The following is a 223,479-nucleotide window of genomic DNA, read 5'->3' on the forward strand; positions in this document are numbered from 1 at the left end:
GGGGATCTTCGCCGAGCGCGGCAGAAGCTGCATCAGGGCAAGTGCTGTCAGCGATTTGCCGGAGCCCGATTCGCCGACGATCGCCAGCGTCTCGCCTTCGCCGACCTCGAAACTCAGCCGGCTGACCGGCTCGGTGCTCGGGAAGCGAACCGTCAGATTGTCGACCTTGAGCAAAGCAGCGGCCATCTCTAGCGCTCCTGCGAGAAGCGCGGGTTAAGCGCGTCGTTGAGGCCGTCGCCGATCAAGTTCAGCGCCAGCACGGTGAAGACGATCGCAAGCCCCGGCAGTGCTGTCAGATACCAGGCGGTGCGGATCAACTCCCTGCCCGCTCCTATCATCGAACCCCAACTGACGACATTGGGATCGCCGAGGCCCATGAAGGACAGCGCCGATTCCATCAGGATTGCGGTTGCCACCATCACCGACGAGGTCACGATCAAAGGCGGCAGCGCGTTTGGCAATATCTCCCGAAAGATGATGCGGGTATGGCCATAGCCGAGGCTGCGCGCGGCCATGACGAAATCCTTTTCGCGAATGGCGCGGAATTCGGCGCGGGTCAGCCGCGCCACCGTCGGCCAGGTGATGACGGCGATCGCCACCGTCACGACAAGCGCCGTCGGTTGCGCGATCGCCACCATGACGACCAGAAGCACGAAGCTCGGTATGGTCTGAAAGATCTCGATCAGGCGCACCAGCACGTCATCGATCCAGCCGCCGAAATAGCCGGCGGTGGCGCCGACAAGGATGCCGAAGCTCAGGCCAAGTGCTGTCGCCACCAGGCCGACGAACAGCGAAATCCGCGCACCGTGCAGAATGCCGGAAAGCACGTCGCGGCCCATGGAATCGGTGCCCAGCGGAAAGCCAGGATTCTGCCCCGGCCAAAGGAAGGGCCGCGCCACCATCGACAGCGGATCGGCCGGATAAACGACGGGCGCCAGCAATGCTGCGAGCACGACCAGCGACAGGAACACCACGCCGAACATGGCGTTGGGATTGCGCAGGAAAATCCTCAGCGCCCGGCCGCCGGCTGCAATCGGTACCGACGCCGCAGAGGCGGAGCGCGCGTCGGGCGCGTGAAGATTGCTCCAGCTCTTCGCCTCGGGTTCAGCCGGTGCCGCAGGCTCGCGAGCGTCGCCATAGAGACCGCGGGAGCGGATGTCGCCGGCGGCAAAGTCGGTGGAAGCCATCAGCGTACTCCGATGCGGGGGTCGAGCCAGGCGTGCAGAAGGTCGACGGTCGCGTTGGCGATGATGACCAGCAATGACGACAACAAAAGGATGCCGAGCAGCACGGTGAAATCACGGCCCATGACCGCCTCGAAGGCGAGACGCCCGAGGCCGGGCCAGGAATAGACGGTCTCGACAACAACGGCGCCGCCAAGCATGCCGCCGACATGCATGCCGGCCATGGTGGTGATGGGGATCAGCGCGTTGCGCAGGACATGGCGGATGGTGATGATGGTTGGCGACAAGCCCTTGGCGGCGGCGGTGCGCACATAGTCCTGCGATTGGACTTCCAGCATCGCCGCACGCGTCAGCCGCGCATAGATCGCCACGTAGAACAGTGCCAGCGACAGCGCCGGCAGGATCATGTAGCGCACCTTGTCCCACAGGCCGGCAAGGCCGGTCAGGTTGCTGCCGATGGTTCCCGAACCGCCGCTCGGCAGCCAGCCGAGCTTGACCGAGAACAGCACGATCAGCATCAAGCCGATCCAGAAGCCCGGGATCGAATAGAACAGCAGCGAAACGACCGAAAGCAGACGATCCGGCAGGCGTCCCGAAAACACCGCCATCAACGATCCGAGGACGAGACCAAGTGCGATGGCGATGGTCAGCGCCACCGCCATCAGCAACAGTGTGCCCGGCAGCCGCTGGCCGATCAGGTCGGCGACCGGCATGCCGTAGCGCGGCGAAAAGCCGAGACTGAAATGCGCCAGGTTGTAGAGATAGTTGAACAGCTGGACGAGCAGCGGATTGTCGAGCCCGAAGCGCTCGCGCAGCGCAGCCATGGTTTCCACCGTGGCCGAGCCGGCCTCGCCGGCCATGACGTCGGCGGCGTCGCCGGGCGCAAGCTGCAGCAGAAAGAAGTTCAGGATCACAATGCCCAGAACGGTCGGCACCGCCTGGATCGCGGTGCGTCGAAACGTTCTGCCAATGCGCGTCAGGGTCGACATCATTTTCGCTATCCCGGCCGTGGCTGACGATGCGGGTTTACTGTTTCCCGGAAGTTCCGAGCTTTTTAGTTGACAAGATTTATAGACATTGTCAAATCTGATCTAAGAAATTTTGTTCTGCAAATGGCGAAACTGCAGAATAGAATTTTATTTCATGCTACAAAAAAAGCCATTTGAAGTATGAAATCTTACGTGCGGGAGCGGATCGGCCAAATCTTTTTACAAACGGCCCCGCTCTTGGAACGACGGATTTTTCACCCGGCGGCCGACAACCGGTCGATCGGGGTCGGCAGCAAAAAAGGACCAGGGCGCGATGTCTCATTTCCTCATTCCGAACCGCCGCAGGTTCCTCGGCCTTTCGGCGACAGTGCTCGGATCCACCCTGTTGCCCGCATCGCGCAGTGCCTACGCAGCCGAGCCGAAGCAGGGCGGGACGGCGACATTTCTGCTGTCGGCCGAGCCACCGGTGCTGACGACCATCGCCCACACCGCATTCAATTCGGTCTACGTCTCGGCAAAGACCACCGAGGGCCTGCTGACCTATGATTTCGATCTCACGCCGCGGCCATCGCTGGCCAGGCAGTGGTCGGTCAGCGACGATGGCCTGCAATACACATTCAAGCTGCGCGAAGGCGTGAAGTGGCATGACGGCCAGCCATTCACCGCTGCCGACGTCGCCTATTCGATCGCCACGATCAAGGAGGTTCATCCGCGCGGCCGCAACACCTTCCTCAACCTTGTCGATATCCAGACGCCGGATCCGCTGACCGTGACGCTGGTTCTGTCGAAGCCGGCACCTTACCTGATCACGGCGCTGGCCGCGGCCGAAACGCCGATCGTGCCGAAGCATCTTTATGACGGCAGCAAGGCCGCCGAGAATCCGGTCAACACGGCTCCGATCGGCACCGGCCCATTCGTCTTCAAGGAATGGGTCCGCGGCAGCCACATCGTCTACGAACGCAACCCCGGCTATTGGGATGCACCGCGCCCCTATCTCGACCGGCTGAACGTGCGTTTCATTCCGGACGCCTCGGGACGCGCACTGGCGCTCGAGACCGGCGAGATCGACCTGGCGCCGGCAACGCCGATCCCGTACAGCGATTTGCAGCGCTTCGAAACGCTGCCGCATATCGGCTTCGAGAAGCAGGGTTACCAGTATTCCAACGGCATCAGCCGGGTCGAGTTCAACCTGGAGAAACCCTATTTCCAGGATGTTCGCGTCCGCCGCGCCTTCGCCCATGTCATCATCCGCGACACCATCAACTACGGCTATGGCGCGACCATTCCGGGCCCGATCAATCCCAATCTGAAGAAGTGGTTCGTCGCCGACCTGAAGACCTATCCGGTCGACATTGCTGCCGCTGAGAAACTGCTCGACCAGGCAGGCTTGCCGCGCGACGCCGACGGCATCCGGCTCAAGCTTGTCCACGATTATGTTCCGAGCGGTGAGACCTACAAGCGTGGCGCTGAATACATCAAGCAGGCGCTGTCGGCGGTCGGGATCGCGGTCACCGTGCGCAGCCAGGATTTCGCCACCTACACCAAGCGCATCTACACCGACCGCGATTTCGACTTCACCTTTAACGGCATGAGCAATCTGTTCGACCCGACGGTCGGCGTGCAGCGCCTCTACTGGTCGAAGAATTTCAAGCCGGGCGTGCCGTTCTCGAATGGCTCGAAATACAGCAACCCCAAGGTCGATGAACTTCTTGAAACGGCCGCTGTCGAGGTCGACCACGAAAAGCGCTTCGAGCAATGGGCCGCGATCCAGCAGATCCTGGTCGAGGACCTGCCCGACATCGGCATCGTCAGCCAGCCGGAAATCACCCTCTACAACAAGCGCATCGCCGACCACACGGTGGGCGCCGAGGGCAATGCCGGCTCCCTCGCAACAGCCCACATCGTCGCCTGATCCGCCGAACCCGTGCGCGGTCTTCGCGCACAGGTTCCCTGCCTCCATCCGAGAAAGTTCGCCATGACGCTCGCCCATAAGCCTGGTTCCATTGTCGGCACGCCCTTCTTCAGGGCGCCGACCGACTATCCCGACAGCCCGCTGTCGAAAGCGCTTCAGCAGCCGGTGCTGCTCGGGCTGTTCCTGCCGATCCAGGCCGGTGGTTGGACCAACTCGACCCTGGAGCGTTCGACCGACTGGCGCTTCGACTACAATCGCGACCTGACGCTCAGGGCGGAAGAGCTTGGCTTCGACCTTGTCTTTGCGCTCAGCCAATGGCTGCCCAAGGGTGGTTATGGCGGTGTCTTCAACGGCCAGGCGCTTGACAGTTTCGTGTCCATCGCAGCCATGGCCGCGATCACCAAGAGGATCATGCTGATCTCGACCATGCATGTTCTCTACGGCCCGTGGCATCCGCTGCATCTGGCGAAATTCGGCGCTACTCTCGACCACATCTCCGGCGGCCGCTGGGGCATCAATGTGGTCACCGGCCATCGCGCCGTCGAACACGAGATGTTCGGCTGGAACCGCATCGAGCATGACCGCCGCTACGAACTTGCCGCCGAGTTTGTCGAAGTGCTGCAGCGGCTGTGGCAGGACGACGAGAATTTCTCCTTCTCCGGAGAATCGAGCTGGAAGCTCAATGGCGGCTTTGTCACGCCGAAGCCGAATTACGGCCGGCCGATTCTGGTCAACGCTACCGGCTCCGACGCCGGCATTTCCTTTGCCGGCCGTTACTCCGACATCGTCTTCGTCACCAGCCCGGCCGGCTCAGACATAGCCAGCGCGCTGGAGGCGCTGCCGGCGCATACCAAGAAGGTAAAGGACGCGGCCCTCGGTGTCGGCCGCACCGTGCGCACGCTTCTCAACCCGCTGGTCATCAGCCGTCCGACCGAGAAGGAAGCCTGGGCGGTCGCCGACCAGATCGTCGCCCATGCCGACAGCCGCACGCCGAAAGGCTTCCAGACCTTCAACAGCGACGCCCAGGCCTGGAAAGGTCGAGAAGGCCGTGACGATCCCTACGCCAAGGTCGGCGGCAACATCTATCTCATCGGCACGCCCGAGCAGATCGTCAACCAGTTCGTCAAGCTCAAGGACGCCGGCATCGACGGACTGCAACTGTCCTTCTTCGACTTCAAGCCGGATCTCGAATTCTTCGGCGAGAACATCCTGCCGCTGATGAAGCAAGCCGGCCTGCGCAACGTCTGAGGAGCAATCATGACCACGACTGCGATCTCCGAAATCTGGTACACACGCTGCCCGGTGCCGACGCCTGTCGGACTTGCGGCACAACTCGGGCTTCTCGACGAAACCTTCCGCAAGGAAGGGATCGAATTGAAGTCGATCATCTACTCGCCCAACCGCGATATCCGCCAAAGCCATTTCAACCACACGCTCGACTGGTCGTTCCGCCACGGCGGCAACGTGCCGCCGATCCGTGCCCGTTCCGAAGGGCGCAAGACGCGTCTCGTCGGCATCACCTGGACCGACGAGTTCCAGGCCATCATCGCCTTGCCCGGCTCCGGCATCAAAACGACCAGAGACCTGAAAGGCCGCCGCTTCGGCATCGCCCGGCGTCCCGAAGGCATCGTCGACTTCATGCGGGCGACGGCGCTGAAGGGCCTGGTATCGGCGCTGTCGCTCGAGGGCCTCAGCCATGCCGACGTCGAGATCGTCGACATCGCGCTGACCGACAGTGTGCTCGACAGCCAGGAAGGGCCATCGTTGTTCGGCCTCAAGCGCAAGCAGGCCTATGGCGAGGAGGCAGCAGCCCTGATCCGTGGCGAGGTCGACGCCATCTATGTCAAGGGCACGGCCGGCATCAATGTCGCCAATCTGATCGGCGCCATCCAGGTCGCCGAATTCGGCTTCCACCCGGAGCCCAATATCCGCATCAATTCCGGTTCGCCGCGCGTGCTGACCGTCGACGATTTGCTGGCCGAAGAACGCCCCGATCTGGTCGCTCGGCTGATCGAGACGATCCTGCGCGCCAGCGCCTGGGCCGAGGCGCATCCGGAAGAGACGCGGCGCTTCGTCGCTCGCGAATCCGGCGCCACCGAAGAGCAGGTGCTGGCCGCAAACGGCCCGGATGTCCACAAGCATCTCGGCCTTGGACTGCAGCCCGAACTCGTCGCGGCGGTTTCCCACTACAAGAATTTCCTGCGCGACTGGGGTTTTCTCGCCAGCGATTTCGACGTCGAGGCCTGGGTCGATCGCCGGCCACTCGATCTGGTGAACATTCGCGCCGCCGCCTGAAAGGATGCCAACTTCATGACCTCGACAATTGCTGAGTTCCCACAACTCCTCGACACCGTAGCGAGCCTTGCCGACGACTTCGCGCTGACCGCCGCGCATCACGACGCGACCGGAGAATTCCCCTTCGCGAATTTCGACCGGCTTCACCAGGCCGGGCTGCTTGGACTGGTCACGGCGCGCGAGCATGGCGGCTTTGGCGGCGGGCTGACGGAAGCACAGGCGGTGATCGCCGAGATCGGCCGCGGTGAGCCGTCGACGGCGCTGGTGCTGGCGATGCATTACAACAGCCAGTACGCGCTGCGGAAATCCGGGAAATGGCCGCGCCATCTGGTGCAGCGGATTGTCGAGGCCGGCCGTCTCGGCCCTGCGTTGATCAATGCCGCGCAGGCCGAGCCGGGGATCGGCTCGCCCGCCCACGGCAAGCCGCCGGAAACCATTGCCCGGCGTGACGGCAATGTCTGGCGGATATCCGGCCACAAGAACTACGTCACCGGCATTCCGATCCTGAAATGGGTGAACTTGCTGGCGCTGACCGACGAGCCGCAACCGCGCCTCGCCTCGTTCCTGGTGCCGACCAATGCGCCGGGATTGCGTATCGAAAAGAAGTGGAACGCCGCCGGCATGCGGGCCACCGCCAGCGACGATATCATTCTGGATAATGTTGCTGTTCCTGCCGAAGACATTACCGAGGCACAGCCGGCGTCCGAACCGCTGAGGCGCGAAGAGGGTTCGACGGCGTTCTTCTTTTCGCTGATCGGCGCCGTGTACCACGGTGCGGCCCGCGCTGCCCGTGACCGGCTGGTCACCTTTGTCACCACGCATGCGCCGGCAAGCCTCGGGGCGCCGTTGTCGACCGTGCCGCACATCCAGGCAGGGCTGGGCGAGATCGAGGTCCGGCTTGCGACCAGCACGCGGTTGCTGCGTTCGCTTGCCGAAGATGTCGATGCCGGCCGACCGGTTGCCACTGACGGCATGACGGTCAGGCATGTCGTCATCGACAATGCCGTTGCCGTCACCTCGCTGGCGCTGGAGCTTGCCGGCAATCCCGGCCTAAACAGAGACTTCCAGCTCGAGCGTCACCACCGCGATACGCTGACCGCCCGCTCCCACGCACCGCAGAACCACATGATCCGCGCGATCGCCGCCAAGGCGGCGCTCGGTCGCCACGTCGCCGGCCAAGTGGCCGAGAAGCCGGCTGTTGCCGCCGTCAGACCCAGGTTCGCGGCGGTCGGGTGAGCAACGTCATGGCATCCGAACATGTCGACGTCGCCATCATCGGCGGAGGTCCCGGTGGCCTGACACTGGCGCAGGGCCTGAAGAAGAACGGCATCAGTGTCGCGGTCTTCGAGAAGGATCGCGCCCGCACCGATTATGTCCAGGGTTTCCGCCTGCGCATCCGTCAGCGCGGCATCGATTCGCTGATCGCCAATTTGCCGCCAGAACTCTACGAGGCTTTTGTCGCCACGCTCGGCCAGGCGCCTGATCGCAACATCCTGCTCGGCGAGAATTTCGAGACCTTGGGCGAGGATGCCTGGGGCGGCGGCAACGCGCCCGGCGAGCCCGACGATACGCATATCGAAAAATCAGTGAGCCGCATCACGTTGCGCCAGGTGCTGCTGTCCGGCCTCGACGGTGTCGTGCGCTACGGCAAGGTCTTTTCACGCTACGAGGAGCAGCCGGACGGTTCGGTAACGGTGCATTTCGAGGACGGCTCGACAATCCATGCCGATGTGCTGGTCGGTGCCGACGGCGCCCGCTCGCGCGTTCGCCAGCAGTTGGTGCCGCATGCGGGGAGCTTCGACACCGGTGTCAGGCGCCTGGCCGGCAAGATGACGCTGCATGCGGCAGCCCTTCACCAGATCTCGCCGCTGCTGCTCGACTACAATGCCAGCGTCAGGCCGACAGAAGGTCATGGGCTGATGGTCACCAGCCACCGCGTCAATGTCGAAGCCTATCATAGATATGGGCTGATCGGGCTGGACGACGACACCCACAAGGACATTGCCGGTTTCCATTTCAACAACACCACCAGCTATGTCTGGTGGAACACCGCCTATGAGAAGGACGAGCTTGCCACGGATGACGCGCTGGCAAAGCTCTCCGGCGCCGAACTGCTCAGCCTGCTGATCTCGAAGATCGGCCACTGGCATCCGGAGCTCCTCAACCTCATCCGCTATACCGATCCGTCGACGGTGGCGCTGCTGCATGTCCATAGCTCCGAACCAGTCGATCCGTGGCCGACGAAACAGGTGACGCTGCTGGGCGACGCCATCCACGCCATGACCTATTTCCGCGCGCTTGGCGGCAACACCGCGATCTACGATGCCGGGTTGCTGGTGCCCGAACTCGTGGCCGCCAAACGCGGCGACAAGCCGCTTCTCCAGGCACTGTCGCACTACGAGGCCAGAATGCTGGAGCACGGCGCCAAAGCCGTGCGTTCTTCGCTGACCGCGATGCAGAAGAACGTGCTCTCAGGCCGCCGCCGTCAACAGGAAGCCGCCGAATAGCGCCTCGAAGAATCGGCTGACAACGCTCCTGCTCTACGCCGCTTCCACCAGGCTGGCCGATCGGAAATCATGCAGGAGGATGGCGATCTCGAAGCCGCGCCGCTGCAGCCAGTGCGCCGTCGTCGCCGCGCGGACACCAAGCAGATCGTCGATCAGCACGATGCGGGCGCCGCGCACGGCGATGGTGCGATAGGCGACGCCGAGCAACTGCCCGCCCTCCGACGCGATCGACCCGGCAATGTGCGCTTCGGCGAATTCCTCCGGTGTGCGCACGTCAAGCAGGTAGGTCGTCCGCTTCTCGTCCTTCGCCCAGGCTGCCGCGGTCGCCGCATCGATGCGCGGAAAGCTGTCGCCTTCGGCGAGTTTTGCGATGTGCTCTCCGGCGAAGCGCTTCGCGTCCTCGCTGGCCGAACCATACCCAGCAGTCCTGCCGGTCTCGAGCGCAAGGCCGGCCTCACGCCACGCTTTGGTGCCGTCGTGCAGATAGGCAACCCTGTTGGGCACACCGGCGTCGATCAGCGTCTGCGCGCCGATGATTGCGCGCGGCAGGCCGGCACAGGAGACAACCACCTGCGTCTCCGGCGACGGCACCAGGTCGGCGAAGCGCAGCACCAGTTCGGCGCCCGGCACGCTGATGGCGCCAGGCACATGGTCCTTGTCGAACTCCGCTACCGTCCGGCTGTCGAGGATCACCACGTCGGCGACTTGGCCTTTGAGCGCTTCAAGTTCGTCGACGGTGATGACCGGCGTTCCTTTCTCGTCGCGGATCGCCAACGAAAAATCGACGCCCGGCGTGTCGAAGGTCGGCAAGCCGTCCAAGCCGCCTTTCGTCCATTCCGGAATTCCACCGGCCAGTGCGAAGAGCTGGCTGCGTCCGCGCCCGGTCAGTCGTTCGACAAGTCGCTCGGCAACGCCGCTGCCGTCATCGGCCAGCACGGTGCGCACCGCTTTGCGCGGGATGAAGCGGTCGATCTCCGCCTCGACCTGATCTGCGGGCAGATTGGTGGCGAACAGCGGCGATGCATATCCGACAGCCGCGCTGTCTCTGATATCCAGCACCGCCAGTTCCTCGCCGTCCGCCAGCCATTGGCGAAACGTTGTCGAGTCGATCGTCGTGTCGCTCATGATGCTTTCCTCTCTTGCTGTTCGGCGGCGCCACGGACCGGACGCGCAAGGCCGAGATTCTCGCGCAACGTCCTGCCTTCGTAAGCAGTGCGAAACAGGCCGCGCCGCTGCAGCTCCGGGATGACGAGGTCGACGAAATCGGTGAGGCCCGTCGGCAGGATCGGCGGCATGACGTTGAAGCCGTCGGCCGCCCCGCCGGCAAACCACTCCTCCATCATGTCGGCCACGTCTTTTGGCGTGCCGACGATCTGGAAATGGCCACGTGCACCGGCAACGGCGAGGTACAATTGCCGGATGGTCAGGTTCCGGCTTGCGGCCAATTCGGAAACGACTTTCAGGCGGCTCTTCACCGAATCTGAACTGCCGAGTTCCGGCAACGGCCCGTCGAGCGGATAGCCGGAAAGATCGACGCCACCGAGCAGTCCCGAGACCAGCGCCACGCTGACCACCGGATCGACGAGGCGCTGGATGGCGTCGAACTTGTCCTCGGCCTCCGTGCGTGTCGGCGCGACGACCGGGAAGACACCGGGCATGATCTTCAAGGAATCGGCAGAGCGGCCAAAGGAGCCCAGCCGGCCCTTCAGCTCGCTGTAAAAACCGCGCGCCGATTCGATGGTCGGATGGGCCGTGAAAACCACCTCCGCCGTGCGCGCCGCCAGGTGCTGGCCGGCATCGGACGAACCGGCCTGGACGATGACGGGATGGCCCTGCGGTGGGCGGGCGACGTTGAGCGGTCCTTTGACGCGGAAATGCCTGCCGACATGGTCAAGAGCATGGATGCCGTGCCGGTCGATGGCGATCCCCGAAGCCTTGTCGGCGACGAAGGCATCGTCGTCCCAGCTGTCCCACAGCTTCTGCGCCACGGCGACGAACTCTTCGGCGCGGTCGTAGCGATCGGCATGAACGGGGTGCTGGTCGCGGCTGAAATTGGCGGCCGCGGGCGCATCGGCCGAGGTGACGACATTCCAGCCTGTCCTGCCGCCGCTCAGATGGTCGATCGAAGCGAATAGCCGCGCCAGATGGAAAGGTTCCCAATAGGTGGTTGACGCTGTCGCGACGAGCCCAATCCTTTGCGTGATGGTCGACAGTGCCGACAACAGCGTCAGCGGCTCGAAATGCACGACATGGCCGGTGCGTTCGAAAGTCTCGATCGGCTGCTCGCCATTGCGCGCGCTGAGGCTGTCAGCGAGGAAGACCATGTCGAAGAGACCGCACTCGGCAGTGCGCGCGGCGTCCGCATAGTGTTGAAAACTCAGGCCCGGATTGGCCGGCACATCGGGATGGCGCCAGGCGGCGACATGATGGCCGGGTCCGCGAATGAAGGCTCCAAGCCTTATCTTTCGATCTTCAGTCATCAGTGGTTCTCGGGCTGGTCGCAAAGGGCTCTCCTATCTAGCGCCTGCCAAACGCGCTGAGCGAAAGAATGCCTTTCGCCAGCTGGCAATTATTGTTTTTTGACATCGGGTTACGGGGAAGCACGATGGTCGCCGCCGAGGCGATGGGCTAGAGCCACGCACCGTCGGCGTCGCAAAGGTCCTTGATGCTTCATACCCCCTCCTCCCCGCCTTCGATCATCCCTCCGCGTTCGACCCCGCGCTCGATCATCATCGTCGGCGGTGGCTTTGCCGGCGCCCTTACCGCGATCAAGCTGCTCGATCGTTCGACTGAGCCGCTGGCGATCACCATCATCGAACGCCGGGCCCAGCTTGGTCGTGGCGTTGCCTACGGCACCGCCGATCCGCAACATCTCGTCAACGGCGCGGCGCGCATCTTCTCGCTGCATCCGGAGGACCCCGATCACCTCGTTCGCTGGCTCGAGGCGAATGGGCCGGAGCACGGCTGGACGCCGCCCGAGGATGTCCATGACTCCAGCCCGCCGCGTTGGCTGTTCGGCAGTTATGTCCAGTCGGAACTGACCAGGGCTGTCAGGGAAGCAGATCCGCGTTCCTTGCTGCGCCACATCAAGGCATCCGCCGTCGACATGCTGACCGGTCCGTCCGGAGTCTGCGTCGGCACCAGCGACGGCCAGCAATTGCTGGCCGATGAGGCCGTGCTGGCGACAGGTGTTTTTCAGAGCGAGCCGTCGGCCACCGAAGCACCAATCATCAACGATCACCGCTATGTCGCAAATCCCTGGGATTCGGCAGCACTGGATCGGCTCGCTGGCAGCAGGCAATTGCTGCTGATCGGCTCGAGTCTCAGCATGGTCGACTTCGTCGCCAGCATGGAGGCGCGCGGCTTCAAGGGCAGCTATCGCGTCGTGTCGCGGCGCGGACAGATCGTCGAGCCTCGGCGCAATACCGAAGCGTGGCGCGATTTTCTTGCCGGGCGGCCGCTGCCGAAAACCACGAGGGCGCTTCTTGCCTTGGTAAAGGCCGAACGCCGGGCCATCGAGGCCGCCGGGCTGGACTGGCAAGGGCTGCCTTTGACGATCCGGCCGTGGATCCTGGCTCTGTGGCAAGGCGCCACCGACAAGGAGCGCCTGAAGTTCGCACGCCATCTGCGCGCTTTCTGGGACGTCACCGCGCATCGAGCGGCGCCGCCGAGCTTTGAGCGCGTCGCACTGGCGCAAAGCCAAGGCCGTTGGGCGGGCGGCGCCGGACGGGTGCTGGCACTGCATCCGCGAGCCGGCGGCATTGTCGCCGAGATCCGCTGGCGCGATAGCGGCGCGGTCGAACGGCTGCGTTTCGACGGTGTCGTCAACTGCCGGGGCCATCAGGAGCATGACTGGCGGCGGATCGCCGATCCGTTTGTCCAGAGCCTGCTGGAGAACGGCATCGTCAGGCCGCATGCGACCGGGTTCGGCATCGACGCCACGCATGACGGCCAGGTGATTTCCGGCGACGGCAGGACCCACGGCAATCTGTTTGCCATCGGCCATCCGCTGCGCGGCGTCGCCTGGGAATCGAGTTCCATCGGCGAACAGCTGGCGCAAGCCATCGCCCTTGCCGGCCTTCTGGTCGGCTCCAGCCCAAGGCTGCGTGCTCTGGCCTGACCGTTCTGCACCTCAAGACCATAGAAACGAAAAGGGCCGCGTCGAGACGCGGCCCCTTTTCTTGCTGATGTCCGCCGGGTTCAGGCGTTCGGATCGATATATGCGTCTGCGAAACTGGCCGACAGGCCTTCAGCACCCGGCGCGTAATTCTTGACGGTCTTGCGGGCAATGATGATGGTCGGCGGTGCGATCAGATTGATGATCGGCAACTCGTCGGCGATGATCTCCTGGAACCTGAAGAACAGCTGCTTGCGCTTGGCCTCGTCAAGCTCCACCGATGCGGCCTCCAGCAGCCGGTCGACCTCAGGGTTCTCGTAGTGCGCGCCGTTGGAGAATGGCAGCCCGATCTTGATGTTCTTCGACCAGTAGAGCCGTTGCGCGCCGGCGCTGGGGTCAAAGATGTTGCCGCAGGATTCCGTCGACAGGTCCCAGGTGCGATCGGTGTAGATGGTTTTGACATAGGTGCCGAAGTCGAACTTCTGGATCTCGGCGTCGATGCCGATCTTGGCTAGCGCCTGTTTGAGGAAGTCAGCATAGCCCCATGGGTTGTAGGGGTTGTTGGTGAGCCTGAGCTTGAAGCGGATGCCGTCCGCTCCGCGCTTGAAGCCAGCCTCGTCGAGCAGTTTTTCCGATAGCGCCGTATCGACGGTCGCCGCCTTCACATCGGGATCGAAATACTTCTTGTTGACGACGCTGATCGGTGTCGGCGACACTTGGCCATAGCCGTAGAACACGATGGCATTGATCGCATCGAGATCGATGGCATGCGCGATTGCCTGACGGACCTTCTTCTCCTTCAGGATCGGGTTTTCCAGGTTGATGATCAGCTGGTGCAGCGGGCCGCTATAGGCAAAGACGGTGCTATCGACGACGAACTGCGGCAACGCCTTGAACCGCTCCAGATCGGCAAACGCCACCGGGTTCGGGCCGATGTCGACTTCACCCGTCTCGAGTGCCGCGGCGCGCGCGCCGGGATCGGTGATGAAGCGGAAGATGATCCGGTCGAGATAGGGTTTTGGCGCATCCCAATAGGTCGGGTTCTTCTCGACGATGATGTGGCTGCCCTTGACCCATTCCTTGAGCACGAACGGTCCACTGCCGATGATCTGCTCGAAGGACGGATCGTCCGCCGGCTTCAGCTTCTCGTAGATGTGCTTGGGCACGACGGGCGATTCCGTCGCGGCCAGCCCCGAGATCAGCGCGGCGGACGGTTTAGACAGTTTGATTTTCACCACATGCGGATCCGACGTGTCGACGTCGGTGACATTCTGGAAGGTGATGCGTCCACGCGGATGCGCTTCACGCAGTCGCGAGATCGAAAAGGCCACGTCTTGCGATGTCAAATCATGGCCGTCGCTGAATTTCACCCCCGGCCGCAGCTTGAAGACATATTCGAGCCCGTCATCGCTGATCGACCATTCGGTGGCCAGTTGCGGCCTTGGATTGAGGTCGTAGTCGTAGGCGAGCAGGCCGTCGAAAATCTTCGGCCCGATGGTGGCCGGTCCACCGGCGCTGGTGTTGATGGAAACGATCTGGTTGGGCTCGGGATAGTAGACGAAATTGAGCGTGCCGCCCGCCACCGGCTTGGCGTCTTCGGCAAAGGCCCCGGCAGGTAGGGCGGTACTCGCGCCGGCCAGCAGCAGGAACTGATTGAACAAGCGTCGGTTGATGGTCATGGTCGGTACTCCGCGTTTGCGCGATTTGTCTTTATGGGGAAAAGTCGGGATCGGTGGTTTCACGCACCGATCCAAGGCAAGGCAATCCGAGCGCCTATGCGTTTGGCGCGAGCCAGATCTGCGCGAAGCTGTTGTTGATGCCTTGCGCTCCGGGTGCGAAATCCCTGACCTTCTTGTTGGCAACAATCTGGGCACCGGCCGCAACGAGGTCGACCGACACCACGTCGTCATGGATGATGTGCTGGAACTTGTACCAGAGCTCGCGCCGTTTCGTTTCGTCGGGCTCGATTGCGGCGGCTTCGAGGATCTGGTCGACCTCGGGGTTCGCATAGTGGCTGGCGTTGGAGAAGACGAGGCCGATCTTGAAATTCTTCGACCAGTAGGCGCGCTGGACGCCGAGCGTCGGATCAAAGGTGTTCGACAGCGACTCAACCACCAGGTCCCAGGCGCGGTCGGTGTAGACGGTCTTCAGGAACGTCGACAGATCGAGCTTCAGGATCTCGGCGTCGATGCCGACCACTGCCAGCGACTGCCTGATGAAATCGGCATAGGACGCCGGCAGGAACGCGTTGTAGGCGAGCCGGAGCTTAAAGCGCGTGCCGTCGGCGCCGCGCGGATGGCCGGCATCGTCGAGCAGTTTCTCCGCCAGTTTGGGGTCGGGTTCGCGCGCCTTGATGCTGGGGTCATACCATTTGGGCAGTGCCGTGCTGATGGGACTTGGCGATACCTGCGCATAGCCATAGAGCGCAATGTCGACCAGCTTCTGCAGGTCGATCGCGTGGGCGATGGCCAGACGCACGTCGCGCTTGGTCAGGATTTCGTTCTCGTAGTTGAAGAACAATTGCTGCTGCGGGCCGGAATAGGCATAGGTGTTGGTGTCGACGACCAAAGCGGGGTTGGCCTTCAGCCGCTCGATATCGGCCAGCGGCACGGGATTGGCGCCGATATCGATCTCGCCGGTTTCAAGAGCCGCCGAGCGTGCCGCCGGGTCGAGAATGACATGCAGCACGACGCGGTCGAGGTAAGGCCTTGGCGCATCCCAATAGTTCGGATTGCGATCGAAGATCAGATGGCTGCCGGGCACCCATTCCTTGAGAACGAAGGGGCCGGTGCCGATCGTCTGTTCCAGCTTGGGCTGTTCTGCCGGCTTGAACGTTTCGTAGACATGCTTCGGCACGATCGGTGATTCCGAACTGCTCAGCGCCGTGATCAGATAGGGCGCCGGCTTCGAAAGCACGACAATGGCGGTGTGCGGATCGGGCGTCTCGACCGCTGTCACGTTCTGGTAGGTGATGCGGCCGCGCGGATGCGCCTCCTTCAGCCGGAAGATGGTGAAGGCAACATCTTCCGAGGTGAAGTCCTTGCTGTCATGCCACTTGACACCCTGGCGCAGCTTGAAGGTGTAGCGCAGGCCGTCATCGCTGATCGACCACTCCGTGGCCAGCAGCGGTTTCGGGGTGAGGTCGTAGGCGAAATCAAGCAGGCCTTCATTCACCTTGGGGCCGATCGCCTGGCCGGTGCCTGACGAGGTGTTGATGGCGATCAGCGACGTCGGATCGGGATAGTAGGCCCAGTTGAGCGTGCCGCCCTGAACGGGCGTGCCTTCGGCTGCAAAGGAAAAGCCGGGCAATGCGAAGCTCGCACCGCCAAGCAGCAAGAGCTGGTTGAAATGACGACGATTGACAGACATGGTCTTGGGCTCCGGAAAACGGATTGCATCCGGCGGCCGAACGCACTCCGGCGCCTCGACGCAATGATCCCTGCCGTCGCGCAAAACCGGAAGAATGATTTTCTATCGTCGGCCGAAAGCGCCGCTTTGCACGACTGGTTCATTCCAGGCCTGCGAAGCCGACCGACACCCAAATCGGTGCTGCCCGTCTTATTTCTACAAGAATAGTAGACATTGCGATTTTTTAGATTTCCGTTCCCGCTGGCGCGACGCTGCGGCAAACGAAATTTTCCGCCGCGCGCTTTGGCGCAAAGCCCGCCCTCGTCGCGCCGGGTCCGAACGTGTTGAATGCGCCTCATGGTTGATCTCATTCGCGCCAAACCGAGGAAGCTACGACCGACGCTGGCGAGACTTCCGCCGCTGACCTCGCTTCGCGCCTTTGTCGCAACCGCCCGCCATCTGAGCTTTACGCGAGCGGCGGAAGAACTCCATGTCACGCCCGCCGCCATCGGCCAGCAGATCCGCCTGCTGGAGGATCACCTGGGGCAACCGCTGTTCCAGCGCAACCGGGGCGAGCTTTTGCTGACCTCGGCCGGTCAGGCGCTGATGCCCGGGCTCACCGAGGCTTTCGACGTCGTTGTCGAATCCGTCGCGCGTATTTCCGGCGACGAGGAGGATGCGCCGATCAAGGTGTCGGTCGCGCCCTCCTTCGCCAGCAAATGGCTGATCCCGCGCCTCGACGCGCTGCGTGAGGCGGTGCCCGGACTCGAAGTACTGGTCGATGCATCGACAAGGCTTGCCGACTTTGCCAGCGAAGATATCGACTGTGTCATCCGCTACGGCTCGGGCGCCTATAGCGGCCTCATCACGGAACGGCTGTTCTCGGAAGCGGTGCTGCCTGTCTGCAGCCCCGAATTTGCCCGCACGCACGGCCTCTTCCGTGGACCGGAAGGGCTGCGTAACGCGCCGATCCTGCATGAGGACGGGCCGGAGCGCGATCCAAGTTGCCCCGACTGGAAGGGCTGGCTGCGATCCAACAGCCTGTCCGGCCGCCTTGTCGACGGCGGCATACGGCTTAGCCAGTCCTCGCTGGTGCTCGACGCCGCGGTTGCCGGCAAGGGCATCGGTCTCGGCAAATTCCGACTGGCCGAGCCCGACCTTGCCGCAGGGCGGCTGGTCAGCCCTTTCGGCTCGCCGCAGCCGGTCGAGTTTTCCTATTACTTCGCGACGACGCCACACAAGGCGAAGCTCGCGACCGTCGAGCGCTTCCATGGCTGGCTGAAGGCTGAGGCGCGAAGGGTTGGCGCACTCGACTTCACACCGCCGGCAGCACTGCCGGCGCGCATCGCCATCGTTGCTGCCGAATAGCCTTGGCTATTTAAGCTTGAAGCCCAGCGCCTTGAGCGCATCACCCAGGCGTTCACGGCCTTTCAGCGCCGCAGTGCTGCCGATGCGGTTCGACATCAGTTCGGTCCAGTCGACAACGGGCATCGACTGCTCTTGCTGAAAGGTGCGAAGCGTCAGGTTGTACGCTGCGAGATCGTCCTGATCGACGCCTGACTGATAGCGCTCGCGATGCAGCACAACACGCTGCGGCAGTCTGGGCTTGATGTCGGTCGCAGCCAGGAGATCGGGATAGCCAACGGTCAGGCCGAACACCGCCACGGTTTCCGGCGGCAGGCCGAGCTCTTGCGCCACGGCCTCAGGATGATTGCGGATGGCGCCGATGTAGCAGGAGCCGAGCCCGAGCGCATCGATTGCCACCACTGCATTCTGCGCGGCAAGTGCTGCGTCGATCACGGCCAGCAGAAAACTCTCCTGATAATCGAGCCCCTCGCCCGCCCGGCTGTTTGCCTCGGCAATGGCGCGCAGCCGTGACAGGTCGGCCAGCCAAACCAGCAGCAACGGCGCGTGCTCGATATGGCGATTGACCGCCGCCAGTCCGGCAAGCCGCGCCTTGCGCGCCGGATCCTCGACGGCGATGACGCTCCACGCCTGCAGATTGGACGAGGTCGGCGCCGACTGGGCGGCAGCGATGATCAGTTCGAGCGTCCCTTCGGGCAGAGGCCTGGCGAGATAGTTGCGGACCGAGCGATGTGAAAGGATCGCCTCGAGGGCTTCGTTCCAGTTTGCAGTGTTCGCCTCTTGCGGCGCCCGGTAACGCCGCCTTAGTGCTGCTTCACCGCGCAGGTCGGCGTCGGAAGGGCGGATGCTGAAAGCGGCCGGCTGTGGCATTGTCGTCCCTATTTGGCGATCTGGCTCGTTCGGTGTTCTGACAACCCCACGTCATTCAACAAACGCGGCTTGGACCCTATTGCGCAATAGCGGGAGCAACTGGTCGCCTTGCCGCTTGATCTCGGAAAGATACGGCGTGTCCGAGAGCACGAAATGCGTGATGCCCAGATCCCGGTACTTGCCGAGCGAACTGGCCACGTCGGCGGCCGAGCCGACCAGCCAGGTGGTGCCGGCGCCGCCGCCGCCATATTTGCCCGGCGCAGTGTAGAGATTGTCGTCCAGCACCTCGCCGCGCGTGTGCAGATCGAGCAGACGCTGCTGGCCTACCGCTACCGCCCGACCATGATCATTCCAGCCGGCGCCCTGGCCCTTTGCCATTTCGGCGACCTTCGCCTCGGCGTCCGTCCAGGCCTGCCCGGTGGTGTCGCGGACCAGCGTGGTGATCCGAAACCCGAATTGTAGAGGTGGGAGGTCCCGGTCAAGTTCCCGGCTCAAGGCCTTGAGCCGCTCGATCCGCTCCCGGACGCCGTCGAGCGGCTCGCCCCAGAACAGCTGGACATCGGCCTCGCTGGCCGAGACGCGCTCGGCCGCCTCCGACGCGCCGCCGAAATAGAGCCTGGGATGGCGACGGTTTCCACGGACAGGGATGCGGGGCATGACGGTAGACCCGGTGACCTTGAAGTGCTCGCCGGCAAAGGTGACGTTCTCTTCGGTCCAAAGTCTGCGAACCAGCCGCATGAACTCTCTGGTGCGGGCATAGCGATGGTTCTGCTCGCCTTCGCTGTCGCCATAGGCAGCGAGGTTGTCCTTGCCCGACACTATGTTGATACGCACGCGACCGCGGGTCAGCTGGTCGAGCGTGGCGACCGCGGATGCGAAGTGCGCTGGCCGCCAGTAACCCGGGCGGATCGCGATGAGCGGCTCGAAGGAGGTGGTCCGCGCGGCGAGCGCGGCGGCGACGGTAAACGTGTCGGGCCGGCCCCAGCCGGTACCGATCAGCGCGCCCTTCCAGCCGTGTTCCTCAAGCGCCTTTGCGTGGCTGGTCAGCGTCTCAAGGCTGTTGTGGTCCTCGACGGCCGGCTCGCCGCGGTGACCGGGATCGACCTGGTTCGGGATGTACCAGAGAAATTCGGGATCAGCGCTCATTGTCGGGCCTGTATTTTTGTCGGGCGTGGAGGTCAATGGCGGTACCTTCCGCGCCGTTATCGTTTGATGATCGTTCAATGGGTGGCCCCGAGCAACCCTGACGCCTTGTGCGGCTGCGGCGCGAAACGGCTTTCAGGCCTGATAAGGCCGAGATGGTCGCGCAGCGTGCGCCCTTCATAGTCGCTGCGAAACAGGCCGCGCGGGCGCAGGATCGGCACGACCGTATCGACAAAGACTTCCAGCCCGGTCGGCAGCACGTCAGGCATCAGGTTGAAGCCATCGGCGGCGCCGGCGACAAACCATCTTTCGATATCGTCGGCGATCTGCTCCGGCGTGCCGACAACGGTGCGGTGGCCGGTACTGCCGTTGAGCCCGGATCAGTTGGCGAACGGTGAAATCGTTGTTGCGGGCAAGTGCCAGCGTGGCCTTGAAGAAGGTGTGGCCGCCGTTGGGCGGCAGCGGGATGACGTCAGGCAGCTTCTCGTCGAGCCTCAGCCGCTCGCGGTCGATGCCGAGCACGCCCGACAGCCGCGTCAGGCTGTAGTCGAGCGGGATGCGGTCCCACAGTTCTTCCTGCCGCCGCTCCGCTTCCGCCTCGGTGCTGCCGATGATGGTGGCCAGACCGGCGAGGTTGAGCGGCACGCCGCCGCTTCTGCCATAGGCGACAGCCCGGGCCTTCAGCTCCTTTGCGTAGGCGAGCGCCTCCTCGAACGATTGCGACGCGGAAAACACCGCTTCGGCGTGGCGCGCGGCGAGCTCCTTGCCGTCATCGGAACCGCCGGCCTGGATGACCACCGGATGCCCTTGCGGCGAGCGCGGCACATTGTGCGGCCCATGCACCGAAAAATGCGCGCCCTCGTGCTCGATGGCGTGAACCTTGGCGGCATCGACGAAGCGCCCACTGGCGACGTCGCCGATGAAGGCATCGTCCTCCCAGCTGTCCCACAGCGCCTTGACTATTTCGGTGAATTCGGCGGCCCGCTCGTAGCGCCGGCCATGATCTATCGCGCCGGTCAGGCCGAAATTGCGGGCCGAGGCGGGATCGGCCGTGGTCACGATGTTCCAGCCGATGCGCCCGCCGCTGACATGGTCGAGCGTCGCGAAACGACGGGCGATGTTGTAGGGCTCGTTGAAGCTGGTCGATGCCGTCGCAATCAGGCCGATGCGCTCGGTCGCGGCGGCTATCGTCGCCAGCACGATGGTCGGTTCCAGCGATGTAATCGGCCGATAGTCGATGCGATCCGAAATTGCCGCCTGATCGGCAAGGAATATAGCGTCGAGCTTGGCGCGCTCGGCGATCTTCGCCACCTGCACATAGTGGTCGACGGTGAAGGCGGCATAGGGGTCGACCCCGTCCATCCGCCATGCCGCCGGCGAGAAGCCGGCGTGCAGGATGTTGACATTGAGGTGGAGCTGTCGGCCGCTCATCGAAAGACGCCGGGCTCGGGATAGGCGCCAGTCAGATACCAGGTGCCGACGGTGCGGGCCTTGTATTCGGCGGGGTTGTGCAAGGTGTGGATGCGCGCATTGCGCCAGAAACGGTCGAAGCCGTATTTGCGCACCGCCGAGCGCGCGCCCATCACCTCGAAGATCTCGGTGGTGACTTCGAGCGCGACATTGCCGGCCAGCACGTTGGCCGCGGCAACTGCAACCGCCGCTTCCCCGCGCTCTTGCTCGGTCAACGCCTTGCCGCGCGCGATCGCATGATCGATCGCCGCCGCAGCGCGATCAGCCAGCACCGTTGCCGCCCGCGTCTTGACCCAGAGCTCGCCATATTGCCGCTTGATCCATGGATCGTCGATGTGGCGCTCGACGCCGGAATACATCCACGGTCGCGAGCTGTTGAGCGTGTAGTCGCGTGCCGCTAGCAGTGCGCCCTGGGCGGTGCCGATGAAGACATTGAGCAGCACGCTTTGCTGCTGCAGCGGGCCGATGGTGCGGATCGGCAGCGACGCGTCGACCCAGCCGCGCACCAGTTCGTTGTCATGGATCCTAACATCCTTGTAGGCGACCTTGCCACTGCCGGTTTGCGTCTGGCCGATGCCGTCCCAGTCGTCGAGAATGGTGATGCCCTCACGATCCGCCGGGATGGCCGCGAACTTCCGCTCGCCGCTGACCTCGTCTTCCCAGGAGGTCGAAAGATAGTCGGCGACATGCGAGCCGGAGGCGAAGGGCTTGAAGCCGCTGACGATCGTCCACTCGCCATCCTTGCGGCCGAACAGCGTCTTGGAAAAGCTGTTGCCGGTGTTGCCCCAGAACCAGTCGCCCGCAGCCGAACGCCGCAGCAGATCGGCTGAGCGCGGTTCGTCCGAATTGAGCCTTGCGGCGATCAGCGCGCTGAAATGGTAGCCGTAGATGTGGCCGATCGAGCCGTCGACCTTGGCGAACTCGCGGCCGATCTTCAGCGCCGTCGAATAGGGTTCGCCGGCGCCGCCGAATTCCTTGGGAATGACGATACTGAGCAGGCCGCTCTCCTTGAGCAGGCGGATCTGTTCGACGGGCCTGCCGCCAAGCTGGTCGCGCTCGACCGCGTCGCGGGCAAAGATGTCGCGCAGCTCGACCGCCTTGGCGATCCATGGATTGGAGGTATCGGGATCGAAGCTCATCAGGTCACTCATGCAGATGCGGGAAGCCGTGGCGCTCGGCAAGCAGCGCAAGAATGCGCCTTGTGTCGTCGGCAAAGACCTTGCCCTTGGCGGTCGGTAGGTCGGCTGGCGGATCACTGCCGACGACCAGCACCGGCAGCGACTGGTGGCGTTCGCCGAGCGCATCGATCACCTTACCCCTCGGCCTTGCGAACGGCACGCGCTCGACGTCCAGCCTGGCAGCAAGATCGGGAAAGGCTGCGAGCAGCCCTTCGACCTTGTTGGAATAGGGGCAGACGAAGGTCTGGCCCGGATGCTTTGGGTCGGCGAAACCCGGCTGGATGAGAAAGAGCGTGTCGCGCGCCATCGGCTCATTCCTATTCCGCCGCCGCCGCGGCATGCCGCGAAAAACGGTTTGCCGGCCGCTTCAGGCCGAGATTGTCGCGCAAGGTGCTGCCCTCATACTCCCGACGGAACAGGCCACGGTGGCGCAGTTCCGGCACCACCAACTCGATGAAATCCTTCAAGCCGCCGGGCATGATCGGTGCCATGATGTTGAAGCCGTCGGCGCCGTAATTCTCAAAGCGCTCTTCCATCGTGTCGGCGATCTGTTGTGGCGTGCCGACCACCTGCCAGTGGCCGCGAGCGCCGGCGATGCGCAAATAGAGCTGCCGGATCGTCAGCTTCTCGCGCCGCGCCAGATCGATGACCAGCGCCTGCCGGCTCTTGCCGGCATTGGTCTCCGGCAGTTCCGGCACCGGCCCGTCGAGCGGATAGGCGGTCAGATCGAAGCCGCCGGCCAGCGCCGAGACCAGACCGAGGCCCACTTCCGGCTGGATGAGATCCTGCAGCTGTTCGAACTTTTCCTGCGCCTCGGCTTCGCTGCGGCCGACGACCGGAAAGATGCCTGGCAGGATTTTCAGATCATCCTCTGAACGGCCGTACTTACCGAGCCTGCCCTTGACGTCGGCATAGAAGGCGGTGGCTTCATCGAGCGTGATCTGCGCGGCGAAAATCGCTTCCGCGGTGCGCGCCGCCAGCTCCTTGCCGGGGCCGGACGCGCCCGCCTGGACGACGACCGGATGGCCTTGCGGCGTGCGCGGCGTGTTCAGCGGACCGCGCACCTCGAAGTGCTGGCCCTTGTGGTTCAGCACATGCAGCTTCTCCTTGTCGAAATAGCGCCCGCTCACTTTGTCGCGCGGGAAGGCATCATCCTCCCAGCTGTCCCACAGCCCAAGCACGACATCGGCGAATTCCTCGGCGCGATCGTAGCGGTCGCCGTGCTGGATATACGTATCGTGGCCGAAATTGAATGCCGCATCCGGATCGGACGAGGTGACGAGGTTCCAGCCGGCGCGCCCGCCGCTCAGATGGTCGAGCGACGCGAACTGGCGGGCCAGATTGTAGGGATCGGAATAGCTGGTCGAACCCGTGGCGATCAGGCCGATGTTGGTGGTCACCGCCGACAGCGCCGACAGCAGCGTGATGGGCTCGAACGGATAGACGCCGCTATGCGCCTTGCGGCTGGCAGCCTCGAGATTGCTCAGCCGCGCCGCGACGCCATCGGCAAAGAAGATCGCATCGAATTTGGCCGCTTCCGCGAGCCTGGCCAGTTCGACATAGTCGCCGAGGCTGGTCCCCTCGGCCGCCTGTGGATGGCGCCATGCCGCCACATGGTGGCCGGTGAAGAGAAGAAACGCTCCAAGCTTGAGCTTGTCCTTGCGCCTGGCCATTTTCCGCGCCTCCTCAGCGATACAACCCGCCGACCGGGAATTCCCCGGTCAGCAACCAGGTGCCGATGGTGCGCTTCTTGTATTCGGCCGGGTTGTGCAGCGTGTGCGTGCGCACATTGCGCCAGAACCTGTCGTAGCCATTGGCCTTGGTGGCCGAGCGGGCGCCCATCACCTCGAAAACCTCGCTCGATGCGTCGAGACCGATTTGCCCGGCATAGACATTGGCGGTGGCAAGGTCGATCGCAGTCTGTCCGCGCTGCTCCAGGGTCAAGGCCTCGCCCTTGCCATAGGCGGCATCGAGGCTGCGCGCCGCCACATCGGCGAGTTCGGCGGCAGCCAGCGTGCGGATATAGAGATCGCCATATTTGCGCTGAACGAACGGATCATCGGTGTGGTTCTCATAGCCGGAATAGACCCAGGGTCGCGATTGCGAGACCGTATAGTCGCGGCCTTCGCTCAGCGCTCCTTGCGCGCTGCCGACGAAGAGGTTGAGCAGGACCGCCTGCTGGAAGAGTGAAATCAGCGTCTGGAACGGCGTCAGCGGCACGGCGGGCGAGCCGATCAGTTCGTCATCACCGATATGCACATCCTTGAACGTGACTTTACCGGAACCCGTCTGCCGCTGGCCGACGCCATCCCAGTCATCCTCGATGACGATACCTTCACGATCGGCCGGGATCGCAGCTGCCAGGCGGTCCTGGCCGTCTTCCCATGCCACCTGGATATAGTCGGCGATGTGCGAGCCGGAAGAGAACGGCCGGAAGCCGTTCAGGATCCAGCCCGAGCCGTTGCGCCTGGCCGTAGAGGTCTTCGACATGGCGTTGCCGGAATTGCCCCAGACCCAGTTCTCGCGGGCCGAGCGTGTCAGCAGTTGGTCCTTCTGCGCGTCCGTACCGCGAAATAACACGCCGTTGAGCGGCAGATGATGGTAGCCGTAGAGATGGGCTAGCGAACCATCGGTGCGGGCAAATTCGCGCACGACGCGCAGCACCGACAGCCAGGGCGCGCCCTTGCCGCCATAGTTTTTGGGAATCTGCGCCGACGGCAGTCCACTTTCCTTGAGCAGGCGGATCTGCTCGACCGGTCGTCCACCAGCCTTGTCGCGCGCCACCGCATCGCGATCGAAGATGGTGCGCAGCTCGACCGCCGTGGCGACGAACGGGTCGGAAAGGTCAGGGCTGAAGGTCATCGGCGTTTGTCCATGGAAATGCGTCTATTCCGCCGCAATGGTCTGTGCCGGTCGCCAGACGGCAGAGGCGTAGGCCTCCTCCCCGAACTCGGCCGGATGGCTGCCGGTTATCCGGCTCTCATGGCTGTCGAGATCGGCAAGGAAGAGATCGCGGCTGATGCGGGCGACGACAGCCGGCACGTCGCGCCTGATAGAGGGAACATCGCCGATCGGCAGGCCGAAACTGACGAAGCCGCCTGGATTGAAGACGTGGATGTTCCTCAGGAACGGCGCCTCCCCCAGCGCTTTCTCGAGGAATTCATGGCCGAGGCCGAGATAGGGATGGGCGCCGAAAAATTCATCCAGTTCGCCTTCCGCCGGCGCGTATTGGTCACGCCACAGCCGGATCGAGGCGGCGAAATTGCTAAATTCCGGCTTGCGCGTCGGGTCGGCGAAATAGCCGGTGCCGGCGATGACGAAGTCGAAAGCGAACGTCTCGGCGCCGATGTCGGTGACGACCTTGCCGCCGTCGATATCCGCATTCGTCCAGGGGGCACCGAGATGCAGGTGGAAATTCTTGTGCCGCACTACCCGCTCCACGGCATCGGGCGGTGGCGTCGAACCGGCCTCGCGGAAGCGCAGTGCCTGGCGCCAGCGCACCGGATCGGGCAAGCGCGGATAGTTGTCATAGGCGCCGGGATAACCCCGCACGCGGTTGATCGGCACGCTGGCGATACTGGTGCGCCGCGCGAACAGGCGCACCGATTGCGCGCCGGCCTCAAGGGCTGTCCCCGCCGCATCGAATGCCGAAGCCGCCGACCCGACGACAGCGACCGCTTTGCCCTTGAGCGAGGCAAAATCGATTGCTGCAGAACTGTGTGCGACAAAGCCCTGGGGCAGAGCAGCGAGCACCGCCGGTATCATTGGACCGCCGCTGCCGCCAAAGCCATTGGCCAGAATGATCTTCCGCGCCGTTTCGATCAATGGCGTGCCGCCGGCATCGAGGTGGAGGCGAAGATACCCGTCAGCCGGCTCGATGCGAAGGAGACGCGTGCCGTAGCGAATGCCAATGCCGAGAAAGTCGCGATACCATTTCAGGTAATTCGCCCAATCCGTCCGCGCGATGCGGTCGAAGCCTGCATAGGCTTCGGCACCATGGCGCGCTTCGTACCAGGACTGAAAGCTCAGGCCCGGCAGGCCGAGTTCCGGTCCCGGCAGGCCCTTTGGTGTTCGCAGCCGGTTCATCCGCGCATGCGTGAGCCAGATGCCGGCCTTGCCCTCATCCGGCGCCGCATCGATGACCGTGACCTTGCCGATGCCGGCCCGCCTCAACGCGAAGGCGAAGGTCGCGCCCGTCTGCCCGCCGCCAACGACAAAGACATTGTGGTCGATGCCCTCCCGATCCGGCACCCAATTTTGCGGATCGGGACCGATCAGTCGAAGTGTTTCGCGGGCGTCGTGATCTGGATCGGACGGTAAGGCCATTTCGGTCCTGGCTGAAGTTCAAGCGTTACACCAAACTCCGCCCCGGTCGGCAAACAGTCCAGAAATGTCTGCTTTGATTGCCCGGTAGTTTTTTTCACTTGCATCCAACGGCACAATCGGAGCGTCACCGGGCTGCTGCCGGATATTCGGCACCACCTGCAATCCGTGATGACAAGCGAACAATTGGCGCGCAGGGCTGACATAATCTGAACGCTCGGTTGCCCGCGTCGGATTCCGCTGCAATTCTTGCCCGTTGAAAGGAGTACGCTGCGTTTCCGACACTTCACCCAAGTAGGGGTCGAGCCCACGTGTGGAAAAACGCGTCATGCACCCGAAAGGAGACCTCGAGGACTTCGATTGGTGGCGGCTCTCACCACGCCTTGAGCTGCACCGGCGTCAAGTACACGGCGCCGTCGCGGTCGCGATTGAGATCTATTTCAAAGCACGACCGATGGAAAACGATGCGGTTGGGGATATTACCGATTACCATTCTCATGATTTCCTCAGCCTTTACCTGTCCGGGCTGGGTAAGAGAATTCTGTCGGAATTGGCTGCCAGATCCGCACAGATCAACCGAACTGGCAAGCGCATTTTGAGACGCGGCCGAGTTCAGAACCCGCCTAATTGCACGTCGTTGCCGCCGATTGCCGCAGGCATCCTTGCAGGGTATTTCGAACCCAGGGGCTTGAGCTAGGTGTGACAGTGCCATCAACGAGACGGAGAAAATTGACGAACGGGCCAAAACCAGTTTGCCCAGAAGCCATAGATTTACCCGATAACGCTCAATTCAAACTCAAATAATTAGGCGTAAGGTATTGATATATAATAAACTGGTGGGCCCGGAGGGACTCGAACCCCCAACCAAGCGGTTATGAGCCGCCGGCTCTAACCATTGAGCTACAGGCCCCACGCGCGCTGGATTAGTGTTTTTCCTTGCGCGGCACAAGGCTTTCCGGACGGGCTGGCCGAGATCGCCCAAATCAGCCCATATTCGCGCCCTAGTCGACAGGCGCGACTGGATCGCACATCGAGGAGATTTTCATGACCAGACATATTTTGCCGCTCGCACTTGCCGCCGCGATCGCTTTTCCGGCGATGGCAAGCGCTGCCGATTCGCTGCCCCCGCCCCGGATCATCGTGTCGGGTGAAGGCCAGTCGACCGTGGCGCCCGACCTGGCGCTGCTGACGCTCAGCGTCATGCGCGAGGCCAAGACCGCACGCGCGGCACTCGACGCCAACAACGACGCCATGGCCGCCGTGATCGCGGCAATGAAGTCGGCAGGGATCAAGGATCGCGACCTGCAGACCGCCGGCATCCAGATCAACCCGCGTTACAATTACACCAACAAGCCCGACGGCAGCCAGGAAGCCGAGCTTGTCGCTTACCAGGTGACCAACACACTCTCGGTGCGCATTCGCGACATCGACAAAACAGGTGAGGTTCTCGACAAGGCTGTGTCGCTCGGCGTCAACCAGGGCGGCGGCATTTCGTTCTCCAACGAGGATCCGAAGGCTGCCGTCACCGAAGCCCGCAAGAAGGCGGTCGCCGATGCCATGGCCAAGGCCAAGACGCTGGCCGAAGCCGCCGGCGTCAGCATCGGCCGGGTGCTGGAAATCACCGACCAGAACGTTGCGCCGGCGCCGATGCCGATCAATGCCAAGGCCTTCGATGCGGCAGGCGCCGCGGTTCCCGTGCAGGCCGGCGAGAATGCCTACGCCGTGCAGGTAACAGTGACATTCGAGCTTAAGTAGCAGGCCGCCGGGCCGGGTGCGGTTCTGCTGAACCCGTCGGCCGGAACCGCTATCGCCGACATGAAAAACCCCGGAGGACTGGCCTCCGGGGTTTTTTCGAGCCGCACCCTTCCGCGGAGGGAAAGGGGCTCCTGGCTGACCCTAGAAGGGTCATGCCGCTACTCCAGGCTGATCCTCGCGGAGGAACATGCCTCCGGATCGACCTTCGCAGAAGGTCGTATCCCAGACTGATCTTCGCAGAAGATCAGTCTGGTTCTGTTAGCGATAAATAACCGGGCAGCCGCGCTCATTGGCGAACACGATCACAACGCGATCGCCATACTGACGGCCGGCGACCTTCACCACGCGGCGATTGACATCGACGATGCGGACGCGGTGCAGGCCCATGCGCTCGGCCTTGTCGAGGGCGCGATCCGGCGAGCAGCGGCGCCAATTGCGGTCACGGCGAAAGCCGTCCTCATCGTCGCCGGTGTAGACGCCGACGCGGCGGTCATGGTTGTTGCCGAAGCCGAGATAGATCGAGTCCGCCTGGGCGGGCACTGCGGCAAGCGTGCCGAGAGCTACGAGACCCGAAAGGGCTGCCGTCTTGAATGAGTTGAACATTGTCTTCTCTCCTTGTTGAGGGCTTGCGCCCGTCTTGGTCGAACCGATGGGGGGAGAATGCTCCTTGCAATCTGAACTCTTCGCGAACCGGCCGTTCATTTTCGGTTAATCTGCCCGACAGGTTGAAAGCAACCGCCCCTTCCACCGCTGCAAACGATCCTGACCGTCAAAAACGTCCAATGGCGCAGAACGCCCTATGGCAGCGTCCGTTCCAGAATGCTCAGGGCTCGTCATCGAGCATATAGTCGAAATAGTCGTCCGGCTCGGCCAGATCGGTCTCACTGGCGCGGACGCGGCCGCGCATGGAGATGCCGGCATCATGAACAGTCTCGGCACTTCCCGACACCAGCCTGTGCCACCAATAGAGGTCGTGCCCCTCGGCAACCAGCCGGTAGGCACAGGTTTTCGGCAGCCACGTGATGGTGCGCACATTCTGCGGCGTCAGCCCGACACAGTCCGGCACGCGCGCCAGCCGGTTGGCATAGTCCGAACAGCGGCAGCTTTGCCCATCGAACAGCCGGCAGCCGACTGATGTCCAGTAGATCTCGCCGGTATCCTCGTCCTCGAGTTTAGACAGGCAGCATTTTCCGCAGCCGTCGCACAGCGATTCCCACTCGGTGGGCGTCATCGCTTCCAGCGTCTTGGTCTTCCAGAACGGCGTTTCCATTATGGGTCGAGATGTGGCCTCCGCATGCGGCAAGGTCAAGCTGTTGTGTGACTTCAAATTCCGGCCGCACCATAGGAAAAACATGAAGTTGCCTTCAAAACGCCGGTCAATCGTCCTTGGGTGCGGGTAATGCCCGCAAACCGGAACCAATCCGGTCAAGGACAGTTTGGGCAGGGATGGGACCCCACAAGGAGAATTTAAGATGAAACGCCAACCACGGGTACTGGCAGGTACGGCACTTGGCCTGCTTATGGCATCCGCGCCGTTGGGCGCATCCCCGTTGCAGGGCAACGCCGTTTTCGGCCCCTTGCAGCACACGGCCGCGCCACTGATCCTGGTCCAGGACGACCCTGCTGCAGATGGTCAGCAGACCGACCAGGAACTGCCGCGCAAAAAGAAACGCCAGCAGGCCGAACAGGCAGCGCCGGCCGCCGAGCAGCCTGCACCGGCTGCAGAGCAACCCGCCCCTGCCGCCGAGGAACAACAGCCGCGCAGGAAGAAGCGGGATCAGCAGCAGACCGAGCAGGCCCCGGCCGAACAGGCCGCACCTGCCGCCGAGGAACAGCAGCCGCGCAAAAAGAAGCGCAATCAACAGCAGCAGATCGAGGCGGCGCCTGCGGATGAGGGCGGCGCCCAGGCAGCGCCGGCGACCGATGAGCAGCCGCTCAAGCCACGCAAGAAGAAGCGTGACCAGCAGCAGATCGAGGCAGCACCGGCTGAACAACCGGCCGAACAGGTAGCTCCGGCAAATGAAGAACAGCCGCTAAAGCCACGCAAGAAGAAGCGCGACCAACAGCAGATCGAAGCGGCGCCCGCTGAACAGCCGGCCCAGCAGCCTGCCGAGCAGGCAGCGCCCACCGAACAGGTGGCGCCGGCAAACGACAACAAGTCGGGCAAGAAAAAGCGCAAGCAGGATCAGCAGATTGAGGCCGCGCCTGCCGACAAAGCGCCAGACGTCAAAGTTGCGCCTGCCGGAGAGCCCGCGCCGCAGGCCGAGCCGATTCAGCCCCCGGCCGATCAGCAAGCGGCTCCCGCCGAAGGTGAACAGCCGAAGGATCAGGCGAAAAAGCACGGCAAAAAAACTGTCGGCGAACAGCCGGTGACGGGCGAACAGCAGCCTGCGACCGGTGAACCACAGCCTGCGGAGCAACCGGCCAATGCCGAGCAGCCAGCGCAAGGTGAGACGCCGGCGCAAGGCGAAGCCACGGCCAACCCCGACGAAGCACCCATCCTGGACAGCCAGAAGGATGCCAGGCGCAAGCACCGCAAGGACCAGGGCGGCAACAGCCAAAATGGGAACGGCCAAAATGGGAACGGCCAGAATGGGAACGGCCAGAATGCTGGCGGCCAGACGGGCGAGCAGCCCGCGCAGGGCGGCACCGAGGCGCAAGCCCCGAAGCCGGCTCCGGTCGACCAGGGACCGCCGCCCACCGACGACAAGTCAGCTCAGCAGGCAATTCAGCCAGAAAAGATCGCCCCGGTGACGGAGGAAAAAGGCAAACGCGTCGAGCGTGCACCCGATGAGAACGTCCGCGACCGCCGGCGTCCGAAAGGCGTCGACGTCGTCAAGGAACTCGGCGACCGCGTCATCCTGCAGTTCAACAACCAGACGATCGTGGAAAGCAATGACGCTCCGCGCATGCACCGCGGCGCCAGGAATGTTTACTATGAGGAACTGTCGGGCGATCGCTCTCGGGAAATCGTCGAGCGCGACAATGGCATCCAGATCGTCACCATCCGCAACCGCAATGGCGACGTCATCAGGCGATCGCGCATCACGCCGGATGGGCACGAATATGTGCTGAGCTATGTCGACGAGCGCAGCTATGACGACGACAATGACTGGCGCGATCCCGGTGACGACCTGCCGCCGATGCGGCTCACCATCCCGCGCCGCGAGTACATCCTCGATTCGGAAGATGTCGAAAGCCCGGACGATTATTACGAGTTCCTCGAACAACCGCCGGTGGAGAAGGTCCAGCGCCTCTATTCCATCGACGAAGTGAAGCGTTCGGCGCGCGTGCGAGACATTGCCCGTCGCGTCGACCTCGACACATTGAACTTCGAGTTCGGCTCGGCCTCGATATCCGACACCGAAGTGCAGAAACTGGAAGGCGTCGCCACGGCCATGGAGAAACTGTTGAAGAAGAACCCGGCCGAAACCTTCCTGATCGAAGGCCACACCGATGCGGTTGGCACGCCGGAGGCAAACCTTGCTCTGTCCGACCGGCGCGCTGAGTCTGTCGCCGAAGCGCTGACCAATGCCTTCGGCATCCCGCCGGAAAACCTGACCACTCAGGGCTATGGCGAGGAATACCTCAAGGTCAACACCACGGCGCCCAACCGCGAGAACCGCCGCGTCGGCATCCGTCGCATCACCTCGCTGGTGGCACCGGTGGCGAGTAACAATTGATCTGCTTTCCAATGGCTTGAGCAGCTTTCTGGAATCAGATCAACAACAAGGACCCATCCCGGCAGACCGGGATGGGTCGAGCTGCGGACAGCAATCCCGGTTCAACAAGAATTGTATTGGTATTAGAACCGGCTCATTGAATAGAGCGGCCGCCCTCCCCAGATTCGAGGCTGGGCGTTCCCTGCCCCGTCCCGACTCCAGCGGGATGCATTGAACCCCGCCGGCCCTCCCGGCGGGGTTTTTTGCGCCGCAATTTGCCTTGCAAACCGCGGCAAGCTGACCGAAATACCCCAGTCGACCTCAGAAAGCTGACCGGAACCGCTGCATGAAACGTCTCGAACTCGCCATCGAATCGATCATCCTCGCCTCACGCTGGCTGCTGGTGGTTTTCTACATCGGGCTGGCCCTGGCGCTCGCCGTCTATGCGCTGTCCTTCGGCAAAAAACTCTACGAGTTCGTCATGGTCGCCTTCACACTCGACGACACCGACACCATCCTGAAGATGCTCGGCCTCATCGACGCCGCACTTGTCGCCTCGCTGGTGGTGATGGTGATCATCTCCGGCTACGAGAATTTCGTCAGCCGCTTCGACGACCAGGATGGCGGTGTGCACTGGCTGGGTACGATCGATGTCGGTTCGCTGAAGGTCAAGGTCGCCTCGACCATCGTCGCTATTTCCTCGATCCACCTGTTGCAGGTGTTCCTGAATTCGTCTTCCTATACGATCGACCAGCTGATGTGGCTGACCATCATCCACCTCGCCTTCGTCGTTTCGGCGCTGATGCTGGCCTATATCGACCGGCTGATGGGACTGAGCAAAGGCAAGAAGGGCGAGGAGTGATGAGCCCCTTTCTCCCCGTTCATGGGGAGGTGAGGCTGGTCCGCACAGCGGGCGAAAAGCCAATTGCTTGGTTTTTCGAACAACGCCGGCAGGTGGATGAGGAAGCAGCGCCGTCGGCCCGTGATTTCCGTCAGTAGATGCTTTTGACGTTCGTCGGCGAATTGGCAAATACCGCGTCCGGCACGAAAAAGTCTCCGGCCAGCGGCCCGGTCGCGCCTGGCGCGTAGGCCGCGAAATCGGTCACGCCCTCGGCCCGCAGCACCTCTTCATCGATGTAGAAATTGCCTGATGTCTCGCGCGATGGCCGCAGGAAGATGGCGTGTGCGGCATCGGCCATGATGTCGGGCAAGCGGCTCATCGCCGCGACCGTCGCGCCACCGAGCAGATTGCGCACCGCCGCCGTGTCGATGGTCGAGATCGGCCACAGCGAATTGACCGCGATGCCGTCCTTGGCAAACTCGGCGCTCATCCCCAGCGTGCACATCGACATGCCGAACTTGGCCATGGTGTAGGCGACGTGGTTCTTGAACCATTTGGCCTTCATATCGAGCGGCGGTGCCAGATTCAGAATGTGAGGATTCTCAGCCAACTTCAGGTGCGGAATGCACATTTTCGACACCAGGAAAGTGCCGCGCGTGTTGATCTGGTGCATCAGATCGTAGCGCTTCATGTCGGTCTCCAGCGTGCTGGCGAGCTGGATGGCGCTGGCATTGTTGACGCAAATATCGATGCCGCCGAACTTTTCGACGGTCTTGGCAACCGCCTCGGCCACCTGCGCCTCCTCGCGGATGTCGCACAAAACAGGCAGCGCCTTGCCGCCGGCCTGCTCGATCTCCTCAGCTGCCGAGTAGATCGTGCCCGGCAGCTTCGGGTGCGGCTCGGCGGTCTTGGCCGCGATCGTCACATTGGCGCCGTCGCGCGCAGCGCGCAGCGCGATCGAAAGACCGATGCCGCGCGACCCGCCGGAGATGAACAGCGTCTTTCCCTTGAGCGACATGTCTTGGCACCTCCCTTGCTACATCACTGACGCGAACCATTGCGCGGCGGCAATGCACTGCGCAAGGCCTCGGCAGCCTGCAACGGGTTACGCAACGTAGGCTCAAACGGAAAAGGGGGTTAGACCAGCACCAGGCCCTGCCGCATCGCGATCGCGATGGCATCCGTGCGGTTCGCAGCACCCAGCTTGATCAGGATCGCGGCGACGTGGAACTTTGCCGTATGCACGGAGATGTTCAGCCGCCGCGCGATCACCTTGTTGGGCGCGCCTTCGGCGAGCAGCGCCAGCACTTCCGTCTCGCGCGGTGACAGCGCTGGTCGGAGGGCGGCGCCGTCGTCAAAAGATTCCTCGCCAAACAGCCCGCTATCGGTTTCAGTTCCGCTCGCTATGTGATCGAAACCGCCATGACGATCCGGCGTCGAACGCCCATCCCTTGACACCCGGTAGCCGGCCGCCGCCAGTCTGACGGCAGCCGCGATCAGATTCGCATCCGACGCCAAAGGCAGCACGGCAAGCACCCGGTTTTCCGGCCGGCCAGCGCTCGCGGATAGCAGCACCCGTGGGATTGCGCTGTTGCCACCATCGGCCCGATCGAGCCAGGCCGCACTGTTCGCAACAGCGTCATCGACGACAGCGACGTCGACAATCCCGCTGCCGGCCACGACCGGAAGCAGATCGTCCGCCATCGCAAGCGAAGCCGACAGGCGCTCGGCACGCGCGGCATCGTGCAGCGCGATCAGCACCACGAGCTGGCGTCCGCCGCCCGCCACCTCCGGCCCACCCGCCTCCGATCCACTCGCCTCCGGCCTTGTCAGCGTCTCGCTTTCCATCGGCCCTCTCAGCTCAGCGGCTTTTCACCGACGGTCAGCGCGACATCGCGCTGCTCGCCGCCGCGCACCACGCCGAGCGTCACCGCGGCACCCGCGCTATCCGGCCCGAGCTTTCGGATCAGTTCGCGCGGGCCGTGCACGGCCTCGCCATTCCACGCCACGATGATGTCGCCCAGCGCAAGGCCGGCGGCCTTGGCCGGACCATTGTCGTCGAGGCTCATGACCATGGCGCCGCGCGCCGCGCCGTCACGGATCGGGTGCAGGCCGGCGCCGAGATAGCCGCGCGCGACATGGCCCTTTTCACGCAGCGTCGCCACGGCCCGCTCGACCGTCTCATAAGGCATGACCAGCGCACGACCACGCGGCCCGAACAGCAGCATGCCGATCAGCGCGCCCTTGGCGTCAAGCACCGGCCCGCCCTCGAAACGGCCGCCGGCATTGACGGCGAGATTGATGCGCCGATCGATGGTGCCGCCGCGCATCGAGCGCCAGGCGGGGCCGACCTCGCCGACCGAACCCGAGACGGCCAGCGCCGAACCCTGACTGCTGCCGATGGCGATGGCAAGATTGCCGGGCCGTACCGCGTCAGCCTTGGCGAGCGCAGGCGCCGCGACCGCGCCGGCCGGCTTCAGAAGCGCTACGCCGGTCGACGGATCGCGACCGACCAGTTCGGCCTTCACCGCTTCGCCCGAAGCCAATGTCAATTCGATCTCCTCACCGGCCTCGACAGCTTCCTCGGCGGTGACGAAATAGCCGTCACGCCAGTGGAAGGCGCTGGCGGTGCGATGGTGATGGGTGGTGAAACTTGCCGTTGCCGGCGCAGCCTTGGCGGCGAGATCGGCGATGGCCTCGGAAAATGCATTAAGGTTGAAGTCACTCATGATGATCTCCTGGGTTTTCTCATGCCCCAGATATCGCTCGGCAGTGCGCCCGGAGGTACTCGTCTGACGGCTAGTTACTGGTTTGACTGGCCATCTGGTCAGGTCGCGGCAGTTCGAGCCGCTCCGCACATATAGTCATCATCGCGCCTGAAAACACGGAGCCCCGCCAATGGCCCTCGCCGCCCACAAATTCGAGACCGACGACACACTGCTCGACGCCTATTCGACGACAGTCGCCGACGCCGTCGACCGCATCGGCCCAGCCGTCTGCCGCATCGAGCGCGTCGGTGGCCAAGGTGGCCATGGCTCCGGCTTCGTCATCACCCCGGACGGGCTGGTCGTTACGAATTTCCATGTCGTTGGCGATGCCAAAACGGTGCGCGTCTCTATGCCCGACGGCGCCTCCAGCGAAGGCCGCGTGCTAGGCCGCGACCCTGACACCGACATCGCGCTGGTGCGCGCCGATGGCAGCTTCACCGAAGTCGCGCCGCTCGGCGATTCCAAGCGGCTGCGGCGCGGCCAGATCGCCATTGCCATCGGCAATCCGCTCGGCTTCGAATGGACCGTAACGTCAGGCGTGGTCTCCGCACTTGGCCGTTCGATGCGCGCCTCGACCGGGCGGCTGATCGACGATGTCGTCCAGACCGATGCCGCGCTCAATCCCGGCAATTCCGGCGGACCGCTGGTGTCGTCGGCAGGCGAAGTCATCGGCGTCAACACCGCCATGATCCACGGCGCGCAAGGCATCGCCTTCGCGGTCGCTTCCAACACCGCCAACTTCGTCATTTCGGAGATCATCCGCTTCGGCCGCGTGCGGCGCGCCTTCATCGGCATCTCGGCCGACACCACCAGTTTGCCGCGCCGCGCAGCGCTCCTGTCGCAGGTGACCACCAGTACTGCGGTGCGGCTGCGCAGCGTCGAGAAAGACGGACCCGCGGCGAAGGCCGGCCTCAGGGAAGGCGACATCATCGCGGCGATAGACGGTCGCCCGGTCACCGGCGTCGACGACCTCGTGCGCATGCTCGACGCCGAACGCATCGGCCGCGAGACGCTATGCACAGTGGTGCGCCGCACCGGCGTCAGCCAGGTGACGGTGACGCCGGTAGCAAGGGCGAGCTGAGCCTTTATCGAGGCTTGAGCACCCGCCCGAGCAGCGACACCAGCAGTCGCGCAAGGTCACCGGTCGGGTCGAGGTCGGGATCGTAGATCGTCATGTCCAAGCCGGTGCAGCGCTGGTCCGCTGCCAGCGCCGACAGAATGGCAACGAGTTCATCGGGGTCGATGCCGGGGCTGCCGGGCGAATCCACCGCCGGCATCACCGTCTGGTCGAGCACATCGACATCGAGATGCAGCCAGTAGGGACAGCCGGCGCGCGCCAGCGTCGCTCTTGTCTTTTGCAACACTCCAGCCGCGCCGAGTTCCTGCGCGGCAAAGACGTCGATGCGCGTCACGGCGGTCGCATTGATGTCGGGCCAGGCAAAATCGGCATCGCGGCTCTCGCGTTCGCCGATCTGAACCACCGCATCGTCGGTGACGAGCGGACCGACAACACCTGGCCATTGCGCCAGCAAAGCCTCGCCGCGTCCGGTGGCAAGTGCCAGATCCATGCCGGCAACCGAGCCGAGTGAGGCATTGACATCGTAGTTGCCGGGATGGCGGAAATCGCTGTGGCCATCGAAATGGATCAGGGCGACTGCGCCCGAGCGCCGCGCGGCGACCAGTGCGCCAAGCAGGATCGAGCAGTCGCCGCCGATGATCAGCGGGAACTCGCCTTGCCCAAGCGCACCGGTGACGATCTCGGCAAGATCGAGGTTGAAGCGGCGGATCGCCGGACCATTACGCAGCCTAGTGCCCGGTTGCGGTTCGGTACTGTAGGCGGGTCTGTCGAGATCGACCACCCGCCCCGGCGCCAGCGACTCGATCAAACCAGCTTCGCTCAGCGCCTGCGGCGCACGCCAGGTGCCGGGCACATGGCCCGGCTCCAAGGGCCGAAGGCCGAGATTGGATGGCGCACGAACAAGGCAGATGTCACGCATGCGGCAGGCCCAGCTTCAACATCACCAACATAGACCGCATGGTGCGGGTCCGGCCACAGCGGCCGGAGCCGCTGCCGACATTTGCTGCCATCGTTCAGGCGCCCGCCGCGCCCGCCGCGAATTGCGCCTGAAATTCCGGGCTGAGCGGGATCGGCTTGATGACGTCGATCAGCACGCCATTGGGATCCCTGGTGATGAAATGGCGCTGGCCGAAGGGTTCGTCGCGCAGCGGGCACAGGATCGGCAGGCCGGCCGCAACGATCCGTTCATAGACAGCATCAGGATCCCTCACCTCGAAATTGATCAGCAGCCCCGATGTGCGGCCGCGCCCCCCCTCGGGGATCGTCTCGTGGTCGCCCTGGACGATACCGAGATTGACCCGGCGATCCTCGGCAGACTGCAGATGCACATACCAGTCGCTCGCAAACAGCGGCTTGAAGCGGAAGTGATTGATATAGAAGGCTTTTGTGCCGGCTACGTCGCCCGTCATCAGCACCGGATAATAGCTCGTCGTCTTCATCTTTCTTTCTCCCGTCAGCCAACATACAGTTTGCATGTAATTCGAAATAACATACAGGCTGCATGTATGCAACGAGAAACCCCGCGCCGCTCCAACCGCGACCGCACCGAAGCGACGCGCGCCGACCTGATCGCCGCGGCGCGCAAACTGTTCATCGAAAAGTCCTATGCCGAGACCGGCACGCCGGAGATCGTTGCGGCCGCCGGCGTCACCCGCGGCGCGCTCTATCACCACTTTGCCGACAAGCAGGCGCTGTTTGCCGCCGTGGTCGAGCAGGAGGCGGCGGCGGTGGCGCAAGAGATCGAGCGCGCCTCGCCGCCTTCTTTGTTTGCCCGCAATGCGCTGATTGCCGGCTCGGACGCCTATCTCGCCGCCATGCGCGCGCCCGGCCGCACGCGGCTTTTGCTGCTCGACGGGCCGGCCGTGCTTGGCCGCGCCGCCATGGATGCGATCGACAATCGCCACGGCAACCGGTCGCTGCGCGAAGGCCTGGTTGCGGCGATGCGCGAACAGTCGATGACCAGACTGCCTGCCGATGCGCTGACCGCTTTGCTCGCCGCCGCCTTCGACCGCGCAGCACTTGCCGTCGAGGCCGGCGCCTCGGCCGAAGACTATCGCGCCGTGCTCATGGCTCTGATCGATGGGCTGTCTCCGGCTCATCCTCAGGCAGGTCGTCCGGGTCGAACTCGTTGAAGCAGCCGAGCTGGCGTTTGAACTGGTCGATCAGCCAGGCCGCCGCCGGTTTCGGGCTGCGGTCGGCGCGGTGCATGGCATAGAGCGATGAGCGCACCTCGCTAAAGGGTTCAAGGTCGAGTTCGACCAGCCTGCCGCTGGCCAAATCGTCCGCGATCAGCCAGCGCGGCAACCCGCCCCAGCCCAGCCCCTCGCGCATCAACGTATGCTTGATACGCACATCTGTCAGCCGCCATGTACGATAGGCAAAGACGCCGAAGTCGCGTCCCTTGGTGCGTTCCGACTGGTCGCTGACAACCAGCTGGGTGTGCTCTCGCGCATCCTCGAGCGCCACCGGTTTCGGCAGCAGTGCCAGAGGGTGGGTGGGGGCGGCAGCCAGCACGATCGACATGAAGCCGATGCGCACGAGATGCACGTCGACCTCGCCCAGCAAGCCACCGATGCCAAGATCCGACTGTCCGCTGACGACATGGTCGGGGATCAGACCGAGCGTGCCGATATGGAGTCGCATCATCACGGTCGGGAACTGCGCCTCGAATGCCTTCAGCACGCGCACCAGCACTGGCGAGGGCAGCGCCGCGTCAACCGATAGCGCAACTTCAGCCTCCAGCCCCTGATGGTGACCGTCGGCACGCGAACGGATGCGCTGCAGCATGCCGACCATGCGCCGGGCGTCCTCCAGCATCGCCCGGCCGATTTCGGTCAGCTGCGGCTCGCGCGTGCCCTCGCGCTCGAACAGTTTCAGGCCAAGCTGCGCCTCAAGATTGGCGATGCCGTAGCTGATGACGGACTGCGCTCGGTTAAGCTTGCGGCCGGCGGCTGAGAAGCTGCCGGTGTCGGCGACCGCAACCAGGATCTGCAATTGGTCGAGCGTCGGATTGGGCTGCACGGCATACCTACTTTATCGATGGATCATATAGATAATATACCAGTTTTTTGAATGGATCGGTAGGCCCATATCAGGCGGGAGAAATCAATTCCCACTGGAGAGAACCGCTATGTCTATCCTGCTTGTAACCTCGAGCCCGCGCGGCGCTGCCTCGCACTCGACCCGTATCGCTACCGAATTCGCTGAAAAGCTCGTCGCCGCCGACCCGTCGAATACGCTCGTCGTACGCGACCTCGTGGCCAACCCGCTGCCACATATCGACACCGATTATGCGACCGGCATCTACACCCCCGTTGAAGCCCGCACGCCGCGCCAGGCCGAAGTCGTCGGCGTCTCCGACATCGTGCTTGAAGAACTGTTCGCAGCCGACACCGTGATCCTGGCCACCGGCTTCATCAACTTCAACATCTCCTCGACCCTGAAGTCCTGGGTCGATCACATCTCCCGCTCCGGCAAGAGCTTCTCTTATGGCGAGGGTGGTCCCAAGGGCCTCGTCACCGGCAAGAAGGTCTATATCGTACTCGCCTCGGGCGGCATCTATTCCGAAGGTGCGGCCGTGCAGTTCGATCACGCCATCCCCTATCTGCGCGGCGTGCTCGGCTTCCTCGGCATGACCGACGTCGACGTCATCCGCATCGAAGGCGTCGGCATGGGCCCTGATGCCGTCACCGCCGCACTTGCCAAGGCGACCGCCAAGGTCGATGCCGTGGTGGCCAAGACCGCGAGCGCGCAAATCGCCGCGTAACCACACCCCGTCATTCGCATTGAAAGGCAGGCGCTTCGGCGCCTGCCTTCTTGCTGTCCGGGGCCGAGAGCAGGGTCCACCGGCAGATGGCGTGGTGTTCGTGGCGGGGTTTTCGATGGCTGCCAACTATTCTTGCCCGTCCATCAGCTGGCCCTCATAGGCTTGGAGCCCCCGGCATCGCCATCGGATTTGCCGTTGGTCCACGGCCAATCTGTTTTTGCACCGACGGATCGGGCTAAACTCGTGCATCCCTGTCAAAACAGAGAGGCAACTTATGGCCGAATGTCGGAGTGGAGGAGGGAACAACGGAATTGTCGCAAGCGCTGTTGCCGACGACGATCCGCGTCTCGCGTTCATCTATCAGGAGGCGGTGAGAGGTCTCACTCAACAGCAGACGCTTGTGGAGAACATGAGCACCCGCGCCGGCAGCCTTGTCTTTGCCACCGCATTTGCCAACTCGCTACTCGGCGGTGCGGCGCTTTCCAACGGGCTTGGGCTTTGGGATTGGACCGCAGTGGCCCTGTTGTTCGGCATCGGCGGGCTGATCGTCTTCATGCTTTGGCCCTATCACCAATATACATTCCGCTTCGATCCGGAAGATCTGCTTGATCAATATGTCGACGGCGACAGGCCGACGACAATGTCGGCCATGCGCCGCGCGCTTGCCCTTCGGATCAAGGCGGACATGGCCGGCAACTGGCGAATTATCCAGCGGCTCCGGCTGGCGTTGCAGATTGCGCTGGTTTTTCTGCTGCTCGACATCCTGGCTTGGCTTTTGGCAATTGCGGGCATCTGATCACGTCTCAAGGTGCACCGGCCTCGGTCGCGCATCATACCTGCGTCCTAGGAAATGGACAGGATCTCAAGTTCGCGCGGCCCTAGCTGGACAAAGTCGCCAACGGTTTCCGGTCAGCGCGATGGCAACCGGCGAACCATGCGATATGGAAGCTTCAGACGGGTTGGCCTCATCCTCTCCGACGATGCGGAAGGTCTGAGTGCGGCCATCATCACGCTTGAAGGTAACGGTGTGCCCGAAGGCGATCGCCTCATTGGAGGTGGGCACCGGCATAAGCTGAGCCGTACGCACGCGCTCGGCATAGTAACGCATATCTCGAACCGGAACCGCTGACTGGCGTCGCCGCTCATTGACATCTTCCAGCACGCTAGCGGCCTCGAGAGCTTGCTGGGCGCGAGCCAATTCAACCTGCAGCATCTTGAGGCCCGCTTCCGTGACAAGGTTGATCCGATCGGAGATAGGGCGAGCCGGCAGGATGGTTTCCGATGCAGCCTCGGCGCTTTCCTCCTTGGCAAATGCTACGCTCAATTGTCGGGACTTTCTGCTTGCGGCCCACTGCCGCTATTCGAGATTCTGGCGACGAATGACCGGCGCAAAACCTACGTTCGGCGCCTCGACCAGTTCGGCCCTTACCCGAACATCCTCTCGCCTTGCTCGTCGACCAACTGCATGCCCTTCTTGATCGAGATGTCGACGGCGTCGTCCAGTCCGGCAAAGCGATCGGCGCGGATGAATTTGTGTTCCTTCATCACGCCGTCGACTTCCTTCGAAACCACGCCGCAGGTCTGGTATTGGCCCCCCTCCGCCTTGTAGGGCGTGGCGCTGATCAAAAATCCCTTGTGCTCAACCTGCTTTGCCGGTGCTGCGCTCTTGGGCTCGCCCGCCTCACCGCCGCCACCACCGAAAAGACGTTTCAGAAAAGACATGGGGCTTCCTCCAACGGCAATCATCCTGCACCACGTCTCGCGGTGCAGGATGATTTTCAGTACCGTTCCTCAGTCGAACGGGCAAGGGTTCTCGCCCGGGGTCAACCGCGCGATAGCGCTTCCAGGGCTTCAGCGGCGGCTTCCAGGACTGCAATCGCCTCGGCCTGCTTTTCAGCCGGCGCGTCGACGAGATCGCCGAGCGCGGCACGCAGCCGGTGGCGCACGGCGCGGAACTCGTCGCGGGCTTCCGAGCGACCACCACGCCGTCCGCCTTCCTCGCCGTCGTCGTTCCAGCCGAACCAGTCCCGCGCTTTCGCCATCTTGCGGCCGAAGCGCTCGAGATGCTCGAGCACGCCGTCGATCATCTCGCGGTTCTCGGCGAGATGCGCCTGCCCCGCCTCGGTGATCGAAAACACCTTCTTGTTGCCGTCGGCGGCTGAAGCCGCATAGCCGGCCTCTTCCAGGAAGGTCAGCGTCGGATAGACGACGCCCGGGCTCGGGCTGTAGATGCCGCTGGTGCGCTCCTCCAGCGCCTTGATGATGTCGTAGCCGTGGCGCGGCGCCTCGGCCAGCAATGACAGCGTGATCAGCTTGAGATCGCCGTCGGCCAGCATGCGTCCGGCGCGAAACATGTCGCCAGGGCCGCCGCGTCCACCGCCACGTCCGCCGTGGCCGAACGGCCCGAAGCCGCCCCCTCTTCCACCAAATTTGCCTGCCATGTGCAGGAATGCGCGCTCGGCGCGCTCGCCAAAGGGATGATGTCTGTGCATGAATTGCTCCTTGAGTTATATCTTACGATACATCTTAATTAGGCTTGCCCCGCCGATGAGTCAAGATATATCTTACGATGTATCTAAAGACGGCGCCAGAAGGTTGATTTCGCCGCCGCCGGCAGCTAGAAAGCGCGTGAGGGCCAAAACCTCTCCGTAAGCGTCTGACGTCAAGCAACGCGTCCACCCCGGTCTTTCCGGGCAGTTCCGCCGGAAACCCGGCGCAATGGATGCCAAATGCGACGGACCGGATGTTTCAGGAAAATCCAAAAATGACCACGACCCGTAAGCGCGGCAAGCTGCCGGCGCGCTATGCCGCGATCGTCAGTCCGCTGGTGCTGTCGCTGCTGATGACCTTCATCGTCTCGTTCATATCGACGCTGAAAAGCCTTGGACTGCAACCTGATTTGCCGGCTGTCTGGCTCACTGCCTGGGGCCTGTCCTGGCTGGTAGCGTTCCCAACGTTGCTCATGGTGCTGCCGGCGGTGCGCCGCATTGTCGGCTGGCTTTGCGAGCCGGCGTCCCGGTAACGCCCATGACGGTAAGGCCCGCAGATATCTTCGGGCCTTGCCTCGCTACCAGCGGCCCTTGCGCCGGTTCCAGGCATAGAGAAGATCGGCGAAACGATCATAGGCCACGCGTGTCAGCGGCAGCGCGACCGGATTGCCGAAGAGCGTCGCCAGCCAGCCCTCGCCCGGCGTCGCCCGCCAGACGGCAACCGCGACATCGGCCCCGACCAGCAGCCTGCCTTCGGCATCGGTGGCATGCAGCCGGCGGCGTATGTCCTCCAGCGAGGCGCTGTAGCCAGAGAGCGCCGCCGGTTCGAGGTTGATGTCGCGGAATTCGATCCGCCCGGCCTTGATCGCCTCGATCAGCCGCCGTTTCTGCCGGGTGATGCCGCCATCGCAAACCGGGCAGCGTGTGTTGTACCAGACGGTCAGCGCAGGCTTGGACATGGCGCGACTATCACCCTGACGGCACGGCCCCGCAATATGACGCCGAGCCGCACGGACCCACGCCCAGCGCTATCCAAGCGAGGCGACGATCTCGCGATAGGCAAATTCCGGGAAAGCCTTGAGCGTTCGCGTCTTGACGCTGCCGCCCGTTGCCAGCATCAGGGCGAAACGAGCAAGCACAGCGTCGTCGGGCGCCTCGATAATCGCCACCATGTCATATTCGCCCATAGTCAGGTAAAACGCCTTGAACGAGCCGCCCATGTCGGCCAGTTGCTTCTTGGCGGCATCGAGCCGCTTCGGCGACTCTCGGATATTTCTGGCGCCCTGTTCCGTCCAGTTCATCAGCAGGATGTAGGTTGTCATCACACACCTCCCTCCGGCGCCACGGAGCACGGCTGAGGACATCAGCCGGGGCGGACATCCGGTTTTTCGCCCAGAACATGCATCCGACCAGGCAAGTATCCTCCCGACGGAGATGGGCGACAAGAGCCTTCACCCGGCAACAAAAAGGGCGCCGTCGGCGCCCTTTTCGAATGCTGGTCTGTTGCCGGTATCAGCTGTCGAGGAAGCTCCTCAGCTTGCGGCTCCGGCTCGGGTGCTTGAGCTTGCGCAGCGCCTTGGCTTCGATCTGGCGGATACGTTCGCGGGTGACCGAAAACTGCTGGCCGACTTCTTCCAGCGTGTGGTCGGTGTTCATGCCGATGCCGAAGCGCATGCGCAGCACCCGCTCCTCGCGCGGCGTCAGCGAGGCCAGAACGCGCGTGGTGGTCTCGCGCAGATTGGCTTGGATCGCCGCATCGATCGGCAGGATCGCCATCTTGTCCTCGATGAAATCGCCCAGATGCGAATCCTCTTCGTCACCCACAGGGGTTTCGAGCGAGATCGGCTCCTTGGCGATCTTCAAGACCTTGCGCACTTTTTCGAGCGGCATTGCGAGCTTTTCTGCCAGTTCCTCCGGCGTCGGCTCGCGGCCGATTTCGTGCAGCATCTGGCGCGACGTGCGCACGATCTTGTTGATCGTCTCGATCATGTGCACCGGAATGCGGATGGTGCGCGCCTGGTCCGCGATCGAACGCGTGATCGCCTGCCGGATCCACCATGTCGCGTAGGTCGAGAACTTGTAGCCGCGGCGGTATTCGAATTTGTCGACCGCCTTCATCAGGCCGATATTGCCTTCCTGGATCAGGTCAAGGAACTGCAGGCCGCGATTGGTGTATTTCTTGGCGATGGAGATGACGAGGCGCAGATTGGCCTCGACCATTTCCTTCTTGGCGATCGCGGCTTCGCGCTCGCCCTTCTGCACCTGGTTGACGATCTTGCGGAATTCCAGGATCGAGATCGCCGTCTCGGTGGCGAGGTTCTGGATTTCCGAACGCAGATCCTTGATCGCGTCCTTCTCGTTCTTGGTGAATTCCTTCCAACCGCGCGAGGTCAGGTTGCCGATCGAGCGCGTCCAGTTCGGGTCGAGCTCGGATCCCTGATATTCCTTGAGGAACTCCTCGCGGCGCACGCCATAGCTTTCGGCCAGGCGCAGCAGCTTGCCTTCGTTCTGCACCAGGCGCTTGTTGATGTCGTAAAGCTGCTCGACCAGCGCCTCGATGCGCGCCGTGTTGAGCGACAGCGACTTCACCGCCTTGATCAGCTGGTCCTTCAGCTCCTTCAGGCGGCGGTCCTGGCTGGGCGACAGCGTGCCCGTCGCGGCCAGACGGTTTTCGACCTGCTGGTCCTGCAGCTTGCGCAGCTTCTTGTAGGTGTCGGCGATGACGTCGAGCGTCTCCATCACCTGCGGGCGCAATTCCGCTTCCATCGCCGCCAGCGACAGGCTCGCCTCGTCCTCGTCTTCCTCGTCGTCATCGACCAGGCCGCGCGTGTCGGCGCCGACATTGGTGATGTCGTCTTCCTCGTCGCGTCCACGCCTCGGCTTGTCCTCGGCCTTGGGCGCCTCCTCGATGCGCTCGACCACCGGCGCCTGCTTGGCTTCGGGGCCGGCATAGGTGGCTTCGAGGTCGATGATCTCGCGCAGCAGGATCTTGGATTCGTTGAGCTCGTCACGCCAGATGATGATGGCCTGGAAGGTCAGCGGGCTTTCGCAGAGGCCCGCGATCATCGTTTCGCGGCCGGCCTCGATGCGCTTGGCGATCGCGATTTCGCCCTCGCGCGACAGGAGCTCGACCGAGCCCATCTCGCGCAGATACATGCGCACCGGGTCATCGGTGCGGTCGGTCGGCTCTTTCTTGGTGGTCGTGGCCGCGACGGCGGTGCCGGTCTGCTCGGCCAGTTCGTTGGCATCTTCCTCGGCGTCGGCATTGCTGTCGGCGGCCTCGGGCTCCTCGCTCTGATCGTCGTCCTCGACCACGTTGATGCCCATGTCGGACAGCATCGCATTGATGTCTTCGATGCGATCCGGATCGGTCTCTTCCGACGGCAGAACCGCGTTCAGTTCGTCGAGAGTCACATAGCCGCGCTTCTTGGCGGCCTTGATCATCTTCTTGACAGCATCATCGGAAAGGTCGAGCAGAGGCCCATCGGTTGCGCCTTCACGTTCGGTCTCGACCTCTTCCTTTTCCTTTGTCGCCATAGTCTTTATCTTCTCCTAGCGGCCGAGCATCGAAGCCGCGTAGCTGCCGCACCGGTCAAACTACATGCGCTGGTGGCGCTTAACCGGGCTGGTAACCGAATCAACTCTTTTGTTTGTTCATATCGTGCCCCCAAAACCGGTTTTCACTTTTGGGCGATATGCATTAAGTCCAGATTAACCCTGATATCTGTGGCAGGCTGACAGCCTGTCCAGTGATCAGCACCTCGCGTCAGTGCATTTCCATCGACGCCGGCGCGGGTTAAGGTTTCGAATCGTCCTGATTCCGTCATTCTGCCAGAAGGTCAAGCGCCTCTCGCATGATTCGCATCAAAAAAGCGAATCAATTACCCGACTTAGAGGCGTCGATTCGACGCGCAGCACGTACAACATTCATTTCGACCTAGACGCGCCCACCCCTGCCCGAGGACACACCGAAGCCTTCGATCAGCGCTTCCGTTGCTTGTACATCACGGAATTGCGCCTGGATCTCGATGAGGTGCCGGTAGTTTTCGTCAGTGGGATCGCTGGCGAGCGCTGCTTCCGCCTGTTTCAGCTCCTTATGTAAGGTGCGCGCGCTGCGCTGCAAGTGCAGCGCCTGGTTGAAGGCGCCGCGGGCATCGTCAAGCGCTGTGGTTTCCAACGCCGGCCATTGCCTGGTCCGTTGGATCAGCGCCACGGCGCGCGCCCAGATATCGCTGCAGCCGGCACGTTCGATGGTGGCGATCACTGCGCTACGGTCATTGGCCATGTCATGCGCCATCGCATCGAGGATGGCGGCGTGCAGCCGCTGCAGATCGGTGTTGGCGAGATCGAGGAACTCGACATGGGCGAAGTTCTCGTCGATCAGCGCCGGATGGTTGACGAGAGCTACGATGATCGTCGCCTCGCGCACCGACATCATCTCGCCACCGCGCTTGACCATGGCGGAGCGGCCGAGGCTTTCAGTGATCGCGGCGCGCGCGCCTGCCCCGCTGCCTTTGGCGAACTGTCCGCCGGGTGCGGGCGTTTTGCCCTGCCCCGGTTTCCAGTCCTGGCGACCTTGCCGCACTTCGCGCTGGGCGCTGAAGAAGGTCAGCTCCCGCTCGCGCATCCACTGCTGGTAGTGGTAGCGCTGGCTCTCATCGCGGATGCGGCTGGTCAGTTCGCGCAGCGTCTTTGTCAGCCCCGCCCGCCGCTCCGGCGTGTCGAAGACGCCACCGGATGTCTCACGCATCCACAACAAATCAGCGAGAGGCCGCGCTTCCGCCAGCACGGCACGAAACGCGTCCGGCCCTTCTGCCTTGACCAGATCGTCGGGATCCTTGCCCTCCGGCAACAGCGCAAAGCGCACCGACCGCCCGGCCTGCACCGACGGCAGCGCGAGATCCGCGGCGCGCCACGCCGCCTTCAGCCCGGCCTGGTCGCCGTCGAAGCACAGCATCGGCTCAGGCGCCATGCGCCACAGAAGTTCGAGCTGGTTTTCGGTGAGCGCGGTGCCGAGCGGCGCCACGGCATTCTCGAAGCCGGCCTGCGCCAGCGCAATCACGTCCATATAGCCTTCGACGGCAATCACCGTGCCGCCTTTCGCCAGCGCTTTGCGGGCGCGGGCGAAATTGTAGAGCACGTTGCCCTTGTGGAAGAGCTCCGTGTCGGGCGAATTCATGTATTTGGCCAGCGCATCGGGTGCCAGTGCGCGGCCGCCAAAGGCGATGATCTTGCCGCGCGAATCCGGGATCGGGAACATGATGCGATCGCGGAACCAGTCATAGGAGACCGGGATGTCGTCGCCATGACGCACCAGCCCGCAGGCCTCGATGTCGGCCTTGGGCACACCCTTGGCGGCAAGATGTTCCTTCAGCGCATTGCGGCTGTCGGGCGCAAAGCCCAGCCGGAACGATTGCTGCGTCGCCGGCGTCAGCCCGCGATCCCTGAGATAGGCGCGGGCTTTTGCACCCTCCGGTCCTTGCAGCCGCTCCTGGAAGAAGGCAGTCGCCATCTCCATGACATCAGTCAGGCTGGCGCGTTCCTTCTCACGCTGTTCTTCCCGCTCGTCGCGCACCGGCATCGGCACGCCGGCCATGTCGGCGATCTTCTCGACCGCTTCGGGAAAGCTTAATCCGTCGAGCTCGGTCAGGAACTTGAAATGATCGCCCGACACCGAACAGCCGAAACAGTGATAGCGGCCCTTCTTGTCCTCGCAGTGGAAGGAGGGGCTCTTTTCGCCATGGAACGGACAACAGGCCCAATAGTCGCCGCGCGAGGCGTTGGTCTTCTTCCTGTCCCATGCGACGCGCTGGCCGATGACCGATGAAATCGGCACACGGTCGCGTATCTCATCGAGAAAGGCGGGCGGAAAGCGCATTGGGGAACTCGTTTGTCCCTCATATAATCATGCGCGCGGAATCCGACGACCCTTATTGCGGACCATACCCGGTTTCCACAGCCAAAAAGCCCGGTTTCTACAGCCAAAAGAAAGGCGGCCGTTTCGGGCCGCCTCCTTTCAAGTCTCGGCATTGCGCCGGCGAGGCCGGGCTTAATGCGCGGCAATGGCGCCGAAGATGATGCCGGACAGGACACTGACCAGCACATAGTCGTTGCCGACGCGGATCCATTCCTGGCCGCGGCCGGGGCGATGCAGGCCATAGCGGCCATAATCGCGGATCGGCTGGTGCCGCTTCCAGCTGGAATATTTCTGGCCATTGCGCCAATGGCTGCGCTTGACGACCACCGTCTTCTTCACGACGCGCTTCCTGACATCGACATGCTTGCCGGGCCTCTGCCAGTCGACCTGCGTGTAATTCGACTGCGGTGCGACCGGTGCGTTCACCGGTGCGGCCTGGCTGGTAAGCGAAGTGGCGGCCAGCATCGAGAAAGCGAGGGCGGAAAGAACAATACGTTTCATAGCGGGGCTCCTTGGTTGTCGATGCCTAGGGAATAGCGCCCGAAGGGTGAACCGAAACTGAACACTAGCATTACATTTACGTAATGAAATCCTGTGGTTATCCTGGATATTTGAACATCATCCCAAAGGCGATTGCCGGGAGTCCGGCAAACCGGGACGATCCGCTGCCATCACCAGGGATCCGCCATGCAACCATTTGCGCATCCGTCCATTTTCCGACACGCCCTGTCGCGCCGCGACGGCTCTTGAAATCGACAAGATTTTATTACCCGGCTAAAATATTCCGGATATTGTTCAAGACTGTCATGACCATGATTCGCAGCCCCGTTTTCCTCCCTGCACTGCGCGCCCTCCGCGTCGCGGTAGCTGTCTGCGTGCGGGTTTCGAAATGAGCGGCTCCGTCGTCCTGCTGCATCTGGCGGGCTCGGTGGCGCTGATGCTGTTTGCCACCCGCATGGTCAAGACAGGCGTCGAGCGCGCCTATGGCGACGTGCTGCGTCACCGGCTGCGCTCCACCATGCGCAATCCGATCATGGCGGTGCTGGCTGGCTGCGGCCTGTCCATCGCGCTGCAGAGCTCGACCGCCGTCACGCTTCTCGTCGGCTCCTTCGCCGGCGCCGGCATCGTCTCGGGCATGTCGGGCCAATTGGCGGTGCGCGGCGCCGAGATCGGCTCGGCGCTGGTGGTCAAGCTCTTGACCTTCGATCTGACGCTGCTGGTGCCGATCTGCCTCGTCGCCGGCACGGTCATGTTCATGGCCACCGAGCGGCGCGACTGGCGCCAGTTCGGCCGCATCCTGGTCGGCATCGGCCTTCTGGTACTGTCGCTGGAGATGATCGGCCAAGCCTCGGAGCCGCTGCGCCAGAGCACGCTGATGCCGCTCATCATCGAATATTTCTCCAGCGACTACGTCACCGCCTATCTGCTCGCCGCGCTCGTCACCTGGCTGTTCCACTCCTCGATCGCCGCCGTGCTTTTGATGGTCACGCTGGCCGGCCGCGGCTTCATCCCGCCCGAACTCGGCATCGTGCTGGTGCTCGGCGTCAATCTCGGCTCGTCGATCATCGCGCCGCTGCTCACCCGAAGTGCCGAACCTGGCGTGCGCGTCGTGCCGATCGGCAATCTGTTGATGCGCGGCATGGGCTCGCTGGTGATGCTGATCCTGTTCATGACGCTGAAGCCGCCGGTCGCCTTCCTCGGCGCCACCGTGCCCGACCAGATCGTCAACGCCCACATCCTGTTCAATGTGCTGATCCTGCTGGCCGGCCTGCCGCTTGCCAGCTTGATCTATCGTGCCTCTGAGAAGATCGTCGCAATGGGCACCAAGCCGGCGCCTGCTACAGAGCTCGATGTGGTCGAACTCTCCGCCCTCAACGACGGCGCGCTCGACGTTCCGAGCCAGGCGCTGGCCAACGCCACCCGCGAGGTGGTGCGCGTCTGCGAGACGGTCGAGATCATGCTCAAGCGCATCATCGAGCTGTATGAAAGCGCCGACGGCGACAAGATCAAGGCGCTGGCCGCCCTTGACGACCGCGTCGACAGGAAGCACGCGGCGATCAAGCTCTATCTGGCCAAATTGACCAGGAACTCGCTCACAGAGGGCGAGGCGCTGCGCTGCCAGGAGCTGATAGGCGCCTGCGTCAAGCTCGAGCAGGTCGGCGACATCATCGTGCGCAACATGCTGGTGCATGTGAAGAAGAAGTTCGAGCGCGGGCTGGAGTTCACGCCCGAGGGCTGGAGCGAGCTGCTCGCCTTTCACACCTCGGTGCTGGCCAATGCCAGGCTTGCCTTCAACGTGCTGGTGTCGCGCGACCCCGAGACCGCCCGCCAGCTGGTGCTGGAAAAGGACCGGCTGCGCGACCGCGAAAAGGAAACCAGCGCCAGCCATTTCGTGCGCCTGCGCGACGGCACCGCCAAGAGCGTCGAGACCAGCTCCATCCATCTCGACACCATCCGCGACCTGAAGCAGATCAACTCGCTGCTGGCGTCGATGGCCTACCCGGTGCTGGAAGAGCGCGGCCTGCTCGGCGGCTCCAGGTTGAAGGCGAGCTGATCAAGAAAACCTAAACCGGCCGCAAAAATTTCTGCATTGCCGGCAAGCGCCATCCATGATTTGAGGCCAACTCGTTCAAGGATCGCTTCCGCGCCATGCTTCCGCTCATTGCCCTGTTCATCGCCGCCTTCGCTTTCGGCACCACCGAATTCGTCATTGCCGGCGTGCTGCCGCAAGTGGCCGACGGCCTTGGCGTTTCGATCCCGACCTCCGGCTATCTCGTCTCAGGCTATGCCGGCGGCATCGCGGTTGGCGGGCCATTGCTGGCGCTCGCCACCAAGGGCATTCCCCGCAAGACGCTGCTGCTTTGCCTGACCGTCGCCTTCACCATCGGCCAGGCCGCTTGCGCGGCGGCGCCCGATTTTACCTCGATGCTGCTCTTGCGCATTGCGGTCGCCGTCGCACACGGCGCCTATTTCGGCGTCGCCATGGTGGTGGCTGTCGGCCTCGTGCCCGAGGACAAGCGCGGCATGGCCGTGGCTGTGATCCTCTCCGGCCTCACCGTATCCAATGTCATCGGCGTCCCGGCCGGCACCGCAATCGGCAATCTCTGGGGCTGGCGCGCCACCTTCTGGGTGATGTGCGCGCTTGGCGTGGTAGCCTTTGCCGCCATGGCCGCGCTTTTGCCGCGCACGACAGGCGCATCAAGGCCATCCGCCAGTCTTGGCAGCGAGGTTCGCGTGCTGGCGCGCCAGCAAGTCTGGACCTCGCTGATCCTGATGCTGATGTTGATGATCGGCCAGTTCGGCCTGTTCACCTACATCACCCCGACCCTGCTTGAGGTGACCCATCTCGACGAGGGCCTGATCCCCTGGGTGCTGCTGCTCAACGGCGTCGGCGCCACCGTCGGTGTGTTTCTCGGCGGCAAGCTTTCCGACTGGAAGCTGATGCCGTCGCTGATCACAATGCTTGCGCTGCAAGCGGTGATGTTGGGCGTGATCTATGCCGTCAGCCCCTACCCCGTGCCGATGGTCATCGCCATCGTTATCTGGGGTGGCCTCAACTTCGCCATAGGCACGCCGATCCAGACCCGCATCCTGGCCTGGACGGCGGACGCCTCCAACCTCGCCTCCTCGCTCATCCCCTCCGGCTTCAATGTCGGCATCGCGCTCGCCGCGTCGCTGGGCGCTGCCATGCTCAATGCCGGCTACGGCTATCGCAGCCTGCCGGTTGTGGGCGCTGCCGCCATGCTGGTGGCGGTGGTGGTGGCACTTGCCTCCTACATCTGGGAGGGGCGCAGCCGGGCAGCGCCGCCGCTGCCAGCAGCGGCCGAATAGCATCGGACTACAAATCGATCCGGAACAACAAACTCTCGGCGCCGCCATACGCGGCGTCCTTGATGAACGGACCGACCACACGGCCGCCATTGGCCAGCACCACCTTCTGCGAGGCCGGATTGTCGAGGTCGGTGGTGAGCTCGACATATGGCAAACCAACAGCCCTCGCCTCGTCCAGCATCAGCCGCAGCGCCTCGGTCGCATAGCCTCGTCCGCGCTTCCACGGCACCACGGCATAGCCGATATGGCCGAGCACATGCGACGGCAGTGCGGCCGTACCCGGCTGCCAGCGAAAGCCGATCGAGCCGGCGGCCTCGCCGTCCCAGATCCAGCGCCGGAAGCCCGGCAGCCGCGGCACGGTCGTGCCGTCCGGCAAGGTAATCGGGCCTCCTTTGGCCTCGGGATCGTCGAGGCTGGCAAGGAACGCCGCGGGATCCTCGTCGATCGCCGCAAGTTGCTCGCGCGTCGCTTCCATCAGCCGGACATTGTCCGGCGACCAGCCACGCTCGAGCGCCGCCTTGTAGGAGGGCAGATGTTCGAGCGTGGGTTTGACGATTTCGATCATGGTGGGTCTCTCCGGCAGGTCAACGCTTGCTCGCTTAAGCCGGTGCGGACCGTTTCTTGCCCAGAGGTAATGCCCCTGCTCTCCTTCGCCATTGAAGCGGTGTCGGCTCCTACTGCAGCAGGCCTTTGACGATGCCGCTGGCCTTGCCGAAATCCATCTGGCCGGCATATTTCTGCTTCAGCGCCGCGATCACCTTGCCCATGTCCTTTTGGCTGGCGGCACCGGTCGCAGCGATCGCCTCGCGCGCCGCAGCTGTTACGGCGGCCTCATCCAGCTGCGTCGGCAGGAAGCCGCGGATGATCTCCATCTCGCCACGCTCCTGCGCGGCCAGATCCGGGCGCTTGCCGTCCTCGAACGCCTTGGCCGATTCCTCGCGCTGCTTCACCATTTTGGCCAGGATCTGCAGGATCTCCTCGTCGCTGGCGGGGTCCTTGGTCGAGCCGCGATTGGCGATGTCGCGGTCGTGGATGGCGGCCTGGATCAGCCTGAGCGTCGGCAGCCGGTGCTTGTCCTGCGCCTTCATCGCGCTTTTCAGGGATTCGGCGATTTTTGCGCGCATGATGCTTTCTCCTTCGAACGGCGCGGACAATAACCGCGGCCCATCCGCAAAGCAAACGCGCCAAAGCCCTGATATCGTTCGACGAAACAAATGCTCGCCGTTTTTGGCACGGGCATCATTGACCGCTCTGGCGCCTTCCCCTATGTACTCGGCCTTGCACAAGACAAAGAATTGATGCGCGCAGGCTCGAGAGATCGGCCGCGCCGTTTGCTGCGCAGATGGCCCGCCATCGAAGCGCGCAGCGTGACAGGAGCGTCGCCATGGCCGAGATGACCCCCGAACTGACCCCGCCTTGGGCAACCGAAAAGCCGACCGCCGTCCTGGTGCTGGCCGACGGCACCGTCATCGAGGGTCGCGGCCTCGGCGCCACCGGTTCCGCCGTTGCCGAAGTCTGCTTCAACACCGCGCTCACCGGCTACCAGGAAATTCTCACCGACCCGTCCTATGCCGGCCAGATCGTCACCTTCACTTTCCCGCATATCGGCAACATCGGCACCAATGACGAGGACATCGAGGACCTCAACCCGGTCGCCCGCGCCGGCGCCGTCGGTGCGGTGTTCAAGGCCGATGTCACCAACCCGTCCAACTACCGCGCCGGAGCCGGGCTGGACCAGTGGCTGAAGAAGCGCGGCATCGTCGCGCTGTCGGGCATCGACACCCGCGCGCTCACCGCGCTGATCCGCGAAAAGGGCATGCCCAACGCCGTCATTGCGCACGCGCCCGACGGCATCTTCGACATCGACGATTTGAAGCGGCGCGCCGCCGCCTGGTCGGGCCTGATCGGGCTTGACCTCGCCAAGGAAGTCACCTCGGGCCAGTCCTCGGTCTGGCGTGAAACGCCCTGGGTGTGGAACGAAGGCTTTGGCGAACAGGCCGAGCCGTCGATGCACGTCGTCGCCATCGACTACGGCGTCAAGCGTAACATCCTTCGCCTGCTTTCCGGCCTCGGCGCCAAGGTCACCGTGGTTCCGGCCGGCACCGGCTCGGAAGAGATCCTGGCCATGCAGCCCGACGGCATCTTCCTCTCCAACGGGCCTGGCGACCCGGAAGCCACCGGCGACTACGCCGTGCCGGTCATCCAGGATCTGCTCAAGACCGATATTCCGGTGTTCGGCATCTGCCTCGGCCACCAGATGCTGGCCCTGGCGCTGGGCGGCAAGACCGCCAAGATGCACCAGGGCCATCACGGCGCCAACCACCCGGTCAAGGATCATACCACCGGCAAGGTCGAGATCGTCTCGATGAACCACGGCTTTGCCGTCGATGCCGACTCCTTGCCCGAGGGCGTCGAGGAAACCCATGTCTCGCTGTTCGATGGCTCGAACTGCGGCATCGCGCTGACCGGACGTCCGGTGTTCTCGGTCCAGCACCACCCCGAGGCCTCGCCCGGCCCGCAGGACTCGCACTATCTGTTCCGCCGTTTCGTCAATCTGATCCGCGAAAAGCGCGGCGAGGAACTGCTGGCCGAACGGGTTTGATTTTACAGGTCTTCGCCTAGCCGTTGCCCAGATCGTGATGCTCCGAATAGCCGGAGTTACAAACGCGGCGCGATTGCCCTTGTCTTGGGTCAATGGAATAAACCGGTCAACCGGTCTGTTTGTGACGGCGCGAAGCGACGAAGGCTTCGAGAGCGCCGACGGCATCCCCTGAGCCCAAGCCCCCCTCATCGCTTCGGTTGCGCGCCGCATTAACGGACGAAGCACACACCTATGGCGGGTTCGAAGTTCGCGCCTGGGTGACCTTATGCCACCGGCCGGCCTTCGCTGGCCTCCAGTATGGCGAACCATTGCTGGCGGTCGAGGTCGATCTCCAGCGCCTTGACCATGGCGGCCAGCCGCTCGGGCTTCATCGTGCCGAGCACCGGCGCCAGCCGCGCCGGATGACGCAGCAGCCAGGCGATGGCGACGGCGGCGAGATCGCCGGCGCCGATCTCGGCAGCCACCGCCGCGATTGCCGCCCTGACCCGCGCCTCGCGCCCTTCCTTGCCGGTGAACAGCAAGCCGCCGCCGAGGGGCGACCAGATCATCGGCGCATAGCCGAGGCGTTGCGCGTGATCGAGGCTGCCATCCATCAGCGCATTGGTCTTCAGCACCGACATCTCGATCTGGTTGGTGGCCAAGGCAAACGGCAGCCGCGAGGCCAGAAGGTCGAACTGCGACGGCGTGAAATTGGAGACCCCGACCGCTCTCACCTTGCCCGACTTGACCAGCCCGGCAAGGGCCGCCGCCGTCTCGTCGGCATCCATCAGCGGATCCGGCCGGTGCAGCAGCAACAGGTCGAGATAGTCCGTGCCGAGATTGGCGAGCGAACGGTCGACCGAGGCGGCAATGTGGGCCGCACTGGTGTCGTAATGCTTCAGCCGGTTCTGAGGCCGGTTGGCCGATGCCAGAATGATGTCGCATTTCGAGATCAGCTCGATGCTGTCGCGCTTGCCCTTCCAGCGCGACAAGCCGGCGCCAAAGGCAGCTTCCACCTGGTAATGCCCGTAAATATCGGCATGGTCGAAGCTGGTCAGGCCGAGATCGACCGCAGTGCCGATCAGCCGCGCGATCTGATCGGCGTCCGGGCGCGCGGCGTTGTCGAGCAGGCGCCAGGCGCCGAACACCAGCCGCGACAGCGACACTCCGTCCTTGGTCAGCTCTATGCGGCTGTCATGGCTCATATCTGGGCTCCATCTTCCGCAGCGCCGGTGGCAACGCTTTTCACCGCCGTCGGCCTCGCAACTTTCGTTACAAAGACAATGACGGCAAGCGTCAGGAAGCACGCGCCAACCAGATAGGGCGCGCCGCCAAACACCACGGGCGCATTAGGCCCGGTGAACCAGGAAAAGATCGCGGTGTACAGCAGCGGCGTGATGATCGAGGTGATCGAGAAGATCGACGTCATCGCACCCTGCAATTCGCCTTGCGCCGATGGCGGCACCTTGGCGGCGGCAAGGCTTCTCAGCGGCGGATCGGCCAGTGCTTCGAGGCAGCCGACGACGATCACCGCATAGATCATCCAGCCTTGCGAGGCGAAGGCGTAGCCGAAGGCGCTGGCCGCAGTAAATGTCAGGCCGATCACCGCCGTCCTCCATTCGCCAAGTTTGGGGATCACGCGCGGCAGCACCGTCGCCATGACGATCGCCCCACACAGGCCGAAGGCGCCGAGCGAGAAGCCGATCTGCTGCTCGCTCCAGCCATAACGATAATTGGACACGAACGACCACACCGCAGGATACATCATGTGGCCGAGCGTCATCAGGAAGAAGGCGAGCCCGATCCAGCCGATGCCCTGATATTGGCGCATCTGCAGCAGCGTGCCGACCGGGTTGGCGCGTTTCCACTCGAAGCGGCGGCGGTGCTTTTCATCGAGCGTTTCAGGCAGGAAGAACATGGCGATGAGGAAGTTCACGAAGGCAAGCCCGGCGGCAAAGTAAAACGGCACTCGCGGCCCGAACGTGCCGAGCAGCCCGCCCAGCACCGGCCCAATGACGAAGCCGACGCCGAAGGCGATGCCGAGCAGACCGAAATTCTTCGCCCGGTTGTCGTCGTTCGAGATGTCGGCAATGAAGGCCGACGTCGTCGAATAGCTGGCGCCCGAAACGCCGGCCAGCACGCGGCCGATGAACAGCATCGGATAGGACCAGGCGATGGCGCAGATCAGATTGTCGATCGAGAATGTAAGCACCGAGGCAAGCAGGATCGGCCGCCGCCCGAAGCGGTCGCTCAATCCACCCATGATTGGCGCGAAGAAGAACTGCATCGCCGCATAGACGAAGAACAGCCAGCCGCCTTCGATCGCCGCTTCGCTGATGCCGACGCCGGAAAGCTCCCTGAGAAAGGCCGGCAACACCGGCATGATCATGCCGAAGCCGATAATGTCGAGCAGCAGCGTGGTGAAGACGAGCGCAAGGCCCCGCCTGGCGGTTTTGGGGTCGATCATGATGGCGTCTGCTCCCTGAGACCGCCCTTGGGCGGGCGCCCGTTATAGGCGAGGCGCCACTTTGGAACAATAGGAGAACGCCTCAGGCGTTCTCCTCCTGACATCTGTTGCCGGTGGTGAATTGGCCCGCCGACGGATGCGCTTTGAACCGCGGTCGGCTGGAACTTGCGAGCGCCTCAAACCGGACCGGTCAGCGTGTTGCAATCCGACAGCTTGCCGCTCTTGTAGCCGCGCGCCAGCCAGGTCTGCCTTTGCTGCGACGTCCCGTGGTTGAAGCTTTCCGGAACGACATAGCCCTGCATCTTCTTCTGCAGCGTATCGTCGCCGATCTGCTTGGCGGCGTTGAGCGCCTCTTCGATGTCGCCCTGTTCCAGAATGCCCTTCTGCGCGGTGAAATGCGCCCAAACGCCGGCGAAGCAGTCGGCCTGCAGCTCGATGCGCACCGACATCTGGTTGGCTTCCGCCTCACCCATCGACTGCCGCATCTGGTTGAACTTGGGCAGGATGCCGGTGAGGTTCTGCACATGGTGACCGACTTCATGGGCGATCACATATGCCTGGGCGAAATCCCCCGAGGCGCCGAACTGCTGGTCGAGCTGCTGGAAGAAGGTGGTGTCGAGGTAGACCTTGTGGTCGCCGGGACAATAGAACGGTCCGGCTGCCGTCGAGGCGGAGCCGCAGGCCGAGCGGATCTGGCCGCTGAACAGCACAAGCTTCGGGTCCTCGTATTTCAGGCCCTGCGACTGGAAGATGCCGGTCCAGGTCTCTTCGGTCTCGGCCAGCACGGTCGCCACGAACTGCTTCATCTCGTCGGAAGCAGGCGTGCCGGCGCCGTCGTCCTGGCCGCCGCTGTTGTCGGTAATCTGGCCACCGCCACCCGGCAGCACGCCGCCGCCGTCGCCGCTGCCCAGGATCTGCGACGGGTCGAAGCCGAAATACCATCCGGCCAGCACCACGAGGACGACCAGCAATATGCTGCCGCCGCCGCCGGTGCGGCCGCCGATCGGGATGCGGAACTGGCCAGGGCTGCCGCCGCCGAAACCACCACCGCCGCCGCTGTCGCTGCGCTCGTCCTCGACATTGTCACTCTGACGGCGGCCCTTCCAGAGCATGGCAACTCCCCGTATGCAAATTTCGGCTGGCGTGGCCGATGTCGTGGCCCAGTCCGACCCAACAGACAATTATCGCAATGGTTGCGCCAAGTCACAGTATTTTTCGTGGCAGCGGCATCGTGTTCGCACTCTGGTCGAGGCGGCATGCGCGCTGTAGCATCCGGTTCGAACGGGGGTGTCGGGGACTTGCGGACGATCGGTCGATTTCTGCTGCTGGCGGTGGTGCTATGCCTCGGCCCGTCGCCGGCGCGCGCCGTGACGCTCGATTCCAGCGTCGCCGTAACCGATCCCGAGACATTGCAGGCGCTTGAGCGTGGCGGCCTCTCGATCAGCCGCCTGCTCGGCCCGGCGCTGGGTCTCACGCGCGAGGTCGACAATCGGGGCCTGTTTTCGGTGCGCGCGCTGACCCCTGTGCGCAACGCCGTCAAGCAGGAGATCGCCGACGAGCCTGCCAATAGCCCCGATCCTTACGTCGCGGCCATGGTCAAGTCGAAGGACACCAGCCAGAAATTCAACCCGAAATACATCGACGATGACGGCTCGACGCTCGACCTGACCGGCGTCGTCAACCGCATGGACCGCGGCTATCTCGGCCACACCGAATGCGGCGAGATCAGGCTGATCTACCGCTTCCACTATTCGGTGGCGGAGAAGCCCACGAAGGGAAAGACAGCGCAACGCATCTCGTCGCGGCTGCCGCTGACCATGGGTCTGGTCTTCAACGCCAGGCCCGGCGAGGCTCGCCCCCGCGCTTCGAGAGACCGTCCAAGCGCCACCGCCGTTTCCTGTGCCGAAATCGCCAAGCGCTGGCTCGCCGCCGGCCAGAAGAACCTTGCGCCCGAGCAACTGGCAGCCTGGCTGCGCTCCGACGAAGGGCCGCTCTCCAACGCCATGCTGAATTCGTCGCAGATCATGCGGCTTGAGCTGAACATGCAGGTTCTCCGGCTGTCGGCCTCGAGCCGCCGCGACTTCGGTGGCCACGCCGAATATCTCCTCAAGATTTTCAAATGGGACCCAACGACGTCCACCTTCCAGGAATCGAAGATGGAGAACCAGATCGACCGGAAAGTGGTTCTGGCCGACCGGCCGGCCTTCGCCAAATGGCTGCTCACCGACCGCAACCTCTACGACCTCGATCGCGGCCGGCTGGTCATCGACGACAAGTTCCTGGCGACCAGCGCCGTCTCGGTCGCACCCGGCGGCATGGCCAGGTCGCAAAACAATATCGCCTATGGGCTGCTCGACGATGCCGACATCGACAAGGCACTGCAGGACTATGTCGCCAAGGGCAACGAGCTGCGCAGCGTGAAATCGGTGGCCGGCTTCAATCTGCGTCTCAACGAAATGACCTGCACCGGCTGCCACCAGACGCACGGCATTGCCGGCTTCCATTACACCGGCGCCGATCCGGCCAGCGAGCCGCGCCGCAACGCCGTCTTCGTCCCCGGCTCGGCGGTGTTCTTCGCCGACCTGCCTCGCCGCCGCGCCATCGTCGAGGACTTCGCCGCCGGCGGCCATCCGGATTTCTCACGCGGCTTCGCCGCCCGTCCGGACGCCAAACTCGCCGAAGCGCTGAAAGGCACCGATCTCTACAATGGCTGGGGCTCGATCTGCTACAGCGGCAAGGATGCCAGCTTCAAGGACTGGAGCTGCGGCGAAAGCCTGCGCTGCGCCGGCGTCCATGAAAGCGACATCCATCCGGGCTTCGGCACCTGCGTCAGCGAGGCGGCCACCGCAGTCGGCGACCCCGTCGAGTTCGGCGAGATTAAGATGTCGAGCTGGGGCAGCGACAAATATTGCCGCCTGTCGCCGGCCACCGCAAAAGCCTGCGCCATCGATCCGGCGCGCGACAAGAAACCGGTAATCAAGCTCGCCGGCTATGGCGCGGCGCGCCAACGCTACGACAACCCCGAGCAGAAGACCGGTGGCTTTCCCGGGGGCATGCTGCGCAAGGCAAGCTGCGACAAGCTTCCCGACGAGGCGACTTGCGGCCGCCTCGCCAAGACCGGTTTCAACGACTGCATCGCGTCGGGCAAGGACCACAAATTCTGCACCAAGGAATTCACCAAGACCGCCGGCCTGCGCGCCTGCGACAAGGCGCATCCCTGCCGCGAGGACTATATCTGCACCGCCGGCTACGACGATCTGGCCGCAGCCAAGCCTGGCAAGGGCTCCTGCATTCCGCCCTATTTCATATTCCAGTTCCGCGTCGACGGCCATCCGCGCAGTTGGGTGCAGGACACCGAGGAATGAGCGGCAGGTTGCCGCTTGCGAACAGAACTCAGATCTTCTGCTTGGTGCCGGCGCTTTTGCCGTCCGAGCTTTTGGAGCGTTCCTCGAAACGCGCGGCGCCCTTTTTCAGCGCATGGCCGGTTTCGACCTCGGTCTTGCGTTCGTCCTTTGCCGCTGCCTGCCTCAAACCCTCGGCCGCCTGCTTGCCCTTCGCGGTCGGTGCCTGTTCGACGCCCATGTTTTCCTCCTTGGCGCGCGACAATCACGCGCAACGTCAGGAGCAACGAGCCTGACGTGCGGAGGTTCCAGTGGTGCGGCCCCGGCACCCCTCAGCGCGGCGCGATCATCGCCTTGCGAAAGGCTTCCAGCGTCTCGGCGCTGACATGATGCTCGATGCCCTCGGCATCGATGCGCGCCGTCTCGGCGCTGACACCGAGCGAACGCAAAAACGCTTCTACCGTCTGGTGGCGGATGCGGCTCTCTTCCGCCACCTTGCGCCCGGCGTCGGTCAGGAACACACCGCGATAGGGTTTTCTGGAAACGAGCCCGTCGGCGCACAGCCTGGTCAGCATCTTGGCCACCGTCGGCTGGGCGACACCGAGCCGCGCAGCAATATCGACCTGACGCGCCTCATTGCCGTCCTCGATCAGGTCGGCGATCAGCTCGACATAATCCTCGACCAGCGCGCCGCGGCGCGCTTCGCGCTGCTGCCGGAACCCTTTCGAATGAATCTCGGCGTCAGGCAGCGGCTCCTCGCGTCCAACCGGTCTGTGCTTCAGCGCCAACACGCGCTCCTTCCCATCTTTTGACAAGAATCGGCTTTGGGCAAAGCAATCGCCCTTTGCCATTCATAGCACGGGCTTAACTGTTCCAGCCGTTTATTTCCATTCCATGGTAGGCGCAACCGGCGTTTGCGATCCCCGGCCGGCCTGCCGGTCGGCGCAACAGGAAGCACATACAATGAAATATAGCCTATTGCATAATGTTGAGCCCTGGCATAGATAGGATGACGTCAACCGATCCACCCAGTGGAAAGCCCTCCATGTCCGAAGCTGACGCTACCTTGGGATCATCCTGGCGATTTGACAGGCCGGAGGACAATCCTCCCAGCCTGCGCGAGGTGAACTCCACGATCGCGGTGCCGCAGTCCGGCGTCTGGTTCCGTCGCCTGTTCGCCTTCATGGGACCGGGCTACATGGTCTCGGTCGGCTATATGGATCCGGGCAACTGGGCCACCGACCTCGCCGGCGGCGCCCAGTTCGGCTACACGCTATTGTTCATCATCATGCTGTCCAACCTGATGGCGATCCTGCTGCAGGCGCTTGCCGCCCGGCTTGGCATCGCCACCGGCCGCGACCTCGCCCAGGCCTGCCGCGCCTATTATCCGCGTCCCGTCAGTTTCGTGCTGTGGATCGCCTGCGAACTCGCCATCATCGCCTGCGACCTCGCCGAGGTGATCGGCACGGCGATCGCGCTGCAGCTTCTGTTCGGCATTCCGCTGATCGGCGGCGCGTTGCTGACGGCGCTCGACGCCTTCATCGTGCTGCTCTTGATGAACAAGGGTTTCCGCTATCTCGAAGCCTTCGTCATCGCGCTTTTGATCATCATCTTCGGCTGTTTCGCCATCCAGATCTTTGCCGCTGCCCCTCCGGTCGGCTCGATCCTGCATTCGATGTTCGTGCCGTCGACGGAGATCGTCACCAATCCGGCGATGCTCTACATCGCCATCGGCATCATCGGCGCCACGGTGATGCCGCACAATCTCTACCTGCACTCCTCGATCGTACAGACACGCGCCTATGAACGGACCGAAAAAGGCAAGCGCGACGCCATTAAATGGGCGACGACGGACTCGACCATCGCGCTCGTCCTGGCGCTGTTCGTCAACGCCTCGATCCTGATCGTCTCGGCGGTGGCCTTCCATGGCACCGGCCATCAGGATGTCGCCGAGATCGGCCAAGCCTTCGAGCTCTTGTCGCCACTGCTCGGCCTCGGCATCGCCTCCATCCTGTTTGCGGTGGCGCTGCTGGCCTCCGGCCTCAACTCGACGGTTACGGCAACGCTTGCCGGCCAGATCGTCATGGAAGGCTTTTTGCGCCTGCGCATTCCGCAATGGGCGCGCCGGCTACTGACGCGCGGCATCGCCATCGTCCCGGTGGTGGTCGTCACCGCGCTCTATGGCGAAAAGGGCACCGGCCAGTTGCTGGTCTTCAGCCAGGTGGTACTGTCGATGCAGCTGCCCTTCGCAGTCATCCCGCTGGTGCAGTTCGTCTCCGACAAGAAGAAGATGGGCAACCTTGCCATTCCCCGCGGCGTGGCGGTCCTCGCCTGGGTCGTCGCGGCGGTCATCCTGGTGCTCAACTTCAAGCTGCTCTACGACACCGTCTTCGGCGTCGGCTGAGTTTCTTCTTGAGCAGTTCGCCGTTTCGCGGAAACGGCGAACTGCTCTATCTCTTGTTTTGACGCAATTCCGGGCGGAAAGCCGCCTCACACTTTTCCTGGAATTGCTCAAGACGGCGACAAACCGGCGGCTTGCGCTATCTTACCGGCCATCATGACAAGTGTCGAAGACGCCAGGAAATTTTACGCGCAGCTGATGGCGGCCAATGCCGGCTCGGCCGATCCGCGCCTCGAAGAGGCGTTCGCCACCGTTCCGCGCGAAGCCTTTCTCGGTCCCGGACCCTGGGCGGTCGTCGCCGGCAGGGCGCTCACCACCGGCAACGGCAAGATCATGACGCCGAGCGCCGATCCTGTTCACATCTATCAGGACGTGCTGGTGGCGCTCGATGCCGACAAGGGCATCAACAATGGCGAACCCTCCCTGCACGCCATGTGGATAGGCAGGATCGCCCCCAGACCGGACGAGGCCGTCACCCATATCGGCGCCGGCACCGGCTACTACACCGCCTTGCTGGCCCGGCTGGTTGCGCCCGGCCCGGTGACCGCCTTCGAAATGGAGGCAGATCTTGCTGCCAGAGCAACAAAGAATCTCGAAACCTACGGCAATGTAAGCGTCGTCCACGGCGATGCCGTCACCGGCGATCTGCCGCCGTCCGACATCATCTATGTCAATGCCGGTGTCGTCGCACCGCCGGCTCCTTGGCTTCGGGCGCTGAAAGCGGGCGGCCGCATGATCTTTCCCTGGCGTCCGTCCCAGGGCGTCGGCCTGGCCGTGATGGTAACCCGCAACGACAAGGGCTTTGCCTGCGACCCCTTCATGCGCTCGTGGTTCATCCCCTGCGTCGGCGCCTCGGCGGCCGGTTCGGCGGCCAAAATCCCCGACCTCCAGAAGGCGGCGCGCAGCCGTTCGATCTGGCTGACGTCAGACAGGGCGCCGGACCGGACCGCCACCGCCATCATCGGCGACGTCTGGTTTTCGTCGCAGGCGCTTGGCGGCGGGCGACGGCGGTAGGTACCCTTGTCGGCCGGCAGCGTTTTTTTGCCAACGCCTGTCGGGCGGCCGCCGGCCTGTCCGTCCTTAGATCGAAATCCGGCCCTGACGGCGCGGATCCTGGAAAAGGAAAATCCAATGCGAAAGATCATCGCCGCTACCTTCGTCAGCCTCGACGGCGTCATGCAGGCGCCGGGCGGCCCGGAAGAAGACCCGGTTGGCGGCTTCGAGTTCGGCGGCTGGACGTTCCACTACTTCGACGAGGTGGCGGGCGTGGCCATGGAGGAATTGTTCTCTAAGCCCTTCGCCCTGCTGCTCGGCCGCAGAACCTACGACATCTTCGCCGCTTACTGGCCGTACCAGAAAGATGCCATCGGAGATGCCTTCAACCCTGCGACTAAATATGTGGCGACGCATCGGCCGGATTCGCTCACCTGGGAAAATACGCAATGGCTTGGAGAAGATATCGTCGCGGCGTTGCGCCGCCTCAAGAAGGAAGATGGGCCTGACCTGCTCATCCAGGGTTCGAGCGAGCTGATCCAGACTTTGCTCGCCAACGGGCTGATCGACGAGATCCGGTTGATGATCTTCCCGCTGCTGCTGGGCAAGGGCAAGCGGCTGTTCGATGGTGGTGCGATGCCCGCCGCTTTCAAGCTGGTCAAGTCGCAGGCCACTACCACAGGCGTCATCATGGCGACCTACGAACGCGGGGGTGAGGTCAAGGTCGGGTCGTTCGCTACGCAGAAGCCGTCAGAGGCCGAGCTCGAGCGGCGTAAGAACTGGAAGTAACAGGGACAGGCTTGGCACCTTTCCTCTCCCCCGATCGACGGGGGAGAGGAAATGCAAGTTCTGTCAAGCCGCCACAGCCCGCCGTGCCAACCCACCCCGGATATACCGCGCGAACTCCTGCGCTGCCGGCGCCGTGCCGTACTTCGGCAAATGCAGATTGATGGAAAAATTCGGCAGCGGCGGCAGCCCGGCATCAAAAGCCAGGATGTCAAGATCGGCAGGCACGGTGGAGGCCAGCCAGGCGGTGACGGCAAGGTCGGAGCGCACTGTCGCGGTCGTCGCGTCGATGTTGCCGTTCTCGAACACGGTGCGCCATTCCAGCCCGTGCTCGTTCAGCGCCGACAGCACCACCGGGCGGAAGGCGCATGTATCGGCCACGATCGACACCGGCAGCGGCCGCTTGGCGCGGGCGACGCCGCCCTTGGCCCCGACCCAGACCAGCCGGTCAATGGCCAGGCACTCACCGGCCGACGGGCCGACCGGTTCCTCGATGACGGCAAGGTCGATGGTGCCGGCCGCGAGGGCCGCGGCAAGGTCCGGCGAAGCCGCACAGAGCAGTGAAATCTCGACCTGCGGATAGGTCTCGGCATAGGCCTTCAGCACCGGCGCCAGCAAAGTGCCGACAAGGTCATAGGGAACACCGAGCCGCACCTGGCCGGCGACCTCGGTGCCCGCCATCTCGGCCCAGATCTCGTCATTGAGGCCAAGCAACCGTTTGCCCTTGCCGAACAGCCGCTCGCCGGGCCGCGTCAGCCGCAAGCCACGCCGGTCGCGCTCGAACAGGCTGCAGCCGAGCGCTTCTTCCAGCCTTTTGATCTGCTGGCTTACGGCGCCTTGCGTCAGATGCAGCGCGTTCGCCGCCGCCGTCATGCTGGCCTTGTCGGCGACGGTGACGAAGGTGCGGATCAGCGCTGTGTCGAGGTTACGGATCATGGTTGGCATTATATCTGCTAATGCCAACCATCGCAAACATTGCATTTACTGAAGTATGCAGAAGTCTACCGTAGGGCCTTCGATGGAGGACGCCTCATGTTGCAGCCCATCTTTCCGCTCATCCTGTTTGCCTTCGTGGCCACCGTCACGCCCGGCATCGCCACCACCCTGTCGACCGCTTCAGGCGCGCAGTTCGGTTTTCGCCGTTCCGTTCCCCTATTGATCGGCAGCGCTGCCGGCCTCGCCACCGTGACCGCTGCTGCCGCCGCCGGGCTCGCCGGTCTGCTGCTGGCCATGCCTTCGCTGCAACTGGCGATGAAAATCATCGGCTCGCTCTATCTCATCTGGCTGGCAATCAAGATCGGCCGCGCCGGGCCGCCTAATCTCGATGTGGCGATGGCAAAACCCAACAGCTTCTTCGGCGGCGCCGGCATTCAATGGATGAACCCGAAGGGCTGGGCGATGGGACTGGGGGCGGCGGCCTCGTTCGCAGCCCTTGCCGACGGGCCGGGACAACTCGCGCTGCTGCTCGGCTCGACCTTCGGCCTCACTGCAGCCGTCTCGCTGTCGATCTGGTGCGTGGCGGGCATGGTGCTGGCACGGCTGCTCGAGACCGAATGGCAATGGCGCGCGCTCAACATCGTGCTGGCGCTGGTGCTGGCTGCATCGATCATACCGATGTGGCGGGGAGCGTAAACGCAGAGGTCGGCGCCAGTACCCCCACCCGGACCTGCGGTCCGACCTCCCCACAAAGGGGAGGTAGGGGAGCGCGCACTTTACCCTCCCCCTTGTGGGGAGGGCCGCGAACGAAGTGAGCGGGGTGGGGGTCCTGGTTAGCGAAGCGAACCAGCTACTCTCAAGCAGCATAGCGGGCAGCAGGCTTGTCGGCGTGCAGGCTGCCGTAGAAGACTTGCCTTGCGCCGAGGAAGGTGTCGAGCTTGGTCGCATCGGCAAGTGCCGGCACGGTGACGGCTTCGCCCCTGGATAGACCGACAAGCGCGGCATCGACCATATCGTCGGCGGACATGATGATCTCCTTCGGCAGATTGTCGATATCGCTGCCCGCAAGTTCCCAGAAATCGGTGCGGGTCGCGCCCGGCAGCACCGCCTGCACCTTCACATTGGTGCCGGCGACTTCGCGGTGCAGGGCCTCGGTGAAGTTGACGACGTAGGCCTTGGTGCCGCTGTAGATGCCGCCGAACGAGGTATCATAGGCGAGCACGGAGGCGATGTTGACGATGGCGCCGCGGTTGCGCGCAAGAAGCCCCGGCAGAACGGCGCGGGTCAGGCGGGTCAAGGCGATGACGTTGACCTTGATCATGCGCTCGGCCTCGTCGGCGTCGGCCGTTGCCACCACGGCCTGGCCACCAATGCCGGCATTGTTGACCAGCAGCGTGACGCTGTCGTCGGCTGCGATCGCCTGCTCGACGCGGCGCACATCATTGTCGTCGGCAAGATCGGCTGATATCACGCTGACCTTGCGCTTATAGGCATAACGCAGCTTTTCAGCCAGTTCCTCCAGCCGGTCGGCGCGCCGCGCCACCAGCACCAGATCGTAGCCCTGCCCGGCCAGCCGGTCGGCATAGACCGCGCCGATGCCGGCCGATGCGCCGGTGACGACTGCGGTACCCTTGTTGTCCTGTCCACTCATTGTCCTGTTCCTTTTTTGCCCGGCGAGACAGGTCGATGACCCTCGCCTCGCCCTGATTTTCAATTAGTGGCATGTACCACTTTCCGGAAGTAGGTATATGCCACCATCTTGTCAACGGAGGCCGCAGAAACTATTTCTGCGACAGGCCGGCAGCGGTTTTTGCCGGCAAGGAGTCGTGATGACCAAGACCGCACTGCCGGGATTTAGCCTTTGCAACAACGCCACGCTGCGGCGCGCCGCGCGCAAGCTCGGCCGCTTCTATGACGATGTAATCTCGCCTTCGGGTCTGAAGGGCACGCAGTACGGTCTGCTCCATCAGATCCATGTGAGCAACGAGCCGGCGATGGGCACGATAGCCGAAGCGATGGTCATGGATCTCTCGGCGCTCGGCCACACGCTGAAGCCGCTGATCCGCGACGGCTATGTCGACACCTTCGCTGACAAGGACGATCGCCGCGTCAAGCGGGTGCGGCTGACCGACCAAGGCCTGGCCAAGCTCGAGGAGACGACGAAATTGTGGACCATTGCCCAGCAGCGCTTCGAGGCCCTGGTCGGCCCGCAACGAGCGGCAGATCTGCGCGCTATGCTGGATGAAGTCGCGGCGCTGGACTACGACGTGCCGGCGGCCGCCCCTTCAAGCTGAAAGAGCGGCCGCCGGTCCTTTGCAAAGATCTATTCGGCCGGCATGGCGACCGGCCGGGCCGCCCAGCGGCCGGCCAGCACCACGCCAAGCCCGATCAGCGGGAAGATGGCGGCGACCAGGCCGAGATCGGCCGGCACGCCGTAGCGCAGCACGGCGCCGCCGACCACAGCACCCAGCGCCACGCCGAGATAGAGCGCCGAAGCGTTGAGCGACAGCACGATCGGGGCGGCGTCGGGCGCCAGCTTGATGATGCGGCTGGCCTGCGCCGGCGGAAATGCCCAGCCAACCATGCCCCACGGCACCATCATGGCCATCAATGCCGGCCCGGCGAGATGCTGCGGCAGGAAGGTCGGGATGACCGAGAGCATCACCAGCATGACGGCGCTCAGCGCCAGCGACCAGCCGACGGTGCGCGTCGCACCAAAACGGTCGGCCGCCTGGCCGCCGGCTATGTTGCCGATGACGGCGCCGACACCGAAGGCGAGCAGCATGCCGGGCAGCGCAATCGGGCTGAGGCCGCCGCTCTGGATGGCCAGCGGTGCGATATAGGAAAACACCGAGAAGGCGCCGATCAGGGCAAGAGCGGTGGTCAACAGGATCGGCATGACCCCGGGGCGCAGCGCCGCAGCCAGCCGCCGCCTGAGCGGCAGCTTGGTGCCGACAATGCCGCGCGGCAGCCGGTACCACAGGATGGCGCCGACCAGCGCGCCGAGCCCGGCAATGGCAAAGAAGGTCCCGCGCCAGCCGGCTATCGTGGCAACCAGCGCGCCGAGCGGTGCACCGAGCGCAACCGCCACCGTGGTTCCGCCGACGACGACGGCAATGGCCCGCGCCCGGTGGTGGTCATCGACCAGCGCCACCGCCGTGCCTTGAGCGGTAGCGGCAAACAGGCCTGACGACAGCGCCATGATGATGCGGGCAATGAGCAGCAGCTCGAAGGACGAGCTCAGCGCCGCCACCACATTGCCGATGACGAAGAACGCCAGCGTCCACAAGATGACGCGGCGCCGGTCCCATTCGCCGGTCAGCGTTGCCAGGATCGGCGTGCCGATGGCGTAAGCCAGCGCGAAGGCGGTGATCAGCGTGCCGGCGAGCGGAATGGAAATGCGGGCGTCGGTGGCGATGTCAGGCAGCAGGCTGGAGATGACGAAGCCTTCGGTCGAGATCGTGAACGATCCGAGCGCAAGCCAAAAGAGGCGCTTGTCCATAGGGCGTGTCCTTAGTTCAAAACTTATTGAACAATTGGACATAACAGGGCGTGATGTCAATGAAGCCAGACGAAAATAGCTGAACCCTGCTGACAGCCCTGTGTCAGGACAGCCATTGGGCCAATCGCGAAACGGACCGTGCATGCCCGCGAAAGATCGACGCGTTGAAATCGCCACCGACTGTGCTTAGTTTCGGGCCATGACTTTGCCGCACCCAAATACAGACCAGATCAGCCTGCCGGTCGTGCTCGGCGTGCTTGGCGACCCGACCCGGCTCGCCATCGTGCGCTATCTCGCCAGCAAGGAAGGCGTGCCGCTGAACTGCAGCCGGTTCCTCGACCTCGGCTCCAAGACCAATCTCAGCTATCACCTGGCCAAACTGCGCGAGGCCGGCGTCACCCGCGCCGAAGTGGCCGGCACCAACCGGATGATCACGCTGCGCCGCGCCGACCTAGACGCCCGCTTCCCCGGCCTGCTCGATAGCGTGATTGCGGCGGCCGGAGATGACCCGGCTCTGCCCATCGTCGGCGGCCACGACATCGAAATGCCGGCGTAGCTGGTGCCGAAGTCAGGCCGCTCCTAGCGCTGCCAAAAACCGATATGCGGGGCGAGGAGCTCCTCGTCCATCTCGGGGAAAGGGCCGTGGACCTCGACCGGCTTCTGCCCGGAGCCGAGGACTGTGCGCGACGAGAGGTTCATCGTCGGGTTCTCTGCGTGATTGCCGGTCAGCGCGAGAAGCTTGGTTTCCTCGAAGCCGTAGACCAGCCGGCCGATATTGGCCCAGTACAGCGTTCCCGTGCACATCGCACAGGGCTCGCCGGTTGTGACCAGCGTGCAGGACCAGAGGAAATCCGGCGGATAGGCGTCCGAGGCACGCCGGGAGAGCTCGGTTTCTGCGTGGCGCACGGTGTTGATGTTTCCTTGCCGCATCAGGATGCGATCGTCGGGGCCGACGAGCACGCAGCCGAAAGGATGGTGCCCATGCGCGGCAGTCTCGCGCGCGACGTTATTGGCGGCGCGGAGGTGGGCAACCATCTGGTCGCGGGTCATCGCCTGTCCTCCCCCTGATGAACTCTGGAACGTCATGGACGCTAGCAGATGGAGTGCTTCCGCGATAGCCAGCTCCCGGCTGTCTCGAACGGCCTCAAGGGCTTGATAATGAAGGCAGCGGCTTGATAGGAAGCCGGGCCGCAAGCCTCAACGGGCTGCACCAAGGAGCCCGCCGCATGCGCATTGCCGTTCTCGCCGACATCCATGGCAATGTGCTGGCGCTGGATGCCGTGCTCGCCGATCTGGCGCGGCGCGGCGGCGCCGATCTCACCGTCAACCTTGGCGACTGTGTCTCCGGCCCGCTCTGGCCGCGCGAGACGTTCGAGCGGCTCGAAGCGCTCGACCTGCCGACGGTGCGCGGCAACCATGACCGCCGCGTCGCCGTCGATCCGGCCGACGATACGATGTGGGCTTCGGACCGCTATGCACAGGAGCGGCTGACGGAGGCGCAGCGCGAAGCGCTGCTCGCCCTGCCCTTCACGCTGGAGATTGTTCCCGGCGTGGTCGCTTTCCATGCGCGGCCCGACCATGACGAGAAATACCTGCTCGACGCGATCGTCGATGGCCAACTGGTGCGCGCGCCGCTTGCCGCTATTCAGCGGCGGTTGCAGGCGCTGGACCCGGCCTGCCGCGTCGTGCTTTGCGGCCACAGCCACCGCGCGGAGCTGCTCCGTATCCCCGGCGGCCCCATCCTCTTCAACCCCGGCAGCGTCGGCGCTCCCGCCTATGAAGATGACACGCCGCCGGCGCATGTTTCGGAGCAAGGCAGCCCGCATGCGCGCTACGGCATCCTCACCTTGGATGGCGAAGGACCCGACCGTTTCGAGACCATCGCCGTCGACTACGACCATGAAGCGGCGGCGAGACAGGCCGAACAGGCGGGCCGTCCGGAATGGGCGCATGCGCTGAGGACCGGCTTCATGCCCAAACCCTCTTGGCAAGGCTCCGCTTGACCGCACGGCTGCGCCCTGCTTCCGCCTCGCGGCACCAAACATCGGACGCATTTTCAGACTTACATGGCCGCGTATCGTCCCTTATAAAACCGCCTTGCCATACGGCAGGACTGCTGCCGCAAGGGTAATCGGCGCACGGCCAAATGATGAGGCGCACAATCCGAACCATTTTGCATCGACTGACTGGCGCTCCGCTCCTGCGGGCAGCCCGGTTGTTGGCGGGTCCGTTGGTGGTGGGCCCGTTGTTGGTGAGCTTGCCGGCCAATGCCGAGGACGCGCCTGCCGACATCGTTTCCATAGTGACCGAGCTCGGCCCAGGCGATCTCCTCAACATCCGCGCCACGCCGTCGCCGGTCGGCAGAACCCAAGCGCGCCTGCCGATCGGCTCGAGCGTCAGGAATTTCGGCTGCAACGAAGTGGACGGCCACCGCTGGTGCAAGGTCGAGGAGATCGACAATCCACTGGTCAAAGGCTGGGCGCCCGCGCGCTATCTTATCCCCGACAATCCGACCGTGGTCGAAGTTGAGGCCGCGCCGCCCCAGGTGACCGCCAGCGCTGAAGCCGGCGGCCCGACGCTCGCGCCCGACATGCCGACGCAGCCGGCCGACGTGGCCGCAGCGCCCCGGACGACTGCACCTGCCGCCTCTGCCGCTCCGGCTGCACCCACTCAGGCTCCACCCACCCCGGCTGCACCCGCGCCGGCTCCACTCGACCTGACGGAGCGCCTTGGCGGCACGAATCCAGGCGCGCCGAAGTCCGCCGCCGAGATCGGCAGGACCGCCATGCAGGATGCTTACGGCCTTGCCTTCGCAGCGAATGAAAGTCCGCCGACGGATGAAATCCCTGCCACGGAGGCTCCGGCAACGGAGGCCACAGGGACGCCGGAACTCGCCGCCGCCGCGTCTGCGGGAGCAGCGCCGGATACAGCGTCCGCGCCGGGGGTACTATCCCCGACGCCACGGCCAGACCAGGCCAAAGCTGCGACCGCTACGCAAACCGTTGCACGGCTGGAACCCCCGCCCGCCCTCGGCGCCACCGCCGAGATCCCCTGCGCCCGCTATGTCGGACAACCGATGACCCGCTGCGCCGTCAACATCGTCCACAATGGCGCCGACAAGGCAGACATCACCGTGACCTGGCCCGACGGCGGCACCCGCGTCATCTCCTTCTCTGCCGGCATGCCGGCCAACTCGGATTTGGGCAAGGACTTCCGCTTCACAAGGGAAGGCAGCCTCAACATGATCCGCGTCGGGGTATCCGAGCGGTTTGAGATTACGGATCAGCTCGCGCTGGGGGATTAGGTGTCAGGCAGTAGGGAATGGGCAATAGGCGCCTTAACCTCGCTCCTGCCTAATCCCCACTGCCTGATCCCTACTGCCTAATCCCTACTGCCTAGCCTCATTTTCGGGGTTACATCTCCCAAAACTCTTCCCTATAAGGCCCTCCTAGCCTGATACCAGAATCGCAAGCACAACCGGCCGGGTCTTCCCGTCCCGGTTTTTCGTGCAAGCCGCTCGCCGAACGGAACTCACAACGATGCCAAGACGCACCGACATCAAGTCGATCCTGATCATCGGGGCCGGCCCCATCGTCATCGGCCAGGCCTGTGAGTTCGATTATTCCGGCACACAGGCCTGCAAGGCGCTGAAGGAAGAGGGCTTTCGCGTCATCCTGGTCAATTCCAACCCGGCCACCATAATGACCGACCCGGAACTGGCCGACGCCACCTATATCGAGCCGATCACGCCTGAAGTCGTCGCCAAGATCATCGCCAAGGAGCGGCCCGACGCGCTGCTGCCGACCATGGGCGGCCAGACCGCGCTCAATACTGCTCTGTCGCTGCGCCGCATGGGCGTGCTCGAACGCTACAATGTCGAGATGATCGGCGCCGACGCCACGGCGATCGACAAGGCTGAGGACCGGGCGCTGTTTCGCGAGGCGATGAAGAAGATCGGCCTGGAAACGCCGAAGTCGATGCTTGCCAATGCCACCGATGTCAAGAACGCCGACCGCAAGACGCACGAGGCCGAGCGCGCCGCCGTAAAGGCCGAGGCGCCTGCCGACCTCGATGCCGCGCTCGACGCGCTGGAAACCCGCTGGAATCTCGGCGAAGGCGACCGCAAGCAGCGCTACATCAGCCATGGCATGGCGATCGCCGCCCAGGCGCTCGACCATGTCGGCCTGCCCGCCATCATCCGCCCGTCCTTCACCATGGGTGGCACAGGCGGCGGCATCGCCTACAACCGCGCCGAATTCTACGACATCGTCCAGTCCGGGCTCGACGCCTCGCCGACCACCGAAGTGCTGATCGAGGAAAGCGTGCTCGGCTGGAAGGAGTATGAGATGGAGGTCGTCCGCGACAAGGCGGACAATTGCATCATCGTCTGCTCGATCGAGAACATCGACCCGATGGGCGTACACACCGGCGACTCGATCACCGTTGCCCCCGCGCTGACCTTGACCGACAAGGAATACCAGATGATGCGCAACGCCTCGCTCGCGGTGCTGCGCGAGATCGGCGTCGAGACCGGCGGCTCCAACGTGCAGTTCGCCGTCAACCCGGCCGATGGCCGCCTCGTCGTCATCGAGATGAACCCGCGCGTCTCGCGCTCGTCGGCGCTGGCGTCCAAGGCGACCGGCTTCCCCATCGCCAAGATCGCGGCCAAGCTCGCCGTCGGCTACACGCTGGACGAGCTGGAGAACGACATCACCGGCGGCGCCACGCCCGCCTCCTTCGAGCCAAGCATCGATTACGTCGTCACAAAAATCCCGCGCTTTGCCTTCGAGAAATTTCCCGGCGCAGAGCCGGTGCTGACCACCGCCATGAAGTCGGTCGGCGAAGTCATGGCCATCGGCCGCACCTTCCAGGAGTCCCTGCAGAAGGCTTTGCGTGGACTGGAAACCGGCCTGACCGGCCTCGACGAAATCGAAATCCCCGGCCTCGGCCACGGTGCCGTAGCTGCCAACCACGCCGACGACCGCAACGCCATCCGCGCCGCGCTCGGCACGCCGACGCCCGACCGGCTGCGCATGGTGGCGCAGGCGATCCGCATGGGCACCTCGCTGGAAGACGTGCACGCCATGTGCAAGATCGACCCGTGGTTCCTCGAACAGATCGCCGGCATCGTTTCCATGGAAGCCCGCATCCGCGAGCACGGCATTCCGCAAGACGCCGTCAATCTGCGCATGCTGAAGGCGATGGGCTTCTCCGATGCCCGCCTCGCCTCGCTGACGAAGTCCGACGCCGAAGTGATTCAAAGGATTCGCGAAAAGCTCGACGTTCATCCGGTTTATAAGCGCATCGACACGTGCGCCGCCGAGTTCGCCTCGCCCACCGCCTACATGTACTCGACCTACGAAGTGCCCTTCGCCGGCGCGCTGGCCAATGAAGCGCAAGTGTCAGCGCGGAAAAAAGTCGTCATCCTCGGCGGCGGTCCCAATCGCATCGGCCAGGGCATCGAGTTCGACTATTGCTGCTGCCATGCCGCCTTCGCACTGCGCGACGCCGGCTATGAAGCGATCATGATCAACTGCAATCCCGAGACAGTGTCGACCGACTACGACACGTCGGACCGGCTCTACTTCGAGCCGTTGACGGCCGAGGACGTGCTGGAGATCCTGCGCGCCGAACAGGCCTCGGGCGAACTGGTCGGCGTCATCGTCCAGTTCGGCGGCCAGACGCCGCTGAAGCTGGCCGACGCGCTGGAGAAGGCCGGCATCCCGATCCTCGGCACGTCACCCGACATGATCGATCTCGCCGAAGACCGCGACCGCTTCCAGAAGCTGCTTCACAAGCTCAACCTCAGCCAGCCGAAGAACGGCATCGCCTATTCTGTCGAGCAGGCCCGCCTTGTGGCCGGCGAACTCGGCTTCCCGCTGGTGGTGCGCCCCTCCTATGTGCTCGGCGGCCGCGCCATGCAGATCATCCATGACGAGGGCATGCTGCAGAGCTACCTGCTCGACACCGTGCCCGGCCTGGTGCCGGAGGACATCAAGCAGAAATACCCCAACGACAAGACCGGCCAGATCAACACGCTGCTGGGCAAGAACCCGCTTCTGTTCGACACCTATCTCTCGGGCGCCATCGAAGTCGATGTCGACTGCCTCTGCGACGGCACGTCGACCTTCGTCTCAGGCATTCTGGAGCACATCGAGGAGGCCGGCATCCACTCCGGCGACAGCGCTTGTTCGCTGCCGGTGCATTCGCTGCCTTCCGATCTGGTCGACGAGCTGGAGCGCCAGACGGCGGCGCTTGCCCGCGCGCTCAATGTCGGCGGGTTGATGAACGTGCAGTATGCGATCAAGGACGGCACCGTCTATGTGCTGGAGGTCAACCCGCGCGCATCGCGCACCGTGCCCTTCGTCGCCAAGACCATCGGCCGTCCGATCGCCAAGATTGCCGCCCGCATCATGGCCGGCGAAAAGCTGGAAGATGCCTTCGCCCATTACGGCGCCATGCCTGATCCTCGCAACCCTGGCCACATCGCGGTCAAGGAAGCCGTCTTCCCCTTCGCCCGCTTCCCCGGCGTCGACATATTGCTCGGCCCGGAAATGCGCTCGACCGGCGAGGTCATGGGCCTCGACCGCGATTTTGCGCTGGCCTTCGCCAAGAGCCAGCTCGGCGCCGGCGTCGACCTGCCGCGCTCCGGCACGCTGTTCGTCTCGGTGCGCGACGAAGACAAGGCCGGCATCCTGCCGGCGGTCAAGCGCCTCGCCGGCCAGGGTTTCAAGGTGCTCGCCACATCCGGAACCGCCCGCTTCCTCGCCGAAAACGGCGTCGACGCCCAGAAGATCAACAAGGTCCTCGAAGGCCGCCCCCACATCGAAGACGCCATCCGCAACCGCCAGGTCCAGATCGTGTTCAACACCACGGACGGCCAAAAGGCGGTGTCGGACTCGAAGTCACTGCGCCGCGCGACCCTGATGCAGAAAGTGCCGTATTACACAACGCTATCAGGTGCTGCGGCTGTGGCCGAGGCGATCGCGGCGCTGAAGGCAGGGAGCCTCGAGGTGCGGCCGCTGCAGGAGTATTTTGCTTGAGGCAATTAGCTCTCTTCTCCCCGTTCAACGGGGAGAAGGTGCCGGCAGGCGGATGAAGGGCAGCGCCACCACCCAGATGAGCTCCCTGAGGGTGTCCATCACTGATTTTCTCTGCGGCGCGGAAATATCCTATTTGCTATCGTCAATAAGCTGTCATCACGTATCAACTCAGAACCCGTTCCTACGGTCAGGTTTGCACCGACGCGCTGGCGATAAATATCTCGAATTTTCTTAAGCAGTTTCTTTCCCGACATATTGGCACGAGGGTCATCATTCACCCTTTGCCTCATGTCTCGCGCTAAAGCTCCTACGTTTACTCGTCCATTTCCCTGTTTGCGTTCCCAATCTAACCGGGAATTGAGAGCATGCTCGTATGCGTCCTCGCGAATCTCCTCGATCGCCTGATTGAGAATTTCCGTAAACTGAGCCTCGTTCTGTAAGTTGTTTAGAGCCGAAAGGTAGCGCGGATTCAGCAAGTGGGATTCGATATCGACACCAGTTGTCACAAATGAATCACACTGCATCTCCCGAATTGACGTTTTCCACGCTTCGACTTCCATGGGGCCAAGGAAGTCGCGATCCCTATGAATCACAAGGCGGGCGCCCGATATACGTCGAGTATGATCCGCTATAGTCCTAAGATTATGTAACTCCGTTACACCGCGATAGGGAAGAATCAACGTTCTTTCCATATCAAATCCACTAGACGCCAATAATGTAACGATACTTCTAGTTATTTCATCCTCGGTTAATAATATAGCATCGTAGTTCTTTGTTCCAATTCTCTCCTTAAAATCGAGAGCGCCCAAATCCATTAGTATGTCAATCTGGTCGTCGCGGGAAGCCGGAGCCGCAGCACCAGACTGAACCCAAATATATCGAGCAACGCCGGAAAGCGCATCAACTATGTGTCGAGAATGGGTCGTGATAACAATCTGAGTTCCTAAATCCTCAGTTATTCTAAATAGAAGATTCGAGATTATCCTTTGATTGTTCGGATGAAGATGGGAGTCTGGCTCATCAAGAACAATTAGGCTCGGGCGGAATCTATGAAGATAACACAGTATCTGAACTGCCTGTAGGAATCCGGTTCCGCAAAGTTCAATAGGGATACTCGTGCCGTCCTTCTTAACGAATACATATATATATTCATCAATCTTTTGCTCAAAAATAACATCGATCTCGACACCAGGGAATACCTCAGCGAGGTCAACGAGAAATCTATTTCTATTATCTTCATTTGGCCAAAGCCTAAGGAGCATATTGCGAAGAATTACGTTCGCGTCACCCCGAGCAAGAGCCCGCAACAAAACTCCATCAGAAACAAACACCTCGCTCTTAGCGACACCCGCTAATCCCGGCGAGAATATGCTGAACGGATCATCTAAACTCGCTAATCCCACAGCGACTTCCGGATTCACAATTCGGGCTTGGACATTGTTGTTCTTACCTTTCGCAACTTCCAAGGAAAAAGTACGCCCATTCTCCAAGGTCAAATCAAACAAAATCGATCTATTTTCACCCTCCACCAATTTTCCACCTTGACCTAGGGCGTATGGATTAGACGCAGGAGAGTATATGATCTCATCCGGCCCTAGCGTCGCTATCAAAGGGCTTTTTCGCGTCCATTTCTTTGCCAGTGCGATGGACTGCAAGATCGATATGCAAAAATGGAGAGCTTGAATTATGCTGCTTTTTCCAGAATTGTTTGATCCAACAATTATGTTCAAATCAGATAGGCCTACACTGGTATCTTCGATAACCTTGAACCGGCGTATCCTGAAATTTTGAATTTTCATTGCTCGGCTCCAAAGAATCTCATTTTGGCGTTTCTACCTCAATGAGCTTCACTGCCTTAGCCTTAGCCCTCTCCAGTTTGTTCGTAGCCTTTCGCATCCTAGCGACCGCTTCCTTAGCCTTGTCGCCTTCGATCGTATCCCGCTTGATTACTTCATTTTCGACCAACTGCGAGAGGTTCTCGTTACCAACCTTGATGTCTGGAAAGAGCTTCCGGATTTCCCGGCGCACCACCGAAATCACGGCTTCAGACCGGATGATCGCCGAAACCGTAAACTTGTTGAACAGCTGTGCCTGCTGATGGAATGCATCCATTGCATCGGTCGTCAGCCCTTCCTTGGCGAACAGGAAGAGGCACTGTAGATGGTCCTCATTCTTGGGATTCATGTCGGCAAGGACAATCCGGCAAACTTCTTCATGGCTGATCTGGTTTGCCACATAGATACGGACCAACCGCCATTCGACCGCATTGGTGAGGATCACCCAGTGAATGCCTTGGTGGGCTCCGTAGTCGATAACCTGCCTCAAGTGATTATCAGCCAAGCTGCTGCCCGCTGATTTCACCTCAACAAGCAATCGCAGTTTTCCTGCAATCTTGATCGCGAGATCGCAATATGTAGCCTTGGTCTGGTGTTCCGAGGTTAGCTCGTCATATTTATCATAGCCAAAAACATCGGCCAGGATGTCCTTGACCAAGGTAACCGTGTCGGCTTCCGCGACATCAGATTTTTGCTGAGCCAGCGTAATCCGCTGATACTTCTTGAGATTCGACGCAACGCGTTCGCCGAATTTCTTCGGTAATTTGTTCATGACTCGCCCTCCCTATCCCCGGCGAGATTTGAGGACGACTTTACTTCAAAGACAAGCGGAAATTATAGGTGGCCCCTCACGCCACCGCCACACACTCGATCTCGATATCGAACTCCATCGGCCACGACGCCACCGGCACGAAGCTCCGCGCAGGCGGGTTGACGCTGAAGTACCGGGCATAGACCCGGTTGATGGCGTTGTAGAAGCCGGAATTGACGGCGTAGATGCGCACCATCACCACATTGTCCAGCGAGGTGCCGGCGGCTTCCAGGCAGTGTTTCAGCGCCTTCAGCGACGCCTCGGTCTGCGTTTCGATATCGCCACGCACCATCTCGCCGCTCACCATGTCCACCGGCGGCGTCGCCGAGATGAACACGAAGCCATTGGCCCTTACTGCCGTCGAGCAAGGCAGCCCGAGCGCCCGCACCTTGGCCGACATGACGGGCACTTCGATGACTTCTTTTTTCATGGTGATCTTCCCCTTGTTTGCCAAGCTGGCGCCAAGGCCCCCTCACCCAGCCTCCGCTTCGCTCGGCTGACCTCTCCCCGAGGGGAGAGGAGCCGGTCAGCGCCAGCACGTCCCTCTTCTCCCCAGCGGGGAGAAGGTGGCCGCGAAGCGGACGGATGAGGGGGCCTGCGCCACCTTTAATCGTGAGCAACTTATCCTGCCGCCCAGCGAACACCAGCGCCGAAGCATGGTCCAGCGCTCACCCCTGCCCCGGATAGGGCATGCCGTCCTTGTGCAGAAACCTGCCATCGGAACTCGGGCTCATCATGTCGATGTCGGAGCAAGTGATGAGATCATCCGGATTGCGCGAGCCGACCTCGAGATAGCGCGCCGTTGTGGACGAGCGGTTGATCATGTGGTGGCCGTTGCCGCTGTTCTTGGCAAAGGTCGCGCAGTCGCCGGCCTTGAGCAGCGTCTCGCCGCCATCCTCCACCAGCACCAGTTCGCCTTCCAGCACATAGACGAGCTCGTCCTCATGGCTGTGCCAGTGGCGCTGGCTCGACCAGCCGCCTGATGGCAATGTCATCAGGTTGACGCCGAAATCGGTGAGGCCGCCGGCATCGCCGAGGCGGTGGCGTGTGCGCTCGGCGCAAGGGGCGTCGAAGGGTGCGGGGTAGCCGGAGCCCTTGCGGACAGGCACGGTGGACAGGTCGATCTTGGGCATGGGAGCTCCATTGAATTGGTGGCGGCAGTGTATGTCACTGCCGGCGCAGCCACAGAGCCACTTTGCCGCAATGCCTTGCCAACGGCAGGCATCGGCCGTCGCACTCTACGGCGCCCCCCTCTGTCCTGCCGGACATTTCCCCCACAAGCAGGGAGATTGGCTGTCGCCTCAGCCTTCGCCAATTTTCACCGTCGGTAGAAAAGCACGGCGCCGACGCTGCTGATCTCCCCACTCGTGGGGGAGATGTCCGGCAGGACAGAGGGGGCGCCGTAGAATGCTATTGCTGGCCAGTCACCAACCCTCAACCCTGATGCGCGGCCGCGAGTTCCTTCACGTGCTTCTCGTGCATCTGCAGCGTCGGCAGCGTCTTCTTGGCGAATTCCTTCATCGCCGGGTCGTCGCCCGAGTTGGCATAGGTGCTGAACAGGGCAACGGCCTCCTTGTGCGCGTCCGTCTGCATCTGGATGTACTTGGCGTCAAAATCCTTGCCGCTTGCGCTCTTCAACTCGTCGAGCATTGCCTGCTCCTTCGGCTGCAGGGCCGGTCCCGCGGCTTTGGTCGAACCGGTGGTCTGGCCCTGGCTCAGCGCCGCCTTGAACTCCTTGCCGGCTTTGGTGTGGTCCTTGACCATCTGCTTGGCGAATTTCTTCACGTCAGCCGCCTTGGATTTCTCCTCCGCGAGCTTGCTCGACTGGATTTCGAATTCGTTGGAGCTAGGCACGGTCTTGACGAAGGTTGGGGTATCGACCTTGCTGGCGGCCATGGCAGGCGCGACCGCAGTCGAGTTGGCCGCAAAGGCGGCAGGGGCACCGGCGAACAAGGCGACGGCGGCAATGGTGAGAAGCGTTTTCATCTGAGTTCTCCGATTTGAAAATTTCCCTCGGCTAATCAAACGCGGCATTGGCGGCAGGGTTGCGTCCGGAGAACTATTCGTCAGCGACCATCTGCCGAAGAGCCGTCCCGAGCCCCTGGCGGACAAACCTCAGGACAGCACGCCTCGCCATATTGCAGCTGTTCGTTCCAGTTCGGCCGACCCTCAGGCGTGAAATCCATAAGGTTCCACAGGATCTCGCACATGCCGATGGCGCGCTGATCCTAATGGACGGCGCTGCATTGGGAGCCGGTTGCACTTCCCTGTATTGCGTCTGCAGGTTAGATTTCCGGAGCTGGGGAGACACATGCAAGAGGATGAAGAGATCGATCTGCGCTGCCCGCAAGTGGTGGCCGACAATGCCGCCAAGGGGTTGAGGCTGCGAAGAGAATTCGGCCGGGGCGGCACCGAGATCGGCGTGGCGCGGGCGACGGAACTCAAGAACCGCGAAAAGCTGGCGCCATCCACCATCCGCCGCATGGTCAGCTACTTCGCCCGCCACGAGGTCGACAAGCGCGGCAAGAATTACGGCAATGAAGACAATCCATCGGCCGGCCATATCGCCTGGCTGCTGTGGGGCGGCGACGAGGGCCGCGCCTGGGCGATTGAGCTCAAAAAGAAGATCGGTAATGCGCCCGATATCTGAGGGCGACCGTAAAACGACTGGCGGGCCCCAAACCCCCGCCTGGGACCCGCCAAGGAGTGGCTGAACACATGCCGGTGCAGCCCCTCTACATCTGCCAGTCGTCGATCCGCCATCGGTCGAAAGGCATGGATGGTGAGTTAGCATCCGGTTGCAGCGGCCAATGTGAAGCAGTTCACAATCCGAAGGATTTCAACAGCGCTCGAGCAATTCCAGGAAAGGTGGGAACCGGTTTTCCCGTGAAAAGCGCGTAGCGTTTTCCCCAGGGAATTGCGGCAAGAAAAAACCCTTACCCTTCCCAGGCGACAGGCATCATTCCCAACCGCTCGTAGAGCCTGAGCGCGGCGGCGTTCTCGACCGTGTTGGTCTTGAGGTCGACATGGGCCGCGCCTCGATCGCGAAAGGCGTTGAAAGCCTGCCACATCAGCGCCTCGCCAATGCCTTTGCCGCGCGCTTCGGGATGGACCGCGAGGTCCTTGACGAAGGCCCTCGTCCAGCACAGCGCTGCCGCCGCCAGCCGTCCCTTGGCGTCGATGACCAGGAAACACAGCGCCGGGTCGAATTCGGCATCGCTGGATATGCGCGGCCACCATTCGTCGAACGGGCCGTCGGTGCCGTCGTCGAACACCTCGCTCAAAAGCGCATGCAAGGGCTGCGCGTCACCATGTTCGAAGCAGCGCATGGTAAAGCCGGCCGGCCAGTGCGGTGCAACGAGCGTCTCGTCGAGGATTTTGCGCAGCCGGATGTCGTTTGGAGCCGGCGGGCGCGGTTCAGGCATCGCGCTCAGGCGTCGGGCTGCAGCCGGCGGCGCTTGCGGTCGACACCGAGGCCGGTGGCCTCGAGCAGGCCTTTGCGCTTGGCGTCGAAATAATAGCCGGTCTGGTAGAGCCAATCGGCCTTCTTGGCGTTGCCACCCGCCACCAGCCAGGCGCCACGCAGATATTTGACCGCGTATTTCAGATTGGTTTCGGCGTCGAACAAGCCCTTGGCCGGCCCGTCATAGCCCATGCCGCGCGCCGTCGCGTGCTTGATCTGCATCAGCCCCCAATGGCCGTTATTGTAAGCCTTGGGATTGTAGGTGCTTTCGCGGTTGACGACGTGGCGCACCAGATCGACCGGCACCTCGTAGAGAGCAGCGTATTTCTGGATCAGCCGGTCGACGTCGCCGCGCATGCCGGTCGCATGCTCTTCTTCCGGGAGACCGAGCGGCGCGGCGGGGAACTGGCCCAAGGAAGCCGGGTTCTGCGGCACGACATAGGCTACCTGCTGCACGCCGGGCATGGCGTTCTGGCCGCCCTTGGCGGTCGCCGGCATGACAAGGCTGGCGGTCGTATATTGCGCCGCGACCGGCTGTCCGGCGTTGGCGGGCGCAGGCGCCTGCCAGGCATTGGCGGCCATCACCGCAGGCACGGCCGGGGCCGTGGGCGTCGCGCCGGCAAAGGCCGCGGTCGCGGCAACCGGCTGAGCAGCGGCATCGAGCGCTGGCGTGGCCGGCGTCGCTTCGGCCGCCTGAACGGGTGTTATGCCCGAGGATTGCGGCAGCACCGAAACCGTATCGGGCAGCGGCACGGTAAAGCCGGCATCGCTGCCGGCAGCGGTCGCGGTTTCGGTCAGCGCAGGCGTGGCCTTCATCTGCGAGGTCGATTGGCAGCCGCTGAGGGCAGCTGCGCCGACGATCACAGAGATCGCGAAAAGGTTGAATTTTGCTGGCAAGCCGCGCGGGTCCGATTTGTCGGTTGTTAAGAAGTCCTTACACCAGCGATTCCTGGTGGGCAATCGGGACCATCTGGTGGTTTTCGGGTGGCGAGAGCCGGGCTCAGATGCCATATTGTTCTGCATATGTACCGGTCGGTATCCCGGTTTTCGCCGCTTTGCGGAAAGGAGCGCATCATGGAAACGGCATCTTCGATCACAGCCGGCCACGCAGTGTTAGAAACAGTGATCGGCTTCATGGGCATCGCCTGGAGCGAAAAGGGCCTGATCCGGCTCTGCCTGCCCGAAAGGAGCCGCGAAGCAGTGGAGCGCCGGCTGATGCGGCATGCCGGTGTTGCCGCCAATACGACTGCGAACATTGGGCAGCCGCAATGGGTGGTCGAGCTGATCGCCTCGATCAAGGCGTATGCGTCAGGCGAGGACGTCGATTTCTCCGGTGTGCCGGTCGATCTCGACGGCGTCGACGACTTCCGTCTCGCCATCTACGACGCGGCGCGGAAACTGCATTACGGCGAAACCACCACCTATGGCGAACTGGCCAAGCGCGCCGGCCAAGCCGGCCTGCCGCGCGAAACCGGGGCAGCGCTGGGCGCCAACCCGGTGCCGCTGGTCATCCCCTGCCATCGGATACTAGCCGCGGGCGGCAAGATCGGCGGCTTCTCGGCGCCCGGCGGCTCGGCCACCAAGGAAAAGATGCTGGCCATGGAAGGCGTGCGCGTCGGCCCGCCGCCGGCGGCGCAGGTCTCGTTCGGGTTCTAAGAGCTTGAATGGTATGCCGGCTGGGTATGTTGAGATTCAGGTCAGGCCGCACCGAGAACTATGGTCTTCGAGAACCGGAGCGGAGCGTACTTAATGTACGTGGGCGCCGGAAGCGCAGAAGACCGGCCTCACTTGAATATCAATATGCCTAATGACGGCGCAGGAAGCGGCGGTGAAAATGGTCGTTCTCGATCCGCTTGCAGAGATAGACCGGGCAGGATTCGGTATCGGCGCTCGGCACATAGGCGCGCTTTCTGACCTCGCCGACATTGCAGAATTGCTGGCTCTGCACATAGCGGTCGAAGAGCGGCAGCCCCGGCACGCGCCTGGACTGATAGCGCAGGATGACCGCGCCCTGGCGGGCGATCGTGCCTTGCACCCTGTCGCAGCTCATACGAGTGGGGTCGTAGCGCGAGATCGCCTGCGCCTCGGCGGCCGCCAGCGTCAGGCAGGCGGCAAGCAGAATGGTTTTCACAACCGTTTTCATGACAGTCTCCCAAAACCGGACTAACGCCGTCGGGCGTCCCGATCTTCCCGATTGCTCGACGCTTTCATGCGATTGGGGCGGCCTTTGGGCGGCGCCACCGCAACGCCATTTTTCGAGCCATCTTGTTTTTGGTGCGAAACCCGCCTATATCAGCTCCATTGATATTTCGGCCGATCGATCCGGGCCTCGCGATCTTCGCGTTTGCTGACGTCTATCTCCAAAATCTCGATACAAACCGGCTGAACCTCGGTTCGGTCAAACCAAAGCAAATGCGAGGACTATTCATATGGCAACTGGTACGGTCAAGTGGTTCAATGCCACCAAGGGCTTCGGCTTCATTCAGCCTGATTCGGGCGGTGCGGACGTTTTCGTTCACATCTCCGCTGTCGAGCGCGCTGGACTGTCGACCCTGGTCGAAGGCCAGAAAATCAACTTCGAGATCGAGCAGGACCGCCGCACAGGCAAGTCGTCCGCTGGTTCTCTGAGCAAGGCAGCCTGATTTTGCGATAGCGCGCGCCGGACGAGAGTTCGGGGCGCGCGGCAAGTCACGGATGTACTGACGGTCGCGCGAGAAGCGCGCTGGAGCAGAAAGACCCGACAAGCTGGATCAGCAGATAGCTGCCGGCCCGGACTTAAAGCTCCGATCAGGCTACCGAAAATGGGAAGGCGGGATTTATCCCGCCTTTTTGTTTGTCTGGAATTGGACGATGGCCATGCTAGTTTCGCCCCATGACCAAGCTCGAACAGATTGAAAGATCCATCGCAGCCCTGAACACCAAAGAACTAAAGGCCTTTACCAAATGGTTCGCAGCGTATCAGGCAGAGGTGTGGGATATGCAGATCGAGGCGGACGCCAAGGCTGGCCGGCTGGATAAGTTTGCCGAGCAGGCTTTGGCTGAACTTCACGCGGGCCGAGTTCGCCCTCTTTGAATGCGCGCTACGGCCGAAGGCCGCAAGCCCAACCGGGCATCGCGCCTGGCGTCCGGTCCGGAACGAGCCGCGAAGCGGCGGCAAGCGCGAGCACAAATCAGCGCCGCAGATGCAGCGGCACCACCTTGTTGTCGGCGCCAAGCAGCGCCTCGATCGACAGCGGCTCCCGGTTGAAGATCGTGCCGGCCAGCGCCGGGCGGCCGAGATGGAACCCCTGTAGCAGGTCGACGCCGCCATCCAGCGCGACGCGCAGATGCACGGATTGCTCGATGCCTTCCACCAGCACCTTGGCGCCGCGATCGTGCAGCGACGAGACGAGCGGCCGGAAGAAGCGCTCGGCGGCAGCGTGGCGGCAGAATTCGGCGAACCAGCCGCCGTCGATCTTCACAATATCCGGTTGAAGCAGGCTCATCCGCTCCGCGGTCGAGTGGCCGGTGCCGAAATCGTCGATGGCGATGCGGATGCCGTGGCGCCGCATCTCGCGCACCAGCGGGGCCAGCACATTATCGTCGGCCGCCTGTTCGGTGATCTCGCAGACCAGCATGGCGGCATGCAGGTCGAGATCGCCGAGATGCCGCGTCATCAGCCGGATCTCGGCCAGCGCCCGCCCGAGATGATCGTTGATCATCGGGTTGTAATTGAAGAACAGGTCGAGCCCGTCGACGCCGATGTTGCGGAAGTTTTTCAGATGCAGCATCCGGCACATCGTCTCGACAAACAGGCGGTCGCCCGGCGCAACACTGTCGAAGAACATGGCCGGTGCAACCGGCATGGAAGCGCGCTGCGGTTCGATCAGCGCCTCGACGGCAACCACGGCCAACGCGCCGCCGCGTGGCGCAAAGATCGGCTGGTAGGCGCTCTTCAGCCGGAACGCGCCGTAGACGCCGTATTCGATGCCGACCTCGTCGGCAAAGATCGATTCGCCGATATCGCGACGCCTCTCGCGCTGCCCGGTCATGGCCCGGTCCTGCGCCCGAACACCCTGCCCGGCCGAGCCGGAGGCGCTGCAGTCGGGCCGGCAGGCGTCTTGCCAGGCTCGGCCGCCGCGACAGACGGCTGCCCATCCTTGCCGAAAGCGCGAAAGCTGGTCGGCGCCAGTTCCGGCTTCGCCAGCACGAAGCCCTGCACCATCGATGCGCCGGATTTCTCGGCCAATTCAAGCTGCCAGCCTTCCTCGATGCCTTCGAACACCGTGCGGATGCCCTGTAGTTCGAAGTTCGTCACCATGGCAGTCAGCAGGGCAAAGCCGGCGCCGGATTCCATGAGCTGCGTGATCCAGTGCGCATCGAATTTGACGATGTCGGGCTTGAGCTCCTTGATGCGGTTGATGTCGGATTCATCGGCGCCGTAATCGTCGACGGCAATGCGAAAGCCATTGGCCCGCAGCGCCTCGACAAAGCTGTAGAGCGTTTCCTGCGACGCCGACTTCTGCTCGGTCACCTCGCACACGATGCGGCGCGGATCGATCCCGGCTTCGTGCAGCACCAGCCGCATGTCGCGCAGCGCGTTATCGGCGATGGAGCGCTCGGTAAACACCGACGGATCGAAATTGACGAAGATCGAAGCCTCTTGCGGCAGGCAGGCGCCGGCATTGAGCAAATGCAGCGTGCGCGTCAGCGCCTCGATATGCAGGCGGTCGCCGGCCGGACAGGTGCGGAAGAAGTTCATCGGCGATTGCGGCTCGCCGTCACGAAACGGCCGGATCAGCCCCTCGAACGCTGCGATCGAGAGCTTGCCGTCCTTGAAGGCGAAGATCGGCTGAAAGGCGCTCTGCAGCGTGTAGGGACCCCAGACACCTGAAGCGGTGCCGTCATCGTGACGGATGATGTGGGCAAGCCCGGTGCTGCGCGACAAGGGTCCCTCGCTCCGCGAGACAGGCGAAATGGCTGGCGATCCTGCCGTCAAAGGTTTTAGCGGCCGTTGATGAATTTATTCTTGCCGGGGATAAGCCTATCGATTGCAGAGCCCGCAACGCAGAGTGAAACCGTCATGCACGCGCTCCAAAAAGCCGATCTCCACGGGTCCTTGACCCTGGCTCATCCGACAATGCTTGCACTTGCCGGGTCGATGCGACATGAGAGGCGCCGCAGCTGTTTGCGGTTGCGCCGACCCCTCTGGAGATATCTGGCCATGGCCTTTCTTGCCGACGCCCTTGCCCGCGTAAAGCCTTCCGCCACCATCGCGGTGACGCAGAAAGCCCGCGAGCTGAAAAATGCCGGCCGCGACATTATCGGCCTCGGCGCCGGCGAACCGGATTTCGACACGCCCGACAACATCAAGAATGCGGCGATCGAGGCGATCCGCCGCGGCGAGACCAAATACCCGCCGGTTTCGGGCATCGCGCCGCTGCGCGAGGCGATCGCGAAAAAATTCAAGCGCGAGAACAATCTCGACTACAAGCCCGAGCAGACCATTGTCGGCACCGGCGGCAAGCAGATCCTGTTCAACGCCTTCATGGCGACGCTGAACCCAGGCGACGAGGTCATCATCCCCCGCCCCTATTGGGTCAGCTATCCCGAAATGGTGGCGATCTGCGGCGGCACCTCGGTGTTCGCCGATACTTCGATGGACAATGGTTTCAAGCTCACTCCCGCCGTGCTGGAAAAGGCGATCACGCCGAAGACCAAATGGCTGTTGATGAACTCGCCGTCGAACCCGTCCGGCGCCGCATACACGGAAGCCGAGCTGCGCGCGCTGGCCGACGTGCTCTTGAAGCATCCGCATGTCTGGACACTGACCGACGACATGTACGAGCACCTGACCTATGGCGACTTCGTCTTCAGGACGATCGCCGAGGTCGAGCCGAAACTCTACGAGCGCACGCTGACCATGAACGGCGTCTCGAAAGCCTACGCCATGACCGGCTGGCGCATCGGCTATGCCGCGGGTCCCGTCCAGCTGATCAAGGCGATGGACATGATCCAGGGCCAGCAGACCTCGGGCGCCTGCACCATCGCGCAATGGGCCTCGGTCGAGGCGCTCAACGGCCCGCAGGATTTCATCGCGAAGAACAAGGCGATTTTCCAGGGCCGTCGCGATCTCGTCGTGTCGATGCTCAACCAGGCGCGCGGCATAACCTGCCCGTCGCCGGAAGGCGCCTTCTACGTCTATCCGTCCTGTGCCCAGCTGATCGGCAAGAGGACCAAGGCCGGCAAGGTCATCGACACAGACGAGACCTTCTGCTCGGAACTGCTCGAGGCCGAGGGTGTCGCGGTGGTGTTCGGCTCTGCCTTCGGCGTCGGCCCCAACTTCCGTATCTCCTACGCCACGTCGGAGAGCCTGCTGGAGGAAGCCTGCACCCGCATCCAGCGGTTCACGGCATCGCTGACCTGAACTGGCGGCACCGAGACATGAAACCCGGCTTCGAGCCGGGTTTTTGTCAGGAGCAGACCTCAGCCGCCATACTGCTCGCTGGTGACCGCTTCCATCCAATCTGCGTGGACGCCGTCCAGCGCTTCCTGCATGGCGACGTGGGTCATTGTCGTCTTTGGACCCGCGCCGTGCCAGTGCTTCTCGCCGGGCTCGAACGAGATCACGTCGCCCGCCTTGATCTGCTGGATCGGCCCGCCCCATGTCTGCGCAAGGCCGGCGCCCGACGTGACATAGAGCGTTTGGCCGAGCGGATGCGTGTGCCAGTGGGTACGCGCGCCAGGCTCGAAGCTGACCAGCGTGGCCCGCAGCCGCGCCGGCGCTTCCTTCTCGATGATGGGCGTCTGCAGCACGCGGCCAGTGAAATACTTCTCCGGTGCGATGAGGGTCGGCACGCTGCCGCAGGCAATGATCTTCATCTCTGGTGATCCCTAAGTTTGGCAGAACCTACCCTGCCCCGGTGCCGGCTACCACCCCAGCCGGGGCCAGAACAGGCCGGCACGTACGCGATAGTCCGCGTAGGCTCCGGCCAGCGGCGTGCGCGAAAATTTCTTCTCTTCGTCCAGCGCCGCAAACACATAGAGGATAGCGATCCCGGCGACCGGCACCACCGCCCAGACCGACCAGATCGCGATCCCCCACCCGATCCAGAAGACGATGTAGGACGTATAGAAGGGGTGGCGGACATGGCCGTAGGGGCCGTCGGTCAGCAGGCTGTGCGGATCGTCGGGTGCGAAGGCGAAGCGCAACCGCGCCTTGCGCGACGTGACAATCGCCCACCAGAACAGGGCAGAGCTCGCCAGTTCGACGGCAAGTCCGGTGAGCTTTGCCGAACCCGGCTGCGATTGGATCCAAAGGATGGCGAGAAAGAACAGCGCCGTGGCGATGACCGCCGCCGAAATCACCATGGCGCCTGGAGACATCGCCTGCGATTGGAAATGCGCCCGCATCGACCAGACATACTGGCCAAGCGTCGCGATGCTGCAGATCGAGACAAGAAGATCGAGGACTGGTTCCATTGTCGGGATTCCGCGGGTGGTTGCCATGGAGCCGGAGGTTCGTGCCGGCTATCTCTTTAGAAATCGTTTCTTAACCACATGTTTAAAGAACATATAGAGCCAGCGATGCGATGTTGGCGGTCAGGCAAATCTCAAGGTCTAATCCAGCATGAGCATCACTCACCGCACCATCCGCACGCCGCAGGCCGACTTGCGCCTCAGCCAGTCGTCTGGGTCCGGCATGCCCATCGTCATGATCCATGGCTCGGGCAGTTCGCGCGCCGTGTTTGCCCGTCAGTTCGATAGCCCGCTTGCCGACGCCCATCGGCTGATCGCCTTCGACCTTCCCGGCCACGGCGAGTCCTCCGATGCCCGCGACCCGGCGACCGCCTATACGATTACCGGCCTTGCCCAGACCACAGCCCGGCTTCTCGACGCTTTGGGCATCGGCCACGCCATCATCTTCGGCTGGTCGCTCGGCGGCCATGTGGCGGTCGAACTGGCCAGCTTTCACCATGCGGTCAGCGGCCTGGTGCTGACCGGAGCGCCGCCGGTGTCGCGGGGGCCGCTTGGCATGCTGCGCGGCTTTCACGCCAACTGGGACATGCTGCTCGCCTCCAAGAAGGTCTACTCCGAACGCGACATCGAGCGTTTTGAGGCTCTGTGCTACGGCGACACCGCCAGTCCGTCTTTCCGCGAAGCCATCAGGCGCACCGACGGCCGGCTTCGCGCCGCCGTGGCGCGCTCCATGTTTGCCGGCAAGGGCGCCGACCAGAAACAGGTGGTCGAACACGCTCCGTTCCCCGTCGCGGTGATCAATGGCGAGCATGATCCGCTGGTGCGGCTGAGCTATTTCGAGACCGTCGCCTACAGCTCGCTGTGGGAACAGTGCCATGTCATACCAGGCGCCGGCCATGCGCCCTTCTGGGAACGTCCGGACCTGTTCAACCCGTTGCTGTCGCGCTACGCCGAGACGGTGGTGAAGCAAAGCGCAGCCAGGCCGGCGCGCCGCACCCAGGCCCGCTGAAATCTACCGGCGGTTCTGACCCCGGCTCTCGCTCCGTCCGTCTGGCGGCGGCGCGATTTCTATTTTCCTTGCCCTGCCGGCTAACCCGTGGGACGATGGGTTGGGCAGGTGGCTAAATGAAAACAAACCGCCCGCGACGGTCGAACAGGCCGGCCGCCGCTCACGACAGGGTGCGATCGGCGCAAAACCGTTTCCACTTTTGCTGATCGCACTCCAAGGGCAACGCCTGAGTGGAGGTCAGCCATGGGTACTCGCGCCGGAGGACGACGCACGGGACCGAAATGCATTGCCATAGTCGGTCCCTTTGCAAGCGGTAAGACGACACTTCTCGAAGCCATCCTCGCCCGTACGGGCGCCATCCCCCGCCAAAATCCCGTTTCATCGGGAAGCACCGTTTCCGATCATTCGCCCGAGGCGCGGGCGCACGCCATGAGCGTCGAGGCGACCTTTGCCACCACCGAATTCATGGGCGAGCAGATCACCTTCGTCGACTGTCCCGGATCGATCGAATTCTCCTTCGAGGCCGAGCCGGTGCTGGCAGCCTGCGATCTCGCGGTGGTCGTCGCCGAGGCCGACGAGAAGAAGATCCCAGCCTTGCAGCTCATCATGCGCAAGCTCGACGATCTCGGCGTGCCGCGCATCCTGTTCCTCAACAAGGTCGACAAGGCAATTGCCGGCGTACGCGATACGCTGAAGATGCTGCAGCCGACGAGCGCGGCGCCGCTGTTGCTGCGCCAGATCCCGCTGCGCAAGGACAATGTGGTGATCGGTTCGATCGACCTGGCGCTGGAGCGCGCCTACATCTACCGCGAATATGCCGAAAGCCAGGTTGCCGAAATTCCAACTGACGACAAGGCGCGCGAACTGGAGGCTCGCTTCTCCATGCTGGAGACGCTTGCCGACCATGACGACCAGTTGATGGAGCAGTTACTGGAGGAGATCGAGCCGCCGAAAGACGCGGTCTTCGACGATCTGTCCGCCGACCTGCGCGCCGGCGCCATAACGCCGGTGCTGATCGGCACCGCCGAAAAAGGCAACGGCGTGCTGCGCCTTTTGAAGGCGATCCGCCATGATGCACCGGATGTCGAGGCGACGCGCAAACGGCTCGGCGTCCCCGACGGCAATCACACCGTGGTCCAGGTGATGAAGACCATCCACACCGCGCATGGCGGCAAGCTGTCCGTGTCGCGCGTACTCTCCGGCCAGATCGCCGATGCAGCCGAACTCTATTTGTCGAATGGCGAGACGGCGAAGGTCTCCGGCATCTACAAGATGCTCGGAAAGGACCAGTCCAAGCTCACCGCTGCCAAGGCCGGCGACACGGTGGCGTTGGGCAAGCTGGACGAGGTCAAGACCGGCCAGACGTTGAGTTCCACGAAGGGCGGTATCAAGCCGCTGGTCACGCTTACGCCGCCGCAGCCGGTCTTTGCCTTTGCGCTACGGCCGAAGGAGCGCAAGGACGAGGTCAAAATGTCGGCGGCCATCCAGCGCCTGGCCGAGGAAGATCCCTCGCTCACCTTGCGCCACAATCAGGACTCGGCCGAGACCGTGCTGTCCGGCCATGGCGAGATGCATCTGCGGGTCGTGCGCGAGCGGCTGGAAGGCAAGAATCAGATTCCGGTCGAAGGCCATGCGCCTGCCGTCCCCTATCGCGAGACGATCCGAAAGACGGTGCAGCAGCGCGGCCGCCACAAGAAGCAGTCCGGCGGCCATGGCCAGTTCGGCGATGTGGTGATCGAGATCAAGCCGCTGCCGCGCGGCTCCGGCTTTCAGTTCTCGGACACCATCACCGGCGGCGTCGTGCCCAAGACCTACATCCAGTCGGTCGAAACCGGCGTGCGCGATTATCTGAAATCCGGCCCGCTCGGCTTCCCTGTGGTCGATGTCGCCGTCAACCTCTCCGACGGCTCCTACCACGCCGTCGATTCCTCCGACATGGCTTTCCAGATGGCGGCCAAGCTGGCCATGAAGGAAGGCATGGCGGCCTGCTCGCCGGTGCTGCTCGAGCCGGTCATGAAGGTCGAGATCGTCACGCCGTCCGAAGCCACTTCGAAGATCATCGCGCTGATCCCGCAACGGCGCGGCCAGATCCTTGGCTACGACGCGCGGCCTGACTGGCCGGGATGGGATGTCGTGGAGGCGACCATGCCGCAGGCCGAGATCGGCGACCTGATCATCGAACTGCGCTCGGCGACCTCCGGCGTCGCCAGCTATCGTTGCGCCTTCGATCACATGGCCGAGCTGACCGGTCGGTTGGCCGACGAGGCGATGAACGCCAACGGCAAGGCTGCCTGACAGGCCGAAGGATGATCCGCACAAAAAACGGCGCCCGGATGACCCGGACGCCGCTCTTATTGCGGACCGTCTTCTTGGGAGGAAAACGGCAGGTCCGCCGCACGTATCCGCCGCGCCATACGGCACTGGCAGACGAACAGGTTCGGACGCGGTAGCCGCCTGAGCCCGGATCTTCCGAGTGATGCCCCCATCTCCCGGTCGAACCACACCGCGTCCTATGATCTGCTTAAACGATGAATCGCGCCTGCGGCATGTTACCTGAGGTTACATGTCACTGTTACGCGGCGATTTTGCTCGATTTTTCGCTGGCTACGGCAGGCCCGGAAACAAAAAAGCCGGATCAATGAAGATCCGGCTGAGTTTGATTGGAAGTGCCTGTTAAGGCTAACCTCCAGAGGGGAACACTCGAGGGCGCTAATGGGAGGAGAACGCGCCCAGGAGATGATCTATATATGTGCTGTTCATGCCCAAGAAACAAGCATCTATTTTGCAACACACGCATGCAAAAAGGTACAGGCTGTGGTCTAACCCATGTCTAGGGGCCATAGGACCACGAAAAGTTGCCAAATGAATGGCGCGACCGTGCTGTTGCCTTCGCAGAACCGCAAGTCGGGCTGATTCTCGCGCTCGCGGGCAAAAAGCCGAATGACGTTGAATCGGGCAGCAGGCGTTTATTTTTGCGGCAGCGGGATGGGAAGGGTCGGCCGGAAGAAGGGAGACCTGACATGCGGACACCCCAGGCGATCGCCGGCAGCGCGGTCTTCTTCATCGCCGCACCTTGTGTCGTCGCCGGGCTGGTGCCCTGGCTGCTGACGGACCGCTACCGTCTGCCGCTGTCGACGGTGCCCGGCTTCGTGCCGGCTGGCTCCATCCTAATCGTCGCGGCCATCGCCCTGCTCGTCCATTCCTTTGCCCGCTTCGCGCTCGAAGGCCTGGGCACGCCGGCGCCTGTAGCACCCACCGAGAGACTGGTGATCGGCGGCGTCTACCGCCATGTCCGCAACCCGATGTACGTCGCCGTGCTGTCGATCATCCTCGGCCAGGCGTTGCTGTTTTCAAGCTGGAGCGTCGCTGCCTATGCCGCCATCGGCGCGATCGTCATGGGCTCTTTCGTCAGGTTCTATGAGGAGCCGACTCTCGCCCGCCGCTACGGCGGCGAATACGAAACCTACCGCCGCAATGTTCCCGGCTGGCTGCCACGGCTGACGCCGTGGCGGGGGTGACCAGCACCTCCCAAGGGCATGTTTAAAATGACCAGCTGCGCGCCTTGGCGATGATGAAGTCGCGGAAGACGTGCAGCTTGGCCTGGTTCTTCATCGCATCGGGATAGGCGAAATAGGTGTCGAAGGACGGCACCTCGGTCTCCGGCAAAAGCTGCACCAGATCCGATTCCTTGGAGATCACGTAGTCGGGCAGCATGGCGATGCCGGCGCCGCCCTGCACGGCGCGCTTGATCGACAAGATGTCGTTGATCTGCAGCGTCGGCACCCTTTGCCCACCGTCGAAATCGCCGATCGTTTCCAGCCAGTTCAACTCCGACAGATGCGACGGCACCGGCACGCCGAAAGTGACAATGCGATGGTTCTTCAGATCGGCGACCGAGGTCGGCTTGCCGTGCTTGCCGACATAGGACGGCGAGGCATAGAGGTGGAAATGCACGGTGAACAGGCGGCGCTGGATAAGGTCGGGCTGCTGCGGCTGGCGCAGCCGTATCGCGCAGTCGGCCTGGCGCATGGTGAGGTCGAGTTCCTCATTGGCCAGGATCAGCTGCAGGCTGATTTCCGGATAGAGCTCGATGAATTCCTGCACCCGCTCGGTCAGCCAGCCGGCGCCGAGCCCGACGGTGGTCGTTACCCTCAGCACGCCGGAGGGCCGGTCCTTGGCCTCGGTCAGCTTCGACTTGATGGTCTCCAGCTTCATCAGCACGTCATGCGCCGTGCGGAACAGCATTTCGCCCTGCTCGGTCAGCACTAGGCCGCGGGCATGGCGATTGAACAGCGGCACCCCGACATCATGCTCGAGCGCGCTGACCTGGCGTGAAATCGCCGATTGCGACAGGTGCAAAGTCTCGGCGGCATGGGTAAACGACCCAGCCTCCGCCGCTGCGTGAAACACGCGAAGCTTGTCCCAGTCCAACGCCATTGAATTCCCCTCGTTCTGTTTTTGGCGTCTGAATGAAAAATCAGGCTTTTGAACGGCTTGCGACGCCGTCTTGATAGATTTTATTCCGCCGCTTCGCGGTGCACCTCGATGCCGGCCAGGTATTTTTCCGCCTCGAGCGCGGCCATGCAGCCGAGCCCGGCGGCGGTCACCGCCTGACGGTAGATGTCGTCGGTCACGTCGCCGGCGGCGAACACGCCGGGAACGTCCGTGCGGGTCGAATTCGGCGCCGTCCACAGATAGCCGTTCGGCTTCTGCTTCAGCTTGCCGACAAACAATTCCACCGCCGGCGCATGGCCGATCGCCACGAACACGCCGTCCACCTGGAGATGGGTGACCTCGCCGGTCATCGCATTTCTGAGCTTCAGCCCTTCGACCGAAGGCGGCAGCGGCGTCTTGCCGGGCCGGCCGGTGATCTCGTCGACGATCGTGTCCCAGATGACTCGGACATTGTCCTTTTTCAACAGCCGCTCACGCAGGATGCGCTCGGCGCGGAAATCGTTGCGCCGGTGGATGACGGTCACGCTCTTCGCCAGATTGGAGAGATAGAGCGCCTCCTCCACCGCCGAATTGCCGCCGCCGATGACAGCGACATCCTTGCCGCGATAGAAAAAACCATCGCAGGTGGCGCAGGCCGACACGCCGAAGCCCATGAAGGTCTGTTCGGTGGGGATGCCCAGCCATTTCGCCTGCGCGCCGGTGGCAATGATCAGCGCGTCGGCCGTGTAGGTGGTGCCGGAATCGCCCGTGGCGCGGAACGGCCGCACATTGAGGTCAACCTCGGTGATGATGTCGTTGACGATGTCAGTGCCGACATGCTCGGCCTGCTTCAGCATCTGCTCCATCAGCCACGGGCCCTGGATCGGATCGGCGAAGCCCGGATAGTTTTCGACATCGGTGGTGATCATCAGCTGCCCGCCCTGCTGCAAGCCTGCTACGAGCATCGGCTTGAGCATGGCGCGCGCGGCGTAGACTGCGGCGGTATAGCCGGCCGGGCCGGAACCGATGATAAGGACAGGCGCGTGCTTGGTGGTCATCTAAAGCCTCTGCGGGGCAGACAATCGAGTGTGCCTTGGAAAACGACGTGAAATGTTGCTGGTAATGTAAGGGTTGCCAACCACACCAGCAAGACGATCAGGCCGTCGTCCCCGGAAAGCTTCGGCCTACAGGCTTATTCGCGCAATGGCGCTTTCGTTACGGTTGCGAAATCGCCCGACCAAAGGGCTGGCATCGACACAAAAGTCGTTTAAGGACGAGAGCGCGAAAGATTCTTGCGCTAAGCCGAGACCGCCATGCCCCTGAAAGCCGACCTCGATGCCATCGACTGGAAGATCCTGCGCGAGCTTCAGGCCGACGGGCGCATGACCAATGTCGAACTGTCGAGCCGTGTCGGCATTTCCGCCCCGCCCTGCCTGCGCCGTGTCCGGCGGCTGGAGGAAACCGGCATCATCAGAGGCTATCGCGCCTTGCTCAACGCGCCGGCGCTCGGCATGGATGTCGTCGCCTTCTGCCTGATCGGCCTGCATCACCAAGCCGACGCGGAGCTCAAAGCTTTCGCCGAGCGCACTCGCGGCTGGCCGATCGTGCGCGACGCCTGGATGGTCTCGGGCGAATCCGACTTCCTGCTGCATTGCGTGGCGAGCGATCTCGGCACGTTCCAGACCTTCGTCATTGAAGAACTGGCCTCGGCCCCCAATGTCGACACGGTGCGCACCGCGCTGACCATCCGCCGCGTCAAGGACGAAGGGCTGGTGGCGCTCAACGCATGAGCTGGACCATTCATCGCTTGCGGCTTCGCGACCAAGGATTGTCTGGCTTTCCATTCCAAATTCATATGATCGATAATCTTGTCCATGATGTCGGCGCCGCTTATGCCGAACGTATGAGCAATATCTACGCGACACTGCTTAGGATGGCGACAGCTTGAAGCGCATTGGATCCCGGATACTGGCTGCCTGTATAATAATACCAGTCGTTGCGCTGTGTGCCTTAATAACTGGCATTTTCATGGCCACTAATTGGCATCCACCTGGGATGTTCTCGCAACTGTTCGCGAGCGGAAATCCGAACCAGATGGCGCCGGACGCAGCTATCACCGAGGTTCTCCAAAGTACGTTTCCTTCGGGAACCGCCGTAGCAGATCTGAAGTCTTCATTGTCCAAAGAGGGGTTTCAAGACGTTCCACCGCCACCATCCGATTGTATTTCCGCTGACAAGGAAGGAGAGATGCCCCCGCGAAAAATCTTCACCCCCTGTTATGACACAAGAAATCACATGGAATACAATTGGACGATTGGATTAGTATGCGCAGGGCACATCTACGTCAAATGGACACCCGGCAAGGACGACAAAATTATCAGTGTTGAAGGGTACGGTGGCACTGGCTGTCTTTAGCGCCGAGCGAGATTAACGTCGAAGAAGCATCGCGACGCCCGTCAAGACACACCCCAATAGATACGCGGCCACCTCTCCAAAACCGGCAAAAGAATGAAGCCATCGCCAGGGCCGGGGCTCTCGCCAGGAGACATCTCCGGCAAAGCTAAAAAGGCTAGCAGGATAGGTGAGCAAGCGAGCCAGACGAATGTGCTGACATGCGGCAACCATTTGAAACGGCACATGTTTTTTGACGCGAGAAACGCCGCGCCGATCACAATTATGTTGACGACGAATATGAGCCAGAAGCGAATTCTGGCGCCAAAATCGTAGGGTATTCCGGGTCAGATTGCGTGAACATGAGCGGCCAAGGTTGAATATGCCATCCGGTTTCAGCTACGGAATCGGGAGTACTTTGACCACCCTGCCAAGGGCAGGATCTGCTACCTGCGCTCCACCGTGAGAACAACAGGCAATCCCCAAGGCACATCTAGCGGTGCTTGAAGTAGTGAGACGTCGCCATCCGCGACCTGGGCTTCCCACTTGGCATAGTGTTTCAACCGGTAGTTCCCGGAGCGGACGCTGAGGCAGGCAACAGGCCCGCCATCGAGGTTTAGCGCCGTCTTGAGATCGAGGTCGGTCTGCAACAGGAAGTTTGCTAGCCGGTCCAGCGAGAAGAAAGCGTCCTTGGTCGAACCGACGATGATCCAGCCCTGACGATCTTCCGCGATAAAGGTGCGGTTGGCCAACCAGTTGCTCTTGGCGCGTACATTGTTGCGGCCGTCCTCACCGACAAGCAATGGATAGGAAACCATAGCGTTTTCGGCATTCTCCGTGACTGCGCGCCAGTCACGCGAATTGAGATCGACCACATGCGTGCCGGAGGCATTCACGAACCAGGCGCCGGCCTTGGCATCGTATTCATCCGGCCCGAGCCTCGTACCCATGCTGACAAAGGGCGTGTCGGCTTCGCCCTTCAGTCCGAAATAACTGCCATTGACGATCAGAACGGTGCCGCCTGTGCCTTGTGGATTGAGTGCCGCTTCCCACTGGTCGATGTCCTTGGCACCACTGGGCTCGTTACGGGCAACGAAACGGAATTTGGCTGGATCGAAACGGTTGAGATAGAGCCGGTCAATTTCACGGTCGCCCGCCATGATGGGGATTTCTCTGACCTGGAATCCAGGCTCGGTTTCATTCCATGAGCTGGCTCCAGCGGTCACATCAGGAATTTCCGATTTCAACGCAAGCTGCATGGCAGGCGAGAGACGCGCATCGTCGGGTGCAACGGCGATCCAGTAGCTTCCGCCGCGGCGAAGAAGTGCATTGAGCCCATACACGCCGTGTTTTTGCCAGACATACCCCACGGCTGAAAGCACAGCCAATATCAACAAGACAACGGCAACAGAGATTGCTTTCTTCAATGAATTCCCCTCGTTCTTCGATGGAATGACATCTGCAAATTTCTTGCTTGAATGATGTCTGATCTCTGCAGTTTTTCCGCAAAAGAGCGTGGTGCTTTCCTGGGGAATAGCGTCAAAGCAAAGAAATGGATCGGCTCGCCGTTTCTGCGAAACGGTGAAACGCTCAAGCTAACCCATTGAGATTGCGTCGCAACAGATCCGGAAAGCTAAATCAGTCTCGATCCGAGCGACTCGACAGCTCTCAAAAGCCGTTCCAGATCATCGGGGTTGCGCAGCGGCAGAACCTCGAAGCCCGGCTCATTACTTCCCTCGCCATCCACCAGCCAGCCGCGCGGCAGGCCGGCACGTTGTCCGGCCTGCATATCCGCGGCCTTGTCGCCGACTATCAGCGAGCGCTTGAGATCGAGGCCGAGACGCTGCCGGGCCTGTAGCAGCATGCCCGGATTGGGCTTGCGCATTGGATGGTCGGCGACCGCCAGTGGCCCGCTGCCCGCCTCGTGGTAGGCGCAGGCCAGAACCATGTCGACGAAGGCATCGCCGGCGGCAAGCAGCTTGAGAACCCGGCCGTTGACCGCGGCAAATTCCTTCCAGCCGAAATAGCCGCGCGCGATGCCGGACTGGTTGGTGACGATGACCACCGGGATGTTGCCCCGGTTGGCCGCCGCGATGACCGGCACGATGCCGTCGCGCAGCGCCATTTTGGCTGGATCGTCGGGATAGCCGGTGTCGACATTGATGGTGCCGTCGCGGTCGAGGAACAGCGCCGGCGCGTTGGCTGGAAACACCCGCGAACCCACCCGCTCAACCCACAGGCCGGGCTCAGCCAGCGGGTATGGACCGTAGGCCCCGGTGTCAGCCATTCGACAGACGGTCTTCCACCACCTCGCAGAGATAGTGGTAGAGGCAGAGATGTCCCTGCTGGATGATCGGCGTCGAGGTCGAGGGCACGTTGAGCAGTATGTCGGTGAGCGGCTTGAGTTTGCCACCGCTGTCGCCGGTGAGGCTGACCACCGTCATGCCCATCATCCGAGCCTGTTCGGCGGCAGCCAGAATGCTCGGCGAATTGCCGCTGGTCGAGATGGCAAGCAGCACGCCGCCGGGCGCGCCATGCGCCTCGACCTGGCGCGAAAACACGGTGTCGAAGCCATAGTCATTGCCCCAGGCGGTCAGCATGCCCGCGTTGGCCGGCAGCGCAATCACATTGTAGGCCTTGCGCTCCTTAAGGAAGCGGCCGACCAGTTCGGTGGCAATGTGGATGGCGTCGCTGGCCGAGCCGCCATTGCCGCAGACCAGCAGCGCCTTGCCCGAGGAAAGCGCGGCGACGACCGCACTCACAGCACGTTCCATCTCGGCGGTCAGGTCACGCTCGACTGTCGCGGTGATCGCGGCCGCCGAGCGGACCAGATAGTCATTCAGTCCGGACATGAAATCCCTCAGTTAGTACCGCCGCCGGCGCGCAATTTGCCGATCGTGCCGGTGGTGCTCTTGCCGGCGACAAGGTCGACCAGGACGACGCGCCCGCCCGCCTTCTGCACCACATCGGCGCCGACAACGGTTTCGACCGTGTAGTCGGCGCCCTTGACCAGAATGTCGGGCAGAAGCGCCTCGATCAGCGCCAGCGGCGTATCCTCTTCGAACACCACGACCGCATCGACCGAGGCCAGGGCGGCGAGCACGCAGGCACGATCATGCTGATCGTTGACCGGGCGCCCTGCGCCTTTCAGCCGACGCACCGAGGCATCGCTGTTGAGGCCGAGCACCAGCCGGTCGCACTGGCTGCGCGCCGCGTGGAGAAGACTGACATGGCCGGCATGCAATATATCGAAGCAGCCATTGGTGAAGCCGACGCTCAGGCCCTCGTCCTTCCACGCCGCCACCATGCGCGCGGCCGATGCGGCATCGAGGATGGCGTCCTTATGGGCGGTGGGGCCGTGCGAGCGGAACAGCGCGCCGGTTAGTTCCTCCACGGTCAGCCGCGCGGTGCCGCGTTTGCCCACCACCACACCGCCGGCGGCATTGGCGATGGAGGCGGCCATGACGCGATCGGCGCCCGCGGCCAGAGCCAGCGCGAAGCTCGCGATTACCGTATCGCCGGCGCCCGAAACGTCGAACACTTCGCGCGCCTGGGTGGCGATGTGGCGCGCCTCATCCGCGCCGACGACGCTCATGCCCTTTTCGCTGCGGGTGGCGACGACGAAGTCGAAGCCATGTGCCGAAATCAGCTGGCGTGCCGCCGCGACGATCTCGTCGTCGGCGAAAACCGGGCGACCGACAGCTTCGCCAAGCTCCTTGCGGTTGGGCGTGATGGCGGTCGCGCCGGCATAGCGCGCATAGTCGCGGCCCTTGGGATCGACCAGCACCGGTTTTCCCGCCTCGCGGCAGATGGCGATCAGGTCGGCGGCGACGCCGTCGAGCAAGATGCCCTTGCCATAGTCGGACAGAATGACGATGTCGGCGCGCGTGAGTGCGGCGCGAAAATGCCGGACCAGGTCCGCCCGTTCCTTGTCGTCGAGCGGCTTGATCTCTTCCTCATCGAAGCGCAGCACCTGCTGATTGAGCGCGCTGAAGCGGCTCTTCGACGACGTCATGCGACCGCGCTCCTGCGCCATATCAGCCGTATCGGCGCCGAGTTCGCGCAGCATGCGCACCAGATTGTCGCCGGCCACATCGGTGCCGATCACCGATATGGGAATAGCGCTGGCACCCAGCGAGACGATGTTGGCGACAACGTTGCCTGCGCCGCCCATCGTCGAGGTCTCGCCGCGCCCGTGCAGCACCGGGATCGGCGCTTCCGGCGAGATGCGCTCGATGACGCCGTTGACGAAACGGTCGAGGATGAAGTCGCCGACCACCAGCACGGCAACGTCGCCAAAGCGGGCAATGGCGCGGTGCAAAGGTTCGGGCGAAGGCGGATTGTGCTTGATCATGTCACTGGCAATGCGAGGGAAAGGCCGACCTCAATCACGCTGAAAATTGTCAATTTACGGGCCGGATCGTTCATGGCGAAGCCGATATACCGCAAATCCGCGCAGCGCAACGTCAGGGCGGCCGTCAGCTCTTCTGCAACGCGACGTGGACGCCCAGTCCGACCAGCACCGCCCCGCCCGCCCTCTGCATGATGCGCTGCGCACGGCTGGAGCGCTTCAGCCGGGCGATCACCATGCCTGCCAGCAACACGCAGACAATATCTGCCGAAGAGAACATTAAATTGACGATGGTGCCCAGCACGACGAATTGCAGCCACACCGGGAACCCCGCCGAGGCATCGATGAACTGTGGCAGGAACGCCATGAAGAAGATCGCCGTCTTCGGATTGAGCACTTCGACGGTGATGCTCTCGAAAAATGCCCGGCGCGCCGATTTGCGCTCGATCGCCGGCAGCGCCGTGTCACCGTCCCCGCGCTTGCGGAACAAGGACACGCCAAGCCAGATCAGATAGAGCGCGCCGATGAGCTTGACCGCCATGTAGAGCGGCGGCACCGCATGGAAGAGCACCGACAGCCCGGCGGCAGCCGCAAAGACATGGAAATAACCGCCAAGATGGATGCCAAGTGCCGCCGTCAGCCCCGACCAGCGCCCGCGCGCCATGGTCTGCGCGGCGGCATAGAGCATCGCCGGTCCTGGAATATAGGCAAAGATCGCCGTGGTGGCGAAAAACGCAATGAGCAGTTCGGTCGACGGCATTTTTTGTCCCCTAGCTTGCGGGCCTCGAATAAAGCGGGCCGCTTCGCGGTCTCACTGTGGCGTCGTGGTGCTTCATCGACAGTACGCTTGGCCTCCCTTATAAGGACCGGAATCGCAAGCAACCAGAGGCCTTCATGATCATCGTCACGGGCGGGGCCGGCATGATCGGCTCCAACATCGTCGCCGCACTCAATGCCGAAGGCCATGATGACATCCTCGTCGTCGACGACCTCACCGACGGCCACAAGATCGCCAACCTGGCCGATTTGCAGATAGCCGACTATCTCGACAAGGACGAATTCTTGGCCACCTTGGAAGCCGGCGACCTAGGCCGCGTCGAGGCCGTCTTCCACCAGGGCGCCTGCTCGACCACCACGGAATGGAACGGCAAGTTCATGATGGACGTGAACTACGCCTTCTCAAAGCGCTTGCTGCATGGCTGTCTTTCGCTGCGCATACCGTTCCTCTATGCCTCCTCGGCTTCCGTCTACGGCGGCGGTTCGGAGTTTCGCGAGGATCCCGCACTTGAGCGGCCGCTCAACGTCTACGCCTATTCGAAGAAACTATTCGACGACTATGTCAGGCGCACCGTGTTCGACACCGATCATTCGCAGGTCGCGGGCCTGCGCTACTTCAACGTCTATGGCCCGCGCGAGGCGCACAAGGGCGCCATGGCCTCGGTCGCCTTCCATCTGTTCAATCAGGTCGGGCGCGGCGAAAACCCAAAGCTGTTCGGCGCCCATGACGGCTTCGGCCCCGGCGAACAAAGCCGCGACTTCATTCACGTCGGCGATGTCGCCGACGTCAATCTGTGGCTGTGGAAGCGCGGCTCCAGCGGCATCTTCAACTGCGGCACCGGCCGCGCCCAGCCGTTCCGCGCCATTGCCGAGACCGTGATCGATACGCTGGGCCAGGGCGAGATCGAGTTCATCGAATTCCCCGATCACCTCAAGGGCAGCTACCAGAGTTTTACCCAGGCTGATATGTCCCGCTTGCGCGCAGCCGGCTATAATGGGCAATTCCGCAGCGTGGAAACCGGCGTCAGAGACTATGTCGAATGGCTGAAAGCCCAACGATCCTCGTGATCGGCCCACGCTGGGTGGGCGATATGGTCATGGCGCAGTGCCTGTTTTCAGCGCTGAAGGACGTCCATCCCAACGCCGCCATCGACGTGCTGGCCCCGGCCTGGGCGGCCCCGCTGGTCAAGCGCATGCCCGAGATTCGCCAGCAGATCGATTTCCCGCTGCAACCGGGCGCGCTCGAATTCACCATTCGCCGCCGCTTCGGCCGCCTGCTGCGCGGCCGCTACGACATGGCCTACGTCCTGCCGGGCAGCTGGAAATCGGCGCTGATCCCGTTCTTTGCCCGCATCCCCCGCCGCTTCGGCAATCTCCGGGAAATGCGCTACGGCCTGCTGACCGACATCGTGCCGCTGCCCGATGCCGTCAAACGGCGCACCGCGCAGGCCTATTTTGGCCTCGCCCAAGGCGGACATTTCCGGCCGCCGCGGCTCACCGTCGACGCCGGCAATCAGAAAGATCTGCTCGCTCGCTTCGCAGTGCAGCCGGGAAAATTCGTCGCCATGATGCCCGGCGCCGAATTCGGTCCGGCCAAACGCTGGCCTAGCGAAAGCTATGCCGGCCTCGCCGGAGAGATGATGGCGAAAGGATTCAAGGTCGCGTTGTTCGGCTCGAAGAACGATCGCGACGTCACCGCCGAGATCGCAGCACTCGCGCCCGGTGTCGTCGATCTGGCAGGAAAGACACGGCTGGAGGACGCCATCGACCTGATCGCCGCGGCCAGGCTGGCGGTGTCCAACGACAGCGGGCTGATGCATGTCGCGGCCGCCGTCGGCACGCCGGTCGTTGCCGTCTACGGTTCGACCTCGCCGGAAAACACGCCGCCGTTGGCTGAACAGCGCGAACTGATCTGGTTGCATCTGTCCTGTTCGCCCTGCCACCGGAAGGTCTGTCCGCTCGGCCACCTCAACTGCCTGAAGACGCTGGACGTTGCCCGAGTGGCAGCGGCGGCGGACAGGTTGCTGGAACTCCCGGCCGCCGCATGAAGGTGTTGATCGTCAAGACCTCCTCGATGGGCGACGTCATCCACACCTTCCCCGCCGTCGAAGATGCACGCCGCAAGCGCCCCGATATCGCCTTCGACTGGTGCGTCGAAGAGGCCTTTGCCGGCATCGTCGCGCTGCATCCGGCGATAGCAAAGATCCATACCGTCGCCATCCGGCGCTGGCGCAAGCATCTGTTCAACGCCGGCACATGGCGGGAGGCGACAAGCTTGCGCCGCGCTCTGCAAGCAGGCGAGTACGACCTCGTCATCGATGCGCAGGGGCTGCTGAAATCGGCCCTGGTGGCGAAACAGGCAGCGGCACCAATCGCAGGTTTCGACCGCGCAAGCGCGCGGGAGCCCTCGGCAACGTTGTTTTACCAGCGCAAATACGCCGTGCCGCGCAACCTGCACGCCATCGAACGCACGCGCCGGCTGTTCGGGCTGGCGCTCGGCTACGAGCCCGATCTTTCGGCGCTCGCATCCGGGATTGTGCCGCCTCCCGGCGGCCTGGCCGGCATTGACGGCAAGACGGCCTTCCTGCTGCACGGCACCAGCCGCGAGGACAAGAAATGGCCCGCCGAAGACTGGATCGAAACGGCTCGCCTGCTGGTTGGTAGCGGAATGACGCCGGTCACCACCTGGTCGAACGAGCGTGAGAAGGCGGTGGCCAAGGCGATCTCGAAAGCCGTGCCGTCAACGATCGTGGTGCCGAGATCGCCGCTGGCAGACATTGCCGCGATCCTTGGCCGCTCGACGCTGGTTATCGGCGCCGACACCGGTCTGACCCACCTCGCCAGCGCCTTCGGCCTGCCGACGGTCGCGGTGTTCCTGGCGACCGAGCCGGGTTTGACCGGCCCGCGCGGGCAATATGCCTCAACGTTGCTGGCCGCAGCGGGGGAGCGCCTCATGCCGGCACAGGTGGTGCCGGAAGCAGAAAAGCTATTAGCCCTTAAGCTCCAAGCTTCGGCATAGGACCTTCCAGCAATTCTGAGGTGCTAGATAAATTGCACCTGGACGATCTCATAACCCCTGGCGCCGCCGGGGGCGTTGACCTCGATGGCGTCGCCGACTTCCTTGCCGATCAGCGCGCGCGCGATCGGCGAGGAGATCGAAATACGGCCCGATTTCACATCCGCTTCCTGGTCGCCGACAATCTGGTAGGTCTTCTTTTCCTCGGTGTCCTCGTCGACCAGCACCACCGTGGCGCCGAACTTGACCTTGTCGCCGCTAAGCTTGGTGACGTCGATCACCTCGGCCCGAGCAATATAGTCTTCCAGTTCGTTGACACGGCCCTCATTGAGGCTCTGCGCCTCTTTGGCGGCATGATATTCGGCATTTTCGGACAGGTCGCCATGCGAGCGCGCTTCGGAGATCGCCTCGATGATACGCGGCCGCTCTTGCTGCTGGCGCCAGCGCAGTTCTTCCTTCAATGACGCGAACCCCTCGCCTGTCATCGGGACCTTGTTCATGATGCCTGACCTTTCCTGCCGCCACCCCCGCATTTCGGGGAAAGCCTTGTCGATGGGTATAAAAAGAAAACGGGTCCGGCAGCCTCGGGCTAACGGAACCGTTTCACCGCAATTTTCCCCAATATAGCGATCCTCGCGCGTTTTTCACGCTGAAAAAGCAGGCTTTTTGAAAAATCATGAGCCGACTTGCGCAATTGCCGTCACGGCATGTGCAGCGTGTTGCAGTTGCGACAACAAAAACCGGCTGCGATTGCTCGCAGCCGGCCCAGAGAAGCCGTTGGGGTGGGGTCAGCTTCTCATGAAATGGTAGATCTGTTCGGCCAGCATGCCGTATTCGCGCGAATCTTTGCCCGTCCGCTTCTCGATCTCGGCCAGCTGCGCCTGGGCGCCGGCCAGATCGCCGATCTGCAGATGGGCCTCGCCGAGATATTCGCGCACCAGCGTGTAATCCGGGTTGATGCGGAGCGCTTCCTCGTAATAGCCGAGGCCGACGGTGACACGGCCGGAATGGCGATGCGAATAGCCGAGATAGTTGAGGATGCGTGGATCCTGCTTGTTGGCGGCAAGGCTGAGCACGGCGATCGCCTCATCATAACGACCGGCCATGGCCAGGTCGTGACCAGCATCGTAGATGTTGTCGTCGTCCAGCATGCCGTACTTCGGCGCGACGCATTTCTGCTTTTTCTTGTCCCAGACCTGCCCCTTCTTGCACTGGGTGGTGGTCTCGGTACCACCGCCACCGCCGCCGGCCGCAAACACCGGAACCGCAAAGAACTGCAGCGCGACAAGCGCCGCAGCCGCCTGGATCAACACTCTTTTATGCATCGAAGCCTCCTTGAGGGGATAATGACAAGCTTGAGGGAAAATGACGATAATGAAAAGCTAACGCCGGGATGCAGACTTTTCATCCCGGAAACCCGCAGCCGCCGAAACTATTTGTGCGCCATGCCTAACTTGAATTCGGTCAAAGGCGGGAGCCAGGGATCAGAACATGACGTGACGCGCGCTGCAAATCCGCTATCATTCGGGAAATGATCAGCGGGGGTGCCCGAGAGTGCAACAGCGCCGTGAGCGGGAATGGGAGCTATCGATCGGCCCGGACACCGTGCGCCTGTTCATTCTCAAGGCAAAGGGACTGAGTGCTGCCGTCAACGAAGACTATGCCGACGGTGCCGAGCATGAGGTCGAGCTCAATGGTGAATCACATGCCAATCACCACCATGACGGTCTGGCGGAGGAAAGCGCGGAAGACCTCACCGAGGAAGAGCTGCGCGAGCTGATCAACGACCTCAACGTCGACGAAGCGGCCGAGTTGATCGCGCTGGCCTGGGTCGGCCGCGGCGACTATGACGCTGCGGAATGGTCCGATGCGGTTGCCGCCGCGCGCGACCGCGCCAACAAGCGCACGGCGAAATACCTGCTCGGCATGCCGCTTTTGGCCGACTGGCTGGAAGAAGGGCTGGAAGCGATTGGCGCGTAACGGCGTGGTTACCGTTCGTGATGGGCCGCAGGCAACCTCCGGGCGCTCGCGCCGTTGAGGAGGATGGGGTCTGTTGTACTTTCCCGAACATGCAGGGTTGCACTGGTCATGGTCGTCACGGCTCTGCTGCTGACGCCCCTGCTGACGCAAGCCGACGCCAAACAGCGCAAGAAGCATTACACGCCGCTGTCACAGCGGTTGGAGCAGTTGTTTTCACCGCGGGTCGACTCGCATCCTAAGCCGCGCAGCAAACACAGCCAGAAGCCCAGGCCACAGCGGCACATCACGCCAAAGCAGGTGGAACAAAAGACCCCGGATAAAGAGCCCTCGCCCGCCGATGTTCCGGTGCAGCCCTCGCGCGTTGTCCCGCTGCCCGAGGCGCGTCCTTCAGAGGCGCCGAAGACCGGCGCGGCACCGATCGAAAAGCAAAAGGCCGAAGGTCCGAACCCCCTTGGCGCGCCCAACCGGTCCAATGACGATCGATTCAACGAAGAAAAGTCCCGTTTTAAAAAGCAGGCGCGGCCCGGACCGTCAGCCCCGAAGCCGTCGACCGATAAGCAAAGCGAGCCCGAGCCGCCGGCCGCGGTGCCGATTCCGACACAAAAGCCAGACACTTCGGAACCTGAAGCTCAGCCGCTGGCCGTTGCTCCGCAACCACCTGAAAAACCCGATGCCGGCGACAAGAAGATGCTGCCCGATGCGCGCTCGGCCGATGTGCCCGATGCAAAAATGCCGGCGGCGGAAGTCGCCTGTCGCGAGCGGCTGACGGCCCTTGGTGTCGAATTCGAGGAGCATAAGGCGGAAAGCAATCCCGACATCGGCTGCTCGATCCCCTATCCCCTGGTGCTGAAGTCGCTCGGAAAATCCATCGCCATCGGCCCCGCGACCGAACTCAACTGCCCGATGGCCGAGGCGGCAGCCCGCTTTGCCGCCGAAATCATACAGCCGGCGGCGAAAGCCGAGTTCGGAGCCGACCTGAAATCGATCAACCAGGCATCGGCCTTTGTTTGCCGGCCGCGCAACGGCACGCGCCATCTGTCGGAACATGCCTTCGGCAACGCGCTCGATATTGCCAGCTTCACGTTGTCGGATGGCAGAAAGATCGAAGTCGGTCCAACGCCGCCCGAGAAGGACGGCGAATTCCTCAATGCGGTGCGCAAGGCCGCCTGCGGACCGTTCAAGACCGTGCTTGGACCGGGCGCGGACCCGGACCATTCCCTGCATTTCCATCTCGATCTCGAACCGCGCCGGAATGGTGGCACTTTCTGCCAGTAATGGCCCTCCAGTGATCGTCATGCCGGTGATGGTCTGGCTGCCGCATTTCGGCCGCAGGCATGAACGGGAACGCTGAGTTTTCCTTTACCCTTGATCGTTAAAATCCCACCGATCAAGGACAGGATTCCGCCCATGGCCGCAATATTTCGCGCCGCGAAGGCAAAAAGCGCAGCGATACTGGCCACCGGTCTTGCGCTGGCCGCCGTTTCGGCTTGCAACACTGGCAGCGTGCTGTCGCTGCAGCCGGCCGTCGATGTCGGCTCGCAGACCGCGGCCGTGCCGCAATATGAAGGCATGCAGAAGCTCGTCCCGTCCAATCCCTATATGACTGCCGCCTATCCGCGCATGGACGAGCCGATGTCGGAGCCGCAGCAGATGCCGGCCAGCGAAACCGATTGCCGTGGCGAGCTGAAGCGCCTTCGCGTCGTCTACACCGATGTCCAGCCGATCCATGAGGGACAGTGCGGCATAGACTGGCCGGTCAAGGTCTCCGCCATCGGCGGCATCCAGATGAAGCCCGCCGCGACATTGACCTGCGACATGGCCGCAAGTTTCGCCGCCTGGACCAGCAACGAACTGGTTCCTTCCGCCCGCTGGCGCTATTTCTCGGGCGTCAAGACCATCCACCAGGGCTCGAGCTATTCCTGCCGCAACATCGCCGGCGAAGGTGTCCTGTCCGAGCACGGCAAGGGCAACGCCCTCGACGTCATGAGCATCGAGCTCAACAACGGCGACGACATCGATGTGCGCAAGCCCGGCCTGTTTGCCTTCCGCACCCGCGGCTTCCTCAACAATGTGCGCGCCGACGGCTGCCAGTATTTCACCACCGTGCTCGGTCCCGGCTACAATTACGATCACCGCAACCATTTCCATTTCGACATCAAGAACCGCAAAAGCGGCTACCGCGCCTGCCGCTAAAGCGTTCACCGTTCAGAAATCAGTCGGGATTGGCGTTCCCGGTGGAAGCGATGATTTGCTCGGCCACCAGATCCTGAATGCGCCAAAGGTTCCTGTCGCGGATACCGCTCTCTTCCAACTTGCTGACGGTTCGGAACAGGTATTGAGCCGACGAGCCCCAATGCCCGGCAGCCCGCGCCAGCGTGTCGGCAACCTGCTCCAATGGCAGCCGGCCCGCATAGGCCCTGCCGTCTGGCGCGGCGACGAAAGCCAAGGCCCGCAACGGCCCATCCTTGGTCTTGACCTTGATCCAGCATGGCACGTTAGTCGGCGGGTTGGCATCGATCTCGCGGCGCATCAACTGGCCAAGTTGCCCGAAATGGTCTTCCGCGGGCAGCCGATAGACGATGCCGTTGCAGCTGCCGCCTCGATCGAGCGCCAGCATCAGCGCCGGCAAATCACGGGTTCCGCGCCAACGGGTCAGCGTCAGGCAGAACGAGCGGTGCCATCCTGGCGCCGTGGCCGGGCGCTGCTCGACATGGGCAAATTCGGGGTTCCAGATCAGCGACCCGTAGGCAAAGACCCATAGCGCTTCAGGCCGATGCTCCGACAGAAGTTGCTCGACAAGACTATCGAACTCCGCGTCTGTATGCTCGGTTGTTCCGGGCTCGGGACCCGGATCCGGTTCGACACGCTCGACCCTTGCGACAAGGTCCGCGGTCAATGCCATCGAGCTGCGACCCACCGGCTTCTTATCCATTCCTGCTCACCCCCCGCAAAAACGATGGCCGACGATAGAACGGCTGCTCGCCGCTGGCCATTGATTTCCAGGGTCCGTCAGGCACAGATACCGCACGGATCGAGCCGCTTTCATGAGCCGACGAAGCCTGCAACGACGCGCATTGACCTGGCTCGCCGCTCTTCTGGCGGTCTGGCTGGCCCTCGCCTATGTCGCTGCGCCGGAATTCTGGACGGTTCGCGACCGCGGCTTTCGCACGCGGACTTTCGAGATGGTGACACACACGCCGCAAGGCATTCCGGGCGACCCGATCAATATCGGCCTTGTCGGTACCGAAAAAGAGATGGTCCATGCCTTCGCCATGACCGGATGGGATACGGCCGATGGCGTGACGCTAAAGACCGCGATCGAAATCGGTGAGAGCGTGCTGTTCGACCATCCCTATCCTGACGCCCCGGTCAGCCGGCTGCTGTTCGAAGGCCGGGCCCAGGATCTCGCCTTCGAAAAGCCGGTCGGCGGGAGCGCCGACCGGCGCCATCATGTCCGCTTCTGGCGCAGCGATGCGACCGGCGACGACGGCCGAACGCTCTGGATGGGCTCGGCCAGTTTCGACCGCGGCGTTGGTCTCAGCCACGATACCGGCGCCATCACCCACCATATCGCCCCTGACATCGACGCCGAGCGCGATCTCGTGATCCACGACCTGTCGGCGGCCGGCATGGTGACCTCGGCGAGCGACATCCCGGGCATCGGCGCCACCAGGACCGGACGCAACGGCGGCGGCGATCCCTATTTCACCGACGGCAAGGCTGTTGTCGGGGTGCTCAGGCAATTCCCCTGAACCACCGTCATTTCCCAAAAATCATCGCGGACTATTTTCCTGCGGCCCGCCGCAATGCTATTGAGCCCTGATGCTATACGTCGAAATCGCCACCGTGGTCGTCCTCATCTGTGTGAACGGCCTTCTGTCGATGTCCGAGCTCGCCATCGTGTCGTCGCGCCCGGCGCGGCTCAAGGCGATGATCGACCGCGGCGTCAATGGCGCCGGGCGTGCGCTGACGCTCGGCTCCAATCCCGGCAAATTCCTGTCGTCAGTGCAGATCGGCATCACTCTGGTCGGCGTGCTGTCGGGCGCCTTCTCCGGCGCCACGCTGGGCGACAGGCTGTCGGTGTACCTGGCCTCGACCGGCATGCGCGAAAACATCGCCGATCCGCTCGGCGTCGGCATTGTCGTTGCGATCATCACCTATTTCTCGCTGATCGTCGGCGAACTGGTGCCCAAGCAGATCGCGCTGCGCGATCCCGAGCGTGTTGCGGCCCGCGCAGCGCCTGCGATGACCATCCTCGCCACCGTCTCGGCGCCGCTGGTGTTCCTGCTCGACATTTCCGGCCGCGCCATATTGTGGCTGCTTGGCCAGCGCGGCGAGAGCGAGGAAAAGGTCACCGACGAAGAGATCAAGATGCTGGTCGCCGAGGCCGAGCACCACGGCACCATCGAATCCGACGAGCGGCGCATGATCGCCGGCGTCATGCGGCTCGGCGATCGCGCCGTGCGCGCCGTGATGACGCCGCGCACCGAGGTCGACTGGATCAATTTGCAGTCCGATGAGGGTGCCATCCGCAAGCTCTTGATGGAGACCCAGCATTCGCGCCTGCCGGCCGGCGATGGCGGCGTCGACGTCATGGTTGGCGTTGTTCAGACGCGCGACGTGCTGGCCGCCCTGCTCGCCGGCCGCGCACTCGATCCGCGCAAGCATGTGCGCGCCGCCCCCATCGTCTACGATCAGGCCGACGCGCTGGATGTGCTGCAGAAGCTGAAGGAATCCGACGTGCCGATGGCGCTGGTGCATGACGAATACGGCCATTTCGAAGGGATCGTCACGCCTGCCGACATTCTCGAGGCCATCACCGGCGTCTTCCGCGCCGACCTTGATGCCGGCGACGAGGAAAACGCCGTCAAGCGCGAGGACGGCTCATGGCTGCTCGCGGGATACATGCAAGCCGACGAGATGGCTGACGTTCTCGGTATCGATCTGCCGGAAAACCGCGACTACGAGACCGTCGCCGGTTATGTGCTGTCGCACATGCACCATCTGCCGGCGACCGGCGAATGCGTCGACGCGCAAGGCTGGCGTTTCGAGGTCGTCGACCTCGACGGCCGCCGCATCGACAAGCTGATCGCCACCCGGCTGCCCAGCGGCCATCGCGAAGTGGTGCGTTGACGCTCTGCCGTCAAAGCGAATAGCGCCCTCAGACCGCGGCTTCGATTGGTTCGGCAAGCTTCGGATTGGAGCGCGAGGCGATCAGGCAACTGGCCACGATCAGGGCCGCTCCAGCCAGCGTGGTCCAGGTCGCCGCCTCGTCGAAGAACAGCCAGCCAAACACGATCGCCCAGATGAAGGCGGAATACTCCGTCGGGATTAGATATTGCGCTTCGGCCCGCGCGTAGGACCAGCTCATCAGGAACTGGCCGGAGAGCGACAGCGCCGTCACCCCGGCCAGTGGAAGCCAGAGATTGCCCGGCAGGGCAACCGCGAGCCAGGGAGCGGCGGGGAGAAGGACGGCGGCAACGCACAGGTTCTGGAACAGCATGATCTCGACTGGTTTGGCCACCAGCGCCTGCCGCCGCGAGAGGATCAGATTGTAGGCGTAGAACACCGTCGATGCGAGCACCGCCACCGTGCCAAGCAGGGCATCCCCGGTATAGTTCCCTTGCCCGAACTGTCCGGCCATGATGATGACGACGCCGGCGATGCCCGCCAGCGACGCCCAGATCGCCTGGCGCTGTATGCGTTCGCCCAAAAGCAGCGCCGCCAGCAGGAGAGCGAACAGCGGCGCGACGAAACTAAGCCCGATCCCATCCGCTAGCGGCAATCTGGCAAGGCCCCAGAAGAACGACAGCAGAACGATGCCCACGATCACGGCGCGCAGCGCGTGTAGCCGCAGCACGGAAGGCGTGGGAAGGGAACGCGGCCCCGCCGCCCAGGCCGTGCCCGCGACCACGCTCGCAAGCATGCTTCGCCACAGCACCGTGTTGTAGACACCGACGGCGATGACCAGGATTTTCATCGCCGCATCCATGGCGGACAGAAGGAAGATCGCAAGTGCACAGACCAGCACCGGGGTCATGGGGGAAACGACGCCTGACAGGCTGGGTGACTTCACGGGGCATGCTCATGTGATGGATCGCAGCCGGATATATCAGGGGAGGACGGCCAGGCCAGATGGCAGGGCCGTGCATATGGCGGTCCAACCGATCTTCGCAGCCCCTCGATTTGAATTCGGTGCGTCGGCAGCGCCTTTCGCTATCGGCCCCAGCCTGCCCTCACCCATGATTGATCCGCTGGAAGAATGGCAAAAGCAGCCAAAGCCTCTATATCGATTGTCATGGATGCATCGAACGAACACGCGCTAAACGACGAGCTTCTCCAAGATATCCAGCGCCTGTCCTTCGAGTATTTTCTCAACGAGGCCAACCCTGCCAACGGCCTGGTCGCCGACCGCAACACGCCAACGTCGCCTGCCAGCATAGCCGCTGTCGGGCTCGCTTTGTCGTCCTATCCCGTCGGTGTCGAGCGCGGTTTCATGACGCGCGATGCCGCAATCGAGCGGACGCTCGCCACGCTTCGCTTCTTCTGGAACGCCCCGCACGGGCCGGAGCCCGATGCCACCGGCTACAAGGGTTTCTACTATCATTTCCTCGACATGAAGACCGGCCGCCGCGTCTGGAATTGCGAACTGTCCACGATCGATACCGCACTTCTGCTTGCCGGTGTTCTGGCTGCCGGCGCTTATTTCGACCAGGACGATGAGCTCGAACTGGAAATCCGCAAGCTTGCCGATGCGCTCTACCGCCGTGCCGACTGGCGCTGGGCGCAGAACGGCGGCGCCACCGTCACCCATGGCTGGCGGCCTGGAAAAGGCTTTCTGCGCTACCGCTGGGAAGGATTTGACGAGGCGCTGATCCTGTACGTTCTGGGTCTCGGTTCGCCGACCCACTCGCTGCCGCCCGAGAGCTACGCAGCCTGGCTGTCCACCTATAAGTGGAAGACAATCTACGGCCGCGAGATGGTCTATGCCGGCCCGCTTTTCATCCACCAGTTCTCGCATATCTGGATCGATTTTCGCGACATCCGCGATGCTTTCATGCGCGATCACGACAGCGACTATTTCGAAAACAGCCGCCAGGCGACGTATCTGCAGCGCGATTACGCAATCCGCAATCCGAGGGGGTTCGCGGGCTATGGCGAGAATTGCTGGGGCGTCACCGCCAGCGACGGCCCAGGTCCGATCGCGCGGCGAGCCGATGGACGCCGCTTCTTCGGTTATCTCGCCCGCGGCGCACCGTTTGGCCCCGATGACGGCACGCTGTCGCCATGGGCGGCAATCGCCTCCTTTGCCTTTTGCGCCGGAAATCGTGCTGCCGGCGCTGCGCCATTTCCACGAGATGGACCTGCGCGACGGCAACCCTTACGGCTTCACCGCGAGCTTCAACCCGACGATCGCTGCCGACGACGGCCGCGCCTGCGGTTGGGTATCGCCGGACCATGTCGGCATCAACCAGGGGCCGATCGCCCTGATGATCGAGAACTACCGGTCCGACTTCCTGTGGCGATTGATGCGCCGCGTGCCGGCCATCACCACAGGACTGCGCCGGGCCGGGTTTTCCGGCGGTTGGCTGTGACAGGCGGCGATCCTTCGCGCGGGATCGTCAAGGCATCAGCGCGACCTTGCCGGTCCGACTCCACCATCCGGCCAAGGGAGCCGAGAGCGCCTCTTCACGTGAATGAAAAAGGGCGGCGCAAACGCCGCCCTTTGGAAAAATCATCGATCCTTGGGAGGATAAGGCTCAGGCCGCCTGGGCTTCGCCGGCAATCGCGTCGGCCTGACGCGCTGCCTTGAGCACGCGGGCCCACCAGGCAACGTCGTTGACCAGCGCCGTGGCAGCCTGGTTCAGATGCTCGATCTCCTCGAGCTTCTTCTCGCCCTGGCGCACCGCCAGGAAATCGCTCCAGGCAATGTGAACGGCGGATTTGACCGGCGCCATCTGCAATTCGACCGCGGCAAGACGCAAATGTTCGACAGCGCGCGAGCCGCCGACGCTGCCATAGCCGACGAAACCGGCCGGCTTCTTGTTCCATTCATTGGCGGCGTAATCGATGGCGTTCTTCAGCACGGCCGTCGGGCCATGATTGTATTCGGCGGCGGTGAAGATGAAGCCGTCGAATTCGGCGACCTTCTTTTGCCAGCGCTGGGCAACTTCGTTCTGCGACGGCGCCCAGGCGGACGAGGCGACCTCGTCGAAGAAGGGCAGCGGCCAGTCGCGCAGGTCGACGGTCTCGACGTCGATGTCGGCATGAGATTTCGCGATCTTGGCGATCCACTGGGCGGGCACATCGGCGAAACGCGCGGCGCGTGTCGAACCGACGACGATGGCGATTTTGGGCTTGGACATGGGGCTCTCCATATATGCAAAAGCTGGTATCGTTTGGATACCGGCGCTATATGAGATACTGACAAATGGCAGCGCAAGGAGGCACCGTTATGTTACTGAGGCACCCGCACAACACCGAAGACTGCCGCGCCGTCTCGGAAATCCTGCAGCGCGTCGGCGACAAATGGACCGTTCTGGTCGTCGGCAAGCTGGGCGGCGGACCGCTGCGTTTCAATGAGTTGCGCGCCGCTGTCGGCGGCATTTCGCAGAAGATGCTGACCACCACCTTGCGCGGTCTTGAGCGCGACGGCTTCGTCACCCGAACCGTGTTCCCGACCATCCCGCCACGCGTCGACTATGAGCTGACGGAGCTCGGCCATGAGCTGCTGGTGCCGGTCGGCGCGCTCGGCGAATGGGCGCGGAAGAACACCTCGCGGGTCCAGGCGGCGCGTGAAAGATTCGATGGCGTGCACGCCTGAAAACCGTTGCCCAGCAATAGTTTACGGATTTTGCCGTCGACGACGCGTACCCGGGTTTAACTGGATCCGCCCTTGCATCGTTGGTCACGCCATCGCGACATAGCTGCAGCGTTTCGTTCGCCGGGCGCATCATCATTTTGAGGCTGACGAGGTCTTCCGCTGACGGGCCCTCAGGCCTTTGACGCAGGGTTGCTGCAACACACTGCGCCGCACGTCTCTACCCTTGCAGACCGCTGGGCAGTCCGCTCGTTGCCAACGGTCCGGTCGTGCGTGCAGGCAACGCCTGGAAGCTCTTTCCTGATCTCGGTATAAGCGGTCGTGCCAAGCAGGCAGATCACCGCGACGAGGGCCGCCACGAGCCAGCCGTTCAGCATGTGTTGACGCATTGTCTTCCCTCCGCCGCCCGCAGAATCGGATGTGAAGGCAACCATTGGATGTCGCGCAGCGCATCGCCCGCGCGGGGGATGTTACATAAGCGCAAGCTTGGCAGAATCGACGATGTCAACTTTCGGTTGGAATCGGCTTCGGCTTGCCGTCGCTATCCAGCGCCACCATGACGAAATCGGCGTGGGTGACCTTCTCCATCAGGTCGGAGAGGTAGCGTTGCGCCCAGGCCTCGACCTTGAGCGTCATGGAGGTGCGGCCGACGCGCTCGACATGGGTGTAGATGCACAGCGTGTCGCCGATCTTCATCGCCTTGGCGAAGGACATTTCCTTGACAGCCGCCGTCACCACGCGACCCTTGGCCCGCTCGGCCGCACGGATGCCGCAGGCAAGATCCATCTGCGCCATCACCCAACCGCCAAAGATGTCGCCGGCCGCATTTGCATCGGCCGGCATGGCGAGCGTACGCAAGGTCAGATCGCCGATCGGCCGTCCGTCCGCGTAATGCACCATCTGCCGGATCCCCTGAAACGATTGCCCTCGATCCCCTAGCGTCATGGACCCAAGAGGTCAACGCGACGGGCGAGGCTCCCGGCGCAATGTCGGTTCCATGGCAGCTTTTCCGGCCAGGCGTCTCACGGTCGCATTTTTCACAACGCATGCCGGAAGGCACCGCGACTTCGGAAGCCTGCCGCGGATAGGCTGCAGCCAGTTTTGCGGAGCCGCCAACACCAATCATGCAGACCTATGACTTCATCATCGTCGGCTCCGGCTCAGCCGGCTCGGTTCTCGCCGACAGGCTGTCGGCTTCCGGCCGTTACTCCGTGCTGGTGCTGGAAGCCGGCGGCAGCGACCGCCGCTTCTATGTCCAGATGCCGCTTGGCTACGGCAAGACTTTCTTCGACCCCGCGGTCAACTGGAACTACAAGCCCGAGCCGGACCCCGGCCTTGCCGGCAATGTCGACCATTGGCCGCGCGGCAAGCTGCTTGGCGGCTCAAGCTCGATCAACGCCATGGTCTGGATCCGAGGCGCGCGCGAGGATTTTGATGACTGGCGCGATGCCGGCAATCCCGGTTGGGGTTATGACGATCTGTTGCCGGGCTTCAAGGCGCTTGAGGACAATGAGGCCGGCGCCGATAGATGGCGCGGCACCGGCGGGCCGCTGCATATCACCGACACGACGAACGCCGTCCATCCGCTGACCAGGCGCTACCTCGCCGCCGGCCAGCAAGCCGGGCTGCCGCTCAACCCCGACTTCAACGGTGCCGCCCAGGAAGGCGTCGGCACCTACCAGATCTCCACCAAAAACGGCCGCCGCATGTCGGCCGTGCGCGCCTTCCTGCGCCCCGCGATGAAGCGCAAAAACGTCCGCGTCGAGACGAATGCGCTGGCGAGCAGGATCCTGTTCGAGGGCAAGCGAGCCGTCGGCATCGAATATCTGCAGAACGGCGAGACCAAGACGGCGCGGGCCGGCCGCGAAGTCATCCTGTCCGCCGGCTCGATCAACTCGCCGCAGCTCTTGCAACTGTCCGGCGTCGGCCCCTCGTCACTGCTCAAGGGGCTTGGCATCCCGGTCGTCCACGCCAACGAAAATGTCGGCGCGCATCTGCAGGACCATGTCGGCATCAACTATACCTTCAAGGGAAACGTGCCGACGCTCAACCAAATCCTGCGGCCCTGGTGGGGCAAGCTGCTGGTCGGCATGCAGTACATCCTCACCCGCTCCGGCCCGCTGTCGCTGTCGATGAACCATGGCGGCGGCTTCTTCCGAACCGACCCGGCGTTTTCGCGCCCCAACATGCAGCTTTATTTCCAGGCTTTCTCGACCGTCATTCCGAAGAGCGGCGAGCGGCCGATCCTGACGCCGGATCCGTGGCCGGGCTTTTCCATCGGCCTCTCCAACTGCCGCCCGTCCAGCCGCGGCGAGATCATGATCCGCTCCAGCAATCCGCTGGACTATCCCAGGATCGTAGCCAACGCCTATTCCACCAACGCCGATGTCGACGAGATGCTGGCGGCGGTGAAATTCGTGCGCAAGATAGCCTCGATGCCCGCCATGGCCGAGATCATCACTGAGGAGGTTTTGCCGGGCCCATCGATCCAATCGGATGCCGACCTGATCCAGGATTTCAGGAAGCGCTCAGGCACCGTCTATCACCCGGTCTCGACCTGCCGCATGGGGCCGGACGCCGGGGCCGCCGTCGTCGACCCGCGCCTGAAAGTGCACGGGCTCGAAGGTCTGCGTGTCATCGACGCCTCGATCTTTCCCGCCAACATCACCGGCAACACCAACGCCGCCTCGGTCATGACCGGATGGAAGGGCGCCGAACTGGTTCTGGAGGACCAAAAATGAAGATCACCGACGTCAAGACCTGGGTAGTCGGCAACCCGCCGCCCGGCATCGGCGGCAAGTATTTCATCTTCGTCAAGCTGACCACCGATGGCGGCGTGGTCGGTTACGGCGAGGCCTACAACGCCACCTTCTCGGCTCACATAACGGCCAAGCTGGTCGAGGACATGGCCGAGCGTTACCTGATCGGCCACGATCCGCATGACATCGAGACCTTCTTCCGCCGCGCCTATTCCTCAGGATTTACCCAGCGCCCCGACGTTACCGGCATGGGCTGTTTCTCGGCGCTGGAAATGGCCTGCTGGGACATTGTCGGCAAGGAAGCCAACAAGCCGGTCTACAAATTGCTCGGCGGCCAGGTGCATGAGACGCTGCGCTCCTACACCTATCTCTATCCGCACACCGGCAGCGTCCATTCGGAAGACGCGCCGGACGGCAGGAACGTCTACAATGACCCCGAATTGGCGGCCGCCTGCGCGCTCGAATATGTCGAGCAGGGGTTCAACGCCGTCAAGCTCGACCCGGCCGGACCTTATACCGCCTTCGACGGCCACCAGCCGCGCCTGATCGACATCGATGTCTCCACCCGCATGGTCAAGGCGATCCGCGAAGCGGTCGGCACCCGCGCCGATATTCTGTTCGGCACGCATGGCCAGTTCACCGCGTCGGGTGCGCTGCGCATGGCACGAGCCATCGAGCCCTACGATCCCTTGTGGTTCGAAGAGCCGGTCCCGCCGGACATGCCCGAAGTGATGGCGCATGTCGCCCGCGGCACCTCGATCCCGATCGCCACCGGCGAGCGGTTGACCACGAAGTTCGAATTCGCTCGCGTGATCGAGAACCGCGCCGCCACCATCCTGCAACCGGACCTTGGCCGCTCAGGCGGCATTCTCGAAACCAAGAAGATCGCCGCCATGGCCGAGGCCTACCACATCCAGATCGCGCCGCACTGCTATTGTGGGCCGATCGTTGGCGCCGCCAACATCCAGCTGGCGGTGACGCTGCCCAATTTCCTCATCCTGGAATCGCTGAAGCAGTGGGACGGCTTCCACGCGACACTGCTCAAGAAGAAGATCGAATGGCAGGACGGCAATGTCATTCCATCGAAGGAGCCGGGCCTCGGCGTCGAGCTGGACGAAGCGGTCTGCGACGCGCATCCCTACACCGGCAAGGACCTGCATTTGCAGATGATGCAAACGCCGCTGATGCCGTGAGCGAACGCTACGCCTTCATCGGCCTTGGCCATCTCGGCGGCAACCTTGCCGCCAGCCTGTTGCGCAACGGTTTTGTCGTCATCGTCTTCGACCGCGACCCCGCCGCCGTCGAGCGCCTCGTGGCGCTCGGCGCCACGGCCGCGACCAGCCCGGCCGAAGCGGCGGCACAGGCCGGCAATGCCATTACTTGCCTGCCCTCGCCCAAGGTCAGCGAAGCGGTGCTGGCGAATGCCGGCGGCCTGCTCGAGGGTCTGCCCAGGGGCGGCTCCTGGATCGAGATGTCGACCAACGGCCGCGACGAGATCCTGCGCCTAGCCGCCCTCGCCGCGGCCAAAGGCATCGAGACGCTGGAGTGCCCGGTCACCGGCGGCGTGCATCTGGCCGCGGTCGGAAAGATCACCGCGCTTGTCGGCGGCGATGCTGCGCTTTACGAGCGCCATCGTCCGGCCATCGAAGCGATGTGCGCAAAGTCGTTCCTGATGGGTCCGGTCGGCTCGGCGGCGGTGATCAAGGTGATCACCAACATGCTGGCCTTCATCCATCTCGTCGCCGCCGGCGAGGCGCTGATGTTGGCCAAGCAAGGCGGCCTCGACCTCGCGCAATCCTACCACGCCATCGTCGCCTCCTCCGGCAACAGCTTCGTCCATGAGACCGAAAGCCAGCTCATCCTCAACGGCTCCTACGACATTGGCTTCACCATGGACCTGGCACTGAAGGACCTCGGCTTTGCGCTTGCGATGGGCAGGGAGTTCAGACTGCCACTCCAACTGGCGCCGCTTGTGAGTGAGATTTTCCTGATGGGCAAACAGGAATATGGCGGCGGCGCCTGGTCGACCCAGATCGTCAAACTGCTCGAGGATGCCGTCGACATGGATCTGCGCGCGCCCGGTTTCCCAGCCAAGCTGGAAAGCTAAGCCGGGTAAATATGTCCTGCGATTTCATGCCCTTGGCCGGTTCGCCGGAATCGCCGCTCAAACCACCTGAATCAATCCCTCAACGCCTTGATTCAATATCTCAGCGTCAGCGCTCCGGGCAGGATCTCAAACGTCGCGGGTATACGCCCCGGCGACTGGCCGTCTATGTCGACCAGCGCGCTATTCTTCTCGACATCGCCGATCGGTTCGACCACCACTTTCCGGCCGCGCAGGATGGTGATGGCGGGATGGTTACGATGCCGTCCGCCATAGAGCAGGCGGATGTCCCAGATCAGCTTGAGCTTGCCGGCCGCGCGCAGGATGACGATGTCGAACTGGCCGTCGGCGAGTTCGGCGTCCGGGGCGATCATCATGCCGCCGCCGAAGAACTTTCCGTTGGCGACCGCCACCAGCGCCATGCGCGCCTCGACCGGGGTGCCATCGTCGACGGTGATCCGGACATCCTGGAAGCGGTAGCGGATGAACTCGACCACGGTGCGCCAGAAAAACAGCGCCTTGGCCGACATCCTGCCCTTGCGCTTGTCGGCATTGACCGCACGGTCCGTGGCGCCGGACAGGCCGAGGCTGGCGATATTGATGAAGTGCCGGCTGGCCAGCGCGCCATGGTCGTCGATGTAGCAGATGCGCCCGGCATCGACCTTGCGCGCCTTGGCTTCGGCGATCCGCTTCAGCACCGCATCCACCTCTTTCGGCAGCCCGAGCCCGCGCGCGAAATCGATGCCGGTGCCGCAAGGCAGCAAGGCAAGTTCGGTTGTCCGGCCGCTCTCATCGAATGCCTGCAGCAATCCGTCGGCCACCTCGCTGGCGGTGCCGTCGCCGCCGGCCGCGATCACCAGCTCGAAGCCGCTTGCCGCGAGGTCGAGCGCCAGCCTTTCGGCGTCGCCCTCGGCCTGCGTCTCGCGCAGCTCGAATTCGCCGAAATGCTTTTTCAGCGATGCGGCGACCTCCGGCCAATGCCGTTTCAGCCGGCCGCCGCCGGCAATCGGATTGAGCACCACCCCGACTTTCAATGCGCACCCTCCCCGCACCGAGCCGATAGGCTCGATGCTTTGCCGGCATTGAAGCCCGCGCCAGCCGGCGGAGCAAGGGGCACAGCCGATCAGGCGCCAAAAAGCGGGCGGGCTGTCTAATGCAACTGGAGTCGAAATTCCGAGCTTTGTGGCAAACGATCCCCGATAATCCCGTTATCCACAGGCTCACGCCCATTCCCCAAAACCCTTACCCGGCGTAAGTTTAACCCATCTCAGGCGGCTACCGATCGCCACGCCGAAAGGCAAAGCGAAAAGGCGGATTTCCTGAGGCCCGTACGGCCCGAAGCGAGAGCAGGCTTGCTTGTTCGAGGGACGGATGCCGAGACCTACGGGGCCGCGGAAAGCGTGCGAACGCCAACGGCGGACCGATGCTGCCATGAAGGACGGCGAAAACCTTCGATGGCGCGCTGGGCGAAGCTCGCAAGGGTGGAGCACGGCGTGGTCTGGAACGGGCACTGCCCTCGGGCGGTGACTGGCAGGACCGTCAAAATCAAGGCCGGCATGGCGCGACGACTTTACGGAAGTTGCTGCCGCGACCGTGTCCTGATCTGACAGGGAGGCGCTGGGAGAAATCCCGGCGCCGACTGTCTTTTGGGCTAAGGGTCCAGTCGGCGAAGCGACGCGTGAAGAAGCCGATACTTTGCTGGAGCGCGATTTCGGCGCTGACGGCACCATCTTCATCACCAGGCGCGATCAGCAATTCACCGACATGATCCCGCGCCTGATCGACAGAGGCGTGTCCTTCGTCGAGATCGGTGGCAATGACGCGATCATGCTCACCGTGCTTTCGGCGGCAGACTTCGCTCCGCCCGAAGGCGCCCGGGCGCTGTTCAGCCAACCGTTTCCGATCGATCCGGCCACCCGTCGCACCGGGCTGATCGTCGCCGTGCGCAAGCTGCACATCGTGCTGCCGGCGCTGTTCGAAGCAGGCGCGAGGCTTGAGCGCGTCTACAACTGAAGCCGCGCCCTGCACGCGGCCTGCCCGGCGGGCCGAGCTACTTCTTCGGGCCGATGCCCGGGACCAAATTGAGGCCAGCGTTTATATATTCCGGCCGTATGGCGCCGCTGATGAGCGTGAAGGTGGCGAGCATGATGCTGGCCAGCGCACCGTCATGCCATGGCCTGAGGGCCAGCGCGTTGACGGCATAGGCCCAGAATGGGAAGGCGAGCATCGACATGACGATGTTGGCTCCCGGAGCCTCCGCATTGTCGGCTGAATCGCTGACCGATTTCAGATACACCGGCGTCATCGCCAGCGCGACGATCAACATGATCCATGAAATGGTCCAGACGCTGATACCGGCCATTTCAATCTTATAGATGGCTGCCTGCACCTTACCCGGAATGTCCCCCGGATTGCCTTTGGTCTCTTCCGCCACCGCATCGGTCAACGCCTTGGCAACCGGCTGCTCAGTGGCATTGACCAGGATGGAGTTGACGAAGATGAAAAATGCCACGACTTCGGCAGGCACGTACTTCGCAACCCGGTCGAGATAGCCGTCGCCGCCTTTCGATCCTTGATCTTCTTTCTTGTCATCGTCGACGCCGAGCGGAGCATCGCCTGGAACGCCCTCGAGCGTTGAATCCCTTTTCGGCACAGGCTCAGCGGACCGGACAATTCTTCCCATGACAACCCCCTCCTATATTGTTGTATCGCCCCGTGAGTATCGTAGTAGAAAACCGGGCCAAGAAACAGTTGTCGCGGCCATAGCCGACAAGATTTATTCAGGCTTCTTCCTGCAAATGCATCACGCTCCCGCCCTATCTGCTACCGGGTGTCTCGAAATCCACCTATAGTGAGCCGTACCCGAAAAACGCATCCCCCGGCTCATCGCGTGATCGCGGCCAAAATCCCGCCTTGTTCGCGCGCGATGGAAGGACTGGCTGCCGGGGGGCAATCCGAAGGACAAGACCGTGATCAAGACCGCCCTTGTCGCCATGACCATTGTCGGCTGCGACTGCGACGCCAAGCTTTGCGAATATATCGGCGAGACGCCGGCGAAGTGGGGGACCATCGCCGACTGCGAGGCGGCGATGAAAAGCCAGATGCTGCACCAGAAGAACTTCGACTATCCGCTGGTCTCTGGCATCTGCCGCAGCAAGGGGTCGGCGTCTTCTTCGCAACTGGCGGCGGCCGCATCCCGCCCGGAACTGAAGCCCGCCAGCCGGAATGTCCAAACCCCGTTGCCGCCGGAACTGAGCCATCGGCCGAGCGTTCCCGTCGGCTCCCCGACGACGGCCATGGAGGCAGCAGCGGTACGGCCCGTCGCCTACGAGCAAGTGGTCGATGGCGGAACAGGCGTGCTCTACCGCACCAGGAACGGCTACGCCGTTGTCAAGACAGATCTCGGCCGCGTCGCGTCGGCAACGGTCGGCATTGCCAAGCGGTCCGCGAACTGGCTGGCAGGGCTGGTGCCGAGCGGGTTGTGAGCGGCCTGCCGTTCGGACCATACCACCCTGTCGCACTGCCGTTGAAAACTCCAGATAGATGCATGATGGTGTCAGCATCGACACGCAGGAGCGCCATTTCATGAAGCATGCAGTTCGAACCGTGTTGTCCCTGGTGCTGGCCTTGGCGCCGATTCCGGCCGGTGCGCAGGATTCCGGCCAGGGCGGCGACAAGGTTGTAGGCGTCGCCAGGGACGATCCGGACATGGCGGCGGCCATTGCGCAGGCGCGCGCCAGCCTCGATGAATTCCTGTCCTTGTCGGATGCGCCGCCAGCCGGGACAACCAGCTACAAATTGAAAGTCGAGGTCAGGGACGGAGACGCCTCGGAGCATTTCTGGATCATCCCCTTCCACAAGACCTCGACCGGATTTGCAGGAACATTGGCCAATGAGCCGCAAGCGGTGCACAATGTCGTGGCCGGCCAGGAACTCGAATTCAACCGGGACGATATTTCCGACTGGGGCTACACCAAAAACGGTCGCCAGGTCGGCAGCTTCACCGTCTGCGTGATGTTCAAGACGATGGCGCAAGAAGATGTCGAATATTATCGCCAGAACTACGGCTTCGACTGCTGAGGCGCGGCGACATGAAAGGGGCTGAATATCCCGGCGAAAAATGGAACGTCGTCTCGGCGGCCGATGCCGGATGGAACGTCGATCTCCTCGCCGAGGCGAAAGCAGCGGCACGGCAATTTGGTTCGATAGCGTCTGTGGCCATCCATCGCGGATCTGTCGTCGCATCCAGCGGTTCGGCCTCGAAAAAAGTCGTCATCCGCTCGGTCCGCAAAAGCCTGCTGAGCGCTCTAATCGGCATCGAGGTCAAGCGCGGACGCATTCGTCTGGACAACACGCTGGGCGAGCTCGGCATCGATGATGTCGCGCCGTCGTTGAGCGAAGCCGAAAAGCAGGCAACAGTCGGCGATCTCATCAAGGCTCGGTCCGGGATTTACCACCCGGCGCTCGCCGAATCCGAACAGATGAAAGCCGACCGGCCCGTCCGCGGCAGCCACCCCAGGGACAGCCACTGGTATTACAACAATTGGGACTTCAACGCCCTTGGCACCATCTATGAGAGGGCAACCGGCCGCTCCGTTTTTGACGGCTTCCATGCCGACATCGCCGTCCCGCTCGGCATGCAGGATTTTCACCCTGACGACGGCGCGTATTTGCGCGGCCCCGAATCGGAGCACCCCGCCTATCATTTTCGCATGACCGCGCGCGATCTTGCCCGATTCGGCCTTCTGTACCTGCGCAAAGGCAGCTGGCGCGGCACGGAGATCGTGCCGCGGGCGTGGATCGAAGACAGCACAAAGGCTTATTCGATCACTCCAGACGGAAGCGGCTATGGCTACATGTGGTGGACGACCGGCCGTGATGGCGAAGCCCAGTCCGAAGCCACCGTTCTTCGCAATGCGGATTTGCCCAGGGTTCGCTATTTCGCCCATGGCGGTTTCGGTCAGATGATCGGCGTCTTGCCGGCAGCCGAACTGGTAGTCGTCAATCTCGCGGTCAGCCGCTCCAGATCCGCCGAGGAGCAGCGCAGGCTCGGCGATATTGTCCGCCTTGTCGCGAGAGCCGCACCCGGATGAATGGCGGCTTGTTGCAATCGGGAACTGCCTAGCTTGCGGCCGCCTCGCCATCCGTCGCGCCGATCTTGCGCACCAGCGCCGCGGTCGCCAAGATCGCGCCCATATCGGCGATCATCGGGGCGATGTGCTTGGTGTAATCGAGTGGCACGGAAATGGCGGGCAGTTCGAAGAAATTCTTCGGCTGCGGCAAGAGCAGGAAACCATCGCTGCCATTAAGTGCCACCCGCGCCGGATCATCGCGCCATGTCTCGTGCAGCCATTTCAGCGCCTGCGCCAACCGGCCGCTCACCAGCGGCTGCGCGGCGGCGACATTGTCGGTGCGAAATTCGTAGTCGCCGTCGAGCAGCGGATCGCCGCTGGACAGTTCCTGCATCTTGCCGGCGAAGATGCCGCGGAAGAAACCGACCACCGCGTTGCTGCGGCGCGTCGCGACCAATATGCCGGGGAACGGCGCAATGGTCTCGAAGGCGACGACGACGCCCTTGAAGACCGTCGACGAGCCTTTGCCCGACCCTTGGCGCAACTCCGCCTCGTAGAGCTCGAACGGAAAATCCTCGTAGCGGCCTGATACGATGTCGTCGAAGCTCTGCCGGTTGAAGGCGCCGACCACGGCGCGCGGCAGCCGGTCGAAGGAATTCGGCGTCACGCTGTGCTGATAGCGCACATCCCTGATGAAGCCGAAGATGATCGGCAGCAGCGTGTCACGGAACGATTGCTGCAGCCGCGTCGCCGGCCTGATCGCCAGGAAGTACAGCAGCAGCGCCGCGAAGAAACCGCCGACATAGAGGAACACATGCGGCGTCGAGAACCATTGCTCGTTCAAGTCGGCGACCTTGTTGAACAGCCAGGCCACCAGCACGACAAAAACCAGCAGCAGCCCCAGAAACACCGGCACCCGCCAGCGCACCTGGCGGTAGGCCGAAGCCCGTCCAGCCTCATAGATCTCGATATTCTTCCTGATGCCGGCGACCACCGCTTCATCAGGCATGAACTCAGCTGCTTCCATCGCCCCCTCGCAAAGTTCGTTTATGCCTATAATAGCGGGAAAGTCGTCAGTCGCCAAAGATCGCCTTCAGCCTGGCTTCGACCTTGCCCTTCATCCGGCCAGTCAGCGCCTCGACCGGAACCAGCCGCTCATGCCCGCCTGCGCGCAACCGCATGAAGGCATGCATCCGGTAGCCGGCGATCGCGCCGCGCTTGCCGAGATCTGCGCTGACATCGACGACGAAAATGCCGGCGATGCGGCCGGGCCAGGGCTGCCGCGCCAGCGCCGTGCCGAGGAAGTCGCCAAGCCCGTAAGCCACGAGCGTCTTGCCGACCCATTGCACCGGCTGCACGACATGGGCGTGGTGCCCGGCAATCAGCCCCACGCCGTGACCGGCCAGCAACCTCGCCAGCGTTTGCGTTTGCGGCTGCGGAAAATGCCGGAACTCCCAGTCCCAGTGCGGCACCGCACAGGTGAGATCGATGTTCTTGTCGGCCGCGCCTCTCGGCCATGCCGCCGGATCGCTTTGCACCGACACACGCTCATTGAAAACTGCGGCGTCGGCATTGCGCCACAGTGTGAAAGCGGCAAAGCCGATCGTCAGCGGCCCGGCCTTGACCTGCTCGACCGGTCCTTTTTTCGCGGTGCCGACGGTGCGGATGCCAAGCCGCTTCAGCGCCGCAGCCGTCTCGTCGAAACCGGCGACGCCCTGGTCGAGCACATGGTTGTTGGCCAGCGACAGCACGAGCTTTTCACGCGCGATGCCTACGGCGGCAAGCGCCGCGGCAAGAAACCGCTCGCTCATCGCATGGTGCGTGCCAAGCCGCGTGCCGAGCGCCACGCTTGGCTTCTCGACGATCGGGCTTTCACAATTGCCGATCACCAGGTCGGCTGAGCCCAAGAGTTTTGCGATCGCCGGATCGCACTCCGGCGCACTATGGTTGGCCACCGCCGAAATATCGCCGACAAAGGCCAGCCGCACCTTCCGCCCTGGCGGTGGATCAATGAGTGTCGTTGCCGCGATCGGCGCAAAATCCCTGACATCGCCGCCAAGCGACGGCTTCAGGAAGCGCGGCAGCCATGACAGTTTGTAGGAAAGCGGATAGTTCGACACGCGACGCCCAATCGTTTGCCCAATCGGTTAGCTTGTGTAGACGGTCTGCCCGGGGAGTGTCGACCGTCAGTCCTTGAAACACTGCCGCCGGCAGACACGGCGCCAAATGCGTGTAATGTCTGCGCATCGCATAGTGGAGGGATGAGATGACACGTTTTGCAGGCCTGCTGGCGTCCGCCTTCCTCCTGTTGCTGCCGCTATCTTCGGCCCGCGCCGCCGCGCCCGAAGCGGCAACCGCTTTGTTCGAGGCCAAAACGGTGACCGAGCGCAACCGTGCGCTCACAACGCTTGAGTCTGCAGCGAAAGGCGATCCGGCGTCAGCCTATGCCGCCGGCGCCGGCGAATTCTTCACCGCGCTGGAAATCCTCGCCGGCGGTCTGCACCGCCACGGGTTCGAAAGCCCGCAATCCTTCATGCTGCCGCTGATGCGGCTGCCGATTCCGGACAATCCCGATCCCGAACCGCTGACCTATGAGCAGTTCCGTGCCATTCTGGTCGCCTTCCGCGACCGGTTGGAAGAGTCGGCGGTGACACTGGGTTCGGTGCCCGCGGGAGCCGATATCGGCATGGTCATCGACCTCACCCATCTCGGCATCGATCTCAACGAGGACAGCAGTATCACGCCGGATGAAAGCATCGCGGCGGTCATGGCCGCGCTGTCGCGCGGCGGCATCTCGTCGGACGCCGCCGCTCCCTCGCTCGCCTTCCGCTTCGACCGCGCCGATGGTTACTGGCTGCAGGGCTATGCCGAGTTCCTGATGGCGCAGGCCGATTTCTGGCTGGCGCATGATTTCAGGACCATGTTCGACGGCTCGTTCCACATGCTGTTTCCGCGCGCCAAACTGCCGCTGCAGGACATTCTCGTGCCTCCCGCCGGCGACATGGGCAGCAGCATCTTCTCATCGGAATGGCGCATCGCGGATTTCATCTCCATGGTTCACCTCGTCAACTGGCCGGTGGTCGAGCCCGAGCGCCGTCAAGCGGCGCGCCGCCATCTGCTCGAAATCATCCGGCTGTCGCGCGAGGACTGGAAGGCGATCCGCGCCGAGACCGACAATGACCGCGAATGGCTGCCGGGACCGCAGCAGAAGGGCGAGAACCCGCTCACCGGGCTCGAAGTCGGCGAGGAGCAGGTCGAGGCCTGGCTCGCCACTCTGACCATGGCCGAAGACCTTTTGGAAGGCCGCAAGCTGCTGCCGCATTTCCGCATCACGGCCAGCACCGGCCAGGGCATCAACATGAAGCGTTTCTTCGAAGAACCGAAGCCTTTCGACCTCGTGCTGTCGATTACCGGCCCGGCCATCGCGCCCTACCTCGAGAGCGGTGAGATCGTGACCAGCGGCGAGTTCGACCAGATCCAGCGCCAGTTCGGTGGCGGTGGGTTTTTGACCTTCGCGCTGTGGTTCAATTGAGCAGGCGGCCTGGCTTCGCGTAACACAGCTCCTGACACCCTTGTGTCAGGAGCTTCGACCCGCTTAGCGCCCTTCGCCACTGCACTCTTTCCATTTTGGCGGACTCTGCCCATATTTGGGGCATGGCCAAACTCTCTGACAAAAAGACACCGTCTCCGGCGGGTGACAACGGCGCTTCGCCGCCGGAGCGGCGCAGCCCGCTGACCGATTTCCTCGATGCCTCGGAACCTCTGCACAGAGGCGGCTTCGCCGAGGCGCCGCAGGCCGACTTCACCGGCGCGCCGCTGAGCGGCTCGATTGCCGACTGGGCCGAGCAGATCGAGCAGGAGGCCGAGAAGGAAGGCCGTCTCACCGGTAAGGGCGATGGTAGATCGCCAAAGTCCGCGAAAAAGATCCCGGAGCGGTCCGCTGCGCCCGGCCGCAGTTCGCGCGGCACCTCGATGGGCGGCGCGGCCACGGCCCGCGAACGCACCGCAGCCGGCCTCAATCCGGTCGCCGGCCTCGACATCTCGCTGGAAGACGCCGAGACCATGGCCTCGGGCAGCGTCACCGCCACGGTCGCGGCGCTGTCGGCGCTGATCGAATCCGGCAACCCCTTGCACAAGGACGGCGTGCTGTGGACGCCGCACCGCCCTGCCCGCCCGGAAAAATCCGAAGGCGGCATCGCCATCAAGATGGTGTCGGATTTCGAGCCGGCCGGCGACCAGCCGACCGCCATCAAGGATCTTGTCGAGGGCGTCGATAACAATGACCGCACGCAGGTGCTGCTCGGCGTCACCGGCTCCGGCAAAACCTTCACCATGGCCAAGGTGATCGAGCAGACGCAGCGCCCTGCTTTGATCCTGGCGCCCAACAAAACGCTGGCCGCGCAGCTCTATTCCGAGTTCAAGAAATTCTTCCCCGACAATGCGGTCGAGTATTTCGTCTCCTATTACGACTACTACCAGCCCGAAGCCTACGTCCCGCGTACCGACACCTTCATCGAGAAGGAATCCTCGATCAACGAGCAGATCGACCGCATGCGGCATTCGGCGACCCGCTCGCTGCTCGAGCGCGACGACGTCATCATCGTCGCTTCGGTGTCCTGCATTTACGGTATCGGCTCGGTCGAGACCTACACGGCGATGACCTTCCAGATGCAGATCGGCGACCGGCTCGACCAGCGGGCTCTGCTCGCGGATCTGGTCGCCCAGCAGTACAAGCGCCAGGACATCAATTTCGTGCGCGGCTCGTTCCGCGTGCGCGGCGACACGATCGAAATCTTCCCGGCCCACCTTGAGGACCGCGCCTGGCGCATCTCGATGTTCGGCGACGAGATCGAGGCGATCACCGAATTCGATCCGCTCACCGGCCAGAAGACCGGCGAGCTGAAGAGCGTCAAGATCTACGCCAACTCGCACTATGTGACGCCGCGTCCAACGCTCAACCAGGCGATCAAGTCGATCAAGGAGGAGCTCAAGCACCGGCTGGTCGAGCTCGAGCGCGCCGGCCGCCTGCTGGAGGCACAGCGGCTCGAACAGCGCTGCCGCTTCGATCTTGAGATGCTGGAAGCCACCGGCTCCTGCGCCGGCATCGAGAACTATTCGCGCTATCTCACGGGACGCCAGCCGGGCGATCCGCCGCCGACTTTGTTCGAATATATCCCCGACAATGCGCTGGTCTTCATCGACGAAAGCCACGTCACCGTGCCGCAGATCGGCGGCATGTATCGTGGCGACTTTCGGCGCAAGGCGACACTGGCGGAGTATGGTTTTCGCCTGCCCTCCTGCATGGATAATCGCCCGTTGCGCTTCGAGGAATGGGACGCCATGCGTCCGCTCTCCGTCGCGGTTTCTGCGACACCCGGCGCCTGGGAGATGGAACAGGCCGGCGGCGTGTTCGCCGAGCAGGTCATCCGCCCGACCGGCCTGATCGATCCGCCGGTCGAAGTCCGCCCGGCGAAAAGCCAGGTCGACGATGTCGTCGGCGAAATCCGCGACACCACGGCCGCCGGCTACCGCACGCTGGTCACCGTTTTGACCAAGCGCATGGCCGAAGACCTGACCGAATATTTGCATGAGCAAGGCGTGCGCGTTCGCTACATGCACTCCGACATCGACACGCTGGAGCGCATCGAGATTCTGCGCGATCTCCGCCTCGGCGCTTTCGACGTGCTGGTCGGCATCAACCTGCTGCGCGAAGGCCTCGACATTCCTGAATGCGGTTTCGTCGCCATCCTCGACGCCGACAAGGAGGGCTTCCTGCGCTCCGAGACGTCGCTGATCCAGACCATCGGTCGCGCCGCCCGCAACGTCGACGGCAAGGTCATCCTCTATGCCGACCAGGTCACCGGCTCGATGGAGCGGGCGATGGCCGAGACCAACCGCCGCCGCGAAAAGCAGATGGAATGGAACGCGGCCAACGGCATCACCCCGGAATCGGTGAAGTCGCGCATCTCCGACATTCTGGACTCGGTCTACGAGAAGGACCATGTCCGCGCCGATATCTCGCAGTTCACCGACGGCGCCGGTGCGATGATGGGCAACAATCTCAAGGCTCATCTCGACGCCATGGAAAAGCAGATGCGCGACGCCGCCGCCAATCTCGACTTCGAGAAGGCCGCCCGCATCCGCGACGAGATCAAGCGGCTGCGCGAGATGGAACTGTCCATCTCGGAAGACCCTCTGGCCAAATACGCCGACATGGAAAGCCCGGTCTCCGGCCGCGAGAAGGGCAAGCACAACAAGGGCGTGGCCAAGCACCGTACGGCTGAGGAACAGGAGCGTTTTCGCAAGTTCGACGACGCACGCGCGGCTGAAGAGGCGGCCAGGGCTGCCCGGTCCAACCTCTTCCGCAAGCCGGCGCTCGACGAAATGGGTGCCGACGGCGCCGTGCCGGTGAAGAAACCGCTGCTTGCCAAGCCGTCGATCGACGATATGGGGCCTGGTACCGACATGCCGACACCGTCAGGCGCGGTGTCGCGCTCGTTGTTCAAGAAACAGTCGGCGCAGGAAGCGCACGGCTCCGACTTCGGCATTCCGGGTGATGCCACCAAGCCGCTGTTCAAGAAAAACTCGCTGGACGAGATGACCGTGCGGCGGACCGAAAAGCCGGTCGAAGGAAAAGTGCCGGCCAAGCCAAACCCAATCTCCCCCCAAGTGGGGGAGATGTCCGGCAGGACAGAGGGGGGCGCGAAGGATCGCGACGATTCCCCCAAGCCAATCATTCGCCAGCGTGCTGGCATCGGCTCCTACGAGGACCCAGGCGATGCGCGTCGTGATAAGCGGCGGCCGGGGAAGACGGGACGGCCAGGAAAGTAAGCGCCCTTTCCCTTCTCCCCTTGTGGGAGAAGGTGGATCGGCGCGCAGCGCCGAGACGGTTGAGGGGTGTTCCAGCGGAGTGAGACGTTGGTGTTTTCTGGAACACCCCTCGTCCGACCGAGCTTCGCTCGGCCACCTTCTCCCACAAGGGGAGAAGGTAAGAACCGACCCGCTGCACCGTTGCGAATTTTCGACGCCGGCCACTAGAATGCGTGATGATCGTCACGCGCAGACTTCAGGAAGACGAGTTCAAGGCTTGCTTCGCCGAGCCCATGACGAACGTCACCGCCAAGGCAGAGGCTGCCGTGGACATATGGCCGTATGTCGAGGCGCTGGATCTCGATGAGATCGGCCTGCCCTATTTGAACGACGTCCACTATGTCTACCGGGATGCCCAAAACCGGTTCGATCAAGTTCTGATTGGCACCGGCAGGTTCAACGCCCTGCTTGTGATCGTTGTTGATCTTCACAGGAGCGCAGTGTTCGGACATTTCCTGCTGGATCCAAACAGGGAATACGGAGTGAGCGGAGGCCATCTGAGGCCCGTGTGACAGTAGCGGCCGATTGCCAACCGACCCGCCCACTTGCCACCACCCCCGCCTTTGGTGTAATCGCTCCGCACACTCAACGTCTTGTCTTGAAAGGAGGGCTGCGTGTCTATCGATCACCATCATCAGCGTGGCCCGATTTCTGCCCTGCGAGTTCGCTTGCAGGGTTGACCAGGGACATTACGGGTTTTTTCCCGTTTCGATTTTTTGGTCTGCCCTTCGTGGTGCGCAAAGCTGAGCCTGATGGCCGGCAAGCACACCGTCAAAGTGCATCCGGAGTTGTCTCCGGCAAGACCAGAGAAATCGCAATGGCCCTGATCAGCCTCAAATCCCTCGGCGTCACCATGAGTGCGCCGCTGTTTTCCAATCTCGACCTCACCATCGGCGCCGGCGACCGGCTCGGCATCGTCGCCGCCAATGGCCGCGGCAAGTCGACCTTGCTTAAATGCCTGACCGGCGCGCTGGAGCCGACCTCGGGCGACATTTCTCGCACGCGCGGCCTGCGTGTCGGCCATGTCGAGCAGTCGGTTCCGCCTGCCCTTCTTAGCCGCAGCTTCCATCAGGTGGTGGCCGATGCCTTGCCGGCCGAGCAGGCCGACAGCGAGATGTGGCGCGTCGATGTGGTGCTGGATTCGCTCGACGTGCCCGAGCCGATGCGCGAACGGCCGATGCAGGCGCTGAGCGGCGGATGGCAGCGGCTGGCGCTGATTGCCCGCGTCTGGGTCACCGACCCCGATGTGCTTTTGCTCGACGAGCCCACCAACCATCTCGACCTCGCCAAGATCAGCCAGCTGGAAAGCTGGCTGAACGCCCTGCCTCGCGAGGTGCCGGTGGTCATCGCCAGTCACGACCGCGCCTTTCTCGACGCCGTCACCAACCGCACGCTGTTCTTGCGCCCGGAGGACTCGCCGGTGTTTGCACTGCCCTATTCCAGGGCGAGGCAAGCGCTCGACGACCTGGACGCTTCGACGGCGCGCCGGTTCGAGCGCGACATGGAGGTGGCGCAGCAACTGCGCAAGCAGGCCGCCAAGCTCAACAACATCGGCATCAATTCCGGCAGCGACCTTTTGACGGTGAAGACCAAGCAACTCAGGGAACGGGCGGAGAAGCTGGAAGACGCCGCGGTATCGGCGCATCGCGAGAAATCGGCCGGCGCGATCCGGCTGGCCAACCGCGGCACCCATGCCAAGGTGCTGATTACGCTGGACGACGCCACGGTGGAAACGCCGGACGGCATGCTGCTGTTCAAGACCGGCAAGCGCCACATCTGCCAGGGCGATCGCATCGTTCTGCTCGGCCGCAACGGCGTCGGCAAGTCGCGTTTCGTCAACCTGATCCGCAATGCCATCTCCGAGCCTGACACGGTGCCGAACGTCAAAGTGACGCCGTCGACGGTGCTCGGTTACAGCGACCAGGCGCTGGCCGGCATCAGTGGCGACGACACGCCTCTGGCCATGGTCTCGCGCCGCTACGATGTCGGCGAGCAGCGCGCCCGTTCGCTGCTTGCCGGCGCCGGCGTTGTCATTGAGATGCAGGAGAAGAAGATCGGCGTGCTGTCCGGCGGCCAGAAGGCGCGGCTGATGATGCTGGCGCTGAGACTCGCCAACCCCAACTTCTACCTGCTCGACGAGCCGACCAACCATCTCGACATTGACGGCCAGGAAGCGCTGGAGGAGGAACTGCTCAAGCACCAGGCGAGCTGTGTGCTCGCCTCGCACGACCGTTCCTTCATCCGCGCCATCGGCAACCGCTTCTGGCTGATCGACAAGCGGAAGCTGACCGAAGTCGAAGACCCCGAGGATTTCTTCCGCTCAGTGGCTGAAACGGCGGGCTGAGGAACTACCACCATGGGCCGCACTGTGTTGCGGCCCATGGTTTCACATCTCTCAGAATATTTTCAGCGCTCTGTCGGATCGCCTGAACCTGCTGCGTCCTTGGGATGCCGACACGATGATGCCGGCTTCATCTGAGGAGAACGCATCATGTCCATCCTGTCATCCATAGGCCGCGTCGCCGCCCGTTACGCACAGAACCGCGCCCGCTATCGCAGCGAGCGCGAGCTTCTGGCCCTGCCGATCGAACTGCGCAAGGATATCGGCTGGCCGGAAATCCTCATCGACGCGCAAAACGGCCCGCGGATCTGCAGGGCGCCCTGACCATGCGGTCGGGAAAGATCGATGCAGGCCGCCGCGGGGCGACCGTTGCTCAGTCATGCGTATCGCCAGACAGCGGCGTCGCCTGCATCGATCGACGCTTTTCGAACGCCTCGAACCAGCGCGTCAGCCGCGCCCGCGCGCGAAAGGACGGCAGCTGGCGGAACGCCATCCAGGACAGCGTGGTGGCAAGCGCTATATGGCCGACATGGAGCGATGTCTCGGCGTCCAGCGCGCTTTCGATCCAGTCATAGCTGGCCTCGATTTTTTCCCGGTAGCCTTCGGCAAGCGCTGCATAGCGCAACTGTTCGGGCCGCCTTTCCGTCTCCCAGCGCAGGCCTATGCCCGTCTGCGCCAGGCCTTGGGCGACCGCCTGCAGCCGCAACGCCTGCCAGCGCGCTTCGCCGTCCTGCGGCAGCAATTTGCGGCCGTCATGCAGCGTATCCAGATAGGCGCAGATGACATCGGAATCGAAGAGCGGCGGCGCATCCGGCCGCAGCAGCACCGGCACCTTGCCGAGCGGGTTTTCGGCGTAGACACGGGCATTGCGCAAGGTCGGGCTGGTCTCGTGATGAATGACCTCGAGCTGGTCGGCAAGCCCGACCTCATGGGCGAAGACGAGCGCCTTGCGCGCAAAGGGCGAATGGGTCTGGTAATAGAGGATCATTGTCGTCTCAGCGGGTTGGAGAAGCAGTCCCCTTTTCTAGCCTGCTCATACCGAGGATTGCGCTCTGATTGGGCGCCGCCGACGCAAGTTCATTTCACCCCAAAAATCGCATCGGCCCAAAAAATCGCATCAGACATGTAGGATTGCCGCCGCCTCGTTCGTCCTGAGGTTCGCAAAGGCCAGACCAAGCGCCCAGACCAAACCCAAAGAGGAACAAGACATGACCGACCAGACCCCCATTCAGCCGGCCGCGAAAGTTCTCGGTGGATTGACCCCCTATCTGCAGCTGGACGGCGCCTTCAAGGCCGCCGAATTCTACAAGAAGGCCTTCGGCGCCGAGCAGGTGTTCTTCTATCCGCCCGATGAGCAGGGCCGCACCATGCACATCCATCTCCACATCAACGGCTCGACGCTGATGATTTCCGATTTCTACCCCGAAAACGGCATGCCTGCCGTCAAGCCGCAGGGCTATACCATGCAGCTCCATCTCGGCGCCGACGAGATCGATGGCTGGTGGAAGCGCGCGGTCGATGCCGGCTGCGAAGTCGCAGTGCCGCTGCAGCTGATGTTCTGGGGCGACCAGTGGGGCAACATGCGCGATCCCTTCGGGGTCGAATGGGCGATGAACGCGCCGGCGAAGAAAGACTGACCACCGCTGACAAAGCTCCTCACCGGCTGACGCCGGTAAGGAGCTTTGTGAGATACTCCAAGGAGAACCTGATGTCCTATGTCGATGGTTTCGTGCTCGCCGTGCCGAAGGCAAATATCGATGACTACAAGAAGCTGGCCAACCTCGCAGGCCCGATATGGAAGGAACACGGAGCGCTCGCCTATGTCGAATGTATCGCCGACGACGTGCCCTATGGTGAGTTGACCTCGTTTCCGCGTGCCGTTCAGGCAAAAGACGACGAGATCGTCGTCTTCGCCTGGGCCGTCTATTCATCCAGGCAAAGCCGCGACGCGGTAATGGCCAAGGTTATGGCCGATCCGCGTTTGACGCCCGATTTGGGGCCTATGCCCTTCGATATGAAGCGCATGATCTTCGGCGGCTTCCAGCCCTTCATCGAGCTTTAGCCGCTGCTCAGGCCAGCTTGTCCAGCAGCGGCTTCAATCTGTCGCCATAGCGCTTCCAGAGATCGACCGAGCCCTGATACATCGGCTGGCGCACCTGCGCGGCCGAGGCCGTGCGCACCGGACGGTCGGTCTCGTGGAACGACAGCGCCTTGTCGTCCCAGGACAAGCCGAGATGCCCGATCAGCGCCCGCGTCTGTCCCTCCTGGTCGGCCACGAAATCCTCGTAACGCACGTCATGGACGACGCCCGGCAGAACATCGTGCCAATGCGCCATGATGTCGGTGTAGATGTTATGGAAATCGGCGAGCTCGCCCAGATCATAGCCGTAACGGTGGTTGTCGCCGCGGAAATGCACCTTGTAGATCGAAAGGCAGGTCGCCGCCGCATCGCGCGCGCAATGGATGATCTTGGCTTTCGGCAGCATCATATGGATGAAGCCGATGAGCAGGAAGTTGCCGGGCATCTTGTCGGTGACATGCCTGAAGTTGGGATAGCGCTCATGCAGCATGTCGAGATAGGCTTGGCCCGCCTCCGCAAACTCCGCGTCGGATACATCGACCAGTCCCCAGGGGAAACCTCCCGGCATGGTCAGCGGAAATTGCTTGCCGACCGCGGTTTTCAACATGCTGAGCTCGCCCGCGCCATAGACTTGTGGATGGCTGGCGATGATCTGTTCGACCAGCGTGGTGCCGGAGCGCGGCATGCCGACGACGAAAATCGGCGTGTCGTCGGAGATTGCACTTGGCTTGTGCTTTTCGAAAAAGCCGGCGTTGAACACCGTCTTCATCGCCTCGAATTCGGCCCGCGTCCTGACCGGATCATAATCGATGCCCTTGCGGCGGATCGCATTGCCTTCAGCGAAATAGTCGAAGGCCCTGTTGTAGTCCTTCAAATCGTCATTGGCCTTGCCGAGACCGAAGGACAGCTGCATGCGTGCCAGGCTGTCGGCCGGCGCCTTGGCATGCTGGGCCTCCATGCCGGCGAGTTCGGCGTCGCGCTCCTTCTGGCGCTTGACCTGCGTCAGCATCAGCCAGGCTTTTGCCATGCCTGGCGTGATCGCCAACGCCTGCCGGAACAGGTCGGCCGCCTCATCGAGCTTGCCTTTTTCCATCAGCCCGACGCCGAGCCCGTGCAACAGGTCGGCATCCCTGGGCCGGATCGTCAGCGCCTCGCGAAAGGTCGCCAGCGCCTCGTCCAGACGACCGGCTTCCTGCAACGTTTCGGCAAGCCCGATGCGGGCGCGGACATGGAAGGGATTGCGCCCGATTGTGCCGCGATAGATGTCCTCCGCAGCTTCGAACTGGCCGAGCTGTTTCAACGCCGAACCCAGATTGTCGCGTGCCGCGAGCTGGTCGGGCTTGAGATCTACCGCGCCGCGGAAGAAATCGGCGGCCGCTGCGATGCGGCCGAGATCGCGCATCACCGTGCCGAGATTGTTGAGGAAATCGGGATTCTTCGGCTGCAGATGCACCGACTGCTCGATCAGCTCCAGCCCTTCGGGGCTGCGCCCGGTCTGGTGCAGCAGCAGGCCCAGGAAATGCGCCGCTGCCGGGTGATTGGCCTTGCGCGCCAGCACCTGCCGGTACAGCGTCTCGGCCTCCTGCCGGCGCCCGCCCTGATGCAGCTGCAGCGCCTGCTGCACATATTGGTCGAGGCCCAGCGGCGGCTGTCCGCCAGCTCCAGCACCCGCCGCTCTTCTCTGATCTCTGTTGATGGGAAACCTGCCGTGTTTGTCCGCTTGCCGGACCTAAGGCATGGAAGAGACAGATTCAAGGGTGCCGCCGGATATCCTCTTCGGTCCGGACAAGGTGTTGCTGCGGTTGAACCCAAAGCAGCGCAGCCCGGTCAAATCAACCGGTTGCTTTCGGCGAGCCGGCGCTCCCGCCGCTGCGTGCCGTCGGTGTCGGCAATCTTGCGCCGTGCCGCTTCGTCGCTTCTTATCGTCAGGCGCACTGACATTGCCTTGGGGAAGAGGACGATTGGCTCGATTGCTGCGGCCTGACGATCCGGCGTTTTCATGATTCTCATATATTTTGCCCTTTCGTAAAAATAATCTTAGGCTCTGGACTAATTATTCCGATGCTCCATAAATAAAAGCTGGCTGATATTGTTCCACGATAGCAGATTTATTAGGGATTTATACGAGAAATTTTTTATATCGGTCGAGCCGTGGCGGAAATCAGCTTGAATAATCAGCAATTTCGGATTATTGGTCTGAGATCGTTTTTTGGGCCAAGCTTGGCATATAGCGGCGTCGGAGATACTCGACCCGCCAAACTCATTCCAATCGCCGATGGTTGAGTTCCCTGTTGATGCCGGAAAGCATCGACGAACCAGAGCCAAGCCAATGCCGGATCGCACCACCCGTTCCATCGCCCATTTCGCGGCACCCGTCGTGCTTGGCGGGCTGGAAGGGCAACTGCCAGCCGGCGACTATGACATCGATCACGACGAAGAGCTGATCGAGGGCATGTCGCGGCTTGCCTGGCGTCGCGTCGCCACCTTCATCCACTTGCCGGCAAGGGCGGTGAAGAACCCGGCCACCAGCCAGCTTGTCGCCATCGACTACCTCGAACTCGAAACAGCGCTGAGGCGCGACCAGGAGAACGCAGCATGATCCGCTTCCAGCAGAATGCGCGTCCGCGCACCGATACGCCCTCGCACCTCTTCGCCATCGGCCAGACCGTGCGCATGAAGAGCCGCAGCGGGCTCGCCCAGAAGGCCGCCGAGCTGTTTCAGATCAAGAGCAGATTGCCGGTCAAGGATGGCTCGCCGCAATATCGCATCCGCAGCGAGGAGGAGACCTATGAGCGGGTCACCACGGAAGACAACCTCGAAGTGGCGGACGCCCCGGCTGTCCCCGACAGCCCGGCCGTCTGACACCGCACCCACCCAGCACGTATGAAGGAGCAGACGGATGGCCAAGGGTCAGCAGCGCAGCAATCGCGAAACGCGCAAGCCCAAGAAAGACAAGGTGGTGGCCAAGGCCGCCTCCCCGTTCGGTTCCTCGGTCAAGCAAGCCGAGAGCAGCCTGAAGCCGAAGTCGAAGGGCTGACCAGGCAGGGCGCGCCTGGCGCACCTGCCGGCAATGGACTGACGATCTCGGACTGACGATCTCGCGCAAAACTCTGCAACGGAGGCGTGCTTGACGTTCTTCGTCGAGCCGCTCGCGCGACGTCGACGAAGCCACGCTCGACAAGGTATCGCTGGACGCGCCGAACCTGCGCGCCGCCCTGCAGGGCGCCACCGCGCTGTTCCACAGCCTCGCCATGCCGCAGATCCCCGACCGTCTGCGCATTTGCGACGAGGACGGCGCAGAGCTTTATGCCGGCGCGGCCGACGGGGCGTATTCGGCGTAAGCAACCACTCCGATCCGCGACCTTGCCTTCTCCCTTGGGGGTGAGAAGCGGTCCGCGCAGCAGACGAAAAGCCAATTGTTGGCTTTTCGTTTCGAACGCCCTGAGCCTGCGAAGGACCAAGGGTGGTCCGGTCCACCCGCCCGGTCCCCGCTGCTTCGCAGGGTCCCGGCATTCGCCGCCTTTTATCGTGCCAGTGGGACGGTGAATTCGCCTCCGGCGGACTCACCCGACAGGGGAGAAGGAAAAATCAGCAGGGGCCGTCCTCGACGACGCGGTAGTCGGCGGCACGGGCCTCGCAGGCGTTGGGAAAGGTGCGCAGTTCGCCATGGCGACGGGAGCAGACCGGGGCGTATTCGCGCGTGCAGAATGTCGGCTCTTCGCCGCCACCACCGCCACCACCGCCACCACCGCCACCGCCGTCGCGGCAAGGGCCGTCGCGAACGATGCGGTAACCTTCCCGTTCGGCAAGGCAGGCATTGGCGAAGGTCTGGCGGTCACCGCCGCGCCGCGCGCAGACCGGCTCGTATTGCCTGGTGCAGAATTCCGGTTCCGGCCGTGGCGGGCGCGGACGTGGTCCCGGCCCGTCATCGACGACGACGGTGCAGGCCGCAAGAAGACCCGACAGGAAGAGAATAGTAAAACCCTGGCGCGAGAAGATCGTCGCAAGAAATCTCATGAATATGCCTCCCTCGAGACCCCCGTCCCCGGCGCAAAACGCGCCTGTCGATCCTCGCCATTCCCTTGCCAAATGCAACCCCCGTTTGCGGCGCGGGAGCCATGCGATGCCTGGCCCGCGCATTGGTTTGGCCCTGGACCAGACCGCTGGACCATGCGTGGCCGGGCTCTGGCTGATGAACTCTTAAGAACCCAGGTTGATCGAAGCGCCTTCGTTGGGATGCGTCGATGGACGCGGCCCGCGGCGCTATCTTGCAACTATCACGTTTCCGTGCGATAAATTTTGTGTTCGGGCATTTGCGACCCGGAGAGCGGAACGTTTTGGACGACCTTTCCCCGATACTGTGAATCTCTGACGGCCCCGTTTTCGGCGGGGGGTTTTACCATGCGCAAATGCAGGACTGCCGAAGCAACCACCGGGACTTGCCCACGATGCCAGGCGGCGGGCAAACCATAAGACTGACACGGGTGAAGGAGTTTCCCCAATGGCCCAGACCGGCACCGTTAAATTCTTCAACGCGACCAAAGGCTTCGGCTTCATCACGCCCGACGGCGGCGCCAAGGATGTGTTCGTCCACATTTCCGCGATCGAGGCCTCGGGCCTGCGTACCCTCGTCGACGGCCAGAAGGTCACCTTCGACGTTGAACCCGACCGCATGGGCAAGGGTCCGAAGGCGGTCAACCTCCGCGCGGCCTGAACCGGCGGTGCCCGCGCGCCCGTCAGGGCGCTCGAAAAAGCACCTCAAGCGTGTTTGACCGGCTTTGTCAGCCGCCCAGAGTTTCGAAGGCGCGACGTTTCTGGTCGCGCCTTTTTCATGTCCGCCGTCGCCGCAGGCAAAGGACGCTCTACCGGTCCATGGCGTGGCTGATCGCCGGAGGAATCGTCTGGCGCGAATTGCCTTCGGTGCAACAATCTATTTGACCAGCCTTCAGCGTTGCCGCCCTGGCCAAAACTTTCTCTTGCCGATAGCGCTAAAATAAAGGACAAATTTCCCTTCGGGCATTTGCCGGCCCGAAACTGGACTTTATGGGATCAAAGGGAGCTTCCCATGCCGCAGACCGGCACTGTCAAATTCTTCAATCATGCCAAAGGCTTCGGCTTCATTACGCCCGACGACGGGCAGAAGGATGTCTTCGTTCATATTTCGGCCGTGCAGGCTTCGGGTCTTTCCGGTCTGGAGGATGGACAGAAAGTGACATTCGACACCGAGCCGGACAAGCGCGGCAAGGGTCCGAAGGCCGTCAACCTGTCGGTCGGCTAAGCCGGCTCAAGACAGTCCGGACGGAGATTGACGAGGCGGAGCGCCTTGCGTACGCGCTTGGTTTTGCCGCAAGAACTGGATCGTATCAGCCAATTCCGTTCAGCCCCCGTTCAGCCACGGTCTTCTATTAATCGTCCCCTAGGCTGGACCGCATCCCCGAAAACTATCCGGGCCGGCACGAAGGAGACCAAAATGAATCGCATTTTCAAGACCGCCATCCTGGGCGCCGCTCTGGCCGCGACCACCCTCGCCACCTTGCCTGCCGCCAATGCCAAGGACTGGAACCGCTGGCATCATGGCCATGGTCGTCATCATAATGGCGACGCGCTTGCGGCCGGTGTCGTCGGCCTTGCGGCCGGCGCTCTGATCGCCGGTGCGCTGAGCAACCCGCAGCCGCGCTACAGCAGCTATGACGACGATTACGACTACCGCGAAGTGCGGCCGGCGCCGGTGCGCCGTTACTATGCCGAACCGCGGGTCGTCTATGCCGACCGCTATGCCGAGCCGTGGACCCGCGACTGGTACGAATACTGCTCGGACCGCTACCGGAGCTTCAATGCCCGCACCGGCACGTTCACCGGCAATGACGGTGAGCAGCATTTCTGCGTCGCGAATTGAGCTTCCCTGTCCCACAAAAAGCGCTGACCGCAAGGCCAGCGCTTTTTTTCTTGGCAGAAAGACATCGCTAAGTCAGGAAGGGATTGGTCCGCCTTTCCTCGCCAAAGCGGCCACCCGGGCCGTGGCCGCAGATGAAGCCGATCTCGTCACCGAGCGGCAAAAGCTTGTTCTTAATCGAGGCGATCAGCGCCGCATGGTCGCCGCCCGGCAGGTCGGTGCGCCCGACCGAGCCGCGAAACAGCACGTCGCCGACATGAGCGAACTTCGCCGCGCGATTGTAGTATACGACATGGCCGGGCGCATGGCCGGGGCAGTGCAGCACCTCGAACATATGTGAGCCGAACGAAACCGTCTCGCCCTCTGCGAGAAACCGGTCGGGCACGCAGTTGCGCGCCCCGGCAATGCCGTAGCGCTGGCCCTGGTTCTCGAGATTGTCGAGCAATAGCTTGTCGGCTTCGTGCGGGCCGATGATCTCGATGCCGAGTGCTTCCTTCAGCTCCATGGCGCCGCCGGCGTGATCGATGTGGCCATGGGTGATCCAGATCGCAGCGGCGGTGATCGCATTGTCCTTCAGCACCGCCAGCACCTTGTCGATGTCGCCGCCCGGATCGACGACGACGCCATGCTTGTCATCCATGTCGAACAGGATGGTGCAGTTCTGCTGGAAAGGCGTGACCGGCACGATGCCGGCATTGAGCTGACCCATGATTGTCCTTTCGCTGTTCCAGCGTGATGTAGAGGCGTGGGCGAAGGCCGTCCACTGCTGAAAGGCAAACAGTCCGTCCCAAAACAGAAATGGGCGGCCCAACGGCCGCCCATTTGACGAAGCCTGAGTCTCGGGCAATTCCAGGAAAAGTGTAAAGCGGTCTTCCGTCCGGAATTGCGTAAAACAACAAACTAGATCATTCGCCGTGAAACGGTGAATGATCTAGAGGCTTACTTCTTCATCGCGCCCATGACCGCACCGATGATGCCGGTCAGGATGGCGCCGCCGCCGGCGCCGCCGAGCAGGTTTTTGAGGTTCAGCGTATCACCCAATCCGCCCGCTGCCGTGGCAGCCGCTGCCGGGTCGGCCGTGCCGCCGAGCAGGCTGCCGAGGATCGCCGCGCCGCCGACGCCGCCAACGGCGCCGCCGAGGATTTTGGTCAGCTGGCCCATCGCCGCATTCTTCAGCGCAACGCCGACCGCCTGACCACCGACAACACCTGCAATTACCTGCACAACGAGCGCAATGAGCGTATTCGTATCCATGTACCTAGTCCCTCCATAGCTGCCAGCCTCCCGGGCCGACACCATCATGAGACGCTGAATTATACGAAAGTCAAATGCACAGATGCTGAAATAAAGGGGCCGGCCTCAAAACCGCCCCTGCTTGCGAAAAAAGCTGTGACTTTCGTTATTCTGCGGCTATCGCATGCTTAGGTTGCACCGCAGCAGAATAGTCGTTCATCAAAGTCTTGGCGATCTCGCCGACCTCGAATCGGTAGGGACCGATCTCGGAGACCGGCGTCACTTCCGCTGCCGTTCCGGTGAGGAAGCACTGTTCCAAGCCTTCGAGTTCCTCAGGCATGATGGCGCGCTCGACGACTTCAAGGCCGCGGTCCTTGGCGAGGCCGATGACGGTGCGGCGGGTGATGCCGTCGAGGAAGCAATCGGGCTTCGGCGTGTGGATCTTGCCATCCTTGACGAAGAAGATGTTGGCGCCCGTTGCTTCGGCGACCTGGCCGCGCCAGTCGAGCATCATGGCATCGGCATAGCCCTTGGCCTCGGCGGCATGCTTGGACATGGTGCAGATCATGTAGAGGCCGGCGGCCTTCGACTTCGACGGCGCGGTGCGCGGATCGGGCCGGCGCCATTCCGCCAGATCGAGACGGATGCCCTTGAGCTTCTGCGCCGGGTCGAAATAGCTCGGCCATTGCCAGATGGCGATGGCGCAGTTGATGCGGCTGTTCTGCGCCGACACGCCCATCTGTTCGCTGCCGCGCCAGGCGATCGGCCTGACATAGGCGTCCTGGAAACCCTGCTTCTTCAGAAGCGTGGTCGAGGCGTCATTGAGCTCGGCCACGGAATAGGGAATATTGAAGCCGAGCAGGCGCGCCGATTCATGCAGACGCTCGGTGTGCTCATTGAGCTTGAAGATGGCACCGCCATAGGCGCGCTCGCCCTCGAAGACGGCGCTGGCATAGTGCAGGCCGTGGGTCAGCACGTGGATCTTGGCGTCGGCCCATTTGACGAACTCGCCGTTGATCCAGATGAAGCCGTCCAGTTGGTCGAAGGGAACGGATGCCATGGAAACCTCCCGCGGGCGGCGACCCGCATATCATTGGTGTTGTTCTTGTTGCGCGACAGCCGCGTCGGGCGGCCCTTGAAGCGTAAGCGGAGAATCGAACTCTGGCAAACTCAGGAAGTTCCGGAAAAACCGCACTCCCTTGCCTTTTCGTTCGCATTCAGCCGAAAAGCTTGTCAAAAATTACCATTGCGGGGAAATTACGTCAATAGTACTGACATAATTTCCCTCTATGGACGGAGAAATGATGACGGATCGAAGCCCAGCTGCCGGAAAACCGATCAAGACGCCGATCACCGACGAAGACGGCATCGACTTTGCCATCATCGAACTGTTCTTCTTTGCCTATCGCGATTTCACTTCCGATCCCGACCAGATCCTGGCCGATTACGGCTTTGGCCGCGCCCATCACCGGGTGCTGCATTTCGTCAACCGCCGGCCGGGACTGACGGTCGCTGAACTGCTCGACGTGCTCAAGATCACCAAGCAGAGCCTGGCGCGGGTGCTCAAGCAGCTGATCGACACCGACCATATCGTGCAATTGCAGGGTCCGCGCGACCGCCGCCAGCGGGAGCTCTATCCGACAGCCAAGGGGCGCGCCCTGGCGCTGGCCCTGGCGCGGCCACAGTCACGCCGCATCCGTGCTGCATTGGAAGATTCCGGAGCCAGCGAGCGTCCCTTGATCGAACGATTCCTGGAAGCCATGGTCAATCCGGAACTAAGGGCGCAGATCGACATTGTGCCTGCAAACATGTCAGGGAAAAGCCATGGAGACCATTGAGAGGGTGGACCAGCCGACGGCGCCGGACGATGACGCGCCGCATCTGCTTGTGGTCGACGACGACACCCGCATTCGCAATTTGCTCAAGCAGTATCTGACCGAAAATGGTTTTCGCGTCACAGTCGCCGGAAATGCCGGCGAGGCCAGGCGAAAGCTTGCAGGACTCGACTTCGACCTCCTTGTCCTCGACGTCATGATGCCCGGAGAGACCGGCGTCGACCTCACCAAGGCGCTGCGGGCGGAGAAGAACGTACCGATCCTGATGCTCACCGCGCTATCGGAAACCGACAGCCGCATCACTGGGCTCGAGGCCGGCGCCGACGACTATCTGCCCAAGCCCTTCGACCCGCGCGAACTGATCCTGCGCATCAATAACATTCTGCGCCGCGGCGGCCCGGCGACGACGCCCAAGGTCGAGCAGCTGGTCTTCGGCCCCTACACCTTCCAGATCGCCAGGCGCGAGCTGAAGCGGGGCGGCGAGGCGCTGAAGCTGACCGACCGCGAGCAGGAGATCTTGGCGATCTTTGCCGCGCGGGCCGGCGAAACGATCCCGCGTCACGAGCTTGTCGGCGACGATTCGGAAGTCGGCGAGCGCACCATCGACGTCCAGATCAACCGCCTGCGCCGCAAGATCGAGCGCGATCCGTCCAATCCGGTCTGGCTGCAGACGGTGCGCGGTATTGGGTATCGGCTCAGCGTGGAATAGAATGCCGCTGACGGCCGCCCTTGGCCATAGATGTGTGGCCATCGACCAGCGGCCATTGACCCAGCGGAAGGATAAATGGCGACCACGCAACTGGAACGGCCGGAACAAGGCGGCTTTGGCGCGCGCGTATCACGCGCGCTGAAAGCAATGCCGCGTGCCTGGAAGCGGTTCTGGCGGCTGGTTGCGTTCTATATGCCCAAGCGGCTTTATGCCCGCTCGCTGATCATCGTCATCGCGCCGATGATCCTTCTGCAGTCGGTCGTCGCCTTCGACTTCATGGAACGCCACTGGGCAACCGTGACGCAGCGCCTGTCGCAGGCCACCGTGCGCGACATCGCCGCGATCATCGACATGATCGAGACCTATCCGCATGATGGCGACTACGCCAACATCATCCGCATCGCCCAAGACCGCATGCAGTTGAAGGTCGACCTCTTGCCGCCCGACCCGTTGCCGGCGCCTGGACCCAAGCCCTTCTTCTCGATCCTTGACGACGTCCTTTCCACCGAGATCACCCGCCAGATCAACCGCCCGTTCTGGATCGACACGGTCGGCAATTCCAACATCGTCGAGGTCCGCATCCAGCTCGAGGGCAAGGTGCTGCGCGTCTTCGTGCGCCGCAGCCAGGCCTATGCCTCCAACACCCACATCTTCCTGATCTGGATGGTCGGGACGTCACTGGTGCTGCTGACGATTGCCATCCCCTTCCTTCGCAACCAGATCCGGCCGATCCTGTCTCTGGCCGAGGCCGCCGAAAGCTTCGGCAAGGGCCGGCCGATGCCGCGCGATTTCCGCCCACGCGGCGCCGAGGAGGTTCGACGGGCCGGCTTTGCCTTCATCCAGATGCGCGAGCGCATCGAACGCCAGCTGGAACAGCGCACCGCCATGCTGACCGGCGTCAGCCACGATCTCAGAACCATCCTCACCCGCTTCAAGCTGCAGCTGGCGCTGGCTGGCGGCAAGCCCGAGACCAAGGCCGCGCTCAACCAGGACATCGACGACATGCAGTCGATGCTGGAAGGCTATATCGCCTTTGCCCGCGGCGAAGCGTCGGAAGATGCCGGCCATTTCGATCTCGAGGCCTATTTCCAAAAGCTCGGCGAGGAGGCGTCGCTGCACAAGCGCAAGCTATCGACCGTGCTTGCCGGTGATCCGGACGTGCATGTGCGCCCGCACGCTTTCGCCCGGCTGTTGTCCAATGTCGCCGGCAATGCCTTGCGCTATGCCAAGACGGTGGAGATCAGCGCCGATCACGGCCGCGGCTCACTCGTCGTCACCATCGACGATGACGGTCCGGGCATCCCGCCGGAAAAGCGCGAGGACGTGTTCAAACCGTTCGTGCGGCTCGACGAGGCGCGCAACCTCGACGCCAGCGGCACCGGCCTTGGTCTCTCTATCGCCCGCGATATTGCCCGCAGCCATGGCGGCGACATCATGCTGGAAGACAGCCCGCTCGGCGGCCTGCGGGCGGTGATCAAGGTGCCCGCCTGACCAAAGCATGATCTGGAAGGCGGGCTCGGCCAAAAACCACCTTCATCCGCCCGTCATGAAACCATGGTCAAGAGCGCGCATGAAGCGCGCGACCTCAGTTGATTCGGCTCAGCCGCCTTACTTCGACCTCGTGCATGCCCGGGTGCGGTGGAGCGAAGCGAGGGCAGCCGGCCCGTACCGCTATCGCATCAAGGCAACCGTCGACCCGAGCAAAGGACCGCCATGCGCATCCTGATGGTCACCGACGCCTGGCGGCCGCAAGTCAACGGCGTCGTCCACACGCTGGAGCGGCTCACCGAAACGCTGAAAACCTTCGACGTTGCGGTCGACTTCCTGACCCCGAATATCTTTCGCACCTTGCCGTTGCCGACCTACCCCGACATCAGGCTGGCGCTGACCACGCCCGGTCATGTCGCGCGGCTGATCGAGGCTCGCAAGGCCGACCATATCCATATCGTCACCGAAGGCCCGCTCGGCATCATGGCGCGGCGCTATTGCCGCAATGCTGGCCGTCCCTTTACCACCAGCTATCACACCCGCTTTCCCGAATATCTCAGCGCCCGCCTGCCGGTGCCGGAGAGCTGGGCCTATCGCTGGCTGCGTGATTTCCACAATTCGGGACAAGGCACGCTGGTCGCCACCCAGTCGCTGGCGGAGGACCTTGCGTCGCGAGGCTTCACCAAGCTCAGGCCGTGGACGCGGGGCGTCGACACCGATCACTTCCGCCCGGACAAGAAGAAGGACCTCGGCTTTCCCGGCCCGGTATTCCTGTGCGTCGGCCGCGTCGCCATCGAGAAGAACCTGAGCGCCTTCCTCGATCTCGACCTGCCCGGCAGCAAGGTGATCGTCGGCGAAGGACCGGAACTGGCTAGGCTCAGGGCGAAGTACCCGCAGGCGCACTTCCTCGGCCATCGCCCGAACGATGAGCTGGCCGAGATCTACGCCTCGGCTGATGTTTTCGTTTTCCCCAGCCGCACCGACACGTTCGGCAACGTCATCATCGAGGCGCTGGCCAGCGGCACGCCGGTGGCCGCCTATCCGGTCACCGGACCGATCGACATTGTCGGCGACGGCATCGGCGGCGCGGTGTCGACCGATCTGCGCGAGGCCTCGCTCGCCGCGCTCAATGTCGACCGCGCCGAGGCGCGCGAACGCGCCATGCGCTACAGCTGGAAAGCCTGCGCCGAAATGTTCATGGACACGGTCGAAGAGGCGCTGAGCACAAGGCGCAAGCTGGCCGCCTGACGCAATCTTCCTAAAACAACCTGCCGCCGTCCGGCACCTTGCGCTCGATGGCGCCAAGGACCACGGCGCCTTCCTCATCAGGGAAGCCGAGCGTGAGCACTTCCGACATGAACGGACCGATCTGGCGCGGCGGGAAATTCACCACCGCAAACACCTGCCGTCCCACCAGCGTTTCCGGCGCATAGTATTTCGTGATCTGTGCCGAGGATTTCTTCACGCCGATCTCAGGGCCGAAATCGATCTTCAGCTTGAAGGCGGGTTTGCGCGCCTCGGGGAAAGGCTCGGCCTCGACGATCGTGCCGGCACGGATGTCGACACGATCAAAATCGGCAAAGCTGATCTCGGGCTTGCGCGCGCTGCTCGAACTCATGGAAGCTCAAGCGTTGCCATAGGTCTCGAACAGGACGCCGGCCAGCGCATCCTTGGCCGAGGTTCCCGACCAGACAACGAACTGGAAGGCCTGGAAATAGCACTCGCAGGCTTCAAGCGCCGACGACAAAAGCACCTCGACCTGCTGGCTCGACGGTTCGACCCCGCCGGCGAGCAGCAGCGACTGGCGAAACATGATCGCGCCCTCCTGCTCCCAGAGATCGAAATGGCCAAACAGCATCTGCTCGTTGATCAGCGACAAAAGCCGCATCACTTCCAGCGCGCGGGCTTCCGGCACCTTGATGTCGAAAGCACAGGCCAGATGCAGCGCCTCGAAATCCTCCATCCATGAGAAGGAGACGTGATAGTCGGTCCAGCTGCCGGCAACCGAGATCGAGATTTCGTCATCGCCGGCCCGTTCGAAGGACCAGTCATTGTTATGGGCGACCTGCTCGATGACATCCACCGGATGGATTTCGCGGGAGAATTCGAGTTCGAGAAGTTCCATGGAATGCTTCCTGTGTTCAGGGGAGCGCCACACGCTCCGCGGGGCACACACGACGAACAATCTTGTCTTGAACTCGGACGGCCAGGACTTCACGACACAAAGACCCCGGACCGGACCCCACCGCCCGGCCGCATGACCCTGCTCCGAATCATGCAACAAATTCAGTCTATTGATCGGGAGTCGCGTGAACAGCCTAATTTTTCGCACTGCGTCATCAGCATGTGGAAAGGCGCTGTCACAAAGATTCATGCATCGCCGGTAAACGATTCACGGCAAAGCATTTTTTCGGATTGTGCTTTGTGGAAAAGTTCAAATTTTATTTTTTTGCTTTGGGCTTTGCCGCAGCCACAGGTGCGGCCTGTCCGGTCAATTCGGCAAGCCTGGCCTCGAGCGCATCGATGCGGGCGGCCAGCCTGGTGTTTTCTTCGCGGGCCTTGGCAGCCATGTCGCGGGCAGCCTCGAACTCCTCGCGCTGCACCACATCCATGGTGTTGAGGATGCGCTCGGCCTGCCCCTTGAAGGCAGTCTCCACCTCGCGGCGCACGCCTTGTGCGGCACCCGCGGCATCGGTCATCAGCTTGGCGAATTCATCGAGAATGCGGTTCGGTCCGGTCGACATGGCAAATCCTCGCTTGCTGGAATTGACGTAGTGGCACTGCCTGCGGAATGCAAGAACGTTGAAGCTGGTGCGGCTTCATGTCGGACGCGATTTGGCTCACGGTCCGGCCGACAGATTGCTATTATCGCAAATGGATTCTTGGAACGACGATTGCCGTGACGGACAGTGCGGACTTGGAGAAGCGCTTTGCAGCACTCGATGCAGCACTCGCAAAGGGCATTTCGGATGCCAGTGCGGGCCGGGTCTAGCCTGGCGACGAGGTGCTGGACAGGCTTGAAGCCAAATACAGGGCAATGGCAGAGAGAACCAAGTGAAGTTACTGGTCTTCACAGACCAGCGGCCTAGTTTTCCTCACGACTTGCTCCAGGCAAGAGTCACTCTCATTCAGGATCAACCAATGGCAACGCCCCCGCGCCGACCGACCAATCCGATGGAAGCCGCTGAAGCGGCCTTCAAGCCGGTCAAGAAACCCGCGCCTCCCATTCGCGAACCCTCCGCCGCACCAAACGTTCGCGAGCTTGTCTCGATCAGGATCGATCGCGCCGTGCTCGACCATTTCCAGGAAGATGGCCCCGGCTGGCAAGACAGGATCAACGATGCGCTCAGGCAATTGGTCGCCGGCAAGCCGCAGGGTTGAGCCCATTATCTCTGACGATCAGGCTGTCGTCACCTTGCCTTGACCCCGCCAAAACCCTGCCGCATGGTCCGCGCCCTAACGCGAGCCCTCCCAGGAGATCCTGTTGAACGACTATTTCCCGCTGCCGATGGCGTCGCTGTCCTTCCCCAACATCGACCCGATCCTGGTTCAGATCGGCCCGCTGGCTGTGCACTGGTACGGCATCGGCTATATCGTCGGCATCCTGTTCGCCTGGTGGTACGCCAAGCGGCTCGTCACCAACACAAGGCTGTGGCCTGATGGCGTCTTGCCGATGAAGCCGATCGACCTCGACGATTTCATCGTCTGGGCCGCCGTCGGCGTCGTGCTCGGCGGACGCACCGGCTATGTGCTTTTCTACGATTTAAAGCGCTATATCGACCACCCGCTCGACATCTTCGCCGTCTGGCAGGGCGGCATGTCGTTCCATGGCGGCCTGCTTGGCGTCATCCTCGCCATGACGCTGTTTTCCCTCAAGCGCGGCATCCGCACCTGGACGCTGTTCGACGTGGTGGCAGCCGGCGTGCCGGTCGGGCTCGGCCTCGTCCGCATCGCGAACTTCGTCAATGCCGAACTCTGGGGTCGCGTGACCGACGTGTCGTGGGGCGTCGTCTTCTGCAACGAGCGTCTCCAGCAGACCGTGGCGGGTTGTGTCGCGGGCCTGGAGCCTCGCCATCCGAGCCAGCTCTACGAAGCGCTGCTCGAGGGCGCGGTGCTGTTCCTGGTCCTGCGCTTCCTCACCCATTCGCGGCTGAAGCTGAAGACGCCGCGCTTTGTCGGCGGCGCCTTCATTTGCGGCTACGGCCTGTCACGCATCTTCGTCGAGTTCTTCCGCGAGCCCGACCAGCAGCTCGGCTACCTCCTCGGCGGCTGGCTCACCATGGGCATGGTGCTGTCGCTGCCGATGGTGCTGGCCGGCATCTGGGCGATGGCCACAGCCAAACCGGCGCCGCAACCACAGCCGGCATGACACGGCTGAAGACCCGCATCGTCGACCTGATCGGCGCGCTCGGCCCCCTCCCCGTCAACGAGTACATGGCGCTCTGCCTGTTCGATCCCAGCGACGGCTACTACACCACGCGCGAGCCGTTCGGCGCCGCCGGCGACTTCGTCACCGCACCCGAGATCAGCCAAATGTTCGGCGAACTCGTCGCCGTCTGGCTCTATCAGGCCTGGCTGGCGATCGGCCGACCCCTGCCGGTCACCATCGCGGAGATCGGGCCTGGCCGCGGCACGCTGATGAAGGACATGCTTCGCACCCTGACGCGGCTCGATCCGGCTATCGCCGCCGGAGCATCCTTCGCTCTGGTCGAGACCAGTCCGCGGCTGACTGAAATCCAGAAGCAGACGCTTGCCGAAACTTCGGTTGAGCTCGGCTGGCACGAAACCATCGCCACACTACCGCAGGCGCCGTTGCTGATTGTCGGCAACGAATTGTTCGACGCTGTGCCGATCCGCCAGTTCATCCGCGCCGGCGCCGGCTGGCGCGAACGGGTGATCGGCCTCGATGTCTCAGACGAGTTGAGCTTCTTCGCCGGCGCCGGCTCGGTCGAGGCGACGCTGCTGCCGGAAGACGCCGCCGAGGCGCCACAAGGCTCTATTTTCGAAATAGCACCGGCCCGCGCGGCACTGATGGCGACCATTGCCGAACGCATAGCCGACCACGGCGGCGCCGGGCTGTTCCCCGATTACGGCCATCTCCAGCCCGGTTTCGGCGACACATTGCAGGCCGTGCGCAGGCACGCCCCCGAAGATGTGCTGGCCAATCCCGGCGAAGCCGATCTCACCGCCCATGTCGACTTCGCTGCACTGGCCGCCGTCGTGCGGGCGCATGGCCTCGATGTGGAATTGGCGACGCAGGGCGACTTTCTGCTTGGCACGGGATTGCTTGAGCGAGCTGGCCAGTTGGGCAGCCAGGCAAGCCAAGAGGCACGACAAACCATTGCCGATGCCGTCGAGCGCCTGGCCGGCCCCGACGGCATGGGCACGCTGTTCAAAATCCTGAAAATCCTGCCGCATCAGCCAGTCTGACCCTCAGAGATCGTTACAAGCCGTCCCGCGACGCCGCCTATGGTCGCATGCCTGCTTTTGGCCAATGCAAAGTCGACGCGGCAGCACTGTCGCAATCACTCGGCCGAACTTCGCCTTGACGAAAACGCCGGCGCGGACAACAAACCCATCCATGCTGAATCAGACCAAACCGGATCCTGTTCGCTCGCCGCTGCTGGAAGCGGCCAAGCCGCGAGGTATCCGCCATGGCTATTTCACCCGTATCGGCGGCGTCTCCGGCGGCATCTATCAGGGACTTAACATCGGCACCGGCTCGGATGACGATCAGATGCTGGTCGCCGAGAACCGCCGCCGCGTCGCTGCCTGGATGGGTGTGCCGGCCAGCCATCTCCTGACCGCGCATCAGGTCCACTCGCCCGATGTCGTTATTGCCAGGGAACCCTTTCCCGGCCCGCGGCCCAAGGCCGACGCCATCGTCACCGACCGGCCGGGCATCGCCATCGGCGCCTCGACGGCCGATTGCGGCCCGGTGCTGTTCGCCGATGCGCAAGCGCGCATCATTGGCGCTGCACACGCCGGCTGGAAGGGTGCTTTCACCGGTGTGCTTGAAAACACCATTGCCGCGATGGAAAGCCTCGGCGCCCGCCGTGAGCGCATCATTGCGGTTCTCGGTCCTTCGATCGGCCCCGACAATTACGAGGTCGGGCCGGAATTCGTCGCCCGTTTCGTCGAAGCCGATGCCGAAAACATCCGCTATTTCGCGCCTTCGGCCAATCCGGCGCATGCAATGTTCGATCTCAACCTCTATACGGTCGACCGGCTGAAGAAGGCTGGCGTGACCGCGCAGGGGCTTGGCCGCTGCACCTATGCCGAGGAGAATCTCTTCTTTTCCTACCGGCGCGCGACGCATCGCAAGGAGCCGGACTACGGTCGGCAGGTTTCGGCAATTGTCTTGGAGAACGGATAATGGCGCTGCATTTCGAACGGTCGGAATTTGACGCCCGGCGTGACCGGTTGATGATCGAGATGACGGAAAAGAAGCTCGATGCTGTACTGCTTTTCGCCCAGGAGAGCATGTACTGGCTAACCGGCTACGACACGTTCGGCTTCTGTTTCTTCCAGTGCCTGGTTGTGAAGGCTGACGGCTCGATGGTGCTGCTCACCCGCTCGGCCGATTTGCGCCAGGCGCGCCACACATCGATGATCGACAACATCGTGCTGTGGACCGACCGCGACGGCGCCAACCCGGCGGTCGACCTGCGCAACCTGCTCAACGACCTCAATCTCCTCGGCGCCCGCATCGGCGTCGAATACGACACCCATGGCCTGACCGCCTTCAATGGCCGCCGCGTCGACGAGCAGCTGCAGACCTTCGGCCAGATCGCCGACGCCTCCGGTATTGTCGGCCGTCTGCGCCTGTTCAAGAGCCCGGCTGAAATCGCCAAGGCCGAAAAGGCCGCCAACCTTTCCGACGACGCGCTCGACGCGGCCCTGCCGCTGATCAAGCAGGGCGGCGACGAAGCGCTGATCCTTGCCGCAATGCAGGGCGCGGTGTTTGCCGGCGGCGGCGACTATCCGGCCAATGAATTCATCATCGGCTCGGGCATCGACGCGCTGCTCTGCCGCTACAAGGCCGGGCGCCGCAAGCTGACCAAGAACGATCAGCTGACGCTCGAATGGGCCGGCGTGTTCCATCACTATCACGCGCCGATGATGCGCACCGTGCTGACCGGCAAGGCGTCGAAGCGCCATCAGGAGCTGTTCGACGCCGCCCGCGCGGCTCTTCTGGCGGTCGAGAAGGCGATGACGCCCGGCAACACCTTCGGCGACGTCTTCGACGCGCATGCCCGCACGCTGGAGGCGCACAGCCTGACCAAGCATCGGTTGAACGCCTGCGGCTATTCCGTCGGCGCCCGCTTCACCCCGTCCTGGATGGATATGCCGATGTTCTACCAGGGCAATCCCGAGCCGATCGCGCCCAACATGACATTGTTCGCGCACATGATCATCATGGACTCCGAAACCGAGACGGCGATGACGCTTGGCCGCTCCTACCTGACCACCGAATCCCAGCCGAAGCCGCTTTCACGCCATGATCTCGACTTGATCGTACAGTGAATCCATAATGGTTGGTCCACGCGGGGGCGTTCGCGACTAAGGAGTTTTCGGGCAGATGAGACGATCGCATGTGACGACCGTGTCATTGCTCGCAGCGCTTGTGCTGGCCGCTTGCACCAATGCCAAGGACGTCCTTGAGCCGTCCGCCATCACGCCGCCGGCAGCCTCGGCCCAACCGGCTCAGCCCTTGGCTGCCCCGGGCATCGCGCCCGCCGCCACACCAGCGCCGGTCGTCGGCGCCACGACACCCGCCAACCCCGCGCAGAGCGCCGCCGCTTTGTCGAAGACCCGGCTGCAGATCGCGCCGATCGTCGGCGCCTCCGTGGAAGCGGCAACGCCGCTGACGGCCGAACTGCAGACACGCGCCAGGCAGCGCGGCATCACCCTTGCCGGCAGCGCCGACCAGGCCGCCACCCATGTGCTGAAGGGCTACTTCTCGACCATGACGGAAGGCAAGGATACCACCGTTATCTATGTCTGGGACGTCTATGACCCCGCTGGCAACCGGCTACACCGCATCAATGGCCAGCAGAAGGCGCCCTCGGTCAATGCCGCCGAAGGCTGGCCCGCGGTTGCACCCGCTACCATGCAGGCGATCGCCGACCAGACGATCGACCAGTTCGCGGCCTGGCTCGGCGGCAGCGCCGGCTGATCCGCCTGTTACCGGCTTCCGTTCACTGTTGACGTTTTTGAGATTAGCCGGCGGATTCCCGTCAACGAGGCTTGCAATACCGGCACGGCTCGCTACAAGCCCGATTAAGAGGACCTCCCCATCCTTCGCCAGGAACGGTGCATGAAGCTTTTCGCGGGCAATTCCAACCGGGTGCTGGCCGAAGCGGTCGCCCGCTATCTCAATGTCCCGCTGGGCAAGGCCAGCGTCAGACGCTTCGCCGATCAGGAAATCTTCGTCGAAATCCAGGAAAACGTGCGCGGCGAGGATGTCTTCATCCTGCAGTCGACCTCGTTCCCGACCAACGATCATCTGATGGAACTGCTCATCATGATCGATGCCTTCATGCGCTCCTCGGCCAAGCGCATCACCGCGGTCATCCCCTATTTCGGTTACGCCAGGCAGGATCGCCGGGCCTCGGGCCGCACACCGATCTCGGCCAAGCTGGTCGCCAACATGATCACCCGCGCTGGCGTCGACCGCGTTTTGACGCTCGACCTCCATGCCGGCCAGATCCAGGGTTTTTTCGACATTCCGACCGACAATCTGTTCTCGGTGCCGGTGATGGCCCGTGACGTGAAGGCAAAATACAAACAGCTTGCCAATGTCGTCGTCGTCTCGCCCGATATTGGCGGCGTGGTGCGCGCCCGCGCGCTCGCCAAACGCTTCGACGCACAACTGGCCATCGTCGACAAGCGCCGCGAACGTCCCGGTGAATCCGAAGTGATGAACATCATCGGCGCGGTCGCCGGCAAGGATTGCCTGCTGATCGACGACATCGTCGATTCCGGCGGCACGCTGTGCAACGCCGCCGATGCGCTGCTCGCCAACGGCGCTACCAGCGTCACCGCCTATATCACCCACGGCGTGCTGTCGGGCGGTGCGGTCGCCCGGATCAGCGGCTCGAAGCTGCAGGAACTGGTGATCACCGATTCCATCCAGCCGACGCAAGGCGTGCTCGACGCCCCGAATATCCGCGTCATCTCCATCGCCGACCTGATGGGCGAGGCGATTTCGCGCACAGCGACCGAAGAGTCCGTGTCGAGCCTGTTCGATTAATCCATGTTGCCCAAAAGCGTGCCCACGGGCCTGGCTCGGGGGTAATCTCGTTTTTGGAATCTGCCCCAAACCGTCGTGAAAGGAGCCAGCTGATGCGCAATCGAATCAAGGCTGCAGGCATCGCAGGAATGCTTCTCGCAATCGGCATCGCCAGCGCGGCCTATGCGCCGACAATCGCTCCGGTTTCGACCGCGCAGGCGCAAACGGAATATCTTCCCACCGAAAAGGATTTCATCGGCAAATGGAGCATCGCAGGGTCCGCAATCCGGCCACCGCGTGATCTGCAAGAGCCGGCGAAGCCCGACCAGGAAGCGGCTGCGACCGAATTTCAGCAGACTGTGACCGCCTTTTATGGCGCCTTCGACTATCTGGAGATCACGGCGGACGGCCGCTACAATTTTCACCAACCGGGTGACCCGGCATCGGGGCCTTGCGTCTGGTGCGGGACATGGTCGTTCAAGAACGATTCCCTGTGGCTCGAACTGGACACGGCGCCCAGGCTCGACATCTACGCCGAGGGCGGCGACATGCAGATGACCTACACGGCCGAGCCTGAAGAGACGTCACGATACAAATGGCTTGTTTTCAGCTGGACCAAGGCTGATTGAACTGAGGGGTGAGGCGTTCTCGCGCACGCCAACCGAAGCATCGGTGTCAAGCCCGATCTCCTGAGGCGGGCAGTCAGTCCATGGTTGCATTGTGCGAGGAGTTCACCATGGCCATACTGCCCCTCCAATCAACGGAGGAGTAGCAGATGCGGCGTAGGACTTTGCTCGGGCTCGCGGTTTCCATCGCAGCCACCCTTTCAGCACCGGCGGCCTGGGCCGCCGATTTTCCGGACCGGACCATCACCATGGTTGTCCCCTTTTCCGCCGGTGGCTCGACGGATCTGGTCGCGCGCCTGGTCGCCAACAAGATGTCCGAAAAGCTGGGCCAGCAGATTGTCGTCGAAAATGTCGGCGGCGCCGGGGGCAGCATCGGCGCTGCCCAGGTCGCCCGAGCCGAACCGGACGGCTACACGATCCTGATGGGCACGGTCGCAACCCACGCGCTCAACCCGCTGATCCTGAAGACAAAGCCCTACGACGCGGAGAAGGATTTTGCGCCGATATCGTTGCTCGTGCTGGTGCCAAACGTCCTGGTCGTAAACCCTGAATTCCCCGCCAAGGACGTCAAGGAACTGATCGAGATGCTGAAGAAGGACCCGGACAAATATGCCTACGCCTCATCAGGCAATGGCACCCCGCTGCATCTCTCCGGCGAGCTTTTCAAGACGATGGCCGGCGTCAGTATGCAGCACATTCCCTACAAGGGCGCCGGACCGGCCTTGAACGACGTTATCGGCAATCAGGTGCCGATGATGTTCGACAACCTCCCCTCTTCATCGGGCCATATCAAGAGCGGGACGCTGAGAGCGCTTGGCGTCACCACCAAGGAGCGCGTTCCCTCCTTCCCCGACATACCGGCCATTGCCGAAACCATTCCCGGCTATGAAACCTACAGCTGGAACGCTCTGTTCGCGCCCGCAGGCACGCCGCCGGAGGTCGTCGCCGTTCTTCAGAAGGCGGCAGTTGAAGCCCTGAAAGACCCTGATGTGATCGCCCGCATGGCCCAGTTCAGCGCCTCGATCGTGGCCTCCACCCCGGAAGAGCTTGGAGTGCATGTGAAGGCCGAACTCGCCAAATGGGAACCGATCGTCAAGGCCAGCGGCGTTCAGCTGGACTAGGGCCTACGGCAAAGTACTGCGGGCTTTTCCTGGCGCTACGGCGCCGGGGCCTCAAGTCGAGGCTGAGCCCGCCGCATGCCTTCGTCGCGGGCGCCGCGCATATAGCCGCGCGGCGAGGCGCCGAGCATGCGCTTGAACATGGTTATGAATGCCGGCACGCTGTCATAACCGAGGTCGAGCGCCACCCTGGTGATCGGCTCGCCATCGGCGAGCCTGGGAAGTGCCGCAAACAGGCAGGCCTGCTGGCGCCAAGTCGACAAGGACAGTCCGGTCTGGCGCTGGAAGGCGCGGGTGAAGGAGCGCCGGCTCATCCCCGCGGCATCGGCCCACTCGTCGATCGTGGCATGCGGCGACGGTGCCGCCACGAAGCGTCGGCAGAGCGCCGCCAGCCTGGGATCAGACGGGAACGGCAGGCCGAGCGGCCGTTCCGGCAAGGTCGGGATCTCGTGCAGCAAGAGGTTCATGATCAACCCGCCGCGGCCTTCCAGTTCGCCACCTTGCGGCAGCTTTTCCGATTCTACGATCAGGCTGTGCATCAGCTCGGTGACGCCGACGACACGCAAGCCTTCCGGCAGGCCGTGGATAGCGCCCGGCATGACATAGACCGAGCGCATCGAGACGTCGCCCAGCATTTCGACAGAATGCTCGGTGCCGGCCGGTATCCACATTGCGTGGTCGGGCGGCACCATCCAGCGCCCGTACCTGGTCGTCACCAGCACGACACCGACCAGCGCATGCAGCAGCTGGCTGCGGCTGTGGCGGTGTTGCGGCACGAGGTAACCGTCCGGATATTCGGTCGGCAAAGCCACCGCCGGCCCGGAAACCTCCTCCAGCCACTGCCAGCGGCTTTCGTGCAATCGGCCGAGATCGGCATTGCCGGCGCGGAAGATGTCCCTGCCATGTGGCATCGGCTATGGCCCACTTGCGAAACTATTGGACCAAACCACGAAAGAAGTCGCCTCGCAAGCGGCTTATAAGGCAGCCATCCCCAAGGCGCTCCGCAGGGGCGTCGCCCAAGCGCTTCAGACGAGCGTCCTTAAGGCGGTCCGCGGGAGCGGCCGCCAAGCCTGCCCGCGGGCAAACACCCGCCAAAAAGACCTCGGAGCCTGCCTTGACCGATACGACAGCCACCAGCATTGCACCGCAGCCAAGCGCCAGCCTCCCTTCAGCCCAGGCGACCGCCTTCACCGTCATTCTGGCGGTGAGCTTTTGCCACGGCATCAACGACATCATGCAATCGCTGCTGCCGGCGATCTATCCGCTGCTGAAAGAGAATTACGGTCTCGATTTCTGGCAGATCGGTCTTCTGACCTTCACCTTCCAGGTCACGGCGTCGCTGCTGCAGCCGGTCATCGGCATGATCACCGACAAGCGGCCAATGCCCTATTCGCTGCCCTACGGCATGGCGTCCTCGCTGATTGGCCTGATCGTTCTGGCCTATGCCGGCCACTATGCGCTGCTTCTGGTCGGCGCCTCGCTGATCGGAATCGGCTCGGCGATCTTCCATCCGGAATCCTCGCGCATTGCCCGCTTTGCCTCCGGCGGCCGCTTTGGCCTGGCGCAATCTTTGTTCCAGGTCGGCGGCAATTTCGGCCAGTCGATGGGGCCGCTGCTCGCTGCCTTCATCGTTGTGCCCTTCGGCCAGACCAGCATTTCATGGTTCGCCGTCGGGTCTCTGATCGGCATCATCGTTTTGTCGCGGGTCGGCGGCTGGTACAGCCGGATGCGCGCCGCGCAGGGCAATCGCAAGGCGGCAAGCTTCGTCTCCCCCTTCCCGCGCAAGAAGGTGATGGGAGCGCTGGCGGTGCTGACGCTGCTGGTGCTGACCAAGAACGCCTACATCGCCTCGCTCTCCAGCTACTACACCTTTTATTCCATCCATAAGTTCGGCGTGTCGGTGCAGATGAGCCAGGTCATGCTGTTCCTGTTCCTCGGCGCCTCGGCGCTGGGCATCCTGCTCGGCGGACCGTTCGGCGACCGCTACGGCCAGAAGGCGATGATCTGGTTCTCGATCGTCGGCGTGCTGCCGTTCACGCTGGCGCTGCCCTACGCCAATTTCGAATGGACGATGGTGCTGACGGTGCTGATCGGCCTGATCCTGTCCTCGGCCTTCTCCAACATCGTCGTGTTTGCGCAGGAGTTGGTGCCGGGACGTGTCGGCACCATCGCCGGGATCTTCTTCGGCTTCGCCTTCGGCATGGGCGGCATTGCAGCCGCCGTGCTCGGCGTCGTCGCCGACATGAAGGGCATCGATTTCGTCTTCCAGATCTGCTCGTATCTGCCGCTGCTCGGCCTGCTGACGGTGTTCCTGCCCAACATGAAGGAAGCCAGGAAGGCGCAAGCGGCGGCCAGATAAAACCGGTCGATTTTGCGGATTTGACGCAGGGCGCGGCATTGCTGCGCCCTCTGTGATTCTTTCACCATGCGCTGGTTGAAAAGCCTGCTAGAGATAGTCATCAACGAAGGCTTGGGGCCTTCGACGTCTCTGGGGGATGACATGCGCAAGATCGTATTGGCCGTATTGGGTGTGCTTCTTGTTACCTTGCCGGCGACGGCACGCATCGTTCCCTTTCCGCCGGGTTTCAAGACGCAGTCCGTCGAAACCAACGGCACCAAACTCTATGTGCGCGTTGGCGGCAAGGGTCCCGCCGTCGTGCTGCTGCACGGCTTTGCCGATACCGGAGACATGTGGGGCGCCGCGGCCATCGCCCTCGCAAAGGACCACACCGTCATCGTGCCGGACCTGCGCGGCATGGGTCTGTCGGCCCACCCGGAAGCGGGCTACGCCAAGAAGAACCAGGCCGTCGACATCGCCGGCGTGTTGGATGCCCTGAAGATCGACAAGGCAGATCTCGTCACCCACGACATCGGCAACATGGTCGGCTATGCGCTCGCCGCTCAGTATCCCAAGCGCATCACCAAATGGGTTATCATCGACGCGCCGCTGCCCGGCATAGGCGACTGGGAAAAGATCAAGCAAAGCCCGCTGCTTTGGCACTTCAACTTCCGCGGCCCTGATATGGAGCGGCTGGTCGCGGGGCGCGAGCGCATCTATCTCGACCGCTTCTACAACGAGTTGTCGGCTGACCCCAAGAAGATCGACGAGGCGACGCGCAGGCACTACGCCAAACTCTATGCCCGCCCGCATGCGATGCATGACGCCTTCGAGCAGTTCAAGGCGTTTGACCAGGACGCGATCGACAACCAGGCGATGCTTGCCGCCGGCGGCAAACTGACCATGCCGGTACTGGCTGTCGGCGGTGAAAAATCCGCTGGCACTACGCAGGCCGATCTCCTGCGGCTTGTTGCGACCGATGTCACGGGCGGCATCGTGCCCGCTTCCGGACACTGGATCATGGAGGAAAACCCCGACGACACCGTCAAACTGATCACTGGTTTTCTCGATAAATAGGCACTGTCCCGCTGACATTTCGACGAAAGCAAATGCACCCGCCCGGCGGCGGGTGCCTTGCCTATCCAACTGGACGATGTCTATTCAACTGAACGATTCTACGCCTTGAAGAACGCCAGCAGGTCGGCGTTGATCACATCGGCGTGGGTGGTCGCCATGCCGTGCGGAAAACCCTTGTAGACCTTGAGCTCGCCCTTCTTGAGGAGCTTGACAGCCAGCAGCGCGGAGTCGGTGATCGGAACGATCTGGTCGTCGTCGCCATGCATGACCAGCACCGGCACGTCGATGGCCTTCAGATCGTCGGTGAAGTCGGTTTCCGAGAACGCCTTGATGCAATCATAATGCGCCTTGGTGCCGCCCATCATGCCCTGGCGCCACCAATTCTCGACGACAGCCTGCGATACCTGGGAGCCGGGGCGGTTGAAGCCGTAGAACGGGCCGGCCGCAATATCGTGGAAAAACTGGGCGCGGTTGGCTGCCTGGGCGGAGCGGAAACCATCGAACACCTCGATCGGCAGGCCACCCGGATTGGCCGCCGTCTTCAGCATGATCGGCGGCACCGCGCCGAGCAGTGCGGCCTTGGCGACACGGCCACCGGAACCGTACTTCGCGACATAGCGGGCCACTTCGCCGCCACCGGTGGAATGGCCGACATGGATCGCGTCTCTGAGGTCGAGATGCGCCGCAAGCTCCGCGACATCAGCGGCGTAGGTGTCCATCTCGTTGCCGGTATCGGTCTGGGTGGAGCGGCCATGGCCGCGCCGGTCATGGGCAATGACGCGATAGCCCTTGGACAGGAAGAACAGCATCTGGGCGTCCCAGTCGTCGCTGCTCAGCGGCCAGCCGTGATGGAAGACGATGGGTTGTCCCGTTCCCCAATCCTTGTAGAAAATTTCGGTGCCGTCCTTGGTGGTGATCGTGCTGCTGCCGGGCTTGGTCATCTCGCTCTCCATTGATTGCTTCCGCGATAATCAATATCGCGATAACCATACGACTAGCGCAGGTCCAAATCCTTGTCTACAGAAAATATGTATCGCGATATCATTTTTCGTGGTACATATTGATGTGCTCAGTCGGCAAAAGGAATGCCTCGTGCCTCTCCCGTTGGACAACCAGCTCTGCTTCACGCTTTACGCCACCAGCATGGCAATCAATCGCACCTACAAGCCCATGCTGGACGAGATGGGCATCACCTATCCGCAATATCTCGTGCTGAACGCACTTGCCGAAGCCGGCGGGATGTCGGTCGGCTCGATTGCGCACAGGCTCGCTTTGGAATCGAGCACCATCACGCCGCTGGTGAAGCGCATGGAACAGGCCGGTCTCGTCACCCGCCAGCGCAGCCAGACGGACGAGCGCCAAGTGCAGGTCGACCTGACGCCTGCCGGCCGCGCGCTGCTCGTCCAGTGCAACTGCCTCAACGAAACCCTGATCGAACGCTCGGGCATGACGATGGCTGATCTCGATGCCTTGAATCGGCGGATCCAGGCGCTGCGCGAAGCGTTGAGCAGCAAGCCGGACTAGCTGCCCTACAAACACGCCAGGCTTAATCCTTGCCGGCCAGCCAGCGCACGACGTTGCCCATCAGCTTGCCGTAGAGCGGCCAGCCGAGAAAGTCCTGCGACAGCCAGTGCGGGCCGATATCCGTCGCCCAGGCGACAGTGCGGCCGTGGCCAACGCTGCGAGCAGCAAGCAGCGGCCAGTCCGTGCCACGATAATGGCAGGTCGCCAGCAGCTGGGACGAGCCATCGCGCCTGAAATCGAGTTTGTTCATGCCGAGGATCGGCGGCAACGGGCCCGCGACACCGGCAAGGATTGGATGCGACGCCTGAAGGATCGACGGCTGCAGGCCTTGCGGCACTTCCAGCCCGTCCGAGAATGGCAGGCAGCGCACGGGCAGGATGTCCTCGACCGGGGTGTCGTGGAAACGCGCCGTGCCGAACATGCCCTGGAACCCCATATAGCCGCCGGCCAGCATCAGCCCGCCACCGCCTTCGACATAGGCCTTGAGGACGTCGAGGCGGTTGACGCCGATGCGCCCGGCGCGGGCCTCCGGCGTGACCAGCAAGGTCAGCGCGCCGACATCGGAGATCACCACCGCCTGGTATTCGGCCAGCGCGTCGAGGTCATACGGAAATTCGGCCGCGCAGCGATCGCCACCGATCTGCGTCACCGCTATGCCCTCTGCGGCAAGGGCGGCATTGAAGGCCGTCGCGCCATTCACCCATGTCGCACTTGTCAGAACGTCGCCGCCGGCAGCGACCGACGTCGTCGCCGCGAAGGTCTCGCCTGCCAGCAAGAGTTTCATCGTCGCCCTCACGCTTTTCGACTGACAATTGAACGAGCGGGCGCCGGCTGAACCGGCGCCCGCCGGGCCTTGGGAGGCTTAGAACTTAAACTCGGCCAGGTTTTCCGGCGTCACGATCTTGGCCGGGCCAAGGATCAGTTCGCCGCTGGCCCCGATCGTGTATTCGCCGAGCCTGCCCGCCGTGAACTTCTCACCTTCCTTGCCGGTGATCTTGCACTGCGCCAGCGCCTGGGCCGCCTGATAGGTCAGGTAGCCGAGGTCGGTGACATTCCACCAGATATCCTGGGCAGAGCCATCCTTGATGTATTTCGAAATCAAAGTGGCCGGCGCAAGGCCGGTCAGCTTGACCTTGCCGATCATGCCGGCTTCCTCGAGTGCGCGCGCGGCCGCCGGAAGGCCAATGCCTGCCGGCACGATGATCACCTTGAGATCCGGAAACGCCTGCACCAGCGCCAAGGCCTGCTGCTGGTTGACCTGCTCGCTCTCCTCGCCATAGGCGACCTGCACCAGTTTCATCTTGGCGTATTTCGGCTCTGCCGCCATCTTCGCCTTCATGAAGTCGATCCAGGCGTTCTGGTTGGTCGCCGTCGGCGTCGACGACAGGATGGCGAACTCGCCTTCGCCGCCGCTGAGGTTGAATGCGCTTTCCAGCATCATTTCGGCCAGACTGTCGCCCTTCACCTGGTTCACGAACACCGCGCGCGCATCGGCCGCGACGTCGGAATCGTACGAGATCACCCGGACGCCTTGCTGAACGGCGCGCTTCAGCGCAGGCGCAACCGCATTGGCGTCGTTGCCGGCGATAGCGATGACCCCGACCTTCTGCGACACAAGGCTGTTGATGAATTCGATCTGTGCCTCGGCCGTCGCTTGCGAAGGGGCAACCTGGGTGGCGGTGCCGCCAATTTCCTTCGCAGCCTCCTCGGCGCCGCCGAAAGCCACCTTGAAGTAGGGATCGGTGTCGAGCTTGGGCAGGAAGCCGACGGTCACCGGTTCCTTGGCGCATTCCTGGCTGTAGGCCAGCGAGGCCGGCGCAAGCAGAACCGCGGATGCGAGCAGGGCTATTCTAAACGCTTTCATTGTGTCTCCTCCGTCAGAATTCGGGCTTGAAGAAAGGGGCCCGAGATCACCCCTTGGTTTCGCGCAGGACGCGCGATCTTGACAGCCGCTCCTCCAGGGAGCGCCAGTAATTGCCGACCAGCAGCGAGCCGATCAGAAGCAGGCCGATGATCATGCCTTGAGCATCGCCGCCGATCTGGTTGAGCGCCAGCACATTTCGGATGATGGCGATCAACAGCAGCGCCAGCATGACCCCCGTGAGCCGCCCCTTACCACCGAAGACGCTGACGCCGCCGAGCAGCACGATGGTGATGACATCGAGCTCCATGCCGAGCGCATTGTTGGCGCGGGCGTTGGAGAGGCGCGCGGTATAGACGATGCCGGCGATGGCTGCGACCATGCCCGAAACGACGAACAGCTTCAGCACCATTTTGCGCGTATCGATGCCGGAAAAACGCGCCACTTCGGGGCTGCCGCCGAGCGCATAGATGCGCTTGCCGGTCGGCGTCTTCTGCAGCACCACCGCGAAGATCGGCGCCAGCAGCAGGAACGGCACGATGGTCCACGGGATTTGTGTGCCCGGCAGATTGCTGATGCCGAAATCGACGACCGCCGGCGGCAATATGTTGACCGAACCGGTGCCGAGCAGGATGTAGCCAATGCCCCGATAGAGCGCCATGGTGCCGAGCGTCACCACCAGCGACTGCAGCCCCAGCCCTGAAACCAGATAGCCATTGAAGGCGCCGAGCAGGCCGCCGAAGACCAGCGTCAGCGGAATGGCCGCCAGCGTCGGCACGCCGCCCTGGACGAGCAGGCCAAACACCACGGATGTCAGCGCCAGCACCGAGGCGATCGACAGGTCGATCTCGCGGGTGATGATGAGCAGCGTCATCGGCAGGATCAGCAACGCCTTTTCCGAGGCGCTTGCGGCCAATTGCGAGAGGTTGAAGCCGGAGACGAAATTCGGCACGAAGACCGCCGCATAGATAAAGACGGCGAGGCAGGCGGTCGCCAGCAGCAGATCCCAGAAGTCGATCGAGCGGATAAACTTTCTCATCTCGCCCTCGCCTGTCTCGCCTGTTCGGCACGCCGCACGATGAAGGTGTCGATGCCGATGGCAACCAGGATCACCAGGCCATAGACGCCCTGCAGCCAGAGCGGATCGACGCGCACCAGCGTCAGCCCGTTCTTGATGACCAAGAGCGTGAGCGCGCCAAGGATGATGCCGAGCAGCGTGCCCGAGCCGCCGCGGATGGCGACGCCGCCGACCACCGCAGAGGCGATCACCGTGAGTTCGAAGCCGAGCGCGACGCGGGCATCGATGGTGGCATAGCGCGATGCCCACAGCGCCCCGCACAGGCCGCCGAGCAGGCCGGCCATGCCGAAGGCCAGCAGGATGCGCCGGTCGACCGGGATGCCGATCAGCCGTGCGCCGTCGGGATTGGAGCCGGTGGCAAACAGCTCGCGCCCGGTTGCGGTGCGATAGAGCAGCACATAGCCGGCGCACAGGATGACAATAGCGATGATGACGATCAGCGGCACGCCTGCGATCTTCAGCCCGGTCATGTCGAGCCAGGCTTGCGTGACTTCGTCGGCGCTGACCTGGTCGCCCGCCGCCCAGATCGAGTTGAAACCGCGGAAGATCGACATCGAAGCCAGCGTAACGACGATGGCCGGGATCTTTCCCCTGGTAACGACAAGGCCGTTGAGCAGTCCGGCAAAGCCACCGACCGCGCAGGCGGTGATCAGGCCGATGCCGATGTCCAATCCGGGATAGGCCTGAACCATGCTGGCCGCCATATAGGCGGAGAGGCCGATCACAGCTGCGATCGACAGGTCGATGTTGCGGGTGATCAGCACCAGCATCTGCGCCAGTGCGGCGACAATCAGCAAGGCCGCGTCCATCGACACAGCGGTGAGGTTCGCCGCGCTCACCATGCGCGGGTTGATGATGGTGACCGGAATGGCGACGGCGAGCATCGCCGCAAGCAGGCCGAATTCCCGCCGCCTCAGAAAATCGAACGGTCCTTTTGCCTTTTCCTCCCGGGCGGCGCGTTCTATCTGCGCTGCCTGGCCGGCGCGTTCATCGGTCCTGGTCGCCGCTTCCAGTACTTTTTCCTGCGTGGCTTGCCCGCGCGAAAACTCGGCAGTCTGGCGGCCTTCGCGCAGCACGACAATGCGGTCGCACATGCCGATCAGCTCGGGCATCTCTGACGAGATCAAAAGGATCGCCATGCCTTGCGCGGCAAGGTCAGCGATCATTGCATGCACTTCCGCCTTGGTACCGACATCGATGCCTTGCGTCGGCTCGTCGAGGATGAGCACGCGCGGCTCGGTGCGCAGCCACTTGGCCAGCACCACCTTCTGCTGGTTGCCGCCGGATAACTCTTTCACCGGCTGCCCGTAGCCGGAAAAGCGCAGCTTCATGCGCTTCAGCCAGTCCGCCACCAGACCGATGGCGCGGTCGGTGCCGTAGAGACCGCGTTGTGCGGCCTTGTCGAGAACAGGTAGCACCGCATTGTCGAGGATGGAGAAATCCATCACCAGGCTCTGGCCCATGCGATCTTCCGACACATAGGCGATGCGCGCATCCATGGCGTCGCGCGCCGAGGCGAACTGCACGGGCTTGCCGTCGATCAGGATTTCGCCGGCGTCGGGCCGGTCGATACCGAACAGCACGCGCGCAATCTCGGTGCGTCCGCTGCCGACCAGACCGCCAAGGCCGAGCACCTCACCTGCGTGAAGCTTGAGGTCGATGCCGGTAAAGCCGCCGGCGCGCGAAAGTCCCTTCCCCTCCAGCACCAGCGCGTCTGAGGCATGGCGCCGTTCGGGATAGAGGTCGGTGACTTCGCGGCCGACCATCATGCTGATGGCGGCAGCGCGGCCAAGCTCGGCTTTCGGCTTGACGCCGATCAGGCGCCCGTCACGCAGCACCGCGATGCGGTCGGCGATGCGGAAGATTTCATCCATGCGGTGGCCGACGAACATCATCGCCACGCCGTGCAGCCTGAGATCGGCAACGACGGAAAACAGCCGCTCGACCTCGCGTTGCGACAATGCGGCCGTGGGCTCGTCCATGATCAGCACGCGGGCATCCAGCGACAGCGCGCGGGCGATCTCGACCAGTTGTTGTTCAGAGGTACGCAGTGTTCCCAGCCGCGTTGCCGCCGGCACGTCGAGCCCGACGGTGGCCAGCACCTTGCGGGCGCCGGCCAGCATGGCGGCATTGTCGATGCCGCCGAAGCGGTCGCGCGGCATGTGGCCGAGATAGATGTTCTCCGCCACCGACAGATCGGGAAACAGGCCAGGATGCTGGTGCATGACCGCAATGCCGGCCGCTTGCGCGTCATGCGGCGAATGGAAGACGGCTGATTTGCCGTCAACCTCGACATGACCGCTGGTGGGAGAATGCACACCGGCCAGAAGCTTCACGCAGGTGCTCTTGCCGGCGCCGTTTTCGCCAAGCAGCGCCAGCACCTCGCCGGAGCGCAATTCGAAGGAGGCGTCCTTGAGCGCAATCGTGCCGCCGAAAGCCTTCGCCGCCTGAACCAGCGCAACGGGAACAGCCCGCACCACCGCAGCGTCGGCTTCGCTTTGTGTGCCCGAGTGCAGCACGTCTCCTCCCGGTCTAGTTATTTTTTCAATTTGCTATATTAAATAGCGCAAAGGCGCAACGGCAAAAATTGACTTCCATGGTTCCGACGCGCACTGTCGCCGCCAACATAGGCACCGCAGGGTGCGCTCGGCCGCAGGTGGTTTGCGGGCTTCGCGCCGGGAGCGGGACATTTGGGGAGTGCGGGTTTTGTCAGGGAAAGGTAGCAATTCTGTCAAAGTTCGGCACTATAATGAGCGTTTCGTGCTCGACGCCATCCGCCGCCTCAAGGAAGCGTCCAAGTCCGATCTGGCGCGCGCGGCAAGCCTGACGCCGGCGGCGGTCGCTGCCATCGTCGACGGCTTGGAATCCTCCGGTTTCGTAAAGCAAGTGGGGAAAAGGTTCGGGCAACGCGGATCGCCCTCCACGCTTTACCGACTGACACCAGAACGCATCTACAGCGTCGGCATCAAGATCGGCCGGCGTGCGCTGGAAGCTGTTCTGGTCGACTTCGCCGGTGAAATCCGCGCAAGAGAGTCGCACGAATACCGCTTCCCCGATCCTGATCTGGTGCTGAAGGCCGGCAACATGGCGCTGGCCACGTTCGAGAAACTCGTCGACGGGCTTGGCGATGCAAGCATCGTCGGCGTCGGCATTGCCTCCCCCTATTTCCTCGGCGGCTGGAGCGAGGAACTCGGCTTTCCCGACGATCTCGGCAGCCGCTGGGAAACGATCGACCTGACGACATGCTTTGCCACGCCGGCAAAGACGCCGGTGTTCGTGGAAAACGACGCCACGTCGGCGGCGCTGGCCGAACTTGTCCAGGGCGCCGGCGCCCGCTTCCGCGATTTCATGCACATCTCGATCGACACTTTTGTCGGCGGCGGCCTGGTGCAAGGCGGCAGGGTCCACACGGGGCCGCATGGCAACAGCGCTGCCCTCGGACCCTTGCCGGTCTCGCCCTCAAGCCTCGATTCGGTGGCGGCGAAGCCTGCGCGCTACCAGAGCCTGCTGCATCGCGCCTCGATCTATGTGCTGGTCAATCACCTGAGGTCGCGCGGCGTAGTGATCAATCGTGTGCGGGAACTCGATCCGTTGCCACCCGAAGCGCGCTTGCCGCTGTTCGAATGGATCGACGATTGCGCGAGCGCGCTGGTCGAGGCGATCATCGCCATCACCTCCATCATCGACATCGAGGCCATCGTTCTCGACTCGATCCTGCCCAGGCCGATCCATCTCGAACTGCTGGCAAGGGTGCAGACCCAGTTCAACCAGGCCAGCGCAATCGGCATCGTGGCGCCGGAGATCGTGTCGGGGCAATTCGGCCCTGAGGCCTCCTCGATCGGCGCTGCCATGCTTCCGTTCTCGGCGCTGCTGGCGCCCGACAGCGGCGTGCTCATGATCGGCAAGGACCGGACGAAACTGCTGAGCGCTCTGTCCACGCTCGGTGGCGCCAAGGGAAACGGATCAAATCCGCCCACCGACCTGCCGGCCTGAGCGCAATGCGGCGCGCCCAACGCAGGCATCGGCCTCCCTTGCCCGCCATGGCTTGCACGCCTGCCCGCCTTCCGCTATAGAGCCGCCACCCGCGTAGACACCCTTGGAGGCAACGCGGCGGAAGGCTGCCTTCCCTTGTGATCCCGAACAAAGCTCCGCGTATGCGGTTTCTGGCATTCGGACATCCAGGCCTGGCGGCTTTCGACGTTTACGGTCCAGGCACACTGCCACCGCAAACGCTCCATAAAACGCGAAAGGAAATGCCATGAGCCACGATACTTACGAGCTCAAGGCCGAAGCGCGCGAACAGGTCGGTAAGGGGTCCGCCCGTGCAGTTCGCCGCAACGGTAAAGTGCCTGCAGTTATCTACGGCGACAGACAGCCTCCCCTGGCGATTGCGCTGAACTACAAGGACGTCTTCTACAAAATCCATGGCGGCGGGTTTTTGACCACGATCGCCACGATCGATGTCGACGGCAAGAAAATCCAGGTTCTGCCCAAGGATTTCCAGCTCGACCCGGTCAAGGATTTCCCGGTCCATGTCGACTTCCTGCGCATCGGCAAGGACACCGAGGTCAACGTCGACGTGCCCGTCCACTTCATCAATGAAGACAAGTCGCCCGGCATCAAACGCGGCGGCGTGCTCAACATCGTGCGTCACGAAGTCGAGTTCCACTGCCCGGCCAATGCGATCCCGGAATTCATCACCGTCGATCTCACCGGCGCCGACATCGGCGATTCGATCCACATCTCGGCGGTTACCTTGCCGGCCGGCGTCAAGCCGGTGATCTCCGATCGCGATTTCACCATCGCGACCATTGCCGGCTCCTCGGCGATGAAGCCGGAGACGGAAGAGACGGCGGAAGCGGCAGCCCCCGAAGCGGCGGCTCCTGCTGCCGAAGAGAAGTAATTTTCGGGCCCGGAGTTCACGATGCTTGTCTTTGCAGGCCTCGGCAATCCGGGCGCGAAATACGCTGATAACCGGCACAATGTCGGCTTCATGGCGGCGGACGCAATTGCCCGCCGCCATTCGTTTTCGCCCTGGTCGAAGAAGTTCCAGGGCCTGATCGCCGAAGGCACGATTGCCGGCGAAAAGATTCTTCTGATCAAGCCGCAGACCTTCATGAACCTGTCGGGACAGCCGGTCGGCGAAGCCCTGCGCTTCTACAAGCTCGGCCCCGAGGCGCTGACCGTCTTCTACGACGAGATCGACCTGCCGGCCGGCAAATTGCGGGTCAAGGTCGGCGGTGGCGCCGGCGGACACAACGGCATCCGTTCGCTCGACCAGCATGTCGGCAAGAACTTTCGCCGCGTGCGCATCGGCGTCGGCCATCCCGGCGTCCGGGAAATGGTGCAGTCCCATGTGCTCGGCGATTTCGCCAAGGCCGACCGCGAATGGCTGGACGTGCTGCTCGACACCATCGCCGACGATGCCGGGCTGCTGGCCAAGGGCGACGACAGTTCTTTCATGAACCGGGTGACGCTGGCCTTGCGCGACAAACTAACGCCAACCGGCGACGACGACCGGCCGCCGCCAAAGGCGCCGAAGGCTGAGGGCCCGAAAGCTCAAAGCCACATCCGCCAGGCACGGCCACAGCAGGCGCCGGCCAAGCTGCCGGAAAGCGGCCCTATGGCCGCCATGCTGAAGAAACTGTTCGGCAAGAAGGACTGAGCGTCGATAGGATCGGGACCGCGGGGCTTGACGTTGCTCACCCCTATCGCCCATAGCCCTCATCAAATTTCTAGTTTCCCGATAGGACCGGACACATGGGTTTCAAATGCGGCATCGTTGGCTTGCCCAACGTCGGCAAGTCGACGCTTTTCAACGCATTGACCAGGACGGCGGCGGCGCAGGCCGCCAACTATCCGTTCTGCACCATCGAACCGAACACCGGCGAGGTGGCGGTGCCTGATCCGCGGCTGCAGAAGATCGCCGCGATCGCCAAGTCTAAGGAGATCATCCCGACCCGCATCTCCTTCGTCGACATCGCCGGCCTGGTGCGCGGCGCCTCCAAGGGCGAAGGGCTGGGCAACCAGTTCCTCGCCAACATCCGTGAGGTCGACGCCATCGTGCATGTGCTGCGCTGTTTCGAGGATGACGACATCACCCATGTCGAGGGCAAGATCGACCCTGTCGCCGACGCCGATACGGTCGAGACCGAGCTGATGCTCGCCGACCTCGACAGCCTCGAGCGCCGCATCGTGCAGATCCGCAAGCGCGCCGGCAGCAAGGACAAGGAAGCAACCACCGTGCTGCCGATGATGGAGGCCGCACTCGAGCTCCTCCAGGCCGGCAAGCCGACCCGCATCCTGCTCAACGGCATTTCAGCGGAAGACCTGCGCATCCTGCAGGGACTGAACCTCTTGACCTCGCACCCCGTGCTCTATGTATGCAACGTCGCCGAAGCCGACGCCGCCACCGGCAACGAGCACACCAGGGCCGTGGAAAAGATGGCGACCGCCCAAGGCGCCGGCACCGTGGTGATCTCGGCCGCGATCGAGGCCGAAGTCGCCCAGCTCTCGGACGAGGAAGAGATGGAGTTCCTGTCCTCGCTCGGGCTCGACGAGCCTGGCCTCAACAAGGTCATCCGCGCCGGCTATGATCTGTTGCATCTCATCACCTATTTCACCGCCGGGCCGAAGGAGACGCGCGCCTGGACGATCCACAAGGGCGACAAGGCCCCGCAGGCGGCCGGCGTCATCCACACCGATTTCGAGCGCGGCTTCATCCGCGCGCAGACCATCGCCTACAACGACTACATCACACTGGGCGGCGAAGTGGCGGCCAAGGAAGCCGGCAAGGCGCGCGACGAAGGCAAGGAATATGTCGTCCAGGACGGCGACGTCCTGCTGTTCAAGTTCAACACCTGAGACGCCGAGGCATCTCGCGGCTCGCGCGCTGACGGCGGCCGATCATGGCTTCGTCAAGTGGAGGAGCCGGCATGCCGCTTCGCTTGACTGCCCTTGGCACCGGGTCTATGGCCGTTTGCATGCGACTTGGCCGTCCCCGTGGGAACGGCGGCGCGTGCAAGACCCATCGCTATTAAACGAAACCTTGGGCTCAACCAACGGAGACCGGCGATGATCAAGGCCTTCGTCGTCGACAATGATCGCCTGCGCCTCGCCGACGATCTCGTGGCCAATGGCGATCAGGTCGTCTGGGCCGACCTTCTCAACCCGACCAAGGAAGAAGAAACAACGATCGAGACCTGGCTCGGTGTTGCCATCCCGACGCGCGAGGAGATGGAGGAGATCGAGATTTCGAGCCGCCTCTACATCGAGGACGGCGCCTACTTCATGACCGCCACCTTGCCGGCGCAGACCGAAATCGATGATCCCTTGATGTCACCGGTTACCTTTGTGCTTGCCGGCCCGAGACTGGTCACCATCCGCTATCATGAGCCGAAGGCGTTCAAGACCTTTCCGCTGCGCGCCGAGAAGGTGGCGACAGGCTGCACCACCGGCAACACCATCCTGATCGGCCTGCTGGAGGCGATCGTCGATCGCCTAGCCGATATTCTCGAACGCGCCGGCCGTGACATCGAGACGATCTCGCGCGACATCTTCGAGGCGCGGTCGACCAAGGTGAACAAGCGCAATCGCGATTTCCAGGAACTGCTCAAGGCCATAGGCCGCAAGGAAGACATTGCCTCCTCGATCCGCGACAGCCTGATCTCGCTGCAGCGCCTCACCGGCTTCCTTGCCCACGTCGCGACCCAGATCAAGATGAGCAAGGACGTCCGCGCCCGCATCAAGACAGTATCGCGCGACGTGCTGTCGCTCGCCGACCATGCCACCTTCCTGTCGCAGAAGATCTCGTTCCTGCTCGACGCGACGCTCGGCATGATCTCGATCGAGCAGAACGCCATCATCAAGATCTTCTCGGTCGCCGCCGTCATCTTCCTGCCGCCGACGCTGGTGGCTTCGATCTACGGCATGAATTTCGACGTCATCCCGGAGCTGAAATGGGAGCTCGGCTATCCCTTCGCCATCGGCCTGATGATCCTGTCGGCGATCCTGCCGTTCTGGTATTTCCGCCGCCGCGGCTGGTTGTAGGCCCAATAGAATTCGCTTGACCAAACGCCGCCCGGACGGCATCCGGATGCCCGGTGATCGTACAACCGGATTGAGATCATGACCGCAAAAAGCTGGGCCTACGAGGATTTCACCGAGGGCGCATCGATCGACCTCGGCGCCAAGCAGGTGAGTGCGGCCGAAATCATCGAATTCGCCACCGAATTCGACCCGCAGCCGATGCATCTCGACGAAGCCGCCGGCAAGGCCAGCATCCTTGGCGGCTTGGCCGCCTCCGGCTGGCACACCTGCGCGATCTTCATGCGCATGCTGTGCGACGCCTTCCTGCTCGACTCGACCGCGCAAGGCGCGCCCGGCATCGACCAGGTCAAATGGAAGAAGCCGGTGCTGGCCGGCGACACACTGGCCGGCAGCACCAGCGTGCTTGCCAGGCGCCTGTCGAAATCCAGGCCTCAGCTCGGCCTCGTCACCTTGCGCAGCGAACTGTTCAACCAGCGCGGTGAAAGCGTCTTCGAACTTGAGAACACTGTCATGTTCTTGACCCGCGAGGCCGGCGCATGAGCCTCGACGCGTTCTTCCGCATCGGCGATACCATCAACCTCGGTTCGCACACATTCGAAACCGAGGCGATCAAGGCGTTCGCCTGCAAATACGATCCACAGGTCTTTCATGTCGACGAGGAGGCGGCGAAGAAAAGCGTGTTCGGCCGCCTCTGCGCCTCAGGCTGGCACACCGCGGCCACCTGGATGAAGCTCAATCTCAAAAATCCTATGGACGCTTCTCAATGGACCGGACCCGGCCCGGTACCAGAATTCGGCCCCTCCCCCGGCTTCAGGAACCTGAAATGGCCAAAGCCGGTCTATGCCGGCGAAACCGTCACCTTCACCCGCACGGCCGTCTCCCACCGCCCGCTGGCCAATCGCCCCGGCTGGCGGCTGCTCGCGCTGCGCTCGGAAGGATTCGATTCGACGGGCGACAAGGTGCTGGAGTTCGACAGCGCGGTGCTGGTGAAGGCTGGGTAGGGCTAGGGTTTAGGCAGTAGGGATTAGGCAGCAGTGGGTGCTGCGCCTTGCACGGAATGCGGAGCTTCCTCCCTACTCCCTACTCCCTACTCCCTACTCCCTACTCCCTAATGCCCCTCAAACCCGATCAACGTCCGCACCGGCACGCCCAGCGCTTCGAGCTTCGCCCGTCCGCCGAGATCCGGCAGGTCGATGACGAAGCACGCGGCAAGAATATCGGCGCCGATCTGCCTCAGCAGCTTGACCGCCGCCTCCGCCGTGCCGCCGGTCGCGATCAGGTCGTCAACCAGGATCACCTTCTCGCCCGGCGCAACGCCGTCCTTGTGCATCTCCATCTCGTCCAGCCCGTATTCCAGGCTGTAGGCGACGCGTACCGTCTCGTAAGGCAGCTTGCCCTTCTTGCGGATCGGCACGAAACCGGCCGAAAGCTGGTGCGCGACCGCACCGCCGAGGATGAAGCCACGCGCCTCGATGCCGGCGATCTTGTCGATCTTCTGGCCGGCATAGGGATGCACCAGCTCGTCGATGGCGCGGCGGAAGGCGCGCGCATTGCCGAGCAAAGTGGTGATGTCGCGAAACAGGATACCGGGCTTGGGGTAGTCCGGAATGGTGCGGATCGCGGCGAGCAGCGTGTCTTCGAGCGAGGATTTCATGGGTCGAGATTACCTGAAACGGAGGTTGTTGCGCGACAATTGTTCGATCGAACTGCAGCCCATCAGCTTCATGCCGCGCTCGATCTCGATCCGCATCTGCTCCAGCGCCCGCTCGACGCCCGGCTGTCCGGCCGCCGCCAAGGGGAACAGATAGTAGCGGCCGACGCCAACAGCCTTGGCGCCGAGCGACAGCGCCTTCAGCACATGGGTGCCGCGCTGCACGCCGCCATCCATGATGACGTCTATTCTGTCGCCGACGGCATCGACGATCTCGGCCAGTTGGTCGAACGCCGCCCGCGAGCCGTCCAGCTGCCGGCCGCCATGGTTGGACAGCACAATGCCGCTGCAGCCGATCTCGACGGCGCGCTTGGCATCCTCCACCGACATGACGCCCTTGAGACAGAACGGACCTCCCCACAGTCTGACCATCTCGGCAACATCGTCCCAGGTCATCGACGGATCGAGCATCTCGGTGAAGTAGCGGCTGATCGACATCGTGCCGCCGCCCATGTCGACATGCTCGTCGAGCTGCGGCAGCTTGAATCCCTCATGGGTGAAATAGTTGATCGCCCATCCCGGCTTCAGCGCGAACTGCAGCATGCCGGCAAGGTTGAGCTTGAAGGGGATGGCAAAGCCGGTGCGCTTGTCGCGCTCGCGGTTGCCTCCGGTGATGCTGTCGACGGTCAGCATCATCACTTCGACTCCAACCGCTTTCGCCCGCTGCATCATCGCCCGGTTGAGGCCGCGATCCCGGTGGAAATAGAACTGGTAGACCTGCGGGCTGCTGCTGATCTTGCGCGCTTCCTCAAGACTGACGGTGCCGAGCGAGGACACGCCAAACATAGTGCCGAATTTGGCCGAAGCCTTGGCCACCGCGCGCTCGCCTTGATGATGGAACAGCCGCTGCAAGGCGGTCGGCGAGCAATAGACGGGCATGGCCAGCTTCTGGCCCATCACCGTCACCGACATGTCGATCTCGCTTACCCCGCGCAGCACGTTGGGAACGAGGTCGCAGCGCTCGAAACTCTCGGTGTTGCGGCGATAGGTGACCTCGTCGTCGGCCGCGCCATCGATGTAGTTGAAGATTGGGCCCGGCAACCGCTGCTGGGCCATGCGCCGGAAATCGGAAAAGTTGTGACAGTCGCGTAGCCGCATCATCGATCCAAATGCCCCTCTAGCCGGCTATCCGCCGGGCGCGCGTGCAATACCAATCGCATGGCGCCGTGCCAACGGACTTCTTACTGGACGGCTGCTGCGCCAAGATGCGAACCATGTCCGGTTTGGCAAGCAAAAAGGGCGTCCGAAGACGCCCTTTCCATTTCCGAGGAATAAGATGCGGCTTAGTGCGCCACGCCTTCCCATACCTTGCGCTTGGTCAGATACATCAGCGCCCCGAACAGAAGCAGAAACACCAGCACGCGGAAGCCGGTCTTCTTGCGGTCTTCCATATGCGGCTCGGCCGCCCACATCAGGAACGCCGAGACGTCGCGCGAATACTGGTCGATCGTCTGCGGCGAACCGTCATCATAGGTGACCTGGCCGTCGGAGAGCGGCTTGGGCATCTTCAGCGACACGCCGGACATGAAGTATGGATTGTAGTGGGTGCCTTCGGGGATCACCATGCCGGCAGGTGGCGTCTCGTCGTAGCCGGTCAGCAGCGAATGGATGTAGTCCGGGCCGCCCTGCGCATATTGCGTGAAGATGTCGAAGACGAAGCGCGGGAAGCCGCGCTCGACGCCGCGCGCCTTGGCCAGCAGCGACATATCCGGTGGGGCAGCGCCGCCGTTGGAAGCGGCAGCCGCCTCCTCATTGGCGAACGGCGCCGGGAAATGGTCTGACGGCTTGCCCGGCCGGTCGAACATGTCGCCGGCATCGTTGGGTCCATCATGGATGGTGTACTCGGCCGACAGCGACTTGATCTGCGCTTCCGAATAGCCGAGGTCCTCCAGCGTGCGGAACGCCACCAAATTCATCGAGTGGCAGGCCGAGCAGACTTCCTTGTAGACCTTCAGGCCACGCTGCAGCTGCGCCTTGTCGTAGGTGCCGAACGGACCGGCAAAAGTCCAGTCCATCTCCTTCGGCTCGTGGATCGGGAAATGCGTCGGTGCCGCCGCGTTGTGCGCCTCTTCAGCGGCGATCGCCACACTGCCGACGGCTCCGATGCCAGCGGCAAACACGCCTAGCAGGGCGAGCGAGGTGAGAATCTTTTTCATGCCAAATCCCCTTAGATTCTCACTCAGCCTTTGGTTTCCGGCGCCGCGGTCGCACCGGCCGGATGTCCCCCTCCGGCACCCTTGTTCTTCTCAAGCACCGCCTCGGTGATCGAATTCGGCAATCTGCGTGGCGTCTCGATCAGGCCAAGCACCGGCAGGATGACGAGGAAGAAGGCGAAGTAGAACAGTGTCGCCGCTTGAGCGTAGCCGACGTAGTTGCCCGAGACCTCACCTATCAGGAGGGTCAACAGACCGCCGCCTTCCGCCGGCTGCGAGCCAAGCCAGCCAAGCAGGACAGCGTCGGCGACGAACAGCCAGAAGAACAGCTTGTACCAGGGCCGGTAGACCGCCGAGCGCACCTTGGAGGTGTCGAGCCACGGCACCAGGAACAGCATGACGATGGCGCCGAACATGCACAGCACGCCACCGAGCTTGGAGTTGATCGGCCCGATGTTGAAGGTGATCGCGCGCAGGATCGCGTAGAACGGCAGGAAGTACCATTCCGGCACGATGTGGGCCGGCGTCTTCAGCGGGTTGGCGATCGTGTAATTGTCCGGATGGCCGAGAAAGTTCGGCAGGTAGAAGACGAAATAGGCGAAGAAGAACAGGAACACGATCATGCCGAATGCATCCTTGATGGTCGCATAGGGCGTAAAGGCAACGGTGTCGGTCTTCGATTTCACCTCGATGCCGGTCGGGTTCGACTGGCCGACCACATGCAGCGCCCAGACGTGCAGCACGACGACGCCGGCAATCATGAACGGCAGCAAATAGTGCAGCGCAAAGAAGCGGTTGAGCGTCGGATTGTCGACGGCGAAACCGCCAAGCAGCAGTTCCTGGATCCAGTTGCCGACCAGCGGAATGGCGCTGAAAAAGCCGGTGATGACGGTGGCGCCCCAGAAGCTCATCTGGCCCCAGGGCAGCACATAGCCCATGAAGCCGGTCGCCATCATCAGCAGGTAGATGATGCAGCCGAGGATCCACAGCAGCTCGCGCGGCGCCTTGTAGGAGCCGTAATAAAGCCCGCGGAAGATGTGGATGTAGACGGCGACGAAGAAGAACGAGGCGCCGTTGGAATGCATGTAGCGCAACAGCCAGCCCGAATTGACGTCGCGCATGATCTTCTCGACCGAATTGAAGGCGAGATTGGTGTCAGCGGTATAGTGCATGGCGAGCACGATACCGGTCAGGATCTGCGCCACCAGCATGATCGTGAGGATGCCGCCGAAGGTCCACGCATAGTTGAGGTTGCGCGGCACCGGATAGGCGATGAAGCTGTCATAGACCATGCGCGGCAGCGGCATGCGAGCGTCGAACCAGCGTTCGATACCGGTCTTGGGCGTATAGGTCGAGTGTCCCTCGCTCATCGAATTATCCCCTGCCTCAACCGATAAGGATTTTGGTATCGGAAATGAACTTGAATACCGGCACGGCCATGTTTTCCGGCGCCGGGCCTTTGCGGATGCGGCCGGCGGTATCGTACACCGAACCGTGGCACGGGCAGAACCAGCCGCCGAAATCGCCTTCCTGGCCAAGCGGAATGCACCCCAGATGCGTGCAGACCTGCACCATCACCATCCAGGCTTCCTTGCCGGGCGTGGTGCGGTTGGCATCGGTCGCCGGCGCATCGGCGGGCAGATTGGCGTTGCGGGCAATAGGATCCTTGAGGTCGGCAAGGTTCACGGCCTCGCCGTCCTTCATCTCCTGCTCGGTGCGATTGCGCACCACGACCGGCTTGCCGCGCCATTTGACGATCAGCGACATGCCAGGCGTCAGCGAGGCGACATCGACCTCGACCGAGGCCAGCGCCAGCGTCGAGGCATCGGGGCGCATCTGGTCGATGAACGGCCAGGCAACGGCGCCTGCGCCAACCACTGCGGCCATGCCGGTGGCGACGTAGAGAAAATCACGACGGTTGGGATCCTGGGTGTCGGTTGCGCTCACGGGTGCCTGATCCTTTCGCCTCTTCCGAGCCGGCGGCCGAGCTTTGTCCCCGCTCCATCGCGCCGGCCCGACAGCGCATGACGAACAAGCTAGCGAATTCCTCCGGCATTTGGATTTCGGTTTATGCGTGAAGCCCGTTTTTGTCCAGCGGGCTGAGGCCACAAGGGCAGATTGTCGCGGGCGTTCCGCACGAAGAGAAATTTGACGAGCTTGGCCGAATGTAGCAATATGTCTACATCTTCCGGATGGAGGTGTTGATATGAATATCTCGACGAAGACGATAACCATCATGTCGAGCCGTGAATTCAACCAGGACACGGCGCATGCCAAACGGGCAGCCAAGAACGGGCCGGTCATCATTACCGACCGCGGCAAGCCCTCCCATGTGCTGATGTCGATGGAGGAATATCAGCGTTTAGAGAAGAAGCCGAGAAGCCTCGCGGACGCGATTGCCGATGATCGCCCCGAAGCAGATTTCGACTGGGAACCACCTCGCCTGGAAGGACCGTTTTTCAAGATTCCCGAACTCGACTGATGTTCATTCTTGACACCAATGTCGTTTCGAATCTGCGTCGTCGGGACAAGGCCGATCGCAACGTTTTGGCCTGGTCAGAGACCCACGACATCGCCAGCTTTTTCATGTCGGTCATTTCGATCCTGGAACTCGAAATCGGAACATTGCTCTTGTCGAGGAAGGATACTCGCCAGGCCACCATGTACCGTGAGTGGTTGGATCAGACACTCATTCCACAGTTTGACGACCGGATATTGAGCATAGACAAGGCTGTTGTCGTGCGTTGCGCAAACCTCCACGTTCCCGATCCAAAGCCGGAGCGCGACGCCCTCATAGCCGCTACCGCGCTCGTCAAAAACTTGACAGTCGTGACCCGCAACACCAAGGATTTTGAAGGCACCGGCGTGAAGCTTTTCAACCCCTGGATATCGACGAAGGGTTAGAGGCTATGGCACATATTATCGACCGCGAGACCTGGACCAGGACGCCCGGCCGCTGGCAGGGCGAACTGCAATGCGGCGCCTACGACTCCAACTCCTGCCTGATTTTCAACTATCAGGAAGAGATTGGCGGCGGCCCGCGCCTGCACACGCATCCCTATTGTGAAATCTTCATCATCCGGCAAGGCACCGGCCTGTTCACGATCGGCGACCAGCAGATCGAGGCCACGGCCGGCCAGATCCTGATCGTGCCGCCCGATACGCCGCACAAATTCACCAATCTTGGCCCAGGCCCGCTCGAAACGACCGACATCCACGAAAACGGCAGCTTCATCACCGAATGGCTGGAATGATTGTTGCCGGCTGGTGACCTCTAGCTTGCACCGAGCCTGACCAGCACGGCCCTTGGGATATCGTATTCGCGGATGACCGACTCATGCCGGCGCAGGCCGCAGAGTTCACGCTGGATGAAATAGGCGTGCACCGCTGCGGCAGCCTCCTTGAGCAGCCGCGGTCGCTGCTCCTCGTCGTCGTTGTTCTGACGGAGCTTGGCCAGCGTTTCCTCGACCCGTTGGCCGGCACGGCCGAGCGCTGCGGCCTTTTCAGCCAGTATCTCATGGCCGAGGGCGTCGAACGCGGCTTCGGCAGCCGAGGCGCCTAGGGATGGCGGACGCAGTGACATCTCAGCCTCCTTTTCTGTCTTGAGAGAGCATCATGCGGTGCGTGACGAATTCTTCGCCCACCACCGGCTGGAAGCCAAGCCGTTCATAGAACCCAAAGGCTCCTTGTGGCGCGCGGGTGTTCAGCACGGCAAAATGCTGACGTGCCCTGTCAATGACGGTCTCGACCAGCATGCTGCCAACGCCGCTGCGGCGATGACGCGCGCTGACGAACAGGTGCCTGACCCGGCCGTGGTCCCGGCCTTCGAAATAGGGATCGATGTTCAACCCGCACACACCAGCGAGTTCTCGGCCATGCCATGCGCCAAACAGCGCCTCGCCTCGTTTCAGGAACTTGTTGCAGCCGCCTGCCCAGCCATCCGCCAGCCGCACCAGCATCCAGTAGCCCTCCAGCCGGCTCTCCTCCTTCAGCGCGTCGAAGGCCGGCGCGGTTGGCCGCAGCCGCTTGAGGACGTAGCCGACATCAGGCGACACTGCCATGCCCTACTCCGCCGGCCGTGTCTCTTCCAGCACGCTTTCCTCGTGGTAGAGGAAGCCGCCGGACTGCCGCTTCCACAGCCGCGCATAGAGCCCGTCGAGCGCCACCAGCTCGTCATGCGTGCCCTGTTCGACGATGCGGCCTCCGTCCAGCACCACAAGACGGTCGAGCGCGGCGATGGTCGACAGCCGGTGCGCTATGGCGATGACCGTCTTGTTCTCCATCAGCCTGGCCAGATTCTCCTGGATCGCCGCCTCGATGTCGGAATCGAGCGCCGAGGTCGCCTCGTCGAGGATCAGGATCGGCGCATCCTTGAGGAAGACGCGGGCGATCGCGACGCGCTGGCGCTGGCCGCCCGACAGTTTCACGCCGCGCTCGCCGACAAAAGCCTCGTAGCCGGTACGGTCCCGGTTGTCGCGCAGGCCCAATATGAACTCGTGCGCCTCGGCCTTCTTCGCCGCCGCGATCACCTCGGCCTCGGTCGCGTCCGGCATGCCGAGCTTGATGTTGTCGCGCAGCGAGCGGTGGAACAGCGCCGTGTCCTGGCTGACCACGCCGATATTGGCGCGCAGCGAGTTCTGCGTCACCTCGGCGACGTCTTGCCCGTCGATCAGGATTTTGCCGCTCTCGAGGTCGTGGAGGCGCAAGATGAGGTTGGCGAGCGTCGTCTTGCCCGCGCCCGACGGCCCGACCAGCCCGACCTTCTCGCCAGGCTTGACCACAAGGTCGATGCCATTCAGCACGCCAAAACCCTTGCCGTAGTGGAACTCGACATTCTTCACCTCGATGCGGCCGCCGGCGACGACAAGCTCTTTCGCATCCGGCGCATCGACAAGGCCAAGCGGCTGCGAGATCAGCGCCTTGGAGTTTTCCAGGACGCCGAGATTTCGCAATATGCCGTTGAGCTGCATCATCACGCGCCCGAGCAGCATGTTGAGCCGCAAGACCAGCGACAGCGTGAACGCGACGGCGCCGACGGTGATCGACCCTTCGACCCAGAGATAGACGGCAAAGCAGCCAATCGCGGTGATCATGATGCCCGACAGCGTCGTCAGCGCCATGCGCACGCCGGTCAGCCGGCGGGTGAAGGGCCGTAGTGCATCGAGATAGATGTCGAAGCCGTTCTTGATGTAGCGGTCGTCGCCGTCGGCCGAGAATAGCTTCAGCGTCTGCACGTTGGAATAGGAATCGATGATGCGCCCATTGATCATCGAGCCAGCTTCAGCCGTGGCCTCGGCATGCCTGCGGATCGAGGGCAGATAGAGCTTGGCCAGCCAGGCGAACGCGAGGATCCAGATCACCACCAGCACGGCCAGGCGCAGATCCAGCCCGGCGACCAGCGCCAAGGTCGTCACCGTATAGATGAGCATGAACCAGATGACCTCGATGAAGCTCTCCATCAGGTCGCCGGTCGCCTGCCCGGCCTGCCAGACTTTTGTCGCGATACGGCCGGCGAAATCGTTCTGGAAGAAGGTGTAGGACTGCCGCGACACATGCCGGTGCGCCTGCCAGCGCACCAGATTGTAGAAGCCCGGCGTGATCGTCTGTTCGTTGACCAGCGCCGACAGGCCGACGACGACTGTGCGGATGACCGCCACCACGACGATCATGAACACCAGTTCAGGACCGGCGGCGGTCCACAGCGCATTCCAGCTGCGCTCGCCAGGAAGCTGGTCGAGAATATCGACCAGCCGCCCGACGAAGTAGAACAGCCCGGCCTCGATCAGCGGCGCGATGCCGCCGATGACCAGCATGGCGAAGAAGGCGAACTTCGCCTGGCCGACATAGTGCCAGAGGAAGCCGCCGACGCTTGACGGTGGCCGAAGGTCCGCCGGCTCCCTGAACGGATAGACCCAGTCCTCGAACCAGCGATAGACGGCTGTCATCATGCTGACGTCATCACTCTGCGGCTTCACCCTTCACGCCGATGTCGTTGGCAACAGCGTCATTGGCGGCATCGACCGGACCGTCATCGAGCAGGAACCCGCCCGACTGGCGCTGCCAGAGCTGCGCGTAGAGCCCGCCGCTGGCGACGAGTTCCTCGTGCGACCCCTCCTCGATGACACGGCCCTTGTCGAGGACGACGAGCCTGTCCATCGCCGCGATGGTCGACAGCCGGTGCGCAATGGCGATGACGGTCTTGCCTTGCATGAGCTTGTAGAGATTCTCCTGGATGGCGGCCTCGGCTTCGGAATCCAGCGCCGACGTCGCTTCGTCAAGGATAAGTATCGGTGCGTCCTTCAACATAACGCGAGCAATGGCGATGCGTTGCCGCTGGCCGCCGGACAATTTGACGCCGCGGTCGCCGACATGAGCGTCGAGCCCTTTACGTCCGGTGTGATCCGAAAGCCTGCCGATAAACTCCAGCGCCTCGGCCCGCCCGGCTGCCTCGACAAGCATTTCCTCCGTCGCATCGGGCCGCCCGTAAAGAATGTTGTCGCGCACGGAACGATGCAGCAGCGAAGTGTCCTGCGTCACCATGCCGATCTGCGCGCGCAGCGAATCCTGCGTCACCGAAGCGATCTCCTGGCCGTCGATCAGGATCCGGCCGTTCTCGAGGTCGTAGAACCGCAACAGGAGATTGACCAGCGTCGACTTGCCCGCGCCCGAGCGCCCGACAATGCCGACTTTCTCGCCGGGCTTCACCGTCAGCGACAGGTTCTCGATGACGCCCTTCTGCTTGCCATAGTGGAAACGAATGTCGTTGAAGCGGATCTCGCCCTTGGTGACGGCAATGTCCTTCGCCCCCGGCCGGTCTTCGACCAGGCGCGGCAGCGAGATCGAGGCGATGCCGTCTTGCACCGTGCCGATGTTTTCGAACAGGCTCGACATTTCCCACATGATCCACTGCGACATGCCCCACATACGGAGCACGAGGCCGATGACCACGGCGACGGCGCCGATCGTCACCGCCTGGCCGAGCCACAGCCACAGCGCCGTCGCCGTCACCGAAAACAGGAGCAGCGCGTTGAGGATATAGAGCAGGCCGTAAAGCACCGTCACCAGCCGCATCGACCGGTAGACCGTGTCGAGGAAGCCTGCCATGCCTTCTTTGGCGAACGTTGCTTCGCGCCGTGCATGGGAAAACAACTTGACCGTCTGGATGTTGGTGTAGCTGTCAACGACGCGGCCGGTCATTGTCGAGCGCGCATTGGCCTGCGCCTCCCCGACCTTGCCCAGCTTCGGGATGATATAGCGCAACAACCCGATATAGCCGAGCAGCCAGACGCCGAGAGGTGCCGCCAGCCGCAAGTCGGCCGAGCCGACGATGAACAGCATGCCGAGGAAATAGACGATTACGTAATTGAGCACCTCGATCACCTTGATGACGCATTCGCGCACGGCGAGTGCCGTCTGCATCAGCTTGGTGGCGATGCGGCCGGCGAATTCGTCCTGGTAGAAGCTCATCGACTGCTTCAAGAGATAACGATGCACCTGCCATCGGATGCGCATGGGGTAGTTACCCATCAGCGTCTGCTGGTTGAGCAAAGAATGCAGCCATACTGTACCTGGCAGCGCGAACAGCACGACGAAGGCCATGCCGGCGAGCTTCCAGCTCTCGGTCTGCAGGAAGGTTTCGCGGTTCTGCCCGGACAGCCAGTCGACGATGTGGCCCATGAAGCCGAACATCCACACTTCCGCGATGGCAATCGCCGTCACCAGCACCGCGTCGAGGATGATGTATGGCCAGGCGCCGCGCGTATAATGCACGCAGAAGGCAACCAGCGTCTTCGGCGGCTCGACCGGTTCCGCTGCGGGGAACGGATCGAGCCTTCTTTCAAACCAGCTAAACATAGTGATGCTCACAAAACTTTTGTCCGCTCATGCGGCGCGGGAAAAATCCCCGGGGCGCTCCGCGTCCCCAGACCGTACGTCGGCGGGGACCGACGGCCCGGAATCACCCGGGCCATCGGTCCTGCTTCGCGCAATATAGGGACTTGCGGGCTTTTCACCGACAGAAGCCTTCGACTGAGCTGACGGCACGCCGCCGCCAGTCCGGTTTTTCGCGCCCGGCCGGATCAGCCGGATGATCCGGCGCACCAGCGACGGCCGGCTGTGGTCGGGAACCGCACGCGAGAAATCGACATCCGGCAACATGCCGCGATGCGGACGCCGGCGCGTCTGGGCGTGAACCGCCGACGAATACGTCTCGCCGACCAGCAACGCCCAGGTCGCCGTCTTGCGTTCGTGCAGGCTTCTTGAACCCGGTATCTTATAGGGATCGAACATCGGTCCGTCCTCCGTGTGAAAATAGACATAAAAAGGCGAAGCAATGTCGTGCGCCGGCCTTCGGCCGGAGGCACGGATTGCATCCGTCGGGACACGACGATAGGCCTCGGTCGCGAAATGCTCAGCTGGGGCGCTTGGCCCCTTTAACGGTTTGAAAAACATCGCAGGATTCCTTCGAGAGCCGAAAATTGGGTTCGGCGGGAATCGGTGCGATCAGATCTAAGAAATCAGGTAAATCGTCGTACCGAAACCGCCGGCGGGCAGGTAAGCCCACGGGAGGGGCGCTGGATGTGCATGGTCATCATGAAATACCCCTCCATCGGTTCGGGTTGACAATGCGTCCGGTATAATCGACTTCGCAGAAAATGGCCACCCGCAGGTCCAGCAATTTCCAAAACCAGCCACCCGCTGTGGCCGATCTGCCACTTATTAGAAAGACGCGGAAATGAACCACCGTCTGCGCATCGCCCTCTACCAGCCTGACATCGCCGGCAACACCGGAACAATCCTGCGCTTCGCCGCCTGCCTCGGCCTTGGCGTCGACATCATCGAACCAGCCGGCTTTCCGCTCTCCGACAAAGCGCTTAAGCGCGCCGGGATGGACTACCTCGAAATGGCTGCCCTGACCCGGCATGTCGACTGGAACGCCTTCGAGGATTGGCGCAAGGGCGAAGCCTGCCGGCTGGTGCTGCTCACCACCAAAGCCGCGGCCCCCTATACAGGCTTCAGCTTCGCCCAACGCGACATCCTGCTGTTCGGCCGCGAATCCGCCGGCGTGCCGGATCCTGTCCATCAGGCGGCGGATGCGCGGCTGACCATCCCGATGCAGCCGGGCACGCGCAGCATCAACGTCGCGCTGTCGGTCGCCATGGTCGCCGGTGAAGCCATCCGGCAGCTCGGCTAGACCCTTCAGCGCGTTGTCGTCATCGCCAACGGCCGTTGCGTCTTGCATCATTCTCACCCAGGCACATCGCCTTCTCCTCAATTGCCCTATCGACGTTTCCTGGCTACAAGCTCAACTTAAGTTGAGGTCAAGCGGAAAATCGAGATGGCTCCGGTAAAGGAATTGACGGTCGGCCAGGTGGCGATGCGCAGCGGCGTGGCGGTGTCGGCGCTGCATTTCTACGAGGCGCGCGGGCTGATCCGCAGCCACCGCACGTCGGGCAACCAGCGGCGCTATGGCCGCGACGTGCTGCGGCGGGTGGCGATCATCCGGATCGCCCAGAAGGTCGGCATCTCGCTGGCCGAGATCGGCGCCGCACTTGAATCGCTGCCAGAAGGCCGCACCCCGACGCGCGAGGACTGGAACCTGTTGTCGACCGGCTGGCGCGACGACCTCGATCGCAAGATCACTCAGCTAAAGAAGCTGCGCGACGGCCTGACCGACTGCATCGGCTGCGGCTGCATGTCGATCGACAAATGCCCGCTGCGAAACAGGGAAGATCGCTTGCGTGCGCAAGGGCCGGGCGCAAGGCGACTGCTTGTGGAATCCTAATCCGCCGCGGGCAGCCGCCGTATGGTGAATTCGATTACGTCGCCCGGCCGCTCGAACCAGCTTTCGATCTCGGTCCAGTAGGCCTGCTTGGGAAAACGCTCGAACCATTCCTTGGCCTTGAGCCGCGCATCGGGGCGCGGCAGGACGAAGGTCTCGCGCAAAAACCCGTCACGCGGCATGCGCTCGCGCTCGGCGCGTGAACGATCGAGCCTTTTCTTCAGGCCATGCAGCGGCGGTCTTGCCGGCGTGCGCATGAAAGAACTCCTAGGCCGAACCAGATGACACTTGACCCTTGCCCCTAAGAGATTAGGGATCGCGCCCGGAAAAGGCTAGTGGTCCGATTCCAACATTCGCCTCCCTAATCCCCAGGCGCCGTTGCGAATGTTGGAATCACAAGGACCACTAGCAAGTTTATGTTTCTGGTGGAGTTTTCGAATTTGACATTTGCATCGTGCCCTGCGCCACGCTGTGTGCAAATGTCAAATTCACTCCACTAGGTCCTTTGTCGGCCGCGACCGGAGACAGCATTTTGGAACGACCAGAAATACCGGCAGGCCTGCCACCCGACATCGAACAGAAGAAAATGAAGGCTAGGCTCTGGTTCGAGACGCTGCGCGAGCGCATTTGCACAACCTTCGAGCAGATCGAACAGGAACTGCAGGGACCACTGGCCGAATGGTCGCCCGGCAGCTTCGAGAAGACGCCGTGGGAACGCGACAATGGAAAGGGCGGCGGCGGCGCCATGGCGATGATGCGCGGCCGCGTCTTCGAGAAGGTCGGCGTCCATACTTCGACCGTCTATGGCGAATTCTCGCCCGAATTCAGGAAGCAGATGCCCGGCGCCGAGGAAGACCCGAGCTTCTGGGCATCAGGCATTTCGTTGATCGCGCATCCCTGGAACCCCAACGTGCCGGCCGTGCACATGAACACCCGCATGGTCGTGACGTCGCGCCACTGGTTTGGCGGCGGCGCCGATCTGACGCCGGTGCTCGACCGCAACCGCACGGAAGATCACCCCGACACGGTCGCCTTCCATCGAGCCATGCAGTTCGCCTGCGAGAAGAACGCTGCGATCGCCGACCACCCCAAATTCAAGGCCTGGTGCGACGAGTATTTCTATCTGCCGCACCGCCACGAGCCGCGCGGCGTCGGCGGCATCTTTTTCGACTGGCTGCATTCGGGGGAGGAGAAAGGCGGCTGGAATGCCGATTTGAACTTCGTCCAGGATGTCGGGCGTTCTTTCCTTGTCGTCTACGGACACCTGGTTCGCGCCCATTTCAACGAGAACTGGACCGACGACGACCGCGACGAGCAGCTCATTCGCCGCGGCCGTTACGTCGAATTCAACCTTCTTCACGATCGCGGCACCATCTTCGGCCTGAAGACCGGCGGCAATGTCGCTTCGATCCTGTCCAGCCTGCCGCCGGAGGTCAGGTGGCCGTAAAAAATCGGTGAGCGAAACGTGAGCCGCATTGACGTCCCATTCGCCGAATCTGGGCAGCCAATGTGGCATCGCCATTATCTTTTTCGTCTAATAGGCGATTGAAATAAAACGACTATTTGTCGTTTCGGGCCGGGAAGCGCCGGCGGTTCAGTCCCGAACCGCGACACGACGCTACCGGACGGCCCTGAACAAGGCGGAGCATTTTCCAAACGGATGCCCGCATTTCCAGGAGTATTACATGCGAAAGCTCATTGTTTCGGCAGCCGCCGCTGCCCTTCTCGCTTCCGGCTCGATTGCCTCTGCCGCGGTCAAGCACACCACGGGCACGGTCAAGACCTATGATGGCACGGCCATGAGCCTCGTTCTGGACGATGGATCGACCTTTACGCTGCCCAAGACCTTCAAGGATCCTGGCCTGAAGGCCGGCGAAAAGGTCCGCGTTTCCTGGGACATGAGCGGCAAGAACAAGGTTGCCGAGTCCGTCAAGATCGTGAAGTGACCGGGACAAGACCGAACGGTCTCGCCTTTGGCTTAGCCTGGCAAGAGGGGCGGAGCAGCGCTGCTCCGCCTTTTTCGCACCACGGCAACCAAAATGGTCGAACCGTGTTATGCTAGCTCCCCCGTGCGTGCCCCCGAAACCGACTGCTGTGACAGGGCGCGGAACAGAGATGGCGGAGCTTCGTGTGCCCATGAGAGGCACAGGCTCCAAGGAGGAAAAGGAGAAAATCCCATGAAGGAATTCCATTGCGGCTCGCTGGTTCCCGGCTGTGAGTGGCACACGCGTGCCGGTGAGGAAGCCGAGGTCATGCGCCGCGCCGTCGACCATATGCGCGAGACACATGGCGAAACGGTCATTCGCGAGACGATGATCGAGGCGATCCGCTCGCGCATCGAGAAAGTTCGCGACGCGGCCTGAGCAGTCCTATCTGGCCTTCAAGGCTTCCGCGGCGCGCTCCAGCAGCGCGTCGCGATCGAGCGCAAAGCCGGACCCGATCCATTCCTTTTCCAGGTTTTTCAGGATCGCACCGAGTATTGGCCCCGGCGACGCGCCAAGCGCCGTCAGATCGCCGCCCTTGACTGGGAACACCGGTTTTTCCCATTTCAGCGCAAAAGCGAGCAGGCGCGAAAACCCGCCGGCCTGAACCAGCGCGTCATTGTCCTCGAGAGCCCGCGCTCGCGCCGACGCCAGCGACAGCCGCAGGCGATCGAGAAAACCCTGGCGCTCGCCGGAATAGAGTTTCTTGGCCAGTTCCGCTTCGCTTGTCTTGGGCTCGACGGCAGCCGTCAGCGCCCAGTGGCGCAGGCGCTCCGCCTCAGTGGTCGAAAGTTTCAGCCGCTCGGCCAGTGTCTTCATCCGCGCCGCATCGGGCGGCACGATCGCCTCCAGCCTGAGCAGCGGGTCCGGCGCCCAGCCCAGATCCTTCTCTGTCTTGGTCAGCCCATGAATGGCATCGATGCCCCATTTCTCGCTTTCCGGCAGGGCGCTGGTGAGCACGCCGGCCTGGCGCATCCACAGCAAGGCGCGCGACGGATCTGGGGCCGATAACAACTTCTTCAGCTCGGACCAGATGCGTTCGGCCGAGAGATGGGCGAGACCGTCCTTGAGCCGGGCGCAGGCCTTCAATCCCTCGGCATCGGGCCGACCCTCGCCATACCAGGCGAAAAAGCGGAAGAAACGCAGGATGCGCAGATAGTCTTCGCGGATCCGCTGCTCGGCATCGCCAATGAAGCGCAGCCTTCGTGCCTCGATATCGCCGACGCCGCCGACCAGGTCCACGACCGTCCCGTCAGCCTCCGCATAGAGCGCGTTGATGGTGAAATCGCGCCGTTCGGCGTCGGCCTTCCAGTCGCGGCCGAACGACACTTTGGCGCGGCGGCCATCGGTCTCGATGTCGGCGCGCAGCGTGGTGACCTCATAGGGCGCGCCGCCGGCAATCACCGTGATCGTGCCGTGCTCGATGCCGGTCGGCACCGCCTTGAAGCCCGCCGCCTCGGCGCGGCGAACGGTTTCCTCGGGCAGGCAAGTGGTAGCAACGTCGATATCGGCGACCGGCTGCCCAATCAGCGCATTGCGCACCGCGCCGCCCGCGATGCGGGCTTCCTCGCCGCCCTGCGCCAGCACGGCAAGCAGCCGCTGCAGATGCTTTTCACCCAGCCAGTCGGCTCTGCCCGCCAGCGATATCGGATCACTCAAGCATAGAGCCTTTCATAGAGCGTGCGGATGATGCCGGCGGTGACGCCCCAGATGCGCTGGCCGCCATAGGGCATATCGTAGAAGAACCATTCCAGGTCGTTCCACATGCGGCTGTCCCTGGTGTGGTTGGCCGGATCCATCAGGAACGAAAGCGGCACTTCGAAGGCGGCGTCGACCTCGTCGGAATTGAGCGACAGCGTAAAACCGGGCTCGACGATCGCCAGCACCGGCGCGATGCGATAGCCGCTGCCGGCGACATAATCGGGCATGCGGCCGATGATCTCGATGCGGTCATGGCCGAGGCCGATCTCCTCGAAGGTCTCGCGCAAGGCCGCTGCTTCCGGGGTCGCATCGGTGGGATCAATGGTGCCGCCAGGAAAAGCCACCTGCCCGGAATGGCTGCGCAGTTTTTCCGCCCGCTTGGTCAAAAGCACGGTCGCATCGCGTCCATGATCGACGACCGGGATCAGCACCGCGGCGTCGCGCAGCGCTTTGAGCTGCGTCAACCGTGGATGGCCGGGGTTGAAGCGATGATCGCCATAATCGTCGCCGGCATGGGCTTCAGCTTGCGCCGCGACCCGCGCGCGAAAATCCGCTGTGGAAAACGGCGGCGGCCTCACCTGATCCATCATGCGCTCAGCCGCTTCAGTTTTTCCGCCGGCATGATCGGATAGATTTCGCCTTTCGAGCGCACGGCAAACATCGTCTTGCCGCCGATATCGATCTCCTCGCCATGCTCGACCAGTTCGTACATCACCGGCCGCGCCACCAGCGCTTCCAGCCTCCCGCGCACCAGCACATAGGGCTTCAGGCCGCCGGTCTCGTTCTCGTCGACGAAGCGCAGCGGATGGCCAGGTCCGGCCTCGACGACATCGCCGACATTGGTGCGGAAAGTGATGGTCTGCTCGGCGCCGGCGCCGGAAACATCCATTTCAACCGCGATGAAAGGCGCGTCCACGACGCGGATGCCGACCCGTTCGACCGGCGTCACCAGATAGGTCCTGCCATCCTCGTCCTTGCGCAGCACGCTGGAAAACAGCTGCACCAGCGGCATGCGGCCGATCGGCGTGCCGAGATAGAACCACGTTCCGTCTTGTTTGATCTCCATGTCGAGATCGCCGCAAAAGTCGGGATTCCAGCGCTCCACCGGCGCCGCGCCCTTGCCGGCGCGAGCCGCACGCGAGATCAACGCTTCGAGACCGCGCGCCTCGGTTGCGGCAGCAAGGCTGTGTTCGCGATGTTCGGAGCGTTCCGTCATGGTCACGAAATAGTCACTGTTGTTCCGCTTGTCAGCCTAAGTCTGTGATTTAAATTCATTCGTAGGCGCCAGGCGAAGCCGAATCGCGGCATTCTAAGGCACTACAGTGCAAGCCGGTACTTCCAGCACAAGGATCGATGCGGCATGAGCGTAATGGTCAAGGAAAGCCCAATCAGCGAAAAGGACATGATCGCCCAGGCCGAGACGGCGCTGGCCGATATTTCCAGGGTGCGCGACGGCGTCGGCCGCGTCATTTTCGGCCAGGAAGTGGTGGTCGAGCGCACGCTGGTGGCGCTGCTTGCCGGCGGCCATGCGCTGCTGGTCGGCGTGCCCGGCCTTGCCAAGACCAAGCTGGTCGAAACGCTCGGTGTCGTGCTCGGCCTCGATTCGCGCCGCATTCAGTTCACACCCGACCTGATGCCGTCGGACATTCTCGGCTCAGAGGTGATGGAACAGGACGAGGCCGGCAAGCGCTCCTTCCGCTTCATCTCCGGCCCGATCTTCGCGCAATTGCTGATGGCCGACGAGATCAACCGCGCCTCGCCGCGCACCCAGTCGGCGCTGCTGCAGGCGATGCAGGAATATCACGTCACCATCGCCGGCATTCGCCACGACCTGCCCGCACCCTTCCATGTACTGGCGACGCAAAACCCGCTGGAGCAGGAAGGCACCTATCCCCTGCCCGAAGCGCAGCTCGACCGCTTCCTGATGCAGGTCGACATCCTTTATCCCGAAATCGAGGCCGAGCGGCGCATTCTGCTGGAGACCACCGGCACCGAGGACGCCAAGGCGCAAAACGTGCTGCAGCCGGCGCGGCTGAGGGAAATCCAGACGCTGATCCGCCGTATGCCGGTGCCCGAAAGCGTCGTCGACGCCATCCTCAAACTGGTGCGTTCGGCGCGTCCCGGCCAGGGCAATGCTGAGACCGACAAGCATGTCGCCTGGGGTCCCGGCCCGCGCGCCAGCCAGGCGCTGACGCTGTGCGCCCGTGCGCGCGCGCTTTATGACGGGCGGCTGGTGCCGTCGGTCGACGATATCCGCGCGCTGGCCGAACCAGTGCTGCAGCACCGCATGGCGCTGACCTTTGCCGCGCGCGCCGAGGGCACGACCGTGCGCGACGTGGTGGCGAAACTGGCCAAAGGAATCTGATGGCGCGTATCGGCGAAGTCCAGGCACCGGCAGCGACGCGCGACGCGCTCGCCAGGGGCCGCTTGCGGGCTTCGCTGGTGCCGGACCTGCTGGTCGAGGCACGCCGTATCGTCAATACGGTAATTGCCGGCTGGCATGGCCGCCGCAAGCGCGGCATCGGCGAGAATTTCTGGCAGTTCCGCCCCTATGTCGAAGGCGATTCCTCGCGCATCGACTGGCGCCGTTCGGCCCGCGACGACCACACCTATGTGCGCGACCGCGAATGGGAAGCAGCCCACACGGTGTGGCTTTGGGCCGACCCATCGCCCTCCATGCTCTACAAATCGACTGGCGCCGGCGTTTCCAAGGAATCGCGCGCGCTGGTGCTGGCACTGGCCATGGCCGAATTGCTATCTCGCAGCGGCGAGCGCATCGCCTGGCCCGGCCTGACCGATCCGTTCACCGCCCGCAACGGCGCCGAGCGCATCGCGGCGCAATTGATGCACGCCGCCGACCCGCCAGCAAAGCCTGACCTGTCCGCCATCCGCCGCTTCTGCGACATCGTCGTCGTCAGCGATTTCCTCGACCCGGTCGAGGAGACCATGGAATGGCTCGATGTGCTGGCGCGGCATGGCGTGCGTGCGCATCTGATCGAGGTTGCCGATCCGGCGGAGGAGACCTTTCCCTATGCCGGCCGCACCGAATTCACCGATCCCGAGACCGGCGACAAGCTGACCGCCGGCCGCGCGGAAATGCTCGGCGGCGAATACCGCCTGCTCTACACCGCCCGCCGCCAGGAGCTGGCCAGCTGGTGCAAGCGCCTCGCCTGGAGCTACACCGTCAACCACACCGACCGCCTCGCTTCCGAGGCGCTGGTGCGCATCCACATGGCGATGACCGCCGATGGCGCATTCGTGGGAAGGGCCGGCGCATGAGCTGGCTGCCGCTCTCCTTTGGCGCTCCCATGGTGTTGTGGGGCCTGCTCGCGCTGCCGGTGATCTGGTGGCTGCTCAGGCTCACACCGCCCAAGCCGCAGTCCGAAATCTTTCCGCCGCTGAAGATCCTCGCTCGCGTGCTGAAGCGCGAGGAAACGCCGCAGCAGAGCCCGTGGTGGCTGACGCTGCTGCGGCTGTTGATGGCAGCCCTTGTCGTCGCGGCATTAGCCGAACCCGTCTTCAATCCGCGCGAAAAATTGCCGGCCGAGGGCGCCGCCCTGGCGCTGGTCATCGACAATGACTGGGCGAGTGCTGCCGACTGGGGCAAGCGCGTCGCCACCGCCCAGCGGCTGATCGCCGATGCCGGTTCGAACGGCGTACCGGTCGTCATCGCCTTCACCGCCGAAAAGCCGAACGCCGAGATCGGCCCCTTCGATGCGGCGGCTGCCCTCGACCGGCTGCGCGCCGCCAAGCCGAGGCCGATTCCGACCGACCGACCCGCTGTCTATGCCCGCGTCGCCGGCGTGCTGGAAACCTTGCCCGGCGCCAGCGTTGCCGTTCTCGCCGACGGCCTTGCGGCAAAAGGCGACGAGGCCGCCTTCAACACACTGCTGTCGAAAAACGCCGCCCGTGTCGTCTGGGCCGATTCCGACCGGCTGGCGCTGACTGGGCTCACCGGCGCCGAGAACGAGGTCGACGGCTTCGCCCTGACCGCCATCCGCGCGCCCGGCGACCCGGCGCCGGCACAAGTCACCGCCGGCGCCTTCGACGACAAGGGCCGCCGCATCGCCGACGCGACGCTGACCTTCGCGCCGGGTGAGACCACCGCCACCGGCACGATGGCGGTGCCGTTCGAACTGCGCAACGACTTCGCCTCGATCGCGCTCGACGGCGAACGCCAGGCAGGTGCGGTGCGCGTGCTCGACGAAAGCTCCAAGCGCCGCCGCGTCGGACTTTTATCGCAGGCCGAGGCCGACCAGGCGCAGCCGCTTCTGTCGCCGCTCTATTACATCAGGCGCGCGCTGCAGCCTTTCGCCGATCTGGTCGAACCGTCGAGCGTCGATCTCGCCGACGCCATCCCGCAGCTTCTCGACCAGAAGCCGGCGATGATCGTCATGGCCGATATCGGTACCATTCCGCCGCAGGTCCATCAGCGGCTGGTCGACTGGGTCGACAATGGCGGCACGCTGGTGCGCTTTGCCGGTTCGCGGCTGGCCGCCGCCGGCAATGACGACGACCTTCTGCCGGTCAGGCTGCGCACCGGCGAGCGCTCGCTTGGCGGCGCGCTCTCCTGGACGACGCCGCAGGCGGTGACCGAATTCCCGAAGAACGGCCCGTTCGCCGACCTCGCACCGCCGGCCGAGGTCACGGTGAGCCGGCAGGTGTTGGCCGAACCGACGCCGGACATCGTCGAGCGCACCTGGGCAACCCTTGCCGATGGCACCCCGCTGGTGACCGGGTTGAAGAAGGGCAAGGGCACGCTGGTGCTGTTCCATATCACCCCGGAAGCGACATGGTCGACGCTGCCGATCTCCGGCAGCTTCGTCGAGATGCTGCGGCGCATCGTGCAGCTGTCGCGCAACCAGGGTGCGGCGGTTGCCAACGCCGAAGCCGCTGCTACGTCGCTGGCGCCTTATCGCATGATAGCCGCCGACGGCACTTTGGTGCCGCCGACGCCGGACGCACGACCGCTGGTCCCTGGCGCCGGCTCGCTGCCGGTGACGTTCGAGAACCCGCCCGGCCTCTATGGCTCGGAAACCGGCGTTTTCGCCCACAATCTGCTCGACCCGGCCACCGCCTTCGCGCCGCTGGTGCGCCCGCAATTCACAGTGCCGGTGACCAATATCCAGTACGCTTTCGATGAATCGCGCGACCTCAAGGGATCGCTGGTCACAGCGGCACTTGTGCTTATGCTGCTCGACACGCTGGCGGTGTTCTGGATGGGCGGGCTGATGTCGCGCCGACCGCGCCGCGCCCGATCGGCCGCGGCAACGACGGGTGCGCTGCTGCTTGGCCTCGGCATGCTGTTTGGCCATGCCGACCTCGCCCGCGCCGACGACGCCAAGCCCGGCGATGCCGCCGCTATCGAGGACATTGCCAAGACCCGCATCGCCTATGTGCTGACCGGTGTGCCCGGTGACGATTCGATCAGCCGCGCAGGGCTCGAAGGCTTGACCCGCTTCCTGATCGAGAAGACCGCGCTCGAGCCGGGCGCGCCGGCGGGCGTCGATATCTCGAAGGACGAGCTTTCCTTCTATCCGCTGATCTACTGGCCGATCGATCCCTCCGCGCCGATGCCGAGTCAAGCCGCGATCGCCCGCATCGACGCCTATATGCAGCAGGGCGGCACGGTGCTGTTCGACACGCGCGACCAGTTCGCCAACGGCATCGGTGCGGATTCGGCGAGCCCGGCGACGGAACGGTTGCGCGACATTCTCGGCAATCTCAACGTGCCGCCGCTGGAGCCGGTGCCCGCCGACCATGTGCTGACCAAATCCTTCTTCATCCTGCCCGAATTTCCCGGCCGCTTCTCCGGCAGCCCGCTCTGGGTGGAAGCCTCGCTCGAGGCCAGCAATGCCGAGAATCGGCCGGTACGCGTCGGCGACGGCGTCTCGCCGATCCTGATCACCGCCAATGATTTTGCCGGCGCCTGGGCCGTCGACGAGAATGGTGACCCGCTTTTGCCGACCGTGCCATCGGATCCGATGCAGCGCATCTATGCGCTGCGCGCCGGCGTCAACATCATGATGTACATGCTGACCGGCAACTACAAATCCGACCAGGTGCACGTGCCGATCCTGCTCGAACGGCTGGGGCAGTAAGCCTATGAACTGGTCGATTTCCTTCGAACCGCTGCTGTCCTGGCCCTTGCTGGCTTTGGTGCTCGCACCGCTGCTGGTGCTGGCGGCTGTCGGCTTGTGGTTTCGCCAGCGCGGCGCGATCTTCCGCTTCGCGGCGCTGATTGCGCTGGGCGCAGCACTCCTCAATCCGGTCTTCCTCGATGAGGAGCGCGAGGCGCTGAAGAGCGTCGTTGCCGTCATCGTCGACCGCAGCCAGAGCCAGGATATCGGCGACCGGACCAAACAGACCGACGAAGCGCTTGCCGGTTTGCAGCAGCGCCTTGGCCGCTTCAAGCAGTTCGACGTCCGCGTCGTCGAGGCCGGCAAGTCGGAAGCCGCCGACGAGCGCACCGAGACCAAGCTTTTTGCAGCGCTTGAAGGCGCTTTCCGCGACGTGCCGCCCTCGCGCATCGGTGGCGCCATCATGATCACCGATGGCGAGGTGCATGACGCACCGGCCGCCCCCGACTTCAATGCGCCGCTGCACGCGCTGATCACCGGCAACGAGCACGAGAAGGACCGCCGCATCCGCTTCGAGAACGCGCCACGCTTCGGCCTCGTCGGCAAGCCGCTCGACATGACCTACCGCGTCATCGCCACCGACGGCGAAACCGGCCCGGTCGATGTCCGCGTCTCGGTCAATGGAGAGCAGGTCGCGGTCGAAGAAGCGACCATCGGCCAGGCGATGCCGCTGCAGGTGACCATCCCCGGCGCCGGCCGCAACATCGTCGAACTCTCTATTGACCGCGAGCCGGGCGAACTGACCGACGCCAACAACCGCGCCATCGCGCTGATCGACGGCATCCGCGAGAACTTGCGCGTGCTTTTGGTTTCCGGCGAACCGCATGCCGGCGAGCGCACGTGGCGCAATCTGCTGAAATCCGACGCCTCGGTCGATCTCGTCCATTTCACCATTCTGCGGCCGCCGGAAAAGCAGGACGGCACGCCGATCAACGAACTGTCGCTGATCGCCTTCCCGACCCGCGAGTTGTTCGTCGAGAAGATCAAGGATTTCGATCTCATCATCTTCGACCGCTACCAGCACCGCGACGTGCTGCCGATCCTCTATTACGACTACATCTCCGAATACGTCGAAAAGGGCGGCGCGCTGCTGATCGCCGCCGGGCCGGAATATGCCGGCGACTCCTCGATCGCCCGCACCCCGCTAATGTCGTCGCTGCCGGCAATGCCGACCGGCGAAGTCATCGACAAGGCCTTCTATCCGCGCCTCACCGATCTCGGCCAGCGCCATCCGGTGACGCGCGGCCTCGACGGCTCGGCGACCGAGCCGCCGCGCTGGAGCCGCTGGTTCCGCACCATCGGCGTGCAGAACCCCGAAGGCGAAGTGGTGATGAAGGGCGCCGACAACCGCCCGCTGCTTCTGCTCGATCATAAGGGCGAAGGCCGCGTCGGCATGCTTCTGTCCGATCAGGGCTGGCTATGGGCGCGCGGCTTCGAGGGTGGCGGGCCGCATGTCCAGCTTTACCGCCGCATCGCCCACTGGCTGATGAAGGAACCTGAACTCGAGGAAGAGCGGCTGACCGCCGACGGCCGCGGCATGATGCTGGAAATCCGCCGCCAGACGATGAGCGACGATCCCGGCCCGGCGCAGGTGATCACCCCTTCGGGCAAGGCGCTGATCGTCAAGCTGGAGAAGTCCGAACCCGGCGTTTTCCTGGGCAGCATCGAGACCAAGGAGATCGGCCTCTACCAGATCGGCAATGGTGACCTGACCGCACTCGCCCATGTCGGCCCGGTCAACGCGCCGGAATTCTCCGACGTCGTCTCTACCGAGGACCGGTTGAAGGCTCCGACTGAGGCCACCGGCGGCAGCGTGCGCCGGCTGGCGGCCTCCTCCACCCTTGGCCAGCTCACCGGCAGCGTCACCCTGCCCTCCATCGTCCCGGTCCGCGCCTCCGGTGCGGCCTCGGGCGCAGACTGGATCGGCCTGCGCAGCACCGACGACAGCGTGCTCAAAGCCGTCTCGCGCGTACCCCTGTTCGGCGGCTTCCTCGGCCTTTGCCTGCTGCTGCTGGCCATGGGCGCGATGTGGTACAGAGAGGGAAGGTAAGGATCCCTTCTCCCCGTCACTATACGGGGAGAAAGACGCTCAACCTACTCCTCCGGCTCCGTCGTAAACAGCAGCGGGTACCCCTTGGCCTTGGCCGCGTCGACGGCCCGTGTCGCCTTGGTCTCGGCGACATCCCTGGTGAAGACGGCAACGACGCAAACGCCGAGCCGGTGCGCGGTGATCATCACCCGGTTAGCCTGGTCTTCGCTGAGCTTGAACTCGCCCTTCAGCACCGTCACCACGAATTCGCGCGGCGTAAAATCGTCATTGATGAGGATGACCTTGTAGAGCTTCGGCCGCTCGGTCCGCGGCTTGGTCTTGGTGCGGGGTTTGGAACTGATTTCAGGCATCGGGAACCGGTATCGCGCGAGGGGTCGCTCTCACTTTGTCATGGGGGAAAGCCGTCGTCCATTTTGATCGGCGCGCCAAACCGGCTTCCCGGAAGTGCTGCCGTTCACAAATTTAGGAAGTGTATGCTGCGGTTCAACGGCCCTGGCGATTGGCGACGCGACGAGCCTGGAATTGCCGTGCGCTGGATGCCGCATCCGGCCTTGATCCGGCCGCCTTGTATTCGACCCAGGCGACCGCGAGCCAGCCGAAGAAGCAGGCCAGCGCCGCGCCGGTGATCACGGTAAGCAGCAGGCTTTGCCATGGTGTGATGTATTGCCAGCTGCTGGAGATTGCCGGTGCAAACAGCGACGGCTCTGTGCGCCCGCTCACCGGATCGGGCACCGGGCTGGCGGTGAACTGGATCAGCACCCTGACCATTGCCGAGGCCACAAGGCCGCCGATGGCCATCGAGCGCAGAATGGATGAAAGCCGCTTCTTCATGCGGGCTATCCTACCGGACCGGCATTGCAAACGGGTTAAAGTCCTGGGTGGCCGGCACCCATCAACGGGTAGTCATGCTCACACGACAAGGCCGCTCCAGCCGGGGGGGTGCTGGAGCGGCCTTGTTACAGACAAGCCTGTTGGCTGTCTGGATCAGGCCTTCGGGGCGTCCGTCTTGACGACCTTCTTCGCCTTCTTGTGCTTCTTGACGGGCTTCTTGGCGACGACCTTCTTCACCGGGGGCTTGGCGGTCGTGGTCGCCGGAGCGGTGGTCGTGGAAGCAGCCGGAGCAGCGGTCGTGGTGGCAGCGGCATTGCCCAGAGCCGGCATTGCGAAAGCGAGAGCGACGGCGAGACCGGTGGCGGAGAGGATGGACTTTTTCATGGCTTCATTTCCTTCTTTGTGCGGGTCGTGTTTCGAGTGTCACTGAACCGGGTCGATCGGTGTCACTCCAAGCAGCTTCAAAGCGTTCGCGAGCATCCGGATACCCTGTGCCTGTTTCTTGTTGGCGCAGAACCGGTTTCCCTTTCTTTGCAGTGCTTTCGCCGCGGTGACCTGCGTTGCCGCGGCATGGGTTTCAAGGGCTTCGTCTACCTGGCGATTGAGATCGATGCAGCGCTCGCTCCTTGTGATCGGCGTCACCTTTGCGGTTGTGGCTCCGACCGCGGCTGTGACGAGCGGAATGCTGAGCAGCGCACCCATCAAGCTGATCGTGAACCTGTGCATTGGTGATGTCCGTTACTCCGGAGACTTCGCGTCGCAGCCGATGTCCTGACCGCCACGGCACCCTTTATGCCCTTGATTTTTTTCGGGAGTTTTTCCGGACTATAGAATTTTGTTTCTGAATTGTTTCTGGCAAATCGGCTTTGCGGGCGATCATCGCCGCTGGCCAACATGTGGCCAGAATTCTATCGTGTGGGTGACGCCACAGAAGCAGACTCAGAAGGCAGCCGCCGACCGGCCGCCAGCAATGACAGGATCGCCGTGAAATCCGATGCGCACATACTGATCGTCGACGACGACAAGGGCATTCGCGACCTGCTTCAGGAATTCTTCCAGAAGCGCGGCCTGCGCACCACGGTTGCCGCCGACGGCGTCGAGATGGAAGACATACTGCGCCGCACGCAGGTAGACCTGATCGTGCTTGATGTGATGCTGCCGGGAAAGAGCGGGCTGGAGCTCTGCCGCGACCTGCGCGCCAGCTACTCGACGCCGATCATCATGCTGACGGCGGTCACCGAGACCACCGACCGCGTCGTCGGCCTGGAAATGGGCGCCGACGATTATGTGCCCAAACCCTTCGATCCGCGCGAGCTGCTGGCCCGTATCCGCGCCGTTTTGAGGCGCAATGGTGCTGCCGAGCCGAAGCGGGCCACCACCAAGCAGATCTATCATTTTGCCGGCTGGACGATGGACTGCTCGCGCCGCCGGCTGATGGCGCCGGGCGACGTCAGGGTCGAACTGACGATGGCGGAGTTCAACCTGTTGCAGACCTTCGTCAAAAGCGCGCAGCGCGTCCTCACCCGTGACCAGCTCATCGAGCTTTCCGGCGGTGACAGCGACTATTCCTTCGACCGCAGCATCGACATCCTGGTCAGCCGTCTCAGGCGCAAGATGGAAGACGACCCCAAGACGCCGAAACTGATCCTGACTGTGCGCAGCGGCGGCTACCAGTTCCTGCCCGAGACCACCTCCGAATGAGACGTTTCCTGCCGCAAACCCTGCCGGTCTGGGTTTTGCTCATCGTCATTGCCGGCCTGCTGATCAGCCAGGTCGCCACGCTCTACATCGTCTCGCGCGATCGTGCCGTCGCCAATGACGAGGTCGATCTCTACCGGCTTAACGACCGCGCCTATTCGCTGGTGCAGCTGATGCATGACGACACGCCGGAGCAGCGCAAGCTGACGGCCTCCGGTCTGTTCAACGCCACCTATGCGCTCACCGTTTCGGACACGCCCGCGGTCACCTCGTCGATCGCCGGCGACGACGAACTGGCCGAACTCGAGGACATCCTGGTCGGGCGGCTGTCGAAATTCGGCATCACCGACGCCCGCGTCCGGCGCGATCCGGCAACCCAGGCAGCCAACGCGCCTGGCGGTGTGGCCGTGACCAAGGATGTCGGCGCGGTGGAGCGTGACCTGTTATCGCTGGCGGCCAGCTTCGCCCAGAGCGACAAGCTGACGGCATCTGTCCGCTTCGCCGACGGCCAATGGCTGAATTTCACCGAGCCCAACACGCCGGTCGGACCGATATTGAGCTTCGACAGCCTGCCGCTCTATTCGCTGATCGCGGCCCTGGTGGTGATCATGTCGATCTGGTCGCTGCGCCGGCTGACGGCGCCCTATCGGATGATGGAAACGGCGGTCAACCGGATCGGCACGGACCTGAAGAGCCCGCCGATCGCCGAGACCGGCAGCCGCGAAATCCGCGCCGCGGCCAAAGCCGTGAACGCCATGCAGGTCCGGCTGCGCGACTATGTCGAGGACCGCGAACATCTGGCCGCCGCGCTCGCCCACGATCTGCGCACGCCGCTGACCCGCATGCGGCTGCGCCTCGAGCTGTTGCGCAGATCGACGGCGCGCGAGGCGCTCGCCCACGACCTCGCCGACATCGAGAGCATCGCCAGCTCCGTCATCGACTTCGCCACCTTCGAAGTCACCGAGGAGAAGAGCGAGCGGATCGATTTCTGGTCGCTGGTGGAATCGATCGCCGACAGTTTCGAGGACGTCACGTTCGACCATGACGGCGCCAGGCCGCGTGGCATGATCTGCATGGCGCGGCCGGTGGCGCTCAAGCGCTGCGTCAACAATCTGGTCCAGAATGCCGTGACCTACGGCAAGAAAGCCCATGTCAGCCTGCGGCAGTCGGACGGCGCGGTCACGCTGGTTATCCGCGACGAGGGGCCGGGCATACCGCAGGCGCAGCTCGACCAGGTGTTCGGTTCCTTCGTGCGGCTGGAGCAATCGCGCAACCGCCAGACCGGCGGTCTCGGGCTAGGCCTGACCATTGCCCGCAACATTGCGCGTGCCGCCGGCGGCGATGTCAACCTGTCCAACCATCCTCGCGGCGGCCTGCTGACGGAGCTCAGCCTGCCGCTGGCGGCATAAGGCAGCAGACTAGCGTCTCGATGGGCACCGGGGGTGGATCAACCAACCCAACCTTGCAATAGTGCGGCCGCTCGAACAGGAGGAGATCGCCGCATGCTTTACGCCATCCTGGCCTATCACGTCGAACAGACCATCCAGTCCCTGACGCCGCAGCAGGACGCGGCGCTGATGCACGACCTGCTCGAGGTCAATGCCAGATTGACCCGCGAAGGCAAGCTTGGGCCGGCGGCAAGACTGGGCGCGACCGCCGAGGCCGTCACGCTGCGCGGTCCGGGCGAAGGCATCGTCATCGACGGGCCGTTTGCCGAGACCAAGGAACAATTGCTGGGTCTTTATGTCCTCGACTGCGCCACGCAGGAGGCGGCGATTGCAGCCGCGCGCGACTTGCGCCGCGTGAACCCCTCGGCAGTGTACGAGATCCGGCCGATCACATTTTACCTTCCCGGCGTGACGTTTCCCGCTACGGAGGGCGATTTAAAGGAGGCCGCCAGCGGCTGAGAACTACCCCATGGCCGGTCAGGCAGAAGCGATCTCGTTGCCGAGGCGGACCGTTTCGGCGACGAGAAGGTCGAGATCCTCGCGCCGGGTCCGGTGGTTGTTGATCGCCACCCTGAGGCAATGCCGGCCTTGCACCGTGGTATCGGAAATGGCGGCGGTTCCGTCTTCCTGCAGCCTCAGCATGATCTCGGTGTTGAGCGCTTTCGCGCGCTCGCCATCGAGACCATCCGCGCGATAGCGGAAGCAGACGATGTTGATGCTGGTCGGCGCCGTCAGTTCGAGCGCTGGCTCGGCCGCGATCAGCCCTGAGAGATACTGCCCCTGCGCAATGTTCTGGTCGATCAGGCGGCCGAATTTTTCGACACCGTGTTCTCGCAACGCCATCCACACTTTGAGTGCCTTGAAGCCACGTGTCGTCTGCAGGCCATAGTCGTGCAGCCATTGGCCGGAGGCGAGGCCGCGCGGTGTCGACTCCAGATATTCCGGCGTCACCGCGAAGGTCTTGCGATGCGCCAAGGCATCCCGCACCAGCGCGCAGCCTGCCTCGAAAGGCGCATGCAGCCATTTGTGGGGGTCGAGCGCGATGGAATCGGCCCATTCGATGCCGGCGACACGACGCGCATTCTCGGGCGCGATCGCGATCAGCGCGCCGATGCAGCCGTCGACATGGAACCAGAGATCCTCCTCATGCGCCAGCTTGGCCAGTGCCTGCAGATCGTCGATGGCGCCGGTGTTGACAGTGCCGGCATTGCCGATGATGCAGGCCGGCTTGAACCCGGCCGCGCGATCTTCCGATATCGCAGTCCTCAAACCTTCAATGTCGATGCGCAGGCCGGTGTCGCTGGCAATGCGGCGCAGCGCCTTGTTGCCGAGACCGAGCGCTTCCATCCCCTTGCGGTGACAGGAATGGACCTGGTCCGAGCCATAGAAACGCAACGGCTTTTCGATGGCGGCAACGCCGTGCTCGCGCACGTTGATGCCGGCCTTGGTGTTGCGCGCCACGGTCAGCCCGATGATGTTGGCCATCGAACCGCCGCTGACCAGCGTGCCGCTGGCCGAAGCCGGCATGCCCATCATCTGCTTGCACCAGTCGACCACCTGGCCGTCCATCAGGGCGGCGGCATGGTTGCCGCCGCCGAGATTGGAGCCCTGGATTGCCGCCAGGAAATCGCCGATCGCGCCGGTAAAATTGCTCGACCCCATATACCAGGACCAGAAGCGCGGATGGATGTTGCCCATCGGATAGGGCATCACCTTGTCCACGACATCGCCATAGATGTCGGCAAGCGGGGTCGGCGATTGCGGCAGCGAGGCGGTGAAGAAATCCCTCACATCTCCAGGCATCTCCTGCCACACCGGCCGTTGCCTGACATCGCGCAGGTAAGCGACGGCATCGTCAACGATCCGATGCGACAGGCTTTGCATATCGGCCCAGTCCGAGGGGTCAAGCGTTTCCTCGGTACTGGTAGCCGAGTGTCCAGGCATCGCGTCCATGCAATTTGCTCCCGCGTCATCATGCCGGGAACTGGCAACCGGGCGTCGAGAGCGAGAGAGCAAGCTCTTCCGCATTCATCTCGGCCTCGATGCCGTCGAACAAAGGCGTGGTCATGTAGCGTTCACCGGTATCGGGAAGCATGCACAGGATCACCGATCCGGCCGGTGCCGTGCCGGCGATCTGGCGCGCCACGGCAAAAGCCGAACCGCCGGAAATGCCGGTGAAGATGCCTTCCTGCTGCGCCAGCGCCTTGGCCCATTTCATGCCCTCCGGCCCGGCGATCGGCATCACCTCGTCATAGAAGTTGCCATCGATGGCCTCCTGCAGGACGTGCGGGATGAAATCCGGCGTCCAGCCCTGGATCGGGTGCGGTTCGAAAGCCGGATGGCTGGCGGCCGGCGCTCCGCCGGCGCCACGCATCTGCGGCTTGCCGCTGCCGACAAGCTGCGCGTTGGCCGGTTCGGTGAGCACGATCCGGGTCTCAGGCCGCTCGCGGCGCAGCACCCGCGCCACGCCGGCGACGGTGCCGCCGGTGCCGTAGCCGGTGACGAAATAGTCGAGCCGCGAGCCGGCGAAATCGTTGACGATCTCGCGTCCCGTAGTTGCTTCATGGATGTCGGCGTTGGCCTTGGTCTCGAACTGGCGGGCCAGGAACCAGCCATTGGCTTCGGCCAGTTCCACCGCCTTCTTGTACATGCCGAAGCCTTTCTCGGCGCGCGGCGTCAGCACCACCTTGGCGCCCAGCATCCGCATCAGCTTGCGGCGCTCGACCGAGAAACTGTCGGCCATCGTCACCACCAGCTTGTAGCCCTTCTGCGCACAGACCATGGCAAGACCGATGCCGGTGTTGCCGCTGGTCGCCTCGACGATGGTCTGTCCCGGCTTGAGCGCGCCGGTGCGTTCACCTTCCTCGATGATGTTGAGCGCCAGCCGGTCCTTCACCGACGCCGCCGGATTGAAGAACTCGGCCTTGACGTAGATGGTGGCGTGCGCCGGTCCGAGATTATTGACGCGGATGACCGGCGTGTCGCCGATGGTGTCGAGAATGCTGTCGAACAGGCGGCCGCGGCCGGCCGTGGTTCTGATTTTCTGCTGATGCAACATGGTAGACTCGCTCACGGGCCGGTTACACACCGGCGGTTTGGGCGGCGAGATTTCGACACCTTGCCGCACTACAGGTCCTTGACGTGCGGCAGTGTGGTAAACACCACATTCGGCGCACAAATTTTGCGAGCCGGGTGCACTTTGTCGTGCTCGGTGGTAAAGCAGGGGCCGGCAGGTCAGCGTGGGAGCAGGCGTGGTATCTGGCGTGGAATCGAGCCTGGCGAGCAGCCATCAAGGTGTTGTCGTGCGCCTGTTTGGGCCGCCGACGATTGCGCGCGACGGCGTCCCGGTGGTCTTGCCGGCATCGCGCAAGCTGCGCGCGCTGCTGGCCTATCTGGCGCTGGCGCCCCATCCGGTCGGACGTGGCAAGCTCTGCGAGTTGCTGTGGGATGTTCCAAATGATCCCAGGGGTGAGCTTCGCTGGTGCCTGAGCAAGCTGCGGGCCGCGCTCGACGAACCGGGCCGCTGCAGAATCGAAACATCGGGCGATACGATCGCGCTCGATCTCGACGGCATCTCAGTCGACGTGCTGGATGTCGCGGCGGCGGCTGCCGCAGGCATCGAAACGCTCGAGCCGACGCGACTGCAGTCGGTCTCCGACCTGTTCGTCGGCGACTTCCTCGAAGGGCTGGAGATCGACCGAAGCCCTCTCTTCAACAGCTGGCTGACCGCGCAGCGCCGCCGTTTCGGTTCCTGCCACGCGGCTATACTGGAACATCTGGTCAAGACGCTGCCGGCCGATTCCGAAGCCGTCTCCGCCCATCTCGAAAAATGGCTGGAGCTGACCCCGTTCGACAGCTGCGCCCACATCGCACTCCTGGTGAGGCTGGCGCGGCGCGGCGCGTTCCGTGCCTGCGAGGACCATCTTGCCGCAGCAGCATCGCTCTTCCAATCGGAAGAGCTGGATTTCGGCCCGGTGCGCGAGGCGTGGCTGTCCATCCGCAGCGAACGGCCCTGCGCGATTTTGCCGGCACAACCGGCAGCTCCGCCCGGGCCGAACCAGGCGTCAGTCATGCTTGCCGGTTCAGAAGCCGCGACGCCGCACAAGGCTTCGCTGGCCGTGATGCCATTTGCCGAAGACGCCGGTAGCGGCGTTCGTGGCGGGCTGGCCGATGGCTTGACCCACGACATCATTACCCGCCTCGCCAAGCTCAGGGACTTCTTTGTCATCGCCCGGGGCTCGGTCTTTGCGCTGGCGGAAAGGAACATCGCGCCGGAAGATGCCGGCCGAAGGCTGAATGTCGACTATGTCGCCACCGGCACGGTGCGCAGCGCGACGGGTCGCCTGATCGTCACTGTCGAGCTTGTCGAGGTTCGCACGGCCAGGATCGTCTGGGCCGAGACCTTCGAGCGCAAGGCCGAGGACATCTTCATTGTCCTCGACGATATCGGCAACAGCATCGTGGCCTCTGTCTCATCCGAGATAGAGATGGTCGAGCGCAACCGCGCCATGCTGAAAGCGCCCAATTCGCTCAATGCCTGGGAGGCCTACCATCGAGGACTCTGGCATATGTATCGCTTCACCCGCAGCGAAAACGAGCAGGCCAGGCATTTCTTCGGCATCGCACTGCAGCAGGATCCGACCTTTACCCGCGCCTATGCCGGCCTGTCCTTCACCCATTGGCAGAGCGCCTTCCAGCGCTGGGGCGACCGCGACCAGGACAGCGCGCTTGCCTTTGAGGCGGCCGGCCAGAGCGTTTTGGTCGACGATCATAATCCCGCCGCGCACTGGGCGATGGGCCGGGCGCTGTGGCTGCGCGGCGAGGGTGATGCGTCCGTGCTAGAACTGCAAAGAGCCGTCGACCTCAGCCCGAACTTCGCGCTTGGCCACTATGCGCTGTCCTTCGTGCATTCGCAGTCGGGCGACCCGCACGCGGCGATCGGATCGTCGGATCATTCGCGCCATCTGTCGCCGTTCGACCCGATGCTGTTCGGCATGCTGGGCGCACGCGCCATGGCGCATGTCCGCCTCGGCCAGTTCGACGAGGCGGCCGAATGGGCGCTGAAGGCGGCCGCCCGCCCCAACGCACATGTCATCATCCTGTCGATCGCCGCCCACTCCCTGGCGTTGGCTGGGCGGCTGGACGAGGCGAAAAACTTCGCCGCCGCCATCCGCAAGACGCTTCCGGATTACCGAGCCGACGACTTCATCGACACCTTCCGCTTCGACCGGGATGCCACAGCCCTGTTCAAGCTCGGCGCCACGCGCATCGGTCTGGCTTAGAGCATGATCCCAAAAAGTGGGTACCGGTTTTTGGAAAAGATCATGCTCCAACAAAGGGTTAGATCATGATGAGATTTCAACCAAATCTCATCATGATCTAGCGCCGCAACACCGCGCTCAGCACATCGCGTATCCCGATCGCGCCGACAAAGCGCGACTGGTCGTCGAACAGCGCCACGGGTGCCGTCTGCGAGCGGTGCATGGCCAGCATCACCGTCTTCAGCGACGTGCCGGGGTTGGCCCAGAACACCTGCGCCGTCTCCTCCGGCTGCGCCTCGACATCGGCGCATGAAACCCATACCGCCGGTTTGCCGTCGCGTTCCGCCGCCGCCACCAGCCCGTGCTCGTCGATCTTAAAGCGAGTCGTCTTGCGCCGGTCGAGCCACACCCAGCCATTATCGCCGTGCTCGAGGTCGCGGCTGTCGCGCATGACGTTCCAGGCGGTCAGCACCGACAACGGATTCACATTGGCGATGAAGTCGCGGACATAGTCATTGGCGGGCTTGAGCACGATGTCTTCCGGCGCCCCGGTCTGCACGATGCGACCGCCCTCCATGATGGTGATGTGGGTGCCGATCTTCAGCGCCTCTTCCAGATCATGGCTGACGAAGATGATGGTCTTCTTCAGCTCCGCCTGCAGCTGCAGCAATTCGTCCTGCAGCTTGGTGCGGATCAGCGGATCGAGCGCAGAGAACGGCTCGTCCATCAGCAGGATCGGCGCCTCGGTGGCGAAGGCACGGGCCAGGCCGACGCGCTGCTGCATGCCGCCGGACAGCTCATGCGCGTATTTCTTCGACCACTGGTCGAGATTGACCAGTTTCAGCTGGCGTTGCACGCGCTCCTTGCGCTCTTGCTCCGGCACGCCGGCGAGTTCGAGGCCGAGGCCGACATTCTCCTCCACCGTACGCCAAGGCAGCAGGCCGAACTGCTGGAACACCATCGCCACCTGCTTCTGGCGCAGCCGCCGCAGCGTCGCCTGATCGCAGGTCACGACATCGACGATATTGTCGCCGTCCTTGACCAGCACCTGGCCGCGCGACACCACGTTGAGCCGGTTGACCGCCCGCAGCAGCGTCGACTTGCCCGAGCCGGACAGGCCCATCAGCACCGAGATTTCGCCCTCATGCACGGTCAGGCTGGCGCCGGCGCAACCCAGCACATTGCCGGTCTTTTCGAGGATTTCGGCGCGCGTGGCGCCGCCGTCGATCAGCGCCAGCGAACCGGCCTGGTCGGAGCCGAAGACGATATCGACATTCTTGAAGTCAACGGCGACGGTCATTTCTTGCCTCCAACGCCGATACGCGTCATCCGGTCGAGCACGATGGCGAGTACGACAATCGCCAGGCCCGCCTCGAGCCCGAGATCGATGCGGCGCGAGCCGAGCGCGCGGTTGATTTCAGTGCCGAGGCCGCCGGCGCCGATGAGTGCTGCAAACACCACCATCGACAGCGACAGCATGATCGATTGCGTCAGCCCGGCCATGATGGTCGGCAGCGCTGAGGGCAATTCGACCTTCCACAGCAGCTGCTGCTTGGTGGCGCCAAACGCCTCGCCGGCCTCGATGATCGACTTCGGCACCGAGACGACGCCGAGATGGGTGAGCCGGACCGCGGTCGGGATGACGAAGATGATGGTGACGATGAGGCCGGGCGCGTTGCCGAGACCGAACAGGGTCAGGACCGGGATCAGGTAGACGAAGGTCGGCAGCGTCTGCATCAGGTCGAGCACCGGCAGCATGATGCGGTAGACCTTCGGCTTGTGCGCGGCCCAGATGCCGAGCGGCACGCCGATGGCCATCGCCATGGCGGCGGCGGCCACGACCAGCACCAGCGTCTGCACCGTCTGCTTCCAGAGGTTCTGGTTGATGATGAAGATCAGGCCGAGAAAGACGCCTATGGCCAGCGGGCGCGAGCGCTGCAGCAGCCAGGCGATGATGGCGATGATCAGCGCCAGCAGCACCGGCGGCACCATCAAAAGGATGCCAACCAGCCCGTCGAGCAGGAAATTGAGGCCATTCGAGAAGGCCCTGAACACGGTGTCGAAATTGTCGGTGAGGAAACCGAAGAACGCCTTTCCCCAGGCGCCGATCGGTATCTTGTGATCGACCATGAATTTCGAAATCGGATCCATATCGCCCCTCTCATGCGAGAGACCGCCTGCTTCCGGCCTCCGCTCTCATTAGGTCATCTTCTCACAGGATATGAAAAAGGGCAGCCTTTTCTAGATTGGCTGCCCTTCCTGGTTCGGCTTGGCCGAATTAGTCGGCTCAGCTTCCGAGCGCGGTCTTGACCGCCGCTGCCGCATCGCCGCCATCGAAGGTGGTGACGCCGGCAATCCACGGCGCAACCGCGTCAGGGTGCTTCTTCAGCCAGTCGGCTGCGACCGTGTTGGCGTCGCCGCCCTTCAGGATCGCGTCCATCATCTCGCCTTCCATGTCCAGGTTGAACTTCAGGTTGGCGATGAACTTGCCGGCATTCGGGCATTCGGTGGTGTAGCCCTTGCGCACATTGGTGTAGACGGTGGCGGCGCCGAAGCCGCTGTCGCCCATGCCGTCGAGATAGGTGAGCTTCATGGCGCCCATCACCGGATGCGGCGTCCAGCCGAGGAACGCGATCCACTCATTGTTCTTGATCGACTGCTCGGCCTGCGTCAGCATGCCGGCTTCCGAGGACTCGACCAGCTCGAAGCCTTCGAGATTGTCCTTCGGGTTCTTGATCATGTCGAGGATGATGCGGTTGCCGTCATTGCCCGCCTCGATGCCGTAAATCTTGCCGTTGAACTTGTCCTTGAACTTGCCGATGTCGGTCAGCGACTTGACGCCGGCCTCCGCGACATAGGTCGGTACGACGATGCCGTAGCCGGCGCCGGTCAGGTTGGTGCCGATCGTCTCGACCGAACCATCGGCGGTGTAGTCCTTGATGTCGTTGGTCATCGACGGCATCCAGTTGCCGAGGAAGACGTCGAGATCCTTGTTTTTCAGCGACGCCATGGTCACCGGTACCGATAGCTGGATCGTCTGCGGCTCGTAGCCGAGCGCGGTGAGCAGCACCGAAGCGACGCCGGTGGTTGCCTGGATGTCGGTCCAGCCGACATCGGAAAGGCGCACCGCCTTGCAGCTCTCCGGATCGCCGGCAAGTGCAGCGCTCGTGGACAGAAAAGTCGCCAGGCCGAGGCCGGCGACGAAGGTGTTCATACGCGACATTGGCAGTCTCCCATTGTGATTCTTTGGCGAAGCGTAGTTACGGTTTCTCTGCCCGCCTTGTTTCGTCAGCCAAACACCATTCTGGTGTGGTTTCAAGCGCTAAGACAATCACGATCAACGGCGCGGACTGGCCAAACAGCGACACGCCCGCCGCTTTTTCGATTGCAGACGGCTTTTCCCATCAAATGCAGCGGTGCCCTCTCCCCGCGCCGCGCCAACTCGGCTTAAAAGGACGGCATGGCCAAGCTCTACTTCCACTATGCGACGATGAATGCCGGCAAAACGACAATGCTGCTGCAGGCGTCCTACAATTATCGCGAACGCGGTATGACGACGATGCTGTTCGTCGCCGGCCACTACAGAAAGGGCGACACCGGGCTGATCTCGTCGCGCATCGGCCTGGAGACGGAGGCCGAGATGTTCCGCGACGGCGACGATCTCTACGCTCGCGTCGCCGAGCATCACGAACATACGACGGTGCATTGCATCTTTGTCGACGAGGCGCAATTTCTCGAGGAAGAGCAGGTCTGGCAGCTCGCCCGTATCGCCGACCGGCTGAACATCCCGGTGATGTGCTACGGCCTGCGCACCGATTTCCAGGGCAATCTGTTTTCCGGTTCGCGAGCGCTTCTCGCCATCGCAGACGATCTGCGCGAAGTGCGCACCATCTGCCGCTGCGGCCGCAAGGCGACGATGGTCGTGCGTCTCGGCGCTGACGGCAAGGTGGCCAGACAAGGCGAACAGGTGGCGATCGGCAAGGACGTCTATATCTCGCTCTGCCGCCGCCACTGGGAAGAGGAAATGGGCCGCGCCGCGCCTGACGATTTCATTGGCTTCACCAGAGGCTGAACGGCCGGGACAACATGAAAATTCTGCAGTTCACAGTCGATTGCCCGTTTCCGCCGGTCTCCGGCGGAGAGATCCGGAACGCCGCCAATGCACGCGCCCTGGCATCGATGGGCGAGGTCCTGACGGTAAGCCTGACTGGCGCCCCGGCACCCTCCACACCGCCGAACATCCGTCACCGGATCATCGAGGCAGCGCGCGGCAGGGCGCCGTGGGGCAGGCGCGGCCCGCACCCGACCGTGCATATGATGCCGGACGACGAGCTGGCCGAGGCCGACGCCATCTGGAGGGAATTCGCGCCCGATCTCGTGGTAATCGAGGAGATCGTGCTTTCGCAGCTGCTGACGCTGGCGCCGAAGCATCGCGCGCGCACCGTCCTTGACCAGCACAACATTGATTCCCGGACGGTGTCCGACCGGATCGCCGGCCTGACGCTGTGGCAGCAAATTCGAGACTGGCGCCAAAACAGGCGAAGGAAGGCAGAGGCGCGCGAAGCCGACAGGTGTGCGGCTGCCCTGGCCGACCAGGTCTGGGTTTGTTCGCGGGCCGACGAAGCGCTTCTGTCCGCTCTCGGCCCCGTCAACGACGTCAGATTCGTCGCCAACCCCATTCCAGACGAGAGCGTGCTTTCCCTGCCGATTGCTGCCGAGCGCTTCAGTGAACTCAGCCTGTGTTTCATAGGCCATCTCGGCTATTTCCCCAACATCGATGCCGTCAAGCAGATCGGCCGCGCGATGGCGCCGCGCCTCGCCGCCTCCGGCCGGCCCTGGTCGATCACCGTCGCCGGCAGAAACCCGCGCGATGTCGTGCGCGGTCTATGCACCAGGCATGGTCTGCGGTTGATCGAGAACCCGCCGCATCTGCCGGAATTGCTTGGCCGCGCCGGCTATGCGCCGATCCCGCTGCACTTCGGCGGCGGAACCCGCATCAAGGTGCTGGAGGCGATGGCGGCGGGCCTTGTCGTCGCCGCTACCGAAAAGGCCGTCGAAGGGCTTGGCCTGCAGGCGGGCAGGCATTTCCTGTCCAGCGACGATGCCGGCAAGTTGGCATTGAAAATCATCGATCTCGCGACACGCCCGCAAGCGGCCGCCGAGATGGCGGAGATCGGCCGCGCTTTCGTGCGCGACAATCATTCGTCGGCGGCGATTGAAAAGCAGGTCAAGCAGGCGGTCGCGGCGATCCCGCGCACGGATTGAGCCCGGCTGCTATCCACCGGCATACGGCGTTTGTTAAGGCCTGCAGCCTATTTTTGCCCTCAGCCAGAGCCAGCCGGGAACCGCCATGCTTCGAGCCATTTCATCAGCCCTTGTCATTTACTTGGCCGGTATCCTCGCCGCGCTGGCCGACGGCGATGCAGCACTTGGCAAGAAAGTGTTCTACCGCTGCATGGCCTGTCACGAGGCGGCAAGCGACCGCGACAAGGTCGGCCCGCATCTCCTCGGTATCGTCGGCCGCACCGCCGGCACCGCCCAGAATTTCAACTATTCGCAGGCCATGAAGGACGCCGGCGCGGCCGGCCTGGTCTGGGACGAAGCCAACCTCAAAGCCTATCTTGGCGCTCCCAAGCTGAAAGTACCCGGCAACAGGATGGGCTTCTCCGGCCTGAGCAGCGACGAGGACATCGCCAACGTCATCGCCTATCTGAAGGCCGATCCGAAGCCTTGAACGGCGCGATGCGTAGCGTGATCTCGCGCTTGCAACTCATTGGGCCCTCTATCGAATTCCGGACACCTACACTGTCCGAGATCGACTGCTTCGCAGACGCCAAAGTTCAATGACGGTTGAACGACACTTGGCCGGCTGGTTAATCACGCCATGACCCCGCCTTCATTGCCTTTCAAGACGCCCGCGTATGTTTTTGTTTTCGGGGCGGGTCTTGTCTTGCGTCTTTCAATCCCCTGATACCCCACATATATTCGCCGCTGTTCGCAGCCAGCGACCGGAAGCCGAAGCGGGAGGCCCCTATGGCGACATTGCAGAATTTCGATGCCGAAATTGCCAAGACCAGGCAGGTCGTGCAGGACATGCGCTCCAAGATCGAGCAGTCCGGCACCGTGCTTGATACGCTGGCCACCGCCGACAAGAAGATCGGAGACGCCAATTTCGACATCGAGAATGCCCGCATCGAGGACGTGCTGAAGCAGCAGAAGGTGATGGAAGGCAACATCGCCGACCTGATCATCGGGCTGGAAGACGCCACCAACGTCTTCGGCACTGAATTCGAGAGCATGAAGAACTACACCGGCTGGGAAAGCTTCGTCGGTGTCTTCTCGGCGCAACGCAAGCAGCGCATGCGCACCGACCGCGTCCGCAACATGTCGCTGGCCGGCAATCTGCAGGAGCTTCTGGTCAAGTCCGACACCATCGTCGGCATCCTGAAAGCGCAGAAAGAGGTCCTCGACCAGCGCTACAAGACCTCGGAAAACAGCCTGTCGCAGGTGATCGAGCGCCGCAAGGTCACCATGACCAACCTCGAGGCGGTGCAGAAGCGCATCGAGGAGGTCAATCCGCTGCTGCTCGACATCGAAAACAAGATCGCCGCTTCTACCAGTCAGAAGGAGCGCACGCAGCTTGAGGGCGAGCGCTCGAAACTGGCGACCGAATACAATGAAAAGCAAGCCAAGGAGCAGGAGCTTCTGGCCGAGAGCCAGACGCTGGAACGCTACACCTCGATGTTCCAGACCTTCGTCGATTCGCTTAACAATCAGATTGCAGCCCAGTCGACGCTTATCAACAAGCTGACCATCGATACCGAGCAGCGCATCGTGCTCTACAAGGCACTGGAAGATTCCTTGAAGACCGCCGCCCAGCAGGATGTCGCCCACAAGATCAACACGCTGGGCAGCCAGGTCGACAACACCGCCGAAGAGACCATGGCCGGCATTGGCGCCGCCTCGCAAAAGCACATCGGCGATCTTCTCGAAATGCACGAGAAGAACATGGTCGCCAGCTCCGACATCCAGCGCCGCAAGAAGCTCGCCGACGACGCCTTCGCCCGCCGTTTCGACGACGTGATGAAGAAGCACAATTCGGCCAACTACGTGCAGTCGTAAGGAGCGGCTGCACGCGGGCACACCGGCATGACTCCCGAAAACGAAGCGGCGGCGCGCTATTTTTCCGCCATCACGGCGGCACTCAGCGGCCTCGAAGTGTTCATGCGCGACGACCGCTCGCCGCTTTACCGGCACGGCATCGTCGCCAAGATTGTCGCCGAATACATTGCCCGGCTGGACAAATCGTTTTCCTGCTGGCGCAACCGGCTCGGCTTCATGGACACGTTCCGCATTTCGCGCGCCGACAGCGGCTATCCCGTCTTCCAGAACCTGCTCGAACTGGAAAACGACCGCCGCCAGGCCGAGGCGCGGCTGGCCAACATTCCGCTGGCCGGCGAATTGCGCGAGGAAATGGCCGACTTCATCCTGCGCCACAAGGAATTCCCCGAAGCGCTGCAGAAGTCGATGGCCGAGCGGCTCTATCTCGAGGACGTCAAGAGCGAACAGACTTTTGGCCCGTTCTCGCTGGCGCAGACGGCCAAGGTCTCGGTCAATCCAAAGACCGGGCGCCCCTATTACCTCGTGCACTGGGCGAGCTTCGACGGCAGCGCCAACCTGCCGCTGGTCTACATGGTGACGGTGGAGGATTCCTCCGAAAGCATGATCCGGCAGCTCGTTGACAGCAGCGGCAAGCTCAATGAACGGGTCGACATCCCGCTGCCGGTGGACGGCCTGCTCAACCCCGAACTCGCCCATCGCTTCGACGATTTCACCGAGAAGAATTCCGCCTACACGCTTTCGCCCGCAACGATTGCGGTCAATCTCGACAAGGATTTCGAGCCGCTGCACCCTAAGCAGCTGCGCCGCGTCGTGCTCGGCCCCTTTTATTCCGCAGGCATTACGGACAACAATTCGACCGTGACCGAGGTGCTGGCCAAGGTGCGCAAACCGGAAAATGCCTGGCTGCTCACCTGGACCATCCAGGAGGTCTACTCCAAGGGCGAGAAACCCGGCCGCAAGGGCCTGTTTTCGAGCGAGAAGACCACGCAGGAATTCTTTATCAACACCGACGATCTCGAAGCCGCGCGCCAGGGTGTGTCGAGCTACGAGAACCACGCCCTGATCTCGCACGAAGCCTATCAAGCACTCTACGCCGCCGGCGAAGCTCAAAAGATCTTTTCCGGCTACAAGGTTCACATCCTGTCAAATGGGCAGGTGATTTCAGATGTCTGACCGTCACATCGCGGAGCATCCTTCATGGACACCGGCCTGACCACCATTCCGGAAGCGGCTATCGAAAAGCACCGCGCAACCGCGCAAAGCTTCATCACTCGCGTCGTCGTGCTGGAGGATCCTTCACGCGAATCCGGCACCGCGCTTGCCGGCACCAATCGCCGCTTCGTCTCGACAGTCTCGGTCGGCTCGGTGCGCCGTACCCGCGAGGTCGAGCTTACCAAGACCGTCGCCGCGATCCATCCCGACGACCAGTTGATGAGCATCCCGCAGCACACGCTTTTGTTTCGCGCCCGCCGCGGCCTGGCGATTGCGCTCGCCATTTCCGATGTCTTCGCCGAAGGCTCCGACCTTGAAAGCCTGCAGGCCAAGAACACCCGCGCACCGCTCGAAGGCGATGAAGCCGCGACCTTCAAGAAGCTTCTGTCAGCCTCTGCTTACGTTTCGGCCTTCAGCCTTGCCTCCTATCTGTTCCAGCTGATCGACAGCGATGGCGAGGCGCCCAACGATATCCCCGAACCCGACTTCCTGTTCGACACGCCGCAGGACGCGGTGAAGTCGATCGTGGCTGGGTTGGACAAGGCGATCACCGGGTCGAAGGACGATGGCGACCTGACGACCCGGGCGCGTGCTTTCGCCCGTGTTGCCATTGACGGGCTCTTGGCCCGTAAAGGCCGCTTCGACGGCATCGGCCCGTTCGAGAACGCCCATATCCGCATCGACGCCGACGATTTCACCCTCGACGGCTTCGACGTCGCGCCCGGCAAGCGCTCCAAGCCGCTGGTGATGACCTTCAAGAAGCCGGAAGAGGTCGTCGGCAACCACATTGCCAAATACCAGTCGGTCAAGCTCGCCAAGATGCTGATGGCCTACGATTTCGAGCGCGAGCTGAACCCGTTCGTCGAACTCGGGGGCTTCCTCTTCACCTTCATCGGCGACGGCGCGCCGGGCACCGGCAAGACGACGCTGATCCAGATGATCGCCGGCCTCGTCAACAATTATTGCCAGGTTGCCGGCTATCCCTTCGCCTATGAGAATTTCGGCGTCGACCAGATCTCGTCCTACCAGGGCAAATCCGGCCAGAATTGCCGCCAGTTCATCAACAATGTCTTGAACCCACGCGTCATCGGTTTCGGCACCGTCGACGACATCGACCAGGTGGCGGCCCGCCGCTCCGACGACCGCGCCTCGGCCGGCCAACAGGAAATCACCGGCGTCTTGATGGACGCCTTTGCCGGCGCCGGCACGGTGGTGCGCGGCAATTGCTCGTTCGGCATGTTTTCCAACTATCCCGAAAATGTCGACGATGCGCTGCGCCAGCGCGCCGGGGCCCGCTGGCTGGTCGACGGCCCACAGAGCCGCGACGACTATATCGACATCTTCGTCCTGCTTGCCGGCAAGAACCACAAGATCCCACTCGGCGACCACAAGCTCTACGCCGCGCAGGAGATCCAGCGCGCGGTGACCGAAGCCTATGAGGAGCACGAGAAGCCTCAGGAAGACGGGCTGATGAAGGTCTATGAGCGCTACATGAAGGAGAATGGCGCGCCGAAATCGATGGCCGACATCGGCACTTATCTGCACCTGATCAAGGATGCCGAGCCGCGCTTCACCGGCCGAGCCATCAAGAACGTCACCGACGCCATCAAGATGCGCGCCATGGACATCGAGCTGCCCGACGACTGGTTCGAGAAGCCGGAAGCCTTCATGCACAAGGGCTACGACGAAAAGAAGGCCATGATCGAGGAACTGCGGGGGCCGTTCTCGATGGACATGGTCATGCAGGAGATCAACCGCTACGCCGACTCGGAGTTCCGCTATTCCGACAAATCCGACGACGCCGCGGTGGAGAAGCTGCTGCGCGACGCACGCCTGCGCGAACGGGCGGGGCGCGAGATGGAGGAGATGAAGAAGAAGGGGCTCTGGAATGCGTGAACTTCCTTCGCTGCCCGCGGGTGCTGAAAGGCTTGGCGCTAACGCTGACGCCCCCCTCTCCCCGTCCTTCACGCGGCGAGGGCAAGGGTGAGGGGCGGCGCATGCGTGGACCAGAGATCGCTCCGACCATACTGGCAGCTATCGAACAGCGCCTCGATCGGGACATCCGGACCAATGATCTTCGATTTATTGACGCCAAAGGCCATGGGGAGACATGTCCTTGAATGCTAGCGCTGCCCCTCACCCTTACCCTCTCCCCGTGAAGAACGGGGAGAGGGAGGCGTCAGCGTTGGCGCTTCGCCACAACAGGCAACGCCGCTCGGAACGTTCTGCATGAGCCACGCCAAAAAACCCGACCTTCTCCGCGACAATGAGCTGATCTACGGCCGCTTGCTCACCGTCGACGAGTCGCACCTCATCCAGCGCTACAACAAGGCGCTTGTTGCCTTCGGCCTCAAGCCCACCAAGCTGAAGAGCTTCCAGATCGACCGCACCGGCTTCTCGCCCGAAGTGGCCGAGGAATGCGGCGATTACGATTATCTCGACCCCAATGAGGTCAACCGCCGCTTCATCATCCTGACGCCTTCGCAGATCGATCTGCCGGTGGTGCACACCGCCTTTTCCAACACCTCGCAGCTGATGTTCGAGTTCATGTCCAAGAACCAGCGCGCCATCGATGCGCTGACCATCAAGGATGTCATCTACGGCGAGATCGAGGATTCCGTTCCCCTGGTCAACGACATCGAGGATCTGCTGTCGATCAGCCAGGTCGAGTTCCGGGTGCTTTCGGCCGAGGACGTGCTGGGCAAGGCCGCCGAACTCGGCAAGCTGGTCGACCGGCTGAAGCAGGAGCCCGATGCCTGGCGCGACAACACCATGCTGAGCCGTATGGTGGAGCTGGCGAAGGTCTGCGGCGATATCCGTGAGAATGCGCTGGTGCCCGACCAGGTGATCTTCCGCCACAACGCCTACTGGACCAGCCATTTCGGCGGCGTCTACGTCTTCGTCGATCCTGATATGACCACCGTCATCGGCGACCCGGCCGCCCCCGGCTTTCGCCGTTCGCGGCCCTGGCAGGTCAGCTATCTCTCGATCAACGATGCCGACAAGGTGTTCAAGTTCCTGGCCAGCACCGGCCGCATCGAATTGCCGCGCGCGTCATGGGTCGAAAGCTCGGGCTATCTCGAGCATCGCGCCGAGATGGTGGTGCGCTCTCTCATCCGCGACACAGAGCCGAACCGCAATTTGACCGAGGTCGACAAGGTCTGGCTGCAGACCTGGATCCATGGCCATGCCGATCTGATCACCAAGGACGGCAATTTCCCCTTTCTCAACGCCGCCAAGCGTGAGATCGCCCAGCTCGGCCATCTCAAGATCGAGGATGTGTTTCCGCAACAGCGCTTCCTGGTCGTGCGTGGCAAGCCCGACCATCCCGACGCCTGGCTGACCAACCAGCTGATCTCGGATTTCGTGCCGCAGGACTTTGTCTCGCGTTACGTCTTCAACAAGCCGGGCTTCTACAAGGACTATGACGGCTACAGCGACGCCTGGCGGTCGCATGTTGTGGACGTTCTGAAAACCACATATTTGAAAGACAAAGTGGCGTTTCGCACGCGCCTTTACGGCCTGACTGACTGAGGGGTGAACGAGAGCCATGCTTGATCCGATCGTGAATTTCTTCACCCGCATCTTCCAATGGATCGGCCGCGGCATCGGCCTCGTCATCGGCGCGATCCTGTGGCCGTTCCTCTGGGCTGGGCGCTGGTATACGCAGCGCGGCTGGATCCTGAAGGCTGTGGTCGGCCTCGCGCTTCTGGTATTGATCGGCCTCTACGCCAATTTCTTCTACGCCACCCAGTGGTGGAACAAGTTCGATCCCAACTACGTCGACAAATACACCTTCGAGAACCGCAACATTTCCGCCGGCGAACAGGTCGCCGCCGGCGCCGGCACCGACACCGCCAAGACCTGCGGCAATTCGGGCATCGCCCAGGTGGCG

At 63.0% G+C, this 223,479-nt stretch carries 226 protein-coding genes, 1 tRNA gene and 3 pseudogenes (2 of these 230 running past the window's edge); 117 read left to right on the forward strand and 113 right to left on the reverse strand.

All coding sequences use genetic code 11. From position 1 onward, the window contains the following. The 3 genes in view from NKJ18_RS00250 to NKJ18_RS00260 are tightly spaced (at most 2 nt apart) and all read right to left on the reverse strand, a layout consistent with a single transcriptional unit that may run on beyond the window. On the reverse strand, nt 1–186 hold the 5' portion of the coding sequence (locus tag NKJ18_RS00250) for an ABC transporter ATP-binding protein (protein ID WP_352594888.1). It extends 813 nt beyond the left edge of the window; 186 of the gene's 999 nt are visible here — the first part of the coding sequence; the start codon lies at nt 184–186; its stop codon lies beyond the left edge, outside the window. Nucleotides 187–188: 2 nt separating this feature from the next. Further along, entirely contained in the window at nt 189–1,187 is a 999-nt protein-coding gene (locus tag NKJ18_RS00255) for an ABC transporter permease (protein ID WP_352594885.1), read from the reverse strand. Further along, the gene (locus tag NKJ18_RS00260; RefSeq protein ID WP_352757871.1) at nt 1,187–2,173 is read right to left on the reverse strand and encodes an ABC transporter permease; all 987 of its coding nucleotides are present in this window, start codon (nt 2,171–2,173) and stop codon (nt 1,187–1,189) included. The genes NKJ18_RS00255 and NKJ18_RS00260 overlap by 1 nt, the downstream gene beginning before the upstream one ends. 313 nt (nt 2,174–2,486) lie before the next feature. On the opposite strand from NKJ18_RS00260, the gene NKJ18_RS00265 reads away from it, so the two are divergent. From NKJ18_RS00265 to NKJ18_RS00285, 5 genes are all read left to right on the forward strand, one after another. Further along, a complete protein-coding gene (locus tag NKJ18_RS00265; RefSeq protein ID WP_352757605.1) occupies nt 2,487–4,085 on the forward strand; it encodes an ABC transporter substrate-binding protein in 1,599 nt (532 codons plus the stop codon). A gap of 63 nt (nt 4,086–4,148) precedes the next feature. Further along, the gene (locus NKJ18_RS00270; RefSeq protein WP_023733270.1) at nt 4,149–5,333 is read left to right on the forward strand and encodes an LLM class flavin-dependent oxidoreductase; all 1,185 of its coding nucleotides are present in this window, start codon (nt 4,149–4,151) and stop codon (nt 5,331–5,333) included. 9 nt (nt 5,334–5,342) lie between these two features. After that, nucleotides 5,343–6,380 (forward strand): ABC transporter substrate-binding protein, encoded by a 1,038-nt coding sequence (locus NKJ18_RS00275; RefSeq protein ID WP_352757607.1) that lies wholly within the window; start codon nt 5,343–5,345, stop codon nt 6,378–6,380. A gap of 15 nt (nt 6,381–6,395) precedes the next feature. After that, nucleotides 6,396–7,616, forward strand: coding sequence for an acyl-CoA dehydrogenase family protein (locus NKJ18_RS00280; RefSeq protein WP_352757609.1), 1,221 nt, complete (start codon nt 6,396–6,398; stop codon nt 7,614–7,616). 8 nt (nt 7,617–7,624) lie between these two features. Continuing rightward, complete coding sequence (locus tag NKJ18_RS00285; protein WP_023733272.1) at nt 7,625–8,887, forward strand: FAD-dependent oxidoreductase; 1,263 nt, start codon at nt 7,625–7,627, stop codon at nt 8,885–8,887. 33 nt (nt 8,888–8,920) lie between these two features. On the opposite strand, the gene NKJ18_RS00290 is transcribed toward NKJ18_RS00285, so the two are convergent. Together NKJ18_RS00290 and NKJ18_RS00295 are read right to left on the reverse strand one after the other, a co-directional pair. Beyond that, on the reverse strand, nt 8,921–10,012 hold the full coding sequence (locus NKJ18_RS00290; protein ID WP_023733273.1) for a rhodanese-like domain-containing protein: 1,092 nt from the start codon (nt 10,010–10,012) through the stop codon (nt 8,921–8,923). Next, complete coding sequence (locus NKJ18_RS00295; RefSeq protein WP_023733274.1) at nt 10,009–11,367, reverse strand: LLM class flavin-dependent oxidoreductase; 1,359 nt, start codon at nt 11,365–11,367, stop codon at nt 10,009–10,011. Before NKJ18_RS00295 ends, NKJ18_RS00290 begins: the two co-directional genes overlap by 4 nt. A 185-nt stretch (nt 11,368–11,552) precedes the next feature. On the opposite strand from NKJ18_RS00295, the gene NKJ18_RS00300 reads away from it, so the two are divergent. Further along, entirely contained in the window at nt 11,553–13,007 is a 1,455-nt protein-coding gene (locus NKJ18_RS00300) for an FAD/NAD(P)-binding protein (RefSeq protein WP_352521934.1), read from the forward strand. A gap of 80 nt (nt 13,008–13,087) precedes the next feature. On the opposite strand, the gene NKJ18_RS00305 is transcribed toward NKJ18_RS00300, so the two are convergent. Both NKJ18_RS00305 and NKJ18_RS00310 read right to left on the reverse strand, forming a co-directional pair. Further along, nucleotides 13,088–14,683 (reverse strand): ABC transporter substrate-binding protein, encoded by a 1,596-nt coding sequence (locus NKJ18_RS00305; RefSeq protein ID WP_023733276.1) that lies wholly within the window; start codon nt 14,681–14,683, stop codon nt 13,088–13,090. 94 nt (nt 14,684–14,777) lie between these two features. Then, nucleotides 14,778–16,373, reverse strand: coding sequence for an ABC transporter substrate-binding protein (locus tag NKJ18_RS00310; RefSeq protein ID WP_023733277.1), 1,596 nt, complete (start codon nt 16,371–16,373; stop codon nt 14,778–14,780). 336 nt (nt 16,374–16,709) lie between these two features. Here NKJ18_RS00310 and gcvA point away from each other — a divergent pair, with 336 nt between their 5' ends. Continuing rightward, entirely contained in the window at nt 16,710–17,720 is a 1,011-nt protein-coding gene (gene gcvA / locus NKJ18_RS00315; protein WP_352757612.1) for a transcriptional regulator GcvA, read from the forward strand. A gap of 6 nt (nt 17,721–17,726) precedes the next feature. Here gcvA and NKJ18_RS00320 read toward each other — a convergent pair whose 3' ends face one another. The 9 genes and pseudogenes from NKJ18_RS00320 to NKJ18_RS00360 form a co-directional block, all read right to left on the reverse strand. Next, entirely contained in the window at nt 17,727–18,587 is an 861-nt protein-coding gene (locus NKJ18_RS00320) for an NADPH-dependent oxidoreductase (RefSeq protein ID WP_352757614.1), read from the reverse strand. 51 nt (nt 18,588–18,638) lie between these two features. Next, nucleotides 18,639–19,733, reverse strand: coding sequence for an LLM class flavin-dependent oxidoreductase (locus NKJ18_RS00325; RefSeq protein ID WP_352757616.1), 1,095 nt, complete (start codon nt 19,731–19,733; stop codon nt 18,639–18,641). Nucleotides 19,734–19,807: 74 nt separating this feature from the next. After that, nucleotides 19,808–21,161: pseudogene (locus NKJ18_RS00330) on the reverse strand (LLM class flavin-dependent oxidoreductase). Continuing rightward, on the reverse strand, nt 21,158–22,339 hold the full coding sequence (locus NKJ18_RS00335) for an acyl-CoA dehydrogenase family protein (protein ID WP_023701138.1): 1,182 nt from the start codon (nt 22,337–22,339) through the stop codon (nt 21,158–21,160). The pseudogene NKJ18_RS00330 and the gene NKJ18_RS00335 overlap by 4 nt, the downstream one beginning before the upstream one ends. A gap of 4 nt (nt 22,340–22,343) precedes the next feature. Continuing rightward, entirely contained in the window at nt 22,344–22,685 is a 342-nt protein-coding gene (locus NKJ18_RS00340) for a DUF3088 domain-containing protein (RefSeq protein WP_023670853.1), read from the reverse strand. Nucleotides 22,686–22,695: 10 nt separating this feature from the next. Next, nucleotides 22,696–24,051, reverse strand: coding sequence for an LLM class flavin-dependent oxidoreductase (locus NKJ18_RS00345; protein ID WP_023701139.1), 1,356 nt, complete (start codon nt 24,049–24,051; stop codon nt 22,696–22,698). A gap of 13 nt (nt 24,052–24,064) precedes the next feature. Beyond that, nucleotides 24,065–25,240 (reverse strand): acyl-CoA dehydrogenase family protein, encoded by a 1,176-nt coding sequence (locus NKJ18_RS00350; RefSeq protein ID WP_023670851.1) that lies wholly within the window; start codon nt 25,238–25,240, stop codon nt 24,065–24,067. A 24-nt stretch (nt 25,241–25,264) separates the two neighbouring features. Beyond that, nucleotides 25,265–26,704 (reverse strand): NAD(P)-binding domain-containing protein, encoded by a 1,440-nt coding sequence (locus NKJ18_RS00355; protein WP_023701140.1) that lies wholly within the window; start codon nt 26,702–26,704, stop codon nt 25,265–25,267. A gap of 18 nt (nt 26,705–26,722) precedes the next feature. Continuing rightward, a complete protein-coding gene (locus tag NKJ18_RS00360) occupies nt 26,723–26,995 on the reverse strand; it encodes a hypothetical protein (RefSeq protein ID WP_352446302.1) in 273 nt (90 codons plus the stop codon). A gap of 19 nt (nt 26,996–27,014) precedes the next feature. Here NKJ18_RS00360 and NKJ18_RS00365 point away from each other — a divergent pair, with 19 nt between their 5' ends. Beyond that, complete coding sequence (locus tag NKJ18_RS00365; protein WP_352757619.1) at nt 27,015–27,398, forward strand: hypothetical protein; 384 nt, start codon at nt 27,015–27,017, stop codon at nt 27,396–27,398. A gap of 137 nt (nt 27,399–27,535) precedes the next feature. Here the strand turns inward: NKJ18_RS00365 and NKJ18_RS00370 are convergent. After that, nucleotides 27,536–27,611 (reverse strand) — tRNA-Ile (locus tag NKJ18_RS00370). Between the two features lie 134 nt (nt 27,612–27,745). Here NKJ18_RS00370 and NKJ18_RS00375 point away from each other — a divergent pair. After that, on the forward strand, nt 27,746–28,456 hold the full coding sequence (locus NKJ18_RS00375) for an SIMPL domain-containing protein (RefSeq protein WP_023705824.1): 711 nt from the start codon (nt 27,746–27,748) through the stop codon (nt 28,454–28,456). Nucleotides 28,457–28,714: 258 nt separating this feature from the next. Here NKJ18_RS00375 and NKJ18_RS00380 read toward each other — a convergent pair whose 3' ends face one another. Together NKJ18_RS00380 and NKJ18_RS00385 are read right to left on the reverse strand one after the other, a co-directional pair. Continuing rightward, on the reverse strand, nt 28,715–29,059 hold the full coding sequence (locus NKJ18_RS00380) for a hypothetical protein (RefSeq protein WP_023713887.1): 345 nt from the start codon (nt 29,057–29,059) through the stop codon (nt 28,715–28,717). A 220-nt stretch (nt 29,060–29,279) separates the two neighbouring features. Then, nucleotides 29,280–29,726: a YcgN family cysteine cluster protein gene (locus NKJ18_RS00385; RefSeq protein WP_023672465.1), complete on the reverse strand. Its 447-nt coding sequence runs from the start codon at nt 29,724–29,726 to the stop codon at nt 29,280–29,282. A gap of 202 nt (nt 29,727–29,928) precedes the next feature. Between NKJ18_RS00385 and NKJ18_RS00390 the strand changes: the two genes are divergently transcribed. Both NKJ18_RS00390 and NKJ18_RS00395 read left to right on the forward strand, forming a co-directional pair. Further along, nucleotides 29,929–32,139 carry an OmpA family protein gene (locus NKJ18_RS00390; protein WP_023727443.1) on the forward strand — a complete coding sequence of 737 codons (2,211 nt, stop codon included), beginning with the start codon at nt 29,929–29,931 and terminating at the stop codon, nt 32,137–32,139. 325 nt (nt 32,140–32,464) lie between these two features. Further along, nucleotides 32,465–32,980, forward strand: coding sequence for a TIGR00645 family protein (locus NKJ18_RS00395; RefSeq protein WP_023672463.1), 516 nt, complete (start codon nt 32,465–32,467; stop codon nt 32,978–32,980). A 130-nt stretch (nt 32,981–33,110) separates the two neighbouring features. Here NKJ18_RS00395 and NKJ18_RS00400 read toward each other — a convergent pair whose 3' ends face one another. From NKJ18_RS00400 to NKJ18_RS00410, 3 genes are all read right to left on the reverse strand, one after another. After that, on the reverse strand, nt 33,111–33,977 hold the full coding sequence (locus tag NKJ18_RS00400) for an SDR family oxidoreductase (protein WP_023705827.1): 867 nt from the start codon (nt 33,975–33,977) through the stop codon (nt 33,111–33,113). Between the two features lie 119 nt (nt 33,978–34,096). Continuing rightward, a complete protein-coding gene (locus NKJ18_RS00405) occupies nt 34,097–34,807 on the reverse strand; it encodes a helix-turn-helix transcriptional regulator (RefSeq protein ID WP_198020319.1) in 711 nt (236 codons plus the stop codon). 8 nt (nt 34,808–34,815) lie between these two features. Continuing rightward, nucleotides 34,816–35,688: a S1C family serine protease gene (locus NKJ18_RS00410; protein WP_023705828.1), complete on the reverse strand. Its 873-nt coding sequence runs from the start codon at nt 35,686–35,688 to the stop codon at nt 34,816–34,818. A 169-nt stretch (nt 35,689–35,857) separates the two neighbouring features. Here NKJ18_RS00410 and NKJ18_RS00415 point away from each other — a divergent pair, with 169 nt between their 5' ends. Next, nucleotides 35,858–36,808 (forward strand): S1C family serine protease, encoded by a 951-nt coding sequence (locus NKJ18_RS00415; RefSeq protein ID WP_023705829.1) that lies wholly within the window; start codon nt 35,858–35,860, stop codon nt 36,806–36,808. A 4-nt stretch (nt 36,809–36,812) separates the two neighbouring features. Here NKJ18_RS00415 and NKJ18_RS00420 read toward each other — a convergent pair whose 3' ends face one another. Continuing rightward, nucleotides 36,813–37,724, reverse strand: a complete 912-nt coding sequence (locus NKJ18_RS00420; protein WP_023705830.1) for an arginase family protein — start codon at nt 37,722–37,724, stop codon at nt 36,813–36,815. A gap of 94 nt (nt 37,725–37,818) precedes the next feature. After that, a complete protein-coding gene (locus tag NKJ18_RS00425; protein ID WP_023705831.1) occupies nt 37,819–38,244 on the reverse strand; it encodes a VOC family protein in 426 nt (141 codons plus the stop codon). A 66-nt stretch (nt 38,245–38,310) separates the two neighbouring features. On the opposite strand from NKJ18_RS00425, the gene NKJ18_RS00430 reads away from it, so the two are divergent. After that, entirely contained in the window at nt 38,311–38,937 is a 627-nt protein-coding gene (locus tag NKJ18_RS00430) for a TetR/AcrR family transcriptional regulator (protein WP_023672456.1), read from the forward strand. On the opposite strand, the gene NKJ18_RS00435 is transcribed toward NKJ18_RS00430, so the two are convergent. Continuing rightward, nucleotides 38,870–39,826, reverse strand: coding sequence for a LysR family transcriptional regulator (locus NKJ18_RS00435; RefSeq protein WP_023727447.1), 957 nt, complete (start codon nt 39,824–39,826; stop codon nt 38,870–38,872). The two genes, NKJ18_RS00430 and NKJ18_RS00435, sit on opposite strands and share 68 nt — an antisense overlap. A gap of 109 nt (nt 39,827–39,935) precedes the next feature. Here NKJ18_RS00435 and NKJ18_RS00440 point away from each other — a divergent pair, with 109 nt between their 5' ends. Next, nucleotides 39,936–40,571, forward strand: coding sequence for an FMN-dependent NADH-azoreductase (locus tag NKJ18_RS00440; RefSeq protein ID WP_352657340.1), 636 nt, complete (start codon nt 39,936–39,938; stop codon nt 40,569–40,571). Between the two features lie 409 nt (nt 40,572–40,980). Further along, complete coding sequence (locus tag NKJ18_RS00445) at nt 40,981–41,367, forward strand: hypothetical protein (protein ID WP_081732396.1); 387 nt, start codon at nt 40,981–40,983, stop codon at nt 41,365–41,367. A 47-nt stretch (nt 41,368–41,414) separates the two neighbouring features. On the opposite strand, the pseudogene greA (NKJ18_RS00450) reads toward NKJ18_RS00445, so the two are convergent. The 3 genes and pseudogenes from greA (NKJ18_RS00450) to NKJ18_RS00460 all read right to left on the reverse strand — a co-directional run bounded on the left by greA (NKJ18_RS00450) (nt 41,415) and on the right by NKJ18_RS00460 (nt 43,063). Further along, nucleotides 41,415–41,895, reverse strand: a pseudogene (greA, locus tag NKJ18_RS00450) (transcription elongation factor GreA). A 101-nt stretch (nt 41,896–41,996) separates the two neighbouring features. Beyond that, nucleotides 41,997–42,293: an HlyU family transcriptional regulator gene (locus NKJ18_RS00455; RefSeq protein WP_023691516.1), complete on the reverse strand. Its 297-nt coding sequence runs from the start codon at nt 42,291–42,293 to the stop codon at nt 41,997–41,999. Nucleotides 42,294–42,394: 101 nt separating this feature from the next. Further along, nucleotides 42,395–43,063 carry a PadR family transcriptional regulator gene (locus NKJ18_RS00460; protein WP_352757621.1) on the reverse strand — a complete coding sequence of 223 codons (669 nt, stop codon included), beginning with the start codon at nt 43,061–43,063 and terminating at the stop codon, nt 42,395–42,397. Between the two features lie 272 nt (nt 43,064–43,335). Between NKJ18_RS00460 and NKJ18_RS00465 the strand changes: the two genes are divergently transcribed. Next, nucleotides 43,336–43,593 (forward strand): DUF2798 domain-containing protein, encoded by a 258-nt coding sequence (locus NKJ18_RS00465; RefSeq protein ID WP_023672449.1) that lies wholly within the window; start codon nt 43,336–43,338, stop codon nt 43,591–43,593. Between the two features lie 45 nt (nt 43,594–43,638). Here the strand turns inward: NKJ18_RS00465 and NKJ18_RS00470 are convergent, their stop codons facing one another. The 5 genes from NKJ18_RS00470 to NKJ18_RS00490 all read right to left on the reverse strand — a co-directional run bounded on the left by NKJ18_RS00470 (nt 43,639) and on the right by NKJ18_RS00490 (nt 49,478). Next, nucleotides 43,639–44,019 (reverse strand): thiol-disulfide oxidoreductase DCC family protein, encoded by a 381-nt coding sequence (locus NKJ18_RS00470; RefSeq protein ID WP_352757623.1) that lies wholly within the window; start codon nt 44,017–44,019, stop codon nt 43,639–43,641. Nucleotides 44,020–44,088: 69 nt separating this feature from the next. Then, a complete protein-coding gene (locus NKJ18_RS00475; protein WP_023733294.1) occupies nt 44,089–44,382 on the reverse strand; it encodes a GYD domain-containing protein in 294 nt (97 codons plus the stop codon). A gap of 190 nt (nt 44,383–44,572) precedes the next feature. Then, nucleotides 44,573–46,597 (reverse strand): RNA polymerase sigma factor RpoD, encoded by a 2,025-nt coding sequence (rpoD, locus tag NKJ18_RS00480; protein ID WP_023672446.1) that lies wholly within the window; start codon nt 46,595–46,597, stop codon nt 44,573–44,575. Between the two features lie 400 nt (nt 46,598–46,997). Further along, entirely contained in the window at nt 46,998–48,938 is a 1,941-nt protein-coding gene (gene dnaG, locus NKJ18_RS00485) for a DNA primase (RefSeq protein ID WP_352757625.1), read from the reverse strand. Nucleotides 48,939–49,109: 171 nt separating this feature from the next. Then, on the reverse strand, nt 49,110–49,478 hold the full coding sequence (locus NKJ18_RS00490; protein ID WP_023740190.1) for an RcnB family protein: 369 nt from the start codon (nt 49,476–49,478) through the stop codon (nt 49,110–49,112). Nucleotides 49,479–49,866: 388 nt separating this feature from the next. Between NKJ18_RS00490 and NKJ18_RS00495 the strand changes: the two genes are divergently transcribed. Together NKJ18_RS00495 and NKJ18_RS00500 are read left to right on the forward strand one after the other, a co-directional pair. Further along, nucleotides 49,867–51,531, forward strand: a complete 1,665-nt coding sequence (locus NKJ18_RS00495) for a Na/Pi cotransporter family protein (protein WP_352757627.1) — start codon at nt 49,867–49,869, stop codon at nt 51,529–51,531. A 95-nt stretch (nt 51,532–51,626) separates the two neighbouring features. Then, complete coding sequence (locus tag NKJ18_RS00500) at nt 51,627–52,808, forward strand: MFS transporter (protein ID WP_352757629.1); 1,182 nt, start codon at nt 51,627–51,629, stop codon at nt 52,806–52,808. Between the two features lie 7 nt (nt 52,809–52,815). Here NKJ18_RS00500 and NKJ18_RS00505 read toward each other — a convergent pair whose 3' ends face one another. Next, nucleotides 52,816–53,373, reverse strand: a complete 558-nt coding sequence (locus NKJ18_RS00505; protein ID WP_023672441.1) for a GNAT family N-acetyltransferase — start codon at nt 53,371–53,373, stop codon at nt 52,816–52,818. A 109-nt stretch (nt 53,374–53,482) separates the two neighbouring features. After that, nucleotides 53,483–53,932 (reverse strand): GatB/YqeY domain-containing protein, encoded by a 450-nt coding sequence (locus NKJ18_RS00510; RefSeq protein WP_032888139.1) that lies wholly within the window; start codon nt 53,930–53,932, stop codon nt 53,483–53,485. Nucleotides 53,933–54,192: 260 nt separating this feature from the next. Here NKJ18_RS00510 and carA point away from each other — a divergent pair, with 260 nt between their 5' ends. Continuing rightward, nucleotides 54,193–55,410, forward strand: coding sequence for a glutamine-hydrolyzing carbamoyl-phosphate synthase small subunit (gene carA / locus NKJ18_RS00515; protein WP_081730888.1), 1,218 nt, complete (start codon nt 54,193–54,195; stop codon nt 55,408–55,410). A gap of 263 nt (nt 55,411–55,673) precedes the next feature. On the opposite strand, the gene NKJ18_RS00520 is transcribed toward carA, so the two are convergent. From NKJ18_RS00520 to ypfJ, 3 genes are all read right to left on the reverse strand, one after another. Continuing rightward, the gene (locus tag NKJ18_RS00520; RefSeq protein WP_352757631.1) at nt 55,674–56,594 is read right to left on the reverse strand and encodes an aldo/keto reductase; all 921 of its coding nucleotides are present in this window, start codon (nt 56,592–56,594) and stop codon (nt 55,674–55,676) included. After that, nucleotides 56,591–57,856, reverse strand: a complete 1,266-nt coding sequence (locus tag NKJ18_RS00525; RefSeq protein WP_023689748.1) for a TCR/Tet family MFS transporter — start codon at nt 57,854–57,856, stop codon at nt 56,591–56,593. The genes NKJ18_RS00520 and NKJ18_RS00525 overlap by 4 nt, the downstream gene beginning before the upstream one ends. Before the next feature lie 176 nt (nt 57,857–58,032). After that, entirely contained in the window at nt 58,033–58,968 is a 936-nt protein-coding gene (gene ypfJ, locus NKJ18_RS00530; protein WP_023672436.1) for a KPN_02809 family neutral zinc metallopeptidase, read from the reverse strand. Between the two features lie 186 nt (nt 58,969–59,154). Between ypfJ and NKJ18_RS00535 the strand changes: the two genes are divergently transcribed. Continuing rightward, a complete protein-coding gene (locus tag NKJ18_RS00535; protein ID WP_031203076.1) occupies nt 59,155–61,221 on the forward strand; it encodes a hypothetical protein in 2,067 nt (688 codons plus the stop codon). A 28-nt stretch (nt 61,222–61,249) separates the two neighbouring features. Here the strand turns inward: NKJ18_RS00535 and NKJ18_RS00540 are convergent, their stop codons facing one another. Both NKJ18_RS00540 and mntR read right to left on the reverse strand, forming a co-directional pair. Continuing rightward, entirely contained in the window at nt 61,250–61,438 is a 189-nt protein-coding gene (locus NKJ18_RS00540) for a hypothetical protein (protein ID WP_023672434.1), read from the reverse strand. 91 nt (nt 61,439–61,529) lie between these two features. Continuing rightward, entirely contained in the window at nt 61,530–61,985 is a 456-nt protein-coding gene (mntR, locus tag NKJ18_RS00545; RefSeq protein ID WP_023672433.1) for a manganese-binding transcriptional regulator MntR, read from the reverse strand. A 257-nt stretch (nt 61,986–62,242) separates the two neighbouring features. Here mntR and NKJ18_RS00550 point away from each other — a divergent pair, with 257 nt between their 5' ends. The 3 genes from NKJ18_RS00550 to NKJ18_RS00560 all read left to right on the forward strand — a co-directional run bounded on the left by NKJ18_RS00550 (nt 62,243) and on the right by NKJ18_RS00560 (nt 65,380). Next, nucleotides 62,243–63,601 (forward strand): Nramp family divalent metal transporter, encoded by a 1,359-nt coding sequence (locus NKJ18_RS00550; protein ID WP_023672432.1) that lies wholly within the window; start codon nt 62,243–62,245, stop codon nt 63,599–63,601. A 153-nt stretch (nt 63,602–63,754) separates the two neighbouring features. After that, entirely contained in the window at nt 63,755–64,612 is an 858-nt protein-coding gene (locus NKJ18_RS00555; RefSeq protein ID WP_352757634.1) for a protein-L-isoaspartate O-methyltransferase family protein, read from the forward strand. Nucleotides 64,613–64,729: 117 nt separating this feature from the next. After that, nucleotides 64,730–65,380, forward strand: coding sequence for a dihydrofolate reductase family protein (locus tag NKJ18_RS00560; protein WP_023731609.1), 651 nt, complete (start codon nt 64,730–64,732; stop codon nt 65,378–65,380). A gap of 63 nt (nt 65,381–65,443) precedes the next feature. On the opposite strand, the gene NKJ18_RS00565 is transcribed toward NKJ18_RS00560, so the two are convergent. Beyond that, nucleotides 65,444–66,322 carry a LysR family transcriptional regulator gene (locus NKJ18_RS00565; RefSeq protein WP_502906145.1) on the reverse strand — a complete coding sequence of 293 codons (879 nt, stop codon included), beginning with the start codon at nt 66,320–66,322 and terminating at the stop codon, nt 65,444–65,446. A gap of 87 nt (nt 66,323–66,409) precedes the next feature. On the opposite strand from NKJ18_RS00565, the gene NKJ18_RS00570 reads away from it, so the two are divergent. Continuing rightward, complete coding sequence (locus NKJ18_RS00570; RefSeq protein WP_023672428.1) at nt 66,410–67,009, forward strand: LysE family translocator; 600 nt, start codon at nt 66,410–66,412, stop codon at nt 67,007–67,009. 160 nt (nt 67,010–67,169) lie between these two features. Here the strand turns inward: NKJ18_RS00570 and NKJ18_RS00575 are convergent, their stop codons facing one another. After that, on the reverse strand, nt 67,170–67,964 hold the full coding sequence (locus NKJ18_RS00575; RefSeq protein WP_352757636.1) for an SDR family NAD(P)-dependent oxidoreductase: 795 nt from the start codon (nt 67,962–67,964) through the stop codon (nt 67,170–67,172). Between the two features lie 178 nt (nt 67,965–68,142). On the opposite strand from NKJ18_RS00575, the gene NKJ18_RS00580 reads away from it, so the two are divergent. Beyond that, entirely contained in the window at nt 68,143–68,607 is a 465-nt protein-coding gene (locus NKJ18_RS00580; RefSeq protein ID WP_352757638.1) for a MarR family winged helix-turn-helix transcriptional regulator, read from the forward strand. A gap of 29 nt (nt 68,608–68,636) precedes the next feature. Here the strand turns inward: NKJ18_RS00580 and NKJ18_RS00585 are convergent, their stop codons facing one another. Continuing rightward, a complete protein-coding gene (locus NKJ18_RS00585; RefSeq protein ID WP_023683782.1) occupies nt 68,637–69,815 on the reverse strand; it encodes an MFS transporter in 1,179 nt (392 codons plus the stop codon). Between the two features lie 199 nt (nt 69,816–70,014). Between NKJ18_RS00585 and NKJ18_RS00590 the strand changes: the two genes are divergently transcribed. Continuing rightward, nucleotides 70,015–70,371, forward strand: coding sequence for an ArsR/SmtB family transcription factor (locus NKJ18_RS00590; RefSeq protein ID WP_023683780.1), 357 nt, complete (start codon nt 70,015–70,017; stop codon nt 70,369–70,371). Between the two features lie 23 nt (nt 70,372–70,394). On the opposite strand, the gene NKJ18_RS00595 is transcribed toward NKJ18_RS00590, so the two are convergent. After that, nucleotides 70,395–70,865: a nucleoside deaminase gene (locus tag NKJ18_RS00595; protein WP_023828084.1), complete on the reverse strand. Its 471-nt coding sequence runs from the start codon at nt 70,863–70,865 to the stop codon at nt 70,395–70,397. Nucleotides 70,866–71,041: 176 nt separating this feature from the next. Between NKJ18_RS00595 and NKJ18_RS00600 the strand changes: the two genes are divergently transcribed. From NKJ18_RS00600 to carB, 3 genes are all read left to right on the forward strand, one after another. Continuing rightward, nucleotides 71,042–71,818, forward strand: coding sequence for a metallophosphoesterase family protein (locus tag NKJ18_RS00600; RefSeq protein WP_023828085.1), 777 nt, complete (start codon nt 71,042–71,044; stop codon nt 71,816–71,818). 248 nt (nt 71,819–72,066) lie between these two features. Further along, entirely contained in the window at nt 72,067–73,119 is a 1,053-nt protein-coding gene (locus NKJ18_RS00605; RefSeq protein ID WP_245260168.1) for an SH3 domain-containing protein, read from the forward strand. A 235-nt stretch (nt 73,120–73,354) separates the two neighbouring features. Next, nucleotides 73,355–76,858 (forward strand): carbamoyl-phosphate synthase large subunit, encoded by a 3,504-nt coding sequence (carB, locus tag NKJ18_RS00610; protein ID WP_352757640.1) that lies wholly within the window; start codon nt 73,355–73,357, stop codon nt 76,856–76,858. Between the two features lie 98 nt (nt 76,859–76,956). Here the strand turns inward: carB and NKJ18_RS00615 are convergent, their stop codons facing one another. The 5 genes from NKJ18_RS00615 to NKJ18_RS00635 form a co-directional block, all read right to left on the reverse strand. Continuing rightward, nucleotides 76,957–78,657, reverse strand: coding sequence for an AAA family ATPase (locus tag NKJ18_RS00615; RefSeq protein WP_352757642.1), 1,701 nt, complete (start codon nt 78,655–78,657; stop codon nt 76,957–76,959). Between the two features lie 19 nt (nt 78,658–78,676). Then, nucleotides 78,677–79,465 carry a hypothetical protein gene (locus NKJ18_RS00620; RefSeq protein WP_352757644.1) on the reverse strand — a complete coding sequence of 263 codons (789 nt, stop codon included), beginning with the start codon at nt 79,463–79,465 and terminating at the stop codon, nt 78,677–78,679. Nucleotides 79,466–79,541: 76 nt separating this feature from the next. After that, on the reverse strand, nt 79,542–79,934 hold the full coding sequence (locus NKJ18_RS00625; protein WP_023740205.1) for a RidA family protein: 393 nt from the start codon (nt 79,932–79,934) through the stop codon (nt 79,542–79,544). Between the two features lie 238 nt (nt 79,935–80,172). Continuing rightward, nucleotides 80,173–80,637, reverse strand: a complete 465-nt coding sequence (locus NKJ18_RS00630) for a cupin domain-containing protein (RefSeq protein ID WP_023672418.1) — start codon at nt 80,635–80,637, stop codon at nt 80,173–80,175. 301 nt (nt 80,638–80,938) lie between these two features. Further along, on the reverse strand, nt 80,939–81,490 hold the full coding sequence (locus NKJ18_RS00635; RefSeq protein ID WP_352757646.1) for a DUF4142 domain-containing protein: 552 nt from the start codon (nt 81,488–81,490) through the stop codon (nt 80,939–80,941). 325 nt (nt 81,491–81,815) lie between these two features. Between NKJ18_RS00635 and NKJ18_RS00640 the strand changes: the two genes are divergently transcribed. Next, entirely contained in the window at nt 81,816–82,154 is a 339-nt protein-coding gene (locus NKJ18_RS00640) for a hypothetical protein (protein WP_023691534.1), read from the forward strand. A gap of 286 nt (nt 82,155–82,440) precedes the next feature. Here NKJ18_RS00640 and NKJ18_RS00645 read toward each other — a convergent pair whose 3' ends face one another. Next, nucleotides 82,441–82,929, reverse strand: a complete 489-nt coding sequence (locus tag NKJ18_RS00645; protein ID WP_023691535.1) for a GNAT family N-acetyltransferase — start codon at nt 82,927–82,929, stop codon at nt 82,441–82,443. A 5-nt stretch (nt 82,930–82,934) separates the two neighbouring features. Continuing rightward, nucleotides 82,935–83,864: a lytic transglycosylase domain-containing protein gene (locus NKJ18_RS00650; RefSeq protein ID WP_023733310.1), complete on the reverse strand. Its 930-nt coding sequence runs from the start codon at nt 83,862–83,864 to the stop codon at nt 82,935–82,937. 177 nt (nt 83,865–84,041) lie between these two features. On the opposite strand from NKJ18_RS00650, the gene NKJ18_RS00655 reads away from it, so the two are divergent. After that, nucleotides 84,042–84,623: a methylated-DNA--[protein]-cysteine S-methyltransferase gene (locus NKJ18_RS00655; protein WP_023671959.1), complete on the forward strand. Its 582-nt coding sequence runs from the start codon at nt 84,042–84,044 to the stop codon at nt 84,621–84,623. A 148-nt stretch (nt 84,624–84,771) separates the two neighbouring features. Here NKJ18_RS00655 and NKJ18_RS00660 read toward each other — a convergent pair whose 3' ends face one another. Then, nucleotides 84,772–85,098: a hypothetical protein gene (locus NKJ18_RS00660; protein ID WP_023689728.1), complete on the reverse strand. Its 327-nt coding sequence runs from the start codon at nt 85,096–85,098 to the stop codon at nt 84,772–84,774. Between the two features lie 298 nt (nt 85,099–85,396). Between NKJ18_RS00660 and NKJ18_RS00665 the strand changes: the two genes are divergently transcribed. Beyond that, on the forward strand, nt 85,397–85,609 hold the full coding sequence (locus NKJ18_RS00665; protein WP_015316174.1) for a cold-shock protein: 213 nt from the start codon (nt 85,397–85,399) through the stop codon (nt 85,607–85,609). A gap of 230 nt (nt 85,610–85,839) precedes the next feature. Beyond that, nucleotides 85,840–86,040: a hypothetical protein gene (locus tag NKJ18_RS00670; RefSeq protein ID WP_023671961.1), complete on the forward strand. Its 201-nt coding sequence runs from the start codon at nt 85,840–85,842 to the stop codon at nt 86,038–86,040. Nucleotides 86,041–86,137: 97 nt separating this feature from the next. Here the strand turns inward: NKJ18_RS00670 and NKJ18_RS00675 are convergent, their stop codons facing one another. Continuing rightward, a complete protein-coding gene (locus NKJ18_RS00675; RefSeq protein WP_352757648.1) occupies nt 86,138–86,998 on the reverse strand; it encodes an EAL domain-containing protein in 861 nt (286 codons plus the stop codon). After that, on the reverse strand, nt 86,995–87,894 hold the full coding sequence (locus NKJ18_RS00680; RefSeq protein ID WP_023728195.1) for an EAL domain-containing protein: 900 nt from the start codon (nt 87,892–87,894) through the stop codon (nt 86,995–86,997). Before NKJ18_RS00680 ends, NKJ18_RS00675 begins: the two co-directional genes overlap by 4 nt. Nucleotides 87,895–88,170: 276 nt before the next feature. On the opposite strand from NKJ18_RS00680, the gene NKJ18_RS00685 reads away from it, so the two are divergent. After that, nucleotides 88,171–89,373 carry a pyridoxal phosphate-dependent aminotransferase gene (locus NKJ18_RS00685; RefSeq protein WP_352757650.1) on the forward strand — a complete coding sequence of 401 codons (1,203 nt, stop codon included), beginning with the start codon at nt 88,171–88,173 and terminating at the stop codon, nt 89,371–89,373. Nucleotides 89,374–89,432: 59 nt separating this feature from the next. Here the strand turns inward: NKJ18_RS00685 and NKJ18_RS00690 are convergent, their stop codons facing one another. Both NKJ18_RS00690 and NKJ18_RS00695 read right to left on the reverse strand, forming a co-directional pair. Beyond that, nucleotides 89,433–89,828 (reverse strand): (R)-mandelonitrile lyase, encoded by a 396-nt coding sequence (locus NKJ18_RS00690; protein WP_023695758.1) that lies wholly within the window; start codon nt 89,826–89,828, stop codon nt 89,433–89,435. 48 nt (nt 89,829–89,876) lie between these two features. Continuing rightward, complete coding sequence (locus NKJ18_RS00695) at nt 89,877–90,428, reverse strand: methyltransferase family protein (protein ID WP_023695759.1); 552 nt, start codon at nt 90,426–90,428, stop codon at nt 89,877–89,879. 148 nt (nt 90,429–90,576) lie between these two features. Here NKJ18_RS00695 and NKJ18_RS00700 point away from each other — a divergent pair, with 148 nt between their 5' ends. The 3 genes from NKJ18_RS00700 (at nt 90,577) to NKJ18_RS00710 (ending at nt 94,952) form a co-directional block, all read left to right on the forward strand. Beyond that, complete coding sequence (locus tag NKJ18_RS00700) at nt 90,577–91,434, forward strand: alpha/beta fold hydrolase (protein ID WP_023744325.1); 858 nt, start codon at nt 90,577–90,579, stop codon at nt 91,432–91,434. 243 nt (nt 91,435–91,677) lie between these two features. After that, the gene (locus NKJ18_RS00705) at nt 91,678–93,729 is read left to right on the forward strand and encodes an elongation factor G (RefSeq protein ID WP_023683761.1); all 2,052 of its coding nucleotides are present in this window, start codon (nt 91,678–91,680) and stop codon (nt 93,727–93,729) included. Nucleotides 93,730–94,454: 725 nt separating this feature from the next. Further along, complete coding sequence (locus tag NKJ18_RS00710; RefSeq protein WP_023689721.1) at nt 94,455–94,952, forward strand: methyltransferase family protein; 498 nt, start codon at nt 94,455–94,457, stop codon at nt 94,950–94,952. A gap of 22 nt (nt 94,953–94,974) precedes the next feature. Here the strand turns inward: NKJ18_RS00710 and NKJ18_RS00715 are convergent, their stop codons facing one another. Then, a complete protein-coding gene (locus tag NKJ18_RS00715; protein ID WP_023671970.1) occupies nt 94,975–95,871 on the reverse strand; it encodes a LysR family transcriptional regulator in 897 nt (298 codons plus the stop codon). Between the two features lie 80 nt (nt 95,872–95,951). After that, complete coding sequence (trxB, locus tag NKJ18_RS00720) at nt 95,952–96,926, reverse strand: thioredoxin-disulfide reductase (RefSeq protein WP_352757652.1); 975 nt, start codon at nt 96,924–96,926, stop codon at nt 95,952–95,954. A gap of 255 nt (nt 96,927–97,181) precedes the next feature. Between trxB and NKJ18_RS00725 the strand changes: the two genes are divergently transcribed. Further along, entirely contained in the window at nt 97,182–97,658 is a 477-nt protein-coding gene (locus NKJ18_RS00725; RefSeq protein ID WP_352757654.1) for an Lrp/AsnC family transcriptional regulator, read from the forward strand. After that, nucleotides 97,655–97,816 (forward strand): hypothetical protein, encoded by a 162-nt coding sequence (locus tag NKJ18_RS00730; protein ID WP_352757655.1) that lies wholly within the window; start codon nt 97,655–97,657, stop codon nt 97,814–97,816. Before NKJ18_RS00725 ends, NKJ18_RS00730 begins: the two co-directional genes overlap by 4 nt. 889 nt (nt 97,817–98,705) lie before the next feature. Here NKJ18_RS00730 and NKJ18_RS00735 read toward each other — a convergent pair. The 5 genes from NKJ18_RS00735 to NKJ18_RS00755 form a co-directional block, all read right to left on the reverse strand. Next, nucleotides 98,706–99,686 (reverse strand): phosphodiester glycosidase family protein, encoded by a 981-nt coding sequence (locus tag NKJ18_RS00735; RefSeq protein WP_352757657.1) that lies wholly within the window; start codon nt 99,684–99,686, stop codon nt 98,706–98,708. Between the two features lie 206 nt (nt 99,687–99,892). Then, nucleotides 99,893–100,546, reverse strand: a complete 654-nt coding sequence (locus NKJ18_RS00740) for a D-glycero-alpha-D-manno-heptose-1,7-bisphosphate 7-phosphatase (protein ID WP_023671974.1) — start codon at nt 100,544–100,546, stop codon at nt 99,893–99,895. Beyond that, the gene (locus NKJ18_RS00745; protein ID WP_023671975.1) at nt 100,539–101,111 is read right to left on the reverse strand and encodes a D-sedoheptulose-7-phosphate isomerase; all 573 of its coding nucleotides are present in this window, start codon (nt 101,109–101,111) and stop codon (nt 100,539–100,541) included. Before NKJ18_RS00745 ends, NKJ18_RS00740 begins: the two co-directional genes overlap by 8 nt. A gap of 8 nt (nt 101,112–101,119) precedes the next feature. After that, nucleotides 101,120–102,613: a D-glycero-beta-D-manno-heptose-7-phosphate kinase gene (rfaE1, locus tag NKJ18_RS00750; protein WP_023671976.1), complete on the reverse strand. Its 1,494-nt coding sequence runs from the start codon at nt 102,611–102,613 to the stop codon at nt 101,120–101,122. A 124-nt stretch (nt 102,614–102,737) separates the two neighbouring features. Then, a complete protein-coding gene (locus NKJ18_RS00755) occupies nt 102,738–103,370 on the reverse strand; it encodes a LysE family translocator (RefSeq protein WP_023671977.1) in 633 nt (210 codons plus the stop codon). A 134-nt stretch (nt 103,371–103,504) separates the two neighbouring features. Between NKJ18_RS00755 and rfaD the strand changes: the two genes are divergently transcribed. Genes rfaD through waaC form a run of 3 tightly spaced genes read left to right on the forward strand, consistent with a single transcriptional unit; the run spans nt 103,505 to nt 106,406 of the window. Beyond that, nucleotides 103,505–104,455: an ADP-glyceromanno-heptose 6-epimerase gene (gene rfaD / locus NKJ18_RS00760; RefSeq protein ID WP_023683756.1), complete on the forward strand. Its 951-nt coding sequence runs from the start codon at nt 103,505–103,507 to the stop codon at nt 104,453–104,455. Continuing rightward, nucleotides 104,428–105,435, forward strand: coding sequence for a lipopolysaccharide heptosyltransferase II (waaF, locus tag NKJ18_RS00765; protein WP_023695762.1), 1,008 nt, complete (start codon nt 104,428–104,430; stop codon nt 105,433–105,435). The genes rfaD and waaF overlap by 28 nt, the downstream gene beginning before the upstream one ends. After that, entirely contained in the window at nt 105,432–106,406 is a 975-nt protein-coding gene (waaC, locus tag NKJ18_RS00770) for a lipopolysaccharide heptosyltransferase I (protein WP_023683754.1), read from the forward strand. Before waaF ends, waaC begins: the two co-directional genes overlap by 4 nt. A 23-nt stretch (nt 106,407–106,429) precedes the next feature. Here waaC and greA (NKJ18_RS00775) read toward each other — a convergent pair whose 3' ends face one another. Next, the gene (gene greA, locus NKJ18_RS00775; protein ID WP_023683753.1) at nt 106,430–106,903 is read right to left on the reverse strand and encodes a transcription elongation factor GreA; all 474 of its coding nucleotides are present in this window, start codon (nt 106,901–106,903) and stop codon (nt 106,430–106,432) included. Between the two features lie 288 nt (nt 106,904–107,191). After that, entirely contained in the window at nt 107,192–107,728 is a 537-nt protein-coding gene (locus NKJ18_RS00780; protein WP_023683752.1) for a tetratricopeptide repeat protein, read from the reverse strand. A 229-nt stretch (nt 107,729–107,957) separates the two neighbouring features. On the opposite strand from NKJ18_RS00780, the gene NKJ18_RS00785 reads away from it, so the two are divergent. The 3 genes from NKJ18_RS00785 to NKJ18_RS00795 all read left to right on the forward strand — a co-directional run bounded on the left by NKJ18_RS00785 (nt 107,958) and on the right by NKJ18_RS00795 (nt 110,576). Then, on the forward strand, nt 107,958–108,383 hold the full coding sequence (locus NKJ18_RS00785) for a DUF3775 domain-containing protein (protein WP_352757659.1): 426 nt from the start codon (nt 107,958–107,960) through the stop codon (nt 108,381–108,383). A gap of 102 nt (nt 108,384–108,485) precedes the next feature. Beyond that, a complete protein-coding gene (locus tag NKJ18_RS00790; RefSeq protein ID WP_502906150.1) occupies nt 108,486–109,658 on the forward strand; it encodes an extensin-like domain-containing protein in 1,173 nt (390 codons plus the stop codon). 132 nt (nt 109,659–109,790) lie between these two features. After that, a complete protein-coding gene (locus NKJ18_RS00795; RefSeq protein WP_023737838.1) occupies nt 109,791–110,576 on the forward strand; it encodes an extensin-like domain-containing protein in 786 nt (261 codons plus the stop codon). Between the two features lie 19 nt (nt 110,577–110,595). Here the strand turns inward: NKJ18_RS00795 and NKJ18_RS00800 are convergent, their stop codons facing one another. After that, entirely contained in the window at nt 110,596–111,315 is a 720-nt protein-coding gene (locus tag NKJ18_RS00800; RefSeq protein WP_502896357.1) for a gamma-glutamylcyclotransferase, read from the reverse strand. A 112-nt stretch (nt 111,316–111,427) separates the two neighbouring features. Between NKJ18_RS00800 and NKJ18_RS00805 the strand changes: the two genes are divergently transcribed. Next, the gene (locus NKJ18_RS00805) at nt 111,428–112,135 is read left to right on the forward strand and encodes an LssY C-terminal domain-containing protein (protein WP_352757663.1); all 708 of its coding nucleotides are present in this window, start codon (nt 111,428–111,430) and stop codon (nt 112,133–112,135) included. 70 nt (nt 112,136–112,205) lie between these two features. Continuing rightward, a complete protein-coding gene (locus tag NKJ18_RS00810) occupies nt 112,206–113,516 on the forward strand; it encodes a hemolysin family protein (RefSeq protein ID WP_023705877.1) in 1,311 nt (436 codons plus the stop codon). 28 nt (nt 113,517–113,544) lie between these two features. On the opposite strand, the gene NKJ18_RS00815 is transcribed toward NKJ18_RS00810, so the two are convergent. After that, entirely contained in the window at nt 113,545–114,423 is an 879-nt protein-coding gene (locus tag NKJ18_RS00815) for a DMT family transporter (protein ID WP_023701605.1), read from the reverse strand. Between the two features lie 258 nt (nt 114,424–114,681). Between NKJ18_RS00815 and NKJ18_RS00820 the strand changes: the two are divergent. Beyond that, nucleotides 114,682–115,978, forward strand: a pseudogene (locus NKJ18_RS00820) (glucoamylase family protein). A gap of 165 nt (nt 115,979–116,143) precedes the next feature. Here the strand turns inward: NKJ18_RS00820 and NKJ18_RS00825 are convergent. After that, complete coding sequence (locus tag NKJ18_RS00825; protein WP_023671992.1) at nt 116,144–116,749, reverse strand: NADPH-dependent FMN reductase; 606 nt, start codon at nt 116,747–116,749, stop codon at nt 116,144–116,146. 89 nt (nt 116,750–116,838) lie between these two features. Here NKJ18_RS00825 and NKJ18_RS00830 point away from each other — a divergent pair, with 89 nt between their 5' ends. Beyond that, nucleotides 116,839–117,207, forward strand: coding sequence for a winged helix-turn-helix transcriptional regulator (locus NKJ18_RS00830; RefSeq protein WP_023683744.1), 369 nt, complete (start codon nt 116,839–116,841; stop codon nt 117,205–117,207). Nucleotides 117,208–117,708: 501 nt separating this feature from the next. Here the strand turns inward: NKJ18_RS00830 and NKJ18_RS00835 are convergent. Next, nucleotides 117,709–118,104 carry an acyl-CoA thioesterase gene (locus NKJ18_RS00835; protein ID WP_023671995.1) on the reverse strand — a complete coding sequence of 132 codons (396 nt, stop codon included), beginning with the start codon at nt 118,102–118,104 and terminating at the stop codon, nt 117,709–117,711. A gap of 224 nt (nt 118,105–118,328) precedes the next feature. Between NKJ18_RS00835 and NKJ18_RS00840 the strand changes: the two genes are divergently transcribed. From NKJ18_RS00840 to NKJ18_RS00850, 3 genes are read left to right on the forward strand one after another with little or no spacing between them, the layout of a single operon-like run. Beyond that, nucleotides 118,329–119,945, forward strand: coding sequence for a GMC family oxidoreductase (locus NKJ18_RS00840; RefSeq protein WP_023724935.1), 1,617 nt, complete (start codon nt 118,329–118,331; stop codon nt 119,943–119,945). Then, nucleotides 119,942–121,156 (forward strand): mandelate racemase/muconate lactonizing enzyme family protein, encoded by a 1,215-nt coding sequence (locus NKJ18_RS00845; RefSeq protein WP_352655117.1) that lies wholly within the window; start codon nt 119,942–119,944, stop codon nt 121,154–121,156. The genes NKJ18_RS00840 and NKJ18_RS00845 overlap by 4 nt, the downstream gene beginning before the upstream one ends. Then, entirely contained in the window at nt 121,153–122,070 is a 918-nt protein-coding gene (locus tag NKJ18_RS00850) for an NAD(P)-dependent oxidoreductase (RefSeq protein ID WP_023683741.1), read from the forward strand. The genes NKJ18_RS00845 and NKJ18_RS00850 overlap by 4 nt, the downstream gene beginning before the upstream one ends. A gap of 92 nt (nt 122,071–122,162) precedes the next feature. Here NKJ18_RS00850 and NKJ18_RS00855 read toward each other — a convergent pair whose 3' ends face one another. Continuing rightward, a complete protein-coding gene (locus NKJ18_RS00855) occupies nt 122,163–123,101 on the reverse strand; it encodes a diacylglycerol/lipid kinase family protein (protein WP_352757665.1) in 939 nt (312 codons plus the stop codon). 661 nt (nt 123,102–123,762) lie between these two features. Between NKJ18_RS00855 and NKJ18_RS00860 the strand changes: the two genes are divergently transcribed. Continuing rightward, nucleotides 123,763–124,080, forward strand: coding sequence for a hypothetical protein (locus tag NKJ18_RS00860; protein WP_023724937.1), 318 nt, complete (start codon nt 123,763–123,765; stop codon nt 124,078–124,080). A 37-nt stretch (nt 124,081–124,117) separates the two neighbouring features. On the opposite strand, the gene NKJ18_RS00865 is transcribed toward NKJ18_RS00860, so the two are convergent. Next, nucleotides 124,118–124,750: a hypothetical protein gene (locus NKJ18_RS00865; protein ID WP_156933370.1), complete on the reverse strand. Its 633-nt coding sequence runs from the start codon at nt 124,748–124,750 to the stop codon at nt 124,118–124,120. Nucleotides 124,751–125,036: 286 nt separating this feature from the next. Between NKJ18_RS00865 and NKJ18_RS00870 the strand changes: the two genes are divergently transcribed. From NKJ18_RS00870 to NKJ18_RS00880, 3 genes are all read left to right on the forward strand, one after another. After that, complete coding sequence (locus NKJ18_RS00870; protein WP_352757667.1) at nt 125,037–125,552, forward strand: hypothetical protein; 516 nt, start codon at nt 125,037–125,039, stop codon at nt 125,550–125,552. A gap of 100 nt (nt 125,553–125,652) precedes the next feature. After that, complete coding sequence (locus tag NKJ18_RS00875) at nt 125,653–126,147, forward strand: YegJ family protein (protein ID WP_023741084.1); 495 nt, start codon at nt 125,653–125,655, stop codon at nt 126,145–126,147. A gap of 11 nt (nt 126,148–126,158) precedes the next feature. Next, nucleotides 126,159–127,160, forward strand: a complete 1,002-nt coding sequence (locus tag NKJ18_RS00880) for a serine hydrolase domain-containing protein (RefSeq protein WP_023691556.1) — start codon at nt 126,159–126,161, stop codon at nt 127,158–127,160. 28 nt (nt 127,161–127,188) lie between these two features. On the opposite strand, the gene NKJ18_RS00885 is transcribed toward NKJ18_RS00880, so the two are convergent. Together NKJ18_RS00885 and NKJ18_RS00890 are read right to left on the reverse strand one after the other, a co-directional pair. After that, entirely contained in the window at nt 127,189–128,166 is a 978-nt protein-coding gene (locus NKJ18_RS00885; protein WP_352757669.1) for a hypothetical protein, read from the reverse strand. Nucleotides 128,167–128,212: 46 nt separating this feature from the next. Further along, a complete protein-coding gene (locus NKJ18_RS00890) occupies nt 128,213–129,259 on the reverse strand; it encodes a CapA family protein (protein WP_352757671.1) in 1,047 nt (348 codons plus the stop codon). Between the two features lie 146 nt (nt 129,260–129,405). Here NKJ18_RS00890 and NKJ18_RS00895 point away from each other — a divergent pair, with 146 nt between their 5' ends. The 5 genes from NKJ18_RS00895 (at nt 129,406) to NKJ18_RS00915 (ending at nt 136,674) form a co-directional block, all read left to right on the forward strand. Beyond that, complete coding sequence (locus NKJ18_RS00895; RefSeq protein WP_352757673.1) at nt 129,406–130,671, forward strand: hypothetical protein; 1,266 nt, start codon at nt 129,406–129,408, stop codon at nt 130,669–130,671. A gap of 122 nt (nt 130,672–130,793) precedes the next feature. Beyond that, nucleotides 130,794–133,970: an excinuclease ABC subunit UvrB gene (uvrB, locus tag NKJ18_RS00900; protein WP_352757675.1), complete on the forward strand. Its 3,177-nt coding sequence runs from the start codon at nt 130,794–130,796 to the stop codon at nt 133,968–133,970. 215 nt (nt 133,971–134,185) lie between these two features. Then, entirely contained in the window at nt 134,186–134,521 is a 336-nt protein-coding gene (locus tag NKJ18_RS00905; protein WP_023728225.1) for a hypothetical protein, read from the forward strand. 305 nt (nt 134,522–134,826) lie between these two features. Next, nucleotides 134,827–136,353, forward strand: a complete 1,527-nt coding sequence (locus tag NKJ18_RS00910) for an ABC-F family ATP-binding cassette domain-containing protein (RefSeq protein ID WP_352757677.1) — start codon at nt 134,827–134,829, stop codon at nt 136,351–136,353. Nucleotides 136,354–136,500: 147 nt separating this feature from the next. After that, nucleotides 136,501–136,674, forward strand: coding sequence for a hypothetical protein (locus NKJ18_RS00915; RefSeq protein WP_023672009.1), 174 nt, complete (start codon nt 136,501–136,503; stop codon nt 136,672–136,674). Between the two features lie 49 nt (nt 136,675–136,723). Here NKJ18_RS00915 and NKJ18_RS00920 read toward each other — a convergent pair whose 3' ends face one another. Continuing rightward, on the reverse strand, nt 136,724–137,338 hold the full coding sequence (locus NKJ18_RS00920) for a glutathione S-transferase family protein (protein WP_352757679.1): 615 nt from the start codon (nt 137,336–137,338) through the stop codon (nt 136,724–136,726). Nucleotides 137,339–137,558: 220 nt separating this feature from the next. Here NKJ18_RS00920 and NKJ18_RS00925 point away from each other — a divergent pair, with 220 nt between their 5' ends. Beyond that, entirely contained in the window at nt 137,559–137,987 is a 429-nt protein-coding gene (locus NKJ18_RS00925) for a VOC family protein (protein WP_023705894.1), read from the forward strand. Nucleotides 137,988–138,058: 71 nt separating this feature from the next. Beyond that, on the forward strand, nt 138,059–138,412 hold the full coding sequence (locus NKJ18_RS00930) for a DUF1428 domain-containing protein (protein WP_023683729.1): 354 nt from the start codon (nt 138,059–138,061) through the stop codon (nt 138,410–138,412). A gap of 7 nt (nt 138,413–138,419) precedes the next feature. Here NKJ18_RS00930 and NKJ18_RS00935 read toward each other — a convergent pair whose 3' ends face one another. Both NKJ18_RS00935 and NKJ18_RS00940 read right to left on the reverse strand, forming a co-directional pair. Continuing rightward, a complete protein-coding gene (locus tag NKJ18_RS00935) occupies nt 138,420–140,054 on the reverse strand; it encodes a tetratricopeptide repeat-containing sulfotransferase family protein (RefSeq protein WP_352757681.1) in 1,635 nt (544 codons plus the stop codon). Between the two features lie 203 nt (nt 140,055–140,257). Continuing rightward, entirely contained in the window at nt 140,258–140,431 is a 174-nt protein-coding gene (locus NKJ18_RS00940) for a hypothetical protein (RefSeq protein WP_352757683.1), read from the reverse strand. 328 nt (nt 140,432–140,759) lie between these two features. On the opposite strand from NKJ18_RS00940, the gene NKJ18_RS00945 reads away from it, so the two are divergent. From NKJ18_RS00945 to NKJ18_RS00955, 3 genes are read left to right on the forward strand one after another with little or no spacing between them, the layout of a single operon-like run. Next, nucleotides 140,760–141,029 carry a hypothetical protein gene (locus NKJ18_RS00945; protein WP_352757685.1) on the forward strand — a complete coding sequence of 90 codons (270 nt, stop codon included), beginning with the start codon at nt 140,760–140,762 and terminating at the stop codon, nt 141,027–141,029. Continuing rightward, the gene (locus NKJ18_RS00950) at nt 141,026–141,292 is read left to right on the forward strand and encodes a hypothetical protein (RefSeq protein ID WP_023751237.1); all 267 of its coding nucleotides are present in this window, start codon (nt 141,026–141,028) and stop codon (nt 141,290–141,292) included. Before NKJ18_RS00945 ends, NKJ18_RS00950 begins: the two co-directional genes overlap by 4 nt. Before the next feature lie 37 nt (nt 141,293–141,329). After that, nucleotides 141,330–141,467, forward strand: coding sequence for a hypothetical protein (locus NKJ18_RS00955; protein WP_023683725.1), 138 nt, complete (start codon nt 141,330–141,332; stop codon nt 141,465–141,467). A 551-nt stretch (nt 141,468–142,018) separates the two neighbouring features. Here the strand turns inward: NKJ18_RS00955 and NKJ18_RS00960 are convergent. After that, nucleotides 142,019–142,447: a Kazal-type serine protease inhibitor domain-containing protein gene (locus NKJ18_RS00960; protein WP_352757687.1), complete on the reverse strand. Its 429-nt coding sequence runs from the start codon at nt 142,445–142,447 to the stop codon at nt 142,019–142,021. A gap of 484 nt (nt 142,448–142,931) precedes the next feature. Here NKJ18_RS00960 and NKJ18_RS00965 point away from each other — a divergent pair, with 484 nt between their 5' ends. The 3 genes from NKJ18_RS00965 to NKJ18_RS00975 all read left to right on the forward strand — a co-directional run bounded on the left by NKJ18_RS00965 (nt 142,932) and on the right by NKJ18_RS00975 (nt 144,326). Continuing rightward, a complete protein-coding gene (locus NKJ18_RS00965; protein ID WP_006202520.1) occupies nt 142,932–143,144 on the forward strand; it encodes a cold-shock protein in 213 nt (70 codons plus the stop codon). Nucleotides 143,145–143,495: 351 nt separating this feature from the next. Further along, nucleotides 143,496–143,708 (forward strand): cold-shock protein, encoded by a 213-nt coding sequence (locus NKJ18_RS00970; RefSeq protein WP_023672019.1) that lies wholly within the window; start codon nt 143,496–143,498, stop codon nt 143,706–143,708. A gap of 192 nt (nt 143,709–143,900) precedes the next feature. Continuing rightward, complete coding sequence (locus NKJ18_RS00975) at nt 143,901–144,326, forward strand: BA14K family protein (protein ID WP_352757689.1); 426 nt, start codon at nt 143,901–143,903, stop codon at nt 144,324–144,326. Nucleotides 144,327–144,393: 67 nt separating this feature from the next. Here NKJ18_RS00975 and NKJ18_RS00980 read toward each other — a convergent pair whose 3' ends face one another. From NKJ18_RS00980 to NKJ18_RS00990, 3 genes are all read right to left on the reverse strand, one after another. Next, on the reverse strand, nt 144,394–145,032 hold the full coding sequence (locus NKJ18_RS00980) for an MBL fold metallo-hydrolase (RefSeq protein ID WP_023695789.1): 639 nt from the start codon (nt 145,030–145,032) through the stop codon (nt 144,394–144,396). A gap of 230 nt (nt 145,033–145,262) precedes the next feature. Beyond that, nucleotides 145,263–145,577: a hypothetical protein gene (locus NKJ18_RS00985; RefSeq protein ID WP_023672022.1), complete on the reverse strand. Its 315-nt coding sequence runs from the start codon at nt 145,575–145,577 to the stop codon at nt 145,263–145,265. A gap of 145 nt (nt 145,578–145,722) precedes the next feature. Next, a complete protein-coding gene (locus tag NKJ18_RS00990; RefSeq protein WP_023695790.1) occupies nt 145,723–146,616 on the reverse strand; it encodes a branched-chain amino acid aminotransferase in 894 nt (297 codons plus the stop codon). Nucleotides 146,617–146,860: 244 nt separating this feature from the next. On the opposite strand from NKJ18_RS00990, the gene NKJ18_RS00995 reads away from it, so the two are divergent. The 4 genes from NKJ18_RS00995 to NKJ18_RS01010 all read left to right on the forward strand — a co-directional run bounded on the left by NKJ18_RS00995 (nt 146,861) and on the right by NKJ18_RS01010 (nt 150,836). Continuing rightward, the gene (locus tag NKJ18_RS00995; RefSeq protein WP_023683723.1) at nt 146,861–147,394 is read left to right on the forward strand and encodes a MarR family winged helix-turn-helix transcriptional regulator; all 534 of its coding nucleotides are present in this window, start codon (nt 146,861–146,863) and stop codon (nt 147,392–147,394) included. Continuing rightward, entirely contained in the window at nt 147,381–148,100 is a 720-nt protein-coding gene (locus NKJ18_RS01000) for a response regulator (protein WP_023672025.1), read from the forward strand. The genes NKJ18_RS00995 and NKJ18_RS01000 overlap by 14 nt, the downstream gene beginning before the upstream one ends. A 75-nt stretch (nt 148,101–148,175) precedes the next feature. Next, entirely contained in the window at nt 148,176–149,591 is a 1,416-nt protein-coding gene (locus NKJ18_RS01005; protein WP_023672026.1) for an ATP-binding protein, read from the forward strand. Nucleotides 149,592–149,813: 222 nt separating this feature from the next. Beyond that, the gene (locus NKJ18_RS01010) at nt 149,814–150,836 is read left to right on the forward strand and encodes a glycosyltransferase family 4 protein (RefSeq protein ID WP_023683722.1); all 1,023 of its coding nucleotides are present in this window, start codon (nt 149,814–149,816) and stop codon (nt 150,834–150,836) included. A gap of 10 nt (nt 150,837–150,846) precedes the next feature. Here the strand turns inward: NKJ18_RS01010 and NKJ18_RS01015 are convergent, their stop codons facing one another. The 3 genes from NKJ18_RS01015 to NKJ18_RS01025 form a co-directional block, all read right to left on the reverse strand. Beyond that, entirely contained in the window at nt 150,847–151,206 is a 360-nt protein-coding gene (locus tag NKJ18_RS01015) for a tRNA-binding protein (RefSeq protein ID WP_023672028.1), read from the reverse strand. 6 nt (nt 151,207–151,212) lie between these two features. Beyond that, the gene (locus NKJ18_RS01020; protein ID WP_006202532.1) at nt 151,213–151,713 is read right to left on the reverse strand and encodes a type III secretion system chaperone family protein; all 501 of its coding nucleotides are present in this window, start codon (nt 151,711–151,713) and stop codon (nt 151,213–151,215) included. Between the two features lie 316 nt (nt 151,714–152,029). Then, the gene (locus tag NKJ18_RS01025) at nt 152,030–152,332 is read right to left on the reverse strand and encodes an accessory factor UbiK family protein (protein WP_023672029.1); all 303 of its coding nucleotides are present in this window, start codon (nt 152,330–152,332) and stop codon (nt 152,030–152,032) included. Nucleotides 152,333–152,409: 77 nt separating this feature from the next. Between NKJ18_RS01025 and NKJ18_RS01030 the strand changes: the two genes are divergently transcribed. The 10 genes from NKJ18_RS01030 to NKJ18_RS01075 all read left to right on the forward strand — a co-directional run bounded on the left by NKJ18_RS01030 (nt 152,410) and on the right by NKJ18_RS01075 (nt 160,570). Continuing rightward, a complete protein-coding gene (locus NKJ18_RS01030; protein ID WP_352757691.1) occupies nt 152,410–152,580 on the forward strand; it encodes a hypothetical protein in 171 nt (56 codons plus the stop codon). Nucleotides 152,581–152,729: 149 nt separating this feature from the next. Further along, nucleotides 152,730–152,969: a BrnA antitoxin family protein gene (locus tag NKJ18_RS01035; RefSeq protein WP_023683720.1), complete on the forward strand. Its 240-nt coding sequence runs from the start codon at nt 152,730–152,732 to the stop codon at nt 152,967–152,969. A 103-nt stretch (nt 152,970–153,072) separates the two neighbouring features. After that, the gene (gene lgt, locus NKJ18_RS01040; RefSeq protein ID WP_023672032.1) at nt 153,073–153,957 is read left to right on the forward strand and encodes a prolipoprotein diacylglyceryl transferase; all 885 of its coding nucleotides are present in this window, start codon (nt 153,073–153,075) and stop codon (nt 153,955–153,957) included. Then, entirely contained in the window at nt 153,954–155,018 is a 1,065-nt protein-coding gene (locus tag NKJ18_RS01045; protein WP_023683719.1) for a class I SAM-dependent methyltransferase, read from the forward strand. The genes lgt and NKJ18_RS01045 overlap by 4 nt, the downstream gene beginning before the upstream one ends. A gap of 151 nt (nt 155,019–155,169) precedes the next feature. Further along, on the forward strand, nt 155,170–155,964 hold the full coding sequence (gene pgeF / locus NKJ18_RS01050; protein ID WP_352757693.1) for a peptidoglycan editing factor PgeF: 795 nt from the start codon (nt 155,170–155,172) through the stop codon (nt 155,962–155,964). Beyond that, nucleotides 155,964–157,115, forward strand: coding sequence for a M24 family metallopeptidase (locus NKJ18_RS01055; RefSeq protein ID WP_352757695.1), 1,152 nt, complete (start codon nt 155,964–155,966; stop codon nt 157,113–157,115). Before pgeF ends, NKJ18_RS01055 begins: the two co-directional genes overlap by 1 nt. Before the next feature lie 55 nt (nt 157,116–157,170). After that, entirely contained in the window at nt 157,171–157,767 is a 597-nt protein-coding gene (locus tag NKJ18_RS01060; protein ID WP_352757696.1) for a hypothetical protein, read from the forward strand. A 141-nt stretch (nt 157,768–157,908) separates the two neighbouring features. After that, nucleotides 157,909–158,844, forward strand: coding sequence for a ribose-phosphate pyrophosphokinase (locus NKJ18_RS01065; RefSeq protein ID WP_023686119.1), 936 nt, complete (start codon nt 157,909–157,911; stop codon nt 158,842–158,844). Nucleotides 158,845–158,936: 92 nt separating this feature from the next. Then, nucleotides 158,937–159,452 (forward strand): hypothetical protein, encoded by a 516-nt coding sequence (locus NKJ18_RS01070; protein WP_352545763.1) that lies wholly within the window; start codon nt 158,937–158,939, stop codon nt 159,450–159,452. 146 nt (nt 159,453–159,598) lie between these two features. After that, a complete protein-coding gene (locus NKJ18_RS01075) occupies nt 159,599–160,570 on the forward strand; it encodes a Bug family tripartite tricarboxylate transporter substrate binding protein (protein ID WP_023683714.1) in 972 nt (323 codons plus the stop codon). A gap of 35 nt (nt 160,571–160,605) precedes the next feature. On the opposite strand, the gene NKJ18_RS01080 is transcribed toward NKJ18_RS01075, so the two are convergent. Then, nucleotides 160,606–161,478 (reverse strand): AraC family transcriptional regulator, encoded by an 873-nt coding sequence (locus NKJ18_RS01080; RefSeq protein WP_352757698.1) that lies wholly within the window; start codon nt 161,476–161,478, stop codon nt 160,606–160,608. A gap of 203 nt (nt 161,479–161,681) precedes the next feature. Here NKJ18_RS01080 and NKJ18_RS01085 point away from each other — a divergent pair, with 203 nt between their 5' ends. Together NKJ18_RS01085 and NKJ18_RS01090 are read left to right on the forward strand one after the other, a co-directional pair. After that, nucleotides 161,682–162,926 (forward strand): MFS transporter, encoded by a 1,245-nt coding sequence (locus tag NKJ18_RS01085; RefSeq protein ID WP_023670046.1) that lies wholly within the window; start codon nt 161,682–161,684, stop codon nt 162,924–162,926. A 141-nt stretch (nt 162,927–163,067) separates the two neighbouring features. Continuing rightward, a complete protein-coding gene (locus NKJ18_RS01090; protein ID WP_023817450.1) occupies nt 163,068–163,982 on the forward strand; it encodes an alpha/beta fold hydrolase in 915 nt (304 codons plus the stop codon). A gap of 98 nt (nt 163,983–164,080) precedes the next feature. Here NKJ18_RS01090 and NKJ18_RS01095 read toward each other — a convergent pair whose 3' ends face one another. Beyond that, nucleotides 164,081–164,923: an alpha/beta fold hydrolase gene (locus NKJ18_RS01095; protein ID WP_352757700.1), complete on the reverse strand. Its 843-nt coding sequence runs from the start codon at nt 164,921–164,923 to the stop codon at nt 164,081–164,083. Nucleotides 164,924–165,074: 151 nt separating this feature from the next. On the opposite strand from NKJ18_RS01095, the gene NKJ18_RS01100 reads away from it, so the two are divergent. Beyond that, the gene (locus NKJ18_RS01100; protein ID WP_023670043.1) at nt 165,075–165,506 is read left to right on the forward strand and encodes a MarR family winged helix-turn-helix transcriptional regulator; all 432 of its coding nucleotides are present in this window, start codon (nt 165,075–165,077) and stop codon (nt 165,504–165,506) included. Nucleotides 165,507–165,528: 22 nt separating this feature from the next. On the opposite strand, the gene NKJ18_RS01105 is transcribed toward NKJ18_RS01100, so the two are convergent. The 4 genes from NKJ18_RS01105 to NKJ18_RS01120 all read right to left on the reverse strand — a co-directional run bounded on the left by NKJ18_RS01105 (nt 165,529) and on the right by NKJ18_RS01120 (nt 170,964). Then, nucleotides 165,529–166,290 carry a glutamine amidotransferase gene (locus NKJ18_RS01105; RefSeq protein WP_023670042.1) on the reverse strand — a complete coding sequence of 254 codons (762 nt, stop codon included), beginning with the start codon at nt 166,288–166,290 and terminating at the stop codon, nt 165,529–165,531. A gap of 78 nt (nt 166,291–166,368) precedes the next feature. Then, on the reverse strand, nt 166,369–167,370 hold the full coding sequence (locus tag NKJ18_RS01110; protein WP_031203833.1) for a rhamnose ABC transporter substrate-binding protein: 1,002 nt from the start codon (nt 167,368–167,370) through the stop codon (nt 166,369–166,371). Between the two features lie 46 nt (nt 167,371–167,416). After that, nucleotides 167,417–168,406 carry an ABC transporter permease gene (locus NKJ18_RS01115; protein WP_352757702.1) on the reverse strand — a complete coding sequence of 330 codons (990 nt, stop codon included), beginning with the start codon at nt 168,404–168,406 and terminating at the stop codon, nt 167,417–167,419. Beyond that, entirely contained in the window at nt 168,403–170,964 is a 2,562-nt protein-coding gene (locus tag NKJ18_RS01120) for an ATP-binding cassette domain-containing protein (RefSeq protein WP_352757704.1), read from the reverse strand. The genes NKJ18_RS01115 and NKJ18_RS01120 overlap by 4 nt, the downstream gene beginning before the upstream one ends. Nucleotides 170,965–171,205: 241 nt before the next feature. Here NKJ18_RS01120 and NKJ18_RS01125 point away from each other — a divergent pair, with 241 nt between their 5' ends. The 7 genes from NKJ18_RS01125 (at nt 171,206) to NKJ18_RS01155 (ending at nt 177,495) form a co-directional block, all read left to right on the forward strand. Then, complete coding sequence (locus NKJ18_RS01125) at nt 171,206–172,438, forward strand: ROK family transcriptional regulator (protein WP_352461954.1); 1,233 nt, start codon at nt 171,206–171,208, stop codon at nt 172,436–172,438. A gap of 265 nt (nt 172,439–172,703) precedes the next feature. Further along, nucleotides 172,704–173,348 (forward strand): 50S ribosomal protein L25/general stress protein Ctc, encoded by a 645-nt coding sequence (locus NKJ18_RS01130; RefSeq protein WP_023686131.1) that lies wholly within the window; start codon nt 172,704–172,706, stop codon nt 173,346–173,348. 21 nt (nt 173,349–173,369) lie between these two features. Then, on the forward strand, nt 173,370–174,110 hold the full coding sequence (pth, locus tag NKJ18_RS01135) for an aminoacyl-tRNA hydrolase (RefSeq protein ID WP_023701571.1): 741 nt from the start codon (nt 173,370–173,372) through the stop codon (nt 174,108–174,110). Nucleotides 174,111–174,205: 95 nt separating this feature from the next. Next, complete coding sequence (gene ychF / locus NKJ18_RS01140) at nt 174,206–175,309, forward strand: redox-regulated ATPase YchF (protein WP_023754576.1); 1,104 nt, start codon at nt 174,206–174,208, stop codon at nt 175,307–175,309. A 210-nt stretch (nt 175,310–175,519) separates the two neighbouring features. Beyond that, a complete protein-coding gene (gene corA / locus NKJ18_RS01145) occupies nt 175,520–176,494 on the forward strand; it encodes a magnesium/cobalt transporter CorA (RefSeq protein WP_023701569.1) in 975 nt (324 codons plus the stop codon). Nucleotides 176,495–176,572: 78 nt separating this feature from the next. Beyond that, nucleotides 176,573–177,034 (forward strand): MaoC family dehydratase, encoded by a 462-nt coding sequence (locus tag NKJ18_RS01150; protein WP_023670033.1) that lies wholly within the window; start codon nt 176,573–176,575, stop codon nt 177,032–177,034. Next, a complete protein-coding gene (locus NKJ18_RS01155; RefSeq protein ID WP_023748156.1) occupies nt 177,031–177,495 on the forward strand; it encodes a MaoC family dehydratase in 465 nt (154 codons plus the stop codon). The genes NKJ18_RS01150 and NKJ18_RS01155 overlap by 4 nt, the downstream gene beginning before the upstream one ends. Nucleotides 177,496–177,602: 107 nt before the next feature. On the opposite strand, the gene NKJ18_RS01160 is transcribed toward NKJ18_RS01155, so the two are convergent. From NKJ18_RS01160 to petA, 5 genes are all read right to left on the reverse strand, one after another. Further along, on the reverse strand, nt 177,603–178,148 hold the full coding sequence (locus tag NKJ18_RS01160) for an adenine phosphoribosyltransferase (protein WP_013529989.1): 546 nt from the start codon (nt 178,146–178,148) through the stop codon (nt 177,603–177,605). A gap of 9 nt (nt 178,149–178,157) precedes the next feature. Then, nucleotides 178,158–179,303: an alpha-hydroxy acid oxidase gene (locus tag NKJ18_RS01165; protein WP_023670030.1), complete on the reverse strand. Its 1,146-nt coding sequence runs from the start codon at nt 179,301–179,303 to the stop codon at nt 178,158–178,160. A gap of 185 nt (nt 179,304–179,488) precedes the next feature. Beyond that, a complete protein-coding gene (locus tag NKJ18_RS01170; protein WP_023670029.1) occupies nt 179,489–180,361 on the reverse strand; it encodes a cytochrome c1 in 873 nt (290 codons plus the stop codon). 23 nt (nt 180,362–180,384) lie between these two features. Beyond that, a complete protein-coding gene (locus NKJ18_RS01175) occupies nt 180,385–181,728 on the reverse strand; it encodes a cytochrome b (RefSeq protein ID WP_023670028.1) in 1,344 nt (447 codons plus the stop codon). Nucleotides 181,729–181,744: 16 nt separating this feature from the next. Next, nucleotides 181,745–182,305 carry a ubiquinol-cytochrome c reductase iron-sulfur subunit gene (gene petA / locus NKJ18_RS01180; protein ID WP_023670027.1) on the reverse strand — a complete coding sequence of 187 codons (561 nt, stop codon included), beginning with the start codon at nt 182,303–182,305 and terminating at the stop codon, nt 181,745–181,747. 259 nt (nt 182,306–182,564) lie between these two features. On the opposite strand from petA, the gene NKJ18_RS01185 reads away from it, so the two are divergent. Genes NKJ18_RS01185 through NKJ18_RS01195 form a run of 3 tightly spaced genes read left to right on the forward strand, consistent with a single transcriptional unit; the run spans nt 182,565 to nt 183,612 of the window. Beyond that, the gene (locus NKJ18_RS01185; RefSeq protein ID WP_023701566.1) at nt 182,565–182,840 is read left to right on the forward strand and encodes a type II toxin-antitoxin system Phd/YefM family antitoxin; all 276 of its coding nucleotides are present in this window, start codon (nt 182,565–182,567) and stop codon (nt 182,838–182,840) included. Then, a complete protein-coding gene (locus NKJ18_RS01190; protein WP_352757707.1) occupies nt 182,840–183,262 on the forward strand; it encodes a type II toxin-antitoxin system VapC family toxin in 423 nt (140 codons plus the stop codon). Before NKJ18_RS01185 ends, NKJ18_RS01190 begins: the two co-directional genes overlap by 1 nt. 5 nt (nt 183,263–183,267) lie before the next feature. Further along, nucleotides 183,268–183,612 carry a cupin domain-containing protein gene (locus NKJ18_RS01195; protein ID WP_023683696.1) on the forward strand — a complete coding sequence of 115 codons (345 nt, stop codon included), beginning with the start codon at nt 183,268–183,270 and terminating at the stop codon, nt 183,610–183,612. Nucleotides 183,613–183,632: 20 nt separating this feature from the next. Here the strand turns inward: NKJ18_RS01195 and NKJ18_RS01200 are convergent, their stop codons facing one another. Genes NKJ18_RS01200 through NKJ18_RS01220 form a run of 5 tightly spaced genes read right to left on the reverse strand, consistent with a single transcriptional unit; the run spans nt 183,633 to nt 188,647 of the window. Then, nucleotides 183,633–183,941 (reverse strand): DUF6665 family protein, encoded by a 309-nt coding sequence (locus NKJ18_RS01200; protein ID WP_023683695.1) that lies wholly within the window; start codon nt 183,939–183,941, stop codon nt 183,633–183,635. A 1-nt stretch (nt 183,942) separates the two neighbouring features. Then, nucleotides 183,943–184,419 carry a GNAT family N-acetyltransferase gene (locus NKJ18_RS01205; RefSeq protein WP_352757709.1) on the reverse strand — a complete coding sequence of 159 codons (477 nt, stop codon included), beginning with the start codon at nt 184,417–184,419 and terminating at the stop codon, nt 183,943–183,945. Nucleotides 184,420–184,422: 3 nt separating this feature from the next. Beyond that, nucleotides 184,423–186,306, reverse strand: a complete 1,884-nt coding sequence (locus tag NKJ18_RS01210; RefSeq protein ID WP_352757711.1) for an ABC transporter ATP-binding protein — start codon at nt 186,304–186,306, stop codon at nt 184,423–184,425. Nucleotides 186,307–186,316: 10 nt separating this feature from the next. After that, nucleotides 186,317–188,212: an ABC transporter ATP-binding protein gene (locus NKJ18_RS01215; protein WP_352757713.1), complete on the reverse strand. Its 1,896-nt coding sequence runs from the start codon at nt 188,210–188,212 to the stop codon at nt 186,317–186,319. 27 nt (nt 188,213–188,239) lie between these two features. Further along, entirely contained in the window at nt 188,240–188,647 is a 408-nt protein-coding gene (locus tag NKJ18_RS01220) for a hypothetical protein (RefSeq protein ID WP_023670019.1), read from the reverse strand. Between the two features lie 445 nt (nt 188,648–189,092). Between NKJ18_RS01220 and NKJ18_RS01225 the strand changes: the two genes are divergently transcribed. Together NKJ18_RS01225 and soxR are read left to right on the forward strand one after the other, a co-directional pair. Next, nucleotides 189,093–189,551: a tRNA (cytidine(34)-2'-O)-methyltransferase gene (locus NKJ18_RS01225; RefSeq protein WP_352757715.1), complete on the forward strand. Its 459-nt coding sequence runs from the start codon at nt 189,093–189,095 to the stop codon at nt 189,549–189,551. A gap of 144 nt (nt 189,552–189,695) precedes the next feature. Next, a complete protein-coding gene (gene soxR / locus NKJ18_RS01230; RefSeq protein WP_352757717.1) occupies nt 189,696–190,142 on the forward strand; it encodes a redox-sensitive transcriptional activator SoxR in 447 nt (148 codons plus the stop codon). Here the strand turns inward: soxR and NKJ18_RS01235 are convergent. Further along, nucleotides 190,139–190,396, reverse strand: a complete 258-nt coding sequence (locus NKJ18_RS01235) for a hypothetical protein (RefSeq protein ID WP_023683688.1) — start codon at nt 190,394–190,396, stop codon at nt 190,139–190,141. The genes soxR and NKJ18_RS01235 overlap by 4 nt on opposite strands. Before the next feature lie 275 nt (nt 190,397–190,671). Between NKJ18_RS01235 and hemF the strand changes: the two genes are divergently transcribed. The 3 genes from hemF (at nt 190,672) to NKJ18_RS01250 (ending at nt 192,502) form a co-directional block, all read left to right on the forward strand. Continuing rightward, entirely contained in the window at nt 190,672–191,586 is a 915-nt protein-coding gene (hemF, locus tag NKJ18_RS01240; RefSeq protein WP_023695814.1) for an oxygen-dependent coproporphyrinogen oxidase, read from the forward strand. A gap of 238 nt (nt 191,587–191,824) precedes the next feature. Then, on the forward strand, nt 191,825–192,085 hold the full coding sequence (locus NKJ18_RS01245; RefSeq protein ID WP_023705918.1) for a DUF1344 domain-containing protein: 261 nt from the start codon (nt 191,825–191,827) through the stop codon (nt 192,083–192,085). A 231-nt stretch (nt 192,086–192,316) separates the two neighbouring features. Next, nucleotides 192,317–192,502, forward strand: coding sequence for a DUF1059 domain-containing protein (locus NKJ18_RS01250; protein ID WP_023670013.1), 186 nt, complete (start codon nt 192,317–192,319; stop codon nt 192,500–192,502). Nucleotides 192,503–192,508: 6 nt separating this feature from the next. On the opposite strand, the gene NKJ18_RS01255 is transcribed toward NKJ18_RS01250, so the two are convergent. The 3 genes from NKJ18_RS01255 to NKJ18_RS01265 are packed head-to-tail and all read right to left on the reverse strand — an operon-like array spanning nt 192,509 to nt 195,038. Continuing rightward, on the reverse strand, nt 192,509–193,780 hold the full coding sequence (locus NKJ18_RS01255; protein WP_031203840.1) for a CCA tRNA nucleotidyltransferase: 1,272 nt from the start codon (nt 193,778–193,780) through the stop codon (nt 192,509–192,511). Then, nucleotides 193,777–194,409 carry a CoA pyrophosphatase gene (locus NKJ18_RS01260; protein WP_023683684.1) on the reverse strand — a complete coding sequence of 211 codons (633 nt, stop codon included), beginning with the start codon at nt 194,407–194,409 and terminating at the stop codon, nt 193,777–193,779. The genes NKJ18_RS01255 and NKJ18_RS01260 overlap by 4 nt, the downstream gene beginning before the upstream one ends. Then, nucleotides 194,409–195,038 (reverse strand): DUF1285 domain-containing protein, encoded by a 630-nt coding sequence (locus NKJ18_RS01265; RefSeq protein WP_023670010.1) that lies wholly within the window; start codon nt 195,036–195,038, stop codon nt 194,409–194,411. The genes NKJ18_RS01260 and NKJ18_RS01265 overlap by 1 nt, the downstream gene beginning before the upstream one ends. A 144-nt stretch (nt 195,039–195,182) precedes the next feature. On the opposite strand from NKJ18_RS01265, the gene NKJ18_RS01270 reads away from it, so the two are divergent. Genes NKJ18_RS01270 through NKJ18_RS01285 form a run of 4 tightly spaced genes read left to right on the forward strand, consistent with a single transcriptional unit; the run spans nt 195,183 to nt 202,012 of the window. Beyond that, nucleotides 195,183–196,187, forward strand: a complete 1,005-nt coding sequence (locus tag NKJ18_RS01270; RefSeq protein WP_023744282.1) for an AAA family ATPase — start codon at nt 195,183–195,185, stop codon at nt 196,185–196,187. After that, nucleotides 196,187–197,101 (forward strand): DUF58 domain-containing protein, encoded by a 915-nt coding sequence (locus tag NKJ18_RS01275; protein WP_352757719.1) that lies wholly within the window; start codon nt 196,187–196,189, stop codon nt 197,099–197,101. The genes NKJ18_RS01270 and NKJ18_RS01275 overlap by 1 nt, the downstream gene beginning before the upstream one ends. Next, nucleotides 197,098–199,923: a DUF4159 domain-containing protein gene (locus NKJ18_RS01280; RefSeq protein ID WP_352757721.1), complete on the forward strand. Its 2,826-nt coding sequence runs from the start codon at nt 197,098–197,100 to the stop codon at nt 199,921–199,923. The genes NKJ18_RS01275 and NKJ18_RS01280 overlap by 4 nt, the downstream gene beginning before the upstream one ends. A 4-nt stretch (nt 199,924–199,927) precedes the next feature. Continuing rightward, on the forward strand, nt 199,928–202,012 hold the full coding sequence (locus NKJ18_RS01285; protein WP_023814983.1) for a membrane protein: 2,085 nt from the start codon (nt 199,928–199,930) through the stop codon (nt 202,010–202,012). A 44-nt stretch (nt 202,013–202,056) separates the two neighbouring features. On the opposite strand, the gene clpS is transcribed toward NKJ18_RS01285, so the two are convergent. The 4 genes from clpS to NKJ18_RS01305 form a co-directional block, all read right to left on the reverse strand. Further along, nucleotides 202,057–202,362: an ATP-dependent Clp protease adapter ClpS gene (gene clpS, locus NKJ18_RS01290; protein WP_023670006.1), complete on the reverse strand. Its 306-nt coding sequence runs from the start codon at nt 202,360–202,362 to the stop codon at nt 202,057–202,059. A gap of 133 nt (nt 202,363–202,495) precedes the next feature. Continuing rightward, nucleotides 202,496–202,843 (reverse strand): hypothetical protein, encoded by a 348-nt coding sequence (locus NKJ18_RS01295; RefSeq protein WP_023713954.1) that lies wholly within the window; start codon nt 202,841–202,843, stop codon nt 202,496–202,498. A gap of 153 nt (nt 202,844–202,996) precedes the next feature. Then, a complete protein-coding gene (locus tag NKJ18_RS01300) occupies nt 202,997–203,227 on the reverse strand; it encodes a hypothetical protein (RefSeq protein ID WP_023670004.1) in 231 nt (76 codons plus the stop codon). Between the two features lie 39 nt (nt 203,228–203,266). Next, entirely contained in the window at nt 203,267–203,569 is a 303-nt protein-coding gene (locus NKJ18_RS01305; RefSeq protein WP_023683677.1) for a hypothetical protein, read from the reverse strand. 258 nt (nt 203,570–203,827) lie between these two features. Here NKJ18_RS01305 and NKJ18_RS01310 point away from each other — a divergent pair, with 258 nt between their 5' ends. From NKJ18_RS01310 to NKJ18_RS01320, 3 genes are all read left to right on the forward strand, one after another. Then, nucleotides 203,828–204,544, forward strand: coding sequence for a response regulator (locus NKJ18_RS01310; RefSeq protein WP_023670002.1), 717 nt, complete (start codon nt 203,828–203,830; stop codon nt 204,542–204,544). Continuing rightward, the gene (locus NKJ18_RS01315) at nt 204,541–205,950 is read left to right on the forward strand and encodes an ATP-binding protein (RefSeq protein ID WP_023751261.1); all 1,410 of its coding nucleotides are present in this window, start codon (nt 204,541–204,543) and stop codon (nt 205,948–205,950) included. The genes NKJ18_RS01310 and NKJ18_RS01315 overlap by 4 nt, the downstream gene beginning before the upstream one ends. Before the next feature lie 93 nt (nt 205,951–206,043). Then, complete coding sequence (locus NKJ18_RS01320; protein ID WP_352521359.1) at nt 206,044–206,448, forward strand: YciI family protein; 405 nt, start codon at nt 206,044–206,046, stop codon at nt 206,446–206,448. Nucleotides 206,449–206,466: 18 nt separating this feature from the next. Here the strand turns inward: NKJ18_RS01320 and NKJ18_RS01325 are convergent, their stop codons facing one another. Further along, nucleotides 206,467–207,942 (reverse strand): pyridoxal phosphate-dependent decarboxylase family protein, encoded by a 1,476-nt coding sequence (locus NKJ18_RS01325; RefSeq protein WP_352521360.1) that lies wholly within the window; start codon nt 207,940–207,942, stop codon nt 206,467–206,469. 19 nt (nt 207,943–207,961) lie between these two features. After that, a complete protein-coding gene (locus NKJ18_RS01330; RefSeq protein ID WP_023724977.1) occupies nt 207,962–209,047 on the reverse strand; it encodes a PLP-dependent cysteine synthase family protein in 1,086 nt (361 codons plus the stop codon). A 193-nt stretch (nt 209,048–209,240) separates the two neighbouring features. On the opposite strand from NKJ18_RS01330, the gene NKJ18_RS01335 reads away from it, so the two are divergent. Next, on the forward strand, nt 209,241–211,271 hold the full coding sequence (locus tag NKJ18_RS01335; protein ID WP_352757722.1) for a transcriptional regulator: 2,031 nt from the start codon (nt 209,241–209,243) through the stop codon (nt 211,269–211,271). Nucleotides 211,272–211,368: 97 nt separating this feature from the next. Here the strand turns inward: NKJ18_RS01335 and choV are convergent, their stop codons facing one another. From choV to NKJ18_RS01350, 3 genes are all read right to left on the reverse strand, one after another. Next, nucleotides 211,369–212,550 carry a choline ABC transporter ATP-binding protein gene (gene choV, locus NKJ18_RS01340; protein ID WP_023669996.1) on the reverse strand — a complete coding sequence of 394 codons (1,182 nt, stop codon included), beginning with the start codon at nt 212,548–212,550 and terminating at the stop codon, nt 211,369–211,371. Beyond that, a complete protein-coding gene (gene choW / locus NKJ18_RS01345; protein ID WP_023669995.1) occupies nt 212,547–213,401 on the reverse strand; it encodes a choline ABC transporter permease subunit in 855 nt (284 codons plus the stop codon). The genes choV and choW overlap by 4 nt, the downstream gene beginning before the upstream one ends. Before the next feature lie 136 nt (nt 213,402–213,537). Then, on the reverse strand, nt 213,538–214,473 hold the full coding sequence (locus tag NKJ18_RS01350) for a choline ABC transporter substrate-binding protein (RefSeq protein ID WP_023686157.1): 936 nt from the start codon (nt 214,471–214,473) through the stop codon (nt 213,538–213,540). A gap of 237 nt (nt 214,474–214,710) precedes the next feature. Here NKJ18_RS01350 and NKJ18_RS01355 point away from each other — a divergent pair, with 237 nt between their 5' ends. The 6 genes from NKJ18_RS01355 to NKJ18_RS01380 all read left to right on the forward strand — a co-directional run bounded on the left by NKJ18_RS01355 (nt 214,711) and on the right by NKJ18_RS01380 (nt 221,480). Continuing rightward, complete coding sequence (locus NKJ18_RS01355) at nt 214,711–215,322, forward strand: thymidine kinase (RefSeq protein WP_023683669.1); 612 nt, start codon at nt 214,711–214,713, stop codon at nt 215,320–215,322. A 14-nt stretch (nt 215,323–215,336) separates the two neighbouring features. Then, nucleotides 215,337–216,515 (forward strand): glycosyltransferase, encoded by a 1,179-nt coding sequence (locus NKJ18_RS01360; RefSeq protein WP_023695820.1) that lies wholly within the window; start codon nt 215,337–215,339, stop codon nt 216,513–216,515. A gap of 85 nt (nt 216,516–216,600) precedes the next feature. Further along, entirely contained in the window at nt 216,601–216,984 is a 384-nt protein-coding gene (locus tag NKJ18_RS01365; RefSeq protein WP_023686160.1) for a c-type cytochrome, read from the forward strand. 299 nt (nt 216,985–217,283) lie between these two features. Continuing rightward, the gene (locus NKJ18_RS01370; protein ID WP_023669990.1) at nt 217,284–218,372 is read left to right on the forward strand and encodes a hypothetical protein; all 1,089 of its coding nucleotides are present in this window, start codon (nt 217,284–217,286) and stop codon (nt 218,370–218,372) included. Between the two features lie 27 nt (nt 218,373–218,399). Continuing rightward, nucleotides 218,400–219,545 (forward strand): hypothetical protein, encoded by a 1,146-nt coding sequence (locus tag NKJ18_RS01375; protein WP_023751264.1) that lies wholly within the window; start codon nt 218,400–218,402, stop codon nt 219,543–219,545. 24 nt (nt 219,546–219,569) lie between these two features. After that, nucleotides 219,570–221,480, forward strand: a complete 1,911-nt coding sequence (locus NKJ18_RS01380) for an ATP-binding protein (protein ID WP_352757723.1) — start codon at nt 219,570–219,572, stop codon at nt 221,478–221,480. Nucleotides 221,481–221,548: 68 nt separating this feature from the next. Here the strand turns inward: NKJ18_RS01380 and NKJ18_RS01385 are convergent, their stop codons facing one another. Further along, entirely contained in the window at nt 221,549–221,686 is a 138-nt protein-coding gene (locus tag NKJ18_RS01385) for a hypothetical protein (protein ID WP_023701543.1), read from the reverse strand. Nucleotides 221,687–221,813: 127 nt separating this feature from the next. Here NKJ18_RS01385 and NKJ18_RS01390 point away from each other — a divergent pair, with 127 nt between their 5' ends. After that, the gene (locus tag NKJ18_RS01390; protein ID WP_023683664.1) at nt 221,814–223,118 is read left to right on the forward strand and encodes a DUF6638 family protein; all 1,305 of its coding nucleotides are present in this window, start codon (nt 221,814–221,816) and stop codon (nt 223,116–223,118) included. 16 nt (nt 223,119–223,134) lie between these two features. After that, nucleotides 223,135–223,479: the start of a DUF2333 family protein gene (locus NKJ18_RS01395; protein ID WP_023686165.1), read on the forward strand. The gene runs 780 nt beyond the window's last position; 345 of the gene's 1,125 nt are visible here — the first part of the coding sequence; it begins with the start codon at nt 223,135–223,137; its stop codon lies beyond the right edge, outside the window.

Origin of the sequence: Mesorhizobium sp. M0217 (assembly GCF_040321955.1) — a bacterium.
Taxonomy (GTDB): Bacteria; Pseudomonadota; Alphaproteobacteria; order Rhizobiales; family Rhizobiaceae; genus Mesorhizobium.

Coding starts and splice junctions, on each gene's coding strand:
- NKJ18_RS00845 (WP_352655117.1), top strand. CDS start 119,942: ATGAAGATCACCGACGTCAAGACCTGGGTAGTCGGCAACCCGCCGCCC.
- NKJ18_RS00755 (WP_023671977.1), bottom strand. CDS start 103,370: ATGCCGTCGACCGAACTGCTCATTGCGTTTTTCGCCACCACGGCGATC.
- NKJ18_RS00925 (WP_023705894.1), top strand. CDS start 137,559: ATGACCGACCAGACCCCCATTCAGCCGGCCGCGAAAGTTCTCGGTGGA.
- NKJ18_RS01065 (WP_023686119.1), top strand. CDS start 157,909: ATGAAGCTTTTCGCGGGCAATTCCAACCGGGTGCTGGCCGAAGCGGTC.
- NKJ18_RS00945 (WP_352757685.1), top strand. CDS start 140,760: ATGCCGGATCGCACCACCCGTTCCATCGCCCATTTCGCGGCACCCGTC.
- NKJ18_RS01375 (WP_023751264.1), top strand. CDS start 218,400: ATGACTCCCGAAAACGAAGCGGCGGCGCGCTATTTTTCCGCCATCACG.
- NKJ18_RS00375 (WP_023705824.1), top strand. CDS start 27,746: ATGACCAGACATATTTTGCCGCTCGCACTTGCCGCCGCGATCGCTTTT.
- NKJ18_RS01305 (WP_023683677.1), bottom strand. CDS start 203,569: ATGCACAGGTTCACGATCAGCTTGATGGGTGCGCTGCTCAGCATTCCG.
- NKJ18_RS00670 (WP_023671961.1), top strand. CDS start 85,840: ATGACCAAGCTCGAACAGATTGAAAGATCCATCGCAGCCCTGAACACC.
- NKJ18_RS01205 (WP_352757709.1), bottom strand. CDS start 184,419: ATGGCAGTGTCGCCTGATGTCGGCTACGTCCTCAAGCGGCTGCGGCCA.
- NKJ18_RS01160 (WP_013529989.1), bottom strand. CDS start 178,148: ATGAAATCCTCGCTCGAAGACACGCTGCTCGCCGCGATCCGCACCATT.
- NKJ18_RS00475 (WP_023733294.1), bottom strand. CDS start 44,382: ATGACAACCTACATCCTGCTGATGAACTGGACGGAACAGGGCGCCAGA.
- NKJ18_RS00285 (WP_023733272.1), top strand. CDS start 7,625: ATGGCATCCGAACATGTCGACGTCGCCATCATCGGCGGAGGTCCCGGT.
- gcvA (WP_352757612.1), top strand. CDS start 16,710: ATGGTTGATCTCATTCGCGCCAAACCGAGGAAGCTACGACCGACGCTG.
- NKJ18_RS01035 (WP_023683720.1), top strand. CDS start 152,730: ATGGCAACGCCCCCGCGCCGACCGACCAATCCGATGGAAGCCGCTGAA.
- NKJ18_RS00695 (WP_023695759.1), bottom strand. CDS start 90,428: ATGGAACCAGTCCTCGATCTTCTTGTCTCGATCTGCAGCATCGCGACG.
- NKJ18_RS00915 (WP_023672009.1), top strand. CDS start 136,501: ATGTCCATCCTGTCATCCATAGGCCGCGTCGCCGCCCGTTACGCACAG.
- NKJ18_RS01075 (WP_023683714.1), top strand. CDS start 159,599: ATGCGGCGTAGGACTTTGCTCGGGCTCGCGGTTTCCATCGCAGCCACC.
- NKJ18_RS01265 (WP_023670010.1), bottom strand. CDS start 195,038: ATGACGGAACGCTCCGAACATCGCGAACACAGCCTTGCTGCCGCAACC.
- NKJ18_RS00425 (WP_023705831.1), bottom strand. CDS start 38,244: ATGAAGACGACGAGCTATTATCCGGTGCTGATGACGGGCGACGTAGCC.
- NKJ18_RS00490 (WP_023740190.1), bottom strand. CDS start 49,478: ATGAAACGTATTGTTCTTTCCGCCCTCGCTTTCTCGATGCTGGCCGCC.
- NKJ18_RS01170 (WP_023670029.1), bottom strand. CDS start 180,361: ATGAAAAAGATTCTCACCTCGCTCGCCCTGCTAGGCGTGTTTGCCGCT.
- NKJ18_RS00380 (WP_023713887.1), bottom strand. CDS start 29,059: ATGTTCAACTCATTCAAGACGGCAGCCCTTTCGGGTCTCGTAGCTCTC.
- NKJ18_RS00575 (WP_352757636.1), bottom strand. CDS start 67,964: ATGAGTGGACAGGACAACAAGGGTACCGCAGTCGTCACCGGCGCATCG.
- NKJ18_RS00440 (WP_352657340.1), top strand. CDS start 39,936: ATGTCTATCCTGCTTGTAACCTCGAGCCCGCGCGGCGCTGCCTCGCAC.
- NKJ18_RS01235 (WP_023683688.1), bottom strand. CDS start 190,396: ATGCGCACGCCGGCAAGACCGCCGCTGCATGGCCTGAAGAAAAGGCTC.
- NKJ18_RS00625 (WP_023740205.1), bottom strand. CDS start 79,934: ATGAAAAAAGAAGTCATCGAAGTGCCCGTCATGTCGGCCAAGGTGCGG.
- NKJ18_RS00510 (WP_032888139.1), bottom strand. CDS start 53,932: ATGCGCGCAAAAATCGCCGAATCCCTGAAAAGCGCGATGAAGGCGCAG.
- rfaD (WP_023683756.1), top strand. CDS start 103,505: ATGATCATCGTCACGGGCGGGGCCGGCATGATCGGCTCCAACATCGTC.
- NKJ18_RS00835 (WP_023671995.1), bottom strand. CDS start 118,104: ATGGTGCATTACGCGGACGGACGGCCGATCGGCGATCTGACCTTGCGT.
- NKJ18_RS00810 (WP_023705877.1), top strand. CDS start 112,206: ATGCTATACGTCGAAATCGCCACCGTGGTCGTCCTCATCTGTGTGAAC.
- NKJ18_RS00690 (WP_023695758.1), bottom strand. CDS start 89,828: ATGAAGATCATTGCCTGCGGCAGCGTGCCGACCCTCATCGCACCGGAG.
- NKJ18_RS01055 (WP_352757695.1), top strand. CDS start 155,964: ATGGCGCTGCATTTCGAACGGTCGGAATTTGACGCCCGGCGTGACCGG.
- NKJ18_RS00800 (WP_502896357.1), bottom strand. CDS start 111,315: ATGGATAAGAAGCCGGTGGGTCGCAGCTCGATGGCATTGACCGCGGAC.
- rpoD (WP_023672446.1), bottom strand. CDS start 46,597: ATGGCGACAAAGGAAAAGGAAGAGGTCGAGACCGAACGTGAAGGCGCA.
- NKJ18_RS01270 (WP_023744282.1), top strand. CDS start 195,183: ATGAGCGTAATGGTCAAGGAAAGCCCAATCAGCGAAAAGGACATGATC.
- NKJ18_RS00685 (WP_352757650.1), top strand. CDS start 88,171: ATGGCCTTTCTTGCCGACGCCCTTGCCCGCGTAAAGCCTTCCGCCACC.
- NKJ18_RS01060 (WP_352757696.1), top strand. CDS start 157,171: ATGAGACGATCGCATGTGACGACCGTGTCATTGCTCGCAGCGCTTGTG.
- NKJ18_RS00730 (WP_352757655.1), top strand. CDS start 97,655: ATGAGCTGGACCATTCATCGCTTGCGGCTTCGCGACCAAGGATTGTCT.
- NKJ18_RS00550 (WP_023672432.1), top strand. CDS start 62,243: ATGTCCGAAGCTGACGCTACCTTGGGATCATCCTGGCGATTTGACAGG.
- NKJ18_RS01020 (WP_006202532.1), bottom strand. CDS start 151,713: ATGGAACTTCTCGAACTCGAATTCTCCCGCGAAATCCATCCGGTGGAT.
- NKJ18_RS00590 (WP_023683780.1), top strand. CDS start 70,015: ATGACTTTGCCGCACCCAAATACAGACCAGATCAGCCTGCCGGTCGTG.
- NKJ18_RS00880 (WP_023691556.1), top strand. CDS start 126,159: ATGAAAGGGGCTGAATATCCCGGCGAAAAATGGAACGTCGTCTCGGCG.
- NKJ18_RS01380 (WP_352757723.1), top strand. CDS start 219,570: ATGGACACCGGCCTGACCACCATTCCGGAAGCGGCTATCGAAAAGCAC.
- NKJ18_RS00455 (WP_023691516.1), bottom strand. CDS start 42,293: ATGTCTTTTCTGAAACGTCTTTTCGGTGGTGGCGGCGGTGAGGCGGGC.
- NKJ18_RS01070 (WP_352545763.1), top strand. CDS start 158,937: ATGCGCAATCGAATCAAGGCTGCAGGCATCGCAGGAATGCTTCTCGCA.
- NKJ18_RS00815 (WP_023701605.1), bottom strand. CDS start 114,423: ATGACCCCGGTGCTGGTCTGTGCACTTGCGATCTTCCTTCTGTCCGCC.
- NKJ18_RS00570 (WP_023672428.1), top strand. CDS start 66,410: ATGTTGCAGCCCATCTTTCCGCTCATCCTGTTTGCCTTCGTGGCCACC.
- greA (WP_023683753.1), bottom strand. CDS start 106,903: ATGAACAAGGTCCCGATGACAGGCGAGGGGTTCGCGTCATTGAAGGAA.
- NKJ18_RS01105 (WP_023670042.1), bottom strand. CDS start 166,290: ATGAAACTCTTGCTGGCAGGCGAGACCTTCGCGGCGACGACGTCGGTC.
- rfaE1 (WP_023671976.1), bottom strand. CDS start 102,613: ATGATCAAGCACAATCCGCCTTCGCCCGAACCTTTGCACCGCGCCATT.
- NKJ18_RS00345 (WP_023701139.1), bottom strand. CDS start 24,051: ATGGCCAGGCGCAAGGACAAGCTCAAGCTTGGAGCGTTTCTTCTCTTC.
- NKJ18_RS00840 (WP_023724935.1), top strand. CDS start 118,329: ATGCAGACCTATGACTTCATCATCGTCGGCTCCGGCTCAGCCGGCTCG.
- NKJ18_RS00395 (WP_023672463.1), top strand. CDS start 32,465: ATGAAACGTCTCGAACTCGCCATCGAATCGATCATCCTCGCCTCACGC.
- NKJ18_RS00715 (WP_023671970.1), bottom strand. CDS start 95,871: ATGGCGTTGGACTGGGACAAGCTTCGCGTGTTTCACGCAGCGGCGGAG.
- NKJ18_RS00910 (WP_352757677.1), top strand. CDS start 134,827: ATGGCCCTGATCAGCCTCAAATCCCTCGGCGTCACCATGAGTGCGCCG.
- NKJ18_RS00585 (WP_023683782.1), bottom strand. CDS start 69,815: ATGGACAAGCGCCTCTTTTGGCTTGCGCTCGGATCGTTCACGATCTCG.
- NKJ18_RS00655 (WP_023671959.1), top strand. CDS start 84,042: ATGGAAACGGCATCTTCGATCACAGCCGGCCACGCAGTGTTAGAAACA.
- NKJ18_RS01010 (WP_023683722.1), top strand. CDS start 149,814: ATGCGCATCCTGATGGTCACCGACGCCTGGCGGCCGCAAGTCAACGGC.
- NKJ18_RS00340 (WP_023670853.1), bottom strand. CDS start 22,685: ATGGCGCGCGACACGCTCTTTCTCATCCAGCCGGGTTTCGCCGACCCA.
- NKJ18_RS00595 (WP_023828084.1), bottom strand. CDS start 70,865: ATGACCCGCGACCAGATGGTTGCCCACCTCCGCGCCGCCAATAACGTC.
- NKJ18_RS01090 (WP_023817450.1), top strand. CDS start 163,068: ATGCGCAAGATCGTATTGGCCGTATTGGGTGTGCTTCTTGTTACCTTG.
- NKJ18_RS00520 (WP_352757631.1), bottom strand. CDS start 56,594: ATGAGCCATGACAGCCGCATAGAGCTGACCAAGGACGGAGTGTCGCTG.
- dnaG (WP_352757625.1), bottom strand. CDS start 48,938: ATGCGCTTTCCGCCCGCCTTTCTCGATGAGATACGCGACCGTGTGCCG.
- NKJ18_RS01015 (WP_023672028.1), bottom strand. CDS start 151,206: ATGAGTTCGAGCAGCGCGCGCAAGCCCGAGATCAGCTTTGCCGATTTT.
- NKJ18_RS00320 (WP_352757614.1), bottom strand. CDS start 18,587: ATGCCACAGCCGGCCGCTTTCAGCATCCGCCCTTCCGACGCCGACCTG.
- NKJ18_RS00705 (WP_023683761.1), top strand. CDS start 91,678: ATGGGTACTCGCGCCGGAGGACGACGCACGGGACCGAAATGCATTGCC.
- NKJ18_RS00780 (WP_023683752.1), bottom strand. CDS start 107,728: ATGCATAAAAGAGTGTTGATCCAGGCGGCTGCGGCGCTTGTCGCGCTG.
- clpS (WP_023670006.1), bottom strand. CDS start 202,362: ATGCCTGAAATCAGTTCCAAACCCCGCACCAAGACCAAGCCGCGGACC.
- NKJ18_RS01045 (WP_023683719.1), top strand. CDS start 153,954: ATGACACGGCTGAAGACCCGCATCGTCGACCTGATCGGCGCGCTCGGC.
- pth (WP_023701571.1), top strand. CDS start 173,370: ATGCTTGTCTTTGCAGGCCTCGGCAATCCGGGCGCGAAATACGCTGAT.
- carB (WP_352757640.1), top strand. CDS start 73,355: ATGCCAAGACGCACCGACATCAAGTCGATCCTGATCATCGGGGCCGGC.
- NKJ18_RS00745 (WP_023671975.1), bottom strand. CDS start 101,111: ATGTCCGGACTGAATGACTATCTGGTCCGCTCGGCGGCCGCGATCACC.
- NKJ18_RS00350 (WP_023670851.1), bottom strand. CDS start 25,240: ATGACCTTCAGCCCTGACCTTTCCGACCCGTTCGTCGCCACGGCGGTC.
- NKJ18_RS00895 (WP_352757673.1), top strand. CDS start 129,406: ATGACACGTTTTGCAGGCCTGCTGGCGTCCGCCTTCCTCCTGTTGCTG.
- NKJ18_RS01360 (WP_023695820.1), top strand. CDS start 215,337: ATGAAAATTCTGCAGTTCACAGTCGATTGCCCGTTTCCGCCGGTCTCC.
- NKJ18_RS00540 (WP_023672434.1), bottom strand. CDS start 61,438: ATGGGCGTCGAACAGGCACCGACCGCGAAGGGCAAGCAGGCGGCCGAG.
- NKJ18_RS01295 (WP_023713954.1), bottom strand. CDS start 202,843: ATGAAGAAGCGGCTTTCATCCATTCTGCGCTCGATGGCCATCGGCGGC.
- NKJ18_RS00675 (WP_352757648.1), bottom strand. CDS start 86,998: ATGACCGGGCAGCGCGAGAGGCGTCGCGATATCGGCGAATCGATCTTT.
- NKJ18_RS00995 (WP_023683723.1), top strand. CDS start 146,861: ATGACGGATCGAAGCCCAGCTGCCGGAAAACCGATCAAGACGCCGATC.
- NKJ18_RS01365 (WP_023686160.1), top strand. CDS start 216,601: ATGCTTCGAGCCATTTCATCAGCCCTTGTCATTTACTTGGCCGGTATC.
- NKJ18_RS00505 (WP_023672441.1), bottom strand. CDS start 53,373: ATGATCGAAATCGTCAAACCCACGCTCGAACATCTGCCCTCCTACAAG.
- NKJ18_RS01325 (WP_352521360.1), bottom strand. CDS start 207,942: ATGGACGCGATGCCTGGACACTCGGCTACCAGTACCGAGGAAACGCTT.
- NKJ18_RS00940 (WP_352757683.1), bottom strand. CDS start 140,431: ATGAAAACGCCGGATCGTCAGGCCGCAGCAATCGAGCCAATCGTCCTC.
- waaC (WP_023683754.1), top strand. CDS start 105,432: ATGAAGGTGTTGATCGTCAAGACCTCCTCGATGGGCGACGTCATCCAC.
- NKJ18_RS01250 (WP_023670013.1), top strand. CDS start 192,317: ATGAAGGAATTCCATTGCGGCTCGCTGGTTCCCGGCTGTGAGTGGCAC.
- NKJ18_RS01215 (WP_352757713.1), bottom strand. CDS start 188,212: ATGTTTAGCTGGTTTGAAAGAAGGCTCGATCCGTTCCCCGCAGCGGAA.
- NKJ18_RS00620 (WP_352757644.1), bottom strand. CDS start 79,465: ATGAACAAATTACCGAAGAAATTCGGCGAACGCGTTGCGTCGAATCTC.
- NKJ18_RS00495 (WP_352757627.1), top strand. CDS start 49,867: ATGAGCGGCTCCGTCGTCCTGCTGCATCTGGCGGGCTCGGTGGCGCTG.
- NKJ18_RS00310 (WP_023733277.1), bottom strand. CDS start 16,373: ATGTCTGTCAATCGTCGTCATTTCAACCAGCTCTTGCTGCTTGGCGGT.
- NKJ18_RS01320 (WP_352521359.1), top strand. CDS start 206,044: ATGCTTTACGCCATCCTGGCCTATCACGTCGAACAGACCATCCAGTCC.
- choW (WP_023669995.1), bottom strand. CDS start 213,401: ATGGATCCGATTTCGAAATTCATGGTCGATCACAAGATACCGATCGGC.
- NKJ18_RS00580 (WP_352757638.1), top strand. CDS start 68,143: ATGACCAAGACCGCACTGCCGGGATTTAGCCTTTGCAACAACGCCACG.
- NKJ18_RS00875 (WP_023741084.1), top strand. CDS start 125,653: ATGAAGCATGCAGTTCGAACCGTGTTGTCCCTGGTGCTGGCCTTGGCG.
- NKJ18_RS01030 (WP_352757691.1), top strand. CDS start 152,410: ATGTCGGACGCGATTTGGCTCACGGTCCGGCCGACAGATTGCTATTAT.
- NKJ18_RS00390 (WP_023727443.1), top strand. CDS start 29,929: ATGAAACGCCAACCACGGGTACTGGCAGGTACGGCACTTGGCCTGCTT.
- ychF (WP_023754576.1), top strand. CDS start 174,206: ATGGGTTTCAAATGCGGCATCGTTGGCTTGCCCAACGTCGGCAAGTCG.
- NKJ18_RS00260 (WP_352757871.1), bottom strand. CDS start 2,173: ATGTCGACCCTGACGCGCATTGGCAGAACGTTTCGACGCACCGCGATC.
- NKJ18_RS00990 (WP_023695790.1), bottom strand. CDS start 146,616: ATGGCATCCGTTCCCTTCGACCAACTGGACGGCTTCATCTGGATCAAC.
- NKJ18_RS01260 (WP_023683684.1), bottom strand. CDS start 194,409: ATGGATCAGGTGAGGCCGCCGCCGTTTTCCACAGCGGATTTTCGCGCG.
- NKJ18_RS01245 (WP_023705918.1), top strand. CDS start 191,825: ATGCGAAAGCTCATTGTTTCGGCAGCCGCCGCTGCCCTTCTCGCTTCC.
- NKJ18_RS00930 (WP_023683729.1), top strand. CDS start 138,059: ATGTCCTATGTCGATGGTTTCGTGCTCGCCGTGCCGAAGGCAAATATC.
- NKJ18_RS01190 (WP_352757707.1), top strand. CDS start 182,840: ATGTTCATTCTTGACACCAATGTCGTTTCGAATCTGCGTCGTCGGGAC.
- NKJ18_RS00295 (WP_023733274.1), bottom strand. CDS start 11,367: ATGACTGAAGATCGAAAGATAAGGCTTGGAGCCTTCATTCGCGGACCC.
- NKJ18_RS00420 (WP_023705830.1), bottom strand. CDS start 37,724: ATGCGTGACATCTGCCTTGTTCGTGCGCCATCCAATCTCGGCCTTCGG.
- NKJ18_RS00645 (WP_023691535.1), bottom strand. CDS start 82,929: ATGCCTGAACCGCGCCCGCCGGCTCCAAACGACATCCGGCTGCGCAAA.
- NKJ18_RS01200 (WP_023683695.1), bottom strand. CDS start 183,941: ATGTCACTGCGTCCGCCATCCCTAGGCGCCTCGGCTGCCGAAGCCGCG.
- NKJ18_RS00560 (WP_023731609.1), top strand. CDS start 64,730: ATGCGAAAGATCATCGCCGCTACCTTCGTCAGCCTCGACGGCGTCATG.
- NKJ18_RS01285 (WP_023814983.1), top strand. CDS start 199,928: ATGAACTGGTCGATTTCCTTCGAACCGCTGCTGTCCTGGCCCTTGCTG.
- NKJ18_RS00355 (WP_023701140.1), bottom strand. CDS start 26,704: ATGGCCTTACCGTCCGATCCAGATCACGACGCCCGCGAAACACTTCGA.
- NKJ18_RS00290 (WP_023733273.1), bottom strand. CDS start 10,012: ATGAGCGACACGACGATCGACTCGACAACGTTTCGCCAATGGCTGGCG.
- NKJ18_RS00905 (WP_023728225.1), top strand. CDS start 134,186: ATGATCGTCACGCGCAGACTTCAGGAAGACGAGTTCAAGGCTTGCTTC.
- NKJ18_RS00985 (WP_023672022.1), bottom strand. CDS start 145,577: ATGGATACGAATACGCTCATTGCGCTCGTTGTGCAGGTAATTGCAGGT.
- NKJ18_RS01355 (WP_023683669.1), top strand. CDS start 214,711: ATGGCCAAGCTCTACTTCCACTATGCGACGATGAATGCCGGCAAAACG.
- NKJ18_RS01080 (WP_352757698.1), bottom strand. CDS start 161,478: ATGCCACATGGCAGGGACATCTTCCGCGCCGGCAATGCCGATCTCGGC.
- NKJ18_RS00300 (WP_352521934.1), top strand. CDS start 11,553: ATGCTTCATACCCCCTCCTCCCCGCCTTCGATCATCCCTCCGCGTTCG.
- ypfJ (WP_023672436.1), bottom strand. CDS start 58,968: ATGCTCTGGAAGGGCCGCCGTCAGAGTGACAATGTCGAGGACGAGCGC.
- NKJ18_RS00725 (WP_352757654.1), top strand. CDS start 97,182: ATGCCCCTGAAAGCCGACCTCGATGCCATCGACTGGAAGATCCTGCGC.
- NKJ18_RS00465 (WP_023672449.1), top strand. CDS start 43,336: ATGACCACGACCCGTAAGCGCGGCAAGCTGCCGGCGCGCTATGCCGCG.
- carA (WP_081730888.1), top strand. CDS start 54,193: ATGGCCGAGATGACCCCCGAACTGACCCCGCCTTGGGCAACCGAAAAG.
- NKJ18_RS01195 (WP_023683696.1), top strand. CDS start 183,268: ATGGCACATATTATCGACCGCGAGACCTGGACCAGGACGCCCGGCCGC.
- waaF (WP_023695762.1), top strand. CDS start 104,428: ATGGCTGAAAGCCCAACGATCCTCGTGATCGGCCCACGCTGGGTGGGC.
- NKJ18_RS01150 (WP_023670033.1), top strand. CDS start 176,573: ATGACCGCAAAAAGCTGGGCCTACGAGGATTTCACCGAGGGCGCATCG.
- NKJ18_RS00920 (WP_352757679.1), bottom strand. CDS start 137,338: ATGATCCTCTATTACCAGACCCATTCGCCCTTTGCGCGCAAGGCGCTC.
- NKJ18_RS01185 (WP_023701566.1), top strand. CDS start 182,565: ATGAATATCTCGACGAAGACGATAACCATCATGTCGAGCCGTGAATTC.
- NKJ18_RS00830 (WP_023683744.1), top strand. CDS start 116,839: ATGTTACTGAGGCACCCGCACAACACCGAAGACTGCCGCGCCGTCTCG.
- NKJ18_RS00410 (WP_023705828.1), bottom strand. CDS start 35,688: ATGAGTGACTTCAACCTTAATGCATTTTCCGAGGCCATCGCCGATCTC.
- NKJ18_RS00640 (WP_023691534.1), top strand. CDS start 81,816: ATGCAAGAGGATGAAGAGATCGATCTGCGCTGCCCGCAAGTGGTGGCC.
- NKJ18_RS00980 (WP_023695789.1), bottom strand. CDS start 145,032: ATGGGTCAGCTCAATGCCGGCATCGTGCCGGTCACGCCTTTCCAGCAG.
- NKJ18_RS00565 (WP_502906145.1), bottom strand. CDS start 66,322: ATGCCAACCATGATCCGTAACCTCGACACAGCGCTGATCCGCACCTTC.
- NKJ18_RS00885 (WP_352757669.1), bottom strand. CDS start 128,166: ATGGAAGCAGCTGAGTTCATGCCTGATGAAGCGGTGGTCGCCGGCATC.
- NKJ18_RS01095 (WP_352757700.1), bottom strand. CDS start 164,923: ATGACCAAGCCCGGCAGCAGCACGATCACCACCAAGGACGGCACCGAA.
- NKJ18_RS00700 (WP_023744325.1), top strand. CDS start 90,577: ATGAGCATCACTCACCGCACCATCCGCACGCCGCAGGCCGACTTGCGC.
- NKJ18_RS00470 (WP_352757623.1), bottom strand. CDS start 44,019: ATGTCCAAGCCTGCGCTGACCGTCTGGTACAACACACGCTGCCCGGTT.
- NKJ18_RS00710 (WP_023689721.1), top strand. CDS start 94,455: ATGCGGACACCCCAGGCGATCGCCGGCAGCGCGGTCTTCTTCATCGCC.
- NKJ18_RS01350 (WP_023686157.1), bottom strand. CDS start 214,473: ATGTCGCGTATGAACACCTTCGTCGCCGGCCTCGGCCTGGCGACTTTT.
- NKJ18_RS01210 (WP_352757711.1), bottom strand. CDS start 186,306: ATGATGACAGCCGTCTATCGCTGGTTCGAGGACTGGGTCTATCCGTTC.
- NKJ18_RS00400 (WP_023705827.1), bottom strand. CDS start 33,977: ATGTCGCTCAAGGGAAAGACGCTGTTCATCTCCGGCGGGTCGCGCGGC.
- NKJ18_RS00955 (WP_023683725.1), top strand. CDS start 141,330: ATGGCCAAGGGTCAGCAGCGCAGCAATCGCGAAACGCGCAAGCCCAAG.
- NKJ18_RS00500 (WP_352757629.1), top strand. CDS start 51,627: ATGCTTCCGCTCATTGCCCTGTTCATCGCCGCCTTCGCTTTCGGCACC.
- NKJ18_RS00335 (WP_023701138.1), bottom strand. CDS start 22,339: ATGAGCTTCGATCCCGATACCTCCAATCCATGGATCGCCAAGGCGGTC.
- uvrB (WP_352757675.1), top strand. CDS start 130,794: ATGGCCAAACTCTCTGACAAAAAGACACCGTCTCCGGCGGGTGACAAC.
- choV (WP_023669996.1), bottom strand. CDS start 212,550: ATGACCGTCGCCGTTGACTTCAAGAATGTCGATATCGTCTTCGGCTCC.
- NKJ18_RS01115 (WP_352757702.1), bottom strand. CDS start 168,406: ATGAGAAAGTTTATCCGCTCGATCGACTTCTGGGATCTGCTGCTGGCG.
- NKJ18_RS01370 (WP_023669990.1), top strand. CDS start 217,284: ATGGCGACATTGCAGAATTTCGATGCCGAAATTGCCAAGACCAGGCAG.
- corA (WP_023701569.1), top strand. CDS start 175,520: ATGATCAAGGCCTTCGTCGTCGACAATGATCGCCTGCGCCTCGCCGAC.
- NKJ18_RS01330 (WP_023724977.1), bottom strand. CDS start 209,047: ATGTTGCATCAGCAGAAAATCAGAACCACGGCCGGCCGCGGCCGCCTG.
- NKJ18_RS00415 (WP_023705829.1), top strand. CDS start 35,858: ATGGCCCTCGCCGCCCACAAATTCGAGACCGACGACACACTGCTCGAC.
- NKJ18_RS01000 (WP_023672025.1), top strand. CDS start 147,381: ATGGAGACCATTGAGAGGGTGGACCAGCCGACGGCGCCGGACGATGAC.
- NKJ18_RS01275 (WP_352757719.1), top strand. CDS start 196,187: ATGGCGCGTATCGGCGAAGTCCAGGCACCGGCAGCGACGCGCGACGCG.
- NKJ18_RS00255 (WP_352594885.1), bottom strand. CDS start 1,187: ATGGCTTCCACCGACTTTGCCGCCGGCGACATCCGCTCCCGCGGTCTC.
- NKJ18_RS00325 (WP_352757616.1), bottom strand. CDS start 19,733: ATGAGCGCTGATCCCGAATTTCTCTGGTACATCCCGAACCAGGTCGAT.
- NKJ18_RS01155 (WP_023748156.1), top strand. CDS start 177,031: ATGAGCCTCGACGCGTTCTTCCGCATCGGCGATACCATCAACCTCGGT.
- NKJ18_RS00805 (WP_352757663.1), top strand. CDS start 111,428: ATGAGCCGACGAAGCCTGCAACGACGCGCATTGACCTGGCTCGCCGCT.
- NKJ18_RS00305 (WP_023733276.1), bottom strand. CDS start 14,683: ATGACCATCAACCGACGCTTGTTCAATCAGTTCCTGCTGCTGGCCGGC.
- NKJ18_RS00965 (WP_006202520.1), top strand. CDS start 142,932: ATGGCCCAGACCGGCACCGTTAAATTCTTCAACGCGACCAAAGGCTTC.
- NKJ18_RS00960 (WP_352757687.1), bottom strand. CDS start 142,447: ATGAGATTTCTTGCGACGATCTTCTCGCGCCAGGGTTTTACTATTCTC.
- NKJ18_RS00600 (WP_023828085.1), top strand. CDS start 71,042: ATGCGCATTGCCGTTCTCGCCGACATCCATGGCAATGTGCTGGCGCTG.
- NKJ18_RS01220 (WP_023670019.1), bottom strand. CDS start 188,647: ATGTTCGATCCCTATAAGATACCGGGTTCAAGAAGCCTGCACGAACGC.
- NKJ18_RS00280 (WP_352757609.1), top strand. CDS start 6,396: ATGACCTCGACAATTGCTGAGTTCCCACAACTCCTCGACACCGTAGCG.
- NKJ18_RS00460 (WP_352757621.1), bottom strand. CDS start 43,063: ATGCACAGACATCATCCCTTTGGCGAGCGCGCCGAGCGCGCATTCCTG.
- NKJ18_RS00630 (WP_023672418.1), bottom strand. CDS start 80,637: ATGCCCAAGATCGACCTGTCCACCGTGCCTGTCCGCAAGGGCTCCGGC.
- NKJ18_RS00265 (WP_352757605.1), top strand. CDS start 2,487: ATGTCTCATTTCCTCATTCCGAACCGCCGCAGGTTCCTCGGCCTTTCG.
- NKJ18_RS01390 (WP_023683664.1), top strand. CDS start 221,814: ATGAGCCACGCCAAAAAACCCGACCTTCTCCGCGACAATGAGCTGATC.
- NKJ18_RS01005 (WP_023672026.1), top strand. CDS start 148,176: ATGGCGACCACGCAACTGGAACGGCCGGAACAAGGCGGCTTTGGCGCG.
- NKJ18_RS00430 (WP_023672456.1), top strand. CDS start 38,311: ATGCAACGAGAAACCCCGCGCCGCTCCAACCGCGACCGCACCGAAGCG.
- NKJ18_RS00405 (WP_198020319.1), bottom strand. CDS start 34,807: ATGGAAAGCGAGACGCTGACAAGGCCGGAGGCGAGTGGATCGGAGGCG.
- NKJ18_RS00865 (WP_156933370.1), bottom strand. CDS start 124,750: ATGGGAAGAATTGTCCGGTCCGCTGAGCCTGTGCCGAAAAGGGATTCA.
- trxB (WP_352757652.1), bottom strand. CDS start 96,926: ATGACCACCAAGCACGCGCCTGTCCTTATCATCGGTTCCGGCCCGGCC.
- NKJ18_RS01165 (WP_023670030.1), bottom strand. CDS start 179,303: ATGCGGCTACGCGACTGTCACAACTTTTCCGATTTCCGGCGCATGGCC.
- NKJ18_RS01110 (WP_031203833.1), bottom strand. CDS start 167,370: ATGAAAGCGTTTAGAATAGCCCTGCTCGCATCCGCGGTTCTGCTTGCG.
- NKJ18_RS00635 (WP_352757646.1), bottom strand. CDS start 81,490: ATGAAAACGCTTCTCACCATTGCCGCCGTCGCCTTGTTCGCCGGTGCC.
- NKJ18_RS01025 (WP_023672029.1), bottom strand. CDS start 152,332: ATGTCGACCGGACCGAACCGCATTCTCGATGAATTCGCCAAGCTGATG.
- NKJ18_RS01130 (WP_023686131.1), top strand. CDS start 172,704: ATGAGCCACGATACTTACGAGCTCAAGGCCGAAGCGCGCGAACAGGTC.
- NKJ18_RS00555 (WP_352757634.1), top strand. CDS start 63,755: ATGACAAGTGTCGAAGACGCCAGGAAATTTTACGCGCAGCTGATGGCG.
- NKJ18_RS00445 (WP_081732396.1), top strand. CDS start 40,981: ATGAGCACCCGCGCCGGCAGCCTTGTCTTTGCCACCGCATTTGCCAAC.
- NKJ18_RS00795 (WP_023737838.1), top strand. CDS start 109,791: ATGGCCGCAATATTTCGCGCCGCGAAGGCAAAAAGCGCAGCGATACTG.
- NKJ18_RS00275 (WP_352757607.1), top strand. CDS start 5,343: ATGACCACGACTGCGATCTCCGAAATCTGGTACACACGCTGCCCGGTG.
- NKJ18_RS00385 (WP_023672465.1), bottom strand. CDS start 29,726: ATGGAAACGCCGTTCTGGAAGACCAAGACGCTGGAAGCGATGACGCCC.
- NKJ18_RS01225 (WP_352757715.1), top strand. CDS start 189,093: ATGAACCACCGTCTGCGCATCGCCCTCTACCAGCCTGACATCGCCGGC.
- NKJ18_RS01280 (WP_352757721.1), top strand. CDS start 197,098: ATGAGCTGGCTGCCGCTCTCCTTTGGCGCTCCCATGGTGTTGTGGGGC.
- NKJ18_RS01385 (WP_023701543.1), bottom strand. CDS start 221,686: ATGGCCTTTGGCGTCAATAAATCGAAGATCATTGGTCCGGATGTCCCG.
- NKJ18_RS00970 (WP_023672019.1), top strand. CDS start 143,496: ATGCCGCAGACCGGCACTGTCAAATTCTTCAATCATGCCAAAGGCTTC.
- NKJ18_RS01300 (WP_023670004.1), bottom strand. CDS start 203,227: ATGAAAAAGTCCATCCTCTCCGCCACCGGTCTCGCCGTCGCTCTCGCT.
- NKJ18_RS00615 (WP_352757642.1), bottom strand. CDS start 78,657: ATGAAAATTCAAAATTTCAGGATACGCCGGTTCAAGGTTATCGAAGAT.
- NKJ18_RS00825 (WP_023671992.1), bottom strand. CDS start 116,749: ATGTCCAAGCCCAAAATCGCCATCGTCGTCGGTTCGACACGCGCCGCG.
- NKJ18_RS00525 (WP_023689748.1), bottom strand. CDS start 57,856: ATGATCGACCCCAAAACCGCCAGGCGGGGCCTTGCGCTCGTCTTCACC.
- soxR (WP_352757717.1), top strand. CDS start 189,696: ATGGCTCCGGTAAAGGAATTGACGGTCGGCCAGGTGGCGATGCGCAGC.
- NKJ18_RS01175 (WP_023670028.1), bottom strand. CDS start 181,728: ATGAGCGAGGGACACTCGACCTATACGCCCAAGACCGGTATCGAACGC.
- NKJ18_RS00740 (WP_023671974.1), bottom strand. CDS start 100,546: ATGGCTGACACCGGGGCCTACGGTCCATACCCGCTGGCTGAGCCCGGC.
- NKJ18_RS00270 (WP_023733270.1), top strand. CDS start 4,149: ATGACGCTCGCCCATAAGCCTGGTTCCATTGTCGGCACGCCCTTCTTC.
- NKJ18_RS00665 (WP_015316174.1), top strand. CDS start 85,397: ATGGCAACTGGTACGGTCAAGTGGTTCAATGCCACCAAGGGCTTCGGC.
- NKJ18_RS00975 (WP_352757689.1), top strand. CDS start 143,901: ATGAATCGCATTTTCAAGACCGCCATCCTGGGCGCCGCTCTGGCCGCG.
- pgeF (WP_352757693.1), top strand. CDS start 155,170: ATGCTGAATCAGACCAAACCGGATCCTGTTCGCTCGCCGCTGCTGGAA.
- NKJ18_RS00950 (WP_023751237.1), top strand. CDS start 141,026: ATGATCCGCTTCCAGCAGAATGCGCGTCCGCGCACCGATACGCCCTCG.
- NKJ18_RS01315 (WP_023751261.1), top strand. CDS start 204,541: ATGAGACGTTTCCTGCCGCAAACCCTGCCGGTCTGGGTTTTGCTCATC.